Below are 230,686 nucleotides of genomic sequence, written 5' to 3'. Positions count from 1 at the left end.
CTATTTACTAGTTCCCAATCGTCTAATTTTATTTCAGGAAAAAAAGCATCTGCTTCAAAAGAATGATGAACTACGGTGAGTTCTATTTTGTCTGAAAAGGGTAGGGCTAATTGATAAATTTCGCCTCCGCCAATGATAAAAGCTTCTTCGTTTTTAGGACATTTTTCAATTGCTCTTTCAATGCTATCAACTACTATGCAACCTTCGGCTTGATAATCAGCTTGTCGTGTAATAATTATATGAGTACGATTTGGCAATGGTTTTGGGAAACTTTCAAAAGTTTTTCTTCCCATTATTATATGATGAGCTGTAGTTAAATTTTTAAATCTTTTAAAATCATTAGGCAAATGCCAAACTAATTGGTTGTTTTTTCCAAGCGCCCTGTTTTCGGCAGCTGCCGCAATCATTGTAATCATTAGTACTTATTTAGTAGGAGGTTCTTCGTTTATTTGGTTGCTTAATTCGGCAATTTTCTTTTCTTGCAAGGCAACTAATCGGTCAATTTGTTCTCTTTCCCAATTTTTATTCATAAAACGATCTGTAATAAAAACTTTGATAAAATGTAAAATAAATACAAATAACCAAGCTGTAATTAACCAAATATGCCAATTTGCACCTTGGTTAAAGTTGAAAACTTTAGTAGAAACAAATAGAAACAAAGCCACTAAAAACAATAAAACAAAATGAAAATAAACTATTCTTTTTTGTTTTATACGTTTTCGGGCATATTCGTATAACTCATGTTGTTCAGATTTCATAGCATATTTTTTTTGTTTATAAAGATAAAATTTAATTTGGAAATCTTTAATGATGCCAGTTAAATTTTAGGATTAAGTCTTTGGAATTTTGTTTTTTTAAAATATAATCCTTTTAAATTTGATAAATTGGTTTGTTTTTAACATTTTATTAAGCATTATCCTAAAACTTACATAGGGGTATTTAAACTTCAATTAAATTGATTTACTTTGCCTCATAATTCTAAAAATGAAACAGTTATGTCGATTAAAAAACAATTCATAAAGTCAAAGCCAGTTTGTAAAGTTACATTTTCTATTGAGGCAAAAGAAGCGGCTCAGGTTGCGGTTGTTGGTGATTTTAATAATTGGAATCCAGAAGAAGGTGCTTTAAGTAAATTAAAAAACGGTACTTTTAAAGGTGCTTTTGATTTAAGTAAAGATGCAGCTTACGAATTCAAATACTTAGTTGACGGAGAATATATCAACGAAAGTGAAGCAGATTCTTTTAAGTGGAATGAATTTGCAGGAACAGAAAATAGCGTTTTAGAGGTTTAATCTAAAACGCTTTTTTTTATAGTTTAAACAGCTACGTTTCCTTTTATCGTCTCGTGAGGTTCATAACCTACAAGAGTAAAATCGCTGTAATCAAAATCGAAGATGTTTTTTATCTCTGGGTTTAAGATCATTTTTGGTAATGGTCTTGGTTCACGTGATAATTGTAATTCTAGTTGTTCAAAATGATTGTTGTAAATGTGTGCGTCACCAAAAGTGTGGATGAAATCTCCAGCTTCTAAGTCGCATACTTGTGCAATCATCATAGTCAGAAGTGCATAAGAAGCAATATTGAAAGGAACACCTAAAAAGATGTCGGCACTTCTTTGATAAAGTTGGCAAGACAATTTTCCGTCAGCAACATAAAATTGAAAGAAAGCATGACATGGAGGTAATGCAGCTTTGTTATTGGCTACATTTTCTTCAAATGACTTTTTTGTATCTGGTAAAACCGAAGGATTCCATGCTGAAACCAGCATTCTTCGGCTATTAGGATTAGTTTTTAATTCTTGGATTAAATCAGAAATCTGGTCGATTTCTTCACTATTCCAGTTGCGCCATTGATGACCATAAACGGGGCCTAAATCGCCATTTTCATCTGCCCAGGCATCCCAAATTTTTACTCCATTTTCTTTTAGATAACTAATATTAGTTTCTCCTTTTAAAAACCAAAGCAATTCGTAAATAATAGATTTAAGATGTAATTTTTTAGTGGTAACCATTGGAAAACCTTCACTTAAATCAAAACGCATTTGGTAACCAAAAACACTTTTAGTTCCAGTTCCAGTTCGGTCGCCTTTTTGGCAGCCGTTTTCCATAACGTGTTTTACTAAATCTAGATATTGCCTCATAACTGTTTATTCGGTTATTCGGTTATTCGGTAAATTGTTAAATCGATTAATCGAATAAACAAATCTACGATTAACCCATTTACGATTCTCTTTTTGAAATTTCGTCTCTTATGTTTGCAGCCTTTTCATAGTCTTCCTGTTCCACAGCCTGAATTAATAAATCGTTTAATTCCTGAAGACTAAATTTGATGTAAGCCCGACCGCTATTTTCAGATTCTGCGGTAAAAGATTCTGGATTGGAAATAATGTCATCCATTTGCTGGTTTTCTTTATCGCCGTCTGAAGGATTTGTTTTTAGGTAAATACCCGCTTTGTCCAGGATGTTTTTATAAGTAAAAATTGGAGCGCTAAAACGTAATGCCAATGCAATAGCATCAGAAGTTCTGGCGTCTATTATTTCTTCAATTTTATCTCTTTCGCAAATAATACTAGAGTAAAATACGCCATCAACCAGTTTGTGAATAATTACTTGTTTGACCACGATATCAAATCGTTCAGCAAAATTTTTAAACAAATCATGAGTTAGTGGACGCGGTGGTTTTATTTCTTTTTCTAAAGCAATGGCAATAGATTGGGCTTCAAAAGCACCTATTACAATAGGCAGTTTTCTTTCGCCGTCTACTTCATTCAAAATCAAAGCGTAGGCTCCATTTTGTGTTTGGCTGTATGAAATTCCTTTTATGGATAATTTGACTAAGCTCATAATTGTTGAAATGAAAAATCTAGGTTTTTTTAATTCTGAATTCTTTTGGGCAAATTTAGGTTGCAATATTAATTAAAAAATCTGCCAATAAGCAAAGATACGATTATCTTATTTTATTGGACAGAATTATTTTAATGAGCCGCTACATTATGCGTTTTGCGCCTTGTATTCTTTTAGTTTTTCTATTAATCTTGGAACAACATCAAAAGCATCGCCTACAATTCCGTAGTCAGCTACTTTAAAGAAAGGAGCTTCAGCATCACTATTGATAACCACTTTTACTTTAGAAGCATTGATTCCGGCGATGTGTTGAATGGCTCCAGAAATTCCAACTGCAATGTATAAATTGGTCGCAACAGGTTTTCCTGTTTGCCCTACGTGTTCAGCGTGAGGTCTCCATCCTAAGTCCGAAACTGGTTTAGAACAAGCTGTTGCAGCTCCTAAAACAGCGGCTAGATCTTCGATTAAGTTCCAGTTTTCCGGACCTTTTAATCCGCGTCCACCCGATACTACAATATCAGCATCGGCAATAGATACTTTTCCTGATGCTTTTTCAACTGATTCTACTTTTATTCCAAAATCATGGTCTCCAATGCTTGGGCTGAAAATTTCTTCGGATAAAGTAGATGCGTTTTCGAAAATACCATAAGAGTTTTTAGCTAAGCCAATTACTTTTATATCCGTATTGATTTCGGTTATGTTGAATGCTTTACTAGAAAAAGCGTTTCTTTTTACTTGAAAAGGAGCCGTGTTGATTGGTAATCCTACTACGTTTGATGCAAAACCTGCTTCTAGACTTACTGCAAGTAGCGAAGAGAGGTAAATACTGTTTGTACTGGAAGATAGAATAACTAGTTTTGTGTTTTCTTGTTGAGCTGCTTGTTTGATAACGTCAGCATAAGCTTTAGCGTTAAATTCAGCTAGCTTATCGTTGTTTATTTTTAATACTTTATCGACTCCGTATTTAGATAATTCAGAAACGTTTTCGATATTCACCGTTAAGGCAGTTACAGTAGTTCCTAGAGATTCGGCTACTTTTTTTGCATAAGAAGCGATTTCAAAAGCTACTTTTTTAAATTTTCCTTCGGCTGATTCGGCATATATTAATATTGACATGATGATTTTAGATTTTAGATTAACGATTTTAGATTTCAGATTTTTTGAACTGAATACTAAAAACTAATTACGGAATACTAGATAACCTTTGCTTCGTTGTGCAACAAATTAATTAATTCGTCTAAGTTGTCAGGAGCAATCATTTTTACTGCTGATTTTGGAGCAGGTTTTTCGAATTTTACTGCTTTTGTGTTGATGGCAACGTCAATTGGTTCTACAACATTTAGCACTTTTGTTCTGGCCGTCATAATTCCTCTCATATTTGGAATACGCAAATCTTTTTCTTCAACAATGCCTTTTTGACCACCAATAATTAATGGTAATGAAGTAGAAATACTTTCTTTTCCACCGTCAATTTCGCGAACTGCTTTTACATTTGTTCCGTCAACAGTAATGTTGATACAAGAATTTAGGAAATTGTAATCTAAAATACCAGCAACCATTCCAGGAACCATTCCTCCATTATAATCTAAAGATTCTTTTCCTGCAATTACTAAATCGTAAGCGCCTGATTTTATTACTTCGGCTAATTGTTTGGCAACAAAAAATCCGTCTGTAGGTGTTGCATTGATACGAATGGCTTCGTTAGCTCCAATGGCTAAAGCTTTTCTTAATGTAGGTTCTGTTTCTGGACCGCCCACGTTTACTACAGTTACCGTAGCTCCTTGTTGTTCTTGAAACCAAATGGCACGAGTTAATCCAAATTCATCATTAGGATTGATTACATATTGAACGCCGTTCGTATCAAATTCGGTATCGCCGTTAGTAAAGTTGATTTTTGAGGTAGTATCAGGAACATGACTGATGCAAACTAGTATTTTCATGTTTGGATATTTTATAAATTTCGTAGATTGAGTTACAAAATTAGAACAATATTTCGAATAATTTGGTATCAAAAACTACTTACCATTGCCGCAATATTGTTTTTATTTGTTTGATTCCTGTAAAATAACAGAATAAATGCGAGATATTCACATACCTAATATAAGATGTTAGAATTTAGAACGGATTATTTAAGTTAAATTGTGCTTTAAATGGTTTAAAATATTTATTTTTGCTCTTCAGAAAATTCAACATACAATATAAATATGAGAACAATACAATTTAGAGAGGCCATTTGCGAAGCGATGAGCGAAGAAATGCGTCACGATGAATCCATATATTTAATGGGCGAAGAAGTTGCAGAATACAACGGAGCATACAAAGCTTCAAAAGGAATGCTTGCTGAATTTGGCGAAAAAAGAGTAATCGATACTCCAATTGCTGAGCTTGGTTTTACAGGAATTGCCGTAGGTTCAGCAATGAATGGTTGTAGACCAATTGTAGAATATATGACTTTCAACTTTTGTTTAGTTGGTATTGATCAAATTATAAATAACGCTGCTAAAATGCGTCAAATGACAGGAGGACAGTTTAATGTGCCGATTGTTTTTCGTGGGCCAACTGCTTCTGCAGGACAATTAGGAGCAACTCACTCTCAGGCTTTAGAAAACTGGTTTGCTAATACTCCAGGTTTAAAAGTAATTGTTCCTTCAAATCCTTATGATGCCAAAGGACTTTTAAAATCAGCTATTCGTGATAATGATCCTGTAATTTTTATGGAATCAGAGCAAATGTATGGTGACAAAGGAGAAGTTCCTGAAGGTGAATATACTATTCCAATAGGTGTTGCTGATATTAAAAGAGAAGGAACTGATGTAACTATTGTTTCTTTTGGAAAAATCATTAAAGAAGCTTTTATTGCTGCTGATCAATTAGCTAAAGAAGGAATTTCTTGTGAAGTTATTGATTTAAGAACCGTTCGTCCAATGGATAACGAAGCAATTTTAAAATCAGTTAAAAAAACAAATCGTTTAGTGATTCTTGAAGAAGCTTGGCCATTTGCAAGTATTTCTTCTGAAATTACTTATATTGTTCAAGAGCAAGCATTTGATTTCTTAGATGCACCAATTCAAAGAATCACAACTGCAGATGCACCAGCACCTTATTCTCCAGTATTGTTGAAAGACTGGTTGCCAAACGCAGCTGATGTTGTTAAGGCAGTAAAAAAAGTAATGTATAAATAAATACATAATCAAATACTATTAAGGCTTCATCTTACGTTTGTTTGATGAAGCTTTTTTGTTAATTCTACTATATGGATAAGAAGTACCTGTTTTTTGTTCTATTTTTTATATTGTCTGTATTTTCAACACTTTTTGCTCAAACTAAAGTGAGCGGAATGGTGGTAGATAAATCAAATCAACCTGTTCCTTTTGCCAATGTTGTTTTAAAAGGATCAAATTTAGGTGTAATGTCTAATGAAGATGGGCGTTTTTATATAGAATCACCTACCACTTTTACAACTTTAAAAGTGACTTCAGTAGGTTTTTCCGATAGAGAAATTACATTAGAAAAAGCGATAAATTACAATTTTATAGTGCAGCTAAATGATGTTGAAGAGCTAAAAGAAGTTGTTATATATACTGGAAAAACATCTAAAAAGAACAATCCAGCATTGGATATTCTGAGAAAAATTTGGGAAAGAAAACGAAAAAACGGATTGTATCAGTTTGATCAGTACCAAATGGAGAAGTACGAAAAAGTAGAATTCGACATGAATACTATTGATAGTGCTTTTATGAAAAGTAAGGTTTTCAAAGGAATGGAATTTGTTTTCAAACATGTGGATACATCCAGAGTTACTGGAAAAACCTACTTACCTATTTTTATCAACGAATCTTTATCAGACGTTTATGGTAGTAATAAACTAAAGAAAGTAAAAGAGAAATTAAAAGCCAATAAAAATTCCGGATTTAGCGATAATCAACAAATTTTATCTTTTGTAAAAGACTTGTATTCGGATTATGATATTTACAACAATCACTTAACTTTTTTTGATAAAAGTTTTACTAGTCCATTGTCAAAAACAGGAATTGATGTCTATAATTATGTGTTGACGGATAGTGCTTTTATTGATAAAAAATGGTGTTACAATATATTATTTTATCCAAGACGTAAAAATGAGTTGACTTTTAAAGGAGACTTTTGGGTGAACGATACCACTTTTGCTATCAAAAAAATTAATATGGCAGTAACTAAAAGTGCTAATATTAACTGGGTAAAAGATATTTATATCGAACAAGAATTTGAGGTGCAAAATGACTCTGTTTTCTTGTTGACTCGTGATCACATGATGTCGGATTTTGCTTTAAATAAGAAAGAAGAATCTAAAGGTGTTTATGGAAAGCGAACTACTTTGTACCAAAATCATAAGTTCAATATCGAACAACCTGCTTCTTTTTACAGAGATGAGGTAAATTATATTGACAATGAAGTATACAATAAGTCCGACAGGTATTGGGATGAAAACCGTTTCGAAAACTTGAACAAAGACGAAAGAGGCGTTTATAAAATGCTGGATACTTTGCAAACAGTCAAGAAATTCAAGCAGTTGTATAATTTGGTTTCTATTTTAGGAAGTGGTTATGTTCAGTTTGGTCACATTGATTTTGGACCTATATTTTCGACGTTTGGTTTTAATGAGGTGGAAGGAATTAGACTGCGAGCAGGAGGAAGAACATATTTTGGTCCTAATGATGTCTGGCGTTTGCAAGGATATACTGCTTATGGATTTGACGACAATAAATTCAAATATGGGATTTCTGGAAAATGGATGGTCGATAAGAAAAATCGATTGATCATTTCAGGAGGAAATAGAAGAGATGTTGAGCAAATTGGAGCCAGTTTGACCACTACAAATGATGTTTTGGGTAGAAGTTTTGCATCCTCGGCATTGTTTTCTACAGGAAACAACGGTAAACTTACCAATATAAATTTGACAAATGTAGCTGTCGAAATTGAACCCGTTAAAAACTTAACTTTTCAAACAGGATTTTCGTATCGAACTTTAGAATCAGCTTCAAATACATTTAGTTTAGATTATTACACCGATGCATCACAAACTACTACAAACAGCGAGGTAAAACAATCAGAAGTTAATTTTCAGGTAGAGTTTTCGCCGAATAGAAAAACCATTGGTTATGGAGTAGAAAGAGATAATGTAGATAGTCCTTTCAGTCGTTTTTATGTCAATTTTAGTCATGGTTTTAAAGGTTTACTGGATAGTGATTTTAAATATGAAAAAATCCAATTGTATTACAAACAACCTATTATCATTGGTCCTTTAGGAAGGTCAAATGTAATTATGGAATTTGGAAAAACTTTTGGAACAGTGCCATTAGGTTTGTTGAGTGTTATTCCAGGAAATCAATCGTATTTTTCGATTGAAAACACCTTTAATAATTTGAATTTTTACGAATTTGTAAGTGATCAATACGCTACGTTGCAATGGGAACATAACTTTGGAGGGCGAATATTTTCAAGAATTCCTTTCATGAGGAAATTAAACTGGAGAGAAATTATTGGAGTAAGAACAGTCTATGGAACCATATCAGAAGCTAATAGAGCCATCAATGCTTCGGGACTGGTTTACAAAGCTCCAGAGAATGCTTACTGGGAATACAGTGCCGGAATTGGGAATATTTTCAAAGTCTTGCGTATCGATTTTACGTGGAGAGGAAATTATTTGAACGTTCCTGATGCCCAGCGTTTTTCAGTAAAAGGTTCCTTTGGCTTTTACTTCTAAAATAAAAGAAAAACAAATCAAATGTTTTGAGTGTCTTTTAGATAGAAATGTTTTGCTATAAATAAGGAATTAAATTACTTTTGTGCCCAAATAGAAAATCAATTTAAGATAATAAATAAAATGACTGCAGACAAAATAAACACTTTCGATGTTCTTATCGAAATTCCAAGAGGAAGTAGAAATAAGTATGAATATGATTTCGAAATCAAAAGAATGCGTTTTGATAGAATGTTATTCTCTTCAATGATGTATCCAGCTGATTACGGATTTATTCCAGAAACATTAGCTTTAGACGGAGATCCATTAGATGTATTGGTATTAATCAATGAGCCAACTTTTCCTGGATGTGTTATAGAAGTAAAACCTATTGGAGTTTTCCACATGGCAGATGATAAAGGACCGGACGAAAAAATTATTTGTGTACCCGTTTCTGATCCAATTTGGAATTCATTAAATGATTTATCAGATATCAACCCGCACTTATTAAAAGAAATTGAGCATTTCTTCCAGGTTTATAAAGATCTTGAAAACAAAAAAGTAGATGTTGAAGGATGGGGAAATTTAGATGAAGCTAAAGCTATCATTAAAGAATGTACGGATCGTTTCAATGCAATTGAAAATAAAGCAGAAGGATTATTTAGTATTAAATAATTTTTAGACCATAAATTTGTAAAAAAAGCAATATTCCTCCGGAGTATTGCTTTTTTTGTTTAAATTCGTTTGTATACTGTTGATTATTAACCTTAACCAAATGAATTTATGAATGAATTTATGATTTATTTGCCAATAGTTATGGCAATTATTGGACTGCTGTTTATGTCAATTAAAAGGACTTGGGTTCTAAAACAAGATGCCGGAGATGGTAAGATGGCAACTATATCCGAACACATTTATGAGGGAGCGCTCGCTTTTCTCAAGGCGGAATACCGATTGCTAACCATCTTTGTAATTTTAGCAAGCATCGTACTGGCGGGAATTACTTTTTTGCCAGGAGTTAAAACACATTTATTAATAGTAATTGCATTTATTTTTGGAGCTTTCTTTTCGGCTTTAGCTGGAAACATGGGAATGAGGATAGCCACTAAAACGAACGTAAGAACAACACAGGCGGCTCGTACAAGTTTGTCTCAGGCATTAAAGGTTTCTTTTGGCGGAGGTACAGTTATGGGCTTAGGAGTTGCAGGATTAGCTGTGCTAGGTTTGACAGGATTTTTTATTTTCTTTTTTCAGGTTTTTATGGGAGGTGTCTGGACTGACACCGAAGGAATGACGGTTGTACTGGAAACACTTGCTGGATTTTCTTTAGGAGCTGAATCGATTGCCTTATTTGCTCGTGTTGGCGGAGGAATTTATACTAAAGCTGCCGATGTAGGTGCTGATTTAGTGGGTAAAGTAGAAGCAGGAATTCCCGAAGATGATCCGCGTAATCCAGCTACTATTGCTGATAATGTTGGGGATAATGTGGGTGATGTTGCTGGTATGGGTGCCGATTTATTTGGTTCTTACGTAGCAACGGTTTTGGCAGCAATGGTTTTAGGGAATTATGTAATAAAAGATATGGGTGGAAACATTCAGGATGCTTTTGGCGGAATTGGTCCTATTTTATTACCAATGGCAATTGCTGGTTTCGGAATTTTATTTTCAATTATTGGAACCATGTTGGTGAAAATTTCGGATGATAATGCTAAAGAAGCCCAGGTACAAACCGCATTAAATAAAGGAAATTGGGTTTCTATTATTTTAACGGCTTTAAGCTGTTATTTCTTAGTACAATATATGTTGCCAGCGACAATGAAAATGGAATTTTTTGGAGAAGGAATAAAAGATATTTCTTCTATGAGAGTTTTCTATGCTACCATTATAGGTTTAATTGTGGGTGGTGCTATTTCTTCGGTGACAGAATATTATACAGGATTGGGTACAAAACCAGTTTTAGCAATTGTGCAAAAATCAGCAACAGGAGCGGGAACTAACGTTATTGCAGGTTTAGCAACCGGAATGATTTCTACTTTTCCAACGGTTTTATTGTTTGCAGCAGCAATTTGGTCTTCGTATGCTTTGGCTGGTTTTTACGGAGTGGCTTTGGCAGCATCAGCAATGATGGCAACAACAGCAATGCAATTAGCTATTGATGCTTTTGGACCAATATCAGATAACGCAGGTGGAATTGCTGAAATGAGCGAATTACCAAAAGAAGTACGTACCAGAACCGATATTTTAGATTCTGTTGGAAATACTACCGCTGCAACTGGAAAAGGATTTGCAATAGCTTCAGCGGCATTGACTTCATTAGCTTTATTTGCTGCTTATGTAACTTTTACAGGTATTGACGGAATCAATATTTTTAAAGCACCAGTATTAGCGATGTTATTTGTCGGCGGAATGATTCCTGTCGTTTTTTCGGCTTTAGCTATGAATTCTGTTGGAAAGGCTGCGATGGATATGGTGTATGAAGTGCGTCGTCAATTCAAGGAAATTCCCGGAATTATGGAAGGAACAGGAAAGCCAGAATATGGAAAATGTGTCGAGATTTCGACAAAAGCTGCTTTACGCGAAATGATGTTACCTGGGATTTTGACTATTGGTTTTCCAATTGCGATTGTGCTTTTAGGAAAATTAGTTTACGGAGATAACAATCAGTTAATTGCTGAAATGCTTGGCGGTTATATGGCTGGAGTTACTGTTTCGGGAGTGCTTTGGGCTGTTTTCCAAAATAATGCTGGAGGCGCATGGGATAATGCTAAGAAATCTTTTGAAGCTGGAGTTTTAATTAATGGAGAGATGACTTACAAAGGTTCGGATGCACATAAAGCAGCAGTAACTGGAGATACGGTGGGTGATCCTTTCAAAGATACTTCTGGGCCTTCAATGAATATTTTGATTAAGCTGACTTGCTTGATAGGTTTAGTTATCGCTCCAATTTTAGGAAACGGAAGTCATACTATTGCCACAACGGCTTCTTGTTGTACTACAATGGGAACTTGTACTTCGATGTCTGAGGAGGAATGTATAGCCAAAGGTTGTACAAATAAAAACTGTGTGCATCATGTACATGCTGGCTCAGCAATGACCGATGCTGTTTCTAAAGAAGTTACTATTGAAAAAATAAATGTTGATGGAAAAGTAAAAGCTACTATTACCACTACATTAAATGGAAAAGTTGATGTTCAAAGTTTTGAAGGAACTGATGAAGAAGTTCAGGCAAAAATTGATGTTTTGAAGTAATATTTAAAGACTCTATTATGTAAAAATGCCTCGCAATTTGCGAGGCATTTTTTATTATATCATCATTTTACTTTTAAAAAAATACATAAAATACCATTAAAATCCGAATAACTTGGAATTCTATAACAATCTCAAAAAACTGTGTAAGATAATAGGTCTATTGCTACAATATCTTTGTAAAGAACAAATTATTAAAACAAAAAGCATAAATAGTATGGAGCCAAAAATTGGAATCACAAAAAAAGAGCTGGAGTCAAGTATTAATTGTTTAACAACGGTTTTAGCAAACGATATGTTGCTTTATACAAAAACAAGAAAATTTCACTGGAATGTTTCAGGAAATAGTTTTATGGAGTTGCACAAATTGTTTGAAACCCAATATACAGCTTTAGAACAGGAAATAGATGAGGTAGCAGAACGTATTAGTAAACTTGGCGGAAAAGCTATTGGTACAATGCAAGAGTTTATCGATCATTCTATTCTCAAGGAAAATCCGAAAGCTGTAGATCAAAAAGAAATGCTTAAAGAACTTTTGTCAGATCATGAAGCCGTTTTAAAACAACTGAGAGATTTTACCAAGGAAGTTGAAGAAACTGACGATTATGGTACTGCTGATTTTCTAACAGGCTTACTGCAAAAACATGAAGATAAATCGTGGATGTTGCGTCAATATATATAGATCAAAAATAAAACAAATAAAAATTAATATTTAAAATTTAGAAATTATGAATAGTACAGAAATCAAAGGAAACTGGAACGAATTAAAAGGAAAATTGAAACAAAAGTATGCTGATCTTACAGATGACGATTTGTTATATGAAGAAGGTAAAGAAGATGAATTGTTTGGAAGATTGCAACAAAAAATCGGAAAAACTAAAGAAGAAATTACCAAATGGTATAATGACGAATTGTAATACTCAATTTCAAAATACTAAAGTTGAATACCAAAGAAGCCGCTTCAAATTTTTGAAGCGGCTTCTTATTTTAGTTTTTAAAATAATCCGTTTAATTCGGCATTGATTCTTTCAATGATATTTCCTAAATCTTCAGGATTGTCAACAAAATTAATTTTGTCTACATCTATAATTAATAGTTTTCCTTTGTTGTAAGTATGAATCCAGGCTTCGTAGCGTTCGTTCAAACGACTTAAATAATCAATCGAGATCGAGTTTTCATATTCACGTCCGCGTTTGTGGATTTGTCCTACCAAATTTGGAATGGAACTTCTTAGATAAATTAACAAATCAGGCGCTTTAACCGTAGATTCCATCAACTCAAAAAGAGACGAATAATTTTGGAAATCGCGATTAGTCATTAATCCCATCGCATAAAGGTTAGGAGCAAAAATATAAGCATCTTCATAGATTGTCCTGTCTTGAATTACTTTTTTTCCGCTTTCGCGAATTTGAATCACTTGACGAAAACGACTGTTCAAGAAATAGATTTGAAGGTTAAAAGACCAGCGCTCCATTTGATGGTAAAAATCATCTAAATAAGGGTTGTCTACTACATCTTCATAATGCGGTTCCCATTTAAAGTGTTTGGATAGCAAAGCCGTTAATGTGGTTTTTCCTGATCCTATATTTCCTGCTACTGCTATGTGCATTACGGTGTTACGATTTTAATTTTAAATACTTCTTGAGTTGTAAAAATAGGTAAATTTTCAACTTTGGCACTCTTTTTTTTAAACTAAATTATACTAATTAAAAAATAGATTTTTGGCTGAAATCCAGCTATTTAATTTTCAGAAGCACTTTAACGTTATAACTATTTACGATAGGTTTTTTGTTTGTTTTGTTTACATATACGTAGGTGTAAGTCAATTGCAGCTTGTATTTACTGTTCTCAATTTTTTGAATAATCTTCTCGTTTGAATTAGAATTGAAGTGGATATTGTCTATAATAAAAGCTTCTGTTTTTAGAGGAATAATATCATTGTTTATTTGTAAATCAATACCATCTTCAGTATTCGTACTTAATAAAGAATATTTTTTTTGATTGATTGTAACACAGTCTGAACAATTCAAAGTGCTATTGTTAGAAAGGTTAAAGGAAAGATCATAATCGTGTATGTTTTCAACCAATTGTCCTTCGTTTTCATAATGACTGTAATATATATTCTCATCGTCTCTTCTATCATATTGACTACGATAGTGATAACCTAAAGCTTTCATGATTTGGGTACTACTTGGATTTTTATCCTTTCGTACTAACGCATCAAGTTTTTTATCTGTGAGTGGCAACAAAATTTTTACATCATAATTCTTTACTAAAAAATCAATGATGCTGCTTAAATCTTGTTCTTGTTCAAAAGTGAGTTTGGTTTTATCTTTTTTTGATAAATAGTTTTCAAGACGATTGAGTTGACTGTTTTTAGAAACTGAATTGGCACTTTGAGGTCCAATGATGGTGCATAATGCAATCAGACTCATCGATATTGGGATGAACATGATTTTTGGTTCTTTTTTGATGATAAAATAAAGAACTAATAGTGTTAGCCAAATCGATAATGCCAATACATAATAACGTTCATGAGTTATTCCGTATAATTGAATTCGATATAAAATAGCCCAGTAAAGCAACACTAAAAGCGGAACGAGCAAATAATAAAACCATTTATTAAACGTGCGAATCCATACATTTTCAGCCTGATGAGCAATAGGATGGATTAGCAATAAAGAAAGTATTCCAAAAACAGCAAATACTAAAATCAGGTTGGAAACCCAGCCTACTGGTAAAGAAAAACTAAGGACAATTTTTAATTCGTAACCAATCAAAATAACTAGATAAATACTAATTAATGGGATTAAGACGTATTGAGTGAATTTTTTTAGTCCCTCAGGATATTTAAGTTCCAGTGTTTCTGATGGATTATTCGTTTCGGAGATTCCAGATAAGAAAAAAATACTATTGAATGTTCCAGCTATAAATAGGAATAAATGAAAATAGATTTTGTCATATAATTCAATATTGAATAAGTTATGAACAGCTAACAGCGCCAGCGCTAATCCAGAATACAAAACAATACTATACAAAACAGCTGTTAAAATCCGAATGAAAAGCTGTTTGTTGAATTCCCAAAAATGATCCTGATTGTATTTTTTGTTCAAAAATGCAGCAAAAGAAACTAGAAGATGTAAGGCGATATTTAATGTGAAAAACTGAAAAAATTCCGTTTGCTTAATTTTGTCTGAAAAATTAAATACAAATAGAATAATAATTGTTCCAAGGGCAAGACTGCTTATAAAACGGATCAAATTGTCTTTTTTGTTTCGAGTAAAATACAAGCTAATAGAAAGAAAAAGAACAAAACACAACGAACAGCTTAGAAGTATTTTGTTGTAGAGATTTTCTAAATTATCGTTACTTTCTTCTGCTAGAAACATTGCAATAATAGTTCCTGTAATAGCAGTGAATGTTTCTAATGGAAATCGGGAAACTGTTTTTTGGATCGCATCAACAGTTCGCTGGAAGGAAGGGAATTTCATGTAGATTGATTTAAGATTATAAAGTAACTAAAAAATCTAATTTGTCTGACAAAAAAAAGAGACTATCTTTTTAGAATAGTCTCTTTTGTATTTCATTCAGGATATTTAATTATAATCCGAAAGCTGTTTTTATTTGGTCAACATAATCTAATTTTTCCCAAGTAAACAATTCAACCGTTACTGTTTTTTCTTCACCCCCTGGAGCCGAAAAAGTTTTTGTAACTACTTCAGGAGTACGTCCCATGTGTCCGTAAGCCGCTGTTTCGCTGTAAATAGGATTTCTTAATTTTAAACGTTGCTCAATAAAGTAAGGACGCATATCAAAAATAGCTTCTACTTTTTTAGCAATTTCTCCATTGGTTAAATTCACTTTTGAAGTTCCGTAAGTATCAATAAAAATACCCATTGGCTGAGCAACACCAATAGCATAAGAAACTTGAACTAAAATTTCGTCAGCTACTCCTGCAGCAACTAAGTTTTTAGCAATATGACGTGTAGCATAAGCAGCACTTCTATCAACTTTAGATGGATCTTTTCCAGAAAAAGCACCACCACCATGAGCTCCTTTTCCACCATAAGTATCTACAATAATTTTTCTGCCAGTAAGTCCAGTATCACCGTGAGGTCCACCAATTACAAATTTCCCTGTTGGGTTAATATGGTAGTTAATTTTATCGTTGAATAAATGGGCATGAGTTGGGTTTTTAGCGATAATCCTTGGAATCAAAATTTCGATGATGTCTTTTTTGATTTTTGCAAGCATTGTAGCTTCTTCGTCAAAATCATCATGTTGTGTAGAGATTACAATGGCATCAATACGTACTGGTGTATTGTCATCACTGTATTCTAAAGTTACCTGAGATTTTGCATCTGGACGTAAATAAGTAATTTCATTATTTTCACGTCTTAATGCCGCTAATTCTTTCAAAAGTTTGTGAGACAAATCAAGAGCTAAAGGCATGTAGTTTTCGGTTTCGTTAGTTGCGTAACCAAACATCATTCCTTGATCACCAGCACCTTGCTCTTCAGGGTTTTTTCTGTCAACTCCTTGATTAATATCTGCTGATTGTTCGTGAATGGCTGAAAGAATTCCACAAGAATTCGCTTCAAACATGTATTCGCTTTTAGTGTATCCAATTTTTTTGATTACATCACGAGCAATTTGTTGAACATCTAAATAAGTATTCGATTTTACTTCTCCAGCTAAAATAACCTGACCAGTAGTTACTAAGGTCTCGCAAGCTACTTTTGAATCCGCATCAAAAGCTAGAAAATTATCAATTAATGCGTCTGAAATTTGATCCGCAATTTTGTCTGGATGTCCTTCGCTCACAGATTCTGACGTAAATAAATAGGCCATAATATATAATTTTTAAATATTAAGCGAGGAAAAAATAATTGCAAAAAGGACTAAAGGAGAGTTTCTGCTTTAGCATTTTTTTCTACTGAAAATTTTTCAGCACTCACAATGAATTCGTTTCATTATGAAGAGGTTGCAATCAGTTCAAATTTTTCCTCTTGTATTTTGAGGTGCAAAGGTATGAAACCATTTTTGAAATGTAAATTAATCTCAGCTAATTTTTTTAAAGAAAAAAAGCTTGCTTTAAAAATGTTAATTTATTTTAAAAAATTTGGAATTTAAAAAATTACTTACGTAAATTTGATTCGAAAATTTTTAGAAAATGAAAACAGTAAAAGCGATGATGTGTAACAAGAAACAGTATTTATGCTGCGGGTACACTATTGCTTAAACTTAAAATATAGATTTAGCAAAGCCTCCCGAGAAATTGGGAGGTTTTTTTTTGGAAATAATTAATCATAAACAAAATAGACATGAGTACATTAAAATTTGAAACCAACGCGCTACATGCAGGACATGATGTAACGAAACACGCAGGAACCAGAGCGGTTCCTATTTATCAAACTTCTTCTTATGTGTTTAATAATTCAGAACATGCGGCTAATTTATTTGGTCTTGCAGAACCAGGATATATTTACACACGATTAAACAATCCTACTAATGATATTTTAGAACAGCGTTTAGCCGCTTTAGAAGGTGGGATAGCCGCTGTAGTTACTGCTTCGGGAACAGCTGCAATTTTTACAGCTTTGTTGGCTATACTTAAAACTGGAGATCATATTGTGGCTTCTAGCAGTTTGTACGGAGGGACGTTCAATTTGTTCAATTCAACTTTACCTCGATTAGGGATTACAACCACTTTTGTTGATCCATCGGATGCGGTTAATTTTACTAAAGCGGCTACAGCAAATACAAAATTGTTTTTTGTCGAAAGTTTAGGGAATCCAAAATTAGATGTTTTAGACTTAAAAGCAATTTCGGTAGAAGCGAAAGCTTTAAAAGTGCCTCTAGTTGTTGATAATACAGTTGCTTCGCCAGCTTTGTTACGACCAATAGAACATGGAGCTAATATTGTTATTCATTCTTTGACAAAGTATATTGCTGGAAATGGGACGTCATTAGGAGGCGCTATTGTTGATGCGGGAACATTTGACTGGAGTAGTGGTCGCTTTCCTGAATTTACAGAGCCAAATGCGGGTTATCATGGCTTAGTTTACCACGAAGCTTTGGGAGCTGCAGCATTTATAGCAAAAGTTAGAATTGAAGGATTACGTGATTACGGAGCGGCTTTGAGTCCGTTTAACGCATTTCAGATTATTCAGGGATTAGAAACTTTGTCTGTTCGTATTCAAAGACACAGTGAAAATGCTTTGGAATTAGCACAATGGTTAGAATCTCAAGATCAGGTGGCTTGGGTAAATTATCCAGGATTGAAATCGAGTAAATATTATGATTTAGCACAGGAATATTTGCCAAAAGGACAAAGCGGATTGCTTACTTTTGGATTAAAAGGCGGTTTTGATGCTGCTAAAAAAGTTGCCGATGAAACAAAATTGTTTTCTTTGCTGGCTAATATTGGTGATACAAAATCTTTAGTTATTCATCCAGCGAGTACTACACACCAGCAATTAACAGAAGAGCAACAATTCACTTCGGGTGTTTCTAAAGATTTAATTCGATTGTCAGTAGGATTAGAAGATATCAATGACTTGAAGGCCGATTTGAAAGCTGTTTTTGATACTTTATAATAACATTAATTTAAAACAGGGTTAATATTCAATTGTGTTTTCAGTTATATCTTTGAAACATCAAATCAGAAGAGTGGAATGGAGTTAATTTTTATAAATTTTCTTGGGAAAAAGACTCTTGTTTGATTTGTTTTTTAGATTAGAATTTAAAATTAATGTTAAAAAGTACAATTAACTGTTAATTAGTATTTTTAGATTAAAATTTTTAGAAAAAATAACGGGTGATAAAGAAAAATTTATATCTTTGTGACTCTAAATAAAAAGAAAAAATGAATTTTATTATTTGTAAAAAATCGATGGTACAAACTAAGGAAATCCGCAGGAGTGCGATAGCTTAATTTTTTATTCAAATAAGATTAAAATATAGCAAAAGCCTCCTGAGAAATCAAGAGGCTTTTTTTGTTACAAATAATAAAAACAAACAGAAATAATGATTATTATTAATAATAAGAAAAATAAACAGTTTACAGTCTCTATGCTTTGTGCAAAGGCTATAGTCTGTTGATACCCAAAAGAATCGTTTATAGTATATAAACCCTTTTGGTACACTGACCAAAAGGGTTTTTTTATTTAGAATACATTTATAATTAAAACAAGCAAACAAATAAAAACAAGTCGGATAATTTAAATTTAAACATTATGAACACAAGAAGATTGATCACAAGAGCATTAGACTTTATAAGAGATATAAGGGCTAATAATGGTACAGAAAATGAGAATAGGGAAGAATTGACAAATAACAGATTTGGTATTAGCACAGATGCGGATTTAAAAGAGCAAAAGAAAGCATCTGATTCATTAACGTTTTTGATGTATTCTAAAGAAAATGAAACACTGTTTATCTAAATATAGTTTTGTAAATATAGGTCTCAAGCGCAGGTGATTTCTGAATTTTGTGTTCAGTTATGACTTGCGTTTGTTTTTTATAAAGTTGTTGGTTTAAAACTAGACCAGCAAAATTTGTTTGTTTGAAAAAATAGTAGTTACTTTGCACCGTTAAAGTTCATAAACGTATTGAAATGTTATAAAGAAAGCTCGAGGGAATAGACCCGATGAAAGCTTAGCAACCCTTTGCAAACGAAGAAGGTGCTACATTCTATCCCGATATATCGGGAAAAGATAACAACAATAAAGCTTTCCTTTAGCTTTCTTTCTAATATTTCCATCATCAATCATATTAAAGATTTGAAATTGGAAAATAATCCCAATCCCATTATAATACAAAATTTCACTACCGAGAGTGGTGTACTATATCCTGTTATCAATTTAAGTTATCAGCTTTTTGGTCCGGAATTGCACACAGCTCCTGTAGTCTTAGTTAATCATGCCTTGACTGGAAACTCTCAGGTTATTGGTGCAACTGGATGGTGGAATGATTTAATAGGAGAAAATAAAACTATTGATACTAATAAATACAGCATTTTAGCATTTAACGTTCCAGGAAATGGATATGATGGTGCCATTGTAGAAAATTATTTTGATTTTACTGCCAGAGACATTGCTAAACTGTTTATTAGGGGAGTAAAAACACTTGAAATCCAACAATTGTATGCTATTATAGGCGGATCAGTAGGTGGTGGAATTGCCTGGGAAATGATTGCTCTAGAATCAAAATTAGCTTTAAACGTAATTCCTATTGCGACGGATTGGAAATCGACTGACTGGTTGATTGCGAATTGTTTTTTGCAAGAGCAAATTTTAAAAAATTCCTGCAATCCAATAGAAGATGCAAGAATTCACGCAATGCTGTGTTACAGAACGCCGGAATCTTTTAAATTGAAATTTGACCGGACCATTAATGAAGAATTAGCTATATTTAATATTGAAAGCTGGTTGCTTCACCACGGTAAAAAATTACAAAAACGCTTTCAGCTGGCTTCTTATAAAATGATGAATCAATTGCTTAAAACGATTGATGTAACCAGAAACAGTGATTCGTTTGATGTATTTGCTTCTAAAATTGAAGCTTCAATACATATCATTGGTATAAATTCAGATTTGTTTTTTACCGCAAAAGAAAATAAAGACACTTTTCAGGAATTAAAAAAACATAATGTTGCTGTTTCTTATCAGGAAATAGAATCCATTCACGGACACGATGCTTTCTTGATTGAGTACGAACAATTAAACAACTTACTTGCTCCTATTTTTAGTAGCAATACAAAAATATAATTGAGATGAAAATATTAAAATTTGGAGGAAAATCTTTGTCGAATGGCGAAGGAATCAATAAAGTAGTTTCTATAGTAGCTGATAAAGTAAATAAAGGAGAAGAAATTGCTATTGTTGTTTCGGCACGTGGAAAAGCAACCGATGAGCTAGAAGAAATTCTAGGTGTAGCAGCTAAAAATGCAGATTATAAAGTGTTGCTTGAAAAATTCAAACAATACCAGCAAGATGAATATTCAGCAGTTGATTTGTCTGAAGAATTCGCTATTTTGGATAAATTATTCGAAGGAGTAAGTTTAATTGGAGATTATAGTTCTAAAATTAAAGATCAGATTCTTTCGGTTGGAGAGTTGCTTTCTGCAAAATTATTAACAGCAATTTTAATCGAAAAAGGAATCAATGCGCGATTTGCTGATTCTCGAATTTTCCTAAAAACGGATTCAAAATTTGGAGATGCACAACCGCTAGAGCAAATTTCGAAGAAAAATGTCATTCAGTATTTCAAAGAAAATGGCGCTTCGGTTAATGTTGTAACTGGTTTTATTGGTTCTAATAACAATAATGTCACTACTACTTTAGGTAGAAATGGAAGTAATTATACTGCTTCTTTATTAGCAAATTATCTAAATGCTGAGGAACTTCAGAATTATACGCATGTGGATGGAATTTATACAGCCAATCCGGATTTAGTTTCTGATGCTAAGAAAATTGATCATTTGACTTTTAACGAAGCAAATGAGTTGGCTAATTTTGGAGCGACAATTTTACACGCTAAAACGATAATTCCTTTGTTAGAAAAAAATATTCCATTGCGAATATTGAATACTTTTAATCATGAAAATGAAGGAACTTTAATAACTGCAACTTCAACAACAGGAGGAATTAAAACGCTTTCGGTTTTAGAAAATTTAGCTTTAGTAAATCTTGAAGGTAGAGGTTTGTTAGGGAAAACAGGAGTTGATGCCCGTATTTTTAAAGTAATGGGTGATAATGATATTAGTGTAAGTATTATTTCTCAGGGTTCTTCAGAAAGAGGAATTGGTTTAGTTGTTGCCGAATCTCAGGCTACAAAAGCTATGATTGAATTAGAAAAAGAATTCGAAAATGATTTCTATTCTAAAGACGTTAATAAAATTTCGGTGACTGATGATGTTGCGGTAATTTCGATTATCGGGCAAGATTTGAGTACGTTCCATAAACCGTATACGGCTTTGATTCGCAACAAAATTGTACCAATTTTGTTCAATAATACCGTGACAGGAAAAAATGTGAGTTTGGTATTTAAAAAATCAGAATTGAATAAGGCATTAAATGTTATTCATGGAGAGATTTTTGGAGTGGCTAAAAAAATCAATATTGCTGTTTTTGGTCATGGATTAGTAGGCGGAACGTTGATTAATCAAATTTTAGAATCGGCGGTTGCTATCGAGAAAAGAAAAGATATTAAGCTGAATGTTTTTGCCATAGCCAATTCTAAAAGCGTTTTATTGAATAAAGATGGAGTAACGCCAAATTGGACAAACGAAATTCAAACTAATGGATTCTCTTATACTATTGATGATGTTATCGCTTACGCAAATGAGCATCATTTAGAGAATTTAATTGCGGTTGACAATACGGCAAGTGCTGCATTTGTTGAAAATTATATTCCTTTGGTAGAAAATGGTTTTGATTTAATTTCTTCGAATAAAGTGGCTAATACATTGAGTTATGGTTTCTATAAAGAATTGAGAAAAGTATTGACTGATAACCAAAAAAGTTATTTGTATGAAACCAATGTTGGTGCAGGTTTACCATTAATTGATACTATCAAATTATTGCATCTTTCGGGAGAGAATATTACTAAGATTAAAGGTGTTTTCTCAGGAACGTTGAGTTATTTGTTCAATAATTTTTCGGCAAAAGATGTTCCTTTTAGTGATATCTTGAAAGAAGCAATTGACAACGGATATACCGAGCCAGACCCAAGAGAAGATTTAGGCGGAAATGACGTAGGTAGAAAATTATTGATTTTGGCCAGAGAATTGGATTTGCAAAATGAGTTTGAAGAAATTGCAATTCAGAATCTAATTCCGGAGCATTTACGTGAAGGAAACGTTTCCGATTTCTTGAATAAATTGAAAGAATTCGATCCAATTTATGATAAAATAAAAAGCGAACAAGAACCAAATCATGTGTTGCGATACATAGGTGAATTGTCTGGTGATTTACAAAATGACAAAGGAAATCTGGAAGTAAAATTAGTTTCAGTTCCTTCGGATACAGCTTTAGGCGGATTAAAAGGTTCTGATTCTTTCTTCGAAATTTACACGGAATCTTACGGAGACCGACCAATTGTTATTCAAGGTGCTGGAGCAGGATCAGCAGTAACGGCAAGAGGCGTTTTTGGGGATATTTTGAGATTGTCGGATAAAGGATAGTTAATTTAGATTCCAGAATTAAGATTGCAGATTTTAGATTTAAAAAATAAAAATCCGCGTTTGAAATCCGTTTCATCCGCGTTCCATAAATAAATAATATTATGAAAATAACATTAGACAGAGTAAACGAAAACTTCCACTTTCAATTGAAAAATGAAAGAGGGCATATAGTAAATGTAGATGCACGTCCAGATTTTGGAGGAAATGATATGGGGCCAAGCCCAATGGAATTAGTCTTGATGGGTGTGGCTGGATGCAGCGGAATTGATATGATTTCGATTCTAAAAAAACAACGTCAGGAAATTACTTCTTTCAAAGCTGAGGTTGAAGGAGAGCGTGTACAAGTAGGCGAAGCAAAACCTTTTAAAGATATTCATGTGGTTTTTTCTTTGGAAGGAAATATTAAAGAAGACAAAGCAGCTAAAGCAGCACAATTGTCTTTCGAAAAATATTGCTCGGTTTCTAAAACTGTGGAGCCTACAGCTACCATTCACTATAAAGTAATTTTGAACGGAGTAGAATTAGCAAAAATTTAAGAATAGAAATAACAGATTAAACGAATTTTTTAGATTGTTTAATTAGTGAAATTTAAAACAATATGAATTTGTGCAAATTTGTGCAATTCGTGTAAAAATAATAAAAAATGGACGAACAAGAATTTGGTTTTGAAACCCAAGCGATACGTACACACATAGACAGAACACATTACCAAGAACATTCAACACCTTTGTTTTTGTCTTCAAGCTTTGTTTTTGAAGATGCGGAGGACATGAGAGCTTCTTTTACAGAAGAAAAAGAACGTAATATTTACAGCCGTTTTTCTAATCCTAACACCACTGAGTTTGTAGACAAAGTTTGTGTTATGGAAGGTGCTGAGGCAGGTTATGCTTTTGCAACAGGAATGGCTGCTATTTATTCTACTTTTGCTGCATTGTTGAGTTCAGGAGATCATATTGTATCCGCTGGAAGTGTGTTTGGTTCGACTCATGCTTTGTTCATGACTTATTTTCCAAAATGGAATATCACGACTTCGTATTTTGATATCAATCAACCAGAAACGATTGAGAGTTTTATCAAACCAAATACTAAAATCTTGTATGCTGAAACTCCTACTAATCCAGGTGTTGATGTAGTTGATTTAGAATTATTAGGTCAAATTGCTAAAAAACACAATTTGATTTTAATAATTGATAACTGTTTTGCAACGCCTTATATTCAGCAGCCAATTAAATTTGGAGCGCATATTGTTATCCATTCGGCTACGAAATTAATGGATGGGCAAGGACGTGTTTTAGGAGGTGTGGCCGTTGGTCAAGCCGATTTGATTCGTCAAATTTATCTTTTCTCTAGAAACACAGGTCCTGCAATGTCACCATTTAATGCATGGGTATTGTCTAAAAGTATTGAGACATTGGCTCTTCGTGTAGAAAGACATTGTGAAAATGCAATGAAAGTGGCTGAGTTTTTAGAAAATCACCCGAATGTAAATAGTGTGAAATATCCTTTCTTGAAATCACATCCTAAATATGAGATTGCAAAAAAGCAAATGCTTTTAGGAGGTAACATTATTGCTTTTGAAATCAAAGGAGGTATTGATGCTGGTAGAGCATTTTTGGATAAAATAAAGTTATGTTCGCTTTCGGCTAATATTGGAGATGCTAAAACAATTGTAACGCATCCAGCTTCTACGACTCACAGTAAATTGTCTGTTGAAGAAAAATTAGCAGTAGGAATTAGTGAAGGTTTAGTGCGTGTTTCTGTAGGTTTAGAAACGGTAAAAGATGTTATTGCTGATTTAGAACAGGCGCTTTCTTAAGGATTTCAGATTGAAAATTAACGATTGCAGATTTTACTTTAGTACATCACAATCGTTAATCTTCATTATTCTTTAGTTTTAAAATATACTTTTGTTGTAATTATAAAGAAGTGTTGGTTTTCTTTCAATCATAAATCAGCAATCGTTAATCATCAATCAAAAATCATAATGCTTTCAAAGAAAACAAAATACGGAATAAAAGCTTTGACTTTTTTGGCTCGCCAGGAAGATCAAACTCCTGTGGCTATTGCTGATATTGCGAAGTCTGAGAATATTTCGATTAAGTTTCTGGAAAGTATTTTGCTGCTTTTGCGTCACTCTGGGTTTTTGGGTGCCAAAAAAGGAAAAGGCGGAGGTTATTATTTAATTAAAGAACCCAAGGATATTAATATGGCAAAGGTGTATCGCATTCTTGAAGGCCCTATTGCTTTATTGCCCTGTGCCAGTCATAATTTTTATGAACCTTGTGATGATTGTACCGATGAATCTGTATGTGCTGTACGCAAATTGATGATGGAAGTGCGAGATAATACCTTAATGATTTTAGAAAACAATACCCTGGCTGATATTGCTTTTTAAGAACTTTTGATATGAAAAAATGCCCCCTTTCTTTTCTGTTGAATGAAAAGGGGGCATTTTTTATTTTATTTATTTTAGAAAATCAATTTGTATCCTGCAAAAAATAACATGATGGCTATGGCGTTTCTTAAATACAAGTCAGGAATTTTTCCACTTAACATACTTCCGACAAAAATTCCAGGAAGAGATCCCATTAATAATTGACCCAATAGCATGTAATCCATATTTCCCATTGAGGCATGTCCTATACCTGCAACCAGTGTTAAGGGAACAGCATGAGCAATCTCGGTACCTACAAGTTTAGGTGTTGGTAAAAGCGGATAAAGGAAAAATAGAGTCACTGTGCCTAAAGCTCCAGCTCCTATCGATGTTAATGTTACAGTCGCACCAAGCATAATTCCAATAGCAATAGTGAGTACGTTTTGAGTTTTACTTTCGTGATGAAACTTATCTCCTGCGTGTTTTTTAGAAAATTTTGCAATCTTTGTTTTGAATAAAATAGCTACTGAAGTAAAAAGTAATGCCCATCCTAGACTGTATTTGATAACCCTATTGATAGTTGTTACATCTGTTTTTATATTGTCAAGTATCCATAAGGTTAAAAGAGCAGCAGGAATACTTCCTAATGAAAGCCAGCCTGTAATTTTCCAGTTGATATTTTTCTTTTTATTGTGGACAAATACTCCGGCCATTTTAGTGTAAGCGGCATACAATAAGTCGGTTCCAACAGCTGTAGTTGGTGGGATACCAAACCATAATAAGATGGGAGTCATTAAAGAACCGCCACCTACGCCTGTTAATCCTACTACAAAACCTACTGCTAATCCTGCAATAACTAATCCTATTTGAAAGTCCATAACATAATTTTTTTGGCAAAAATACAATTATTTTATAATAATCCTATAGGCAAGGTAGAGTTTGTAAAAATATTTTAATAAATAAAGCTATATTTGCCGAAAATTTCAGTTTTACTGGCTTTGAAGATAGCTTTAAATTAAAAATAGAGATTGATTTTCTTTCATGTAGATGTAAAGTATTGATAGCTATTGTTTTCGAATAGTAAAAAAACTGATATATTGTTTTGTAATATAGAAATAAGTATTACTTTTGCGGAGTAATCTACTAAACCGATAGGGTAATAGATTTGTGATAAATAAAAAATAAAATGAGTACAGCTATAGTTCAGACATTGTTAGAAAAAACCAAAGATTTCTCTATTGAGGAAACTTTTGCTTTTTTGGCTAATGAGTATAAAAATCAAGTGGTTTTTTCAACTTCTTTTGGGCAGGAAGATCAGGTGATTACTGCGATAATTGCAAAATCTGAAGCGCCTATTACTATTTTTACTCTTGATACAGGTCGTTTGTTTCAGGAAACCTACGATGTGTTTCATAGGACACAAAAAAAATACAAAACACTTATTAAAGTCTATTTTCCAGAAGCGAAGGCAGTTGAAGAATTGTTAGAGAAAAAAGGTCCAAATAGTTTCTTTGAGTCAGTTGAAAACAGAAAAGAATGTTGTTTTATCCGTAAAGTAGTACCTCTTAAAAAAGCATTGGCGGGAAATAAAATTTGGATAACAGGATTAAGAGCGGAACAATCAGAAAACAGAAGCGATTTGCATTTGTTTGAATATGATGCTAATTTTGACCTCGTAAAATTCAATCCGTTATTGAAATGGACATTGGAAGAAGTTCAAAAATACATTGATGATAATAATGTACCACAAAACAGCTTGCATAAAAAAGGATTTGTAAGTATAGGGTGTGCGCCTTGTACCAGAGCAATTGCCGAAGGAGAAGATATTAGAGCAGGAAGATGGTATTGGGAACAAAGCCATAAAGAGTGTGGATTACACGGAAAATAAAAGTTTAATCGTTTATGTGTTTAATCGTTTAACCGATTAATCAAATAAACAAATTACCAAATAAACAAGAAAAATGATAAGTTCAGTATTAAAAACAAATGCTTTAGAAAGCGAAGCGATTTACATATTCAGAGAAGTTATTTCTCAATTTGAAAAGCCAGTATTGCTTTTTTCAGGAGGAAAAGATTCAATTACTTTAGTGAGATTAGCACAAAAAGCTTTTTTTCCAGCTAAAATCCCTTTTCCATTGTTGCACGTTGACACGGGACATAACTTTCCTGAAACTATAGAATTTAGAGATAGATTAGTAAAAGAATTAGGTTTAGAGTTAATTGTTCGTAATGTACAGGATGCTATTGACGAAGGAAAAGTAGTGGAAGAAACAGGTCGTTATGCAAGTAGAAATAGTTTGCAAACTACAACACTTTTAGATGCTATCGAAGAATTTAAATTTGATGCTTGTATTGGTGGAGCGCGTCGTGATGAAGAAAAAGCAAGAGCTAAGGAACGTATTTTTTCTGTTCGTGATGATTTCGGTCAATGGGATGAGAAAAACCAACGTCCTGAGTTGTTTGATTTATTGAATGGTAAAATTGAATTGGGTCAAAACGTACGTGTGTTCCCTATTTCAAACTGGACAGAATTAGATGTTTGGAGTTATATCGAGCAAGAGCAAATTGAAATTCCATCTATTTATTTTTCACACAAACGTAAAGTATTTTTAAGAGATGGTATGATTTGGTCTCATTCTCCTTTTGTTTTCCAAGATGAAGATGAGGTTATTGAAGAAAGAATTGTTCGTTTTAGAACTGTTGGAGATATGAGTTGTACAGCAGCTGTAGATTCTTATGCTGCTACAATTTCAGAAGTAGTTGGAGAGATTAGACAATCTACAATTTCTGAACGTGGAGCTCGTATTGACGACAAACGTTCGGAAGCGGCAATGGAAAAAAGAAAACAACAAGGATACTTTTAAGAAGTTAGAAGTTAAGAGTTAGAAGTTAGAAGAATCAAAAAAACATACAGATTTAAGTTTCGAAAGAACCTGAAATTTTAAACCTGAAACAAAATATTAGAATGGAAGTTTTAAAAATAGCAACAGCAGGAAGTGTAGATGACGGAAAGAGTACACTAATCGGAAGATTATTGTATGATACACAATCGTTAACTACAGATAAATTAGAAGCAATTGAAAAAAGTAGTAAACAAAAAGGATATGATTATTTAGACTTTTCGTTAGCTACTGATGGATTAGTTGCTGAGCGTGAGCAAGGAATCACGATTGATGTAGCGCACATTTATTTTTCTACTGCTAAGAAAAGTTACATTATTGCCGATACTCCAGGTCACGTAGAATATACGCGTAACATGGTTACAGGTGCTTCGACTTCGCAAGTATCTATCATTTTGATTGATGCTCGTAAAGGAGTAATTGAGCAAACCTACCGTCACTTTTTTATCAATAATTTATTGAGAGTAAAAGATGTGATTGTTGCAGTAAACAAAATGGATTTAGTTGATTATTCTGAAGAAGTTTACAACAAAATCAAAGCTGATTTCCAAGCATTGAATGCTAAGAGTTCATACAAAGAACAAAACGTAAGTTATATTCCATTGAGTGCATTAACAGGAGATAATGTTGTGGAAAGTTTAGGAAAAATGCCTTGGTATACTGGGCAAACTATTTTGCAGCATTTAGAAGCTTTAGAATCAAAAGATGTATATGATAATGGAAAAGCTCGTTTTCCAGTTCAAACCGTAATTCGTCCAAAAACAGAAGAATACCACGATTTTAGAGGATATGCTGGAAAATTATACGGAAACAACATTAAAGTAGGAGATGCAGTAACAGTTCTTCCTTCTTTGACAGAATCTAAAGTAACTAATATTCGCTTTTTTGATAAACAATTTGATGAGGCGGTTGCGGGTTCATCTATTACTCTTGAGTTAGAAAATGATATCAATGTTACTAGAGGAGACATGATTGTAAAATCAGGTGAGTTGCCTAAGATAGAAAAAGATATCACTACAACAATTTGCTGGATGGACAGCAAAAAGTTAGTTGCTGGAACTAAATATTTAGTTCAACATAATACGAATAGAGTTTTGGCAAAAGTGGATAGCATCAAGAACGTAATTGCAACAGATTATTCTGGAACAACTCCAGCGACTCAATTGGCAATTAACGAAATTGGTGAAGTAAATATCAAATTAAGCAAAGCTTTGTATTTTGATGCTTATGATGAGAACAAGTCAAATGGAGCTTTTATTTTAATTGATCCAACAACTAATACAACTGCTGGAGTAGGATTTATAAAATAGTTTCCACCCCAGCCTTTTTGCCGCGGCGAAGAGGAGGAGATTGTAGATAAACTTTGTAGTTCATAGAGTTTATTTGTTATGAAATCAAAAAGCAGAATATAACACAATCAAGTTCCGCCCAGTCTCCTCCTCCTTTGGAGGGGGTGGGGGGAGGATAAAAGTAGAAAGAAATGGAAAGTTTTAGAACAGAAATAGAAAATCCGATTGTCCAAAAAGAGATTATCGATTTAGAGAAAAAAATACACGCATTCCGTGGAGGAAAAATTGATGACGAACGTTTTCGTAGTCTTCGTTTAGCTCGTGGTATTTACGGTCAGCGTCAGGAAGGCGTACAAATGATTCGTATTAAATTGCCTTACGGAAAAGTAACTAGTGAACAGCTTAGAAGAATTACTGAAGTTTCAGATAAATATTCTACAGGACGTTTACACATAACTACGCGTCAGGATATCCAAATTCACTATGTAAGTTTGGATAGAACGCCAGAACTTTGGTCTGAATTAGCTAAAGATGATATTACTTTAAGAGAAGCTTGTGGAAACACAGTTCGTAATATTACAGGAAGTGAATTAGCAGGAGTTGATGTTGATGAACCGTTTGATGTAACACCTTACGCTCACGCATTGTTCCAATATTTATTGCGTAACCCAATTTGTCAGGAAATGGGACGTAAATTTAAAATTTCATTCTCTTCGTCAGATAAAGATACAGCTTTGAGTTATTTACATGATTTAGGATTTATTCCTAAAATAGTAGATGGACAAAAAGGATTCAAAATTATGCTTGGTGGTGGATTAGGTTCTCAACCTTCTCACGCTGAATTGCTTTCTGAATTTGTTCCGGTTAACCAAATTATTCCAACTGCCGAAGGTGTAATTCGTGTTTTTGACCGTCATGGCGAAAGAGCAAAACGTTTAAAAGCACGTTTGAAATTCTTAATCAAAGATTTAGGACGTGATGAATTCTTGCGTTTGGTAGAAGAAGAGAAAAAAGCATTGCCTTTCCATTCTTATGAAATTGATACTACTGCTTTTGAAGGACCAATTGCTGAGCCTTTATTAGAAGTACCAACAGTTACTATTGATGATGTTGCTGCTTTTGAAGCTTGGAAAAAATCAAATGTAATTGCTCAAAAACAAGCAGGATATGTTGCTATTGGAGTAAAAGTTCTTTTAGGAGATTTTTATACTGATAAAGCGAGATTATTAGCTGATTTGATTAAAAATTATGGAGCAAATGAATTGCGTTTTTCATTACGTCAAAACATTGTGATTCGTAATATTAAAGAAGAAAATTTACCATTCTTCTACCAGGAGTTAGCCAAATTAGAAATGGTTAATTTGGGTTATGATACTATTGGAGACATCACAGCTTGTCCTGGAACAGATACTTGTAATTTAGGTATTGCAAGTAGTACAGGTATTGCTGATGAATTAGAAAGAGTGTTAAAAGCTGAATATCCACAATTTGCAAACAACAAAGAAATCACTATTAAAATTAGTGGTTGTATGAATGCTTGTGGTCAACACAATATGGCTGAAATTGGTTTCCAGGGAATGTCAATCAATTCTGGGAAATTAGTTGCACCCGCTTTACAAGTATTATTAGGTGGTGGAATTTTAGGAAACGGAAACGGTCGTTTTGCCGATAAAGTAATCAAAATCCCTAGCCGTCGTGGACCTGAAGCTTTACGTCTAATCTTAAATGATTTTGAAGCGAATGCTAACGGAACTAAATTTTTAGATTATTATGATGCTAAAGGAGAGAAATATTTCTATGAATTCTTAAAACCATTAGCAGATGTAACTAATCTTACCGAAGCTGATTTTGTAGATTGGGGTAATGCTGATAACTACGTAAAAGCAGTTGGAGTAGGAGAATGTGCTGGTGTTGTTATTGACTTGGTGGCAACATTATTATACGAAGCTAAAGATAAATTAATCGTTGCCGAAGAATCTTTTGCCGAAGGAAAATGGTCAGATTCTATCTATCAAGCCTATGCTGGTTTTGTAAATGGAGCGAAAGCTTTATTATTAGCTGAAAAACAAAAAACAAACACTCATGCTGGAATCATTGATTCATTTGATACTGTTTTTGTTGAAGGAAACAAAATTGAATTAGGAACTTCTTTTAAAGAATTAGTATACCAAATCAATAAAAATGAGCCTTCTGAAGCTTTTGCTAAACAATACATTCAAGAAGCGATTACGTTTTTCGAAAAATTAGAAGCATACAGAGCCGCTGATTTAGCTAAAGCATAATCATAAAATCATGAGTGAAATTAAAGATACAAACCAGAGTAGTTTACAATCGGAAGCGCAAGAACGCAATGAGTTGTATCCTATATTTTTAAAGTTGCACAACCTTAGCGTACTTATTGTTGGGGGAGGAAATGTAGGTTTAGAAAAGTTATCTTTTTTACTCAAATCAAGTCCTAATGCAAAAGTCGAAGTGGTAGCTCCGCATTTTTTAGATGAATTAGTTAGTCTTGCAGCAGCACATCCTTCTGTGAAATTAACTAAGAAAAAATTCAAGAAAAAAATGTTGAAAAAGCGCAACATGGTTATTGCTTGCACTGATGATTTAAAAGTCAATAAAAGGGTTTATGAGTTGTCTCGAAAGCGATATTTGATTTGTAACATTGCTGATACACCTGATTTATGTGATTATTATTTAGGAGGAATTGTAACCAAAGGAAATGTCAAAATTGCTATTTCTACCAATGGAAAATCGCCTACAACAGCCAAACGCTTGCGAGAGTTTTTTGAAGAAGTAATTCCAGAGGATATCAATCAGATGGTGCAAAACCTAAATGATTATCGCAAAACTTTAAAAGGCGACTTCGAAGAAAAAGTTCAAAAAATGAACGAAATCACCCAATCGCTTAAGAATAAAGAGTAAATTTTTTTTAAGAAAAGAATAGTTATAAATATTTCAAATAGCCGTAATTATTCGTTTCTTTGCATTATTAAGAATTATTATAAATAACAGCTCAAGGTTTAGAACCAAAAGCCCAAAGTCAATACAAAATGATTGAAACAGATATCCTTATAATAGGAGCCGGTCCAACTGGTTTATTTGCCGTTTTTGAAGCAGGATTATTGAAATTAAAATGTCATATCCTAGATGCGTTGCCACAACCGGGTGGTCAACTTTCAGAATTATATCCAAAAAAACCAATCTACGATATCCCAGGTTTTCCAGAAGTATTAGCTGGTGATTTAGTAGATAATTTAATGGAGCAAATCAAGCAGTTTGAGCCAGGTTTTACTTTAGGTGAACGTGCTGAAACTATCGAAAAACAAGAAGACGGTACATTTATTGTAACTTCAAATGAAGGGACAGAATTCCACGCTAAAGTAATTGCTATTGCTGGTGGTTTAGGAAGTTTCGAACCAAGAAAACCATTAATTGACGGAATTAATTTCTATGAAAACAAAGGAGTTAAATACTTTGTCAAAGATCCAGAAGAATTCAGAAACAAGCGTGTAGTTATTGCTGGTGGAGGAGATTCTGCACTAGACTGGAGTATTTTCTTGTCTGATGTAGCTTCAGAAGTAACTTTGGTTCACCGTCGTAATGAATTCCGTGGTGCTTTAGATTCTGTGGAAAAAGTACAAGAATTGAAAGACGCTGGGAAAATTCGTATGATTACTCCTGCTGAGGTAGTTGGTATCAACGGAGCAGAGCACGTAGAATCTATTGATTTAGATGAAAACGGAGCACACCGTAAAATTGATTGTGACTACTTTATTCCACTTTTCGGATTAACGCCTAAATTAGGTCCTATTGGAAACTGGGGATTAGAAATCGAGAAAAATGCTATTGTAGTAAACAATGCTTTGGATTACCAAACTAACATTCCAGGTATTTTTGCTATCGGTGATATCAATACATATCCAGGAAAATTAAAGTTGATTCTTTGTGGTTTCCATGAGGCAACTTTAATGTGTCAGGCGGCTTACCAAATCATCAATCCAGGAAAACGTTATGTATTAAAATACACAACAGTTTCAGGTGTTGACGGATTTGACGGAACACGTAAAGAAGCACCAAAAGCAGTCGTAAAAGCAATCAACTAAAACACACAGTTGTTTACAATTATAAATAGCCTTACTACTTGCAAGTGGTAAGGCTATTGCTTTACTTTGCATTTCCAAATTATAAAAATAATTAGGAGCGAAAGATTAGGGATTTATCAGTAAAAATGGATTCCTGCTGTTCGCTGCTATCTATTGCATTCGCTTGTGGCGAATACAATAGGATATTCGCTTCCATCAGGGCTAAATAGCTGGGAATAGTGATTTTTTTTGGAGAATAAAAAAACAAAAGCTTTGCGCCTTAGTGTCTTAGCGGCAAAAAAAAATAGAAGTTATGCCAAGCATTCAAGAAGAAATCAAAAAAAGAATACTCGTTCTCGATGGAGCTATGGGAACCATGTTGCAACGTTACAATTTTTCGGAAGATGATTTTCGAGGTGAACGTTTCAAAGATTTTCCTCATTCTCTTAAAGGAAACAATGATTTGTTGTCACTAACACAGCCTAAAGCCATCGCCGAAGTGCATGCCGCTTATTTTGAGGCTGGAGCTGATATTGTGGAAACCAATACCTTCTCAGGGACAACTATTGGTATGGCCGATTATCACATGGAGGATTTGGTTTACGAATTGAACTTTGAATCGGCGAAAATTGCCCGTGAAGTAGCTGATGAATTCACTGCTGAAAATCCAGAGAAACCTCGTTTTGTTGCTGGTTCTATTGGACCAACAAACAGAACGGCGAGTATGTCTCCAGATGTAAACGATCCAGGATACAGAGCCGTAACTTTTGATGATTTGCGCATTGCATACAAACAACAAGTAGAGGCTTTGATGGACGGTGGTTGCGATTTATTGTTGGTTGAAACTATTTTTGATACGCTAAATGCTAAAGCAGCACTTTTTGCTATTGAAGAAGTAAAAGACGAACGCAATATTGATATTCCTATCATGGTTTCAGGAACTATTACCGATGCTTCTGGAAGAACACTTTCAGGGCAAACGGTAGAAGCATTCTTGATTTCGGTATCGCATATTCCATTGTTGAGTGTAGGGTTCAATTGCGCTTTAGGAGCCGATTTGTTGAAACCGTATTTACAGACTTTGTCTCATAATACTTCTTTCAATATTTCAGCACATCCTAATGCCGGATTGCCAAATGCCTTTGGAGAATATGACGAAACACCAGCACAAACACAGGCTTTTATTGTAGAATATTTAGAAGACAGTTTAGTAAATATCATTGGTGGTTGTTGCGGTACAACTCCAGATCATATTCGAATGATTGCAGAAGCAGCAGCAAAATACAAGCCGAGAGTTTCAACAGCGAGTTTGTAGAATAAAATAAAAAGTGTAAAATGGAAGAGAAATATTTTGCTTTATTGGATGAATTAGTAATAAATTATTCTTCTGAGAAATATGGAGAATATAAAGATGGAGGTTTATATGGGAAATTATTTTATTACACTTTTAAAAAAGAACTCCTATCTATAATATTGCATCCTGATGGAAAACCAGATCAACATATTGAATTAATCCAATCTATAATTAGTGATTTAATTAAAATTCTCCCAAAAGATTATAAGTATAAGTTATGGATTTGTGGATGGTACAGTGATATCCAAAATGGAGATTTAAATATAAATTTTAAAGATGGTAATTATTATATAAAAGCCGAACATCAATTAATGCATGAAAATAAAGAAGTTGCAACTATATTGGATGTAATTAATTTGAATAAAATTGAAAGTTCTGAAATTAAATGGAGTGTGTTAAAAAAGAAATCAATAGAATTAGGATTTACACCTGTTAAAGATAAAAATGGTTTTGAAAACTTATATTTAATTGATGCCTTTAAAATATGTTATCCTGAATATAACTATGATTTTGGTATTAAAAATGAATTGCCAAAAGATTTAAATGTTGAGTCTAAAAGAAAGAAGTTTTTAGGTTTATTTTAAAAAGACAAGTTTTAACCAGACAGCCCCAGCTAGCGCGAGCGTCCCGCTCGTGCCCGCAAAGGAAAATGGAATAAAAATAAAAGGTTTAGTATGTTTCATTCCGAAGAATGAGGAATCACATAACGGACATAACATGACGAGATTGCTTCGTACCTCGCAATGACTTGGACGAATAAAAAAATAAAGTTCCGTAGGAACGATGCATTTTGTAGCAACAGATTTTAATCCGTTGATGAAATAAGATGATGAATGAAAACGGAATTTATTTCGTTGGCATAAAAAAATAAAATAAAAAAATGGCAGTAGTAGAACCAAGAAGAAATTTAGTTTTATCGGGATTAGAACCTTTGATTATTACGCCCGAAAGTGTTTTTGTAAACATTGGAGAGCGTACAAATGTTACAGGATCTAGAAAATTTCTTCGATTGATCAAAGAGGAGAAATACGATGAAGCACTCAGTATTGCTAAGGAACAGGTAGAAGGAGGAGCGCAAATCATCGATATTAACATGGATGAGGGAATGCTTGATGGTGAATATGCAATGGTGAAATTCCTAAACTTGATTGCTGCCGAACCCGATATTGCCCGTGTGCCTATTATGATTGATAGTTCGAAATGGCATATTATCGAAGCAGGATTGAAAGTAGCACAAGGAAAATGTGTGGTAAACTCGATTTCGCTAAAAGAAGGTGAAGAACAGTTTATTCATCATGCTAAATTAATAAAACGTTACGGAGCTGCGGCAATTATCATGGCTTTTGACGAAGTAGGTCAGGCAGATAATTTTGAACGTAGAGTTGAAATTTGCCAACGTTCGTATGATATTTTGGTAGATAAAGTTGGTTTTCCTCCACAGGATATTATTTTCGATTTGAATATATTTCCAGTGGCAACTGGTATGGAAGAACACCGTTTGAATGCGCTTGACTTTTTTAGAGGAACTAAATGGGTGAGAGAGAATTTACCACACGCCCACATCAGTGGTGGTGTGAGTAACGTTTCGTTTTCTTTCCGTGGAAATGATACGGTAAGAGAGGCAATGCACTCGGTTTTCTTGTATCATGCTATCAAGAACGGAATGACAATGGGAATTGTAAACCCAGAGATGTTGACCATTTATGACGATATTCCGAAGGATTTATTGGAGCATGTAGAAGATGTGATTTTGAACCGTCGTGATGATGCTACTGAGCGTTTGTTAGATTTTGCTGAAAATGTAAAAGGCGGACCAAAAACCAATGAAAAAGAAGTTCAGGAATGGCGTTTTGGAACGGTACAGGAAAGAATTACACATTCGCTGGTAAAAGGAGTTGATGCTTTTATTGAAGAAGATGTTGAGGAAGCGAGATTAGCGGCTGCAAAACCAATTGAAGTAATCGAAATCAACTTAATGACAGGAATGAATGTTGTTGGGGATTTGTTTGGTTCAGGAAAAATGTTTTTGCCACAGGTAGTAAAATCGGCTCGTGTAATGAAAAAAGCGGTGGCTTATTTGTTGCCATTTATTGAAGCAGCTAAACAAGTTGGAGACAAAGAAGGAAACGGGAAAATATTAATGGCAACCGTAAAAGGGGATGTACACGATATTGGAAAAAATATTGTTTCGGTGGTGTTGGCTTGTAATAATTATGAAATCATTGACCTTGGTGTAATGGTTCCGCCTGAAAAAATTATTGCAGCAGCATTGGAACATGAAGTTGATATTATAGGTTTGAGTGGTTTGATTACGCCTTCGCTGGACGAAATGGTGTTTTTAGCCAAAGAATTAGATAGAAGAAATCTAACTATTCCAGTAATGATTGGTGGAGCAACTACTTCGCGAGCGCATACTGCCGTGAAAATTGCACCACAATATCGCGCTACGGCTATACATGTTAATGATGCTTCGAGAGCGGTAACGGTAGCTGGGAATTTATTAGATCAGAATAAGGAAACTTATATGGCTGGTATTCGTGAAGAATACGATGCTTTTAGAGAAACATTTTTAAATCGTTCGAGAGATAAAAATTTCTTAACGATTGAAGACGCTCGTAAGAATAAATTGCAGTTGGATTGGGCAAATTATACGCCTAAGAAACCAAATTTCATTGGAACAAAAAGTTTTGAAGTAGATTTGGATGTTTTAGTGCCTTATATTGATTGGACACCATTTTTTAGAACTTGGGAATTGTTTGGAAAATATCCTGCAATTTTGACCGATGAAGTGGTAGGAGAACAAGCAACTTCTGTTTTTGCGGATGCCAAAGAAATGTTGGAAGTAATTTTGAAAGAAAAGAAATTCACTGCTAAAGGAATCTACGGAATTTTCCCTGCGAACCAAGTGAATGATGATGATATTCAGTTGTATGACGAAAACGGAAAAGAATTGGAGAAATTCTTGACTTTGCGTCAGCAGGCACAAAAAACGAAAGGAGCTCCAAATATCGCTTTGGCTGATTTTATAGCGCCAAAAGACAATGGAGTGACCGATTATATGGGTGCTTTTTGTGTAACGACAGGTTTTGGAGTAGATGAATGGGCTGATGAATACAGAGATAATTTAGATGATTATAACTCGATTATGGTTAAGGCTTTAGGAGATCGTTTGGCTGAGGCTTTCGCCGAATATTTGCACGAACAAATCCGTAAAGAAATTTGGGGTTATGCTCCAGATGAAACCTTAACAACCGAAGCGATGATTGAAGAGGTGTACGCTGGAATTCGTCCAGCACCAGGATATCCAGCTTGTCCTGATCACTTGGAGAAACCAACCATTTGGAAATTGTTAAAAGTAGAAGAAGAAATTGGAGTAACTTTGACCGAAAGTATGGCTATGTGGCCAGCAGCGGCAGTTTCGGGTTATTATTTTGCTAATCCTGAAAGTAGGTATTTCGGACTTGGGAAAATAAAAGAAGACCAGGTAATTGATTACGCTAAACGAAGAAGTATCTCGACAGACAAAGCTACGAGATGGTTGAGTCCTAATATTGCAGATTAATTGATTTATGATTGTTGATTAACGATTTTTAATTTCAGATTTTCAACTCATATTTCATAATTTATAACTTATAATTTTAGAATGAAAGTAACGCAGCATATAGAAAACGCACAAGGGAAACCTTTGTTTTCTTTCGAAATTGTTCCGCCTCAAAAAGGGAGTAATATCAATGATTTATACGTAAATATTGATCCATTAATGGAATTTAAACCGCCATTTATTGATGTAACGACTTCGAGAGAAGAGTATGTGTATATCGAAAAAGATGGACTTTTTGATCGTCGTATTACACGTATGCGTCCAGGAACAGTTGGAATTTGTGCTTCTATCCAACATAAATATGGTGTTGATGCTATTCCGCATGTGTTGTGTGGTGGTTTTACCAAAGAAGAAACCGAATATTTATTAGTAGATTGTCAATATTTAAACATTGATAATTTAGTGGCTTTGCGTGGAGATCCTATGAAAGGCGAAAAATATTTCGAACCTACTATTGGAGGAAATCAATATGCGGTAGATTTAGTGAAGCAAATCAAAGCGATGAATGCAGGGAAGTTTTTGCATGGTGAATTACCAATTGCAAATGCACCTGATTTTTGCGTAGGTGTAGCCGGTTATCCAGAAAAGCATATTGAAGCACCAAGTTTAGAAGCCGATTTGAAAAGACTGAAAGAAAAAGTAGATGCTGGTGCTGATTATATTGTGACTCAAATGTTTTTTGATAATCAACGTTATTTCCGATTTGTTGAAGCTGCCCGCGCAATAGGAATTACAGTACCAATTATTCCGGGAATCAAACCAGTAGCAGTAAAGCGCCATTTGCAATTGTTGCCACAAGTTTTTTGGTTGGATATGCCAGAGAGTTTAATTAGCGAAATTGAAAATGCTAAAGACAACGCCGCAGTTCGCCAGATAGGTGTGGAATTTGCAATTCAGCAATCTAAAGAGTTAATTGAATTTGGAGTTCCTTGCTTGCATTATTATTCGATGGGAAAATCAGATAATATACATCAAATAGCCAGTCAGTTGTTTTAGAACTATAAACAATTTTATATAGCAAAGGCATCGTCTCAAATTGAAATGATGCTTTTTTTGTTATAATAATTTCGCTAAGTCATTAGGGTTTCTGAGGTTATTCCAAAAAACATGTAATGCAATGTTTTTTGTTTGAATGTTAACGCTGTAATATAAAGTGGTCTGTTTTGAAATCACAAAACTATAAACATTACTACTTTTATTGTAGATGCCTATCTCTGGATTTTTGGATAATCTTTGTAAACTTTTTTCAACGAGTGTGCTGAATTTTTCTACTTCTTTTAAATTCCATTTTAATAAAATAAATTCCATCTCTTCAATATAAGAATCTATCGAAGTAGAACTCCAATTGAGTTTATATAGCATTCTATGAAGGGAATTTTAATTTAATTTTTTGCATTGCCTCTTCATGCGATAAATCCAAACCTTGCTCATGTTCTTTTTTAGATTTCTCTATCAATTGAATCAATATTGGGTTCAATTCTTCTGAGAGAACTCTCGTTTTTGAAGTAGCTTCGTAAATCTCCGTAGGTTCTTTCACGATATTTTTTTTCTTTGCATTCATAGCGAGTGTTTTTTACAAAGTTATGGAATAAAATAAATTAGCGAGTTATTATGTATTTAAAATCAAATAGTTATTGTTTTAAGTGTAATGGTTGCTAAAGACTACCAACTATTTAGTAATCTCTCTAAATATAGCTTCCAAATTTTTATTCTTTTGATTGAGTTGGAGTGTTTTTAGTCCATTCGCGTTGGCAAAGTCAAAAACCGTAGGACGCATATCTTTGTCAGCTTTAAAAGTCAGTTCCCAGGTCATATCATGGGTGTTTTTATAAGTTATTAAGTTTTCGATTTTAGCGATAGCTTGTTCTTCAATTTTATAATCAAATTCCACTTCGATAATTTGCTGTTTATCTTCGGATATTAAATGGTCTAATTTTTTGTCGGCAACAATTTTTCCTTTGTCAATAATAATTACACGATCGCAAATCGCTTCTACTTCCTGCATAATATGGGTAGAAAGAAAAACAGTTTTGTCTTTTCCTGCATTTTTAATCACATTGCGTATTTCTAATAATTGATTTGGGTCTAATCCTGTTGTTGGTTCATCCAGAATTAATACATCGGGATTATGAAGAAGTGCATTAGCCAATCCTACACGTTGGCGATATCCTTTAGATAGTTGGCTTATTTTTTTATGACTTTCGGTAGTTAAACCAGTTAATTGAATTACTTCGTCGATTCTAGATTTAGCTACTTTGTAAACATCAGCATTGAAAGCCAAATATTCTCTCACGTATAAATCTAAATATAGTGGATTGTGCTCTGGCAAATAACCGATAGAAAGTTGAACTGCTTTTGGATTATTATTAATGTCTTGCTCGTTAACCAAGGCCTTTCCTTCATCGGCAGCAAGATAGGTGGTCAATATTTTCATTAAGGTTGATTTTCCAGCGCCATTTGGTCCCAGAAAACCCACAATTTCTCCTTTTTTTATAGAAAATGAAATGTTGTCCAATGCCTTTTGGTCACCATAACTTTTGGATATATTTTTAACTTCTATTGACATGTTTCTTTGATATTTAAAGCAAAAATAAACAGAAAAACCATTGCTTTATTTTTTTTGTACAAAATGCAAAATATTTTTTGCTGAATTAAAAATTAATTCTACATTTGCAAAGTAAAAAAAAATATTTACAGATAATTCTATATCAAATGTCAAATAACCGTTTCTATTTTAGTACTTCTTTTTATTTCTTTAGCGAGAGATAAGGATTGTGCTATGGTAATTTGAAAATATAAGATAAACAAATAAAACTAATATACAATCCTGATGAAAATCAGGATTTTTTTTTGAATAAATGGAAACAAAAATTGCGATACAAGGTATAGTAGGTTCTTTTCATCATCAGGTTGCTCAGGAATATTATGATCAGGATGTAGTTGTAGATGAGTGTTTGTCTTTTGACGAATTAGTAGATAGTCTTTTGTCAGGAAAATCAGCTCAGGCAGTAATGGCTATAGAGAATTCTATTGCAGGTCCAATTATTCCAAATTATGCCTTAATCGATAAGAATAATTTACATATTATAGGAGAGCATTATTTGAGAATTCATCAAAATTTGATGGCATTAAAAGGACAAAGTATTGCTGATATTAAAGAAGTTTATTCGCATCCAATGGCATTATTGCAATGTATGGATTTCCTAAAACAATACCCGCATATTAAATTAGTTGAAGATAAAGATACGGCTGAAACTGCTCGTAGAATTCAGGAAAATCAATTAAAAGGAGTGGCGGCAATTGCGAGTAAAGTAGCTGCTGAAATGTATGGTTTAGAAATTTTGGCTCCCGAAATTCAAACGATAAAAAATAACATGACTCGTTTTGTTATTATTAATAAAGAGAATTCATTTGTTCCAGAAAACGAAATAAACAGAGCTTCTTTAAAATTCGAATTAGACCATAAACGTGGAAGTTTAGCAGCGGTTTTGAATGTAATGAGCGATTGTAAAATGAATTTGACTAAAATTCAATCGTTGCCAAAAATTGAAACGCCTTGGAAATATTCTTTTTTCGTGGATGTTACTTTTGAAAAATATGAAGATTATGCCAAAGCAAAATCGTTATTAGCCATTATGGCTGAATATTTTAAAGTATTGGGAGAGTATAGAAATACCAAACCTTTGATAAGTTAGAAGTGGGAAGTTAGTAGTTAGAAGTTTTTTTAGACTTCGCTAAGAATGACAAGGAAATAAGATAGAAAACTCTATAAAGAGAATGTTAATCATGATTACAACAGCAAATAGATTAAATACAGTTGAGGAATACTACTTTTCATCTAAATTGAGAGAAGTGAGACAATTGGCGTCAGAAGGAAAACCAATTATCAATATGGGAATTGGAAGCCCAGATTTGGCACCGTCTAAAGCTGTTCTTGATGCAGTTGCATTGGCTATTCAAGATGAAAATGCGCATGGATATCAAAGTTATCAAGGTTTGCCAGAATTGAGAAGTAGTATGGCTAATTTCTACAAGAATAATTTTCAGGTAGAATTAAATCCAAATACCGAAATTTTACCTTTGATGGGTTCGAAAGAAGGAATCATGCACATTTCGTTGGCATTTTTGAACGAAGAAGATCAGGTTTTAATTCCTAATCCAGGATATCCAACCTATACTTCGGTGACTAATTTAGTAGGAGCAGAAGCGGTTTATTATGATTTGGCAGAAGCTAATAATTGGGAACCTGATTTTGAAGCTTTAGAAAAATTAGATTTATCGAAAGTGAAGCTAATGTGGATAGGTTATCCGCACATGCCAACAGGAGCAAGAGGAAGTTTAGACTTGTTTGAAAAGTTGGTCGTTTTTGCTAAAAGAAATAATATCCTGTTAGTAAATGACAATCCATACAGTTTTGTTTTGAATGACAATCCGATGAGTTTGTTGCAGGTGGAAGGAGCTAAAGATGTGGCTTTGGAGTTGAACTCATTGAGTAAGACTTTTAATATGGCGGGATGGCGAGTAGGAATGGTTTCAGGAAATGCTGAGCTTATCGATGCTGTTTTAAGAGTAAAAAGTAATATGGATAGCGGAATGTTTTTTGGAATCCAAAAAGGAGCTATCGAAGCATTAAAAAGTGATCAGTCATGGTTTGATTCCATGAATGAAATATATAAAAGACGCCGCGTTTTAACAGAGCAATTAGCTGAAAAGTTAGGTTGTACAGTTTATGCAGCAGGAGTAGGATTATTTGTTTGGGCAAAATTGCCTGAAGGAATTGAATCAGCAGAAAAGTTCATCGATCAGATTTTGCATGAAAAATATATTTTTATTGCGCCGGGAACTATTTTCGGTTCAAATGGAGAAGGATATATTCGATTTGCATTATGTGTAAAGGAAGAAAAAGTACAGGAAGCAATAGATAGATTTTAACAAAATGAAAGTATTTGTAATAGGTATAGGATTAATAGGTGGTTCGATGGTTTTAGACATCAAAGCACTTTATCCGGAAGCTACTATTTACGGAATAGACAATAACGAAAAACATTTGCAGCAAGCACTAGAGTTAGGAGTTATTGATGTTGCAGCTACAATGGAAGATTTGCAGGAAGCAGATTTTGTAATTGTATCGGTTCCTGTAAATGTTGCTATTAGTTTGTTGCCTCAGGTATTGGATTTAGTTGGAGAAAACGCCATTGTTTTAGAAGTAGGTTCGACTAAGAACCCAATTTGTAAAGCGGTAGCGAATCATCCTAAAAGAAGAAATTTTATTGCGACTCATCCTATTGCTGGAACGGAATTTTCGGGACCTTCGGCAGCTTTGAGAAATTTGTTTAGAGATAAAACAAATATCATTTGCGAGGTAGAAAAAACGGCTTTCAAATTACAGGAAAAAGCCTTAGAGGTGTTTAAAGCTTTGGGAATGCGTATTCGTTATATGGATCCAAAATCGCATGATAAACACATTGCTTATGTTTCGCATTTATCGCACATTAGTTCGTTTATGTTAGGAAAAACAGTGATTAATAAAGAAAAACACGAGCAGGATATTTTTGATATGGCAGGTTCAGGTTTTGAAAGTACGGTGCGTTTGGCTAAGAGTTCGCCAGCCATGTGGACGCCTATTTTTGAACAGAATAAAGCACAGGTTTTAGAATCATTAGAAGAATATATTTCGAATCTGACTCAGTTTAGAGATTTATTAGTACAGGATGATTACAATGCAATTTATGAAGAAATGGCGAGTGTGAATAAAATCAGAGAAATACTAAACGGAATAAGCGTTAAAAAATAAAGTAAAATAGAAGAATAATAACAACACATAATTAAAAGAATAAATAACTAAAAAGATGGAAAACACAAAAGAAATGAGAAATTGGTTGGATGCTTTCAAATTGAATCATCCATTTGTGATAGCAGGACCTTGTAGTGCTGAAACTGAAGAGCAAGTATTAAAAATTGCTCACGAATTGAAAAATTCTGATGTAAGCGTATTTAGAGCAGGAATTTGGAAACCAAGAACTCGTCCGGGAGGATTTGAAGGAATTGGAGAAATAGGATTGAAATGGTTGAAAAAAGCTAAAGAAGAAACAGGATTGTTGATGGGAACTGAGGTTGCTACAGCTGCTCACTGTAAATTAGCTTTAGAATATGATATCGATGTATTATGGGTTGGAGCTCGTACAACAGCTAATCCATTTGCAGTTCAGGAAATTGCTGATACATTGGCTGGAACTGATAAAATTGTATTAGTTAAAAACCCAGTAAATCCAGATATGGCTTTATGGTTAGGTGGTGTAGAGCGTTTACACATGGCTGGTATCAAGAATTTAGGAGTAATCCATAGAGGTTTTTCTACTTATGAGAAAACTAAATACAGAAACATTCCAGAATGGCAAATTGCTATCGAATTGCAAAATAAATTCCCTGATTTACCATTAATCATCGATCCATCTCACATTACAGGAAATCGTAATATGATTCTTGAAGTAACTCAGGAAGCTTTAGATTTGAACTATGATGGTATGATTATCGAAACGCATATTGATCCAGATAATGCTTGGTCTGATGCTGCTCAACAAGTTACACCAGACGCGTTGAAACAGATCTTGAAAGACTTGAAAATTAGAAAAGTAAGCGGAGATACTGCTGATTTTACTCAAAAAATGTCAAAATTAAGAGCTAATATCGACGTTTTAGATGCTAATTTATTAGAGCTTTTAGGAAAAAGAATGAAAGTAGCTGACGAAATTGGTCAGGTGAAAAAAGAAAACAATGTAGCTGTTTTGCAAAATAATCGTTGGAATGAAATCCAAGAGAAAATGATTGCTGAAGGTGGTAAAAAAGGATTGTCAGAAGAGTTTATTGTAAAATTATTCAAAGACATTCACCAAGAAAGCATTGAGCACCAAGAAAAAATTATCAACGGATAATTGATTTCTGAAATAATTGAGAATCCCTTTGACTTTAAAAAGTTGAAGGGATTTTTTATTTTTAACGAATGGTCAAAAACTTTAAACAAAAAATTATCTTTGCAGTATGACAGGAATCGTTTATAAATCTACAGGGAGTTGGTACACCGTAAAATCAGAACAAGGTGATTTTATGGAATGCCGTATGAAAGGGAAGTTTCGCATTAAAGGTATAAAAAGCACCAATCCTATTGCTGTGGGCGATGTGGTAGATTATGAATTGGATGAATCCTCAGATGTTGTTACGGGGACTATTCATAATATTCATGAAAGGAAGAATTATATTGTTCGGAAATCAGTGAATTTGTCACATCAAATGCACATTATAGCAGCTAATATTGACTGTGTGTTTTTGTTAATCACAGTAAATAATCCACCCACGACTTTTAATTTTATCGACCGATTTTTAGTTACTGCTGAGGCATACGGAATTGAAACTGTTTTAGTTTTTAATAAAATTGACACTTTTAATGAGGCTACCCTTGATGAACAGTTGTATATGCAACATGTATATCAAAATATTGGATATAAATGTCTACGTGTTTCTTCAACTGAGAAGAAAGGGGTTGATGAATTAAGAGAGCTAATGATTGATAAGGTAAGTATGTTTTCTGGACATTCTGGAGTAGGAAAATCCACTTTAGTGAATGCATTAGAGCCCACTTTAGACCTAAAAACAAAACAAATTTCTGAAGCTAGTAAACAAGGGCAACATACCACTACTTTTGCCGAAATGTATGATTTGTCTTTTGGTGCCCGAATAATTGATACTCCAGGTATCAAGGGTTTTGGAATTGTAGATATGGAAAAAGAGGAAATTAGTAGTTATTTCCCAGAATTTTTTAAATTAAAAGACCAGTGTAAATTCAATAACTGCCTACATAAAGAAGAACCTAAATGTGCAGTAAAAACGGCTTTGGAAAATGATGAAATCGCATGGTCTCGATACAATAGTTATTTAAAAATCTTGGAAGGAGATGACGAACATTATCGCACTGATATTTACGACGACGATCGAAAACAAAGTGATGAACTAAGAAGCTAATTAATCATTTATAATTAATAATTCACCATTATTTTGAGGGTTGTTATTCAAAGAGTTACCGAAGCTTCTGTTACTATCGAAAATAAAATTGTCGCTTCAATCGAAAAAGGTTTGTTAATTCTTGTAGGTATTGAAGACGCCGATACACAAGAAGACATTGATTGGTTAGTTGCTAAAATTGCTAAAATTCGCATTTTTGGTGATGAAAATAATGTTATGAATCTATCCGTTCAAGATATTGATGGTGATATAATTGTAGTGAGTCAGTTTACACTTCATGCTGGCACTAAAAAAGGAAATAGACCTTCATACATAAAAGCATCCAAACCTGAAATTGCTATTCCACTGTATGAAAATTTTGTTCAAAAACTACAATTAGAAATTGGCAAAAAAGTTCAAACTGGTGAATTTGGTGCTGATATGAAAGTCAGTTTGCTTAATGATGGGCCTGTAACCATCTTGATGGATAGCAAAAACAAAGAATAGTATTTTGTAATACTATTTTATTTCTACAAGTATACATGTTTGCCCATTTTTTTATTCTGTTTTATTTTCTAAATTTGAGCATACTGCTAGCATTGATTCCGGTATGTTTTAATTCCTCAATAAATTCTGAATTTTGGCAAAAATAAATCATAATAATTACTTAGATGTTGTAGATAATGTTTGGACTTCTGCCAAAGAAAAAGGAATTATGCATATTAATTCTGAAGAACAAAGTTTTAATGGAGAAAAATTTACCATTAAAGGCAGAGATTTAATAAATTTTGGAACTTGTGGCTATTTAGGCTTAGAAACGCATCCAGATTTAATAGCTAATTCCATGGAATTGACTAAAAAATTTGGAACACAATTATCGATGTCCAGAGCATACATTCGTCCTACATATATACAGGAATTGGAGGAATTAATGTCCCAAGTATTTGATGGAAACAAAGTTATTTGTTATACTTCAACTTCAAATGCGCATATTTCGGTTATTGCTACTATTATCAAATCAAACGATTTAATAATACTCGATCAACAAGTACATTTTAGCGTGCAATTTCCTTGTAAAAACATGAAATTGCAAGGGACTGAGGTTAAAATGGTAAAACACTCTAATTATGAAATGTTAGAGGAAATGATTCGTGAAAACTACAATAAATACAACCGTATTTGGTATATGGCAGACGGTGTGTATTCGATGCATGGCGATTTACCTGATACTGTTATTTTGAAAAAATTATTGGATAAATACCCAAAACTACATTTGTATTTTGATGACGCACATGGAATGAGTTGGGATGGAAAAAATGGAGCAGGATATATTTACGACCGATTAGGAGTGAATGAACGCATTGTTTTAATATCAACACTTGCTAAAGGTTTTGGTTGTGTGGGAGGAACAGCCATTTTTGCAGATTCAGAAATGTATCGAAGAACAGACGTTTTTGGAGGCCCGTTAAGTTATTCTCACCCATTATCTCCAGCCAATGTTGGAGCAGCAATTGCTTCTGCAAAAATTCATTTATCTAATGATATTTATACTTATCAATCTGAATTAAAAGAATTAATGAGTTATATGGATGGGAAATTGAAAGAAAAAAATCTCACCAATATTTCTTCACCAGATTCACCTATTTATTTTATTGGAAGTGGGTTAAATAAGGTAACGCGTAATTTTGTACATCGCATTTTACAAGAAGGAATTTATGTAAATACTGCTACATTTCCGGTGGTTCCTAATGATAAATCGGGTTTGCGATTTACATTGACCCGCCACAATACAAAATCGGATATAGATTTACTGACGGATGCCATGGCGTATCATTTACCTAAAGCTATCGAAGAAGAAGGCGATAATGTTGAGAGAGTGTACACGGAATTTGGATTCCATTTGCCAAAAAATGAAAATAATTTACAGATTGAACCAATAAATAATTTGAACTTAGTTGTTGAAGAATATACAACGATTCAGGATATAAATGCTACAGATTGGGATTTAATGTTTAAGGATAGAGGAAATATTAGCCATTCAGGAATGCAAGCTATGGAAGAAATATTTTCTAATAATGATAAACCAGAAGAGAATTGGAGTTTTCATTATATTATAATTAAAGACAAAAATGGTAAATTAGTTTTAGCTACATTTTTTACTGGAGCAATTTATAAAGACGATATAGTAGCGCAAGAAAATGTTTCAAAACAAATAGAAGAAATACGCCAGAACGATCCTTATTATCTATGTTCAAAAACCTTAGCAATGGGATCACTTTTTTGTGAAGGGGATTTTATTTATCTAGATATTGAACATTCTGAATGGAGAAAATCAGTCAATCATTTATTTGATTTTGTTTCGAAAGTAAAAAAAGATATTGAGGCGACAGCGGTAATTTTTAGAGATTTTGATGAAGGTCATGTTTTAAGCCAAATCATAGAAGATGAAGGTTATGCTAAAATGCGAATGCCGAATACTAATATTATCAAGAATCCTAAGTGGGAAACTACTAATGATTTGATGGCATTGATAAAGTCTAAGAAAAAACGAGATAATATTAAGCAATATGCAATTAGACATTTGGAGAAGTTTGATGTTAAAATCAAAAATCAAATAACAGATGAGGAGGCAATTCAATATTTTGATTTATTTGAAAACGTTAAAAAGAACAATTACGCATTCAACTTTTTTCAATATCCTAAAAAGATTGCTAAAGTTCTATCTAAATATGACGAGTGGGAATTTATTGAAATTAGTCTAAAAGAAAATAATCATGTTGTTGCTGTTGTTTATGGCTGTATAGGGGATGATCATTACTGTCCTATAATTGTTGGATTAGATTATAATTATATTGAAACACATCAGATTTATAAACAAGCCATGTTCCAAATGGTGAAAAGAGGAAATGATTTAAACAAAAAAACAACTTATTTAGGCTTGACGGCTGATTTTGAAAAGCAAAAATATTTAGCTTTGACAGTTCCTGTATGGGCTTATCTAAAAGTTGACGAAACCTATAACTTAGAATTAATTGAATCCTATTCAAATATATAATCGAATAATTAAGAGAAAAAAATACATATTGAATATGAAAGAAGTAGAGAATGATTTTATTAAATTTTGGATAGAAGGTGGTATTCTATATTCTCAATTTAAAAAACCAACCATTGTTAATATCGAAAATATAAAGATATTAATTGACTTACGAACTGAGATATCGGATGGTGAGAAACAATATTGGTGTTATGATTTTAAAGGAATCGAATCTTATGATAAAGAAGCGCGTGATTATGCCGAAATATATGGTCAGGAATATTTATATGCATGTGCGGCAGTATTCAATTCTCATATTGCAAAATTTACTCTGAATACTTTTATGATATTGAAAAAACCTGTTATTCCATTAAAAGGGTTTGTTCAAAAAAGTGATGCGGTTAATTGGCTAAATGAAATAAAGAAAAAAAAGGAACAACTTTAATTCATTTAATTTCAATATTTGATTAAGAGTAATAAGAGTATGAAAGAAAATACTATTAAGAAACAATGTATTGAATTTTGGTTTGAAAATGATATTTTAATGTCGAAATTCGAAAAAAATACTGAATTAGATCTCACAAATATCAAAGAAGTAATTAAGATAAGGGAAGAAATTTCTCGAGGAGAAAAACAATATTGGTTGTATGATTTAAGAAATGTGAAGAATATGACTAAAGAAGCTCGCGATTATGCCGATCAATATGGACAAGATTATTTGCATGCTGTTGCTGTTTTGGTAAATTCTCATATCACAAAATTTATTTTTAATTCTTATTTAAAATTAAAAAAACCGATTATGCCTTTTCAAGTTTTTGCTGATGCAGACAAAGCAATTGATTGGTTATTAGCTGTTAAAGTAAATATGGAAAAATTGTGATGTAATTTTTTTTATTTAATAATATTGATAACTATATCTTTTAAAAGATATTTCTTATATTTACTCCCTTATTCGTAATAATTGTTTTACTTTTCCGTTAAAGAGCAAAACGGCTTAATAATTCACGAAATTCAATATAAAATACGATGTCTAAACTAGAAAAAATATTAGCCCTAGTACGCTCCATAAACGAAGATGAGTTTCAGGAGCAGCTTACTCGTGGAGATAGTTTAGATGATGTTTATGAAGAATTAATGTTTTTAGCCGAAAAAATTGAATCAAAAAAGAGAAGAACTGCCATAATTGTAGAACATATATCCAATTGTTTTGCAGGAGATTTTTTTAATTATTTGCCAATTTCAGAAGCACATGACGAATTAGACGTTTTTTGTATGGGTTTCAATACTTATATCGAAGAGTTGAAAGCGGCAATGGTTTCCAAAAAATTAGTGGAAACTATCAACGAAAAATTAGTGGACGAAAAAGAACGTTCAGAACAATTAGCCTTGTCAAGAGACCATTTCTTGTCTAATGTGAGTCACGAAATCCGGACGCCACTTAATGGTGTTTTAGGATTTACAAGCTTACTGCTAGATAGTACTCCATTAAATGCCGAACAAAAGAGTCAATTAGAATACATCAAAATGTCAGGAGATATTTTGCTAGTAATTATTAATGATATCTTAGATCTTGCTAAAATGGAATCAAAACAAGTTGATTTTTTGAACAAACCATTTAATTTGAATCAATTAACCCGATTGGTGCACGAGACATTTGCGATAAAAGCCCAGCAAAAAGAAATAGATTTTAAGATTTCTATTGATAAAGAATTACCCACTGTTTTAAATGGCGATTCGGTTAGAATTACCCAAATCTTATTTAATTTAATTAGTAATTCGATCAAATTTACGCCAGCAAAAGGTAAAATTAGATTAAAAATTAAATTTCAAGACGAAGAAGATGATTTTTATATTGTCAAAATTACTGTAAGAGATTCTGGAATAGGAATTCCTGCGGATAAATTACCAAAAATTTTCGTCCCTTTTGCACAACTTGAAGATGTTTCAGGCACAGGTTTAGGACTGACTATTATCAAGAAGATTGTTGATATTATGAAAGGTGATATTCAGGTAAAAAGTGAAGAAGGTGTTGGAACTAAGTTTAGTGTAGTACTTCCTTTTCCTAAGAATGATTATTATTTTTCTGTTTCCAAATCATTACTCGATAAAGAACAAAATACTCCAGATCCAGTTAATAAAGACAGAAGAATTAGAGTATTGTTAGCTGAGGATAATCGTATCAATCAAATTTTGGTCCAAAAAGTATTGTCAAAATTTGATATGGATTGTGTGGCCGTAGCTAATGGAAAATTGGCTGTTGATGCCGTTGTTCAGGAAGATTTTGATTTGGTTTTAATGGACTTGATGATGCCTGTAATGAACGGCTACGAAGCTACTTCTGCTATTCGTAGTTTAAGAAATCACGCTAAGAAAAACATTCCTATTATTGCCTTATCAGCAGTAGTAACCGCTTCGGTTACAGATGCCTGTAAAGCGGTTGGTGTTGATCAATATATCTCTAAACCTTTTGATTCTGATGAGCTGTATCGTGTGATGATGGACTTGCTTAAAAAAGATAGTTGATGTTTTAATTCTAACCCTATCAGGGTTTTAAACCCTGATAGGGTTAGAGTATAAATTAGAAAAACATGGAAGTAAAAGATCCCATTCTTTACGGAAATTACTATCACATCTATAATAGAGGCAATAATGGTATTGATGTTTTTTTGGATAACGACAGCTATTATCATTTTCTTCGATTGTATGCTAAATATATTGAGCCTGTTGCCGAAACCTATGCTTGGTGTTTACTTAAAAATCATTTTCATATCTTAGTGCGAATCAAAGAAAAAGTTGAAGTAGATGAAAACGAGTTAACTTATACAACTACTGAAAAACCAAAAGGGATTGATCCTTCAAGACAGTTTTCGCATTTGTTTAATGCTTATACCCAAGCAATCAACAAGCGGCATAATAGAACAGGCTGTTTATTTGAGAATGTTTTTGAAAGGAAATTAATATCTTCGGAGCGCTATTTTCAACAATTGATTTTTTACATTCATAATAATCCAGTGCAGCATGGTTTTGTAAAACAAATGAGTTTGTATCCTTGGTCATCTTATGAAACTATTATTTCGGATAAACCCACGCGCTTGAAGCGAGAGGAAGTTTTAAACTTATTTGGAAACAAAGAGGATTTTTTGGAGTATCATAATCAGCAACAAGATTTAAAAGAAATTACTAATTTAAAAATAGAAAAATAATCAAACCCAACCTAACCCTAGTAGGGTTTAAAAAATAAAGATTAAAAAAACACAAAGAAACATGAATCTAAAAAACGCTCAATTAGACGTAGATACCTGGATAAAAGAACACGGTGTTCGTTATTTTAATGAATTGACTAATATGGCTCAGCTTACTGAAGAAGTAGGCGAGGTAGCCCGAATTATTGCACGTCGTTATGGAGAACAATCAGAAAAAGAAAGTGATAAAAATAAAGATTTAGGAGAAGAACTTGCCGATGTAGTTTTTGTGGTTTTATGTTTAGCAAACCAAACTGGAATCGATTTACAAGCCGCCTTCGATAAAAAAATGGATTTAAAATCCGTTCGTGATAAAGACCGTCACAAAAACAATGAAAAATTGAAATAATTATCAGTTCTGAATTATGAATTGTGAATTGCGAGTGGTAAATTGCGCCCTCAAATTATTGGTATTAAAAGTCATCGACAATAACTGATAGTTTACAATTCATAACTAATAATTTAAAAAATGAATTTACTTCTACAAGCTACCAATTCTAAGCTAAATGCTAAAATAGCAGTTACAGGATCTAAAAGTGAAACCAATAGATTGTTGTTGTTAAAAGCGTTGTTCCCTAATATAACTTTGGCTAATACTTCAAATTCTGATGACAGCGAAGTAATGCAGATGGCATTGAGTGGAAATGAAGAAGTGGTAGATATTCATCACGCAGGAACAGCAATGCGTTTTCTTACGGCTTATTTTGCTGTAAAAGAAGGTCGCGAAGTGGTGTTAACAGGTTCTAGCCGTATGCAAGAGCGTCCTGTGAAAATTTTAGTAGAAGCTTTACGTCAATTAGGAGCTGATATTTCTTTTCTGAAAGAAGAAGGATATCCGCCAATAAAAATTAAAGGACAAAAAATCACGCAATCTAAAGTAACGATGGCTGCTAATGTAAGTAGTCAGTATATTTCGGCTTTATTGTTAGTGGCTCCAAAATTAGAAAGTGGTATCGAATTGACATTAGAAGGAGAAATCACCTCTATTCCTTATATCAAAATGACTTTGGCTTTGCTAAATGATTTGGATATCCAAACTAGTTTTGAAGGAAATATAATTAAGGTTTTGCCAAAGCATGAAGTGGAATCGAAAGTAATGACGGTGGAATCTGACTGGAGTTCGGCTTCTTACTTTTTTAGTTTAGCAGCTTTGTCTGATGAAGCTAGTATTTCATTAACCAGTTACAAACAATCTAGTTTACAAGGCGATTCAGCTTTAGTTTCTATTTATAAAGAAATGGGTGTAGAAACTCAGTTTAACGACGGTACCATCACTTTGACTAAAACTAAAAAGTTCAAAAACAACGATGTGACTTTCGATTTGAATAATACGCCAGATATTGCTCAAACCATTGTGGTTACTTGTCTTGGTTTAGGAATTGGTTGTCATCTTACAGGTCTTCATACGTTGAAAATTAAAGAAACAGACCGATTAGAAGCCTTAAGAATTGAATTAAGTAAACTAGGTGCGAATATTTCTGTAACAAATGATAGTCTGACTCTTGTGGCTACTTCAGAGATTAATTCGAATATAAAAATCGGAACGTATAATGATCACCGAATGGCGATGGCTTTTGCTCCATTAGCATTAAAAGTGCCAATAATTATCGAAAATGCCGATGTAGTTTCTAAATCTTATCCTGATTTTTGGGATGATATGGAGAAATTAGGCTATAAAGTCTCCGATTTAGTAGGTTAGAACTTTTGGTTACGTCCTTAAAACATTGACACTTTGAGGTTTTGTTGTTTTAATTTCAAATTAAACAGCAAAACACTTGACAACGCCTATCTCACAATCGTATATTTGCACCCGATTATAATACTAAGGATCAAAACTTAGGTCTTATAACTCATAACTTATAACTTTTTAGAATGAAATTATCACATTTTCAATTTGATTTACCTAAAGAACTTCTTGCAGAATTTCCTGCAGAGAATAGAGATGAAGCTCGTTTAATGGTTATTGATCGTAAAAAACAAACTATCGAACACAAAATGTTCAAAGATGTTATCGATTATTTTGACGATGGAGATGTAATGATTTTGAATAATACCAAAGTTTTTCCTGCTCGTTTATACGGAAATAAAGAAAAAACTGGAGCAAGAATCGAAGTATTTTTGTTGAGAGAATTAAATGCTGAACAACGTCTTTGGGATGTTTTAGTAGATCCAGCTCGTAAAATCAGAATCGGGAATAAATTATATTTTGGTGATGACGATTCATTAGTGGCTGAGGTTATTGATAACACTACTTCTCGTGGTAGAACGTTGCGTTTTCTTTACGATGGTTCTTACGAAGAATTTAGAAATAAATTGACTGAACTTGGAGAAACTCCAATTCCTAAATACATCAATAGAGAGGTTACACCAGAAGATGCTGAGCGTTACCAAACGATTTATGCTAAAGAAGAAGGAGCTGTTGCAGCACCAACTGCAGGACTGCACTTCTCTAAGCATTTATTAAAAAAATTAGAAATAAAAGGAGTAAACTTTGCCGAAGTAACGCTTCACGTAGGTTTAGGAACTTTTAATCCAGTTGAGGTAGAAGATTTGTCTAAGCATAAAATGGATTCTGAAGAATTAAAAATTACTCAGGAAGCTTGTGATATTGTTAATGAAGCTAAAGTAAAAAGAAAACGTATTTGTGCTGTAGGAACTACTTCTATGCGTGCTATTGAAAGTTCAGTTTCTTCACATAACACCTTAAATCCATTTGAAGGATGGACTAATAAGTTTATCTTTCCTCCACATGATTTTAGCGTAGCAACTTGTATGATTACTAACTTTCATACTCCAAAATCAACTTTATTGATGATGATTTCAGCATTTTGTGGACACGATTTAATGAAAAAAGCATACGAAGAAGCCATCAAAGAAAAGTATAAATTCTATTCTTATGGTGATGCAATGTTAATTATCTAATTATTTACTGTTAAAGGTTAATTCAATAAAAAAAACTCGTCAGCAATGGCGAGTTTTTTTGTTTAGTGGCATGTTCGCCGTGGCGAATCTGGATGAACACAAAAAATGTCGAGTTAGAAAAAAAATACCTCAGAGAACGCTAAGTTTTTTATCCTTAGCTTTTATAAAAAGCCAAAGTTCTCAAAGCTTTGTATTGTCTTAGCTTTGCGAACTTTGTGCTTTTAGAAGTACATTCTTAGATGAAAATCTTTGCGTTCTTTGCGGTAAAAAATAATTAGAGCGTATTTTTCTGTAAATATCAGAACCAAATTAATCTACTTGATATACCAGTTTTACAGTAATAGTAGCCGTTTTGTTTTTAGATTGGGTGTTGAAAGAACCACCGTAAGAATAATCTTCAGATGAATTTTGACCAATAATCTGGAAAACACCCATATCTGATTTTTTTAAATTTCCTAAATCAGCATCCGCATTTTCGGCAATGCTTTTGGCTCTGGTACTAGCATCTTTTGTAGCTTCGGCAATCATTTTTATTTTTAATTCAGCCAATTTTGTATAATAATATTCCGGTGCACTAGAGTAAAATTCGATACCAGAATTGATTAATTCACTAGATTGTCTGGATAGTTCTTCAATTTTATTAACCTCTTTAGATTGTATGCTCACGCTTTGGGTTAAGGTAAATCCTGTAAATAGATTTTGTCTCAACGTTCCATTTTCGTTGTATGTAGTCTCATAGTCTTTATTGAAATTGACTGCCGAAAAGACAATTTCATTTGAAGAAATTCCTTTGCTGGACAAGTAACTTTTAATTTTATCTCTATCGGCATCTAATGAGGCATAAGCTTCTTTTAAAGTGCTGCTTTTTCGAGAAAAAGAACCATTCCATACAATTAAATCAGAAACAAAATCGGTTTTTCCTAAACCCGTTACGCTTATGGTATCGGCACTTTTATTTCGATTTTGAAACGCATTCGAAAATAAGTAAGCCGATGTTACCATCGCAATTGCAATAATAATGACATTGATGTTGTTTTTAACCATGACCAAATATTTTAGATTCAATCAAATATAATCAATAAGAAATTACAATGTAATAATTTAACTGCATTTTTGTTTTTCAAGGAATCCTTTATGATTTAGTTTTTTCTTTTTTAATTACTTTTACAAAACAAAATGCAAACTACATTATGATTTTCGAAAACACCAGAGCTTTCGCCCAACAATTAGATTCGCAGGATACTTTACATCACTATAGAGACGAATTTTATTTTCCAAAAGTGAATGATAAAGATGTTATTTATTTTACTGGAAATTCATTAGGCTTACAGCCAAAACGTACCAAAGCCTATATTGACGAAATCATGAACGATTGGGCAAATCTTGCGGTTGAAGGTCATTTTTATGCCGAAAAACCATGGTGGGATTATCAGGAACGTTTTGCAGAACCATTGAGTAAAATTGTAGGTGCTAAACCGCTTGAAGTTACGGTAATGAATACGCTTACGGTGAATCTTCATTTATTGATGGTTTCTTTTTACCGACCTACAAAATCCAGATTTAAGATTATTTGCGAAGAAAAAGCCTTTCCTTCGGATCAATATATGTTTCAAAGTCAGGTCGATTTTCACGGTCTAAAACCCGAAGAAGTAATCGTTGAGGTCAAACGACGCGAAGGTGAACACAATATTCGAACGGAAGATGTTATTGCCAAAATTAACGAAGTAGGAGACGAATTGGCTTTGGTTTTAATTGGCGGTGTGAATTATTACACAGGACAGGTTTTTGATATGAAAACCATTACCGCTGCAGGACATCAAGTAGGATCTTATGTGGGTTGGGATTTAGCGCATGCAGCAGGAAATATTAAATTAGAATTACACGATTGGAATGTAGATTTTGCTGCCTGGTGCAGTTATAAATACATGAATTCAGGACCTGGAAATGCTTCCGGTTGTTTTGTTCACGAAAAGCATCATAACACAGCGTTACCAAGATTTGCGGGTTGGTGGGGGCATAATAAAGAACGTCGTTTTAAAATGGAACCTGCTTTTGATCCTATTCAAGGTGCCGACGGTTGGCAAATTAGTAATTTACCCGTTTTGTCTTTAGCTCCTTATTTGGCTTCGGTAGAAATGTTTGCCGAAATAGGAATGGATGCGTTGATTGAAAAAAGAGACCGAATTACAGCTTATTTAACATTTATTCTTGGCGAAATTGACAAGGAAGTAAGTAGCAGTTTTGAAATTATTACACCTTCAAACCCAGCTGAAAGAGCCAGTCAATTATCCGTTTTTTTGCATGGTGAAGGGCGTAGTTTATTTGATTATTTAATGAAAAATGGCGTAATTACTGATTGGAGAGAACCTAATGTAATTCGTCTTGCGCCAGTTCCTTTATATTGTTCTTTTGAAGATATGTACAATTTTGGGCAAATATTAAAAAGAGGAATTTTAGAGAAATAAATAAAATTTTTAGCCACGAATTCACGAATGATTTGTATTTATTCGTGAATTCGTGGCTTTTTTTTAGGTTAAGCTATTTCTAATTTGGGGATTTCAATAGATTGTAATTCATTTTTATGGTTTTCGAATTGGCTAATGACTTCTTTTTTGATTGTTTCAAAATCAGGAACACTGGCGAACAAATTTTGATAATATGCGATTCCTTCTAAAAGATTGCTCTTAAAAGATTCTAGTTTTTTAGTTTTAGCATTATTTATTTCATGGCTAATGGCTTGAATGTCATTTTTCAAATAGTCGATATACATTTTTAGTTCTTTTACAAAAAAATGAGGACGATTCGTATTTCTCAATACTGAGGTATTTCCATAAATATGCTGAACCATTTTAGAAAGCGAAACTTCTTGATCAAAATAAGCCATATTAGGTCCAGGGCAGATCACTACTCCTTGATCTTGTCCTTTTATTTTGATATTATTTTCCAAATAAGAAGCATTGGCTAAACCAACACAAAGACATGATTTTTCGGTAATGCTTTGTTTTGCTCTTTCAAAAATTTCTATCGAAAAATTATTTTTATTGGCTTCTAATTCTTCCAGTTTTCCATCTTGGTATTTTTTTGAAGCGGTACAAATTCCATTGCCTTGAGCATCTTTGTTTAATGCTAAGAATTTTTTAGGACAAGAACTTCCCGCTTTGCTTTCCTGAATTCGTTTTTGTTTTATTATTTCGTTTGTAGTTCCTCTCAAAGTATTAAAAGGGACTCCCAAAGGAGAAATATGACTTAAATACAAATCCTTTTCTTTAGCATTAATCAATAAATCACGAGTGACTTGGTCTACCGAAGTGGCTTCTGGAACCAATAAAAAAGGAGTTCCCCAGCCTACAGAATCGGCTTGGTAATAATCCAATAAAAATTCATGCTCTTCTGAAGTTCCTACTCCGCCTTGAACCGTAATTTTTAAATCTAATGGTTGTTCTGGAATTAATTTTCCTTTTTGTTCTAAAGCTTTCACCATTAATTCATGAGCCGATTGAACAAGTTGTTCTTTCTTTTGTTTGAATTCTTCCATTATCGGGCCTAATAAAAGACCTTCAGTAGCAAAAGCATGTCCACCACAATTTAATCCCGATTCGATGCGGTATTCCGAAACCCAAAGTCCTTTTTTGGCTAAAAAATTTCCTTGTATCATTGCCGAACGAAAGTCGCTTACTTTTAAGGTAATTTTCTTTTTTAAATGGTTGTTTTCATCAGGAAAAAAAGCATCGAAATTTTCAAAATAGCTGTACAATCTCGGATTCATTCCCGCCGAAAGTACAAGAGACGAATTCACAGTACTATTAGCAAAACCTCGAAGTGCGGCGTGGGCATCATTAAAAATAACAGGCAATTGTTGGTTATTTTCGAAATTATCTTTGTCTAATTTGGTCATAATGTTGACATCAATTGCACCAGCTGATAAATGTTTTTCAACATAACTTTTGATGTTTTCTTTCCAATGGAATCCTTCGTCAATAAAGGATTGTAGTCCTTTTTTGATTTCGGATTTGTTGGGCAACATAGCAATATAGTTTTCTACAGCTTCTCTGCTTTCGACTAATTCACTTTTAAAATTTTCAAATTTTTCCTTTACAATTTTGTCCACTAAATTCAAATAAGACGTAATGCGTTTGGCTCTGTAATCGGATACTTTTTGAGATATTTCCTGATATGGAAGATTGAATTTTTGATGATAAAAAGCATTCATTTTCTCAATCAATTCATCATCGGCAATCGAAATTACCGAAGAAATTCCATAGTGCGCCACACGAATAGGACTGTCTATAGTGTACGCTAATCCCATCACTGGAATATGGAAGCTATGTAAGGAGTTAGGATTTTTTGTCATTTTATACATTCATTATAATTAGTGCAAAGTTTGTAAAAAGCATTGGCTTAAAAACTGATAAATATCATATCGGGTTTTGAGATCTCGACTTATTTTTGATATTTTAGTATCAAAACAAAATAGGCAACAAAATTTTGAGTTAGAGTATTTGTGCATTTTCGAAAGTTCAAAATGTGATGGAAATAGTAATTGTACAACAAAAAAGCGCTGAAGTTCAAGTAAAAACTGAGGCTATTGGGCGCTGTTCAAATAATAAATCAGTAATTTTGCCTAACTTTTTATAAAACAAAAATGCAAACTCCCAAAAAAATAGCGGTAGTCGGTTCTGGATTAGTAGGTTCGCTATTGGCTATTTACTTAAAAAAAGCAGGACACACGGTTCATATTTATGATAGAAGTCCGGATATTAGGAAAATAGAATTTTCGGGTCGTTCTATTAATTTAGCAATGTCAAACCGTGGTTGGAAAGCATTGGATGGTGTTGGAGTAGGCGATGCTGTTAGAGAAATTGCCATTCCAATGGACAAACGAGCGATTCATCTTGTGGATAGTCTAAAGTTTCAAAATTACGGGCAAGAAGGAGAATCTATTTATTCGATTTCCAGAGGAACTTTAAATAGGAAAATGATTGATCTTGCTGAGCAAGCGGGTGCCGAATTTTTCTTCGAACAGAAGATTTGGGATGTTACTTTGTCAACTGCGACTTTACATATTGGAGAAACCGAAAGAGGAGAGTGGGAAGAGCTAAAATACGATATGGTTTTTGGTGCTGATGGTGCTTTTTCAAGAATTCGTCATCGCATGCAACGCCAGAGTATGTTTAATTATTCTCAGGAATTTTTGAATCTTGGATACAAGGAATTAAATATTCCTGCTAATGCGGATGGTTCTCATAAATTAGATAAGTATTCTTTTCATATTTGGCCGCGAGGCGAATACATGTTAATTGCTTTGCCTAATCTGGACGGCAGTTTTACCTGCACTTTATTTATGCCTTTTGAAGGAGAAAATTCATTTGCTTCATTAAAAGACAGAAAAGAAGTAGAAGTTTTCTTCGAAAAAAACTTTCCAGATTCTATAGAGGTAATTCCAAATTTAGCGGAAGATTTCTTTAAAAATCCTACCAGTACTTTGGTAACAATGAAATGTTTTCCTTGGACTTATGAAGATAAAGTGGCTTTGATAGGCGATGCTTGTCACGCCATTGTTCCGTTTTACGGACAAGGAATGAATGCTGGTTTTGAGGATATAACGGTGCTTTATGAAATGATTTTAGAGTATGGCGAAGATTGGGAGCGTATTTTTTCGGAATATCAAAAATCACGTAAACCCAATGCGGATGCTATTGCCGAACTTTCATATCGAAACTTTATGGAAATGAGTTCTAAAACGGCTGACGATAAATTTTTGTTACAAAAGAAAATTGAAAAATGGTTTTCAGAAAAACATCCCGATAAATGGATTCCGTTGTACAGTAGAGTAACTTTCAGCGATCGTCCTTATGTGGAAGCTTTGGCTATTGGCGACTTTCAAAACACGATTATGGAAGAAGTTTTAAAAACAGATAACATAGAAACGATTTGGAATAGTGCTGCTGTAGAAAATAAAATTTTAGAATTGCTGCAAAAATAATTTCAATGACAATGTCAATAGCAATGCAATGACAATTTGGAATGAATATTTAAAAAAAACCGTAATTTTTTATTGCGAGGAACGAAGCAATCTCATTCAGTACTAAGCATAGTTTTTCTAAATTTCCTAAAAAAAAACAATCGTTCTGCTTCTAAAAAAAGTTATTGAAAAACAAAAATCCCGTTTCATTTATTTGAAACGGGATTTTTTATAATAAACCTTTAGTAAACTAAGATCTGATTACTCTTGTTTAGCCTCACGTGGAGGGCGTGCGATAAGTGCTTTTCTTGACACTTTCTCTTTTCTGGTTTTTGGATCAACTCCTAAGTATTTCACTTCAAATACATCACCCATATTCACTACATCGGTTACGTTTTCAGTACGTTCCCAAGCTAATTCAGATACGTGTAATAAAACTTCATTTCCTGGAGCAGCAGTATATTCTACTACAGCACCAAAATCTAACATTTTAATTACTTTCACTTCATAAGCTTCTCCCATTTGTGGTTTGAAAGTGATTGACTTAATTTTAGCCAATACTGCTTCAATTCCAGCAGGGTCAGTTCCTAAGATTTCGATAACTCCTTGTTCGTCTACTTCGTTGATTACGATAGTTGTTCCAGTAGCTTTTTGTAATTCTTGAATTACTTTTCCACCAGGTCCAATTAATGCTCCAATAAAAGCACCAGGAATAGTTCTAGTGATAATTTTAGGAGAGTGTGCTTTAACATCTGTATTAGGTTTGTCAAGCGTTTCTAATATTTTACCTAAGATATGTAAACGTCCGTCACGAGCTTGAGCCAAGGCTTGCTCCATGATTTCATATTTCAATCCGTCAATTTTGATGTCCATTTGACAAGCTGTAATTCCTTCAGAAGTTCCAGTTACTTTGAAATCCATATCTCCTAAGTGATCTTCGTCACCTAAAATATCAGATAAAACCGCAAAACGATCTCCGTCAGTAATCAATCCCATTGCAATTCCAGAAACAGGACGTATCATTTGGATACCCGCATCCATTAATGCTAATGTTCCAGCACAAACAGTAGCCATTGAAGATGAACCATTTGATTCTAATACTTCAGAAACAACTCTGATGGTATAAGGATTTTCAGCAGGAATCATGTTTTTCAATGCTCTTTGAGCCAAATTTCCGTGACCAACTTCTCTTCTTGAAGTTCCTCTTAACGGACGAGCTTCTCCTGTTGAAAATGGTGGGAAATTATAGTGTAAATAGAATTTTTCTTCTCCTTGTTCAGATGGTGAGTCAATTTGGTTAGCCTCTCTAGAAGTTCCTAAAGTTGCAGTTGCCAATGCTTGAGTTTCTCCACGTGTAAACAATGCTGAACCGTGAACAGATGGCAAATAATCTACTTCAGACCAGATAGGACGAATTTCAGTAGTTTTTCTTCCATCAAGACGTGTTCCTAAATCTAAAGTTACATTACGAACTGCTTCTTTATTGGTTTTGTAGAAATATTTAGAAACTAAATCTCCGTTTTCTGCCAATTCTTCTTCAGTAAATAATGCTTTTACTTCTTCTTTTACAGCGTCAAATGCAGCTGAACGTTCGTGTTTAGCCGAACCTTTGCTTGCAATAGCGTAAATTTTATCATAAGCTGCTGCTTTTACTTTAGCGTAAATAGCATCATCTGATTTTTCTTTTTCGTAAGTACGAACTTCTTTTTTTCCAAATGCTGCTGCCAATCTTTCTTGAGCATCGATTTGTACTTTAATATGTTCGTGAGCAAATTTAATGGCTTCCACCATTTCTGCTTCTGAAATTTCTTTCATTTCACCTTCTACCATTGCGATAGAATCTTTTGAAGCTCCAATCATCATATCAATGTCTGATAATTCTAATTGTGCACGAGATGGATTGATGATGAATTTACCGTCAATTCTACCTACTCTAGCTTCAGAAATTAAAGTTTCAAAAGGAATGTCAGACAAAGCAAGAGCTGCCGAAGCTGCTAAACCTGCTAGTGCATCTGGCATAACTTCGTCATCATGAGACATTAACTGAATCATAACCTGAACTTCTGCATGATAATCAGATGGGAAAAGTGGACGCAAAACACGGTCTACTAAACGCATTGTTAAAACTTCGCTGTCGCTTGGACGTGCTTCTCTTTTAAAGAAACCTCCTGGAAAACGACCTGCTGCAGCAAATTTTTCACGATAATCTACCGTTAAAGGTAAAAAGTCGATACCTGGACTTGCTTTTCTTGCGGAAACAACTGTACCTAAAATTACAGTTTTTCCAATTCTTACTACTACAGAACCATCAGCTTGTTTAGCTAAGCGTCCTGTCTCGATTGTGATGCTTCTGCCATCACCTAAATCGATACTTTCTACAAATAATTGTGGAATCATAAATTTAATTTATAAGTTAAACATGGAGTTTTAGTTGTGTTGTTGTTGCGTAGTTAATGCCTAAAACCCAATGAAAAACCAAACTTTTTTTTAATGTTGCTAATGAATAGCAGTGGTAGAATTTAAAATAAATTTTTAAACTCTAAAATAAAAAAAGAGGTACTTGCGCACCTCTTTCTTATATTGACTATTTTCTGATACCCAATACTTTGATAATTTCACGATATCTGTTGATTTCTTTCTTTTTCAAGTAATCAAGTAAAGATCTTCTTTTACCTACTAATTTCACAAGTGAACGCTCTGTGTTATAATCGTGACGATTTTTTTTTAAGTGTTCAGTCAAGTGGTTGATTCTGAATGAGAACAAAGCGATTTGCCCTTCTGCAGATCCTGTGTTTTCTGCTTTTCCTCCGTGTTGAGCGAAAATTTCCGCTTTTCCTTCTTTAGTTAAATACATGCTAATATTATTTAAATGATTTTTATGTATGTCAGACAGTTATTGTAAGACGGCAGCAAAAGTAATACATTATTTTGAATTGGCAATGAAAATCAGTGATTTTGAGTTTTTATAGAATGTTATCTGTTTTGATTCATGCTATTCCCATTGTTTACTGAAATTGGTAAAGAATACAATACTCTGGTAGGTACGCCTCTTTTTTTACCAGGAGTCCATTTACCATAACTTGATACTGTTTTAATAGCCTCCTCTTTTGTATTATAGCCTAGATCTTTTAACACTCTTATATCGGTAAGGCTTCCATCTTTGTCTACAACAAATGTTACATGTATTTTACCCTGTAATCCTGGTATTTGAGGCGCTTTGAAGTTTTGGGCAACATATTGGAAAAAATGAGTCATTCCTTTTATTGGAATTGGTTTTTCCATTATTTCTTTATAAGGATATTTATTATTGTCGTTATCGGTACTAATACCTGAAGTAATCTTTCCGTTTTTATAATTTTCTGTAAAAGTGTAGTTTTTCTTTATGTTTTTACCTTCCCAGATACCTTGTTTTTCTCCGTCTTTAATTTCTCCTTTTTCGTAGAATTCACCTTCGGATTCTTCTATTTGACCGTTCCCATCTAATACTGTTTGCTTTCCTTCTGGATTCCAGAATTGAAGTGTTTTAGTCTCGGAAGTTTTGTTTTTAGTATTCTGAATAATTTCTTTTTCTGATTTTTTTACGTTATTTTCATACCAGGAAAATTGTTTCCCACTTAACTTATTGTCTACATAGTTGGATTCTTGTTTTTTATTTCCATTTTCGTAATAATCAATGCGTAATCCTTCTAATTGTAGATTGTTTTTGTTTTTAGAAGTAGCATTCATGCGTATTTTTCCTGATTTATAATATTCAGAAACAGCATATAAGTTTTTCTTAGCGGTATAGTCTTCTACAACTCTTGTGTATTCATAATTTTTTTCATTTGTAATTTTATGAAGTGAATCTAAATAAAACACTTTGTTTTTGTTGTCTTGAGCAAACAAAACCATTGAGGCTAATAATAATGTTATGGTTAGTAAGTTGGTTTTCATTTTTTAATAATTATTGTTTTGAAAATAAAATATAATTTTAGGTTCTAAATCGTTTCGAAGGTTTTACCAATTAGGATTTGTATTTCTCAACATTTCTGATTCGAAAGTAGGTTCCTGATTAGGAGAGTATTTAGATGATCCAGAAGATGTTGTTATACTAATTGGTAGAGAATATAAAACTTTTGTATTAATTCCTCTCATTTTTCCAGGAGTCCACTTTTCGGCTTTTTTTAGTACACGTATTGCTTCCTGACCTGTGCCATGTCCAAGATCTCTTAGAATTTTAAAATTGCTAAGACTACCGTCTGTATCAACTATAAATGTGATATAAATTTTCCCTTGTAATCCTTGCACATTAGGAGTTCTGTAATTTCTTCCTACGAAACTATAGAAATCTCTCATTCCTTTTGTGTGGTTAGCTTTTTCCATAAGAACCTTATAGGGATATTTATTATTCTCTTTATCTGTGCTAATGCCTGAAATAAATTTTCCATCATTATAAATTTCTGAAAAGCTAAAATTCTCTTTAAGGTTTTTTCCCTCCCAAACACCTTCTCTTTTACCGAGTTTTATTGGGCCTTTTTCGTAAAGGTTTTCATCATTCTCCTCATATAGACCATTTCCATCAATAACAGTTTGCTGCTTTTCTTTATTCCAAAAATGTACTATTTTGATGATTGGGTTTTTATTTCCGGCATCCCAGGTGATCTCTTTTTCGGATTTCATTTCACCGTTATCGTACCATTCTAATTGTTTTCCATTTAAATTGTTGTCAATATAGTTCGATTCTTGTTTTTTGGTTCCGTTTTCGTAGTAATCAATTCGTGGTCCTTGAAAACTTGGTTTATCCGCTTTGCTAGAAATGGCTTTCATGCTAATTTTTCCAGAGCGGTAATATTCGGTGAAAATAAATAAGTTGGGCTGATTTTTATAGTTCTCCACAACTCGTATGAATTTATAATTTTCTTTGATGGTTGGTTTGTGTAATGAATCTAAATTATAGCGAGTTGGTTTTATAATTTGAGAATATAAACCGATTGAGGTTAAAAGTAGGATGGTGGTTAATAGATTCGTTTTCATTTTAGAAATGATGTTTTTTTATTTGATTATTGCGGTGACTGAAATTGTATTGGTTGGGTGTATTTAGATCTTACTTTCTGTCCTCTTTTTATTTCTGGAATCCAATTAGTATTTGATAAATAAGCTAATGCTAATTCGTCGGCTTTAGAATCAATACTTCTTATTATTTTAGGTTCGGTAACTTTTCCATCAATATCAACTATGAATTCGATAATAATTAAGTTGTTGGGTTTTTGAGGTGAAATATTAGCTTGCTTTATGCTTTTATGAAGGTTATTATAAAATTGAGTAAATCCACCTATGGGTTGTGATTTTGTAATTAAACTGGTGTAAGTGGTTTTTGTGTTGCTTTCGTCGGTAAGTGTACCTGAAATAAATTTACCGTTTTTAAATTCTTCGATAAATTTGTTTTCTGGTTTTATTTGCCAGCCTTCCCAAATTCCGTCTTTATAACCATTTTTTAACTTTCCAGTTGCGTAGAATTCTTTAGTGGTTTCTTCATGAGAACCATTTCCATCGATTATTGTTTGGAGATTGTCTTTGTTCCAATACTGAATAATTTTAGTTTTATTTTGAGATTCTTTTTCTTCAGGAGTGTATTCAATTTTACTTTTTTTATTGCCATTCTCATACCATTCAGTCTCTTTGCCAATTAGTTTTTTGTTTGAATATTGGCTTATTTTGTGTTTGTTGCCGTTTTCAAAATAGGTAATTATTTCTCCTTCTTTAGCAAAATTGTCTTTGTTTTTTGAATGTCCTTCTGTGCGGATAGTTCCAGATTTATAATATTCTTTAATTTCATAAAGATCTTGATTAGAATTGTAATCTTTGGTTATTCTGTAATAACTGTAGTTTTCAGATGTGCTTTCTTTCCATTTTGAATCAAAAAAAGTGATTTTGTCTTTTTTAGAAATTTGAGAAATGGCTATTTTTGGGAGAAATAATAATAGAATAAGGATGAGTTTTAATTTCATAATATAATTAATTGGTTAATAGGTTGGTTTTCATTTTTTGATATAATTTTTTCAAATATAACGAAATGTATTACAGTATTGTGTTACAGTTGTGAAATTTGTTTTGATGAAAATCATTGCTGAAATTTGTATAAATTTGAAAAAATCAAAATTTGAAAAAATACCTTATTCTATATCGCCCATTTTTGATTTTCCTGACTAAATTTTTCTTGACTTATTTGGTTTTAAGTCTAATTTATCAAGGTTATTTATCCCGCTTTGATAAACATGCTGTTGATGGGATTACTGAACTTGTGGCTACAAATACAGTCCAACTTGTTACTTTGTTTGAAGCTGATTTTTATATAAAGCAAATTTCAAATACTTCTTATATTATGTTTTATTACAATCAACAGGCTGTTGCCCGAATGATTGAAGGTTGTAATGCCATTAGCGTAATTATTTTGTTTGTTTCGTTTGTGGTTTCTTTTTCGGGTAAACTGAAAACAACTCTGTTTTTTATACTGGGCGGAAGTGTTTTTATTTATATTCTAAATGTAATTCGGATTGCTTTGTTGTGTTTGGCTTTGTATTGGTTTCCGGAACAACAATCGTTTTTGCATGAAATTGTTTTTCCGCTATTTATTTATGGAGTGGTTTTTATTTTATGGGTAGTTTGGGTTAATAAATTCTCATTGTATGCTAAATAAGATTTATACTCACGGCTTAAGATTGATACTTGGAGTTGGGCTGTTACTTTGTTTTGTATTGGTTCGTTTTTATGAACGCAGTTTGTTTTACGATCCTTTTTTGACTTATTTCAAAGGCAATTTCAACCAAATGCCATTACCAAATTTTGAAATTTTTCGGTTGTTTTTAAATTTGCTATTTCGATATGGATTGAATATGCTAATTTCTTTAGGGTTAATTCATTTGATTTTTAAAGATAGAATGATGATTCATTTTTCCTTTTTTTTATATCTCATTGCCTTCGTGGTTTTGATTATTTCCTTCTTTTTAGTAATCCATTTTTATGGTTCTCAGAATATTTTTTTACTGTTTTATATTCGAAGATTTTTAATTCAACCTCTTTTTGTTTTACTCTTTATTCCTGCATTTTACTTTCAAAAGCGAAATCCCTAATATTTTTTATGTAACTTTAAAGTAATCTATTTCAGTTATAATTAGTAATTTATACGATATGAAAGTTGTAAAGCATTCAGGAGAAATTGTACATTTTAATCCAGATAAACTCATCACATCTTTATTGAAATCAGGTGCTGATGCATTTACAGCAGATGCCATTCTTAAAGAAATTGTCCGTGATATACATGAGGGAATTTCGACTAAAAGTATCTACAAAAAAGCGTTTGCTTTATTAAAAAAGAATACTCATTCTCATGCTGCTCGTTATAATTTGAGAGCGGCTATTCAAATGTTAGGTCCTGAAGGTTTTTATTTCGAAAAGTACATTGCCCGGCTTTTTGAGGCTGAAAAATATGAAATAAAAACAAATACAGTTTTGCAAGGACATTGTGTAATGCACGAAGTAGATATTTTAATTAAGAAAAACAATGCAATTGCTATGGTGGAATGTAAATTTCATGGTGGGAGTGAAGCTGCTTCTGATGTAAAAGTTCCTTTGTATGTTTTTTCTAGATTCAATGATTTGCGAGTTAGTAGTTATTCGCTTTTTTCGAGCAAAGAAAAAATAACCAATTGCTGGATTGTTACCAATACCCGATTTACAGCAGATGCGATAGCTTTTGCAGAATGTTCGGGCATTAATTTATTAAGTTGGGATTATCCAGAAAAAGGAAGTTTAAAATCTCGTAATAATCAGGATTGTTTGTATCCAGTAACTTGTTTGACAACTTTGAGTAAGGCTGAAAAAGAAAAATTATTGTTGTTGGATATTATTTTAGTCAAAGAATTGGTCAATAATAAAGTAGATTTAAAAGAAATTGGAATAAGTTTTAATAGAATTAAAAATGTTTTAAAAGAAGTGGCGGAACTGTGTAAGTGTTATTAATTTAAAAGACGGTAGTATGAAAATTAGATTTATAGGAGCAGCAGGAACTGTAACAGGTTCTAAAACTTTAATTGAAAGTAATAGTATTCGTCTTTTAATAGATTGCGGATTGTTTCAAGGAATAAAACCTTTGCGGGAGCTCAATTGGGAACCATTACCAGTTTTAGCTTCTACCATAGATTTTGTATTGTTGACTCATGGGCATTTAGACCATTGCGGTTGGTTGCCAAGGCTCGTTAATCAAGGTTTTAAAGGGAAAATTTATTGCACGAGTCCTACTATGGAAATTACCAAATTAATTTTAGCAGATAGCGCTAAAATTCAAGAAGAAGATGCTAAAAAAGCCAATCAGGAAAATACTTCTAAACATGAAATTGCTGAACCTTTGTATACAGTAGAGCAGGCAAAAAAAGTGTTTCCGCTTTTAACGGTTGTTTCACCAGAAACTATAGTTGATTTGGATGACGGAATTGAAGCTGTGTTTGCTCCAGTGGGACATATTATAGGTGCTTGTAGTATCCGTTTGCAATTAGAAGGTAAAACCTTAGTTTTTTCGGGAGATTTAGGCCGAGATAATGATGTGTTATTGTATCCTCCAATAAAACCTAAAAAAGCTGATTTGGTTTTTCTCGAAAGTACTTATGGCGACCGCTTGCATGCGGATACAGATCCTAAATTAGAATTAGAAAACTATATTAATACAGCATTTAAAAAAGGGGGGACGGTCATTATTCCTAGTTTTGCTGTAGAGCGAGCTCAGAGTATTATGTTTATTTTATGGGAGTTGAAAAAAGAAGGCCGAATTCCTAATATTCCGTACATCGTAGATTCGCCAATGGGTGTTGGGGCTTTTCATGTTTTCTTTAATAATCCAAAATGGCATAAATTAAGTTTAGCCGATTGTCAGGCAATGAGTAAAATGTTTGTTATTAATTCTGATTACGAAGAAACTTTAGCTGCAATAAATAATAAAGGAGCTAAGGTAGTTATTGCAGCAAGTGGAATGATTACTGGCGGACGTGTTTTGAGTTATTTAGAAAATTACATAGGAATTCCCGAAACCACAATTATTATAGTAGGATATCAGGCAGAGGGAACGCGAGGGCGAAAATTAATTGAAGGTGCTAAGTCTATTAAAATATTTGGTAATTATTATAAAGTTCGAGCAAAAACAGTTGAAATAAATAGTCTTTCGGCTCATGGCGATCAAGCTGATTTGTTGGCTTGGTTATCCGAATTAGAAAACAAACCACACAGAGTTTTTTTAGTTCACGGAGAACATCCAGCTGCAGATGAATTACGCATCAAAATCCGAGAAATGTATAAGATTAATTGCTCTATTCCGTTGATGGGACAGGAATTTGATTTTTAGAAGAATGCGAATTTCTTTTTTCTGAAAAAAAAGAGAACTTTTATCGTTAATTAAAATTTAAAAGAAATGAATAAATTGTAGTTCATATAAATTATTCTTACTTTCACGCTCGAAAATATTTAATAAATAGGTAAGAATGAATAGCTTTGATTGGAAGAATTTAATTGACCCTCTTTTTTATATTCATTTTGATGTAAATGGAATAAAGTTAGGGATTTATATAGTGTTGTTTATTGTTTTTGCCGAGACAGGATTGTTTGCAGGTTTCTTTTTACCGGGTGATAGTTTGCTTTTTCTTGCAGGAATTTACAATAGAGAATTGATAGAAAACATACTATTTATTGAGAATGGTTTTGTAAACGTAACTTTATTGTCAACCATGGTGGCTGTGGCTGGAATCCTTGGTAATATTGTTGGTTATTGGTTTGGTTCAAAAAGCGGATATTATTTGTATAACAAAGAAGATAGCTTTTGGTTTAAGAAAAAATATTTGGTTCAATCTAAGGATTTCTTCGAAAGACATGGTGGAAGAGCAATAATTTTTGCACGTTTCTTACCAATTTTCAGAACTTTTGCCCCTATTGTAGCAGGAATTGTTTCGATGGAAAGAAAAAAGTTTATGTTTTATAATATTATAAGTTCTTTTATCTGGTCTTTCACATTAATCTTTGCAGGGCATTATCTATATGGTTTCTTGCTTAATAATTACCAAATTGATTTAAAAGAGCATATTGAAGTGATTGTTATTATATTAGTTTTACTAACGTTGTCTCCAGTAATTTTTAAATTGGCTAAAAAATCAACGACACCTAAAGAGTAGTTTTTTTAAGGGAAATTTTGATAGTTGATAGAATTATCTAAGTATATATTATTTATTAAAAAAGTTTATTGAAACAGATTTCAATAAACTTTTTTTTGATTTAAGCTTTCTTTATCTGCCAATTAGAATTATTACAGTAGGTATTAAAAAAATCTTGAGGATTAAGCATTTAAAAAAGAGTCTAGTTAGTTGAAATTTCGTAAAAAAAGGTTTAAATTATTACCATAAAAAAAGCCGTTTTGAGATTTTCAAAACGGCTTTTAGGTAATATGAATTAAAAATTAAGCTAACATAGTAACTGGATTTTCAATAAATTGTTTTAATGTTTGTAAGAACTGTGCTCCAGTTGCTCCATCGATAGTACGGTGATCACAAGCAAGAGATAACATCATAGTGTTTCCAACTACAATTTGTCCGTTTTTAACCACTGGTTTCTCAACGATTGCTCCTACTGAAAGGATGGCTGAGTTTGGTTGGTTGATAATCGAATTGAATTCAGTAATACCAAACATTCCAAGGTTAGAAACAGTAAAAGTACTTCCTTCCATTTCTGCAGGTCCTAACTTTTTGTTTTTAGCTCTTCCCGCAAGATCTCTTACGCTGGCACCAATTTGAGATAAACTCATGGCGTCAGTGAATTTCAATACAGGAACTACTAAACCGTCTTCAACAGCTACAGCAACTCCAATATTCACGTGGTGGTTGATGATGATGGCATCTTCTTTCCATTGTGAATTTATTTTCGGGTGTTTTTTCAATGCTAATGCACAGGCTTTAATTACCATATCGTTAAAAGATACTTTTGTATCTGGAACGGTATTGATGGTAGCTCTGGATTTCATTGCGTCATCCATAGCTACTTCAATTACTAAGTTGTAATGAGGTGCAGTGAATAAAGATTCAGCCAAACGTTTCGCAATGATTTTACGCATTTGCGAATTTTTAATTTCTTCAGTAAATACTTCTCCAGCAGGAACAAATACTTTTGGTGCAGCAGTTTCCTGCTTAGCATCAGATTTTGCTTCAGTTTGTTTTGGAGCAGCAGGAGTGAAGTTTTCGATGTCGCTTTTTACGATACGTCCGTTTTCTCCAGAACCTTTTACTTGTGTTAATTGAATTCCTTTGTCACTAGCAATTTTTTTAGCTAATGGCGAAGCCAGGATTCTTTTTCCGTCAGTAGCTTCTTCTTGAGCAACTGGAGCAGAAGCTTCAGCTGCTGGCGCAGATTTAGTTTCTTCAGCTGCAGGAGCGGCCTGAGTAGATCCTCCAGCAACGTAGTTATCAGCAATTCCGCTGATATCAGTTCCTGCAGGTCCAATGATAGCTAAAAGGCTATCAACAGGAGCTGTGTTTCCTTCTTCGATTCCTATGTATAATAATGTTCCTTCGTTGAAAGATTCAAATTCCATAGTTGCTTTATCTGTTTCGATTTCAGCAAGAATGTCACCTTCTGCAACACTATCACCTACTTTTTTCAACCAGGTAGCTACTGTTCCTTCGGTCATTGTATCACTCAAACGAGGCATTGTTACAACAATAACTCCTTCTGGTAATGAAGCTGCTGATTTAGCTTCGGCTGCAGGAGCAGGAGTTTCTTTTTCTTCTTTTTTAGTTTCAGTTTCAGCAGGAGCTTCCTTTTTAGATTCAGCTTCTGGTGCGTCACCTCCAGCTAATAAAGCCGAAATGTCTTCACCTTCGTCTCCAATTATCGCTAATAATGCATCAACTGGTGCTGTTTCTCCTTCTGGAATTCCAATATGTAAAAGTGTTCCTTCGTTGAAAGATTCGAATTCCATCGTTGCTTTGTCAGTTTCAATTTCAGCAAGGATGTCTCCTTCGCTAATTTTGTCTCCTACTTTTTTAAGCCAAGTTGCTACCGTTCCTTCCGTCATAGTATCACTTAAACGAGGCATTGTTACTTTTATCGCCATAATATTTTTATAGTTTATGAGGTGTAAATGGATAATCTTCTTGTGCGTATACTACATCGTATAATTGTTCTAATTCTGGATATGGAGATGATTCAGCAAAATCTACACATTCTTGAACTAAATCTTTTACTCTTTGTTCGATAGCTTCAATTTCAGCCTCTGTAGCGTATTTTTTATCTTTAATAATATCCAAAACCTGAGTAATTGGATCTATTTTTCTGTATTCTTCCACTTCTTCTTTAGAACGGTACAACTGCGCATCAGACATAGAGTGTCCTCTGTAACGGTATGTTTTCATTTCTAAGAAAGTAGGTCCGTCTCCACGACGAGCTCTATCGATAGCTTCAGTCATTGCTTCAGCCACTTTTACTGGATTCATTCCGTCAACTGGTCCACAAGGCATTTCGTACCCTAAACCTAATTTCCAGATATCAGTATGGTTTGCTGTTCTTTCTACTGAAGTTCCCATAGCGTACCCATTGTTTTCAACAATAAAAACTACTGGAAGTTTCCATAACATAGCCATGTTGAAAGCTTCGTGTAAAGAACCTTGACGAGCAGCACCATCACCAAAATAGGTCATTGTAACTCCTCCAGTGTTGAAATATTTGTCTCCAAAAGCTAAGCCAGCACCAACTGGAATTTGACCTCCAACAATACCGTGACCACCATAAAAACGGTGCTCTTTTGAGAAAATGTGCATAGAACCACCCATTCCTTTAGAAGTTCCTGTAACTTTTCCAAGTAACTCAGCCATTACGCGTCTAGGGTCAACACCCATACCAATTGGCTGAACGTGGTTTCTATAAGCAGTAATCATTTTGTCTTTGGTTAAGTCCATTGCGTGCAGGGCACCAGCAAGTACAGCTTCTTGACCATTGTATAAATGTAGAAAACCTCTAACTTTTTGTTGTATGTATAATGCAGCTAGTTTGTCCTCAAATTTTCTCCAAAGCAGCATGTCTTCATACCACTTTAAATATACTTCTTTTGTAACTTCTTTCATTTCAAGTGTTCTTTTACTAAAGTTTTTATTGTGTTGTCAATTAGTACTTTTTCGCAAAATTTATTTAATATGGTCAAATTTGCGAAATGCAAAAATAGAACATTCCATCTAAGAACTAAAATTATAAAGCTAATTTTTAGTTTTATTAGAGCAGTTTTTTGTTAAATATTAAAGGGAGCAGGTTTTTTAAAGATTCTGATTTGTATATTTTGCCCTTTTCGCCCATAAAATAAATTTCAATTGGAGTTTCTTGCTTGATTTCATATTCGGCAATAGATTGTCTGCAAGAGCCGCAGGGAGGAATAGGCGATGGGATTCCTGTTGCTTCTGGCGCAGCGGTAATTACTATTTTTAGAATTTTTGCTTCTGGAAAATTGGATGCCGCTTGGTATAATGCTACTCTTTCAGCACAAAGTCCTGATGGATAGGCTGCGTTTTCCTGGTTTGTTCCTAAAATGATTTCGCCGTTATCTAAAGCAAGAGCTACGCCAACTCTGAATTTGGAATAAGGAGCATAAGCGTTTTTTTGTGCTCGAATGGCACTTTCGAAAAGGTTTTGAATTTCATTTGGCAATTCTTCGATACTGTTATAGGCGGTGAATTTGCTTGAAATAATGATTTCTTCCATTTTATTTTTGAGTAAAAAAAATCCAAATTTCATAGAGTAGAAATTTGGATTTTGTATTGTCTTTTATGTCTAAAATTAATATTCTTCGTACTTGTCTCCAAAGTTAAATGTCAATGAAAAACGAAGTGTATTTTCTAAAGGATTTGGAATTTTCGAAGCAGAAAATAAATAAGAAACATCTATTTTTACTGTTGTGTATTTAAAACCAGCTCCTAAAGTAAAATATCTTAATCCACTTTTACTAATGTTTTCGTGATGGTATCCTAAGCGCATTGCAAAAGCATCTTGATAGGAATATTCGGCCCCAGCAGAATAGATGACTTCCTTAAGTTCTTCGCTAAAACCATCTGGAGCGTCTCCAAAGGATTTGAAAACTCCCGAAACCCAACTGGTTCTTCGGTAATCATCATTGGCAAGATCAAAATCGTCGCTGTCAACAACTCCGTCTCCATTCATGTCAGATCCATCATAAGTACCAGTGCTATTATTGTAACCTACTTTTGGTGTAGGTACAAGAAGTTTACTGAGTTCTACAGTTAGACCTAATTTATTGTAATCGTCTAATATGAAATCAAATCCGGTTCCTAGTTTTAAATTGGCAGGTAGGAAGTTTGTACTTAAATCATCATTGTCATAACTTATTTTAGGACCTAAGTTTTGAATATTAAAACCAGCTCTCCATCTTCCGTTGAATCGATTGTAGGCGATTTCTTCAGATTGATAAAATCCTGCTATGTCTATTGCGAAAGAGTTAGCTGATGTAGCATCTTCAGTGCCAACAGCTATTTTTAAGTTAGAATGAATGTATCTACCGCCAACAGCCATAGAGAATCTTTCACTTAATTTTAGGGAGTACGAACCGTCAATAGCAAATTCGTTAGGAGAAACGGTTGCGAATGCTTCGTCTGCTTGTCCGGTTTGACGTAATTCAATATCTCCGAAACCAAAATAACGAAGACTTCCGGCAAAAGCACTTCGGTCAGAAATTTTATTGTAATAAGTAAATTGTCCTAATGAAATATCGTTAGCAAGACCTGTTAGATAGGGAGTGTAACTTACACTAACTCCTTGTTTGTCTATAGCGAAAGCATATTTAGCAGGGTTCCATTGCTGAGAAAAAGCATCTGCTGATGTAGCAACTCCCATATCTCCCATACCTGCAGCTCTTGCGTCTGCGGTAACGTTCAGGAAAGGAACTGCTGTTGTGATCACTCTTTCTTGTTGAGCTTGAATCAGCGAAATTGAAAACAAAGAAATGGTTAAAAGTATTGTTTTTTTCATTGATGAATAGAAAATTGGTTGAACAAATATAGTGTTTTATTAAAAAGTTGCAAGTTTTTCTGTTTTTTTACTTTTTTGTGGCAAACACATTGTTTTTGGATTCGTTTCTAAAGACTTGGTTTTGGTTAATAATTAATTATAACTACTATTTTTAATTAATATTGTGTTAAAAACATTTTGGTTTTTTTCTTGAAGGTGTTTTTTACAAATCGATTTTTTGTAATAAAAAACAAATAAATATCTAGCTAGAATGACTGATTAAGTGGTTGTTTATGCTAAATAAACCAAAAGAATAAAAAAAAAGCATTAAGTATATAAATAAATAATAAATAGTATAAATTTGCGTTAAATTTGAACAAACAGATAGTATATAATTATTTAAATTGATATTGCAGGTTAATCGTTAATTATTATATTGCAAAGCATAAATATTACCTTAGTAAAGAGTATGAAAGTAAATAAAATTACAGTTTTTCGATTGGTGTTGTCAGTGATTGTGACTTTAGGTTTTGCTAGTTGTAGTAAAAAATCTAGTTCTAAGGGCGCTTCGAGAGCAACAGGTTGGAATGTAGATAGTAAGAAAGTACAAGCTGCTAAAAAACAAGAAGCAGGTCCAGGTTTAGTTTTTGTTGAAGGAGGTACATTTACAATGGGGAAAGTTCAGGATGATGTAATGCATGATTGGAATAATACGCCAACTCAGCAACACGTTCAGTCTTTTTACATGGATGAAACTGAGGTGACTAATTTCATGTATTTAGAATATCTGGATTGGGTAAAATTAGTTTTTCCACTAGAAGAATATAAAGGTGTTTATGATGGTGTAGTTCCTGATACTTTAGTTTGGAGAAACCGATTAGGATACAACGAAACCATGACTAATAATTATTTAAGACATCCTGCTTATGCAAATTATCCTGTGGTTGGAGTAAATTGGATTCAAGCTGTAGATTTTGCTAAATGGAGAACTGATCGTGTAAATGAAGCTGTTTTAGAAAAAAATGGTTACTTGAAAAAAGGAGCAAAAACGGATGATGTAAATGCCGATAATGCGTTCAATACCGAAGCTTACTTGATGTCGCCATCTACTGCTCGTGGTGGAAGTGAAGAGATCGTATTACAGAAATCAAATGGGAGAGCTGTAAAATCTAAAGATGGAAGTACATCTGAAGCAAAAGGTGTATATGCGCAACGTTCTTCTGGTGTTATTATGCCAGAATACAGGTTGCCAACAGAAGCTGAGTGGGAATATGCTGCTGCTGCTGATGTAGGTCAAAGAGAATACAATACTTATAAAGGTCAAAAGAAATATCCTTGGTCAGGTGGTTATACTCGTTCAGGAAAAAGACAGTCAAGAGGAGATCAATTAGCCAATTTTAAACAAGGAAATGGAGATTATGGTGGAATTGCAGGATGGTCAGATGATGGTGCTGATATCACTAATGCTGTAAAATCGTATGCACCAAATGATTTTGGATTGTATGATATGGCAGGAAACGTTGCCGAATGGGTTGCGGATGTTTACAGACCTATTGTTGATAATGAAGCAAATGATTTCAACTATTTCAGAGGAAATTTATATACCAAAAATAAAATTGGTGCCGATGGAAAAATGGAAATCGTTACTAAAGAGAATATGAAATATGATACTCTAAGCAATGGTAAAATAATTGCTAGAAATTTCCCGGGTCAAATAGCTCAGGTTCCTGTTGATGAAAAAGAAACGTATTTGAGACAAAATTTTGATAAAAGTGATAATATCAACTACAGAGACGGTGACAAGCAATCTTCCAGATATTATAATTTTGGTTCATCAGAATCAGATGATGAAAAACAAAACGAAATTGAAAAAATGTACAACTCGCCTAAGCATAATGTAACCACAGATAGTTTAGGTCAAATGGTGAGAAAATACGATAGATCAAGTAAAAGGACTACTTTAATTGATGATAAAATTAGAGTTTACAAAGGTGGTTCTTGGAGAGACAGAGCCTATTGGTTAGATCCGGCTCAAAGAAGGTATTTTCCTCAGGATATGGCAACGGATTATATTGGATTCAGATGCGCAATGTCCAGAGTTGGTCCTAAAGCAGATAAAAAGAAAACACCAAGAAATTAATTTCTAAAACATAATAGATAAAAGCCCTTTGATTAGGGCTTTTATTTTTTTAACTCATTTTTTATGGATATCAGTTGCATTCATAGTTTATTTTTAAAATCTTCAGGAGTTTCGATAGATACTAGAAAAATTCAAGAAAAATCAATTTTTGTAGCCATAAAAGGCGAACGATTTGATGCGAATACTTTTGCTAGCGAAGCATTGGATAAAGGTGCTTCTTATGTTATTATAGATAATGAATCCTATTACATTGATGAGCGAACTATTCTGGTAGAAGATAGTTTAGTTGCTTTGCAGGAATTGGCTAAATATCATAGAAATTATTTAAAGTTGCCTATAGTTGCACTTACAGGAAGTAATGGAAAAACAACTACCAAAGAATTAATTAATGTGGTTTTAGCTCAGAAGTTCAAAACCAAAGCTACTGTTGGGAATTTGAATAATCATATTGGAGTTCCGTTGACATTGTTGTCTTTTGATGAAAATACCGAAATAGGAATTGTTGAAATGGGAGCTAATCATAAAAAAGAAATTGAATTTCTTTGCGAAATTGCTCAGCCAGATTATGGTTATATAACTAATTTTGGTAAAGCACATCTGGAAGGTTTTGGAGGTGTAGAAGGCGTGATTGAAGGAAAGAGCGAAATGTATCAGTATATTTTAAAACAAGATAAATTAGCTTTTATTAATCTTGAAGACCCGATTCAGGTTGAAAAATCAAAAGTTTTAAAACATTATTCTTTTGGTATAAATAGGGAAAATGCTGATGTCAAAATTTCTGAAATTAAGGCAAATCCTTTTGTTGAAGTTGGTTTTGATTCGCTTCAAATTAAAACGTATTTAATAGGTTTGTACAATGCAAATAATGTAAATGCAGCATTGACAATAGGGAAATTCTTTGAAGTTGATGATGTAGCTATCAAAGAAGCCCTGGAAAGTTATGTTCCGGAGAATAACAGATCACAGTTGTTAGTTAGGGCTGGAAATGAAATAATATTAGATGCTTATAATGCTAATCCAAGTAGCATGGCGGTTGCAATTGCTAATTTTTTACAGCTTGAAAAACCGAATAAAATAATGGTTTTAGGGGATATGTTTGAGTTAGGAGATGAAAGTTATAAGGAACATTATTCTTTGGTTGATTCGTTAAAAAATGAAACTGATGTTCAATGTTTTTTTGTTGGTAAAGCTTTTTTTGATTGCCAAATGGTAAAAGATAATTTCCGTTTTTATGATAGTTTCGAATCTTTTTCAGCAGGTTTAAAAGAAGTGAATTTCGAAAAGAATACTATACTAATAAAAGGTTCGCGTGGTATGGCTTTAGAGCGAACGTTGGATTATATAAAATAGGATTAGTTTTTTTGAAAGTTTAAAAAGAATAATAAGCTAATTCCGTTATAAAAGTTAACTTTAGCCTTGTAGTTGTAATATACAACTGTGAGTCTAAAGTTATTTTTTTGATGAATAGAGAAGAAAAATTAAAACAACTTCGTGAGAATAACGAATTTGATTTTGTAATAATTGGCGGAGGTGCAACTGGCTTGGGTTGTGCTGTTGATGCTGCAAGTAGGGGATATAAAACCCTGCTTTTAGAAAAACATGATTTTGCTAAAGGAACTTCCAGCAGATCAACAAAATTAGTTCATGGTGGTGTTCGTTATCTTGCTCAGAGAAATATTCATTTGGTTCGCGAAGCTTTGCTGGAACGTGGTCGAATGTTGAGAAATGCACCACATGTTTGTCATACTTTAGGTTTTGTAGTTCCTGTATATAATTGGTGGGATAAATACTATTACGGTTTTGGTTTGTGGATTTACGAATTTTTATCGGCTAAATTTAGTTTAGGGAAGACCAAAATGCTTTCTAAAACAGAGACTTTAAATTATTTGCCTGATTTGGATTCGACGCATTTAAAAGGAGGAATTTTGTATTATGATGGACAATTTGACGATAGTCGTTTGGCTATTAATTTAGCACAAACAGCATCTGAACATGGAGCTGTAGTATTGAATTATTGTTCCGTTACTGATTTTATAAAAAGCGAGGATAAGATAATTGGTTTAAAAGCAAAAGACGAATTATCGAATGAAGAATTTATTGTAAAATCCAAAGTGGTGATTAATGCAACAGGGGTTTTTGCAGATAAAATTTTGCAAAAATCCGAAGGCCATTCCGAAGAGACTATTTCACCTTCGCAAGGAATTCATTTGGTATTGAACCAATCTTTTTTTCAAGGTTCAAAAGCAATGTTGATTCCAAAAACCGCTGACGGAAGAGTTTTGTTTTTGATTCCCTGGTATGATAAATTGGTGTTGGGAACTACTGATACTCCTGTGAAAGAGGTGAGTTTAGAACCGAAACCTTTAGACGAGGAGATTCGGTTTATTGTGGATCATTTTAACAAATATGTAAATCAAAAAATAAATTATAGTGATATAAATAGTGTTTTTGTGGGTTTACGTCCTTTAGTAAAGGAAGGAGCTGTAAAAAACACCGCTATTTTATCGAGAGAACACCTTATTCAGGTACTTCCGTCGGGTTTGGTCAATATAACAGGAGGGAAGTGGACTACGTATCGAAAAATGGCTGAACAAACTATTAATAAGGCAATACAAGTTTCGAATTTAGATTCTGTTCGTTGTAAAACCAGACGTTTGCAAATACATGGTTTTACCAGGCAGCAATCCAATTCTCATTTGGCGGTTTATGGATCAGATGCGGTTTTGATACAACAAATGATAGCGAAGGATAGTTCTTTATCTGAAAAAATTCACGCTGATTATCCTTACACAAAAGCAGAAGTAGTCTGGGCGGTTCAAAACGAAATGGCACTAACGGTTGAAGATGTTTTAACAAGAAGAATCAGATTGCTCTTTCTGGATGCGAAAGCAGCGATAGAATCGGCACTAATTGTTGCTAATATAATGGCTTCTTTATTAGATAAAAATTCGGATTGGGAACAAGAGCAAATTATTACTTTTCAAAAATTAGCTCAGGGGTATTTGGTAAAATAAAGCATAAAAGGCTGTGTGAAAAGTGATTTTCTGACAGCCTCTTTTATACTAGGTTTAATTGATTAAAGTTTATTATTGATTGTTTTTAAGCCATTCTAAACGTCTTTGATCTGGTAGATGTGTGATTTTAAAGTCTTCAAAAGTAGCAGTAAAGCCTTTTCCGTCCGGACTTGCAGCCATCATACCTACTTGCACAGTTTTAAATTCTGGAAAAAACACTGTATTAGTCATGGTATAATTAACTCCGTCTATAGAATAAAAAATTTCCAAAGCATCAAGCCTACGTACAGCTTTCATCCAGACATTTTTTGGTCTTTCTTTTAAACCCAGCACACTCCATGAACTTTTATCAATTGTGTGTACAGTGCTAATATTATAAATTCCTTCTACATATTCAATACCAGTTTTTACGTAATTGTTTTCATCAATTCTAAGCATCAGACATACTTGGTCGAATCTGGTTTTGTATACTCCGCTCATTTTTACCGTAACTTCAAATTCTCCACTCCTTTCAGTGTAAAGAAAAGGTCCATCGTGTACAGTAAATCCGTAATGACTTTTATTCCAGTAATCAGATTGGGCTGTAACCTGCATAATAAGTTTGTTGTCTTTTATTTCCCATTCATTTGGTTCGTTAAGCCAGTTCATGGCATCCAATTTTTGAGCATTTCCTTTTGCAGACATAATATATACAAAGATTAAAATTAAGTGAATTCTCTTCATGTTTTCTTAAATTTGATTTTATTAATAATTCACAAAGTAGGGAATTTTATTTTTTTTTGGCAATAGTCATATATAACCACATTTAAGTATATAACTTTATACTGTATTAAGTAATGTATATTGTATATTTCAATATTGAATGAACACACAAGAATAACTGTTATGAACCCTATTTCAAACTTAGAAAATCATTTTTCTTTTGAATCTGTTGATAATCTGGAAAAGCGTAAGGAGGCATTGAATGATGCTATTGATACTGTGCAGGCTTACGTAAAGTTAGACCATTCAGTAGCAGTATTGTCTGATTTAGCAGATAATAAAAGTTACATTTTTGCGGATAATTTTGGGAGTTTTTTCGAAATGAATATTTCGGGCTACGTTATAATTGATTCTATATGGGAAGAAGATATTTATCAGCGTATTCATCCAGACGATCTTTTTCAAAGGCATCTTTTAGAATTAGAGTTTTTTAATTTTTTAAAAAATCTACCGCCTGAAGAAAGATTGAATTATAATACAAAATGCAATATTAGGGCTAGAAATAGTAGAAAGGAATATCAGTATGTTTCGCACCGTAGTTTTTATTTGAAAAACAGTTCCGAAGGAGGCTTATGGCTGGCTGTTTGTGTTTATAATTACTTATTTGAAAAATTAGGAACTTCTAACGGTATTGATGGTAAAATTGTAAATACTAAAACAGGAGAAAGTTTTTATGTTAGTACATATATAAACTGTATCAATTTGTTAACTTCCCGTGAAAAAGAAATTCTCGTATTAATCAGTCAAGGTATTATAAGTAAAGAAATAGCTGCTAAACTAAATATAAGTATTAATACTGTTAATAGGCACAGGCAGAATATTCGGGAAAAGCTCAATGTTACTAATTCTATTGAGGCAGTTCGTACGGCAGAAGCTTTACATTTGTTATAATAAAAAAACTCCTTAAATTGCTTAAGGAGTTTCTTCTTGGTGGGCGATACGACACTATTTACGAACCATTTTATCCATGATTTGAAAAAGTTATCTATTCGACAAGGATGAATTTTATGTATTATTTTTAGGTTAAATCCACCGTGAGTTACATCGTTATTTGTTTGAGCCTTTGCTATAACCCCAATTAATTGGGGTTATAGCAATCGTGGTCAATAAAAATAAAAGCTAAAATATCAGTTATGTCTGGACAATTCTAAACCATTTTATAGAGGGTTTGATAAATTTAAATAAATTTAAGGTAGCTTGATTGTTCTCTATCTTCAATTTGAATATTTAGCTTTTATGAGCTTTATTCTTTTAGTTTCGAACAGGCATCAAAAATTAATCGAGTAATTAATTTTAGTTCCTCTACAGTAAAATTCTTTTTACTCCCATGAAAGTAATTATTTCGAGATTTACTTAACTCAATAATAGATTTACTTTTTAAATATGGTGAAGCATCAATTTCAAAATAATCAATAAAAAGGGCAGTTAAAAAAAAAGACAATCCAGCGTCAAAAGAGCTACTCTCTTTTATATAAGGCTCACCTTTAATTAAAGTGCTTCTTTTTAATTCATATTTATACATAATAACCTCTTCGAATCCAATCCGATATCTGTAATTTTCGTATTTTAGATAATAATCTTTGAAAAGTTCAAGAAAATTATAGAAGGAAAGAAAAGCAATGTCAATTGTTACAGGACGCTCTATGTTTATTAGCATTAATGCAGATACACAAACTTTTAATTGGCCCTTGAGATTTTTAATAAGAAATTCATAATCTGAGTTATCTGAAGTGTTTGCTTTCTTTAGAAACACAGAAATTTCATTACATATTAATATAAGATTTTTTATAAATGCTTTTTCTGAGGCTTTTTCAATACTCTCTTTGAAATTTTTTATTGAATCCGATGTTGAATCCGAAGTTATAATATTTTCTGGAGAATTTTTAAGTATAAAATACTCTGCTCCGGTAAGTTGTAACTTCTGTAAATTCCAAACTTTGTTTGAGGCCGTAAATACGATAACTTGTATGCCGAGGTTCTTTCTTTTTATTTCTTCCAGAATTTTAAAACCAGAGATATTCTCAGGAGTCCTATCTTTATCAAAATCTTCCTTGAATAGTCGCAAATCTAAAATTACAATATCAGGATCAAAAGATTCTATCTTTGATTTAATAAATGGACCTCCAACAGAAAATTCTTTGTCGCTAAAATCATATTCAAGAGTTTTAAATTGATAGGATAAATTGCTTTTAAAAACATGTTTAAAAATTGTATCCCATCCCTTGTTCCATTCATCATCAATGTATAGAATTTTTCCCTTTCCTTTGAAGTTAATATTAGGAGGAGATGTTTCAAGTGAAATTGGATTTTTTAAAGAAAGATATTTATAATAAAGTAAGCCTTCGGTGTTTTGCTTAATTCTTGCAAATGATTCATCAGATTCACCTATTTGTAAAATTTGCGACCATCTAAGTAAACTCCATTCATTTGCGATGGCATGATGTGAATCATATTCAGCGCAAGGCTTAATTTTCATTTTGAATAAAAAATCATCAATATTTGTTAATGATTTTAACTTGTTTTCATTAAAAAGTTTGATGTATCTATTTAAATCTTTTGAATTATCTTCCATTAAATAGACACCTTCAGTAAATAATATTTCTGATAATTCACCAGTAATACCTAAAAATTGACAAGACTCTTGACTAATAAGAACTATTGGAATATTACTTTTTCCTTTTAAGTTGTTAGTCATTCTTATGTGGCAAGCTAAACGTATGCCGTAATATTCCATAAAGTTCTGTGTCAAACCAACTTTTATAAATATTATATCGCTTTGATTAATTTTTTGTCCTAACTCTTTATTTACAATTTGATCGTGAATATAGAAATCTACATCAGAGATATCGGAATCGATGTTAAAGACAAATTGCTCGTCAAATTTAAAATACTCCTCGGTATTCAAAGCGGTATTTTGACTATGGACTATCAGTTTGTTCATATTGAATCGTAGATTAGTTTGTCCAAGGTTAATTTGAATTGTTTTATTTGATCTTCATTGATTTCTAAAAAGTCACCCTTATCTAACCAATCTAAATCAAAATCCTTGATCTGGTTTTTTGGAATTTTCAAATCTGTTATTCTTTTAATTGTTTTTAATTGAAATCTTAAGTTTAGATTTTCTTTGATTAGTAATAATTGATTTGTTTTCCATTTTGCACCATATTGCAGAATTAATAAATTTATAATGTTATGCTGGTTTGAATGATCGCTGAACATTTTTAAATTGTTAGAATATAAATCTTTTGAATTTATAAGAAGGTACGGAAATGTTGAATCATTGTAAAAACTAGAAGATATACCTCCTGAGAAGAAAACAAGTGCTTTTTTATTAGTTTTACAATAAGTTTTAATGATTTCGCGCTGCGTATTGGTCAAAGCTGACCTGTGAAATATAAGGCAGTTAAACATATCGAGCTTAATTGTAATTCCTTGATCTAAGTCTATTTTTAAATCGGACAAATCCGTCTCGGTAATTATTTGTATATTTTCAATTGACTTGATGTCGATATCAATAAATTGATTCATTCTTCCGATTCGATCCTCTACTAATGCGATTTTCATGATAATTATTTATAAAACTTAAATATATATTTAAAACCATCTACTTGATCTATTTTTACGTAAGGAGGAGTGTCTTTATCGGAGTCTAAAAAATTTATTCTTATTGGACCTTCTTTAAATTCAGATTCTATACTCCATTCACAAAGGTTTCTTAAGTGCATGCTTATCGTTCCAAAATCTCCACTTTCCAAGCTTAGTTTTTTATCTTTTATAGATTTACCTTTAGCTGTTGAACCATGATGTATTATTTCTAAGATATTGCTGTCCGGTTCATCCACGAGAATATAGCTTACAAATCTATGCTCGGGTCTTTTCTGAATGTTTTCAAAAATTAAAGTTAGTGCTCTACTGAAATAATCGACGTCTGTAAAGAAATTTGTATTTTCTAAGTTTTGCATTTCTTTGATTTCGAAACCATTTAAATGTTTATCGTGTTTTTCCAGAAGCAGATCTTGCAGTATTGAATTTTCATCTCTAATTTCTATTTCATTTTTAAAAATATCAATTACTTGTTTGAACTTTTGAATTGTCTCATTTCCTCTATTAGTTTCTAATCTAAATTGTGCATTTTGTGGTAAAGTAAAATTTTCAGGTTTTATATCACTGATCTGCATTTCTTTCAAAAGCTCGGGTGAACTCCATCCAAATTTAACTCGGTAAATACCCCAGCCTTTTTCCCCAACTTTCTCATTAAAAAGGAAGGACATAATTTTAGCATGTAATTCTTTTTTAAGGCTTTTCAAATATTCGCTCACAGGATTGAATTCTTTACTGGCCTTTTTAAGAAAATCAGGTAAATCTTTAAAAATGTCTTCATCTTGTCCAGCATCCCAATTATGTGTTGAGTACTTTAAAGCACTATTGTTTAAGGTGAACTTATTTAGTATTCTAACCAATTCTTTTGGTGTATGTAAGACAGGTAGCTTAAAATCCTCGTTGTTTTCGACTTCGGGCATCCCTAATAATGTTGATTGATCAGCTACAATATTTTCATTTTTTTGTATGCTTATATTTAATAACAACTCAAATCGATCATTTAATTTTATATAAGTAGAATTGTCAAATCCTCTAATCATTTTTAAATAATTTAGTTTCCCACTTAAAACATTAGAAAGATCTGGTGTGTTAGTTTTAGGATTGATTTTATCTTTTAAATATTGCTTGATAAAAAAATTTGAAGCATACTCGTATCCAAATTTTTCCCAGACATATATCCAATGTCTAATTTGCTTAATATAGTTATTATGTACATTCGGTTTATGATTAACTACCAAACCAGTTACTTCCTGACGATAGCCTCTTTTTTGTAAACGTGTTTTGGAATCTTTAATATTAAAATTTTCTTTTTCAATAATTCTTTGGACTTCAGCAATAAACTCACCATTTTTCTGATAAACATTATGGTCAGAACTAAACGTTATATCATCAGCATATCTTGTATAATTTAAGGAAAATCTTTTAGCAACCGCCAACAAATAGTAATCCAATCGCTGACAAACAATATTGATTAACGTGGGAGAAGTTGGAGCTCCTTGTGGGATAACATTTTTTATAACTTTATTCCATTGATTGTTAATAGTGTCAAATCGTTCAACTTCCATTTCATGACAGCATAAACAAGCGATAATGTTAGCTAGTTCAAGACGTCCGGTTTGCTCGTTCAAATTAAAAGGAGCTACTTTTAATCTCCCCCAAAGCCGTGCTTGATCAATGCTTGAAAAAAAGTCTTTTAAATCAAGATTAAAAACATAATTCTTTCCTGAATGTACAATTGCATTATCAACTATAGATTTGCCAATTACAAATCCGGTTGCGGCAGGATTAACTTTATAAGTACTTTGGAATATTAGATTAATACATTTTTGTAAAGCTTTTAAACCTGATACAGGAGAATGTATTGTCCTATCCCCACCCGACTTTTTCTTTATTACAAATCTGGTATATCTATTTTGCTTACTTTTCGAACTTATATAATAGTTTATATTCTTTATTTCAAAAGGATGTGTATCTTCTCCATAGATCTTTTTTTTTACAAAATTCAGTAACGATAAAAAATCGTCTTTGCTTTTCATTTCATGAAAAGTAGTATTGATGTAATCTATTAAGGTTTGATCTAATTTCATTTATTGTTTGAAAATGTTCCGAAGTCCGCTGTGTTTTCTTTGTTTATGAAACCCTTAAAATATTAATATAAAAATAAAATAAAGACAAAATAAAAAAAATAGATAAAACCAAGAGTAATTAAAAATCACAGAGAAAATAACTATCTAACTTTTAGCCTCAAAAATAATTCTGAGACTGCCAACCGAGTACAGCAGGCGAAATCAAAATCTTAAGCGGATCTTCAAGGAACGGATGCAAAGTAATAAAATAAATATGATTTTCATTATAAATTTTCAATGCTTTACAGTCTTTTTTTAGTTATTTCTAATCTGGTTATGTTTTCTTTAGCAGAAAAATATACACTTTGTATTAAGTCCAAAACATATAACTGTAGTGAAAAATTGGATTAAATTTATAGTGTAAATCTTTCAAGTAATTTATTCTAATCAATCATATTAATAAAGAATAATTTTTTTTTGTTAAAAACTAACTTTCATCTATGAGTACAATTCAAGACCAACATACTGCCGGACCAATAGCAATAGGATTTGATTATCAATTCTATTACTTCATGTACTTAGCAATTGATCTTAAACAAGGACAAAAGATTGGTTTTGAAGTTAAAGATGATGTCCATATTGACAAGCAAGACGGAACAACAATCTTGTATCAGACAAAACATTCGATTGTAAAGAATGCAAATGGGGATATACAGAATCTAACTACTTTAGATATTGATCTATGGAAAACACTAAACAATTGGACTGATTTTATTAATGCAGATAAGAAAAACTCTAGCTTTCTCAATGAGAATGAATTCATTTTAGTTACCAATAAAAGCGAAAACAATAATGATTTTATAACTACATTGACTCTATTCAAATTCGATAATGATATTGATAAAGTAGTTTTGAAAATAAATGAATTGGAAAAGAAAACCCAAGATGAAACCTTAAGGAAGTATATTAAAAATTTTGGTAAGATCAGTAAAAATAAACTTAAACTGTTCTTGAAAAAATTAGTCATAGAAACTGATAATGACGGAATAATAAAAAAGATCAAGAATAGAATTTTAGAAAAATATTATCAAGCTGATTTAGTTGACCCAATATTTGAAAGCTTATCTTCAAATTTGAATATGGCAAAATATTTAGACATTAAAGATCGAAAGAAATTTGAGATTTCGAGTGAAGATTTTGCTAAGAAGTTTGGTAAATGTTTTAAAGTTGCAACAGAAATTAAGCCTTTACCTAGAAGAGAATTTCCTGTTCTATTACCAGATGATTTAGAAAATCAAATTTTCATAAAGCAATTGCTTGACATAGGAGAAATACAAACCGGTTCAAATGATATTAGAGATTACACTACTCAAATGCTTAAGTTTTTAAATCATTTTACTTATTGGTCTGAAGAAGAAAATTTCATTTTACTTACCGATATAAAGGAATTTAAAAATAACAGTATTCAAATATGGACAAACGAATTTAAATCAAAATATAGACAAATAGAGAGAAAAGTAAGTGCTGGGGCGTTTCTTAATGACTTAGAAGATGATGTCAAAAACTTGGCTCTTGATTTAGTTGATTATATCAGAAAGCAAGATTTATCCATACCTGGATTTTCTGCTTTAGGTGTTGAATTTAGTAATGGACATTATTACTCTCTATCCGATAACCTTGAAATAGGCTGGCATTTTGATTGGGAAAATAAATACAAAAATAAATGAAAGAAATTTACTACGTATATAACAACGAAGCAATAGCAAGTTGTATTTTTTTGTCAATTATAAATAATGTTGAGAAATTGGACATTGCTCGTTCGTGTTTGATTTTACCATTTTTATTGGATGATAGAACGGTTAGTTATTTATCAAGAAACCTAGATAATGAATTAGAATTAGAGCAACTGATAAAAGAACAATCAAGATTGTTTACATCTTTCAATAAAAGGTATTTGTCATTATTACCAGTCGCTATTAATTCTTTGGTATTACTAAACAATAGTAATCAAGTAAGCTTAGGAAGTGAAATAGAAAATAATGCCATTCTAAATTTAGAGAACAAAAACCTAGGAGATAGGTTTACTAAAATAGAAGAAGTTATGCCTAAGTTTTTATTAATGTTGGAAAAACATAGTACTATCCAACTTTACAAAATCCTAAAAATACAATTATGAAATTTATACTTCACGAAATAAAGCTTTGGTTTAAGGATGAAAATGCAGAACCTAAAAGCTATCATTTTTTAGCCGATAAAGTAAATGTTATAACTGGAGATTCAACTACTGGTAAAACAAGTTTTTGGAATATAATAGACTATTGTCTTTTATCAGGTAAAGTAACCATTCCAACTGAAATCATAAACAAAGTTTTATGGTTTGGAATTCGATTTACAGTAAATGAAAAAGAAATATCAATAGTTCGAAGAACCCCAAGTAATGGCTCAGTTTCTTCTGATGTATTCTTTAATTTGGGTGGTTTTCCTGATAATCCTGAGGGCAACAAGGAAGTTGCAGAAATCAAGGCAATTTTAGATGAGGAATTTGGAATCACTGATGCTTTGAGATTTCCTTATGGAAAAGGATTAGGTAAAACAACATTCAATATTTCGTATAGACACTTTTTGCTTTTTAACTCATTAACACAAACTATTATTGATGCACCAGAAACGTATTTTGACACTACATTTTATGGGAAAGAAGAATACGACAAAGCGTTAAGTCATATTTTCGATTTAGTTATTGGCGTAAATGATATGGAGAATATCAAAGCCATTGAACGCCTACAAGAAATTGAAGCCGGACTAAAAGCAATTCAAAATCAGGAAAAGGGCAATCAAAATAAAATCAAAAATTTTGAAGCAGAAATATTTAAACTGGTCGAAAAATGTAAAGCATATAAGTTTATTGAATATTCTGAATCTATCGACAGTGTAGATGACGCAATATTGGTGATTAAAGAAACGATAGCCAATACAAAAAAAGTTGCGGAAAATTCAAAATTATTTTCAGAAGTTGATGGTTTGTACAAAAGCAGGAATGCAATACAAACCCAAATTAATGCCATAAGTCAATACCAAAAAGAATACGATCTATATAAAAAGAACCTTAACAAATCTGCTGATAGCTTACAGCCTATTGAGTTTTTAAGTCAGCAATTATCAGATCAATTAGTAGATTCATACGAGACAAAACTATTTGTCGAATCATTAGAATCTTCCTTGAAAAACATAAAGGCTAATCTTTCAAAAAAAATTACCGAACCTCTGAAAGTTACAGGAGATGTGAAAGAATTACGAACGCAAATCCAGGAAATAGATAAACAAATAGCTAAGCTGAATGAAATAAAAAAGAATTATCAATCCGAAGGAGAGAAATTTATTGTCCTTGGTGAAATAAAGTATGCTTATGAGCAGATATTGAAGAAAGAGGTAAGCAAACCTATTGATAAAATCAAACTGAATAGCTTAAATGAGGAAAAAGAAAGATTAGCAAAAGTCCCGCAGGAAACATCACAAATTAAATTTTTGATGAAAACAGAGTTGAATCAAAGTATTCAACGAAATTTCAATCTATTAAACTCTTTGCCAACATATAAGAGTAGTCGCGTGGAGTTTAACAGTGATAAAATGATACTACAATTAATTCCTGATGGACAAATGTTTCCATTGGATAATGTTGGGAGTGCCTCGAATTATATGTTTATGCATTTATGCGTCTATTTAGGACTACACGAACACGTTTTAAATATTGAGCAGGATCATATACCGGAATTTTTATTTATAGACCAACCTAGTACCCCTTATTACGAAGGGAAAAACGATGATAAAGCAAAACTAATTGACGCTTTTACATTATTAAACTCGTTTGTTGATTATATCAGGGTGAAAAAAAATAAGCATTTTCAAATTATTATGGTTGAACATGCGTCTAAAGATCACTGGATAGACAACGAATTATCTTATTTCCATACTGTAGCTGAATTTTTTGAAGGGAAAGGATTAATACCTAATGATATTTACAATAGCTAGCAAATGAAAGACATGGCATTAGGACAAATGGATAAACTAATTATCCATTTTGTTGGAAATAAAAACAGTGGAGATGGAGTTCGCTTTTCAGATGATCTTACAAATTTTGGAGATATTGAGCATTATTTTAAAAAGTTAGTAGATACTAACTTCAAATTAGAAGAACTGTTTTCTTTTTATTCCTTACCAAAAATTGAATTGAATCCAATGTATCAATTTATTAGTTCAGTATTTGAAGATAATAATTCATTTGTTGAACAGTCTCATAATAGCGCCCGCTATTTATATGATAAGAGTATACATCCTCAGATTAAAGCTGGAGAATTATTAATGGTATACTTTAAAGATTGTAAGATTGGTGAAGAACAAGCAGATGCCATAGGTGTATTTAAATCAGAAAATAAAGATACTGTTCTTAAAGTTTGTAGTTCTAATGACGGATTTAATTTAAAAGATGAAAAAGGAATGAATATTAATAAATTAGATAAAGGATGTCTAATTTTTAATATTCAAAAAGAAAATGGCTATTTAATTGCTGTAGTAGATAATACCAATCGTAGTACCGAAGCTCAATACTGGAAAGAACATTTTTTGAATGTACAGCCTATAAAAAATGATTTTCATCAAACTCAGCAATTTTTGGGGATAGCGAAACAATTTGTTACTAAACAATTATTACAAGATTTCGATGTAACTAAAACAGATCAAATAGATTTTTTAAATCGTTCTGTAGATTATTTTAAAAATCACGAAAAGTTCGATAAACAAGAATTTGAGAAAAAAGTATTTGAAGATGATAGTTTAATTGAATCTTTTCAAAATTTTGATAAAAATTTCAGGAAAGATAATGAAATCCCGCCTGCTGAAAATTTTGAAATTTCAAATAAAGCTGTAAAGAAACAAACTCGTGTTTTTAAAAGTGTATTAAAATTGGATAAAAATTTTCACATATATATACATGGAGATAAAAAACTGATTGAAAATGGAACAGACGAAGTCGGAAGAAAATTTTATAAAATATATTATGAAGAAGAAAGTTAGTAATCAAGGTAGTATCTCAATAACTGTGTAAGTTAAAAGTCAAAGTTTCGTTTTTTATAGTCGAAGCATTTTTCAACTTACACACTTTTTGGGATAGTGTCTATTATTTTCAATTTTGCTTCATCATGTTCTTTGAAGGCATTGCTTTGGGTAAGATGATTTTCTAATGCTTCCATATCGTTTGCTATTAGCGTTGCACTGAATTCTTGTGCTCTTTGTAACATCCTTATGTAAACTGCTGGATCATCGTTTCTAGTTAATCTTCTTAACGCTCCCAAATAATCATCCCGATATACTGTTGGAATTATGATTCGTGTTTGATTTGCTTTTACTAATTCGGCATTCATCATTACTCTTGCAATTCTACCGTTTCCGTCTAAAAATGGGTGTATTTCGCTTATCATGAACATAATGTAAGCTGCTTTGGCAAATGGTTCTTGTAGTGCTTGGTAGTAATCAAACCCCTTTATTAAAGTTCCTCTTACTAAGGTATGGTCAACAAAATGGGTTTCTCCTGCCCGGTTGTTTTTGTCCTTGAATTGTCCAGGCTTTTTTGAGGTTCTGGCTGCCAACAGTATTTGATGTCTGTATTGCAAGATGTTTAGTAATTCGTCAGGATTTGAAGGTGTTGTACTCATTTCCTTTAGATTGCTTACTAATTTATATGTTCCTAAAATGTCGTGTGAATCTTCGTCACGATTTGGAATTGGTATTTCGGTTTGAATGATGCTTTTGGCTTCTTCGATTTCAAAAATAGTTCCTTCAATATAGTTAGAGAAATACGCTTCAAAGAAAGCAAAGTTTCTAAAAGCATTGGCCTCGATATTTATGTCTTGTCTGTCTTTATATGGTTGTTGTTGTAATTCAACAAACAATTTTTCGAATAATTCCAAGCGATGTTTGTCGTAAGGATTTCCTAGAGCTCTGGCAACTGCTATTGGTGAAGTTAGTATTTTGGAAGGTTTTGTTGACAGTAAAGCACTTATTAGTTTGTTTAGCTTTTCAAACTCGGATTGCATTCCTAATTTCTCCGCTATTTCTCTTGCTTTGTCTCTGAATTGGTTTAGTCCTTCTTCTCCTTTTACCTGTACTATTTGTTCCAGTTTGTTTTCTATTTCCGGTAAGGTAATGGTTTTGGAAGTAGGTCCTACTTGACGAGACGATTGTAGATTTTCCAGAAAAGCTCTTTCTTGTTGCGATACGAATAATTCTCCAGAAAATGGATTGTCGCCTTCAATCGCTGGCATTCCTTCCATGAAACGAATGGTTATTCCTGGTAACTCAATTTTCTTGGTATAGGTATAGGTTACAAATATTTGATTTGCCGTAGTTGGTTTGAATTCTAATGCAGAACGATGACTTAATACCGCTCCTGGATATAATTTTCCTAAAACAGTAAAAATATTTCTTCTAATAATTACCTCTTCAGACTCATTGAAATTTGATGTATAAATACGTGGAGCAATTTTTTTTATTTGCCCTGTTTCTTCCAATTTTCCTAATTGTCTGCTTATTGCAGTATCGCTTGAAGCAAAAATTATTTCTTGTAGATGGATTGGTATGTTATTTTCCATTAGAATTCCTTTTATACTTCAAAAATAGCTATTAATTTCCAGTAAAACATTGTTTTCTGCAAATATTTTCCATTACGTATGTTTTTTTCTGTTTTTATTTTCCAATAAAAGCACATAGTACTTTGGTGTTAGGGATATTTTTCCAGTAAAACAGTTTTTTTTAATAATATTTTCCAGTAAAGAGATGATATGGCTCTCTTTTATTACAAAAATTAATGATATTGTTGACTATATTATGGCTCTACACCTAAAAAATGATGATAGATTACTTCTACATCTTAATTCTAATAATACTATAGTTTGTTTTCTTTATTAAAAATCCATTGGTTTAAAAATTTTACAATTATTTTTTGTTACTAACGATTGTATATAATAGTCACTCCATAAAGGATGTGTAACTAGTGATTTAGTTCCGTCAGTATATAAAATAATATAGTTGTTTTCTTGAAATTCTAATCTTGCATTTAGTCTGTTTTCAATCAATTTACTTAAATAATGTTCAAAATAAGAAATCCAATATTCTTGACTATAATCCATTTTAGCATTTGAATCGTTACACAGTCTAGCTAAATCTAGAGCATACCTCCAATTTAATAAATTATGATGGTTTTGATTGTAATAGTCTCTCAAACAGTCATAACAAGAAAAGAAACAAGTTAAGTGATCTTCTTTAATAAGTCCTTTGTAAATAGCTCCATCTGATAATAGATTAGAAATAAAGACTTCGTTGGCTTTATCTTTATCTGTTTCTCCATTTAGATAATTGGTATAACCTGCACCGTTTTCGGCTGTTTCAACAATAAAAATCTCATGGTTTCTTAATTGAGGCGAAATTCTGTACCCAACATTGAATTCATTACTTTCTATATCTAATGAATGGCAAATCGATTTTCTAATCAAGTAGCCAAAAGAAAGAAAAATTGCTTTTTGAAATACATCATTATTATCTAATTCTAATTGGTCATTAATTGTATTAAGAGAAATTGTTAGCACCCCTGTTTTTTTTGATGCTAACAACGCATAATTCTGCTCGTTTTCGACAATTTTATTTCTATCCTGTAGTAATTCTTTAACAACCCATTCGTTAGAATTCTTTATGTTACCCATAAAGAAAAAATCACCATTATTATCATTGATTTGATGTACTATTCCTTCATCAGGAATTATATTCGATGATATTAATATGTTTTTTAAATTTACTTTTTTCTTTAAATCCGAGTTTGGATCTAAAGTAACTTCTCCAGCTCTTGCATTAAATTCAAATCGACCATCAAAATCTTTTATATTGCTATCGTATTCAATCAAATATCCTTTGGGTGTTATTGCGTTAATCTTGGTTACAATACCTTGTATACATTGCGTGCATTTAAAATTGTCTGGTAATTCTGTGTAAATTGTTTTACAAGTTGTACAGGTGTATATATCACTTTCACTAAGACCTCTTCCATCTTCGGTAACTACATGACCATTTTTGTTTTTATAATGAACAACACCAATACTTTTTAGGACTACTTTATCTTTAACAATTTCACTGCCAGGAGCAAATTCTGAAATAGAAAGTCCCAAATTTCTTGAAACTATATTAGTGGTATTTAATTTGTCTGGATATTTTGTATATAAATTTCTTAATTGAGTAGGGAAACCAAACATTGGCAGCAAACCTGCATTTGCCAATTTTTCGCTTAAATCTTCTTGTGGAAAATTCACTTTATCATCACACGCTTTATCAATGTTCTCAATAAGTTTCGAAACATGTTTATCATATATTTCGTCTTCTGATTCTAACAATTTTGTTCCAATCTTGAAGACTTTAATTATATCTAAAATTTCAGGTTTATTAGTTAAAATATATTTATTTATAGATGTCTTATTATTTTTCCAATCCCAGTCTTTTCCAAAATTTCCATGAACACTTTTAGAGTTAACTTCTAAACTTGAAAAGGCTTTATTTAAAATTTCTTTATTTACAAATCTTAATAAAATTTGTTCCCTATTCATTTCTAAATAGGGATCTGATGGCGTTGATGATACCATTCTATGTGATTCATTATAATGGGTTTGATCGTGCGAATTACCCTTAGCAATTGTTAAAGCAATTGAAACGGGGCTACCTCTTCGCCCCGCACGACCAACTCTTTGTTGGTAATTAAATCGTTGGGGGGGCACATTTCCCATCATTACAGCGGTAAGAGAACCAATGTCGATTCCTGCTTCCATTGTTGTAGTTACACTTAACAAATCTATTTCCTCAACTAAGTTATTTTCAGTTTCCATCATTCTACCTTGGAATAATCTTTGGCGTCGTCTTCCTTCCGCTGGGTCTGTTTGTCCTGATAATTCTTCGCAGTGCAATCTTCTGACTTCGAATTTGTCTTGTTTAATTATATGTAAATAATAATTATTTTCTAAAATTCTGTTTACATCTTCATCAATGGCTAATTCTAATGAATTATTACAACAATTGGTACATACATTTTCAAAATTTATTATTTGAATATTACTACACACTTTGCATTTATATGTATTCTCTCTGTCCGCTTTTAAGACAAAGTTTAATTTGTTACCCGTTAGAATAAATTTATTATTCTTATTTAGTTTATTCTCACTTAAAATTTCAAGGAAATTATCTTTAAAAGGATTTTTATATCCATTAAAATCCAAACACTTTCTTGCATATTTCCACACTTTAAGTGGAATTGAATCCCCTGAGTTTCTATTGTCAGTAGATTCAATTCTATAAGATTCGCCTAATAACTTTATACAATTCAAAACGAATGCTTTGTCATAAGGTAAAACTCCATTTAAAACGGGGCTTATATAACCAATATTTAAAGCTTCAAATGATCTTCTATTACCTGCCAAAAGACCTATAATTATCTCATTTTTTAACGACAACAGCGTTTTATTATAAAGGTTTTCATCACTATATTGTTTGAAATATTTTACTTCAAAATCTGCTTGATTGTTCCAGTTTTCTTTATGCATATCTTTAGACAATGAATCTTTTGGACCACCCGGATTGGTTCCTGTATGCAAAATTTCATAGGCAGTTTTAGTAACTAAGTCGTCTATTGTTATCCCTTTGTTTTTATTATTATTAATTTCTTTTTTTAATTCTTCAAAAATCAAAGGATCTTCATCGTCTAAATACGTATCAATTTTATCATATAAATCGGAAATTTGGTTATTGCTTTTTTTATACTCCCTTAACTCTTTTCTATCTTCTTTTGAAATACTATCCTCTAAATATTCAATCAAATAATCGTAGATTTTTGAATTGCTTTCAATTTTTGAGAGTAAAAATGAACGCACCATATCCTTGTAATGATCCATTTCAATACCTGCAGATAGTTTCGCTGCAGCTTGACGACTATCAGAAAATAAAACAAGTTTGGCATTTTTTTTATCTTTCTCGGCTAATGTTCTAACTAAAATATCAGCCATCAATTGGTTTACCTTTTGCACCCCTGTATAATGCCTATGAATTGGTGTAAGGGAATTTTCATCTACTTTATCATCTCTTAGTTTTGCTCCACAACAAACACAAATATTAGGATATTGAGACTTGTAAGAAGAATCGGGTCTAAATACTAAGGCATTATTATCTAATCTTTCCGATAAATATTCACTATTCTGATAATCAATATTTATAAATTTCCAAGTTTCAAAATCTTTATTATTCTCTAAATCCTCAATACTAATTTTATTTTTTACATTATTAAAAATCACTCTATTGACATATTTATCTTTATCAATAGAAAAGTTTTGCAACATTTGAAATGTTGACTTTGTTCCTTGATTTTCTTTCCTAATCCAAGAGTTTAAATATATCTCACCACATTGACGACAGTTTAATAATTCTAAAATAACTGAACCACATTGACATTTTGTTTGAGGTCTTTTGTATAATTTTCCAATATTTCTACCCTCAAACTTAAAATCATTATCTACTTCTGAACAGCATGGATTAGAACAAGCCCATAATCCGTCCACATTTCTAAAGAACAAATGTGCTCGTAATGGTTGTAATGTATTTTCTTTTTCATCCTTTAACGCTGTTAAAACATATAAAATGTTTTCAAAAGCTCTTATAGCTTCCTCGTTTGTATTTTTAGGAAAAATTAGATTGGCAACTTCATTTGCCTCTTTTGGTTTCTTTAAATAAAATCTTAATGTGTTTAATAAATTATGTTGCTGAAATATTGATTGAATTTCATCTTTTGAATATTCATTAATTTCCAGAAAATCATTTGCGTTTAAAACAGTAGGGATCTCTTTTACTTCATTTATATTTTCATCTTTTATTATAGAAAACTTTTCATCTATTTCTATATCAGTTAAGCCAAAAAAACCAGCAATGAATTTCTTCACTCTTTCACTTTCTTGCATAGAGGCACTTGAGCAAAGAAATTGTAATTGTTTAGAATTTGGCTTTAAACCTAATCTATTTAATAATAATCTAAGTAAATAAGCAACTTCCGTTCCGCTAGTACCACGATATGAGTGAAGTTCATCAATAACTAAATGAAAAATGTTGTTTTCAGATTCTTCTAACCATTCTTTTGTTGATTCAAAAATATTATTTTCATCACCTCTCATCATCATAACATTTAGCATGCTATAATTGGTTATTAAAATGTCAGGTGGAGTGTCTTGAATCGACCAACGATCACATAATTCTATTTCAACATCAGTATTTGGAATATCATATAAATAATCTTCATCAATATCATCGTTTTCTGAAACGAATTTTTTAATAGAGTCCCATTCTTTTTTTATTTTTTTTAATTCTTCTTGATTTTTTTTAATAACGGTTTTCTTATCTCTATCACCAGAAGTAGGAGTTAATGATGTGTACCTTGAGAATGTTATATAATCTTTATTTAAGTTACTTTCAAACCAATTGACAACATTTTCTGAAGACAATGATTTTCTTAATCTACGCATTTGATCTTCTGCAAGTGCATTTAAAGGATATAATATTAATCCTCGTAAAGCTGTAGAAGAAGATTTTCCTGTATTTGCATTTTTTATTTTTTCATTAAGAATATCATACATTAACGGAAATAAAAAACATTCTGTTTTTCCAGAACCAGTACCTGTTGTAACAATAATGTTTTTTCTATTTACAACAGCTTCTTTTATTGATTGAAACTGATGTGAATATAATTTACTTTCCGTTGAACCTCTATTTACAAATAGACCATTTGAAGCAAATTCAGCAAATTTTTCGTTTAATGAGAGTTCCTTACAAATCTCATTTAATGACTTATATTCTTTATACTTTGGAGTAAACTCAATAATTGGATATTTTGTAATTGTATCACCTGTATTGAATAATTGGCTACGTTCATCTTCTAGTCTCTTATTACTAAAAAACAAACTCGTATCTATGTATTTTTTATATGTTTCTCGTAATTCTCTCCAAGTGTTAAATACATTTTCCATTATTCTAAGGTGTAATTTAAATTAAGTATTTTACTTATTTTTAAAAATTGCTTTAATTCAATTTTAAACTGATTATTTACAGGTATATGACCTGTTTCCATTATGTGATTCAGTAACATGATTTTATACAGATATACCGGATAAGTGTAATATGATTTTAACTTTATTTCACCAGATAACTTATTATACTTAAACAATGATTTATTAGCGTCAATAAGCTTTAAAGTGTTTACCTTTTCATACTCATCTGGTTCAATTAAGAAATATTTGTTTTTAAACAAATACAAATACTTGAAGTAATTTCCATTATAAAGATAACATTTGTATAGTTTATTGCTTTCTATAATATCATTACTTTTTTCCCAACTACATTTTTCCGAATTGTACTTTTCTAATTTAGTTATTTGCCCTAAATCATTAAAAACAACTGGTTCCCAATTTTTGATAATTAATTTAACTTGTTGCAATAGATTAATACTATGATTTAAAATAAAAACCATTTTATTTACCTCATAATCAAGAATATTAATATTTGCGTCTTCAAAAATAGTTAAGCCCAAATATTGCTGTTTAATCAAATGATTACTGCTTTTTAAAATCTCTTCAGGAAAATTTACCCCTATGGTGTAGTTGTTTTTTGTATTTGTAATTATTGATGTATTCGATAATGAATATCTGCTTTTTTCCACTTTATCAATAATCCCAAGATTTAATAATTGAAATAGATAATCAAAATTTAACTTGTTATTCTCAAAATCAGAAATGTTATTTGAAAGCAATCTTTTTATTCGATCAAATGATAAGCTCTTTTCGCCAATATTATAATTGTAAACGAATATGTTATATAACAGCCCAACCATTACATAAAATAATTGTCTGAATAATCAGGATATTGATTGTTCACTTCAAGTTTAGCTAAATTCAAACCTACTTCGGCATCAATTTTTTGATATGAATAGTCTAAAGTATGTGGTAAAAAAGCCCATTTTTTAAAAGTAGATTTGTTTATAGGAAGTCCAAAATCATCAATCTCAGAATCAACAGCTATAAGAATGAAAAATAGATTATCAGGCCAATTGTTTTCAGTTCCAGGTATTTTAGTCCTTATCTTATTTCTAATATCTAAAATTGATTTTCCATAACATTCAAAACTAGCCACATTGAAGTCTTGCAAAATGAAAAAATGCAGTATTTCTTTATTTGCGATTGCTCTTTGACAAATTATACTAAATCCATTTTCTTCAAGATATTTATATTTTAACCAATCTGCTTCTGCATTTTGAATCATTATTTCATAACCTCCTAAATGTTGAATTGAATTTAGAGTTAATTCAATTGAATTTCCAATTAAAAAACGATTTTCTTTTAATATGTATAACGCATTCTTTAATTCAGCTTTTAATGAAATTTTGGATTCAAACTGATCATAAAAATCATCTAAGTCAACAATTGACGATGAATTATTTGATGAAATGATTTCATAATAATTTTTAATTAATTCATTTTTAACTACTGTACTACTATTATTTATTCCTGCAGCTAATTGAATGGAAAGAATTAAATCCTCTTTTTTATTTGAAATCTCTTCAGTTTCTTTTATTATTTTATTACAATCAAAGGTTAATTTATTTAATTCGTTGTGTTTTAATTTAATTTCTGACTCTAAAGTATTTTTATGTTCCTCCTTCTTTTGAATACTTAAATCTATTTCTTTTAATGTTTCTTCTTCAAATCTTACTTTATTCTCAATAATAACTTGATTGACTAACAAAGTCCAATCATCCCTTTTAGAGCTTATTTTTTTTAATTCTTCATAAGATAATTTTAATTCTGATAAATAATTTGAAGCTCGTTCTAATCTAACGTTATCCAAACTAGAATTCCCTTTATTTAGCGATTTTATATTATCATAAGTTTTACTAATTAAATTGATTTCTGCTCTATCAATAGATAATTGACTTTTTAAAAAATCCATTAATTGATTAACAGTCATACAATCTATTACATCAATTTTATTTTGAGGTTCTTCTAATAAATAACTGAATTTAAAATTTTCAACCTCTATTAAATTTTTAATATCATATTGAAATGAATGAACAAACGTATCTTTTTTGGGTAGAATTTTTGCATTAGTTGTCTTAAAGGGACCACATATCTTTTCATTATCACACAAATAAAAATTTCCAAGTTCCTCTTTAAGATAATCCTTCGATTCAAAATAATTATTTAATTCTTCTAGATTAATATAATTTGTTTTTAAATAATCGTTCGGAACATCTATGATAAGGCTTCCAGTTTTTTTTATTGATTTCAAGTGAATGTAATAATTCCTTCCTTCGATTATTTCTGTATTTATTTTTCCTGGAATAATCTCAACTAATTGATTAATTGCACCATCTGGCAGAAATTTGAAAATTTTATCTGAAAAAATTTTCGAATCAGTTTGAAAAAAATCTTTAATAGTTTCTTCATCCTTAATATAATCTTTATCTCTTGTAAAAGCAACAACTTTACAATTGCCTCCTTCTCCTTGTCCTGCTTGATTTCTATCTAAAATTATCGAGTAAATCTTTTTAATACTTTCCATTCCTGCTATTTGATATTATTTTTAGTAATTGACTACCAGACTTAACTTTACTACCATTAATGGTTTTAATCCAATTATTTATCGTTAGTGTTTCTATCTTGACATTTTCTTTGTATTTCAATAATAAGCCATTAATACATCCTATTTCTTCATCTTTATAATCTAAAGAATAAAATTCTAATGATTTTATTTTATCATTTATGGAATAATCTAAAATCGGCAATTCAACTAATTCAAAATTGTAATTACTATATCCATTTATCCTTATTGTATATTTTCCAACTCTATTCATCTCATCTTTACCTATTCTTTTTTTATTATAATAAATGTGATAATGAATATCTTCTTTCAAATAAATTTTTGGTGGATGATTGACAAAATACTTTTTCTCACCAGATACTTTAAATCCTTTTAATTCTATTGGATAATCACCTCTTACGATATTTTTAAAAAAATCAGGCAAATTATCTGAATTTATTATTTTATAAATTAAAATATTGTGTTTTAAATTTTGGTAATCTATTGATGGAAATACATTTTTTAACATCTTTATCTCATTTGAATTAGATGGAGAATTATAAATCAATATTATATTATTATCGTTTAACAAAATTGAATTAACTGACTCATATTCATTAGGATAATTTTTATTTTCTTTAAAAATAATGAACCTTTTATTGCTGATTAAAGAATTTAATTTGTCCAATTTATTATAATATTCATCATATAATAACAATTCACTTGGACTAAATTTTATAATATAGTTTTTGTTAGAAATAATATTTTTAAAACTCAAATTTTGATCTTTAACAACCCAATCATCTGAACAATAAAAATCAAAAATTTGTTTTAATTTTATCTTTAGTTCAACTTCTGACCATTGATTATCATTTTTTGTATTGTTTTCTCTGCGAAAATTATTTCTAAAATTTGATATTTCATTAAGGTAATATTTTTTAAAGTCTTGAAAAGAAATTGATTCAAACCCATTTTTAATTGCAGAGAAAAAAGAATTATATTCTTTTAAATCTTCATGATTTAATACAATTTGTGAAATAGGAAACTGTATGAATCTTCCTTTGTATCTTGTTGTTTCAGGCAATATAATTTTCACACTCTTATTTTTAAAAAACGCTTGAGCACTTAACCAAATTTTTTCTTGAACTTTAAATTCACTATCATAATCTTCAGCAAAAAAGGAATTTAATTCATTTGTATTCTTGACTCCTATCAAATCTGCAAAATGGACTTTAAAATTAGCTGCCGTTATACCGTTATGATTCTGCATTTTTGATGCTGCAAGACATTGTAAAGCTATTAAGCCAAAATATTGAGGAATACCTTCTTTTTCTTTTAATAAATAAGACCAACTTTGATAATTAATTTCTTTAAAATCATCTAAATTTATGTCATATTCAGCAACAAACCCATCAATCTCACTTATTGGAATTGACAAAGAATTTATTTGAGCAGGAATACAATTATTTATGTAATAATAATAAACCCATTTATTGAACTTGCTATATGATGTCATTTAAAATTATAAGAAAAGGATTTCCGTAAATGTAAAAAAAGGAAATGATATAAAATTGCTGACGGAAGAAAAAAGAAGAAAAATAACGCAAAATTATTTATCGATAAGGAGAATGGATTTTATGACTTGGTTTGAATGCTGAATATGCTTCTCATTTAAGAATTTCTTAAATCCTCCTTGAATTCCTTTTTTTCTTCTTTTGTTTTAGATCTTTTGGGACATGATCATTTGTGTTTTCAGCTTGCAGTAAAACCGCCATAGTATTAATCTTCAAATGGTTTTGCAATTCCAAATTTTGAGTGGTTTCAGAAGCAGCTAAAATTGATTTTTGATGTGTAATATTCAATGCACAACTTTCTAAAATACCTTTAGCACTAAATTCTTTCCCCAGGCTACTTCCATTAAATACCGATTGCGTTTTATGGTCAACATAAGTAATCCCATAAAGCTGTCCCTCTTTGCTTTTTCTTAAAACCACATGAACCCCTTCTTTTTGCAATTTGGTGGCTAATTTTTCAGGAGAGTTAAGCTGTTTGTCCAATAAAGCTAGTCTAATAGTGTTCTTTAAATGACTTTTGTGAGATTGCTTTTTAATCTCGTTAGCCTTGAATTTTTCTTCTAAAAATTTTAAAGTCGGTTTGTTATAAAAATCACTTGCTTTGATTGGAACCCCAATGGGTTTTGAATCTTTATCCAATATTTTATAAAGCAGTCCATTGTTTTTAAAAACTCTGGAATCTTCTGTACCCCTGTCAGCATGAACATTGTACAGATTTAGAACAGCATTAAGTTCTGGAAGATTGGAATATTTGTATTCGAATAAAACCTTATTTAAAACTCCGTTAATCGCTTTTTTAGATTCTGCTTTTCCGTATTCAATACTACGACTAACAATAGGCTGCAAAGAATATTGCTCTTTAGTTTTTCTGCCTTCCGCTTTTACAAGTCCAAAAAGTTCTTCAATTTCTTTGCGTGCAGGTTCTGATTTTCGAATACCTAAAAGATGCAGATCAATTCGTTTTCCATCTCTTTGAATATTATTAGTAACCACATGCAAATGTGGATGTCCCGCATCGTGATGTTGATACACTAAATAAGGCTGTTTTCCAAAACCAATTTTATCCATATAAGTGTCTGCGATTTCAATTAGTTTTTCTTTGGAATACTTTTCTGATGGGTCAAAATTCAAAGAAATATGCACACTGTTTCGCTTTGCATTTTCATTAAGTGCAGCCAGTTTTAAAAATCGATTTAACTTTAAATTGAAGCTCAATTTTTCCAACTTTAAAGGATAATTTACGGCATTAAGACACTCCGCTTTTCCTGCTTTAACTTTATTTTCATTGTAATTCAAAATGCTGTTTATCGAATGACTTGTTTTTATAATTGCAACCATTGTTCCGCTATTTTTTGAGTGTGTTTGCTAATAAAATCCATTTTGTCAAAAAGCAATTTTCTATGAAGTTCAAACAAAAAAAGTTGCTCTTTAAATTCAGGAAGTAATTTCAAGGAATTTACTTTTTTAGCAATTTGATTGATATTATTTCCAATAGCCCGAAGTTCAGAAGTTAATACAATGGTTTCTTCCATTAAATCATCCAAAGATTGATTCCGGTAAGTGCTTATAATGGGTTTATTGAATAAGTGTTTCCGAATATAATCACTTAACTTTCGGCAGCAGCTAGTTTTAAACTTCCCTTCAATTTTTGCATACTCTTGTTCTGTCAGGCGCAGCGTAATTCTGCGAGTTCTGTTTGAATTTTCTCTTTCCATCCTCTTTCATTTTCATAATTTTTCAAACTCTACGCTTTTAAATGTCTCCACCGCCGAGTTCCGAGGTAAATGGTGGCAAGATAGGCGGTTGTCCGACAACCGTTCATCTTGCTGATTGCAGGAACGAGGCAATTTTAGAGATTTTTAAAAGTCATCTACTAAAGTATAATTTGCTTAAGACCTTACCAATCCTCATCAAATTTTGATTAGGATGCGTAAAAAAATGAAATGGGATAAATTGAAAATATGAAGTTGATAATACCATTACCATTCATACATTTCAAAAGAAAAAGGAAAAAAAGAAAGCCGTTCTTCAATTGAATATAGGCAAAGAAAGTGCTATAAGTCCCGAAGGGTGACAGGCTTAGAAACTAAGCTTGTCATTATGCGCACTTTCTTTGCCTATATTCAATACCTTAGCTGGATTTTTTCTCCTTTGGAATGGAGTCTAAAAACATATAAATATTCTTGAAAAATCTTTTCGTTTTAGTTTCTTTTGAAAGGGTACACTTCTACAAAATCCAATAAAAAATAATGCCTGAAAGAAGTGTACTTTTTCAAACAATATAACTTTCTAAATCCACAAAATTCTGAGGATTTATCCGAAGGTTTTTGTGGATATCTGGAAGATTTAATAACAATATTAATGACTTTACCAGACTTTGATAAGCTACACATTTTATGTTCTTTATTTCTATTTTTCTACTCATCTTTTGAAAATGTTTAAAAAAACTTAAATTTTTCTGTTTTAATAAAAACAAGTTTACATTTGTAAAATATAATTTCTAAAAGTTTGATTATGTGCTACCTATCGTTTGGTTTCTGTTGAAAGAAAAACAATAGATGAAAAAATCATTTTGATCCTCATCATATTTTGATTAGGTTAAAATGAAACAGACCTTTTATCTTTAAAGTTGTGAAATGATGTAGAACGAAAGTTTTTATGACTTTAAATGAAGAGGATTGTAAGATGGAAAATGAAAGAGGAAGAATGACAGACGAACAAGCATTAATAATGCTTAAAAAGGAAAAAATAAACTTAACACTTGACCAAGTAAGTAGAGTTTTAGAGTTTATGAGAAAACTAGCAGCTATAACCGTTTCTAATTATTTAAATGAAAAAAATGAAAAAGATAGCAGATTTATATGTGAGAGTGAGTACGGACGAACAAGCGGACAAAGGATACTCACAAAGAAATCAGGAGGAGGTATTAAGAAAATATTGCCAAATAAATAGTATTGAAGTTCGTGATGTTATATTTGAAGACCATTCAGCTAAAACTTTTAATAGACCCAAATGGAAATCATTATTGCTAAATCTTAAAAAGTACAAAAATAAAACAGACTTGGTTTTGTTTACGAAGTGGGATAGATTTAGTAGAAATGCAGGAGATGCATATCAAATGATTAGTGCATTACGCAAGTTGGGAGTTGAGCCACAAGCAATAGAACAGCCTTTAGATCTTTCCATACCGGAAAATAAAATGATGTTGGCATTTTATCTTGCTGCTCCCGAAGTAGAAAACGATCGCAGAGCATTAAATGTTTTTCATGGAATGCGAAGAGCAAAAAAAGAAGGACGTTATGTAAGTCAAGCACCGATCGGTTATATTAACAAATCACAAGAAGATGGCAGGAAGTATATTGCAGTCAAAGAACCAGAAGCCTCCATTATGCGTTGGGCTTTTAATGAAATTTCAAAAGGAATATTTTGTACCGAAGACATTCATCGTCTTGCTAGAAAACGAGGATTAAAAACTGGTAAACATAGTTTTTGGTTGGCTGTTAGAAATCCGCTGTATTGTGGAAAAATATTCGTTCCCAAATACAAAGATGAAGAAAGTTATTATGTAGAAGGTCAGCATGAAGCAATTATAAGTGAAGAGTTATTTTATAAAGTTCAAGATGTTGTTGATGGTAGAAAAAAAGTCGCTCGTGCAAAAGTAGAAACGATTGTTGAACTCCCATTACGTGGCTTTTTAATTTGTCCATTATGTTCAAAAATTCTTTCAGGGAGCAAATCCAAAGGGCGTACTAAACATTACGCCTATTATCATTGCTTTAAAGGCTGTACACATCGTTTTAGAGCTGAATCCGTTAATGAATTGTTTAGTAAGGAACTTCAAAAATATGTTCCAAGGGAAGGATACAAAAAGCTTTATAGCTTAATAATTCTAGAAGCTTATAAAGAGCAAACTAAAGGGAGACAAATTGAAAAGACACAATTGGCTAGTCAAATAAAAGATTATGAAAGCCGGTTAGCTAAAGCCAGGGATTTATTAATGACCAATCAAATTGATGCATCTGATTACAGAGATATAAAATCCGATTATGGAGGTATATTAGACAAACTTCAAGCAAAATATTCAGGATTGAATAACGATCAAGATGATATTGAAAAGTTACTCAACCAAGGGATTGAAAATCTGTATAGACTTAATTTTATCTATCAAAAATCAAAATTTGTAGAATGTAGGGATTTAATAGGTTCAATATATCCTGAGAATTTAATGTTTGACGGAGTTGGATTTCGAACCACAAGAATTAATGAAGCAGTTCAGCTAATGTACCTGATTAATGAACAATTAGACTCAAATAAAAAAGAGACAAATCAGAATATTTCTAATTTGTCTCTTATGGTGGGCGATGAGGGGTTCGAACCCCCGACCCCCTCGGTGTAAACGAGGTGCTCTGAACCAGCTGAGCTAATCGCCCTATTTTACTAGGTTGCTATCGTTTGTGATTGCGAGTGCAAATATACACCACTTTTCTTGATGTGCAAGCAAAAAACGAAAAAAATTATAAAATTTCTGCAACTACAAAAGTGCTTCCGCCAATATAAATGAAATCATTTACTGCGGCAGATTCTTGCGCTGAACGGTAAGCTTCTGAAACAGAATGATGTATTTTTCCTTTTAATCCAAATTGATTTGCTTTTTCTTCCAATATCGAAGCTTCAAGTCCTCGAGGGATATTGGGTTTACAGAAATAATAAATTGCATTTTTTGGGAATAAAGGTAAAACTTCATCTAAATCTTTGTCGTTGACAACGCCTAAAACAATATGTAATTGATTGAATTTTTCTTTTTGAATTTGATTCAGCACAATTTCCAAACCGTTTTTGTTGTGTGCGGTGTCGCAAATTACTTTTGGAGATTCGCCTAATTGTTGCCATCTTCCTAAAAGTCCTGTATTTTTAACCACATTTGACAAACCCGATTCAATATTATTTTGGTTAATGTTAAAATTAGTTTGTGTGTTTAAAACTTTGATGGTTTGTAGAACTGTTTTTTTATTGTGAATTTGATAATCACCAATCAAATCAGAAGGATAATTATCCGAAATCAAATCGGAAGCAAAATAGATTTCTGAATTTTTTTCTTTGGCTTTTGCCAAAAAAACGGCTTTAGTTTCAGGAAGGTATTCGCCTATAACAACTGGAATTTTAGCTTTGATAATTCCTGCTTTTTCGGCAGCAATTAATTCAAGGGTATTACCAAGAAATTGCGTGTGATCTAATCCGATATTGGTAATCACTGAAACTAAAGGTGTAATGATATTAGTAGCGTCCAGTCTGCCGCCCATTCCGACTTCGATGATAGCAATATCTACTTCTTCTTTTGCAAAATAATCAAAAGCCAAACCAACGCTCATTTCGAAAAAACTAATATCATTGGCTTCAAAAAAAGTTTTGTTCGAATTGATGAAATCACAAACAAAATCTTTGGTAATTTCGATTCCGTTAATTTTAATGCGCTCTCTAAAATCTTTTAAATGTGGCGAAGTGTAAAGTCCTATTTTGTAGCCTGCTTCCTGAAGTATCGAAGCCAGCATGTGTGAAGTTGAACCTTTTCCGTTAGTTCCAGCAACGTGAATAAATTTTAAATTTTGATGCGGATTATCAAGATGACTGATCAGTAAATGGGTGTTTGTTAAGTCTTTTTTGTAAGCAGAAGCACCCTGCAATTGGTACATCGGAAGTTGATTAAACATCCAGGCTGTAGTTTCTTGATAATTCATTTTTATTGTAAAATTGTTCAATATTATTCCCCCAGTTTGAAATTCACGGTGATGAATCCTATTTGAGTTTCGGGAGCATTGCTGTCTGGTTGCCATTTGTATTTTCTGGCTGTGGCCAAAGCGGGTTCTATTAAACAAGGGTTGGTGTTGGTAGTTCCTTTAGTGTATTTGGCGGCAATAACATTTCCGTTTCTATTCACTGTAATTTGAACTACAACAGTACCAAATTCGTTACATTTTTGAACTTCTTTTCCTCGACTACTTATTTTTCTTCCATTTAATCCCCAGCCACTTCCTGTACCGCTTCCGCTTCCAGAACCGTAATAAGTATTAGCATAAGGATTTCCGTTTAAACTTCCTTTATCTCCAGCTTGGTTTTCATTGCCTTCGCCGCCTTTGGCTGTTCCAGTAGATTTTGGACCATTGATTAAACTAGACAAAGCATCAGTTGTGCTTTTAGAAGGTTTCGGATTTTCTTTGGGTTTTTGTTTTACTTCTTCTTTGGCAACTTCTTTTGTTGGTTGGATTTTTTTAGCTTCTTTCATTACAACAGCTTCTTCAATGTCTTGCGATAAAACATCGTCGTTGCTTGCTGCAGCTTGTTTTGCAGCTGTGGCTTTTGGTGCCGATTGAATGGCCTCAGTAGGTTGAATATCTCCATTTCCAAATTCAGTTGTGCCAAAATTAATAGCAATTCCGTTTTCAGGGGGAGGATCTAAAGAAGTAAGTCCTAGATATAAGAACAAAACAAATAGTATCACAAAAATGATAGATGTGATAGCAAATGATTTTTTTTCTTCTTCTGTTTCTAAATATTTCATGTAGAATAAATCTGTTTTTTGAAAGTCAGTGCCAAATTATTTAGGTCTTACAGCTAAAACCACTTTAATTTGGTTTCTGTTCGCAATGTCTAAAACGTTAACTGCTTTTTCAATTGGAACACCTTCTTCGGCTCTTAGAATTATGGCTTTGTTTTCATCAGCGGCAACTAGTGATAGTAATTTTGATTCCAATTCGGCTTCTAAAACAGGCTCTTTGTCAATAAAAAATTCTAATTTTTTATTGATACTTACAGCAATATTTTTGTTGCTGTCTGTTTTTCCTTTTGCTTTTGGTAATACTAAATCCAGTGCGTTAGTAGTTACCATAGTTGAGGTTAGCATGAAAAATATCAACAACAGAAAGACAATGTCTGTCATGGATGACATGTTAAATTCAGCACTAACTTTATTTCGTCCTCTTAAATTCATAATTATGCGGGATCATTTAATAAGTCTAAAAAGTCAACGGCATTGGCTTCCATTTGGTGTACAATTTTATCGGTTTTTACTACTAAGTGGTTGTAGCCTACATAAGCAATAATTCCAATTACTAATCCAACAACAGTAGTTGTCATAGCAGTATAAATTCCTTCAGAAAGTGCGCCTACTTCAATTTGACCGCCAGCAGTAGCCATTTTGTGGAAAGCCTGAATCATCCCTACAACAGTTCCTAAGAAACCAGTCATTGGGCCAGCTCCCGAAATAGTAGCAAGCATACTTACATTTTTTTCTAATTTATTTATTTCTAGTTTTCCAGCGTTCTCAATTGCGGTATTGATGTCACTTAGTGGTTTTCCAATTCTGGAAATTCCTTTTTCTATTAATCGAGCTGCTGGTGAAGAGGAATGTGCACAGGCCATTTTAGCATTATCAATACGGCCGTTTTTGATGTTATCTTTAACTAGACTCATGAAGTTTGTATCAATTTTTGAAGCTTTATTAATAGCCATCAAGCGTTCAAAATACAGATATAAAGCAACAAAAAGCATTACAAATAATGCTGCCATTATTACTTGCCCTGCTAATCCTCCGCTAGTTAGGAGTTCGATAATTGATAAGGTTTTTTCAACTGGAACCGCTTCGGCTAAATTTTCACCTGCAACAGATAAGGTATCTGCTTGTAACAATATACTCATAAATTTTTTCTTTGTTATTGAAACGCTAAGATATTATAAAAATTGCGATTCTATTCGATAAAATTCGAAACAAAAATAGTGCCTCTTCTGTATTCTAAGGATAGATGTATCCTGAACTATGATCTTCTTTTGCTCCGGTAACTGAACTGAGTACATTAATTTCATCTCGTAATTTTAATACACCGAGTAAGGCAAAAATTAAGGCTTCTTTGAATTCCAGAATTTTCTTTTCGGGAATAATCAGCTTCATTTCGGGTAAATAATGTTGAATTCTGGAAATTAGAAAATCATTGTAAGCACCACCGCCAGTTATAAAAAGACTTCCTTTTTTTGTTGGCAAAGCCAAAGCCGTTTGCCAAGCAATGTGTTCCGTAAAAGTGTGTAATTTATCTTCAATTGAAATGTCAAATTGTTCAATAAGTGGTAAAACACTTTCTTTTACAAATTCAAAACCGAGTGATTTCGGGTGTTTCTTTTGATAAAATTCGAAAGCATTTAATTCGTTTAATAATTCGGTATTGATTTTTCCAGTTTTTGAAATTTGACCTTTATTATCATAATTCAATCCCAACTGATTGGCATAAAAATTCAAAACGGTATTTACGGGCGAAATGTCAAAAGCAATTCTTTGATTGTTTTCTTCGAAAGAAACATTGGAAAAACCGCCCAAATTCATGCAATAATCGTATTTACTAAATAAAATTCGATCACCAATAGGTACTAAAGGAGCGCCTTGTCCGCCCAATTGAACATCCTGAATTCTAAAATCGCAGACTATTTTTTGTTTGGTTAAAATAGTAATTTCTGGAAGATTTCCTATTTGAAGTGTAAATCCGTTTTGTGGTTGGTGCAAAATAGTATGCCCATGAGAACAAACGGCATTCAAATTAATTATCTGATATTTTTCAATAAAATCTACAATGATTTTAGAAAGTAGTTGCGTATAATTTCGATTCAAAATTTCGAGATTTTCTTTCGAAAAATCCACTGCTGTTTTTAATTTGTTTACCCAATCAGAATTATAAGGAACGGTTTCGCTTTCCAGAATTTTAAAAGACCATTGGTTTTGTTTTATTTCGAATTCAATATGAGCTAAATCAACCCCGTCAAGTGAAGTTCCTGACATAACGCCAATTACGTTGTAAAATTCTTTTTTCATGGATGGAAAATAGGAAACGATTAAAATATTAAAAGCTTAAGTTGTTTTTTTAGAATAAAAGTAAGTAAATTTAGAAAACACAAAATCAATTAACGAAGATTAGGTGCTGAATATTAAAATATTTTTATCTCGAAAATGAGTTTTTTATCCTCAATCGAGGAATTAATTTATAAAAAGTGTTGTTATGGATTTCAATTTGACTGAGGAACAAAAAATGATTCAACAAGCCGCTAGAGATTTTGCTCAAAGCGAATTGTTACCAGGTGTTATAGAAAGAGATGAGTTTTCTAAATTCCCAACAGAGCAGGTAAAAAAAATGGCTGAACTGGGTTTTCTGGGAATGATAGTCGATCCTAAATATGGAGGATCAGGAATGGACAATGTTTCTTATGTTTTAGTACTCAATGAAATTGCAAAAGTAGATGCTTCGGCAGCAGTGATTATGTCAGTAAACAATTCTTTGGTTTGTGCGGGCTTAGAAAAATATTGCAACGAAGAACAAAAACAAAAATATTTAGTTCCGCTAGCTAAAGGCGATGTGATTGGTGCTTTTTGTCTTTCGGAACCCAATGCTGGTTCTGACGCTACTTCACAGCAAACAACCGCCATCGATAAAGGGGATTATTATTTGTTGAATGGAACAAAAAACTGGATTACTAATGGTTCTACGGCTTCGACTTATATTGTAATGGCGCAAACGCATCCCGAAAAAGGACATAAAGGTATCAATGCGTTTATTGTAGAAAAAGGCTGGCCTGGTTTTGAGATTGGTCCTAAAGAAAAGAAAATGGGAATTCGTGGTTCGGATACGCATTCTTTACTTTTTACTGATGTAAAAGTTCCTAAGGAAAATAGAATTGGCGAAGATGGTTTTGGTTTTCATTTTGCTATGGCGGTTTTAAATGGCGGAAGAATTGGAATTGCATCTCAAGCTTTGGGAATTGCTACAGGTGCTTATGAACTGGCGTTAAAATATTCCCATGTGCGTCACTCTTTTGGTAAAGAAATTTTTCAGCACCAAGCCATTGCTTTTAAATTAGTAGATATGGCTACTCAAATTATGGCAGCTAAAATGTTATGCTTGAAAGCAGCATCTGAAAAAGATGCAGGAATGGATATTACACAATCAGGCGCCATGGCTAAGTTATTTGCTTCTCAAACGGCTATGGATGTAACTATTGAAGCAGTTCAAATTCATGGTGGAAATGGTTATGTAGCCGAATATCATGTAGAACGTATGATGCGTGATGCTAAAATTACTCAAATCTATGAAGGAACGTCTGAGATTCAAAAAATTGTGATTTCTAGGACTTTAACTTCATGATTGTTAAGAAGAAAGAAGTATATTTACCTAAATAATGATGCCCAATTTATAGAGGGGATTATTACAAATTTTTTGATCTTTAAAATAAAAGGATGATAAATGGAGTTATATTAATTGTACTTCAAAAGATATGCGAATTCAATTATTTTCATTTTTAAATGAGTAAAAGGGATGGTAGCACAACGGATAACAAAACGATAATTGATAAATTAAAATTACAATATGCTTATACCGTCCATAAATAGGAGTTTGAACGAATTAGTTGATTTACTAGTTCAAATTTCAAATTCAGAATACGCTAGACCTTGTGCTGCCCTGAGCAATTCTACTATTGGAGAACACACCAGACATATTGTGGAAATGTTTCAATGTCTGAATAACAGTTACGTTTCTGGGATGATCAATTATGATAAAAGACCAAGGAATAAACGGATTGAAACGGATACCGAATTTGCGAAAAATCAGATTAATTTGATTCAGAATTCCTTAGAGAAAGAAAATAAAAAGCTGTTATTGTTGCAAGTTGTAGATCAGGAAGAACTTCATGTTGAAAGCAATTATTACAGAGAACTACTTTATAATTTAGAACATTGCATTCATCATCAAGCTTTAATAAAAGTTGCTGTTTTGCAATATGAAACTATCACGATTGACCCCAATTTTGGTGTTGCCCGTTCTACTATCGAATACAGAAATCAATGTGCACAGTAAGTTTTGTAAAAACAGACGGTAAAATTATTATTACCTCTAACAGAGATGAAAATATAATTCGTCCTAATGCCATAGCACCTCAAAATTATACCTTAAACGGAAAAAACATAATCTATCCCAAAGATCCCAAAGCAGGAGGAACCTGGTATGTAGTTGACGAAAATGGAACGGTTCTGGTTTTGTTGAATGGTGCCAATGAAAAACACATTGTAAAATTACCTTATAGAAAAAGTAGAGGATTAATTGTACTTGATTTGATAGCACAAACTTCTCCAAAGGATTTTTGGAATGCTATTGATTTAGAAAATATCGAGCCTTTTACGTTGGTTTTATTCGAAAATGAAACACTTTTTCAATTGCGATGGAACGGAATTATTAAGGAAACATCGCAGTTAGATGCGAATAAAAATCATATTTGGTCGTCGGCAACTTTATATCCAGAAATGGTTCGAGAAAAACGAGCGAGTTGGTTTTATCATTTTTTAGAAGTAACACCAGCAATTTCAGAAACCGAATTGCTCCATTTTCATCGGTACACCGAAGAAACCAATCAGGAAAATGGATTGGTTATTAATCGAAATGAGGAAACGAAAACGGTAAGCATTACACAGTCAGTAATAGAAAACAATAAAGTGAGTCTGTTGCATTGCGATTTGATAGCACAACAAGAAAGCAAAATTTCATTTATAACCATTTAAAAACAGCAATTCAAACGAGTGAAATCAAACAGACAAAGCAAACTCCTTTTTCATAAAATCACCCATTGGGAGTATTGGCCTTTCCAGATTGTTTATATCCCCATTTATTTTCTTTGGGCTTATTATGCAATTCGTGCCAAATCAATATTTTTCTTTAATGCTTCTAATCCCACCATAAAAAATGGTGGTTTTATGATGGAATCCAAAAAAGAAATTTACGATTTAATTCCGCAACAATATTATCCTAAAACCGAATTGATAAAAGGAGAGACTACTTTGCAGGAAATAAAAAATCAGATGAAGAAATTGGGATTGCAATATCCATTAATTGCCAAGCCTGATATTGGTTTACGAGGTTCAGCAGTAAAGAAAATCAATTCAGACAAGGAGTTGAAACATTACCATGAAAAGGCAAGTTTTGATTTTTTAGTTCAGGATTTGATTCCGTATGAAAAAGAAGTCGGGATTTTTTATGTACGATATCCGAATGAAAATCAAGGAAAAATTACAGGGATTGTTTCTAAAGAATTTGTGATAATTACAGGAGATGGTCATTCGACAATAGAAGAGTTAATTCGTAAAAATCCGCGATATGAATTGCAGTATGAATCTTTGCTAAAAGAATATGGTGAAAAAATAGTAAGCATTCTTCCTAATGGTAAAAAACTCAATCTAGTTCCTTATGGCAATCATGCTCGTGGTGCTAAATTTATAGATTGCAGCCATTGGATTTCTCCAAAACTGACTCAAACTATAAATGAAATTTGTTTGCAAATACCCGGTTTTTATTTCGGGAGATTAGATATTATGTATCATTCCTGGGAAGAATTAGAACGTGGAGAAAAATTTTCTATTGTCGAAATAAACGGTGCTGGCAGCGAACCTACGCATATTTATGATCCTAGACATTCGTTGTTTTTTGCTTGGAAAGAATTGGCCAGACACATTACTTATATGTATGAAATTAGTGTTATAAATCATAAAAATGGAAATCCTTATTTGTCTCACAGTGATGGCATGAATCAATACCGACTGCATCTGGAACAAAGCAATAGAATTGTAAATTTCTAAGAATATGAAAATAATGCAAGCTGTTTTAGTGGGGTTTTTAGTGAGTTTCCTGGGTTCTATTCCGCTGGGCTATTTGAATATTATTGGGTACGAAATTTTCTCAAAATCTGGAGTCAATAGTTTACTAATGTACTTATTAGGTGTGGTTGTAGTGGAAGCTGTTGTTATTTATTTTACTTTGATTTTTGCTGATCGATTAGTCAATAACAAGAAACTAATGAAAACAATTGATGTTTTTGGAATTTTATTTTTATTATTTTTAGCTTATTCTTTCTTCGCTCATTCAAATCAAGACACTAATCATCAAAGTTATTTAGATCAATACCTTCATTATTCGCCTTTTTTAATTGGGTTGTTTTTAAGTAGTATTAATTTTTTACAACTTCCTTTTTGGACCGCATGGAATGTATATCTGATTAATGAAAAATATATTGATTCCAGTAGTATTCCGTATCGATTTTTTTATTTGGCAGGAACGATCACAGGAACATTTTTAGGAATGATAACTTTAGTGTATTTCTTAAATAAAATGGCTCAGGATGTTCAAAGTGTTTTTCAATACTTTATTCCAATATTTATTCCTGTTTTCTTTGTGATTTTAGCTCTTTTAAAAAGTTATAAAGTCATTAAAAAATATGCTTTTGTTCGTGTTAATAATAAGAATTGAGTTAGAAAGCTAACGGCTATTTTAAAGCTTTTGTTTATTTTTGTTGCATGAAGAATATTATTATCACAGGAACAAGTAGAGGAATCGGATTTGAACTGGCTTTGAAATTTGCCAATGCAGGTCATCAGGTTTTAGCCATTTCGAGAAAAACACCTCAAGAATTAATTGTTCACGAAAACATCAGCTGTCTTTCGGTGGATTTGGCTACTGAATCTGAACTAGAAAAAGTAGAAAATTTTCTTGCTGACACTTGGAAAAAAGTTGATGCTGTGATTCACAATGCCGGAAGTTTAATTTGTAAACCATTCGAAAATTTATCACAAGCAGATTTTGAATCTGTCTATAAAGTAAATGTTTTTGCTGTTGCCAATTTAACTCGCATTTGTATTCCGTTTTTGCAAAAAGGAAGCCATGTAGTTACCATAAGTTCTATGGGAGGTATTCAAGGAAGCTTAAAATTTGCAGGACTTGCAGCTTATAGTTCAAGTAAAGGAGCAGTAATTACGCTTTCGGAATTATTAGCCGAAGAATACAAAGAACGCGGTATTGCATTTAATGTTTTGGCTCTTGGATCAGTACAAACTGAAATGCTCGAAGAAGCTTTTCCAGGTTATCAAGCACCGATTTCAGCAGAAGGTATGGCCACTTATATTTTTGATTTTACACTGAATGGAAATAAATACTTTAACGGAAAAGTATTAGAAGTTTCAACGACTAATCCTTAAGAATCAAATTCCAATTTTTTAAATTCCAAATCCTAATTGAGCGATACTTTAGCAAAATATATTCCGGATCACGCAGTCAAACCTGTTTTTGAGTTGATTGTAGAACATGGTGTGCATTTAAAAATTGTTAACGAACGCGCAACTCGTCATGGTGATTATCGAAAAGCGATTAATGGAAAACACGAAATTACCGTAAACGGAAGTTTGAATAAATACCGTTTTTTAATTACGCTTATTCATGAAATCGCGCATTTAGTAGCTTTCGAAAAATTTGGTCGTAACATCAAACCGCATGGAAATGAGTGGAAACATACTTTCCAGCAATTAATGGTTCCATATATCCGTCCAGAAATTTTTCCTAACCAATTATTACCGTTGTTAGCGAGACATTTTAGGAACCCAAGTGCGAGTAGCGATACTGACACTACTTTGTCATTGGCTTTAAAACAATTTGATATCCAAAACGATAAAAATTACGTTTTCGAAATTCCCTACGGCAGTATTTTCCGAATTAAAAATGGAAAGGTTTTTAAAAAAATAGCTGTTCGAACCAAACGTTATGAGTGTCTAGAAATCAGTTCTGGACGTTTGTATTTATTCAATCCTAACGCTGAGGTGGAATTACTAAAAAATTCCAATTAAAAATAAATCCCAAATTCCAACTTTATAATAATTGGAATTTGGGATTTTGAGTATTTGGATTATAAAAAAACTATTCTTTCAAATGTGCTTCTCGTACTTTTCTAAATAAATTAGAAGAATAAACAAAGTCAACGACTGCTTGGTTATCAGTTTCAAAAATTTTCTCTTTAGTGCCTTGCCATTCTTTTAGTCCATTTTTTAAGAAAACAATATTATCACCTATTTCCATTACCGAGTTCATATCGTGCGTATTAATTACGGTAGTAATGTCATATTCTTCGGTGATTTCTTTAATAAGATTATCAATTAATATGGAAGTATTAGGATCTAAACCTGAGTTGGGTTCATCACAAAATAAATATTTCGGTCGGTTTACAATTGCTCTCGCTATCGCTACACGTTTTTGCATACCACCCGAAATCTCAGAAGGCAACTTATTATGTGCGTCTTTTAGCGCCACTCTTTCGAGAACAAAATCAACACGCTCTTTAATTTTTGCTTTATTATCTTTGGTAAACATTCTCAGAGGAAAAGCTACGTTTTCGGCTACTGTCATCGAATCAAATAAGGCACTTCCTTGAAAAACCATACCAATTTCGGTACGCAATTCTCTTTTTTCATCATCATCTAATTCAGAATAAATCCGTCCGTCAAAAGAAATTGTACCTACTTCAGGATGATGAATTCCAAGTAAACTTTTTAGTAATACCGTTTTTCCAGAACCACTTTGTCCAATAATAAGATTGGTTTTTCCAGTTTCGAAAGTGGTAGTAATTCCTTTAAGGATTTTGCTGTCTCCAAATGATTTTTCAACGTCTTTTACTTCTATCATGATCCTAGTAATAACTGAGTTAGTATATAATTGAAAAGTATGATGGAAACCGAGGTCCAGACAAAAGATACCGTACTTGCTTTACCCACTTCCAGTGCCCCACCTTTCATGTAATAACCGTGAAAAGATGGAATTGTTGCTAATAACATAGCAAAAATGATGGTTTTGATAAAAGCATACACAATATGAAAAGGAATAAATTGCATTTGTGCTCCATTAATAAATTCGGCACTTGAAGTGAAACCTCCGTAAACACCTGCCATCCAGCCACCAAGAACTCCTAAAAACATACTGATTCCAATAACAAATGGATAGAAAAGTAATGCAATAATTTTAGGGAAAACCAAATAATTTAGTGAGTTAACTCCCATTACTTCTAAAGCATCAATTTGCTCGGTTACACGCATTGTTCCAATACTGGATGTAATAAACGAACCCATTTTTCCAGCCATAATTACCGAAATAAAAGTAGGAGCAAATTCCAGAATTACCGATTGACGAGTGGCAAAACCAATAAGGTATTTTGGTATTAATGGATTGGTTAAGTTTAATGCCGTTTGAATAGCAACAACTCCACCAACGAAGAATGAAATAAACGCAACAATACCAAGTGAATCAATGATTAAATCGTCTATTTCTTTAAAAATGAGATTACGCATTACAGACCATTTGGTTTGCTTGTTAAAAATCTCTTTGAGCATCAGGAAGTATTTCCCTACTTGCGATAAATATCGAATGAGCATCATAGTTTTTTGAATATGGGCTAATTTACGAAATTAGTTATGAGTTATATGGTATGAATTATGAGTTTTTCTTTAGAAAAGTTTTTCTTTCATCTTCTTTAAACGATAGCTGCGAATAAATTTAGCTTGTTCGGGAGTTACCATAAGTGGTTTTTTTTCGGATTTGGCTTTTAGAAAACCTTGAATGTAATCAAAAAACAGCAAAGGTTTCTTTTTCATAAACGACAATTTAGCCGAAGCGATTGAAGTAATCCAAAATCCGTAACCTAGTGTATAAAAAGCTTCTCCTTGTTTGTAACGTGCTGTTTTATTGTAATTGGCGCCAGTAGGTTTTAGATGTTTTACTTTCAAAGAAGCATCCGTAACTACTTTCCAATTGTAAAATTTACACAATAATTCGTCCACGGTATCCCAACCCATTTGAGGTTTTAAACCGCCAATTTGTTCGAAAGTTTCTCTTCTATAGGCTTTTAGTGCACCGCGAATATGATCTTTGTCCGTTAGGTTTTCTAAAATCCATTCGCCATTTTTTTCTATGTAGCAAAATCCGCCGACCATTCCAATTGTTGGATCGGAGTTGAAATGTTTGGTAATTGTTTCGAAATAATTATTTGGAAAAATTAAGTCGGCATCGAGTTTTACAATCACATCATAATCTTCGTCTAAAGATTCAAAACCTTTTTGGAAGGCCTGAATTACTTTGCTTCCTGGCAAATGAATCGCACTTGATTTTTTTTCTACCAATGTAATAAACGGATTGTCTTTGGCGAAAGCCAACACAATTTCGGCAGTGCTATCAGTAGAATTGTCATTTACAATCACTACTTTTTTAGGTAAATGTGTTTGCGAAATCAAAGATTCTAAAGTCAAAGAAATAAATTCTTCTTCGTTATGTGCAGGAATAACTATGTAGTAGTTCATATTTTTTGAATAAAATTCCATATTTTTTAAAATTTCAAATTCCAAATTGAAGTTGGTTTCAAGTTGGAATTTGAAATTTCATTTTTGAGATTTGCCTTTAGGCTTTTTCCGCAAAAACAATATAATATCTTGGTGTTAAATAGCGCAATAAAGGTCTAAAACCTATTTTTTTTACAGGATGAGTGAATTTTTCTCTAGCGGTAATTTTCCAGCCTGTTTTTTCTAAAAGCCAGTCTAATTGCCAGTCTTCAAATTCATGATAATGTCTGTCCCACATATCGGTTTTGCTTCTGTAAGCTGGAGAAAACCAAAGACGCAGCGGAATTGAAATTACCAATTTGTCGCATTTTACATTTTCTAAAACGGTATAAGGATTTAATAAATGTTCGAAAATTTCGAAAGCAGTAAAAACAGTATAGGATTCAGTTTGTAAAGCCGTTTGGTCTTTGTCTAAATCCTCTCCTTTGGTATTTTTTACCTGATATCCATTTTCTTCCATAATTTTGGAAAATGGATTGGGCACTCCTAAGTCAAAAATAGTTTCAGAAGTTGAAACATGCTTTTTTAAAAAATCTAAGGTATGTTTGAATCTTTTATTAGGAAACGTTTTTTCGTACATTGTTTATAGCGTTTTTAGAACAGGCACAAATGTACAAAGATATATGGCTTGTTTTGTAGAATTTTAGCGCATATTATGATGTTAGTATCTTATTCTTTTGCCACAAATTCACGAATTTATTTTTTAAAATACCGTACTCTATTCGATTTTATCACACAAATTTTAATCTATTAAATAAAATTTGTGAATTCGTGGCTGTATTCTACATAAATAGAAAAATCCGCAACTAAAAAATAACTTTCAGGTTGCGGATTTATAGTTTGAGTCTAAAAATTAGTATCGGTAAACAAAAGCATTAATGTTCATTCCAGCACCTACTGAGGCAAAAATAAGAATGTCACCTTTGTTGATTTCGTGGCTTTCAATTTGTCCTTGTAATATCAAATCGAATAGAGTAGGAACAGTAGCTACACTACTATTTCCTAAATCATGGATACTCATTGGCATAATGTTAGCCGGAGCAGTTTTATCATATAGTTTGTAAAAACGGTCTATGATAGCTTCATCCATTTTTTCATTCGCTTGGTGAATCAGGATTTTTTTAACATCCTCGATAGCAATTCCGCTTTTGTCCAGACAGCTTTTCATGGCAGTTGGAACATTGCTCAACGCAAATTCATAAATTTTTCTACCATACATTTTGATGTATTTGGTATCACTGTCCTGACCTGGATGATATGATTTTCCATAATATAAAAATCCAGCTTCTTCTTCAGTATAGGAAGCCGTTTCATAAGAAAGCATTCCAGTTTCGTTATCAGAAGCTTCCACGATTGTGGCACCAGCACCATCCGAATATATCATCGAATCACGGTCATGATCGTCTACAACTCTTGAAAGTGTTTCAGCACCAATAACCAGGCAACGTTTTGCCATACCAGATTTGATAAAAGCATTGGCTTGCAAAACTCCTTCAACCCAGCCTGGACAACCAAAAATAAGGTCGTAAGCCACACATTTAGGATTTTTAATGCCTAATTTGTGTTTTACACGACTGGCTAAACTCGGGATCATATCGGATTGTATAGTTCCGAATTTTACGTCTCCAAAATTATGTGCGAAAATGATATAATCGATAGTTTCAGCATCAATTCCTGCATTTTCTATTGCTTTTTGAGAAGCTAAAAAAGCCAAGTCAGAAGTATTATAATGACTTTCAGAATAACGCCTTTCCTCGATTCCAGTTATTGCTTTAAATTTTTTAATAATAACTTCATTCGATTGCTTGATGGGAGTTCCGTCTTCGTTTAAAAATTGATGAAGTTCAAAGTATTTATCAGAAATCACTCTTTCGGGAATGTAACTTCCTGTTCCAGTTATTTTTATTTTCATTTGGTTTTTTCCATTAAAAAAAATAGCGATAATTTAATATTTTCAAAACAACAAGGAAATAATAATTGCTATACAATTGGCAAAATTACTGATATTTTTTAAAGAATTTTTAAAATCAACTGCTTTTAATTTTTGATTTCCGAATGTTGTTTGAATAAAAAATATTTAGTACCGTAATTTTCTGTTAGTTAAAAAAAATGCCCCGAGAAACAAACGAGGCATTTTGAATTATAATTTACTGTATTAACTTTCCATATATGCCTCAATAGGAGCACAGCTGCATACTAAATTTCTGTCACCAAAAGCATCATCAGCTCTGCGAACTGATGGCCAGAATTTGTTTTCAGAAATGTATTCTAATGGGAAAGCAGCTTGTTCTCTAGAGTATGGGAAATTCCAGGTTTCAGCCGTTAACATAGCTAAAGTATGCGGAGAATTTTTCAATACATTATTTTTGTCTTCAATATCTGAAGCTTCAATTTCTTTTCTAATTGAAATCATCGCATCACAAAAACGATCTAATTCTTCTAAGTTTTCACTTTCTGTTGGCTCAATCATTAAAGTTCCAGCTACTGGAAAAGAAACTGTTGGAGCGTGGAAACCATAATCCATCAAACGTTTTGCAATATCAGTTACTTCAATTCCTTTTTGTTTAAACGGACGGCATTCTAAAATCATTTCGTGAGCTGCACGACCCATTTCTCCAGAATATAAAGTGTCGTAATGACCGCTTAATTTCTCTTTGATATAATTGGCATTCAAAATAGCGTGTTCTGTAGATGATTTTAATCCTTCAGCTCCAAGCATTTTGATGTATCCGTAAGAAATCAAACATACTAAAGCAGAACCCCAAGGAGCAGCAGAAATTGCTGTAATTGCATTTTCTCCACCAGTTGCAACAACAGGATTCGTTGGTAAGAAAGGAGCTAATTGTGGAGCAACACAAATTGGTCCTACGCCAGGTCCACCACCACCGTGAGGAATAGCGAAAGTTTTGTGTAAGTTCAAGTGACAAACGTCAGCACCAATAGTTGCTGGATTTGTTAATCCAACCTGAGCATTCATATTAGCACCATCCATATAAACCTGACCGCCATTATCATGAACGATTTTAGTGATTTCTTTGATGGCACTTTCGTAAACACCGTGAGTTGATGGATAAGTAATCATTACACAAGATAAATTGTCTTTGTGTAAAATGGCTTGTTCACGTAAATCTTCTACGTCAATATTTCCATTTTCTAAGGTTTTAGTAACTACCACTTTCATTCCTGCCATAGCTGCCGAAGCTGGATTAGTTCCGTGAGCCGATGAAGGAATTAAAGCAATATTTCTATGATGATCACTTCTTGATTGGTGATATGCCTGAATTACCATTAATCCTGCATATTCTCCTTGTGCACCAGAGTTTGGTTGTAAAGTAGTTGCAGCAAAACCAGTTATTTCATTTAAGTATTCTTCCAGTTTAGAAAGCATTTCCTGATATCCTTGCGCTTGATCTAAAGGTGCAAATGGGTGAATACTGTTCCAGCTTGGAGCACTTAATGGCAACATTTCGGCAGCGGCATTCAATTTCATTGTACAAGAACCTAACGAAATCATCGAATGATTTAAAGCCAAATCTTTACGCTCTAACATTTTGATGTAACGCATCAATGCTGTTTCTGAATGGTATTTATTGAAAACTTCGTGTTGTAAGAATGTTGAAGTTCGAACTAAACTTTCTGGAAAATGATTGGTTTCTGATAAAGTATCAATTGTGATTGTTGCTAGTTCTTTTGCAGCAGCAAAAATAGAAACTACTTTATTCAAATCGGCAAAACCGATGGTTTCGTTCAACGAAATAGAAACGCTGTTTTCATTTGGATAAAAGAAATTTACTTCATTCGCTTCGGCAATTTCTCTTATTTTTTTAGCATCTGCTTGTATCACAATAGTGTCAAAGAAAGCAGTATTGGTTTGTTCGAAACCTAATTTAGCTAAAGTATTTGCTAAAGTTACCGCCGAAGCATGTACTTTGTTTGCAATGTATTTTAATCCTCTTGGACCGTGATAAACAGCATACATACTTGCCATTACAGATAATAAAACCTGTGCTGTACAAATGTTTGAAGTTGCTTTGTCACGTTTAATGTGTTGTTCGCGGGTTTGTAATGCCATACGCAACGCACGATTTCCATCAGTATCAACGGTTACACCAATGATTCTTCCTGGCATGCTGCGTTTGTATTCTTCTTTAGTAGCAAAATAAGCAGCGTGAGGTCCACCATAACCTAATGGAATTCCGAAACGTTGTGTTGTTCCAAGAACTACTGCAGCTCCCATATCACCTGGAGGAGTTAATTTGGCTAAACTTAAAATATCAGCAGCAACAGCCACTTTTATTTCGTTTTCGGCAGCTTTTGCAATAAAAGCAGTATAATCGTTTACTTGTCCAAATTTCCCTGGATATTGAAGAATTGCTCCAAAGAATTCAGTAGAAAAATCGAAAGTTTCGTGATTTCCTATTACTAATTCTACTCCAATTGGTGTAGAACGGGTTTGTAAAACAGATAAAGTTTGTGGTAAAATTTCTTCAGAAACAAAGAATTTACAAACATTAGCTTTCTTTTGGTCTCTTGTTCTTACGTCAAACAATAATGCCATAGCTTCAGCCGCAGCTGTACCTTCGTCAAGTAACGAAGCATTAGCGATTTCCATTCCGGTTAATTCGATAACCATGGTTTGGAAATTCAAAATGGCTTCCAGACGACCTTGAGCAATTTCGGCTTGATAAGGTGTGTAAGCGGTGTACCAACCTGGGTTTTCAAATACATTTCTTTGAATAACCGCAGGAACAATGGCTTGGTTGTACCCTAAACCAATGTAGGTTTTAAACATTTTATTTTTATTTCCTAAAAGGGTAATATGTTTTAAATATTCATATTCCGTCATTTCAGGATCTAAATTTAGAGGTGCTTTTAGACGAATATCATCTGGAAGTGTCTCATAGATGAGTTGTTCGATAGAATCAACTCCAATAGTTTTCAACATCTGTTGTAGGTCGGATTCCTCTGGACCTATGTGTCTTAAAGCAAAAGCATCTGTTTTCATTTGTAGATAATATCTGTTTTTAATCGGAAAATGGAATTCGCATAATCTTCATTTGTTTCGACAACAAATTTAAGATCATGCTCATTTCATGTAGATATAAAAAAGGTTGTATTTTTCGTGGCGCAAAAATAAACATAATTCCGTTTTAAATCATTGTTTTTTAGGATTCATTTTATTTGAACAAAATGAATTTATAAATATTATTCTCAAATGATTAATTTTGTTAGATGATTCGTATTCAAGCCCTTTTTGATTTTTATCTTAAATCCAGTATTCACGTCGCTTTGTCGGTGTATGCTTTGGTACGAATGACCCAATTTATGTTTGGAATTCCGTATGATGAACCTATTGCACTTTTTGCTTTTTTCGGAACAATTGTAGGTTATAATTTTGTAAAATACGATGCTTTGGCTAGAGCCAAAAAAAGAATGATGCGCAACGAATTGAAAATGATCGCTGTTTTGAGTTTTTTTTCGTTTTTGGCTGTTGGTTTTTATTTTTTCAAATTACAGTTAATTACCCAATTGGTTGCTGTTGGAGTTTTAATTTTGACTCTTTTATATACACTTCCTTTTTTTCCTAATCGAAAGAATGCCAGAAATTGGGCGGGAGTAAAAATTTATATGGTTTCCTTGTGTTGGGTGGGAGTAACGGTGTTGTTACCTTTGGTAGATGCACATTACAACTTAAACCTTGATTTTTTTATCAAATGTATTCAGCGATTTATACTCGTTTTTGTCCTGATACTTATTTTTGAAATTATTGATTTGGCTAATGATGATCCGCATTTAAAAACAGTTCCACAGCAAATAGGGGTGAAGTGGACAAAAAATCTGGGATACCTTTTATTGATGTTTTTTTGTGCATTTGAATTTTTAAATAGCAATATTCAATATTCGTTAGTATCATTGCTGTTGATTTTTGGAATTGCAATTGTAGTAGCTTTATTTTTGGTTTTCGCCAATGAAAAACGCTCTAAATATTATACTTCTTTTTGGGTAGAAAGCGTACCTATTTTGTGGTGGTTGTTACTAGTTTTGGTTTAAAACATTAATATTGGTGAATGTAATCACCAAAAAATACCTTAAATTGGTGAATATAATCACTGAATAACACCTTAAATTGGTGAATAGAAATATTTTTTTGTATTTTTGTTCAAAATCAAAGAGATGATAGACAGGTTTTTAATATCAAATATAGCAGAAAGACTCAATAAAGGAAAGGTAATTGTACTTGTTGGACCACGTCAAGTGGGAAAAACAACTATGATTCAAAGTCTGTTAAATGGAATCCCTTTTTTGTTTCTTGATGGAGATGATTCTGTTGTAGTAGAAACGTTATCAAATGCTAATACTGAAACGCTTAAGAATATTATTGGTGATTATAAATATGTCTTTATCGACGAGGTACAACGCATTCCGAATATTGGTTTAAAATTGAAAATTATTGTAGATCAAATCAAAGATGTTCAGGTTATTGTGAGTGGTTCATCAGCTTTTGATATTAATCATGTTACTCAGGAACCGCTTACGGGTAGAAAATTTGAATACCATCTGTACCCGATTTCCTGGAACGAATTTGAAAAAAATGTAGGATATATGAAAGCGCAACAGCAATTAGAAATACGGTTGTTGTATGGTATGTATCCTGATGTTATCAATAATTTAGGGAACGAATATGAAATTCTGAAAAATTTAGTATCAAGTTATTTATATAAAGATATTTTGAGTTTGGCTGGTATTCGTAAATCGGAAGTTTTAGAGAAAATTTTGCAGGCATTGGCTTTTCAAATTGGGAGTGAGGTGAGTTATAATGAAATAGCACAATTAGTTGGTGTCGATAAAAACACAGTAAGTAATTATATTGATTTACTTGAAAAAAGTTTCGTTATTTTTAGATTGAACAGCTTTAGTCGCAATCATCGAAATGAAATAAAAGCGAATAAAAAAATCTATTTTTATGACAATGGTGTTCGCAATATGTTGATAGGAAATTTTAATTTTTTAGAATTTAGGCAAGACAAAGGAGCGCTTTGGGAAAATTTTTTAATTTCTGAAAGAATGAAATTATTAAGTTATGAAAACAGAAATGCCAAGCCCTATTTTTGGCGAACTACTCAGCAGCAAGAAGTAGATTATGTGGAGGTAGTCGCTGATGAAGTAAATGCTTTTGAAATTAAATGGAAAGTCAAAAAAGCTAAGTTACCCAAGCCTTTTTTAGATAATTATACGGGAAGTTTTACCATTGTGACTGCTGATAATTTTAGAGAGTTTTTGAAATAAGAAAACCGAAACATTATTACTTCAGGTTTCAAAATAAAAGAAAATATTATTTTCCATTTACGGGATTTTCTCGAACATAAGTAGAATCATCAAATTTAATGTGATAAGTAGATTCGAAAAATTTACTTGGTAAATAATAATCGGTTGTGATGATTTGTGCCCCTGATTTTTTTGCATCTTCAAAATGGGAGTAATCATTATTTCGAGCTTCTTTAGTATCTGCATCCGCTCGAGTGCGAACAAGATACCCTTTTTTGATTAAATCAGGAATGCTTGCGTCTTCAGGATTATTTTTAAATAAAGTAGCTGCTTCAGCTGTTCCAGGTTCAGCATTAACAAAAATGGCACGTCCTTTTAGTGATGGATGATTTAAGATATACAAATCTCTTTTTGCTCCATTGTTGTCTAAAATGAATAAAAATTTTCCTTGAGCTTCTTTTAGACTTGGCCAATTATTATGCAGCACAGCTTCTTCAAGTGTTGCATATTTTCCTCTAACCCTGTCGGGTGTTATTAGTTTATCATCGCCTAATTCTTGACGAATGATAGCATCCATAGCATCAAATTGTGTAGCAGTAAAATCTTCTGGTTTAGTTCCTAAAAAAGATGCTTCTCCATCTTTTGGTTCTAAAGTGATAAAAACAGGAACATGATCGGGATTAGCATCAGACCATTTTTTAAGTTCTTGTAAACAAATTGAAAAAGTCAAACAAGAGGATCTAAAATCAATATCAGGCATGTGAAAAACTTTGAATCCAGGTCTTTTCATTATTCCAGTTGGATCATAAGCTTGGGTTGATTTAGCAATATCTAATCCTTTTGGGTGGGCATATTTCCCACCTTTGGTATCTACATAAATATCAATTTCTAAATTTCGTAATCCCATGTTTAACTGTTCGGTAATATTAATATGATTGTATTCTAAACCTTGTAAAGAACGGTTTGGAGCTTTAGCTTGAATGGTATTGTATAAATCAGTTTCAATTGCTTGTCGGTAACTGTTGTGCGAGCCTATAACTTGAATTTGGTTTATTTTCAAATCCTTGTTTTGAGCTTGCAAACAGCTGCTAATGGCACTTACTAAAAATGTGGTAATGAAGATTTTTTTCATGTTTTGCATTTTGTTTGTCAATAACTGAAGTTGTTATTCTATTTTCTTTCGAAAATTATTCGAACAGAACTGACGAAAAATTTCATTAAAAACTAATTATGGTCAACGCATTATTACAATATCCCTCTGGCTTTAATTTCCAGGTATTTATTAATTGCTTCAAGAGTAAGATTCTCTGGAGTGGTTAGCACACTGTGGATTCCGTATTTTTTTAGTTCTTGAGCAATGAGGCGTTTTTCAAACATAAATTTATCCGCAACAACTTTGTCGTAAATGTCCTGAACTGTTTCTGTTTTTTTATTGATAATAGTATTAAGTTCTGTGTTATTGAAAAACACAACTACTAAAAGATGACTTTTTGCAATTCCTTTTAAATAAGGCAATTGTCTATGAAGTCCGTCCATGGTTTCGAAGTTGGTGTAAAGAATGATTAAACTTCTTTGGTTGATATTTTTTTTGATATCAGCATACAATCTGCTGTAATCACTTTCAAAAAAATTAGTTTTAATATTGTATAAAGTTTCTAGGATTTTTTGCATTTGTGATGTTCTTCTCTCTGCAAATACCCGATTTTCAACGGTTTTTGAGAAAGAAAACAAGCCCACTTTATCCTGTTTTTTTAATATTACATTCGATAAAACAAGAGTTGAGTTGATGGCATAATCCAGTAAACTTAGTCCATTAAAAGGCATTTGCATTACTCTGCCTTTGTCGATAGCCATGTAAACCGATTGCGATTTTTCGTCCTGAAACTGATTGATCATCAGGTTGTTTTTCTTTGCGGTAGCTTTCCAGTTTAAGGTTCGTATGTCATCGCCTTGAACGTATTCTTTAATTTGTTCAAATTCCATCGTATGTCCAATACGGCGAATTTTTTTAATTCCGTGTTGGGCTAGATTATTGGAAAAAGCAATTAAATCGTATTTTCTTAATTGCATGTACGATGGATAAGTGGGAACCATTTGATTTTTGTCGAAAGTAAATCGTCGAGAAATTAATTGCAACGGCGAACTAACATAAATGTTGAGGTTGCCAAAAAAATATTCGCCTCTTTCAGTAGGATGCAATTCATAATTAAATTCATCCTGAGCATTAGATTTTATTTTCCTAATTAGTTCGAAATTTCGAACTTGAAATTGAAACGGAATTTCATCAATTATTTTAACGTTTACAGGAAAGCTGTAGTTGTTGTTAACATTGATTTTTATTGGATTAGCATCGCCATTAGATAATTTAGCAGCGGTGGTTCTATGGGCTTCAATATTTTGTTTAGGAATAAAAAGCAGCAAAATATCAAGAACTAAAAAAGCCATTAAAATGATAACAATAAACCAGACAGCATGATATAAATTAGGAAAAATAAAAGCGCAAACAAAAAGTCCTATAACTCCCAGGAGTAAATAGAAAAATAAATTGTTTAAGTATAATTGTTTGATAAATTTCAATGGGTCGATTTTATGTTTATTGGAATTTTTACCTTGGAATTTCTACTGTTTCAATAATTTGTTTGATAATTTCTACACTGCTAATTCCTTCCATTTCTCTTTCGGGAGTCACAATAACCCGGTGTTGTAAAACCGGAATAGCCGCTTCTTTAATATCTTCGGGTGTTACAAAATCACGTCCTCTAATAGCCGCAAAACCTTTAGAAGCATTTAAAATAGCAATAGAAGCACGGGGCGAAGCGCCTAAATATAAAAAAGCATTTTCTCTTGTGTTTACCACAATGCGGGCAATGTATTCTAATAAATTTTGCTCAACGATAATTTGTTTAACCAGACTCTGATACTTTCTAATTTCTACATCAGAAAGAATGGTTTTTATCGCAATTAATTTATCTTGATTTTGCAATAAATGTTCTCTTTGAATAATCGAAATTTCTTCTTCCAGTTTTGGATAATCAATACTTATTTTAAAAAGAAATCGGTCTAGTTGTGCTTCTGGAAGTCGATAAGTTCCTTCTTGTTCAATAGGATTTTGAGTAGCAATGACAAGAAAAGGAGTTTCAAGTAAATAGGTTTTTCCATCAATAGAAATTTGACGTTCTTCCATTACTTCAAAAAGGGCAGCCTGGGTTTTTGCCGGAGCACGATTGATTTCGTCAATCAAAATCAAATTCGAAAAAATAGGTCCTTTTTTAAATTCAAATTCGGAGTTCTTGAGATTAAAAATTGAAGTTCCTAAAATGTCCGATGGCATTAAATCGGGTGTGAATTGAATTCGGCTAAAGCCAATGTTTAAAGTTTTAGAAAGCAGTTTGGCTGTAATAGTTTTGGCAACTCCTGGAACTCCTTCTAACAGCACGTGGCCGTTGGACAAAATAGCAACCAGCAATTGATCTACCATTTTATGTTGCCCTACAATCACGGTTTCAAGTTCTGTTTTTATGGCATTAACATGGTTTAATAATGGAGCAAGATCCAGTCTTGTTTCAAAATTCACGTTCTCATTTGTTATATTTTCCATGATTATTGATATGTTTTAAAATATTAATTTAAAAATTTTTCGATAGCATTGTTAAGTTCTATTAAATCAGATTCTACGCTATCATGATAACTTTTTCGATGATTAATAATAAGTTGGATTACATCTTCAATATCAGAAGGATTTTTACCTGATTTAAGATGCAATTTAGTAACAAATTCTTTGTCTAGTTTTGAGGTGTCAATTAGATATTCATTTCGTATTTTTTCAAGGAAATAAATTATTTTTTTATCCATTATACTGTTGTAATCGCCTTCTTGATAGTATAAATTACCAATGGTTTTAGTAAAATCTACTGTTAAATTAGCCAATGGTTTGATTATAGGAACTACACGTTGTTTTCTTTTGGCATTAAATAAAATAAAAATTACTATTCCTATTAATGAGAGATACCAAGCCCATTTTAAAGCTTCCTGACTTAAAATATAGCGTAACGGCGAATCAGATATTCCTTCGCCATTGATAGGTTTCATGTACCAATAAATGGTTTCTTTAGGCAAATAAGACAATACTTTTTCGGCATATTGATGGTGATTGGCTTTTAACAAATGGAAATTGCTAAACACAGCCGGTTGAATGTGCAAATAGAAATAACCATTTACATAAGGTACTTTTATAAAATTGATTCGATTGGATTGAATTTCATTTCTTTGATACCCCAATACAGTTGTATTTAAGGTGTCAATTCGTGAAAAATAATAATCGCCCATTCCTTCAATAAAATCATATTTCTCATTACCAATTTTTTTATTGGCTAACCAAACAGAACTGTTTTGGGTATATTTAAAATCAGTTCTGAAATCTAATTTCAAACTATCCAGTAATGATTGAGGAAATGTCTTCATGCTTAAAAAAGCATTATTCCCATGAGAAACAAAATAGAAAATCTCTTTCATCGAGGCTTCGTCAATCGAGGCAAATTCTGAAATATTTAAAAGTGTCCCTTTGGTAGTATAGTTTTCTAATATAGGATTAGAATCATATTTTGGATTTAAAAATTCATAAGGTGTAACGGTACTTAAACGTTCTACTTTTTGGTTTTTTAAAATCCCATCAATTTCATGATCGAGTACATAAAGTCCAAAAGGAATTTTATCATTGACGGAATAAGTAGGATTCCAGTCAACGGGTTTGGGACGATTGTAATCGGCTACTAAAATCAGTACAAAAACGAGTACTAAAAATGCTATGTATATTTTGATTTTGTTATTCATTACCAAAAGATTTTAAAGCATTTTTAAATCGGTTTTGAGCGTTTTGAAAGCTCTTTTCGTCCATGTCAAATTCGCCATACCAAATGTAATTGTACAAATAAGACAAATAAGTAAACTCTTCTTTCAACGGTTTACTTTGTAATTCATATAAGTAGTCGCTATTGGTTTTGTCAACATGCCATTCTATAAGACGATTTTCCGCCATTACTTTGAGTAACCATAAATAATAATAACGTATGCAAAGTCTTTTTCTATCTTCTTTTAAGCTTTCCTGAATTAGCTTTTCAAAATCGACTAAATGGATGTTTTTTTCAATATCGTTATAATTGATTTTCTTTTTGTTTGAATTAGCTCCAAAAATCCACTGTCCTTCTTTGTTAATCAACGCTTTAGTAATAAGGTAAATCACTACTAAAATAACTATGCCAGCTAAAACTTTTAAAATAGTAATAGCCGTTTTTGGATCACCTAAACGAAATAAATTCAGAATTTGAGTAATTAGCCATTGTTTAAATCGTTCCCATGCGTTTATTTCGGCAGCCTGACGCTCGTAAACAAAATCGGAATCCTTGTATTTTTGCTGGTAATTTTTTGCAAAAGCTCTTTTTTCAATTGCGCTAGAATCCACTAAAATGTCTTTTTGATTCCATTTTGTGGCAACCGTATCTTGAGCTACAGCCAAAGAGTCTTGTGCCTGACTAAGATTCAAGAATAGCAGAAAAAAGATAATAATTAGATATTTATTCATTATCGAATGCAATTAAATCGATTTGTTTTTTGTGAAGGTATCATTCGGTATTTCTAATTTTTTATGAACTATAAATGGATAGACCAAATAATAAAATGAAATAACGGCAAGCGTAAATAAAATAATGAAACTACTCAACAAGATGGGCATATCGATTGCATAACGGGTTATAAAACCTTCTAGAAATCCAGCACTAATAGTAAATGGCAGAGTGCTCAGGAAAATTTTAAAACTATTTTTGAAACCAATTTTAAATGAATTAAGTCTCGAATAAGTTTTTGGAAAAAGAATAGATGCACCTAGAATAAATCCTGCTGCGGTTTCGATAACGATGGCAAAAATTTCCATAGCACCATGAATCCAAATGCTGCGAACGCTTTTCCAAAAAACATGATGTTCGTAAAAAAAATATTGGAAAGACCCCAGCATTAAGGAATTTTGTAAAAAAATATAAAAAGTTCCTATACCGCCAAAGATTCCATAAATGTAGCATCTAGCTCCCACATAAAGATTATTGAGTGTTATAGCTATAAAACCGCCCCAATTGCTTCCTGAACTATACACAGCCATTGGGTTTCCTTTTTTGATGTTCTCTAAAGTCATGTTAACATAACCATCACCAAGAATTAAACGAACAAAATCTTTGTCAAATTTTGCCGAAACTACTCCCATAGCCACCATTACAAAAAACAATACAAAAGCATACAATAAATATCTTTTGTATTCATAGAGAAGCAACGGAACTTCGGTTTTAAAGAATGTTACAATTCTGTTTTTATCTTCTCTTTTGGTTTTATAAATTTTTTGATAACTCAGCGAAGCCAAGTGATTCAGGTAGACTACCGTTTTGCTTTTTGGATAATAGGTTCGGGCATAAGATAAATCATTCATTAATTGAATGTACAAATTGGCTAAATCATCAGTATTTTTTTTAGCTTTACCAAAAATAGCCAGTTCAAATTCTAGCCATTTTTCTTTATTTTGTTTTATGAATGCAATTTCTCTCATTGGATGCTAAAATATAAAATATGTCAGAATTATCTATAAATACAACCCAAAATGTTGTAATAAATTTTAATACGGCTTCCGTGGGACAACGTTTGCAATCGTATTTGATTGATTTAGTTATTAAAATAGCCTACGGAATCACGGTTTATGGCGTTTTTTTCTATGCCTTAGGATTCGCAGCTTTAGATGGCTGGTCTTTAGCAGCCATGATTTTATTGTTTTATTTTCCAATAGTAATTTATACTGTGGTTTTAGAAAGTTTATTTCAGGGACAAACCATTGGAAAAAGAATAATTAAAATTAAAGTAGTAAAAATAGATGGTTATCAAGCCGGATTTGGAGATTATTTAATGCGTTGGTTTTTTAGACTGATTGACATTTCTATTTTTAGCGGAGTTATCGCGTTTGTCACAGTAGCTTCTTCTAAAAAAAATCAACGAATAGGAGATATGGCGGCAGGTACGGCAGTTATTACTTTAAAAAACGAAATAGATATTAGCCACACTATTTTAGAAGAACTAGATCAGGAATACGTGCCGCAATATCCAGCTGTAATTAAATTTTCAGATAATGACATGCGTATCATCAAAGAGAATTTTCAACGTGCCTCGGCAAAAGGCGATTATGTAACCTTATATAAATTAGCCGAAAAAATTGAAAGTATTTCTGGGATAAAAAATGAAACTAATGATACTGTAGTATTTATTACAACCATTTTGAAAGATTACAATTATTACACCCAAAACATGTAAAATAAAAAACCGAAGCATTGCTACTTCGGTTTCGATCTGCATTCTAAAATCTTGATTCTGCTAGCTTTTATAACAATCCCGCTCTCTTTAACAAAGCATCTGGGCTTGGTTCTTGTCCTCTAAAACGTTTGTACAATTCCATTGGCAATTCGGTTCCTCCTTTAGAAAGAATATTGTCTTTGAATTTCTTCGCCACTTCTTTGTCAAAAATTCCTTTTTCTTGGAAATAAGCAAAAGCATCTGCATCCAAAACTTCGGCCCATTTATAACTGTAATATCCTGAAGAATAACCGCCTTGAAAGATGTGCGAAAACGCAACGCTCATACAGTTTTCGGCAACATCTGGATATAAAGTAGTGTCTTCAAAAACAGTTTTTTCAAAAGCTTTAATATCAGTTATGTCAGTTGGATTATTGCTATGGAAAGCCATGTCTAATAATCCAAAACTAATTTGGCGTAAGGTTGCCATTCCTTCTTGGAAACTCGCGCTTTCTTTTATTTTTTCTACATATTCTTGCGGAATAATTTCGCCTGTTTGATAATGCGTTGCGAACAAAGCCAAAGCTTCCGGCTCGTAACACCAGTTTTCCATAACCTGGCTTGGCAATTCTACAAAATCCCAATAGACTGATGTTCCAGACAAACTTGGGTAAGTAGTATTAGCTAACATACCATGTAATCCGTGACCAAATTCATGAAATAAAGTTGTTACTTCGTTAAAAGTCAATAACGATGGTTTGGTTTCGGTAGGTTTTGTAAAGTTGCAAACGTTGGAAATATGCGGTCTTTCGTTTACGCCGTCTTTGATGTATTGTGATTTAAACGAAGTCATCCAGGCGCCGTTGCGTTTTCCTTTTCTTGGAAAAAAATCAGCATAGAAAACAGCAACTAGTTCTCCAAATTCGTCTTTGACTTCATAAGTCATTACTTCTTCGTGGTATTTATCGATGTCGAAAATTTCAGTAAAAGTCAATCCGAATAATTTTCCAGCAATGGTAAAAGCGCCTTCTAATACTTTTTCCAATTGAAAATAGGGTTTCAGTTTTTCGTCATCCAAATTGAATAATTCTTGTTTCAATTTCTCCGAATAATAAGCACCGTCCCATTTTTCTAGTTGTTCGATACCGTCCAGTTTTTTAGCGAAAGCAGCCAGTTCATCAAATTCTCTTTGAGCAGCTGGTTTGGCTTTTGCCAATAAATCATTCAAAAACGATTTTACTTTCTCTGGACTTTGAGCCATTCTTTCTTCTAAAACAAAATGAGAATGGGTTTTGTATCCTAATAAATTGGCTCTTTCGTGGCGTAATCGGGCAATTTTCAAGGTAATTTCTTTGTTGTCAAATTCATTTCCCTGAAAGGCTTTTTTACCAGCAGCAATAGCCATTTTTTTACGCAATTCCCGATTGTCAGCATAAGTAACAAACGGGATGTAACTGGGGAAATCTAAAGTAAAAATCCAGCCTTCTTTTCCCTGGGCTTTCGCCAAAGAACGAGCTGCTTCGATAGCGCCTTCGGGCAATCCTGCCAAATGGTTGTAGTCAGTCAAATGCATTTCGAAAGCATTGGTTTCTGCTAATACATTTTCGCCAAATTGCAAACTCAATTTCGATAATTCCTTGTCAATTTCGCGTAATTGGTTTTTCTTTTCTTCTGGTAAATTAGCTCCGTTTCGAGAAAAACTCTTGTATTTTTTATCTAAAAGCGTAGTTTGTTCTGGATTTAAATTCAAGCGGTCTTTTTGCTCGTAAACTGTTTTTATACGTGCAAACAAATCAGCGTTTAGCGTAATATCATTTCCAAATTCAGATAACAAAGGCGAAATTTCCTGAGCTATTTTTTGCATTTCATCATTGGTTTCCGCCGAATTCAAATTGAAAAAAATACTCGAAGCACGATCTAAAATAGCGCCTGAATAATCCATAGCTTCAATTGTGTTTTCGAATGTAGGAGCTTCAGGGTTTGTTACGATAGCATCAATTTCGCCTTTGGCCAAGGCAATTCCTTCTTGAATGGCAGGGAAATAATCTTCGTTTTTTATTTGAGAAAAAGGAGCAGTATTGTATTTTGTAGTGAATTTTGAAGTTAAAACTTTCATTGTAATATAATTATTTTCATTAATGGAAACCCAATATTTTTGAGGCGTAAATATAGTAATTTATAAAAATGTAGCGACCAAAAAAAGATGGATTCTCCTCTTAAAAGCTATTCAAATTCTGTTATATATATGTTATTTATTTCTTTTGAAGGCTTTAAAAGCTTAAATTGTAAAAATCACGATTAGCATGCAAAACAGCTAATTATAAATAATTGTAAAACAAAAGAAGATGAATTATCAAGTTGTAATAAAGAATATCGAAACGGTTAATGAGGTAGAAGGATATTGGTCTGACGAAGATTTTATTCAATTATTAGAAAAATTCAATTATCCTGATGGCGCAACCGCAGAGAAAAAGAATTTACCAGAATTATTAGAAATGGCTATTTCGGATTATGAGCCTAATGAAGCCGCAGAAATTGTACTTACTTATAAATTATCGGAAGAATTAAACGAAGGACAAATTCAGCAGATTTCGCATAATATGTTAATTGATAAAGTATGTGAAGAATATCCTGAAATCCATTTGCAAGGAACGATGTATCACGTCAATCAATTGCTTTTTAAAGCTTACAATGGGAAGTTTCCCAATGCAAAAGCATCTGTAGTTCAATTTTCTATGAAGCCAATATATGAAGATGCGGTAAAAATATTAACAAAGGAAAATGTATTGAAATTATTAAACAATGGTTTGTCAGATAGAAATTTGATCAAAAGATTATTTGAAGATCAAATGTCTCAAAATATTCCTTTTCCGGAAGCCGAAGGTATTGTTTGGGAATTAAATACTGCGGATAATAAAAATTATACTTTAGTAACTTCGGAAAATTGGTTGAATAAGGAAGATTTTACACAATTTGAATTTGAATCGGTTCTAGAAGAAATAGAAGAAGAAGTATAAAAAAAACAGACACGAATTTCTCTAATTTACACGGAAAACAGCTTTGGTTAAATTTCACGAATCTGTCATAGACAGATATAGATTAGTGAAATTTTTTAACTTTTTTAATTCGTGGTAATTTGTGAAATTCGTGTCTAAATTATACTATTTCAAACTTTCAGAAGCTTTAATTACGGCTTCTTTTAAGTTTTCTTTGTAAGCAACAATTTTGTTTAATACAGTCGCATCAGCACTTCCGATGATTTGTGCTGCTAAAATTCCAGCATTTTTTGCACCATTTAAGGCAACAGTTGCTACAGGAACTCCGCCTGGCATTTGAAGAATTGATAAAACCGAATCCCAGCCATCAATAGAATTGCTTGATTTTACAGGGACTCCAATTACAGGAAGTGGAGACATTGAAGCAACCATTCCTGGTAAATGAGCAGCCCCACCAGCCCCAGCAATAATTACCGAAATACCTCTTTTGTGTGCATTATTACTAAAATCGAATAATTTTTCTGGTGTTCTATGTGCCGAAACAATATCTACTTCTGTTTCGATTCCAAATTCTTTTAATATGTCAATTGAATCTTGCATGACTGGCATGTCAGAGATACTTCCCATAATTACGGCTACTTTGCTCATTTATTTTTTTATTTAAAGATTGAAAAATTTAAAGATTGAAAAATTACTTGAAATTCATTTGGTACAACAATTTTTAAATCATTAAATCTTTTAATTATTCAATTTACTTACTAATTACTCTAATCGTATTCTTAACATCCTCAGCAATTTTTCGTGCTTCGGTCATGTTTTCATTTACAATAGTTACGTGTCCCATTTTTCTAAAAGGACGTGTTTCTTTTTTACCGTAGATGTGGGGTGTAACACCATACCATCCTAATATTTTTTCGATGTTCTGGTAGATTACATTTCCAGAGAAACCTTCTTCACCAACTAAATTAACCATAATTCCAGCTACTTTACTATCAGTATTTCCAAGCGGCAAATCTAAAATAGCACGCAAATGATTTTCAAATTGCGAAGTATAACTCGCTTCAATAGAATAATGTCCAGAATTGTGTGGGCGTGGAGCGACTTCATTAACTATAATTTCGTCATCTTCGGTTTGGAACATTTCAACCGCCAAAAGTCCAACATGATTGAAGTTTTGTGAAACATTCAATGCAATGGCTCTGGCTTTTTCGGCTACCTTTTCGTCTATTCGAGCAGGACAAATTACATATTCTACTTGGTTGGCTTCGGGATGAAATTCCATTTCTACCACTGGATACGTTTTGATTTCTCCTGATGGATTTTGGCAAACAATAACAGCCAATTCGTTCTTGAACTGAATCATTTCTTCAGCAATACATTCTACATTAGGAAGGCTGTCTAAATCTGCCATTTCGCGAATGATTTTTACGCCGTTTCCATCGTATCCAAATTCAGTACATTTCCATACAAAAGGCATTTTTATTTTAGCATCTAAAAGCGCTACCACAAGCGTTTTTAAATCCGAAAAACGTTTGTAGGGAGCGGTAGGAATATTATTTTCGGTATAAAAATCTTTTTGAGTTCCTTTATTTTGAATTTTTCTCAGCGTTTTTGGAGAAGGATAGACTTTTAAACCCTCGCTTTCTAGTTTTTCTAAAGCTTCCAAGTTAACCAATTCGATTTCGAAAGTAAGTACATCGACTAATTTTCCAAATCGATAAACGGTATCAAAATCCATTAAGTCTCCTTTAAAAAACTGGTTGCAAGCCACTCGGCTAGGAGCTTCGTCGCTTGGATCTAAAACGTAAGTTTGTATGTCAAATTTTCTGGTGTCGAATAACAGCATTTTACCTAATTGTCCGCCTCCCAGAATTCCTAATTTAAAATCAGAAGAAAAATAATTCATTTGTGTCAAAAGTTTATTGGCAGCAAAGATACTTTTAAATGGTTAAAAAGGAAAATGCTATTTTATTTTCTTCAACACTTCCCGTGCCACCGCTTTGTAAGCAGCAGAATGATTTGCATAATCTTTACCGACAATGATTTGAAGTTCAGGATGAATCCAGTTGTAATGCTTTCCTAAAACATACAAAGTTCGTATCGAATACGCTTTTGTAGCCACTTTTGTGTCATTTATAAGCCAGTCAAAAGAAGTTTCAATTATGTTTTGAAGATTTTCTTCGGAAAGTATAATATTATTTTTGTCTTTCTTATAATGTGCATTTACTAACAACTGAACCACTTTTGCAATGGGTCTAAGAGAACTTTCATCTGTTAAATGTTTAAGATTCTCACAGATAAAATCAAGATAAGGCTGTAGCCAAATCAATTCTTTGTAAGAGACAAATTCTAAAATCCAACAGGCTTTATGATTATTCTTACCAGAAGGAGAAAAGCAAATCGAAATTAATTCGTCAAAATAATTTTTATTATCTAAAATATACTGGGCAATTATAAGCCGGTCTTCGCGGTAGGCTTTTAAATGTTCCAGTTTTGACTGAAGTTCAGAGGCCATTTTTTAATTAAAATAAATAATTAAACGATAATAATTTAAGTTCACCACTATTATTTGTTAGCAGTAACTTTCCAAATTGTATTTCCACTGTCATCATTTACTAAAAGCGATCCGTCATTCATAACGGTAACTGCAACAGGGCGTCCATACACTTCTGCTTTTTCTTCATTGGCAATAAATCCAGTTAAGAAATCTTCTGGTTTTCCGGAAGGTTTTCCATTTTCAAAAGGAACAAAAACTACTTTGTACCCCGTTATTTTAGCTCGATTCCAAGAACCGTGTTGTCCCACAAAAGCACCATTTTTATATTTTGCAGGGAATTTATCTTTGTCATAAAATGCTAATCCTAGAGAAGCGGTGTGAGGACCAACAGAAACATCGGGTACTATTGCTTTTGCAGCCAGATCTTTGTGAGCTCCTTCCATTCTCGGGTCTAAATTATTTCCATAATAGGAATAAGGCCAACCGTAGAAACCATTCTTTTTTACACTTGTAATGTAATCTGGAACTAAATCATCACCTAAATCATCACGTTCATTCACAGCAGTCCAAAGTTCATTGTTTGCAGGATTCCAGTCCATTCCTACAGGGTTTCTAAGTCCAGCAGCATAAATTATTTCTCCTGTTCCATCAGGGTTTATTTCTAAAATGTTAGCACGGCGAATTTCTTTATCCATTCCGTGTTCTGCCACATTACTTGCGGAACCTACAGAAATATAAATTTTTGTTCCGTCAGCATTGGCAATTAAATTTCTTGTCCAGTGATTGTTATAGCCTCCTGCAGGAAGTTCAAGGATTTTCACCCCTTTGGTTTCTAATTTTAATGGATTGTTTTTGTAAGGGTAGCGATATAATCCATCTGTGTTAGCAATGTAGAAAAAATCATTTAAGACCAGCATTCCAAAAGGTTTATTAAGACCAGAAATAAAAACATTGCGGGTTTCGAATGTTCCGTCATTATTGGTATCACGAAAAATGGTAATTTGATTTTTACTTGATTTTGTACCACTTTCAACGACAAAAATATCTTTGTTCGGAGCAATATAAGTCCAGCGCGGATTCTCTAAATTGTCAGCAAATTTTGTTACGGTAAAACCTTGCGGTGCTTTTGGAGTCATTCCTTCGGGCCATTTTACAACACTACTGTTCTTAGTAACTGATTCTGTAGCATAGGGTGGAGGTAACGTAAGATCGCCTACCGCAGTTTTAACTACAATTGGAGGCTGCTCTGCTAATTCTTCCTTTGTTTCTTTTTTTACCTTGCCGTTGCAAGCCGTTAAGAGTATTATTGATGCTACTGAAAATATTTGGATTGCTGTTTTCATTATTTATTTTTTGATTAAAACTATGAAAAGTCAATTTAGTTAATTCTAAAAGATTTGATGAAAAATATTTATGAAATTAAGTGATATTTAACATTTTATGTAAAAAACAGACAGAGTTTATTTTGATACTCAGGTTTAGTTGTAATATTGTATCTTTGCGCATTATTTTAAAATAAAAAATAATGATTCAACTTCACGATAAACAATTTGTTCCGTTTATTTCTGCCGAAGAAATTGACTTTGCTATCCAGAAAATGGTAACTCAAATTGAAGCTGATTTTGTTGATGAAATTCCAGTTTTTATTGGTGTTTTGAACGGTTCTTTTATGGTGGTTTCCGACTTTGTAAAAAGTTATAAAAAACCCTGTGAAGTGAGTTTTGTGAAAATGGCTTCTTATAACGGAATGGCTTCAACCAATGAGGTGAAAGAATTAATCGGTTTGAATCAGGATTTAGCGGGACGTTCGGTTGTGGTAATTGAAGACATTATTGATACGGGACATACGATTGTTGAATTGAAAGCATTGTTTAAGGAACAAAACTTAAAACATTTTAAAATAGCTACTCTTTTTTTTAAGCCAGAAGCCTATAAAAAAGACGTGAAAATCGATTACATTGGAATTTCAATTCCAAATAAATTTATAGTAGGTTTTGGTTTAGACTATGATGGTTTAGGTCGAAATTTACCAGAAGTATATCAATTAAAAGATTAGAAAAAAGTAATACATGTAAGAGTTTATTGAAGAAGATTAGAAATCTTTGAATCACTAAATTTTTAAATTTTAAATTAAATTTTATGACTAACATTGTTTTATTTGGGAAACCAGGAGCAGGAAAAGGAACTCAGGCTGAGTTTTTAAAAGGAAAATATAACTTGACTCATCTTTCAACAGGTGATATTTTTAGATTTAATATCAAAAATGAAACTGAATTAGGAAAACTGGCGCAAACGTACATTAATAATGGTGGTTTAGTTCCTGATGAAGTGACAATTAAAATGTTGCAAAGTGAAGTAGAAGCTAATCCAGATTCGGCAGGTTTCTTATTTGATGGTTTTCCAAGAACAATTGCACAGGCAGAAGCATTAGACGCTTTTTTAGCAACTAAAAACGAAAAAATTACAGCTACCGTTGCATTAGAAGCTGATGATGAAATTCTTGTGGCAAGATTGTTAGAAAGAGGAAAAACTTCTGGAAGAGCGGATGATCAGGACGAAGAAAAAATTCGTAACAGATACCAGGAATACAATGAGAAGACAGCCCCACTTATTGGGTTTTATAAAGAGCAAAATAAATTTTATGCCGTAAACGGTATTGGAACAATTGCTGAAATTACAGAGCGTTTAAGTAACGTAATTGACAATTTATAATTACAAACGGTTGAGTTTAAAGTTTAATGTCGCTAAAATTATTTTAGCGACATTAAACTTTAAATTTTTAAACTAGAAACATACCTATGGAACTATTAATTATTCTTTTTTTGATTCTACTCAACGGAGTTTTTTCGATGTCTGAAATTGCTTTAATTTCGGCTAGAAAATCAAGGCTTGAAAGTTCAGCTAAAAAAGGAAATACGAGTGCACAAACAGCACTAGATTTGGCTAATTCGCCAAATAAGTTTTTATCAACGGTTCAAATCGGGATAACATTAATTGGTATCTTAACGGGTATTTTCAGTGGTGATAAAATCACATCAGATGTAGAGATTTTTATTTTGGAATTTGATGTTTTAAAATCTCAAGCTCATTCTATAGCAGTTGGAATTGTGGTGGTGGTTTTGACTTTTTTCTCTTTGGTATTAGGTGAATTAGTACCTAAAAGAATTGGACTAAATTATCCGGAAACAATAGCAAAAACAGTTGCTATGCCCATGAAAATTGTTTCTATTGTTACTGCACCTTTTATTTGGTTATTAACTCATTCTACTGAATTTTTATTAAGAGTACTTCAAATTAAGCCTTCGGCAGACGGAAAAGTAACCGAAGAAGAAATTAAGGCAATTATTAAAGAAGGAACCGAAGGAGGAGAAGTTCAGGAAATTGAACAGGATATTGTAGAGCGCGTTTTTCATATTGGAGACCGTAAAGTAAATTCGTTGATGACGCATAGAAAGTCGGTAGTTCTATTGCCGTTGAATTCGAATAAAAGTCAGGTAAAAGAGTTTATGCTTCAAGAATTACATTCTTTTTATCCAGTGTATAAGGATAATTTTGATGATATAGTAGGTGTTGTAAGTCTAAAAAATATTTTTGCTACTATTGAAAAAGAAGATTTCAATTTACAAAGTATTATGACAGAAGCACCATATTTAATGGAACATACTACGGCTTATACTGCTTTGGAAAACTTTAAAAAGACAGGAATTCATTATGCAATTGTAGCTGATGAATATGGGGTTTTTCAAGGAGTGATTACATTGAATGATATTTTAGAAGCATTGGTTGGAAATGCTTCTGATTTTTATAAAGAAGATTTCCAATTAATTGAAAGAGAAGATGGGAGTTGGTTAATTGACGGACATTATTCCTTACACGATTTCTTGACTTATTTTGAATTAGATGATTTGTTAAGTGATTACGATGTGACTACACTTAGCGGATTAATCATGACCGAATTGTCGCGTATTCCAAAAGAAGGAGAAAAATTGCATTGGCATAGATTTGAATTGGAAGTGATCGATATGGATGGTGCGAAGATTGATAAAGTAATGGTGAAAGCCTTAAAATAAAAGTATTCAGTGTTCAGGTTTTTAGTTGGTAGTTTTTGCGATTAAAATATTGAACATTGGTAATAAATAAAAATAGGTTATGAGTTATGGGTTATGAGTAAGCAGTGTTACTCATAACCCATAACTCATAACTCAAAACTTAAATTATGACAGAAGGAAATTTTGTAGATTACGTAAAAATATTTGTTTCATCCGGAAAAGGAGGGAAAGGTTCTACGCATTTACATAGAGAAAAGTTCATCCAGTATGGAGGGCCAGATGGTGGTGATGGTGGTCGTGGAGGACACGTTTATTTAGTTGGAAATAAAGCATTGTGGACTTTGTTTCACTTGAAATTTGCACGTCATATTAAAGCCGGTCACGGTGGAGACGGTGGAGGCGATAGAAGTACAGGAGCTGATGGAGATGATAAATATATCGAAGTGCCTCTGGGGACTGTCGTAAAAGATAAAGAAACAGGTGAAGTTTTGTTTGAAATTACGGATCACGGTGAGAAAAAAATTCTTTGCTTAGGAGGTAAAGGTGGTTTAGGAAACTGGCATTTTAGAAGTTCGACTAATCAAACGCCCAGATATGCCCAACCAGGTTTAGTTGGTGTAGAAATGGACGTGATTTTGGAACTGAAAGTTTTGGCCGATGTTGGTTTAGTTGGTTTTCCAAATGCTGGAAAATCTACTTTATTGTCGGTTTTGACTTCGGCTAAGCCAAAAATTGCCGATTATCCATTTACTACCTTAAAACCAAATTTAGGAATTGTAGCATATAGAGATTTTCAATCGTTTGTAATTGCCGATATCCCTGGAATTATCGAAGGAGCAGCGGAAGGAAAAGGATTAGGACATTATTTTTTACGACATATTGAACGAAACTCAACCTTGTTGTTTCTTGTTCCTGTTGATACGCCCGATATTAAGGGGGAATATGATATTTTGGTTAACGAATTGACCAAATACAATCCTGAGATGTTAGACAAAGAGCGCCTTTTAGTAATCTCTAAATGCGATATGCTGGATGATGAATTGAAAGCCGAATTGAAAAAGGAGCTGGATGTGTCGTTCAAAGACATTCCTTATATGTTTATTTCTTCTGTTGCCCAACAAGGATTAACAGAATTAAAAGACAAACTTTGGAAAATGTTGAATGACTAAATAGCATTTTCACAAGATATAAAAACCACTAATAAAATTGAATTTGTTAGTGGTTTTTTTGGTTAAAAAGGGTATAAACAACTACTTTACCTGAACTCGAATTCCTTTAGTATGACTGGTGAATTCTGGAGCGTACATACTTTGTATGGTCGTTACTCCATTTGAAAAATCACCACTATTGTTTACTCTTACATCATATTCTAAGACATAGACGCCTTTGTTTATTCTATCAAAAAAGAAATGCGTAGCGGCGTCTTTAGTGCTTTTGTAAAAAGCCAGCCCTTCTTTGTAATCATAAGAAGATAATGCGTCTTCAGGTTCGAAGCAGGAAGCACGCAAATCTTTTAAGTGTACAAATTCCATGTTTTCTTTTGTTGTAATGATAAGTCTAACAGTAACCAAATCGCCAATTTGTAACGGATTTTTGGTTGTTATTTTCTGTAAAGTCATTCCGTTAGCTGCGTTTTTCTTTAAATGTAATTCTTTCGAAACCGAAAGTGTGTTTGTATCATCTGTTTTTATTTTATCCAAGTCTTCAAAATACTGCCAATACACTCCGCCGTATCCGGGAACTTTCGATTTGTTTTGAATGTTGGTGGTTGCCATTTCCTTTTTAATTTCGTTGGCTTTCCAGTTGAGTTTTAAATAGCCTGTTTCTGACTCTTTCTCGTTTTCGGATAGTTTCTTAGTCAGCAATTTTTCTTCTCCTACTTTTATAATTGTATTGTCCTTAACACTCAACCAATCAGAACCTTGTAAAAGCAAAGCATATATGGCTTCGGTTGTAGATTTGGTCGTTGGCCAGTTTTTGGTCTGTTTGTTTTTTAACAACCACACTTTCATTGCATCCACCGATTTGTTGTCGTTTGTAATTTCGGAGAAAGCTTCAATAAGCAAGGCTTGGGTTTCAATAGGAGCTTGGTACCAATACCAACCTGCTTTGTTTTCGATCCAATACATACCCCAATCTTCATTGTTTGATGCTGTTTCTTTCAAGCTTTCTAAGATTTTTTTCGCTGCTTCTCTTTCACCAAAACGATTTAGAGTCAAAGCTGCCAATCCTTTTTCGTAAAGAGAATAGTTTGACCACTCTTTTTTAGCGATTTCGAGATATAATTTAGTTGTTTTTTTCAACGAATCCGAAAGCGGATAATTTTCTAAATAGAAACTTCGGGTGTATAAATAATGTAAATCGATATTTGGGTTAATCCAAATCAATTTGTCAGTTGGTTTTAGATTCTTAGTTCTTGTTTTATGGGAGTTTAAAAATTTACCATCTAAAAACGGAATCCCAGTTTTAGCGATAGAATTAATTTTAGATTCATTGTTTGCGCTTTTATCCAATTTGGATAAATGTCCTAAACCTGCCAAAATATGTCTGCTAATGTATTCGTTTTCTCTGTCGCCATCAAACCAGGCGAAACCACCCGATGCACTTTGTTTTTGTTTTAATTGGTTAAAAGTAGCTTCTTGTGAGTTTTTCATCTTTTCTAAATCGAATAGAAATGCTAATTTGCTTTTTTTCTCGGTCTCGGTTTGTGTATCGTTTAACCAAGGTGTTTCAGCAAGAATAATCGATTTTAATTCTTCATTTTCTTCGAGTTTAGCATTTAGTTTTCCATTTTTTCTCCAATTTTCGAATAAAGCAGCAATTTTAGGATTACTCGAAATAATTTTGGAAGCCAAGGCATTAGCATAAAAACGGGCAAAAGTTTGTTCGGCACATTCGTGTTCATATTCCATCAAATAGGGTAGCGATTGTAGAGCCAGCCAAGTTGGGTTAGAAGTATATTCTAATGTAAACTGATGATTTTTAAAACTTGTGGAATTGTTGTTTTTTAGATTTTCGAAAGTATAACTTTTGCTTGAATTTTCACGAACCCAAATCGGTCTGTTTTCAGTAACGAGCATGTTATTGGTTAAAACAGGAAGGATGTTTTCTTCGCCATCCGAATAATTTACAGCCTTTGCAACAATTCGATATTGAACGCCTTGCAAGCCTTCTGGAATACTAATTTTCCATGTTGCCGTTGTATTTCCAAAAGCGATGATGTTAAAATTTCGAACGTTTTTTGCGTTCAACATTTTGCTATCAATAGGCTGCATAGTAGTAGCGTCAAAAAACTGTAATTGCGCAATTCCAGTTTTAGTTTGATTAGTCATATTGGCAATTTTTGCACTAATAACAATCGTATCTTTTTCTCTTAAAAAACGAGGGAAATTAGGTAAAAGCATCAGCTCCTTTTGGGTGACAACAGTTTTTTCTAAATAAGCCGAAACAGCACTTTTATTGTGTGCCAATAATCTAAGTTTCCATGAAGTTAAAGCTTCAGGCGATGTGAAATTGAAAGAGATTTTTCCTTTCGAATCTGTTTTTAGATTAGGATAAAAGAAAGCGGTTTCCGAAAGATTTTTTCGTGCTGTTACCTGTGTTAAGGCTTCCAATCCTTTTTTGGTTGTGATGATAATTACACCGTTGGTGGCTTGATTACCATAATTAGCCGTTGCCGAAGCATCTTTTAAAATATCTATTGAAAGAATATCAGTTGGATTAAAATTTTTCAGACTTCCTGCTGGGACTATTTCTCCGTCAATGATGTATAGGGGCTGGTTGTTTGGGTCGTAGCTAGTCGATAATCCTCTAATTTGTATACTAACGGCTCCTCCTGGTTGACTAGAAACACCAGCCACTTTTCCCTGTAGTGCTTCCTCGAATGTTACGGGTTGTGTTTCTCGAAGTTTATCTCCACTAATAGAGGAAATAGATCCTACTAAATCTTTTCTTTTCTGAGTTCCATAACCCACTACGACTACTTCTCGTAAACTATTGCTAGATTCTTCTAATTGAACATTAATCAATTTAGAATTAACTAAAACTCCTTTAGACATGAATCCAATATAAGAAAAAACTATTTTTTCACCTTTAGCTGCTTCTATTTGATAATATCCTTTAAAATCAGTTATAGTACTTCGTTGAGTTCCTTTTATGAAAATACTTACACCTAATAAAGGAATCTTTCCGTCAGTAACAATTCCTGAAATCATTTTGACATTGGCAGGTTTTTTAGCTTTTTTATTCAGTTGTTTTTGATACTCCATTTGTTGATAATTGGAATCTGAATTATTGAAATCAAATCCAAACCACATTAGTTGCGTTTCTTCATTAGTAAGTGAAAGAGATTGTGAAAAGTGATTCAAATTTCTAAAAGTGCTATAAATTTTATCGAAACCAAAGGATGTTTTGTAGTGGCCGTGATTATTATTGTACTCATAAAATGCTAATCCGTTCCAATTCTTTTTAGTAAATTGATCTAAGGAGCTATCGTACATCGAAGCCAGAACTTCTGCTTCTTGTTGACTATTGGTTGCTTTTAATTGAAACGACCAGTTTTCAGTGCTTCCAGGCTGTATTTTGTTTCTAAAACTTTCAATACTAAACTCTAATTTAGGTTCCTTTTCTTTTTCTAAGAGGACTTCAATTCCATCGTAATAAAGACTATTTTCAAAAACAGTCTGAAAACTTAACTGTAATTTGTTTTCGAATTCTTTTAGCAACGGAATTTTGATAATGGTTTCATTGTTTGTCAAGTGAAAGGTATTATCAAAGTACGTTTTACTATTATAATTTCCAGTAGTACTAATGTAAAGATTTGGAATAATCGAAATCAGTTTTACCAGTACAAAACCATCTTTTTTAGGGTTTGAATTGACTTGGGTCGCGGTAAACAACTTGCTTAAATTGTATTTGTCATTGCTTTGAATTAAACGGAAATTAGCTTGCGTTTTAATGTTATTGTCGAAAGCATCTTTAGCCGAGAAGATCACTTTATAATCTCCGGATTTGTGGTTCGAAATAAAATCAAGTATCAATTTTTTATCTGTTGCTGTATCCACTTTTTTAGAAAAAACTAATACTTCTGTCAGACTGTCAGCAACTGTTTTGGTATTGTTTTCATAAGGAAATAATTGTTCGAATTCTTCATCAGTAATACTTTCTATTTCTGGTTTTTCCCAAATTCTGGGTTTGAATTTGTTAATTAATGGTCTAACATAATAAATCTTAATTTCGCCCTTGGTAGCTAAAAATGCACCGTTGAGATTTGTACTGGAAAAGCGTATTTCATTTTTGTTTTTGGTTTCAATTTGATTTGGAATTGTTGCCGAAAGTACTAAATCATGATAACCTACTTTTATAATGGTATTTGCGGAATGAGTTTCTCCGTTAATATCAGTTACTGTTGCTTGAATAGTATATTCAAAAACAGGTAAATTCTCTTTTTCTGCGTTTTTAAAAGGAACTGCCTTAAAATCAATCTTAAATTTTCCTGAAGCATCCGTGATGGTTTCGGCTGTAGCCAAATTTTTTGAAGCTTCCGAGTTATAATAATTGGAATTACAAACTACTGTATAACTCACTTTAGCATCAGTAATGTTACTTCCCGCAAAAGCTTTAGCAATTCCTTTTACTTGTATATTTTGATTGATTCGGTATGATTTAGTTATAGGTTCAAAACGAACTTCAAATTTAGGACGTTTGTATTCCTCTACTTTAAAACTAATTTCAGAATATTCAAAAGTTACAACATCCCAAAACGGATGTTCATCTTCTACTTTATTATAAATAGCGTCTTTTTCATAATCATCAGGTTCGTCAGCTTCTATTCTAAAATTGCCAGTTAATCCAGTTTTTGACAATACAAATTCTCCTGAAAAAGAACCAAATTCATTGGTGGTAACTTCAAATTCTTTAAAATCATTGTTATTGACATCTTTCACTGTAATTTTGAAAGAAGTTTGTGCAACAATAGCTGTTGTGTTTCCTTTTTTTTGAAAAGCAATTCCTTTGTAATATACTGTCTGTCCCGGACGATAAATGGCTCGATCTAAATAAAATTCTACTTTTCCTTTGGTGTTTTCGTCATCCGTTGCATCGTATTCATTGTAATAAGCCGAATAGTTTTTAGTAACTAAAAGGGTGTCATTGGCAGTTGTCAATAAGATAGGTTTATAATTCTTATGGTTTTTCTCTTTGGTGTAAGAAGCCAAACCATTTTTATCTGTTTTAATAGTTTGATTTAATAATTTGATGCTAACATTTTCAAGCGGTTTTCCTGTTTTTCGATCTAAAATTTGAAAGGTTTCAGTATTATCTTTTTGCGAAGCCAAAACAGATAGATTCGTGATGCTAATGGTTTCGTAGGCAAATGCTTTTTTGTTTTCTATATCGGAATCACTTTCAAAATAAGCTAAATAATTACCCGTTTTAAGTTGCGGCAAAAGTACTTCGGTGGAATATTCAAAATAATCTTTTTTGTTTAAAAGAGGATAGTTTTTAGTAATTACCGTTTTTTGATTTTTAATGATTACATCAGCTAAGCTATCTTTTGGATAGGATGAATTTCTGAATTGTTCTGCTTGATTGTGATTAATTTCATAGAAAGAAATAGCTACATGATTCACGTTTTTATAAGCTATAAAAGCTCTGGTATTTTCGTCCGAATAACTTTGTTTTTGCATTTGAATCGAAAGAGATTTCGAAACTATATCTTGCTTTTTTTGAACGGCTTGTTTATACGAATTAGAAATGTTGTTTATTCTAATTATGCTGTCAAGTATTGCTACTGCCTGTATGTTGCAATCAGGACACCTTTCTCTAGAAGCTTGATTACTCAAAATAACAGCTTTGTCCAATTGAATTTTTTGTGTTAAAAGAGTGTCTTTTGCTAATTTTTGAAGACGTTTTAATGTACTTAAGTAAACTTCATTGCTGTCTATTAAATAGGTCGCACAAAATTGAATACGCTCCAACTGATTTGCTAATGAAGGACTGTTTTTCTCTTTTATTTGCAATAATTTAAGTGTTCTTTTAAGGTATTTATCCGTAATAAAATCGAAATTATTTTTTACAAAGTATTCGGAATTTCCAAATAAAGAATCTTTTAAAGCTACAAATTCACTTTTTTTAATACGCCATTGCTCTATTTTTTGAGTATAAAAAGCAATTTTTTCTTGGAGTAAATAATCAAATAGATTCTGTTTTTTGAATTTTTCTTGATCAAAATAATCAAAAATTGCTTCATAACCTTTTAATGGAGTTGCTTTTAAAATGTTCTCGTTTTCTAATGTTTTTTTTAAAGCAGAATTGATTTTAGTGGTAAAATCGTTTTCTGTCCAAGTCATAAATTGCTTATTTATACTTGCGGTATTTGTCCTATTTCTAATAGTGTGATTGTTTCGATTGAAATAATCATTCAAACATTTGGCATGAACTAAATTTAAAATTGATTTTGATGGAATAGACGCACGATTGATTTCTTGGTTTAGATTGTCTAAAATTTTGGTTTGTGCGTTTTCATCAACTACTTGTAAGTATTTTGATTGATAGAAAAAGCATTTTATAATTTGGGGTTCATTTTTTTGACTAACGGCTTTCTTGTATATCCCATCGACTATTTTACTAGCCGATTTTATCTTTCCTGATTTTTCGTGGTCTATTACCTTATCCCAGTTTTTTTGGAAGTTTTGTGCAAAAACTGAAGTCGAAATCAATACTAGAAGTAAGAAGAGTTTTTTCATAAGAACTATTTTTATCTATAGAGAACCTTTTACTGAAAAAGGTTGGAAATGATGTGAAAAATAGTGCTAAAAGTAGATTTTTAATTTGAATAAGTGGTTGTTTTTGTAGGTTTATTTTTGGTTAAAATGAAGTTAATCCTGTTTGCCAATGTTTTCGACTTCGTTCGAACTAACAAATCAGTAAATTACAAATCATTAATAGTTAAAAAAACAATCGAAATTTTCTCTCATTGTTTATATGTATCAAACAAAAATTGTAAAGTTTCAGGAATGTTGTTGGCTTGCATTTTTGGATAGATAATATCCTGATTGAGCCAGTTTTCTATAATGGTTTCGAAATTTTTTCCTGCTTCATAAACCACTGGAACTCCCATTTTTTTTAAGGCAGCTGCATTGCATTCTTGTTCGTAATGATTTTTTATAGGAATAGAAAGTATTTTTTTCTCTAAATGTAAGGCTTCGGCTGGAGTTTCAAAACCACCGCCCGTGATGATGCCTTCACAAGTAATTAAGCTCTCGTTGAATTTTTTCTGATTCACTGGAAAATAAGTAATATTCCCAATGGTATGTTTGAACTCTACTCCTTGTAAAAACCAGTGAAATTGCACATCTTTTACTTTGTTAAACGCTTTTTCAAGACAGTCTTTGTCGAATGAAGGCAAATAAACGGTGATGTGTTTTAAGTTGGTGGGTTCAGCTTGAACAATCTCGTCTTTGATGATGGGAGGAAGAATAAAAGAATCGTATTTTTCAAAATGTAAGCCAATATTTTTAGGAGATGGCGCATAATGTTTCAGAATCATTTCGCCCATTAAACTCTTTTTCTCTGGTCTTGGAGTATTGGTCGAAATAAAACTCGCCTGATGTCCTAATTGCACCGAATGTACTTTTTGCATTTTGCAAGCAAGAGAAGTAATGGAATCAAAATCATTGATGATAACATCATAATTTTTTAACGGAAGTGCATCGGCATCTTTGTAAATTTGGCGAGGTTTGATGTTTTTGGCAATGTCCCAATAATTTAATCCGCCACATTTGCTGTAATGCAAACTACAACCTTTGCTCTTGAATTTTATAGGTAATTTGATGTCTAGAGTAGCATTGTTTCCGCTTAAAAAGAAATCGACAGTCCCAAATTTTTGTAGATAAGGATACAATTGTGTTGCTCTACTAATGTGCCCATTTCCTGTTGCCTGAATGGCATAGAATATTTTCATGTTTCCAAATTTTCATTATACGAAAGTATATCTGAGATGTTATTATAAGGTTGTTTTAAGATTTCTATTAGGTTATTATTTATGCTTATTATAAGACATAAAGTTTTTATAATCCTTTTTAATTTCCTTATTTTTGGAAAATGAAACACTTCCTACTAGTATTTTTTTTATTTCCAATATTGGTTTTTTCTCAGGTAAATCTGGAGAAGGCCCAACAGTTATTTGATGATGGAAAATTTGAACAAGCCAAGCCTGTATTTGAAGCACTGTTGAAAAAAAATCCATCCAATATAAAAATCATGGAATATTTAGGAGACATTGCAGGACGCACTAAAGACTGGGATGAAGCCTTATCGTATTACGGAAAATTAAAAAAAATAAAACCTTCTGAAGCCGATTTTTATTTTAAATACGGTGGTGTTTTAGGAATGAAAGCTTTAGAGGTCAATAGATTCAAAGCATTAGGGATGATTGATGAAGTGCGAAGCAATTTCGAAAAAGCAATTCAATTAAATCCAAAACACATTGAAGCCAGATGGGCTTTGATAGAATTGAACCTTCAATTGCCGGGAATTTTAGGTGGAAGTGAAAAAAAAGCGATAAAATATTCTAACGAATTGTTGCAAATTTCATCCGTTGATGGCTATTTGTCCCGAGGGCATATTGAAGAATATTTTAAAAGATATACAAAGGCAGAGCAACTTTATAAAAAAGCAATTACTGTGGGAAATTCGAAAAAAACCTATCAAAAGTTGGCTAATTTGTACGCCAATAAAATGAAATCGCCCGAAAAGGCACAAGCGGTTTTAGAAGAATTTAAAAAGAAAAACGAAAATTAATTAAGGAAAATAAAACTTACGCACAAGCGAATATCTAAATATGAAAACACATTTTATTGCCATTGGCGGAAGCGCTATGCACAATTTGGCTTTAGCACTCCACAATAAAGGATATCAGGTTACAGGAAGCGATGATGCTATTTTTGAACCTTCAAAATCCCGTTTAGATAAAAAAGGAATTTTACCAGCTGAACTAGGATGGTTTCCTGAAAAAATCACTGCAGATATTGAAGCTGTAATTTTAGGAATGCACGCAAAAGCTGACAATCCTGAGTTGTTAAAAGCACAGGAATTAGGTTTGAAAATTTATTCTTATCCTGAGTTTTTATACGAGCAATCAAAAAATAAAACTCGTGTAGTTATTGGTGGTTCTCATGGAAAAACAACTATTACTTCTATGATTTTGCACGTTATGCATTACCATGATATTGAAGTAGATTATATGGTTGGGGCACAATTAGAAGGTTTTGATACCATGGTGCATCTTACCGAAGAGAATGATTTTATGGTTTTAGAAGGTGATGAATATTTGTCTTCGCCAATTGACAGACGACCAAAATTTCATTTGTATCAACCCAATATCGCTTTGATTTCTGGAATTGCCTGGGATCATATTAATGTGTTTCCAACGTATGAAAACTATGTGGAGCAGTTTGAGATTTTTATTGATAAAATCACCAATGGTGGAATTTTAGTTTACAACGAAAATGATTCAGAAGTAAAACGTGTTGCCGAAGCAGCAACAAATCCGATTCGAAAAATAGCCTATCATACACCAAATTATAAAGTAGATAACGGAACAACCTTATTAGAAACTCCCGAAGGCGATATGCCAATTACCGTTTTTGGAGCGCATAATTTGAATAATTTGGCTGGAGCCAAATGGATTTGCCAAAATATGGGTGTGGATGAAGCTGATTTTTACGAAGCAATTGCGAGTTTTAAAGGCGCTTCAAAACGTTTGGAAAAAATTGCTGAAAGCAAAACAAAAGTAGCTTATAAAGATTTTGCCCATTCGCCATCTAAGGTTTCAGCAACCACAAAAGCGGTTAAAGAACAATATCCAGATAGAACGGTAGTGGCTTGTTTAGAATTGCATACTTATAGCAGTTTGAATGCTGAATTCCTAAAAGAATATGAAGGTGCATTAGCTTATGCAGATACAGCAGTGGTTTTTTATTCGCCTGATGCGGTAAAAATTAAACAATTAGAAGAAGTAACTTATGAGCAAATTGCCAAAGCCTTCAATCGTGAAGATTTGATTATTTATACTAATCCTGCTGAGTTCAAAGAATATCTTTTCAATTTAAATCTGGATAATTCCGCTTTATTATTAATGAGTTCAGGAAATTATGGCGGATTGAATTTTGATGAGGTAAAAGGGTTGATTGGGTAAAAACAAAAAAGCATCCATTTCAATTTCAAAATGGATGCTTTTTATTTTACATATTTAAAATGTCCAACAATGGTGTAGCTGAATAAACAATCTTCTAAAACTTGTCCATTTCCTACATTGTGAACAATCAGGTTTCGTTTGCCATCTTTTGATTTTCGATTGGTTACAATGCCAATATGAGGAAGTTTATTGTTAATCAGCCAAGTCACGATTTCTCCAGTTTTATAATCGCTTGCGTTTTTTGAAACGGCTAATTTTGTTCCTTTTCTTTCAAAGAAAACTTCAAGATTGGGAACTCTACGATGGTCAATATTAGTATCCGTTTTTGTCATTCGCCATTTTTTTAAATTGGGATATTTCGAAAAATGAGATTTCATATCTTCGTGTACTTCTTTTTGTAAATCAATACCCAATTTTCGATACGCTCGAATAATAACATCGGTACAAACTCCTTTGTTTTTAGGAATATCGCCATTTGGATATTTTATACCAAAATAAGAAGGATCATAAATTATGTTTGGGTCAATAATAGCAAGGGCTGCATCGGATAGTTTGGTGGCAAATGGTTTGCTGGCAGTTTGAAGTTGTGCTTTGGATTCGTTCGTTATAAACGAAATTATAAATAAGAATAAATAAATTGACTTCATATTTTTTTATCTTTAATCAAAATAACGTTACTTTTACTTTTGTAGTATAATTATTTATAAATAAATTCAGTGGAACAAACTAATTTCCCCATTACCAATTGGTCCGAAGACGATAAGCCGAGAGAGAAATTAATGTTCAAAGGCAAAAGTGCTTTAAGTGATGCCGAGTTAATTGCTATTTTGATTGGTTCAGGAAGCAGGAACGAATCGGCGGTTGATTTGAGTAAAAGGATTTTAGCCAGTGTAGCTCATAATTTGAATAGTCTGGGCAAATTGTCAATGGCGCAATTGATGGAGTTTAAGGGAATAGGCGAGGCAAAGGCGATTTCGATAATTGCTGCAATGGAGTTGGGAAGGCGAAGAAGAGCAGAGGAAGCCGTCGAATTAACTAAAATCACTTCAAGTAAGACGGTTTTTGAAATTATGCAACCCATTATTGGCGAATTGCCGCATGAGGAATTTTGGATTTTGTATTTGAATAATTCCAACAAAGTCATTTCGAAAGTACAAATGAGTATTGGTGGAATTACGGGAACAATTGTAGATGTGCGTTTGGTTTTTAAAATGGCGCTCGAAAAAGGTGCAACCGCTTTAATATTATGTCACAATCATCCGTCGGGGACTTTGGTTCCAAGCGATGCCGATAAACAAATTACCAAGAAATTAAAAGTTGCAGGTGATAGTTTAGATGTTAAAGTTTTGGATCATTTGATTGTAACAGAGACAAAATATTTTAGTTTTGTGGATGAAGGGATTTTTTAAAAAGTAGAAATGAGAATTGATAATATAAAAGATGTTTTTTTTGATTTAGATCATACCCTTTGGGATTTTGATAAAAATTCTAAAATTACTTTTGAAAGTATTTTTGCTAATAAGCATCCGTCAGTTAGTATTGATTTGTTTATTGAAAAGTATATTCCAATTAATCAATCTTGCTGGAAATTGTATCAGTATGATAAAATAACACATCAGCAATTGCGTTACGATAGATTGAAATTGTCTTTTGATGCTATAAATTATGAAATTTCAGATCCAGAAATTGATCTTATTTCACAAGAATACATTGATTTGTTGACTGAAAATAATCATCTTTTTGATGGCACTTTTGAGATTTTAGATTACTTAATGGGTAAATATAAGTTGCATGTTATTACCAATGGTTTTGCTCATGTCCAAGTCAAGAAACTTACCAATGCTAATTTAAATCCTTATTTTTCGACAATTACAAATTCAGAAATGGCAGGAGTTAAAAAGCCGAATCCTATTATCTTTGAATTTGCTTTAGATTTGGCTAAAGCCAAAAAAGAAACAAGTATAATGATTGGCGATTCAATAGAAGCAGATGTTTTAGGCGCATTAGATGCAGGAATTGACGCTATTTATTTTAACGAAAGTAAATTGGCTGTAGCCAATAATAATATTAAACAAATCAATCATTTATTAGAACTTAAAAACTATTTATAACCATGAAAAAACTATTTTTATTTTTTTTATTGCTCGTTTCCAGTTTGGGTATTGCGCAATCTTTGAACGACTATAAAACGGTAGTCGTGCCTTTAAAATTTGAATTCTTAAAATCAGAAAATCAATATAGATTAGCTACACTTTCTAAATTTAATTTGAACAAAGTAGGTTTTGATGTATATTATTCTAATCAGGTTGTCCCAAGTACCATTGACAGATGTGCTGTTTTGAATTATGATGTTGTGAAAGATAGTGGGTTTTTAACAACAAAACTGTACATCACTTTTAAAGATTGTTTTGGTAAAATTGTATACCAGTCAGAAGTTGGAGTGAGTAGAGAAAAAGAATTTCAATTGGCTTATACAGATGCTTTAAATAAAGCATTTGCATCCATTTATGAATTAGAATACCAATACAACGGCGGAACAAATGTTGCAATGGCTGAAAAGCCCGCAAAAGTTGAAGAAGTAAAACAATCAGTGCCAGCTACAGCTGTGGCTACAACTGAAGTTGTAATAAATAAGGCTATTGATCCAAATGAATTGCTTTTTGCACAACCATTGGCGGGAGGAAATTATCAGCTTATTGATAGTAAACCAACTGTGATAATGAAGCTTTTTAAAACTTCAGATGCTAATTCTTTCCTAGCTCAAAAAGGAAGTCAACAAGGAGTATTGATTAAAAAAGAAAACCAATGGTTTTTTGAATATTATCAAAACGATCAATTAGTTTCCGAAAAAGTAAACGTTAAGTTTTAGTTCAGATTTCAGATTTCAGATTTCAGATTTCAGATTTCAGATTAAGAATGTTAATCATCTAATCTGGAATCTGTTTTTTTACTTCTAACTTCTAACTCCCTGCTTCCAACTTCTTCAATAACCATATTTGTCTTTCCAACGGTTTTTAAGAAATTCACGAGTCGAATTTTCTCTTGAATTATTTCCCGGAACATAAATTGGTGTGTTTTCTATTTCCTTGGGTAAATATTCTTGTTCGGCAAAATTATTAGCATATTCGTGCGAATATTTATAATTTTCTCCATAACCTAATTCTTTCATCAACTTAGTTGGTGCATTGCGTAAATGGATTGGAACTGATAAATCCCCTGTTTGTTTTACAATTTGCTGTGCCGTATTAATTGCCATATACGAAGCATTGCTTTTAGGTGAAGTTGCTAAATAAATAGCGCATTGACTCAGTAAAATTCGGCTTTCTGGATAACCAATAGTGGTTACTGCCTGAAACGTATTGTTAGCCATAATTAAGGCAGTAGGATTAGCATTTCCAATATCTTCACTAGCCGAGATAAGCAATCTTCGGGCAATAAATTTTACATCTTCACCACCTTCAATCATTCGGGCTAGCCAATAAACAGCGCCATTAGGATCGCTTCCGCGAATGGATTTGATAAAAGCCGAAATAATGTCATAATGTTGTTCGCCACTTTTGTCATACAACACCGTATTTTGTTGCACCAATTCAAGCACACGATTGTTTGTAATGACAATTTCGTCTTCAGCCGATGCATTTACGACCAATTCGAAAATATTCAATAGTTTGCGTCCATCACCGCCTGAAAGTCGCAATAGCGCTTCAGTTTCTTCTAATTGGATATTCTTAGTTTGCAAATAAGTATCCGTTTTCATGGCTCTAGCTAAAAGAGATTCTAAATCTGCTTTGGTAAAAGCATTCAAAGTATAAACCTGACAACGCGAAAGTAGTGCGGGAATAACTTCAAAACTAGGGTTTTCGGTTGTAGCACCAATGAGTGTAATCCAACCTTTTTCGACTGCTGCCAATAAGGAATCCTGTTGTGATTTGCTAAAACGATGAATCTCATCAATAAACAAAATTGGATTTTTGGCAGTGAAAAGTCCGCCACTTTGTTTGGCTTTTTCAATTACATCGCGAATGTCTTTCACGCCCGAATTGATGGCGCTTAAGATAAAAAATGGACGTTGCGATTCCTGCGCAATAATTTGAGCTAAAGTCGTTTTTCCTGTTCCCGGTGGTCCCCAAAATATTAATGACGGAATAATTCCTTTGGCAATTTGTTGCGTCAAAGATCCGTTGGGACCAACCAAATGCGATTGACTGATGTATTCGTCTAATTTTTGCGGGCGTATGCGTTCTGCTAGTGGTGCTTCCATTTTTTTAAATCTGAAATCAAATTTAGGATTTTATAACTATCAAATCAACAAATATCCCAATTACCGATTTAACTTTATGACAAAATAGCATTATATTGTATTTGGTTACATAATTGATTGTACTGTTTTAAAGTAATAAAATGGACAAAGATTTCAAATTTACAAATGCGGTTATAGGGCTTCCACTTTTTTTTGTGTTATTCCTGTGGTTTGTGTATTGGATAGAAATTCGTTTTCATTTTGATTTCGTAGAAAACGGGATTTATCCTCGCACTTTTTCAGGATTGCAAGGTGTAATTTTTAGTCCTTTTATTCATTCTAATTTGAACCATCTTTATAATAATTCCATTCCGCTTTTAGTTTTGCTGGCTGCTTTACAGTTTTTTTATTCGAAACAATCCATCCAAGTTGTTGGTTATGGTATTTTGTTTTCAGGGATTTTAACCTGGATGATTGGAAGAGAAAGTTACCATATTGGTGCCAGTGGATTAATTTATGTGTTGTTTGCGTTTATTTTCTTTAAAGGAATTATGACTCAATATTATCGTTTAGTGGCTTTGTCTTTGGCAATAATTACAGTTTACGGTGGAATGATTTGGTATGTTTTTCCAAAAGTAGATGATAAAATTTCTTGGGAAGGACATTTGGCAGGTTTTATTACTGGTTTTGTTTTGGCTCTATTGTATCAAACGCCTGAGTTTAAAAAAGTACCAAAATACGAATGGGAAATGCCAGATTATAATCCAGCGGAAGATAAATTCATGCAGCGATTTGATGAAAATGGCAATTTTGTAAATCTATCCGTAATTGATACTGAAGAGGAAATACAGTCTTATTATTCATCTAATTTTGATGTTAATTATGATATTGTAACAAACGAAAAAAACGAATCAAAACCTGAGTCTTAATTCGTTTTTATATTTTCTGAAATCTGAAATCTAAATTCTGCGTTCTAAAATCTTTAGCTTCTTTGTCTTACCACTTCATATAAAAAAGCGCCACAAGCTACAGATACGTTCAAAGAACCTATGGTTCCAAACATTGGAAGTTTAGCTTTTTTGTCTACAATTTTTAAAACGGATGGATTTACTCCACGATCTTCAGAACCCATGATAATTGCAACCCCTTCATTTAGATTAACGTTGTAAATCGTATCGTCTGTTTTTTCAGTAGCCGCAACGGTTTTGATTCCGCTTCCTTGCAAAAGAAAAATAGCATCTTTAATATGCTCTACTTTACAAATCGGAATATTAAAAACTGCACCAGCCGATGTTTTAACCGTATCGCCATTTACAGGAGCTGATCCTGATTTTTGGATAATGATTCCATTTACTCCAGTACATTCGGCAGTTCTGATAATAGCGCCAAAATTACGGGCATCAGAAATTTGGTCAAGTACTAAAAATAATGGTTTTTTTCCGTTTTCAACTACGGTTTCTATCAAAGCTTCTAAATCAAAAAAGGAAATAGGAGAGATGGTAGCTACTGCACCTTGATGGTTATTAGGAGTAAGTTTGTTTAGTTTTTCAACAGGAACATACGAGAAATTTACATTAGCACGTTTCATGACTTTCATTAAGTCTTTCATCAATTCGCCAGAGGCTTCTTTTTGAATATAAACTTTGTCTATTGTTGAACCCGCTTGAATTGCTTCAATAATGGCTCTAATCCCGAATATTTGATGTTCTTTTTCCATGGCGCAAATATATAAAAAAAACCGCTCAAATTCTGAGCGGTTTTTAGAGTGTTTTAATTTTATTTAAGTAAATGGATGCATAAAGTCATAAAGAGCTATTTTTCCATTTTATTTTTTTAATTATTTATGTTTGGATTAGCATCAATTTCTGATAATGGTATAGCGTAAATCATTCTTGTATCTAATGCGGGAATCACTAAATCAGCACCAGGCATAACAGGGTTTAATCTGCCGTCTTTTCTGTTCAAACCAATGCCATTTCTTGCCATATCAAAAGAAGCTACCCCATCACCCCATAATTCAACTCTTCTATACATCAAAATTTCATCTATAAGAGCTTGTCCAGTTTTACTAGATTTAACATAGCTATCATCTCTAATAGTGTTTAAATCAAATAATACCTGCTGAGCTTCAGTATTTTTATTTTGTCTAGCTAGAGCTTCAGCTTTTGTTAGATAAAATTCTGTATTTCTCAAATAAATGTAATCGCCAATAAACTCACCTGGGCCTGGCTCTGCTATAAACTTTAAGCTTGTATATTTTGGAATTGCAGCGTAATGAGCCCATGTGCCAGGAATTATAACGGTATTGGCTGGATAAAGTTGATCAGCAAACCATTTTTTTCTTTTGTCTGTAGATGGTATAAAATCATATAAATTAGAATTAATCGTTTTAATATGATCCCAACCATTATAACCGTCATTTATAGGACTGGAATGAGCAAAGAAAGAAGCATATGTTTCAGATGTGGCTGGTGTTACATCTGCTCCCCATAAAACTTCAGAAAGAGAAATGTCGTCGAATCCGTGAAGGACATCATCACTGATGCTTCCAACTTGCATAGCAATATCTGAGTATTTTTCGGCTTCTCCCCAATTTTTGTACGTTAAATGGTATCTTGCTAAAAATGCGGCTACCACGTTTGCATCAACTTCTTCTTTTGATGCTCTTTGGTATGATTCTAAGCCTTCATATGCTACATTTAAATCATCAAGGATCAGCTTTTTAACTTCGTTAATACTTGATTTAGGCTGGCCCACAAAATCCCCTTTATCTATAGGAATAGCTAATGTCGAATCATCTGATGTTGTGTGCTGATATATTCTTAATAAATAAAAATATGCTATAGCTCTGTATGCGTGTGATTTATATTTGAAAACCAAACTTTCTTCTGGTGCTGTAGGTGGAACTAAATTGATAATAGCATTAGAATTGTTAATAATTTTGTAGAAGAATTTCCAAATAAATTCATTGTCATTAGAAGTTAAGATAACGTTGTCGTAATTATTATAGAAGCCAAACCATGTATTACGACTCATGTCCATATCATTACTTCGTAAATCCATTCCAAGATCAACAGCTTTAATTCCAAATTCATCCTCACTAGATTCACCATCTCTAAAATAGGCTAAAATAGCGCCATCTAGAGCCTTTAAACCTTGTGTACTACCAGAATTTATAACTGCTGTAGCGTGTGAATCTGTAAATAATTCCTGTTTGTCAAATTCCTGATCTAAATCGGTACATGATGCTAAATTAGACAAAATTAATATCAAGAACATATAATTGATTATTCTTTTATACGGATATTTTTCAATTTTTTTCATGGTATTTTTTAATTTAATTTAACATTGATTCCAAGTGCAATTGTTCTGTTCGCCCCATATTCACTTGAAGACGAACCAACCAGACTAAGACGAGGATCGTATCCCTGTCTTGCACTGTATAATAAAAATCCATTATTTACAATTCCGTAAATTTTAACACTTTCAATATGGTTTCTTCTTAAAGCATCATTTTTTAACAGATACCCTAAATTAATATTAGATAAGCTTAAATAGCTTTGGTCTACAAGATACATGTCAGAAATTCTATATTGATTAGGGGATAACGGATCTACTCTAGGTAAGCTTGCTGTTGTATTTTCGATAGTCCATGTTTTATGATAATCTGGAAAATTAGTAATGTTTTGAGTGGCACCTAGTAGTGCGAAATACTCGTTATCCAATCCATAACCGCCTACTTGATAAGCAAATTGAAGGCCTAAAGAAAAATTTCCTAACTGTAAGTCTGCTCCAAAACCACCAGTAAAATCGGGTATTGCTTGTTTGTTCAGAAATTCCCTTCCAGATGTGACAGCACTTGCATAATCTTCGGTTATGATTTCTTCACCTGTAGTATCATCTTTTGTGAAGTATTGTGCATTCCCATTTTCAGGGTTAACACCTGCAGACCTTACCATGTAATAGTCATAAATGCTTCTTCCAACAGTTCTTCTAAAGCTACCAACCTGTATATTGTCTCTTGGGAGTTCTTTAATTACATTGTTAAGTGTGGATAGGTTGGCATTAAAGGTTAAGTTAGTTTTTTCTCTTTTCACTGCATTCCAAGATATTTCGGTTTCAATGCCACTATTTACCATTGTACCAAAGTTTTGAGGACTGGTCGCTTGTCCAGTTGAAAGTGGTATAGGAATGTTAAACAAAAGATCTTTTGAGGTTTTTCTAAAATAGCCTAAATTAACGTTCAACCTATTAAATAAACTCATGTTATATGCGATGTCAAAACTTGCTGCTTTTTCCCAAGTGATATCTTTATTTCCTAAATATTTTAAAGTTTGGGTTAATTGGCCATTGTTTTCACTTATCTCATATTGGTTTTCATACACAGTAAAGTTTCTTGTCTGAAATCCGTCTGGATATAAAATTCGGTCATTACCAGTAGTTCCATAGTTTACTGATAATTTAGCATAATTTATAATTTTAGAATCATTCATGAACTTTTCTTTGCTCATTATCCAAGAACCACCTGCTGACCAAAAAGCTCCCCATCGTGCATCAGGATGGAACACAGAAGAGGCATCGTATCTCCCCGACAAATTCAAATAATATTTGTTGTCTAATCCGTAAACAAATCTAGAGAAATAACCCTCAGTTACATATTTTGTGTTATAATTACTCGCGCCTATGTAAACAGATGTGTTGTCTAATACAGGGCTAAAATTTCCAATTATATTGTACTTAGTCAAACTCAATGTGTTAAAATTCTCTTCATAAGTTTCATGACCAAGAAGAAAGTCTACTTCATGTATTCCAAAATCTTTTTTCCATGTTAGTAGTTGTTGGTTGGTAAACGCAGAATAATTATCTTTAGTGTTTGTTAAAAGTCCATTTTGAGCCAATGCAAATGCACCTGCACCTGGTTTGGTAAAGTCAGTATTTTGATCAACTTCTACAAGGTAATTCATTACATATTCAAATTTTAAGTCAAAAGGCAAATCTACCTTGGTTCTAAATGCAGCATTAAAATTATCTTTAGCATTTGTTTCCTGCGTATTTTCTATAACCGCGAGTGGATGTTCGCCGGGGGCATAATTTCTAGGGCCTCTTACTATTCCACCACCAAAATCTTGTGCGAACCCAAAATCATAGGCAAATCCACCGGGATTATTATTGTTAACTATTGGATTCCAGTTGGCATCGTATTGATAAACTGGAAATATCGGTGCAATTCTTCTTGTCCATCCGAAAGCATTAGCAAAATTTGTTGATGGAGTGCCATCTGTTGGAGTAAAAGTAGCCGGTATTGCCTGGCTATTAGATTTAGCGTAAGATATATCACCACTCAAAGAAATTACTTTTACAATATTAGCAGCATTTACTTTTAGTCTTGCGGTACTTCTTTTAAAGTTACTCCTTACCGTGTAGCCATTATTTTCTTCATTCCCTAAAGAGAAGTAATAATCTATATCTTGATTGCCACCAGAGATATTTAAGTTTGTTGAAGTAAAGTTTGCTGAATCCCTGAATAGCACATCTTCCCAACTGTCATTTACTAATAAATTTGCAGAACTATTAAGTCTGCCAGTAATTGGATCAACCAATGCATTATCAGCAACATTATAAACATTGTAGCCTAATCTATCAATCAAATTATCACTAGCAAACTGTCTCGCCTGTTGTAAAGTAATTGGAGTTCCATCGGTATTTTGCCTATAATATTCAGAGTTGGTTAATACACTATGATAGGCTTCATAAAAATCTTTAGGATTCTTAATGATATTATATTCTTTTGAACCTCTTTGTGTTATTCCATACCTAGTATCAAAGTTTATTTGAGGCTTATTATTTCTTTTCCCCTTCTTTGTTGTAATCAATAAAACGCCATTTGATGCCTTATTGCCATACAATGAGGTAGAAGATGCGTCTTTCAAAACAGTAGTTGACTCAATATCCTGAGGATTTATACTACTTAAACTTCCTGAATAAGGTACTCCATCTAAAACAATTAAAGGAGAGCTATCAGCATTTATTGATCCAAACCCTCTAATTCTGATAATTGGATCTGCTCCTGGGTTACCGTCAGCTTGTGTTATTCTTAAACCAGAGACTAAACCCTCTAAACTTTGAGCAACATTAGAGAAAGTTGCGTTTTCTATTTTATCCGATTTTATAACACTAATTGATCCTGTAATTGCCTCTTTTTTCTGAGTGCCATAAGCTACAACTAGGACTTCGTCTAAACTTTGAGCGCTTTCCAACATTTTAACATTAATTTTTGTTGAAATTGCTTTGAATTCTTGAGATGACATCCCAATGAAAGAAAAAATCAACGTTTCAGTTGCTGTTGCTTTGATGCTATATTTTCCATCAATATCTGTTTGAGTGCTAGATTGCGTTCCTTTTATTAAAACGCTAACACCTGGTAAGGGTAGACCTGAATTGTCTGAGACAACTCCTGTTACTGTTCTTTCCTGTGAATAAGAAAGATGAGTTATTATCAGTAAGATTAGAGATAATAGTGTGTTGGATTTTAGTTTCATTGATTATCAATTTGGGCTTTCTAATAGCAAAATTCTTAAAAAATTGTTAAATATCCTAATGGATGTTTGTGGATTTTTTGTTTGGATGGTCTTTTTGAGAATTTGTTATAAATAATACTTTATTTTAATTAAATGTTATAATAATGTTATTGTTTTTTTAGTTATTGTTAGGTGTTTATGATGTTGTTGAAAATTAATGAATTAACATTTGTAGAGTAAAAAATAATTTATACATTTGCAACCCCGTAAAAAGCGGGAATTAAATTTACATAATAATTTTTAGTATTAATTATGCCAACAATTCAACAATTAGTAAGAACAGGAAGAACTCAGATAACTAAGAAGAGTAAATCGGTTGCTTTAGATTCTTGTCCTCAAAGAAGAGGGGTTTGTACGCGTGTTTACACTACTACACCAAAAAAACCAAACTCTGCAATGCGTAAAGTAGCGCGTGTACGTTTGACAAATGGTAATGAAGTGAATGCTTACATCCCTGGAGAAGGACACAATTTACAAGAGCACTCGATAGTATTAGTTAGGGGTGGAAGGGTAAAAGATTTACCAGGAGTTAGATACCACATCGTTCGTGGTGCGCTTGATACGTCAGGAGTAGCAGGAAGAACGCAAAGAAGATCTAAGTATGGTGCTAAACGCCCAAAAGAAGCAAAAAAGTAATTTAAAACGTTAAGAGTTAGAGGTTAGGAGTTGAGAGTTGAGGTTGAAACGTAAAGTAGAGATCTGTAACACATAACATTTAGCGGATGGCCCATAACTTTTTATTAAAAAAAAGACATGAGAAAAAGAGCGGCAAAAAAGAGACCACTTTTACCAGATCCAAGATTTAATGATCAACTGGTAACGCGTTTTGTGAACAACTTAATGTGGGATGGTAAAAAATCTACAGCTTTTAAAGTTTTTTATGATGCTATTGACATCATTGAATCTAAAAAGCAAAATGACGAGAAAACTTCGTTAGAAATTTGGAAAGATGCTTTAACAAATGTTATGCCTCACGTAGAAGTACGTAGTCGTAGAGTGGGTGGAGCTACATTTCAAATTCCAATGCAAATTCGTCCAGACAGAAAAATTTCTATGGCAATGAAGTGGTTGATACTTTATTCTAGAAGAAGAAATGAAAAGTCAATGGCACAAAGGTTAGCTTCAGAATGTTTAGCTGCGGCTAAAGAAGAAGGTGCGGCTGTTAAGAAAAGAATGGATACTCACAAAATGGCAGAAGCTAATAAAGCTTTCTCTCACTTTAGATTTTAATTCGTAAGAAATGGCTAGAGACTTAAAATATACAAGAAATATAGGAATTGCTGCTCATATTGATGCTGGTAAAACAACAACAACAGAGCGTATTCTTTTTTACACAGGTAAATCACATAAAATTGGTGAAGTACACGATGGTGCTGCAACAATGGACTGGATGGCGCAAGAGCAAGAAAGAGGTATTACTATTACTTCTGCTGCTACAACTTGTGAATGGAATTTTCCAACTGAGCAAGGTAAGGCTTTGCCAGAAACATTGCCATATCACTTTAATATTATTGATACTCCTGGGCACGTTGACTTTACTGTAGAGGTAAACCGTTCTTTACGTGTATTGGATGGTTTGGTTTTCTTGTTTTCTGCTGTTGATGGTGTTGAGCCACAATCAGAAACTAACTGGAGGCTTGCTGATCAATATAGAGTTCCTCGTATGGGATTCGTAAATAAAATGGACCGTCAAGGATCTAACTTTTTGGCAGTTTGTCAACAAGTAAGAGATATGTTGAAATCAAACGCTGTTGCGATTACTTTGCCAATTGGTGAAGAAAATGATTTCAGAGGTGTTGTTGATTTGGTTAAAAATCAAGCTATTGTTTGGCATGATGCTACTCAGGGAGCTACTTTTGATATTATTGATATCCCTGCGGATATGGTTGATGAAGTGAAAGAATACAGAGATATCCTTATTGAGGCAGTTGCTGATTATGATGAGAACTTGCTTGATAAATACATGGAAGATCCGGATTCTATCACTGAAGACGAAATCAATAAAGCGTTAAGAGCTGCAACTATGGATATGGCGATTATTCCTATGATTGCTGGTTCTTCTTTCAAAAACAAAGGAGTTCAGTTCATGTTAGATGCGGTATGTAAATACTTGCCATCTCCAATGGATAAAGAAGGTATTACAGGTATTCATCCTGATGATGCTGAATTGTTAGAGGAAGATCAAACTCAAATCTTGCGTAAGCCAGATGTGAAAGAGCCTTTCGCTGCTTTAGCATTTAAGATTGCTACTGATCCATTCGTAGGTCGTTTGGCTTTCTTCCGTGCTTATTCAGGAAGATTGGATGCTGGTTCTTATGTTTTGAATACTCGTTCAGGAAATAAAGAAAGAATTTCTCGTATCTACCAAATGCACGCTAATAAACAAAATCCAATCGATTATATCGAAGCTGGAGATATTGGAGCTGCTGTTGGATTTAAAGATATTAAAACTGGAGATACATTGTGTGATGAAAAACACCCAATTATTCTTGAGTCTATGAAATTCCCTGCACCGGTAATTGGTATTGCTATTGAGCCTAAAACTAAAGCTGACGTAGATAAAATGGGTATGGCTTTAGCTAAATTAGCTGAAGAAGATCCTACATTTACAGTTAGAACTGATGAGGCTTCAGGACAAACTATTATCTCTGGTATGGGTGAGCTTCACTTAGATATCTTAGTTGATAGAATGAAACGTGAATTCAAAGTTGAAGTAAATCAAGGTGAGCCTCAAGTTGAATACAAAGAAGCATTTACAAAATCTGCTCAACACAGAGAAACTTACAAAAAACAATCGGGTGGTCGTGGTAAATTCGGTGATATCGTATTTTTACTTGAGCCAGCAGATGAAGTTGATGGTAAGGTTCCGGTTGGATTGCAGTTTATTAATGCTGTAAAAGGTGGTAACGTACCAAAAGAATATATTCCTTCTGTTGAAAAAGGTTTCCGTGAGGCTATGAAAACTGGTCCTTTAGCAGGATACCAAGTAGATAGTTTGAAAGTAACTTTGTTAGATGGATCTTTCCACCCGGTGGATTCTGATGCGCTTTCTTTTGAATTAGCAGCTAGAATGGGTTATAGAGAAGTGGCTAAAGCCGCTGGAGCTGTAATTCTTGAGCCAATCATGAAAATGGAAGTTATTACGCCAGAAGAAAACATGGGAGATATCGTAGGTGATATCAACCGTCGTAGAGGTCAGGTGAATGACATGGGAGATAGAAATGGTGCTAAAACTATTAAGGCTGATGTGCCTTTATCAGAAATGTTTGGTTATGTTACAACATTAAGAACATTATCTTCTGGTAGAGCAACTTCTACAATGGAATTCTCTCATTATGCAGAGACGCCTTCTAATATTTCAGAAGCAGTAATCAAAAAAGCAAAAGGAAACGCTTAATCTTTAAGAAAATGAGTCAAAAAATCAGAATAAAATTAAAATCTTACGATCACATGTTGGTAGATAAGTCTGCTGAAAAGATTGTAAAAACGGTTAAGACTACCGGAGCAGTGGTAACAGGGCCAATTCCTTTGCCAACTCACAAAAAATTGTTTACAGTATTGCGTTCTCCGCACGTAAACAAAAAAGCAAGAGAGCAATTTGAAGTAATGTCATATAAGAGATTAATTGATATTTATTCATCTTCATCTAAAACTATCGATGCTTTAATGAAATTAGAATTACCTAGTGGAGTTGAAGTAGAAATTAAAGTTTAAGTTTTTTTTCAAGAGTAAATTAGAGCACTTTGTTTAAGTGAAAAGTTTTTTTGGATTGTGTGTAAATAAGTTATACTTTTGCACCACTTTAAAAAACAGCTTCACTTAAACGAATGTGTTCTGTTTTTATATTTAATAATTAATAATTAATATTTATGTCTGGGTTAATTGGTAGAAAAATCGGCATGACTAGTCTTTTTGATGAGAACGGGAAGAATATTCCTTGTACTGTTATTGAGGCAGGTCCATGTGTTGTTACCCAAGTCAGAACCAAAGGTGTTGACGGGTACGAAGCGTTGCAACTTGGTTTCGATGACAAAAACGAGAAACATTCCACAAAAGCGGCTTTAGGTCACTTTAAAAAAGCGGGAACTGTTGCTAAGAAAAAAGTCGTTGAATTCAAGGAATTTGCAACTGAACAAAAATTAGGAGATCTTATTGATGTTTCTATTTTTGCTGAAGGAGAATTTGTAGATGTACAAGGTGTATCTAAAGGTAAAGGTTTTCAAGGTGTTGTTAAACGTCACGGTTTTGGTGGTGTTGGTCAAGCAACTCATGGTCAACATAACCGTTTAAGAGCGCCAGGTTCTGTGGGAGCTTCTTCTTATCCATCTAGAGTATTCAAAGGGATGCGTATGGCTGGAAGAATGGGAGGAGATAATGTAAAAGTTCAAAACCTTAGAGTTTTAAAAGTAGTGGCTGATAAGAACCTACTTGTTATTAAAGGATGTGTTCCTGGTCATAACAACTCTTATGTAATCATTCAGAAGTAATGGAAGCAAAAGTATTAGATTTCAACGGAAAAGATACTGGAAGAAAAGTTCAACTTTCTGATTCAGTATTTGGTATAGAACCAAACAATCATGCAGTATATCTTGATGTAAAGCAATATCTTGCTAATCAAAGACAAGGAACGCACAAAGCTAAAGAAAGAGCTGAAGTGGCGGGAAGTACTCGTAAGATAAAAAAACAAAAAGGAACTGGTACTGCTCGTGCGGGTAGTGCAAAGAATCCATTGTTTAAAGGTGGTGGAACAGTTTTTGGACCAAGACCAAGAAGTTATTCATTCAAATTGAATAAAAACTTGAAAAGATTGGCGAGAAAATCTGCTTTCTCAATTAAAGCAAAAGAGTCAAACATAATTGTTCTTGAAGACTTTAATTTTGAAACACCAAACACTAAAAATTTCATTAACGTTTTGAAAGCTTTAGAGTTAGAAAATAAAAAATCATTATTTGTGTTGGGTGATACCAATAAAAATGTATATTTGTCGTCACGCAATTTAAAAGCAGCTAGCGTTGTAAGTAGTTTAGAATTAAGTACTTATGCTATTTTAAATGCTAATAATTTAGTGCTTTTGGAGAGTTCTTTGGAGGTAATTGAAGAAAATTTAAGTAAATAATAGGATATGAGTATCATAATTAAACCTATAGTAACGGAAAAAGTAACCAAAGAAAGTGAAGTTTTAAACCGCTTCGGATTTGTTGTTAACAAAAAAGCAAACAAAGTTGAAATTAAGAAAGCTGTAGAAGCTGCTTATGGAGTAACTGTTTTGAGTGTTAATACCATTAACGTAAGACCGGATAGAACTACAAAATACACTAAAAGTGGTTTAATCAGTGGAAAGACAAATGCTTACAAAAAAGCAATTGTACAAGTACAAGAAGGAGAAACAATTGATTTTTACAACAATATCTAAGATATAACAATGTCAGTAAGAAAATTAAAACCTATTACCGCAGGTCAGCGATTTAGAGTTGTGAATGGTTATGACGCCATTACAACTGATAAGCCGGAACGCTCTTTGATAGCGCCGATAAAAAACTCTGGAGGTAGAAATAGTCAAGGAAAGATGACCATGCGTTATACGGGTGGTGGTCACAAGCAGAGATATCGTATTATTGATTTCAAAAGAACTAAAGATGGAATTCCAGCTACAGTGAAATCAATTGAGTACGATCCAAACAGAACTGCATTTATTGCTTTATTAGCTTATGCTGATGGAGAGAAAACTTATGTAATTGCTCAAAATGGTTTGAAAGTAGGTCAGAAATTAGTTTCTGGTGCTGAAGCTCAACCAGAAATTGGTAATACATTGCCTTTAAGTAAAGTTCCATTAGGAACTGTTATTTCTTGTATCGAATTGAGACCTGGACAAGGAGCTGTTATTGCTCGTTCTGCAGGAACATTTGCTCAATTAATGGCAAGAGATGGAAAATATGCAACAATTAAAATGCCATCAGGAGAAACAAGATTAATCTTGTTGACTTGTTCGGCTACAATTGGAGCAGTATCTAATTCAGACCACCAATTAGTAGTATCTGGTAAAGCAGGTAGAACTAGATGGTTAGGAAGAAGACCTAGAACAAGACCTGTTGCAATGAACCCTGTTGATCACCCGATGGGTGGTGGAGAAGGTCGTTCTTCTGGTGGACATCCACGTTCAAGAAATGGAGTACCAGCTAAAGGTTATAGAACTCGTTCTAAGAAAAATCCGAGTAGTAAGTATATCGTAGAACGTAGAAAGAAATAATTAAGATATGGCACGTTCATTAAAAAAAGGACCTTTCGTTCATTATAAGTTAGAAAAGAAAGTTGAAGAAAACATTGCAGGTGGAAATAAAGGAGTGGTTAAGACTTGGTCTAGAGCTTCTATGATTACTCCTGACTTTGTTGGACAAACAATCGCAGTTCATAACGGTCGTCAATTTGTACCAGTTTACGTAACAGAAAACATGGTAGGTCACAAATTAGGAGAGTTTTCACCAACTAGATCTTTTAGAGGTCATGCTGGAGCAAAAAATAAAGGTAAAAAATAAGAAGCAATGGGAGTTCGTAAAAGAGAAACAGCAGATGCGAGAAAAGAGGCTAATAAGTCTATTGCTTTCGCAAAATTGAATAACTGCCCTACTTCACCTAGAAAAATGCGCTTAGTAGCGGACTTGGTAAGAGGTCAGAAGGTAGAAAGAGCACTTAACATTTTAAGATTCAGTTCTAAAGAAGCATCAAGAAAATTAGAAAAACTATTATTATCTGCAATCAACAACTGGGAGCAAAAAAATAGTGAAGGTAATTTAGAAGAAGCTGGATTATTTGTTAAAGAGATTAGAGTAGATGGTGGAATGATGTTGAAAAGACTTCGTCCAGCTCCACAAGGTCGCGCACATAGAATTAGAAAACGTTCAAATCACGTAACAATCGTGTTAGGAGCTATTAATAACACACAAGCAAATAATTAAGATGGGACAAAAGACAAATCCAATTGGAAATAGACTTGGTATCATCAGAGGATGGGACTCTAACTGGTATGGTGGAAATGATTACGGCGATAAATTAGCTGAGGATCACAAAATCAGAAAGTATATCCATGCTCGTTTATCAAAAGCTAGTGTATCAAAAGTAATCATCGAGAGAACTTTGAAACTTGTAACCGTTACTATCACTACTGCTAGACCTGGTATTATTATCGGAAAAGGTGGCCAAGAGGTAGACAAGTTGAAAGAAGAACTTAAGAAAATTACAGACAAAGAGGTTCAAATCAACATCTTTGAAATTAAAAGACCTGAGTTAGATGCTTATTTAGTTGCAACAAGTATCGCTCGTCAAATCGAAAGCCGTATTTCTTACAGACGTGCAATCAAAATGGCTATTGCTGCTTCTATGCGTATGAATGCTGAAGGTATCAAAGTTTTGATTTCTGGTCGTTTGAATGGTGCGGAGATGGCGCGTTCAGAAGGTTTCAAAGAAGGAAGAATTCCTTTGTCAACTTTCAGAGCCGATATTGATTATGCACTTGCTGAAGCACATACTACTTACGGTAGAATGGGTATCAAAGTGTGGATCATGAAAGGTGAAGTTTACGGAAAGAGAGATCTTTCTCCGCTTGCTGGAATGGACAAAAAACAATCTGGTGGAAAAGGTGGAGATGCTCCTCGTGGTAAATCTAACTTCTCAAAAGGAGGAAAACCAGACGCTCGTAAAAGAAAGTAATTTTTAAATTAAAGAAAAATGTTACAGCCTAAAAGAACAAAATACCGTAAGGTACAAAAAGGTAGAATGAAAGGGAACTCTCAAAGAGGGCATGAACTTTCTAATGGAATGTTTGGTATTAAATCTGTTCATGAAGATGGTATGTTTCTTACTTCACGTCAAATCGAGGCTGCACGTATCGCTGCAACTCGTTTCATGAAAAGAGAGGGACAATTATGGATCAAAATATTTCCAGACAAACCAATCACTAAGAAACCTCTTGAGGTACGTATGGGTAAAGGTAAAGGTGCCGTTGAATATTGGGCAGCTGTTGTTAAACCCGGAAGAATCATGTTTGAAGTTGGTGGGGTTCCATTATCAGTTGCAAAAGAGGCTTTGCGTCTTGCAGCTCAAAAACTACCAGTAAAAACTAAATTCGTTGTTGCTAGAGATTTCGAAGCATAATCTTATATTATTATGAAACAATCAGAAATAAAAGATCTTTCTGCAGCACAGTTGCAAGAAAATCTTAGCCAAGCTAAGAAAACATATGCTGACCTAAAAATGGCTCATGCAATATCTCCAATTGAAAATCCACTTCAAATTAGAAGTTTAAGAAGAACAGTTGCGAGATTGGCTACAGAGCTTACTAAAAGAGAGGTGCAATAATTGTAATCTGCGAAAGATGGAAGAAAAAAGAAATTTAAGAAAAGAAAGAATTGGTGTTGTAACTTCAAACAAAATGGATAAATCTATTGTTGTTGCACAAGTTACTAAAGTAAAACACCCATTATATGGTAAGTTCGTATTGAAAACAAAGAAATTTGTTGCACATGACGAAACAAACGACTGTAACATTGGAGATACTGTAAGAATTAGCGAAACGCGTCCTTTAAGTAAATCAAAATGTTGGAGATTGGTTGAAATCCTAGAAAGAGCTAAATAATTATGGTACAACAAGAATCAAGACTAAAAGTAGCAGATAACACAGGAGCTAAAGAAGTTTTAACTATCCGTGTTTTAGGAGGTACCAAAAGAAGGTATGCCTCTGTTGGTGACAAGATTGTAGTATCTATTAAAGATACATCTCCTAACGGAAGCGTTAAAAAAGGAGCTGTTTCAACTGCAGTTGTTGTGCGTACCAAAAAAGAAGTGAGAAGAGCTGATGGTTCTTATATTCGTTTCGATGACAATGCATGTGTTCTTTTGAACGCTGCAGGAGAAATGAGAGGAACTCGTGTATTTGGTCCGGTAGCAAGAGAACTTCGTGAAAAACAATTCATGAAAATTGTATCATTAGCACCAGAAGTGCTTTAATTCGCTATAAGATGATAAAGCTAAAAATAAAATCAGGTGACATTGTAAGAGTAATTGCTGGAGACCATAAAGGTGCTGAAGGTAAAGTATTACGTGTTGACCGTGAGAAAAACAAAGCGATTGTTGAAGGAGTAAACATGGTTTCGAAACATACAAAACCAAGTGCTAAAAGCCCTCAAGGAGGAATCGTTAAGAAGGAAGCTCCTATTCAAATTTCTAATATCTCTTTAATTGATCCTAAAACTAAGGAAACAACTAGAGTAGGTGTAAGAGTTGAAGGAGATAAGAAAGTAAGATTTTCAAAAAAATCTAATCAAGTACTATAGTAATGGCGTATATACCTAGATTAAAAGAAGAATATAAGAGTAGAGTAATCTCTGCTCTTAAAGAAGAATTCGGATACACAAACGTAATGCAAGTTCCTAAACTTGAAAAAATCGTTTTGAGCCGTGGAGTAGGTGCAGCTGTATCTGATAAAAAATTAATTGACTATGCAGTTGATGAATTAACTAAGATCACTGGACAAAAAGCAGTTTCTACAATCTCTAAGAAAGACGTTGCGTCTTTCAAATTGAGAAAAGGAATGCCTATTGGAGCAAAAGTTACTTTGCGTGGAGAAAGAATGTATGAGTTTTTAGATAGACTTATTACTTCAGCTTTACCACGTGTAAGAGATTTTAGTGGTATCAAAGCTACTGGATTCGATGGTAGAGGTAACTATAACCTTGGAGTTTTAGAGCAAATCATTTTCCCAGAAATTGATATTGATAAAGTAAACAAAATTTCAGGAATGGATATTACTTTTGTTACTACTGCTCAAACAGACAAAGAAGCAAAGTCATTATTGGCTGAATTAGGTTTACCTTTTAAAAAGAATTAAGATATGGCTAAAGAATCAATGAAAGCCCGTGAGGTTAAGAGAGAAAAAACGGTAGCTAAGTATGCTGAGAAAAGAAAAGCTTTGATAGAGGCTGGAGATTTCGTAGGTTTGCAAAAATTACCTAAAAATGCTTCACCAGTTCGTTTACACAATCGTTGTAAATTAACAGGTAGACCAAGAGGGTACATGCGTCAATTCGGTATTTCACGTGTAACTTTCCGTGAAATGGCTAACAATGGATTGATACCAGGAGTTAAAAAAGCCAGCTGGTAAAAAACGAATTTTAATTGGTTAAAGGTTCAATGAGAAAGTCTCAAAGAAAACCATAATCGCAAATTAATAAATATGAATACAGATCCTATTGCAGATTATTTAACGCGAGTTAGAAACGCTGTGGCTGCAAACCACAAAGTTGTTGAAATTCCGGCATCTAATCTAAAAAAAGAAATTACTAAGATTTTATTTGATCAAGGTTATATCTTAAGTTACAAATTTGAAGAAAACACTGTTCAGGGTTCTATCAAAATTGCTTTGAAGTATGATAAAGATACTAAAGAGCCAGTTATTAAAGATATCCAAAGAATTAGTAAACCAGGTTTACGTAAATATTCTAGTTCTTCAAACATTCCTAGAATCCTTAACGGATTAGGTATTGCTATTGTTTCTACTTCAAAAGGTTTGATGACTGGAAAGAAAGCTAAGCAATTAAATGTAGGTGGTGAAGTAATTTGCTACGTATACTAATTAATAAAGACTTATAAGATGTCAAGAATAGGAAAGAGTCCAGTTGTAATTCCTGCTGGAGTTACTGTTGAAGTTAAAGACGGTATTATTACAGTAAAAGGAAAAAATGGTCAACTAACACAGGAGTTTTCGGATGTAACTGTAACAGTTGAAGGTGATCAAGTTCAAGTTGAAAGATCATCTGATCACAAAGATCAAAGAGCAAAACATGGTTTATATAGATCTTTAATCAGCAATATGATTGTTGGTGTAACTGAAGGTTTTACTAAATCTTTAGAATTGGTAGGAGTAGGTTATAGAGCTTCTAACCAAGGACAAAAATTAGATTTAGCACTTGGATTTTCTCACAATATTGTTTTAGAAGTTGCTCCTGAAGTAACAGTTGAAACTATATCTGAAAAAGGTAAGAACCCAATTGTAAAATTAACATCATTTGACAAACAACTTTTAGGAGCTGTTGCTGCGAAAATTAGAGGTTTCCGTAAGCCAGAGCCGTACAAAGGAAAAGGTGTTAAATTTGTAGGTGAAGTATTAAGAAGAAAAGCAGGTAAATCAGCTTAAAAAATAAGATTATGTCATTAACAAAACCTGAAAGAAGACAGAGAATCAGATTCAGAATCAGAAAAACGATAAGCGGTACTGCTGCTAATCCAAGATTATCTGTATTTAGAAGTAACAAAGAAATTTACGCTCAACTTATCGATGACGTAAACGGAGTTACATTGTTGTCTGCTTCTTCAAGAGAAAAAGAAATAGGAAAAGGTACTAACGTAGAAATTGCTACAGCAGTTGGAAAACTTGTTGCAGAAAAAGCGTTAAAAGCTGGGGTTGAAACAGTAAAATTCGATAGAGGAGGATACTTATACCACGGTCGTATTAAATCATTAGCAGAAGGCGCAAGAGCGGCTGGACTTAAATTCTAATATATTATGTCTAAATACAAAAATGTAGAATTGGTAAAACCAAGTGGTCTTGAACTTAAAGATCGTCTGGTAAGTGTTAATCGTGTTACTAAAGTTACAAAGGGTGGTAGAGCTTTTGGTTTTTCTGCTATTGTAGTTGTAGGTGATGAAAACGGAGTAGTTGGACATGGATTAGGAAAATCTAAAGACGTTTCTGAAGCAATTGCGAAAGCAGTAGAAGATGCTAAGAAAAATTTAGTAAAAATTCCTTTGAATGGTCAATCAGTTCCTCACGAACAAAAAGGTAAATTTGGTGGTGCACGTGTATTCTTAATTCCTGCCTCTCATGGTACAGGAGTTATTGCTGGTGGAGCTGTTCGTTCAGTTCTTGAATCAGTAGGTATTCACGATGTATTATCTAAATCTCAAGGATCATCAAATCCTCACAACGTAGTAAAAGCAACTTTTGATGCTTTATTACAAATGAGAAGTGCTCACACTGTTGCAAAACAAAGAGGAGTATCTTTAGAAAAAGTTTTTAAAGGTTAATCAAGGAAATTATGGCTAAATTATTAGTAAAACAAGTTAGAAGTAAAATCAACTGTCCACTTGATCAAAAAAGAGGATTAGAGGCTTTAGGTCTACGTAAAATGGGTCAAGTTGTAGAGCATGACTCAAACCCTGCAATCCTTGGGATGATAAACAAAGTTAAACACTTAGTTTCTGTAGAAGAAGCTAAATAACAAATACTGTTATGAATTTAAGTAACTTACAACCAGCTGAAGGGTCAACACACAATCAAAATAAAAGATTAGGTAGAGGAGAAGGTTCTGGAAAAGGTGGTACCGCTGCACGTGGACACAAAGGAGCAAAATCTCGTTCTGGATATTCTAAAAAGATTGGTTTTGAAGGAGGGCAAATGCCACTTCAAAGACGTGTACCTAAGTTTGGTTTTACAAACATCAATCGTAAAGAATACGAAGGTGTGAATCTTGATACACTTCAATTATTAGTAGATAATGGTGCGATTACAGATACTGTTGATATGACAGTTTTTGTTGCAAATCGTTTGGCTACTAAGAATGAAATTGTAAAGATTTTAGGAAGAGGAGAATTGAAAGCTAAATTAAAAGTAACTGCTCACAAATTTACTGCTACTGCAAAAGCTGCTATCGAAGCTGCTGGAGGAGAAGCTGTAACAATATAATTTTTCAATTAATATGAAGAAATTTATTGAATCAATAAGTAATGTTTGGAAAATCGAGGAACTAAAAAACAGAATCCTAATTACTTTAGGACTGCTTTTAGTTTATCGTTTTGGAGCTCACGTAACGCTTCCTGGGATTGATGCTACACAGTTAGCTAATTTAGAAGGCCAAACCAAAAGTGGTATTGGTTCTATTTTAGATATGTTTACTGGAGGAGCTTTTTCTCAAGCGTCCGTTTTTGCTTTAGGAATTATGCCTTACATTTCAGCATCTATTGTTGTTCAGCTTATGGGAATTGCTATTCCTTATTTGCAAAAATTACAAAGTGATGGTGAAAGTGGTAGAAAAAAGATTAACCAGATTACACGTTGGTTGACTATTGTAATTACTTTAGTTCAAGGACCTACGTATATCTATAATCTTTATAGAACATTACCTGGTAGTGCATTTTTATTAGGGTTTGATTCTTTTGAATTTTTATTTTCTTCAGTAATTATCTTAGTTACAGGTACAATTTTTGCCATGTGGTTAGGAGAAAAAATAACTGATAAGGGAATTGGTAACGGTATATCACTATTAATTATGGTTGGTATTCTTGCAAGATTTCCTCAAGCATTTATTCAAGAATTTACAACTAGAGTTACTAATAACAACGGAGGTCTGATGTTGTTAGTTATTGAAATAATTATTTGGCTTCTAGTTATCATTGCATGTGTATTGTTAACTATGGCTATTCGAAAAATACCAGTTCAGTACGCCCGTCGTACTGCTTCTGGTGATTTTGAACAAGATATGTTAGGTGGAAATAGACAATGGATTCCTTTAAAGCTTAATGCTTCTGGGGTTATGCCAATCATTTTTGCGCAAGCAATTATGTTTATACCTGCTGCTTTAGCAGGGTTGTCAACCTCCGATACTTCACAATCTATTGTAGGTGCTTTTAGTAATATGTTCGGTTTTTGGTATAATTTAGTTTTTGCAACATTAATTGTTGTGTTTACATACTTTTATACAGCAATTACAGTTCCTACTAATAAAATGTCTGATGATTTGAAAAGAAGTGGTGGTTTTATTCCTGGTGTTAGACCTGGAGCTGAAACTTCTGATTTTCTAGACAAAGTGATGTCTTTGATAACTTTTCCAGGTTCTTTATTTCTTGCTCTAATAGCTGTGTTCCCAGCAATAGTTGTAAGTATTATGGATGTTCAACAATCTTGGGCAATGTTTTTTGGAGGTACCTCATTAATAATTATGGTAGGTGTTGCAATTGACACAATTCAACAAATCAATTCATACTTGTTAAACAAACATTATGATGGTTTAATGAAAAGCGGAAAAAATAGAAAAGCAGTAGCTTAATTTTATGGCAAAACAATCAGCAATAGAACAAGACGGATCAATCATTGAAGCATTATCAAATGCGATGTTCCGTGTAGAATTAGAGAACGGACACGTTGTAATTGCTCATATTTCTGGAAAAATGCGTATGCATTATATCAAATTATTACCTGGTGATAAAGTGAAATTAGAAATGAGCCCTTATGATTTGTCTAAAGCAAGAATTACTTATAGATATTAAAGATATTCACAATGAAAGTAAGAGCATCAGTAAAAAAGAGAAGTGCCGAGTGCATCATCGTACGTAGAAAAGGAAGATTATACGTAATAAACAAAAAGAATCCTAGATTTAAACAAAGACAAGGATAATTATGGCAAGAATAGCAGGGGTAGATATCCCAAAAAACAAGAGAGGTGTTATTGCACTTACCTACATCTTCGGATTAGGAAAAAGTAGAGCTATAGAGATTTTAGAGAAAGCTCAAGTTAGCCAAGACAAAAAAGTTCAAGATTGGAATGATGACGAAATCGGAGCAATTCGTGAAGCTGTTGGAACTTTCAAAATTGAAGGTGAATTGCGTTCAGAAGTTTCTTTGAACATCAAACGTTTAATGGATATTGGATGTTACAGAGGTATTCGTCATAGAACTGGTCTTCCATTAAGAGGACAAAGAACTAAGAATAACTCTAGAACTAGAAAAGGTAAAAGAAAAACTGTTGCTAACAAGAAAAAAGCAACTAAATAATAAGTAATATGGCTAAAGCAACTACAAAAAAACGTAAAGTTATCGTTGAATCAACGGGAGAAGCTCATATTTCTGCTACCTTCAATAACATCATTATTTCTTTGACTAACAAAAAAGGTGAAGTTATTTCTTGGTCTTCAGCTGGTAAAATGGGTTTTAGAGGTTCTAAAAAGAACACTCCATACGCAGCTCAAATGGCCGCAGAAGATTGTAGTAAAGTAGCTCTTGAAGCTGGATTGAAAAAAGTTAAGGTTTATGTAAAAGGACCAGGAAACGGACGTGAGTCTGCTATCCGTTCTTTGCATAACGGTGGAATCGAAGTAACTGAAATTATTGACGTTACTCCAATGCCACACAACGGTTGTCGTCCTCCAAAGAGACGTAGAGTTTAATAATAAATTTAAGTATAACTAGGTAGAATCACGATTATCGAAGGATATGACCTGAATTCATAATCTCTACCTTAATTAATTCATTGAAATGGCAAGATATACTGGTCCTAAAACTAGAATTGCTCGTAAATTTGGCGAAGCAATCTTCGGAGATGACAAATCTTTCGAAAAAAGAAATTACCCTCCTGGACAACACGGGATGGCTAAAAAAAGAGGTAAAAAATCTGAATATGCAATCCAGTTAATGGAAAAGCAAAAAGCTAAATATTCTTATGGAATTTTAGAAAAACAATTCAGAGGTTTATTTAAAAAAGCATCAGCTACTAAAGGTGTTACTGGTGAAGTTCTTTTACAATTATGTGAGGCAAGATTGGATAACGTAGTTTTTAGAATGGGCGTTGCTCCTTCTAGAAGAGGTGCTAGACAATTAGTTTCTCACAGACACATCACTGTAAACGGTGAAGTTGTAAACATTCCTTCTTACCACCTTAAACCTGGTGACAAAGTTGCTGTTCGTGAAAAATCTAAATCTTTAGATGCTATCGAACGTTCTTTATCTAATTCAAGTCAAGTTTATGAATGGATTACTTGGAACAATGACGTTAAAGAAGGTACTTTCGTAGCTGTACCTGCTAGACTTCAAATTCCAGAAAACATTAAAGAACAATTAATCGTAGAGTTGTACAACAAATAATAATTGACTTAGTCGAAATTTATGGCAATATTTAATTTTCAAAAGCCCGATAAAGTTATCATGATCGATTCAACCGATTTTGAAGGTAAATTCGAATTTAGACCTTTAGAACCTGGTTATGGATTGACTGTTGGTAATGCACTTAGAAGAGTTTTGCTTTCAGCATTGGAAGGGTATGCAATTACATCTGTTCGCATAGAAGGTGTAGATCATGAGTTTTCTACTATTTCAGGAGTTGTTGAAGATGTTACCGAAATTATCCTTAATCTAAAACAAGTACGTTTCAAACGTCAAATTGAAGATATCGATAATGAATCAGTTTCTATTTCTGTTTCAGGTAAAGATCAATTAACAGCTGGTGATTTTCAAAAATTTATTTCAGGTTTCCAAGTTTTGAATCCAGAACTAGTGATCTGTAATTTAGATTCTAAAATCAAATTGAATCTTGATTTAACAATCGAGAAAGGTAGAGGATATGTTCCTGCTGAGGAGAACAAAAAACAGAATGCTGCAATTGGAACCATTTTTACAGATTCTATTTTTACACCTGTAAAAAATGTAAAATACGCTATTGAAAACTTCCGTGTAGAGCAAAAAACAGATTATGAAAAATTAGTTTTCGAAATTAAAACTGATGGATCTATTAATCCAAAAGATGCACTTACAGAAGCTGCTAAAGTTCTAATTCACCATTTCATGTTGTTCTCTGACGAAAGAATTACACTTGAGGCTGATGAGATTGCACAAACAGAATCATATGATGAGGAATCATTACACATGAGACAATTGCTTAAAACTAAGCTTGTTGATATGGATCTGTCTGTGAGAGCCTTAAATTGTTTGAAAGCGGCTGAAGTTGATACACTTGGTGATTTAGTATCGTTCAATAAAAATGACCTAATGAAATTCCGTAATTTCGGTAAAAAATCTTTAACAGAGCTAGATGAACTTGTAGCAGTTAAAAATTTGACTTTCGGAATGGATTTAGCAAAATACAAACTAGATAAAGAATAAATTACTCATATTTTGCTCTCCATAGAGGATAGTAGCAAGATGAGGGTTTAAAAAAACACGTCATGAGACACGGAAAAAAATTCAATCACTTAAGCAGACAGACTGCACATAGAAAATCTATGTTAGCTAATATGGCTTGTTCTCTTATTGAGCACAAACGTATTAATACTACTGTTGCTAAAGCTAAAGCGCTTAAACAATTTGTTGAGCCGCTTATAACAAAATCTAAAAATGATACGACTCACAATCGTCGTATCGTTTTTGCTAACTTACGTAGCAAATATGCTGTAACTGATTTATTCAGAGACGTAGCTGCTAAAGTTGGTGACCGTCCAGGTGGATACACTCGTATCATTAAAGTTGGAAATCGTTTAGGAGATAATGCTGATATGGCAATGATCGAATTAGTAGATTTTAACGAACTTTACAACGGAGGTAAAAAAGAAGTTAAAAAAGCAAAAAGCCGTCGTGGTGGAAAAGCAAAAAAGGCAGATGATGTTGTTGAAGCTCCAGTGGCTGAAACAGAAGCTCCTGCTGCTGAACCTGAAACGCCAAAAGACGCTGCTGAATAATTATGAAAATAATCATTCAATAAAATTAAGGATAAACTATTTTTTTAGTTTATCCTTTTTTTTTTTTTTTGATTTTTTTATTACAAAGAATAGGAGTTAACTAGTAATTGGATCACTAATTACAATTTTAAAATAATTTTTAAAATTGTTGCTTTCACTCCTTTAATGAATTAAATTTGCACCATATTTAACAACAAATGAAATACACAACACGAAAAAGCGCCATCCTTTTATTAAGTGACGGTACTATATTCCACGGAAAATCTATCGGAATCAGCGGAACCACTTTTGGTGAAGTATGTTTTAATACTGGGATGACCGGTTATCAAGAAATCTTCACTGATCCATCTTATTTTGGACAAATTATGGTGGCAACCAACGCACATATTGGAAATTATGGCGTTAATGAAAATGAAGTAGAATCAAACGGAATTAAAATTTCAGGTTTGGTTTGTAAAAATTTCAGTTTTAACTATTCTAGAGAAGATGCTTCAGGAAGTTTAGAAGATTATTTTGCAAAGCAAAATTTAATCTGTATTTCTGATGTTGATACTCGTGCTTTAGTAAGTTATATTAGAGAAAACGGAGCTATGAATGCTGTAATTTGTACAGATGATACTCCTCTTGAAGAGTTAAAAGCTACTTTAGCAAGTGTTCCGGATATGAAAGGTTTGGAGTTAGCTTCAAAAGTTTCAACTAAAGAACCTTATTTTTACGGAGATGAAAATGCTAAATATAAAGTTTCGGCTTTAGATCTAGGAATAAAAACAAACATTCTTCGTAATCTGGCTAAAAGAGATTGTTATATCAAGGTTTTTCCTTTTGACGCTTCTTATGCTGATTTGGCTTCATTTAACCCAGATGGTTTCTTTCTTTCAAACGGACCTGGAGATCCAGAACCTTTAGAAAGTGCCATTGAAGTTGCTAAAGAAATTTTGGCAAACAATAAACCATTATTTGGTATTTGTTTAGGGCATCAGGTAATCGGTTTAGCTAACGGAATTTCTACTTATAAAATGTTTAATGGTCACCGAGGAATTAATCATCCTGTAAGTAATTTGATTACTGGAAAAGGGGAAATTACTTCTCAAAATCACGGTTTTGCAGTTAATAGAGAAGAATTAGAAGCGAATCCAGAAATGGAAATTACGCATCTTCACTTAAATGACGGAACTGTAGCTGGAATGAGAATGAAAAACAAAAATTGCTTTTCAGTTCAATACCATCCAGAAGCAAGTCCTGGACCACATGATTCTTCTTATTTATTTGATCAATTTGTGGAAAATTTGAAAAACTAATGTTTTTTTAAAGATAATTAATAGGCTAAGCATTTTTTGTTTAGCCTATTTTTTTTGCCTAATGTTTTGGTTCTGTTTTTAATTTGTAAATTTTATTTTAAATTATGTTTAATTAATAGATTTATAACGTTTTCGTTGATAAGATTAAAAAAATAAATACGATGTTTAAAAAACTTAGAATATATTTGCATTTTAAAATTTAAAAACTAAGTAATATGAGTATTATTATCAAAATTCACGCAAGACAAATTTTCGATTCAAGAGGTAATCCTACTGTAGAAGTAGATGTAGTTACAGAAAACGGTGTTTTAGGAAGAGCAGCAGTACCATCTGGAGCTTCAACTGGAGAACATGAGGCTGTAGAATTACGTGATGGTGGAAAAGCTTTTTTAGGAAAAGGAGTTTTAAATGCAGTGAACAATGTTAATACTGTAATTGCTGAAGAACTTGTTGGTACTTCTGTTTTCGAACAAAATCTTATCGATCAAATGATGATTGATTTAGATGGTACTCCAAACAAATCTAAATTAGGTGCTAATGCGATTCTTGGAGTTTCTTTGGCTGTTGCTAAAGCTGCTGCTGCTGAATTAGGATTGCCTTTGTATAGATACGTAGGTGGAGTTTCTGCAAATACATTACCAGTTCCAATGATGAACATCATTAATGGTGGTTCTCACTCTGACGCTCCGATTGCTTTCCAGGAATTCATGATTTTCCCAGTAAAAGCAACTTCTTTTTCTCACTCTATGCAAATGGGAACTGAAATTTTCCATAGTTTGAAAAAAGTATTACACGATAGAGGTCTTTCTACAGCGGTAGGTGACGAAGGTGGTTTTGCTCCAAACTTGGCTGGTGGTACTGAAGATGCTTTAGATACTATCAAATTAGCAGTGGAGAAAGCGGGTTATACTTTTGGTGACGAAATTATGATTGCTCTTGACTGTGCTTCTGCTGAATTTTATGTAAACGGAAAATACGATTACTCTAAATTTGAAGGAGAAACTGGAAAAGTTAGAACTTCTGCTGAACAAGCGGATTATTTAGCTGATTTAACAACTAAATACCCAATTATCTCTATCGAAGACGGTATGGATGAAAATGACTGGGATGGATGGAAATTATTGACTGAAAAAATTGGTGATAAAGTTCAATTAGTAGGTGATGATTTGTTTGTTACTAATGTGGAACGTTTATCAACTGGTATTGATAAAGGAATTGCTAACTCAATCCTTATCAAAGTAAACCAAATTGGTACTTTAACTGAAACTATTGCAGCAGTTAATATGGCTAAAAATGCAGGTTATACTTCAGTAATGTCTCACCGTTCAGGAGAAACTGAAGATAATACAATTGCTGACTTAGCAGTAGCATTAAACTGTGGTCAAATTAAAACAGGTTCTGCTTCACGTTCTGATCGTATGGCTAAATACAATCAATTGATTAGAATTGAGGAAGAATTAGGAAATACAGCTTATTTTCCAGGAAAAAAAGCATTCAAAATAAAATAAGATTAAGATTTTGTTCTCTTTTAAAAGCCATTCATGTAAAATGAATGGCTTTTTTTTTCAAATTTAACAATATCACTAGTTTTTTCCCTTTTTAATTAATGTTATTATCCTTAGATTTGGTAAATTATTAAGTGTAAAGATTTATTTCAAATTATTATGTCAAAAACAGCTATATTAGAAATTGATGGTAAGAAGTACGAGTTTCCTGTTATTAAAGGAAGTGAGAACGAAGAAGCAATCAATATTAACAAATTAAGAGATTTAACAGGGACAATTACAATTGATCCAGGTTTTAAAAATTCAGGTTCTTGTACTAGTGCAATTACTTTCCTAGATGGAGAATTGGGAATTTTACGTTATAGAGGATATGCAATCGAAGATTTAGCTGATAAAGCGGACTTTTTAGAAGTTTCTTATCTTTTAATTTTTGGTGAATTACCAACGGCTGCTCAATTAGAACAATTTGAAACAGATATTAGAAAACATACCTTAGTAAATGAGGAAATGAAGAACATTATCGATGGCTTCCCAAAAACTGCACATCCAATGGGTGTTTTAGCAGCTTTGACAAGTGCATTGACAGCTTTCAATCCAAAATCAGTGAATGTTGAGAATGAAAAAGAATTGTACCAGGCAGTTTGTAAAACTATGGGTAAATTTTTGGTTATTGCAACATGGACTTATAGAAAATCAATGGGCTATCCTTTGAATTATTATGATAATACTAAAGGATATGTAGAAAACTTTATGAACTTAATGTTTGCATTGCCTACAGAGCCTTATAAAATCAATCCTGTTGTAATTGAGGCTTTGGATAAATTATTTATCTTACATGCTGATCACGAGCAAAACTGTTCTACTTCAACAGTAAGAATGGTAGGTTCTTCTCATGCAGGTTTATTTGCTTCAATTTCTGCTGGAGTTTCTGCTTTATGGGGACCTTTGCATGGAGGTGCTAACCAGGCAGTTCTTGAAATGTTAGAAGAAATTCACCAAAACGGTGGAGATACTGAAAAGTATTTGGCTAAAGCAAAAGATAAAAACGATCCTTTTAGATTAATGGGATTCGGACACAGAGTTTATAAAAACTTTGATCCGCGTGCTAAAATCATTAAAAAAGCAGCTAAAGAAGTACTAGAAACTTTAGGTGTTGAAGATCCAATTTTAGAAATTGCTAAAAAACTAGAAGCAGCAGCTTTAGAAGACGAATATTTCAAAGCTAGAAATTTATATCCAAACGTAGATTTCTATTCAGGAATCATCTACAGAGCTTTAGGAATCCCTACTGATATGTTTACAGTAATGTTTGCTATTGGAAGATTACCAGGTTGGATTGCACAATGGAAAGAAATGCGTGAAAACAAAGAGCCAATTGGAAGACCAAGACAAATTTACACTGGATCTCCATTAAGAGAGTTTAAAAAGCCAGTATAATATAAATTATATCAAAGCAAAAGCTTCACTGAAAAGTGAGGCTTTTTTTATCTTTGGCGTAAGCAATAAATAATAGTTTTATAAAATGAAACAAGTAACAAATTCAGTTTTGATGATTCGTCCGGTAGCTTTTCGAATGAATGAGCAAACGACAGCAAATAATCATTTTCAAAAAGAATTAAACGGAATATTACCAGCAGCAATAAATGCTAAAGCACAACAAGAATTTGACGCTTTAGTGAACCAACTTGAATCAGTTGGGATTAATGTTGTAGTTGTTGAAGATACTTTAGAAACCGACACGCCAGATAGTGTTTTTCCAAATAATTGGATTTCATTTCATGAAAATGGAGATGTGGTTATGTATCCCATGTTTGCTGAAAATCGTAGAGTCGAACGCCGTGAAGATATTTTAGATATTCTGGAAGAAAAAGGTTTTGTGATTGAGAATGTTGTTGATTTTACTTCGGCTGAGGAGGATGGTGTTTTTCTGGAAGGAACAGGAAGTTTAGTTTTAGATAGAGCCAATGTAATTGCTTATTGCGCTTTGTCTCCAAGGTCTGATGAAGAGCTTTTTATCGAATTCTGCGAAGATTTTGATTATGCACCAGTTCTTTTTGAAGCTTTTCATACGGTCGATGGTAAAAAAGATTTGATTTACCATACCAATGTTATGATGAGTATTGGAGACCATTTTGCAATAATTTGCGCGGATATGATTGCAGATAAGAAAGAACGCAAAATGGTTTTAGATAATCTAAGAGAAAGTGGAAAAGAACTAATTTTAATTAGCGAAAAGCAAGTAACCCAATTTGCTGGAAATGTATTGGAACTTTCGGGAGCTAATGATAAAAGATTTATTGTGATGAGTACCACTGCTTTTGAATCGTTAAATGCTACTCAAAAATCACAATTAGAAAAACACGGAAGTATTTTGAGCGCTAATTTGCAAACAATTGAAACTTGTGGTGGAGGAAGTGCCCGATGTATGATAGCTGAAATTTTCCTGCCTAAGGATTAATAGCGTTGATTTGAATATTGCTTTCGAAAAGTATTGAAATAAAGCATCACGTTACTTAAGTTCTATTTGAGTACCTTTGCAAAAATAATGAATGAAATGAAAAATAAAAAAACGTTAGTTCTGGGAGCAACTACTAAGCCAGATAGATATGCTTTTAGAGCTATAAATATGCTTGTTGAAAAAGGACATTCGGTTCTTGCTATTGGTCAAAATGCTGGAGAAGTAGCAGGAATTAAAATTAGGACTAAAGCTATTCCAGTTAAAAATATTGATACTATTACTTTGTATTTGAATCCTAAAAATCAGCGTGATTATTATAATTATATAGTAGAAGCACAACCAAAACGTGTTGTTTTTAATCCAGGAACTGAAAATCCAGAGTTGTACCAACTTCTAGAATTAAATAACATCAAGGTTGATGTGGCTTGTACATTAGTTTTATTAGCTACAAATCAATACTAATTGTTTAGATTTTGAAAAAATAAAAGCCATTTTCTATACGAAAATGGCTTTTTCATTTCGGTGATTTATAATAATTTCAATAAACAAATTGTTACATTTGCAACTATGGAATTTTCTTCAAAATTATTAGAAAAAGCGGTAAATGAAATTTCGCAATTGCCAGGAATAGGAAAGAGAACGGCGTTGCGACTGGTTTTACATTTGTTAAAACAACCAAAAGAACAAACCAGTTTTTTAACTCAAGCTTTGGTTGCTATGCGTGAGGAAATTAAATTTTGCGAAAGCTGTCACAATATTTCAGATACGTCAATTTGTGAAATATGCAGTAATAAAAATAGAAATCATCAAGTGGTTTGTGTTGTTGAAGACATTCGGGATGTTATGGCAATTGAAAATACCGGGCAGTTTAAGGGAATTTATCATGTTTTAGGGGGGAAAATTTCGCCAATTGATGGAGTTGGACCCAGTCAGTTAAAGATTTCGACTTTGGTAGAAAAAGTAAAGTCAGGAAATTTAACGGAAGTTATTTTTGCACTAAGCTCTACAATGGAAGGCGATACCACTAATTTTTACATTTATAAGCAAATTTCCGATTCGGATATTGTAATTTCTACAATCGCACGAGGGATTGCTGTGGGTGACGAATTAGAATATGCTGATGAAGTTACTTTGGGAAGAAGTATTTTACAGCGTTTGCCTTTTGAAAAGGCAATAAAAAATAATTAATTGGTTTAATATAATGAGGCTTTTAATATAATAAATGAAAAGCTATATTTGTTGTTTAAAATAGTAAAATGGCTAAGTACCTATTTGGTTTATTGTTAAGTATAAGTGTGTTGTTTTCCTCCTGTATATCAACGCGAGATTTGGTTTATTTGCAAAATAAAAACGAAACAGATGTTGAAACTACTATTTCGGCTGTTGCTTCTAAACCGTATCGACTACAAACAAATGATGTTTTAAGCATTAACATAAAAGCAAATGATCCAAAATTAGTAGAAATTTTTAGTACTACAAATGAAGGAGAATCAGGTCAGTCTGAGTCCACTTTGTATTTTAATGGTTTTACAGTTGACGATCATGGAAATATTAGAATGCCTATTTTAGGAGAGTTAAATGTAATCGGTTATACTTTAGATGAAGTTAGACAACGAATCGAAAAACAATTATTAGCTGAATATTTCAAGAAAGAGGCTAATATTTTTGTTATAGTAAAGTTGGCCGGATTTCGTTATACCATAAATGGCGAAGTGGGAAGTACTGGAACTAAAGTTTTGTTTCAAGAACAAGTAAATATCATGGAAGCTATTGCAAATTCAGGAGATATTACACTTACAGGAAATAGAAAAGAAGTGACCATCATCAGGAAAACGCCTACTGGGAATGAGATGCACGATATTGATTTGACAGATATAAATGTGGTGAATTCGCCTTATTTTTATTTACAGCCTAATGATTATATTTATGTAAAACCTCTTAAACAAAAAACCTGGGGTACAGGAAAAACAGGAATTGAATCTTTAGGTACGGTATTAACCTTACTATCTTTAGCAACAACTGCCTTTTTATTATTAAGAAGATAAAAATACCTTTCGAATAAATGTTAGATATAAAAGACTTTTCCCTTTTTGAAAATCAAGTTAGTTTTGACTTCAAAGGCTTGCTATTGAAAATAGTAAGTTATTGGAAATGGTTTTTAGTGAGTTTGATAATTGCTTTTACCATTGCGTATCAGGTCAACATTCGTAAAGAGAAAGTTTACGAAATGGCGACTTTAATTTCGATTAAAGAAGAGAATAACCCATTGTTTACTTCAAGTACAAATTTGACTTTTAATTGGGGTGGTGTTTCTGATCAAATGCAAACTATTTCGACCACATTGCAATCCCGATCGCATAATGAATTAGTTGTTGATAAATTACAGTTTTATATTGACTATTTGCAGCAAGAAGAATACAATATGGTCGATGCTTATGGCGCTGTTCCATTTTATGTAACTATTGATAAAAATAAAGGACAGTTAGCGGGAAATCTAATTAGTATTACTTTTTTAAGCGAATCAGAATATCAAATAAAAATTCCTTTTCAAAACAATTCAGCTTCGTTAATTACCTATTCTGATAATTCTTATAGTAGTACTAATGTAGCAATAGGCGACTTTATTAAGAAATATAAAGTTGGAGAACCAGTTTCGTTGCCTTTTTTGAATTGGAAATTACAAATAAAAGATAATCCTGGTTTTTATAAAGGCAAAGAATATTTTGTCCGATTTAATGATTTTAATGGTGCAGTATCTCGTTATAGAGGAGTCAATGTGATTTCTGATAATAAAGGAGCTTCTATTTTAACGTTAAGAATGCAAGGCACTAATAAAGCCCGAATGGTCGAGTATCTTAATGCTACCGTTAAAATGCTTATTAAAAGGCAATTGGATAATAAGAATCGATTTGCAACCAATACCATTTCTTTTATTGATAGTACGCTTGTTGCTATGGAATCGCAATTAAAAACGGCAGGAGAAGAACTGAAATCTTTCAAGAAAGATAAAGACATTTTAAATTTAGAAGATGGGGGAGTTCGGTTTTCGGATAAAATTCTGGATTATGATGTTGAAAAAGACGCTATAGTTCGAAAAATAGCCTATTACAATTCGCTTAAATCCTATTTAAAAAATAGTGTCGATTATTCGAAACTTCCAGCACCATCTGTTGCAGGAATTGAAGATCCAAATATTGTTGCTAATGTTTCTAAGCTTATTGCGCTTTCAACACAGCGTTCAGAAATGGCGTATGCGGTAAAAAGCGATAAGTTATTTAGAGATTTTGACAATCAAATGGAAGCGATTAAAAGTGTTTTGATTGAAAATATTGCCAGCGCAAAATCGGCATTGCAGTTTGATTTAGGATTGGTGAATAGTAAAATTAATCAGGCGGAAGGAAATATTAAAAAACTGCCTGATGACCAACAAGAATTGGTAAAAATCAAAAGGAAATATGATTTAAGCGATAATATTTATAGTACATTTTTACAAAAAAGGAGCGAAGCTGATATTGTAAAGGCAGCAAATTTATCAGACATCCACTTTATAGATCCCGCTAAGGACGTTGGCGGTGGTTTGATAGGTCCTAAAACTTCAGTCAATTATGTTTCGGCTCTTTTTCTAGGTACGGCTATCCCGTTACTGTTTATATTTGTGATCTTTTTTATTAATAATTCGATTCAAAATGCCGAAGATGTTAGTAAACAAACACAAATTCCTTTAATCGGAGTTGTAGGTTTGTATAAAGAAAAAGGAGAGCTAGCTGTTTTTGATAAACCTAAATCGGCAATGTCAGAATCTTTTAGGGCTATTCGTTCTTCTTTGCAGTTTCTATATAAAAAACAACTTGTAGATGGAGGAAAAACTTTAATGATTACTTCGTCTATTAGTGGAGAAGGAAAGACTTTTTGTTCGATAAATATTGCAACTGTTTTTGCTTTGAGCGAAAAGAAAACGGTAATTGTTGGGTTGGATTTGAGAAAACCAAAATTAGCTGATGAATTTAATTTGTCTAATGAAATTGGTGTTGTAAATTATCTAATCAAACAAAAAAGCCTCCATGAAATAGTAAATAAAACTCAAATTCCTTATTTAGACGTTATTCTTTCAGGACCAATTCCGCCTAATCCATCTGAGTTGATTATTGGAGAGGTTATGGCAGATTTAATAGCTGAATTGAAAAAAGAATACGATTATATTATTTTAGATACGCCTCCTGTTGGTTTAGTTTCCGATTCTTTAGAGTTGGTTCAGTATGCCGATGTTACTTTGTATATTGTAAGACAGAATGTGACTAAAAAAGAAATGATTCCTTTGTTGAATAATAGAGTCAGAAGGGGAGAAATGGCTAATGTGAGTATAATTTTGAATGGTTTTGAAAACAAAGCTAAATATGGAGCAGGTTATGGATACGGTTATGGCTATGGAGAATATTCAAGTGGATATCATGAAGAAGAAAAACCGAAAGGGTTTTTAGAAAAAATAATAAAAAAGATTAGAAAAGCTTAGCAGATTTTAAATATAAATATGAGAGAAATAACAAAATATACTATTTTAATTACTGGGGGCGCTGGCTTTATTGGTTCAAATCTATGCGAATATTTTTTATCAAAAGGAAATACAGTAATCTGTTTGGATAATTTTGCTACAGGCCATCATCATAATTTAAAAGCTTGTATTTCTAATCCTAATTTTTCTCTAATTGAAGGTGATATTCGAAATTTTGAAGATTGTAAAAAAGCGGTAACAGGAGTTGATTATGTTTTGCATCAAGCAGCACTAGGTTCAGTTCCTCGTTCGATAAATGATCCTATTACAACAAATGATGTGAATGTTTCGGGTTTTTTGAATATGTTGCAGGCAGCTACTGAAGCTAAAGTAAAACGTTTTGTTTATGCTGCGAGTTCTTCTACTTATGGAGATTCTGTAGGGTTGCCAAAGGTAGAAGCCATTATTGGTAAACCGCTTTCGCCTTATGCGATTACCAAATATGTGAATGAGTTATATGCTGAAATATTCAGTAAAACTTATGGGATAGAAACAATTGGATTGCGTTATTTTAATGTTTTTGGTAGAAAGCAAGATCCAAACGGAGCTTATGCTGCGGTAATTCCGAAGTTTGTGATGCAATTAATGAATCACGAAAGTATTACTATTAATGGTGATGGAAATCATTCACGTGATTTTACCTACATCGATAATGTAATACAGATGAATGAATTGGCAATTTCGGCAGATAAAATTGAAGCAGTAAATACAGTTTATAATACTGCTTTTGGGGATAGAAATACGTTGAACGATTTGGTTGGCTATTTAAAAGAATATTTAAGTAATTATAATTCGAAGATTGCAGATGTAGCTGTGATTCATGGTCCAAATCGAGGGGGAGATATCCCACATTCATTAGCTAGTATTAATAAAGCAAAAGAATTATTAGGATATAATCCGCAATATTCATTGCAAGAAGGTCTTAAAATAGCTGTTGAGTGGTATTGGAATAATTTAAAATAAAAAATCTTATTCCTTTTCGATAAAATGTAAAATTAGGACAAGGAAATAAAAAATATAAAAGTATAAATGGGAATTACAAAAATTTGTTGCATTGGTGCAGGTTATGTAGGAGGTCCTACAATGGCGATTATAGCCCAAAAATGTCCACAGATACAAGTAACTGTAGTGGATTTAAATCAGGATAGAATCGCAGCTTGGAATGATGAAGATGTCAATAATATTCCAATTTATGAACCAGGACTTTCAGATATTGTAAAAGAAGCCAGAGGTAGAAATTTGTTTTTTTCTACAGATGTAGAAAAAGCAATAGATGATGCCCAAATGATTTTTATTTCGGTAAATACGCCAACCAAAACCTATGGAAAAGGGAAAGGAATGGCAGCCGATTTGAAATTTATTGAATTATGTGCCAGACAAATTGCAAAAGTTGCTAAGACGGATAAAATAGTAGTAGAAAAATCTACTTTGCCAGTTCGAACTGCAGAGGCTATAAAAAGTATCTTAGATAACACAGGTAATGGAGTTAAATTTCAGATTTTGTCTAATCCTGAATTTTTAGCTGAAGGAACAGCAGTTCAGGATTTATTAAATCCAGATCGAATTTTAATTGGAGGAGATACAACTGAGGAAGGACAAAAAGCGATTCAATCGTTAGTTGATGTATATGCGAATTGGGTTTCTTTAGATAAAATTCTAACGACTAATGTTTGGTCATCAGAATTGTCAAAATTGACTGCAAACGCCTTTTTAGCACAAAGAATCTCTTCTATAAATGCGATGTCAGAGCTTTGTGAAAAAACAGGAGCTGATGTGAACGAGGTTGCTAGAGCTATTGGAATGGATAGCCGAATTGGATCAAAATTTTTAAAAGCTTCTGTAGGTTTTGGAGGTTCTTGTTTTCAAAAAGACATCTTGAATTTAGTTTATATAGCTAAATCTTACGGTTTAACTGCGGTAGCTGATTATTGGGAGCAGGTCATTATAATGAATGATCATCAAAAAAGACGTTTTTCGGATAATATTGTAAAAACATTGTACAATACTGTTTCGGGTAAAAAAATTACATTTTTAGGATGGGCTTTCAAAAAAGATACTAATGATACCAGAGAATCAGCAGCCATTTATGTTGCTGATGATTTAATTAGTGAAAATGCTTCAATTGTTGTTTATGATCCGAAAGTGTCAAGGAAAAAGGTTTTGGCTGATTTAGATTATTTAGAAACTAGATCATCTGATGTTAATGCTAGTAGTATTTTATCTTTTGAAAATCCTTATGAAGCTTGTGCAGGAGCTCATGCTATTGCTGTATTAACAGAATGGGATGAGTTTATTACTTACGATTGGCAGAAAATTTACGATTCAATGCAAAAACCTGCCTTTGTATTTGATGGAAGAAATGTATTGAATAGTTCCGATTTAGAAAAAATAGGATTTATTTATAAGGCAATAGGCTCATAAATTATTGTAATGTATAATAATATTGAATTAACACAGTTTTATTCTTTTTAAAGGAAGTAATAAGACTGTGTTTTTTCTTTATGAATTCATATTTTGTAAAAATCTTAGTTAGAGGTAAATAAGTGAAGATAAAATTTTATTAAAAAAGTTAGAAATGAATTGGTATGTAGTTTATACAAAGCCGAAATGGGAAAAAAAAGTAGCAGAACAGTTAACTAAAAGAGGAGTTGAATGCTACTGTCCTTTGATTATACAAGTTCGTCAATGGTCGGATAGAAAAAAAAAGGTAGAAGTGCCATTGTTTAATTCCTATATTTTTGTTCGTTTAGCTGAAGTAGACCGAAATTTAGTTTTTGAATCTACCGGTGTGGTACGCTATCTTTTTTGGTTAGGCAAGCCAGCGGTTGTACGTGATGAAGAAATTAATACTATAAAAAAATGGTTAACCACTCCCGATAAATTTGAAATTTCAGTTTCGTCTTTACAAGTTGGAGATAAAGTGGTTTTAGAATCGGGTCCTTTTAAATCTCAGGAGGCAATTGTCCAAGAAGTGAATAAAAATAATTATGTACTTGTTTTAGAATCTATGGGATGTGTTTTAAAGATGCAATTTAAATGATTGTTATCTTTTGATTTATAATTGATTTTAGTAAGCAATAATTGTTTTATTATGTTTTTTTACAGGAGGTTTCTTGTGTTAATACAGTTTAAATGAGTAGGATTAAACTTCCTTTATTGGCTTTTTTTATCACTAAATTTAGTGATATTTTTGAATGACGCTTACATGCTATAAAGATATTCTGTCTTGATTAGGAGTTGTTTAGAGTGTTTTTGTTGTTTTGTATTTCATAACAATAATCTAACTCTTAAATAAGTAATGGAAATTCGACTTATAGTCGTTATATTTGCACACAAAAAAAATAATATTTTTCTGCCCGTTTTATGTGGGTTGGAATCGCGAAGCGTTGGTAGCTATTCGATAAGAAGATATAAAATAATAATAATTAATGAATTCTAATTCTAAAATAGCAGTTATAGGTCTTGGTTATGTAGGCTTGCCGTTAGCGAGATTATTTGCTACAAAATATACTGTTATTGGATTTGATATCAATCAAAATCGAATAGAAGAATTGCATTCAGGAGTTGATAATACCTTTGAAATAGACGAGCAGACTTTGAAATCAGTATTGGTTTCTAAAGAAAAAATTCAAACGCAAACAGGACTTTTTTGTAGTAATCATATAGAGGATATAGCTAATTGTAACTATTATATTGTAACCGTTCCAACTCCTGTTGATAAAAATAATCTTCCTGATTTAACTCCTTTATATAAAGCTAGTGAAACTGTAGGTAAGGTTTTGAAAAAAGGGGATATTGTAATTTACGAATCAACTGTTTATCCTGGAGTTACCGAGGAGGAATGTGTGCCTGTTTTAGAAAAAATCTCGGGATTGAAATTCAATATCGATTTTTTTGCAGGTTATTCTCCTGAGCGAATAAATCCAGGTGATAAGGAACATACTGTAGATAAAATTTTAAAGGTTACTGCAGGTTCTACTCCTGAAATAGGTCAAAAAGTAAATGCCTTATATCAATCTGTAATTACAGCAGGAACGCATTTGGCTCCTTCGATAAAAGTGGCAGAAGCTGCTAAAGTAATCGAAAATTCACAACGCGACATTAATATTGCTTTTGTAAACGAATTGGCTAAAATATTCAATTTGATGGATATTGATACCCAGGATGTTTTAGAAGCAGCCGGAACTAAGTGGAATTTTTTGCCATTCAGACCAGGGTTAGTTGGAGGTCATTGTATAGGCGTTGATCCTTATTATCTGGCACAGAAAGCACAAGAGTTAGGCTATCATCCTGAAATAATATTAGCAGGACGCCGTTTGAATGATAGCATGGGAGAATATGTGGCTGCTCAGGTGGTGAAACTGATGATTAAAAAAGGAATTTCTGTTAGTGGAGCTGAGCTGTTGATGCTTGGGATCACTTTTAAAGAAAATTGTCCTGATGTACGCAATACTAAAATAGTAGATGTTATTAAAGCATTAGAAGAATATGAAATTACTGTGACAGTATTTGATCCATTGGCTAATCCGGTGGAGGTAGAAAAAGAATACCAATTAACTACAACAATACAAATGCCAGAACAAAAATTTGATGCCATAGTCTTAGGAGTAGCTCATGCTGCTTTTTTAGAAATAAATTTGGCAGAACTTCAAAAAGCAAATAGTATAATATATGATGTAAAAGGAGTTTTAGGCAATGAAATTGATGGTAGATTATAAAAAATAATAAATTATGATTAAAGAAAACAAAATTGTCCATGTAATCCTTACTGGAGGAGTAGGTAGTAGGTTGTGGCCTTTATCAAGAAAAAGCCAACCCAAACAATATTTAGAATTATTCGAAGGGAAATCATTATTCGAATTAACAGTTGCCCGTAACAAAGACATTACTGATAAAGTGATCGTAGTAGGAAATGTAGATAATTGTCATCTCAGTAAAAAAGTGATGGATAAGTTCCAGACTCCTTATGTCAATATAGTTGAAACTACTCCAAGAAACACTGCCGCTGCTATTGCTTTTGCTGCTTTTTCAGCAGATCCAGATGATATTTTGATTATTACGCCATCGGATCATATTATTGATGATATGGATAAATACAATGAAGCCATCAATCAGGCAGTAGAAAAAGCTAATGATGGTTTTATAGTCACTTTCGGAATTGTTCCAACGAAACCAGAAACGGGATTTGGATATATAGAATACAAGGGAGAGAATGTACTTTCTTTTAGAGAAAAACCAAATTTAGAAACTGCTAAAAACTTTATTGCTAAAAAGAATTTTTTATGGAATAGTGGTATGTTCTGTTTTAAAGCTAGTGTGTTATTAGAGGAGTTAAAAGAATTTCAACCTAAAGTATATAAAAAATCTAAGAAAGCTTGGGAAAATAGTACTGATGGAACATTAGATTTAGATTTATCTCTTGATATTCCTTCTATAAGTATAGATTATGCAGTGATGGAACGAAGCAAGAAGATAAAAGTAGTCCCTTCTCAGTTTGTATGGTCTGATTTAGGTTCTTTCGAATCAGTTTATGATTTTTTAGTTGCTAAAGGACATGAAGTAGATACTAATGGAAATATGACTATTGGAACTCAAAATTATACTGCTTTTATTGGAATGAAAAATACCATTTTAATAGCTACAGACAACGCTAATCTTGTTTTACAAAAAGAATGTTCTCAGGATGTCAAAGATTTGTACAATGAATTAGAAATAGCAAATCCAAACTTATTAAATTAAAAAACCATTGGTTTATAATATAGTTTTATGAAAAAAATAGTTACAGTTCTTTTTATATTATTTGCTTTGTTGCAATCTTCTGAAATAATTGCTCAGGATTTGTTAAATGTGAATGATCTAAGTTCAATAAAAGTGGATAATTTGTCAGAGAGTGATTTGATGAAGATAAAGACACAATTGCAAAGTAAGAACATGACATTGGATCAGGCAGAGCCTATAGCATTGGCGAAGGGAATGCCTGCAGCAGAATTTGCAAAATTGCGTGCTCGTATTGACAGACCAACATTAAAGGAAACTACTTCAAATATTAAGCAGACAAATATAGGGGGAGATAGAGAACAAGAAAAAATCACAAATGCAAAAGTCAAAGATACTGAGAATTCTCAAATTTTTGGCTCGGAATTGTTTGACAATCCAACTTTGAATTTTGAACCTGATTTAAAATTAGCTACTCCAATGAATTACATCTTAGGTCCCGGAGACGAGTTGCAAGTTAGTGTTTATGGAGTACAGGAATACAATGAAAGCATTCCTGTAAGTGTTGAGGGTAAAATTACCATTCAATATGTGGGACAAATTGCTGTTTCGGGAATTTCAATTGAAGCTGCTACTCAAAAAATAAAAGCTGCCATTGCAAGAGTATATAGTACAGTTAGTTCTGGACAATCTAAGGTTAGTGTTAGTTTAAGTCGTATTCGTACCATTAAAATTACAGTTGTAGGAGGGAAACAACCTGGAAATTACTCTGTTTCTTCTTTAGCAACAGTATATAATGCTTTACATTTAGCAGGAGGTCCGGGTAAAAATGGGAGTTATAGAAATATCGAATTAATCAGAAACAATAAAGTATACAGGAATGTTGATATTTATAACTTTTTGGTTAAAGGAGATCAATCGGATAATGTGAGTCTGAAAGAGAATGATGTTATTCGAATTCCGGCGTATAGTCAACGTGTTACTATAAATGGAGAAGTAAAAAGACCCGGTATTTTCGAAATGAAAAAAGGGGAAACATTTGCTCAGCTATTAAACTTTGCTTCAGGATTTAATGAGTTTGCTTACACGGCTTCAGTAAATGTTACGCAAAAAACGGCGAAGGAGTTTAAGGTTCGTGATATTCTTGAAAAAGATTTTAATAGTTATCTGCCACAATCAGGAGATGTTTTTCAGGTAACTAAAATTTTAAATCGTTTTGAAAATCGTATTAAAATTGAAGGGGCTGTATTTAGACCTAATTTTTATTCTTTTACCGAAGGAATGCGAATTTCTGATTTAATTGATTTAGCAGAAGGTTTAAAAGAAGATGCTTACACACAAAGAGCACGTATTGTGCGTTTAAAAAGTGATTTGAGTACCGAAATTATTAATGCCAATTTAGCAGCGGCACTTTCAGGAGATGCGAATGCTGATATTTTATTACAAAGAGAAGATATTGTGACTGTATATTCTGTTTTGGATTTCAGAGAAGAATACAATATTACGATAGCCGGTGAAGTAAAAAATCCTGGAGAGTATACGTATTTAGATAATTTAACTCTAAACGATTTGCTGGTGCAGGCAGGTGGCTTAACAGGTTCAGCCTCTAAACGTGTCGAAATAGCAAGAATGGTGAAGTCAGATACTATCGATGATAGCAATCCGAACCGTATCGAACTGATTAATTTAGAGTTGACACCAGAAAATAATGAACAGCTTAAAAACTATGCTTTAATGCCTTTTGATGTGATTAGCATCAGGAGAGTAGCTGTTTATGAAAAACCACAAATGGTCAGCATCAGCGGAGCAGTAGTTTATCCGGGTAGTTATGTTTTAGAAAATAAAAAAGAAACGATTTATAATATAGTTTCCCGTGCCGGAGGATTGAAGGATATCGCTAACACTCATGGTGTCAAAATCAAAAGACCCCTTAAAGCAGATCAGGTAGAGCAATTACAAAGAGTTGATTTAAATTTATCTCTTTCAGATTCAAGTTCCGTGAAATCAAATGAAAAATTAAAGAATCAATTGAAGTATGCCACGATACCGGTAGATTGGAACAAAATTGAAAAAGACCCAACGCATTATTCTAATGTAACCTTATTTCCCGGAGATCAGATTGAAGTGGCTGAATTTAATGAAGGTGTAAGAGTTTCCGGAAATGTGTTGCTGAACTCTGAAATTCCGTATCGAAAAGGCAAATCTTTCCAATACTATTTAAGTTCAGTAGGTGGTGTGGATGCCAAAGGATGGAAAAAGAAAGCCTACATCATTTATCCTAATGGAAAAGCGGATGTTACCGGTTCTTTCCTGTTTTTCAGATCCTATCCTAAAGTGTTACCCGACTCTCAAATTATAGTGCCAGAAAAACCGGAACGTAAAAAATTAAGTGCCGGCGAAATGGGTTGGATTTGGTAGCGTAATTTCCAGTTTGGCATTATTGATTATAACGGCTTTTAAATAATGTTGTCAGCTGTAGTTTGTCAGTTATCATGTGGGATGCTTATGAACGTAAAACAGAGAATAGAGAATAGAAAATAGAGGATGGAAAATATGAATGAACAATATCCAAACGACGAAATTTCCCTTAAAGAATTAATAGAAAAGGGAAAAGAATGGTATCAATACCTGCTTTCGAAATGGAAAGTGATTGTGTTAGCAGGAATTATTGGAGCAGCTTTGGGGCTTACTTATTCCTTTATTAAAAAACCTATTTATACGGCAACACTGTCTTTTGCATTAGAAGATGAAAAATCCGGTGGATTGGGTGGTGCATTAGGATTAGCCAGTTCTTTTGGACTGGATTTAGGAGGCAGTGGCGGTGGAGCTTTTTCAGCGTCTAATTTAATCGAATTGTTTAAATCCCGATCGATGGTTGAAAAAACCTTATTAAGTCCTGTTATTGTAGATGGTAAAATGATTTCTCTGGCAGATATGTACATTCAAAATAAAGAGTGGCGAAATAATTGGAAGGAAAAACCGACTCTCGCTAAATTAGAATTCGTGTCCAATGCCGATCGTAAGCAGTTTACACGGGTTCAGGATAGTATTTTAGGTGAGATATACAAGGATTTATCCAAATCTGCTTTGGCTGTGGCTCAAAAAGATAAAAAAATCTCTATTATCAGTATTGATGTTTCCTCTCAAGATGAATTATTTGCTAAATATTTTTGTGAAGCCTTAGTCAATGAAGTCTCTGATTTTTATGTGGAGACCAAAAGCAAGAAGGCCAAAGAGAATATGTTGATTTTAGAAAGGCAAACGGATTCTGTCCGTCGGGAATTAAATGGTGCCATTACAGGCGTAGCGGTGGCTAATGATAATACCTTTAATTTAAATCCGGCTTTGAATGTTCGAAGAGCTCCTTCGGCTAGAAGACAGGTCGATGTTCAGGCTAATACGGCTATTCTCACGGAATTGGTTAAGCAATCAGAACTGTCTAAGGTTACTTTGCGAAAAGAGACACCATTGATTCAAATTATTGACAAACCTATTTTGCCTTTGAACGAAGAAAAAATTGGTAAAGCAAAAGGAATTATATTAGGAGGTGTTTTAGTAGGTTTTTTAACAATGTTATTTCTGATTGTCAAAAAAATATTTAGAGAATTAATAACTGATTAGTTGAATAACAATGAATAGTTGATGAAATTACAATCTATCATATACTAAACTAGAGAGTACATTTTTTTTCCACTAGTGAATTAAGTTTTTTTGTTAAATTAAAAGTAAAGTAAGTTTTTTACTTACTTGTTTCAAGTATAAACATTACATAGATGATTAAAAATTTAATAATTTTCGGAACTAGACCAGAGGCAATCAAAATGGCTCCTTTAGTTAATGAGTTCAAAAAGCATATAGATAAATTTGAAACAAGAGTTTGTGTAACTGCTCAACATAGGGAAATGTTGGATCAAGTCTTGGACTTTTTCGAAATAGTTCCAGAATATGATTTGGATTTAATGAAACCTAATCAGAATTTGTTTTCTTTAACTTCTGATATTATTTTAGGATTGAAATCTGTTTTAGAAGAGTTTAATCCTGACTATGTTTATGTTCACGGAGATACAACGACAACTATGGCTGCAAGTATCGCATCTTTTTATTCAGGTGCACAAATATGCCATGTTGAAGCTGGTTTACGAACAAATAATAAATATTCTCCCTTTCCAGAGGAAATTAATCGTCAGGTTACAGGGCGTATAGCAGATTATCATTTTGCACCTACTGAACAGTCTAAACAAAATCTATTAGCCGAAAATGTTGATGAAAATACTATTTTGGTTACAGGAAATACTGTAATTGATGCTTTATTAGAAAGTGCTGTGAAAGTGAATTCTATTGAGAACCAGGAAATCGAAAAATTAAAATCAATTATTGATATAACTAAGAAATTAATTTTAGTAACTGGTCATCGTCGAGAAAATCATGGACAAGGATTTATTAATATTTGTGAAGCGCTAAATAAAATTACTTATAACAATCCAGACGTACAGATTGTATATCCAGTACATTTAAATCCTAATGTTAGTGGTCCAGTAAATGAAATTCTTGGAAAAAATCCTAAGATCAAATTAATTGCTCCACTATCTTATCCAGCTTTCGTATGGATGATGAATAAATCTTATTTAATTATTACAGATTCAGGAGGTGTGCAAGAAGAAGCGCCAAGTTTAGGGAAACCAGTTCTAGTTATGAGAGATACTACTGAACGTCCCGAGGCTGTAGAAGCAGGAACAGTTATTTTGGTCGGTACTGATAAGGACAAAATTGTAAAGGAGTGTAGTGATTTACTAAATGATCCTATAAAATATAAAAAAATGAGTGCTTTGCATAATCCTTATGGTAATGGAAAAGCGTGTGTATGTATTGTAAAATTTATAAATTCTTTAAAAAAGTAAAGATAATGTATAATGATTAATTATTGTTGTTCCATATATTGTGTAAAAGATGTTGATAATTGCTTATCAGAGAGTTTATTTAGTCTTTTTTTTCTTACGGATTATTTATATATAAATTTAAAGTAGATTTTATTTAAGACTAATTAAAATAATAATAATAATTGATGAAAGATTCATTAACGAGTAAAACTTTTAAAACTGTTGGTTGGAGTGCTGTTGAACGCTTTTCAGTTCAAGTTATTCAGTTTGTGATAAGTATTATTCTAGCTCGTTTGGTTGCTCCTTCAGAATATGGATTAATTGCAATGTTGACTATTTTCATTGCTATAGCACAGTCTTTCGTTGATAGTGGTTTTTCAAGTGCATTAGTTCAAAAAAATAACAGAACAGAAACAGATTTTTCTACGGTATTCTATTTCAATATTGCAATTTCATTACTCGTATATGGTGTATTATTCTTATCTGCTCCTTATATAGCATTGTTCTATAAAGAACCATTGTTGGAGTTGGTATGTAAATGGATGGGTCTGAGCTTACTTATTCAAGGTTTATCAGTAGTTCAAATTGCTAAGTTGACGGTTTTGCTTGATTTTAAAACACAAGCAAAAGCATCATTGATAGCAGTTATTATTAGTGGTTTATTGGGTGTGTGTTTAGCCTATTACGATTATGGGATTTGGGCACTTTTATTACAATCATTAGTAAACAACCTGTTAAATACAGTTTTCTTATGGTGGTTTGCGAAATGGGTTCCAAAATGGATTTTTTCATGGCATTCTTTAAAAACCTTATTTTCATTTGGTTCAAAGTTGTTATTGTCAGGATTGTTACATACTGTTTATATTAACCTTTATAGTTTGGTGATAGGGCGTAAATATACAGCAATGAATGTTGGTTATTTTAATCAGTCAAGTTTAGTTGCAAGATTTCCATCTGTAAGTTTAATGGCTATTATATCTAGAGCGATTTATCCAATACAATGTGAAATTAAAGATGAAAATGAATTATTAAATTCTTCATTTATTCAATATTTAAGAATATCTTGTTATTTTATATTTCCTATAATGATAGGTATTGCTGTTGTAGCAAAACCTTTAATCTTGGTTTTATTAACAGATAAATGGTTACCTATGTCCAATTTATTGTCTGTTTTATGTATTGCTTATATGTGGAATCCAATAATGGTACTTAATAACCAAATTTTAAATGTTAAGGGGAGATCTGATTATTTTCTAAAATCAGAAATAATTAAAAAAATTGCTGGAATCATTATCCTGTTGGTAACTATACAATTTGGACTTACGATAATGTGCTTAGGAATATTTGTTTACAATATTTTAGACATGGTTATTATCATTTACTATTCTAAAAAAGTTATAAACATAGGTTATTATGAACAATTTAAATCAGTATTTTCTATTTTTTTATTGTCTGTAGCTATGGGATCTATTATATATTTCTCACTATTATTGATTTCTAATGCATATCTACAACTCTTTTTAGGCGTTTTTATTGGATTCGTATCGTATCTCTCTCTTAGTAAGTTGTTTAATATGAAAGAATTCAATTTTTTATTCTTGAAATTAAAAAATAGCTTAGCAATGCATTTGAATAGTGTGTAAAATGAAATTTTAAGGGGTCTCTCGATAGTGAATATTCTATGAATTTTTATCTTTTATTTATATTTATTTAGGGACTTCATTGTTAGTTTGTTACTGATAAAGTTTTGTTTATGTTTAAAATTTTAGTATTAGTTGTTGATAAGAATTTATGCAGTCAACTTTTCATTTATGTATTTCAGATTTATTAAATATTATCATGACTTTAGATACGGAGATATTAATAATTGTTTAATAAGTATTGATGACATTTTTCTATTAAATAATTTAAAAATGATTGATTATCATTTGATCAAAAATTTTGTCTTCCTATTATGAATATATTATTTCTTTATTCTTCTACTATTAATCCACAAGTGGGTGGGGTTGAAAGAGTTACTTTTACATTGGCTAATTACTTTGAATCTAAAGGACATAATGTTTTCTTTTTGGGGTTTATTGAGTCTCATTCAATAAATGATAACAGACAGTTTTTTTTACCAGATTCTTCTTCCTGTATTTCTGAAATAAATATTAGTTTTTTTACTTCTTTTTTGTTAAAAAAAACAATTGATTGTGTTGTTAATCAGGGAGGCACAAGCGAAGAGATATCAAAGCTCGCATATAATTGTAAGTTAAAAGAGGTTAAACTTATTTCTGTGGTGCATAATTCCCTTTTAGCTACTATTAAGAATTTTAGTTTTACTTATAAAAGTAAGTTCAGTAAAATTGGGTTAAGTTGGATATTGCCTTATACAGATTCTAAAGTATTAAAGAATTTATTGTTAAAATGCTATAAACAGAAATATGCAAGGCACTATCAAACTCTTTGTAAAGAGAGTGATTATGTTTTTTTATTGTCGGAAAAATATAAAGAAGAACTTATGTTTTTTATGGACGGACAATCTATTGATAATGTTATTGGTATACCCAATCCTGTTTCATTCAATGAAATAATCAAAATTAAAAAAAAGAAGGAAATTCTTTACGTCGGCAGGGTTAATACTTCTCAAAAACGAGTGGATTTATTGCTTCAAATATGGGGTTTATTAGATGATAGATTTACTGATTGGTCTTTGAAGATAGTGGGGGATGGAGATGAGCTCGAATCTATGAAAGTTTTAAGTTCTAAACTTAATTTACAAAATGTTTTTTTTTATGGATTCCGTGATCCTAAACAATTTTATGAATCAGCTTCAATTTTTTGTATGACCTCTTCGTTTGAAGGATTACCCATGACTTTAATAGAGGCAATGCAGTATGGCGTTGTTCCAGTAGCTTTTAACTCATTTATCTCTGCTACAGATATAATTGACGATAAAGTAAATGGTTGTTTAATTAGAGCTTTTAATATTAATGAATATGTCGATACGTTATCAAAATTGATGTCATCTGAAGAAGAGTTAGAAAGATGCTCAAGGGCAGCAGAAGAAAAAATAAAGGTATTTGATTTGTCAATTGTAGGGGAGAAATGGTTGGATATCTTGGAAAATTAATTTTTTTTTAATATGCTCTTTTCAATAATAGTACTTTTATATTTCATCGTAATTCAGTTTTTTGCGAATAATGTAAAGCATAATAGTAAAGATTTGTCATATGTTACATTGTTTTTTTCATTTATATTACTAAATATTCTTAGGATATATTGTCAATCTTTTTTTGAGGACATCCCTAATTATAGATCTATTTTTGAAACAGTGCAATCTATTTCGTTTGTAATTCAAAATGGATATGGACTTGAACTTTATGACGCTGATGTTGAAATTGGTTATAGGCTACTTAATTCTATATTTAAATTTTTTTTAAATGATTTTGCTTCATTTCTTTTTTTTGTTTCAATAATTGAACTTTCGGTTTTTTATTTTTTTTGCAAACAATATAAAATAAATGTAGTTAATGCATTCCCAGTATATATTGCTCTTACGTATATAACATTTGAAATAGGAATGCTGAGACAAGCATTAGCGTTTTGTTTTTTCTTATTGGCTTTAATTTATATCAATAAAAAAATTGTTTACTGTTTTATTATTCTTTTGGGATTTACATTTCATAAATCCATTCTTTTTTGTTTGATTTTTTTATGGTCAGATAAATTTATTAAAAAAGAAATTATTTATGGTATTTTCTGCGTTTCGTTAGCTTTATACATATTAAAAATTGATATAATAAGTTATTTTATGTCTTATTTGAACATAGAAGATGAAGTAGAGGCAGGAAGAGTTGTATTTTACATGAATGTAGAAAGGGAAAACAATTTTTTGGGTATAGGTTTTTGGGAAAGAATCATATCATTTTTTTTTATGAACTTAATTTATGTAAATCTTTTAAAAAAAAACAAAGTAAATAAAGAAAATAATTTAATATACAATTTAGGTGTTTTTGTGATTTTACTTCAAATGATATTTTTTTCTTCACCAACAATTACAAGTAGACTAAGATACTATATTGTGATATTTCCGTTTATTTATATTTCTGAATATATTTTTTCAGAATATAAAAGCAATGTGAAGTGGGGTTATCAATTTCTTTTTTGTATGTATCTATTTCTGTATTTATACTTTCAATCTACCTATTTACAATAAATAAATTTTATGACAGCTATTTAGTCATAATTTAATTAAAATTAATTCTAATATCAATGATCAAAGTTTGTTATTTTACATCAAAAGCAGCCTCAGATGTACGCGTTTTTGAGAAAGAGTGTACATCATTAGCTAATGCAGGCTATAAGGTTTATTTAGTTTCTCCAAATGCTAAAGAAGAAATTAAAAATGGAGTTCACATCATTGGTGTTCCATATGATAAGGAAGGTTTAATTAATAGATTATTTACATTACCAAAGTTACTTTATAAGAAGGCACTGAGTATAAATGCAGATATTTATCACTTTAATGATCCAGCATCATTACCTTATGGTGCAAAATTAAAACGTAGGGGGAAAAAAGTAATATTTGATAGTTTTGAAGATCATCCAACATTATTTTTTGAGAAAAAATCACTGCCTTATATAATAAGATATATAGTTTCTAAAATTTACAGTGTTTACGAATATTATAATTGTAAAAAATTTGACGGATTGATTTTATGTTACCACTGGACACAAGAAAGGCTAAGTAAAGCTTGCAAAAACAATCAGTTGGTATTTAATTTCCCTATTTTGAAAGAAGAAAATACTGTTCTTAGAGAAGATATTATTGGCAAATCCATTTGTTATGCTGGATTAATTTCAAGGATGTGGTATATTGAAAATATCTTGACCGCTTTGATTCAATTAGATGGCGTTCAATTTAATTTGGCTGGAAATCCAGCTGATATGGCTTATCTAAATATGTTAAAAATCAACGCAGGATGGAAAAAAGTTAATTATTTGAGACAAATTGAACATCGTGAAGTTAACGATAAAGTGTATTCAAAATCAACTATTGCAATGGCCTTGTTGGATTATATTCCACTTTGTAAAGGTAATGTTGGGAACTTGTCTAATAATAAATTATTTGAATATATGAAAGCAGGTTTACCTGTAATATGTACTGATTTTATTTTGTGGAAGGAAGTTGTTGAAAAAAACAATTGTGGAATCTGTGTGAATCCACGAAATATAAATGAAATTGCAGAAGCGATCAAATATTTGACTGATAATCCAGATATTGCCAAACAGATGGGTGAAAACGGTAGAAATATTGTTTTGGAAAAGTACAACTGGCAATATGAAGAAAAGAAATTAATAGACGTTTACCGGTCATTGTAAGATTAGCGTTAATGGATTCCTGGCATGAAAAAAGGTAGGGATTGAAAAGTACAGTGTTAAAAAATTAAATTAAAAGATGTTTAAATGAAAACGGCTATAGTAATTAGTTCTTGTGATGCTTTTATTGATTGTTGGACTCCAATGATGTATTCACTAAATAAATTTTGGGCAGATTGTCCATTTCCAATTTATTTTATAAGCAATGACAAAAAAATTAATGATGAAAAAATCAAATTTATAAATGTTGGAGAGGATAAAGGTTTTGCTTCTAATTTGAAATATGCATTGAATGAGATTGAAAGCGATTTTATTATTTATTTTCAAGAGGACTATTTTTTGACTGAACATGTAAATACAGAAGCAATAAAGAATCATATCAGTCACTGTTATGATACTAATATTGATTTTTTAAAAATTCATGCAAATGATTTTCTTCTGAGGGATAATAATAGAATCGGTGAAAGTGATTATTGCGCGAATCCTATTGATGTTAGATATTCTATTAACACATCTGTTGCTCTATGGAAAAAAGACACATTAGAGAAATTATGCGTTGAAGGTTATTCTGGATGGGATTGGGAAAGAAATATTATTTCATTTATCAGGAACAATGGTATTTCAATAAAATCTGAAATGCTTCATTCTTCTTGTTACAAAGATAAAAGTATTATTTCTCTTCAAGGAGGAGCAGTGGCAAAAGGTCGCTGGACCCAAAACGGGAAGTCTTTTTTGCTTGAGAATGGTTTTGAAGATGTACTAGAAAAAAGAGAGGTGGAAGGAAAAATTATTACAAATTTAGGAAAATTCTATAACCAGCATCCAAAATCTGTATTACGATTTCCCGTTGTTATTTTAGTAAGGAATTTATTAAAATTTAAAATTAATATTTAATAAATTTAAGCTTCTAATAGAGAAAAGAAGAAGAATAAGACACAAATAAAAGATATGATTACCAAATTAAATATGATTGTGAGGAGCGGAAGTTTTAAATTTTTCAAAGTTTTTTTAGTAGAAAAAAGTCGTTTCCAAATATTAAATTCATATATGCTATGCTTTTATTAATTAGTGTAGGGAATAGTTTAAATTATTAATTTGTAAAATAGCAAACATGTTTAATCCAAAAATTATTAACCTTCCTAAAATTTTAGATCCCCGAGGGAATTTAAGTTTTTTTGAAAATAGTAATCAAATTCCTTTCGATATAAAAAGAACCTATTGGATCTATGATGTACCTGGTGGAGAAATCAGGGGAAGTCATGCTTTTAAAAATTCGCATGAATTTATTATTGCGCTCTCTGGCAGTTTTGATGTTGTTTTGAATGATGGTGAAAATGAGATGAAGTATAGTTTAAACAGATCCTATTATGGGTTGTATGTACCAAATTTGCTTTGGAGAAGCATAGAGAATTTCTCTACAAATTCATGCGCCTTAATTGTTTCATCAATACCATATGATGTTGCAGATTATGTAAGAGATTTTGAAGAATTCAAAATAGTAAGAAATGAAGCTAAAAAATAACACCGTATTTGATTGCTCTGTAATAGATGTTTCTAAAGTTCATAATGAAGCGGGGAATATTACGGTTGCAGAAAATATGAAAAACATTCCGTTTGAAGTTAAAAGGGTATATTACTTATATGATATTCCTGGAGGGGAGGCAAGAGGAGGTCATGCGCACTATGAGTTGGAGCAATATATAATTGCCGCCAGTGGTAGTTTTGATGTAATTTTGAGTGACGGTCAAAACAGAAAAATTGTTACTTTAAACAGACCCAATTTTGCGCTTCACGTTGTGCCTGGTCTTTGGCGTGAACTTGATAATTTTTCTTCAGGTTCCGTTTGTTTGGTTTTGGCATCACTTAAATATGATGAATCTGACTACATCAGAGATTATGATGAATTTTTAAAAATAAAAAAATGATACACTCATTATCTGATGTGCAATCCCAAAATATTGGAGAAGATACTTTTGTTTGGCAGTTTTCAATAATTTTAAAGGGAGCGGTAATTGGCAAAAGATGCAATATTAATTGTTCCGTTTTAATTGAAAATGATGTTTTGATAGGAGATGATGTTACTATAAAACCAGGTGTGCAAATTTGGGATGGAATAGCTATAGGTAATAAAGTAATGATAGGTCCAAATGTTACCTTTACAAATGACAGAATTCCTGTTTCTAAAAATAAAGGCTATAAAAATGAAAAGACAATAATAAATGATTTTGTATCAATCGGTGCTAATTCTACAATATTGTGCGGAATTGAAATAGGTACTAAATCATTAATAGGGGCCGGAAGTGTATTGACAAAAAGTACACAGCCGTATACAGTATGGTACGGTAATCCTGCAGTCCATAAAGGGTATATTACAGAAGATTCTATTTTGTTAGGTTTGGATTTAAAAGATAAGAATACAGGAGATCAATATTATATAGATAGTTTTAAACCAGTAAAAAAAAATGATTAGTTTTTTAGATTTAAAAAAAATTAATGCTCAATATGAGCAAGAGTTAAAGAATGCAGCTATCAGGGTTATTGACTCAGGCTGGTATCTGATGGGTAAGGAATTAGAGACTTTTGAGCAAAACTATAGTACTTTCTGCGGTACAAAATATTCATTAGGCGTTGCCAATGGTTTAGATGCCTTGCGGTTAATTTTCAAAGCATATATTGAGTTGGGAATAATGAAAGTAGGTGATGAGGTAATTGTTCCGGCAAATACGTATATCGCTTCTGTATTAGCAATTTCAGACAATGGTTTAATTCCTGTATTTGTTGAGCCTAATAGAAATACCTATAACTTAGATTCCTCAAAAATTGAAAGTGTGATTACTTCCAGAACAAAAGCAATATTAACAGTTCATCTATATGGTCAAAATTCTATTGATGATAAAATGTTGGCTATTTGTGAAAAGCATCAGTTAAAATTAATAGAAGACAGTGCCCAATCGCATGGTGCAGTATGGAACGGAAAAGTAATGGGTAGTATTGGGGATGCTGCCGGTCATAGTTTTTATCCGGGAAAAAACTTAGGCGCGTTGGGTGATGCGGGGGCAGTAACTACTAACGATGAAACATTAGCAAAGACTATTGAAGCATTACGTAACTACGGTTCACTTAAAAAATATGAGAATATTTATCAAGGATTAAATTCCAGATTAGATGAAATTCAGGCTGCTTTCTTAAATGTGAAATTAAACTACATTGAAAAAGATATTTCCGAAAGAAGACGCGTTGCAAATTATTATTTGGATAACATCAAAAATCCTGAAATTATATTACCTGAAGTGCTTAGTGAAGAGGGGCATGTTTGGCATTTATTTGTTATTCGCAGTAAAGATCGAGTAAATTTTCAAAAATATATGGAAACCAATGGTGTTCAAACAATTATCCATTATCCAATTCCGCCACATAAACAAAAGTGTTATAAGGAAATGAATAGTATGTATTTTGAATTGACAGAACAAATACATAATGAAGTAGTTTCACTACCAATAAGTCCTGTCCTTACAGAAGCAGAGTTGTGCAAAATTGTTAATTTGATTAATAGTTTTTAAACTGAATGAAAAAGAAAATTTGGCTGGTAAATCCAGTTGCAATGCCACCTAAGTATGAAGTTCGTATTCAAACATTAAAACGCGCACAATATTTAATTGAAGCAGGCCATGACGTAACCATTATTGGAGGAAGTTATCTTCATAATACATCCATAAATCTAATTACTGATAATAAGAAGTTTTTAGAAGCTGAGTATGATGGAATAAAGTTTATTCATATCAAAACGAATAATTATTCTGGGAATGGTATAATGCGTTTTTATAATTTAATTTTATTCAATTTTCGTTTTTTCTTCTTGTCCAAAAAATTTGCTAAACCAGATGTAATAGCCCAAATAGCTACGGTTCCTTTTGGTAATATTTTGTATTATGTTGCGAAAAGATTTAAGGCAAAAAGTATTGTTGATGTAGTAGATTTATGGCCGGAATCATTTGTGTCGTATGGGTTAATTTCAAAAAAAAATCCTATTACAAAAATAGCCTATTGCGCAGAAAAATGGTTATATGAACGTGCCGACGAGATAGTTTTTTCAATGGAGGGAGGAAAAGACTATATTATAGAAAAAGGTTGGGATGTAGAATCTGGTGGAAAAATTGATCTTAATAATGTTCATTATATCAATAACGGAGTTGATCTGAAGGATTTTGATAAAAATAAGAATTTATATAAAATAGATGATTCGGATTTAGAAAATGATTCATTGTTTAAAGTTGTTTATTTAGGATCTATACGTTTAGCAAATAACATAAAACTACTAATTGATGCCGCTGAATTATTAAAAGATCATGATAATATTAAGTTTTTGATATATGGTGATGGAGATGATCGGGCTCATTTAAAACAATATTGTGAGATTAATAAATTAGACAATGTTATTTTTAAACAAAAATGGATTCAATTAAAGTATGTACCCTATGTATTGTCGAAAAGTTCACTTAATATATTAAATTACATGCCTAGCACCATATTGAAATATGGTGGAAGTCAAAGTAAGTCTTTTCAGTATATGGCTAGTGGAAAACCAATTTGCTCTAACGTTAAGATGGGTTATTGCCCAATAACTAAATATAATATTGGAATCGCTAAAGACTTTAAATCCGCTAGTGAATATGCCACTACTATATTATCTTTTGCTGAAATGGATGCCAATGAGTACGAAAAAATATGTAACAACGCAAGAAACGCCGCAGAATATTATGACTATAAAAAGTTAACTATTAATTTTGAAAAATTAATATAGACGCTATGTCACTCGTTATTTACTAATTGTGAGGTAGAAATAATTTCGGATTTAAGTAGGAAGTTTATAATTGCAGGAACTGGTTTGTACAAGAATATTGTCTCAAAAAAACTTAAAAAATTTCCAATACAGATGTTATATAGGTTCAAAACAGATAAAGAAGTGGGATTGGCTGAGTTTTACTATGAAAAAGAAATTTTTAGTAAAACTCATAATCTGAATAAATTAAAATTATTAAATTAATGATAGCGGTTAGAGTTTTAAAAGTAGAAGAGACTAAAAATATTGCAGCCTTGCATCAAATGGCTTTTGATAATTTTTTTTTGACATCATTAGGGACTAAGTTTTTAGGTGAATTTTATGGTTCAATAATAAAAAGCAAAGATGGAGTTGCTATCGGTGCTTATAATGAAAAAAATGAATTGGTTGGTTTTGCAATCGGAGCAAGAGTGAAAAAAGGATTTTATAAGAATATTTTAAAAAATAATTTTATTTCGCTTTCATATACTGCGAGTACAAGTCTTATTAAAAAACCTGAAAAAATTATTAGATTAATAAAATCATTTTTGACTACCGAAACGTCAAATGATAATTTTCTAAATTATGCAAGTTTGTTATCGATTTGTGTGGATCCAGAAAAAAAAGGGCAAAAAATTGGAAAACACTTATTGCTGGCATTTGAATCGGAAGTTATTAAGTTCAGTGACGGTATAACATTAACCACAGATAAATTGAATAATGATTATGTAAACCATTTTTACTTTTCTAATAATTACATTTTGACTGATCATTTCAATCAAGGTGATCGACCAATGAACTTTTATGTTAAAAAATTAAAATAAAATGAATATACCTTTTTCCCCTCCTTTCATTGATGACACTATTATTGATGAAGTTGTTGATTCGTTAAAGTCTGGTTGGATTACAACTGGGCCAAAAGTAAAAGCACTAGAAGAAGAAATTAAAAAATTCTCTAAAGCCAAGGAAGTATTATGCGTTAATTCTTGGACTTCAGGAGCAATAATGATGTTAAAATGGCTTGGAGTAAAAGAAGGAGATGAAGTGATAGTGCCTGCTTATACTTATAGCGCAACAGCATTAGCAGTTATTCATTCTGGAGCTAAACCCGTTATGGTTGATATTTGTGAAGATTTTAATATTTCTGTTAAGGCAATAAAAAATGCAATTACAAAAAAAACAAAGGCAATAGTTCCTGTGGATATAGCTGGTTTTCCTTGCGATTATGAAGAAATTATGCAATTAGTAACAAGTGAAGAAATAAAAGCTTTATTTGTTCCTACTTCTGATATCCAAAAAAAAGCAGGACGAATTTTAGTTATAAATGATGCTGCACATTCTCTCGGGGCTTTTTATAAACAGGGAATTCCAACAGGAAGCGAAACTGATATTGCAATATTTTCACTGCATGCTGTTAAAAATGTTACTACCGCAGAAGGAGGTGCAATTTGTTTGAATTTGCCTGTGCCTTTTGACAATAAAGAATTATATACTTATTTACGTCAAATGAGTTTAAATTGCCAGACAAAAGATGCATTTTCGAAAAGTAAAGCCGGTGGCTGGAGATATGATATTACTGGCTTAGGAATGAAAATTAATATGGCTGATGTTAATGCAGCAATTGGATTGGCACAAATACGTCAATACCCATTATTGCTTGCTGAAAGAAAACGAATCTTTAATACATACAATAATGCTTTCAAGCAGTTGTCATGGGCAATTGCACCTCCATCGTTAGAGAATGGAAAAGAATCATCTTATCATTTATATGCTTTGCGTATAAATGATATTACTGAGATACAACGAGATGCTATCATTGACGAGATTTCTAAAAGAGGTGTTTCTGTGAATGTTCACTTTATTCCAATGCCAATGTTGTCTTTTTTTAAGGAACAAGGTTATAATATTAAAGATTACCCGCAAGCCTATAAAAATTATTCTTGTGAAATTTCATTACCAATTTATCCTCAACTTCAGGAAGAAGAAGTGAAGTTTGTAATTGATACTGTAAAGGAAGCTTATCAAACAATAATTAAATTTTAATGACACGATTTTTTGATATAGTATTTTCTTTTTTCGGTATTTTATTTCTTTCTCCGATTTTCATTATAATTTATTTTTTAATTGTTTTTGAGAGTAAGGGAGGAGGTTTTTACATGCAGAATAGAGTAGGGAAGCAAGGGAAAGATTTTAATTTGTACAAATTTCGTTCGATGTCTATAGGTTCTGATAAAACAGGACTGATAACAATTGGAGGAAATGACTCCCGTATTACAAAAACGGGGCTTTTTATCAGAAAGTATAAAATAGACGAACTCCCGCAGTTATTTAACGTTCTTAATGGAGATATGAGTTTGGTTGGTCCCAGACCAGAAGTGAGAAAATATGTTGATTTATACAATGCAGAACAGCTTGAGGTTTTGAGAGTTAGGCCCGGAATTACGGATTATGCGTCCATTGAATATGCAAATGAAAATGAAATTCTTGGCTCTGTCTTAAATCCTGAAAAGGTTTATATTGAGGAAATTATGCCAGCTAAGATTCAGTTTAATATGAAGTATATTAAAAATAAAGGTTTGGGCGAGTACTTTAAAATTATCATTTTGACATTAGGTAAAATAATAAAAAAATAAATCATTGCTTTTCTATTTAAACTTCGGATAAAAAACAAAAATAAAAAACAAAAATGAAAATAGCACTTATAACAGGAATCACAGGACAAGATGGCTCCTATTTGGCAGAATTATTATTAGAAAAAGGATATATGGTTCATGGTATTAAAAGAAGAGCTTCTTCTTTTAATACCCAAAGAATCGATCATATCTATCAGGATTTACATGAAGATCATGTGAATTTGAAGTTACACTATGGTGATTTAACAGATTCTACTAATGTTATTCGTATTATTCAGGAAGTACAACCGGACGAAATATACAATTTAGGAGCAATGAGTCATGTAAAGGTATCTTTTGATTCTCCTGAATATGTGGCTAATGTTGATGGTATTGGTACGCTAAGAATCTTAGAAGCAGTGCGTCTTTTAGGTTTGGAAAAGAAAACCAGAATCTATCAGGCATCTACATCAGAATTGTATGGTGGTTTGGTTGAGAATAAAAATGAAAAAGGATTGTATGATGAGCATTCTCCATTTTATCCGCGTTCGCCTTATGGAGCGGCTAAAATTTATGGTTTCTGGATCACCAAAAACTATAGAGAAGCTTACAATATGTTTGCTTGTAACGGGATTTTGTTTAATCACGAATCGCCCCGTCGAGGAGAAACCTTTGTGACTCGTAAAATTACCATGGCTACAGCTGCTATTGCTTTAGGAGAACAAGATTGCTTGTATTTAGGGAACTTAGATGCGCAACGTGACTGGGGACATGCTAAAGATTATGTAGAAGCGATGTGGCGTATTTTGCAACAGGATGTAGCCGAAGATTATGTTATTGCAATGGGAGAAACTACCTATGTACGTGATTTTGTTAGTATGGCTTTTGCAGAAGTAGGAATTGCTATTGAGTTTAAAGGTGAAGGAGTAGATGAAAAAGGTTATGTTACTTTTTGTAGCAATCCTGATTATCAATTGGAAATCGGTAAACAAGTAATTGCTGTTGATCCACAATATTTCCGTCCGACTGAAGTAGATTTATTAATTGGTGACCCAACAAAATCGAAAACTCAGTTAGGATGGGTACCTCAATATAATTTAAAAGGATTGGTAGAAGAAATGATGGCTTCAGATATTGTATATGTTCAAAAAGAAAAGATGTTAAAAGAAGTTCGCTCCACTTTTAAAAAGTAATTTATCTTTAAAGAAGAAAATAATACTATGAATTCAAATGATAAAATTTATATAGCCGGACACCGCGGTATGGTAGGTTCGGCTATTTTACGACAACTAAAGGCTGAAGGATATACTAATTTTGTATTAAGAACCTCATCTGAGTTGGATTTAAAAGACCAACAAGCAGTTGCTGATTTTTTTGCTCAGGAAAAACCGGATTATGTTTTTTTAGCCGCTGCGAAAGTGGGTGGTATTGTTGCTAATAATACCTTTAGAGCTGATTTTATTTATGAAAATTTGATGATTCAAAATAATGTGATTCATCAGGCGTATGTGAATAAGGTTAAAAAATTAATGTTTCTGGGGTCTTCTTGTATTTATCCAAAAATGGCACCACAGCCATTAAAAGAAGAATACATGCTGACTGGTGAATTAGAGCCAACAAATGAGCCTTACGCAATTGCTAAAATTGCTGGAATTAAAATGTGTGATGGTTACCGTTCTCAATATGGAGCTAATTTTATTTCGGTGATGCCCACTAATTTGTATGGGCCAAACGATAATTATGATTTAAATAATTCGCATGTATTACCGGCAATGCTTCGTAAGTTTATTACAGCTAAACGTAATGGAGATAAATCAGTAACTATTTGGGGAACAGGAAGTCCGAAAAGGGAATTTTTACATGCAGATGATCTTGCTGAAGCATGTGTGTTTTTAATGGAAAATTATGATGAATCCGGATTAGTAAATATTGGAGTAGGAGAAGATATTTCAATTCTAGATTTAGCTATCTTGGTAAAAAAAATAGTTGGTTTTGAAGGCGAAATTTTTACTGATACTTCTAAGCCTGATGGTACCCCTCGCAAACTAATGGATGTTTCGAAATTGAATGGTTTTGGATGGAAAGCTAAAACAAGTTTAGAAGAAGGTGTCCAGAAAGTTTATGATGAAATAAAAGATACTGTTTGGGAGTAATAATTTAAAATTTATTTTAGAATTAAATTATTAACCTCGGAAAAATGTAATTAACATGAACATTGAAAAAACTGCTATACAAGATTTAATTATCATTAATCCAACCGTGTTTCCTGATGAACGCGGTTATTTTTTTGAAGCCTATAACAAGACGAAATTTGCAGAAAACGGAATCCATTACAACTTTATTCAGGACAATCAGTCTTTTTCTAAAAGAGGGGTAATCCGTGGTTTACATTTGCAGATTAACCCTTTTCCACAGGCAAAATTAGTGCGTGTTTTAGAAGGTGAAATTCTGGATATAGCTGTTGATTTTCGTAAAAATTCCCCAACATATGGGCAGTATGTATGCGTGGTATTGAGTGCTGAAAATAAAAAACAGTTTATGGTACCGCATGGTTTTGCTCATGGTTTTTCGGTATTGAGTGAAACTGCATCGGTATTGTATAAAGTAGATCAGGTGTATCACAAAGACAGTGAAAGAGGAATTCGATACAATGACCCTGTTTTAAATATTGATTGGAAAGTAGAGGCTGACGAAGTGATTGTATCTGAGAAAGATTTGATTTTACCAAGTTTTAATGACATTGATTGGGAGTTTTAAATACCAATTGTCACGAATTATGACGAATTTATCTAATCTTAATTATGTGAAGTGTGAGTTGTAAGGGGATGGCTGGCAGTTGAATTGACTTCATTTGTGAAAAAAAAATGAGAAAGAGTATCAAAACGCATTAAAAGCTACTGAATTGTATTAAAAATTCTGTTAAAAGTAAAGGTTTTATTTTTTATATTTAACAGAAAAAAGATATGGCAAAAGCATTTGGTCCTATTCAGCTTACTGGGACGCTTTCTGATTTGAATTTTTATATTACTCCTGACGGTAATATTGTTCGGGAAAGAGGGAAAACGGGCAATACTAAAAAGAGCTTTAGAGAGAACCCTATTTTTATTCCGATAAAGCAACATGGTAAAGATTTTGGTCTGTGTGCCAAAAAAGGAAGTATTTTTCGACAACTAGTTAAAGCCTTTTATGATCATGCTAAAGATGGCTCGATAGCTGGAAGAACTAATCAACTGTTGCACGCTATTATTAAAGAAGACCAGTTGCATCCCAGAGGTTCGAGACAATTAATAACTGGATTACAATCTAAAGAAGCTCTGAAGTTTTTAACAGGATTTGAAGGAAACAAAGCCAGACCGTTAGGTGTTGTTTTAAAAAAGAAGATTGCCTTTAACTGGGATAAAAGAGCAATTTCCCTTAAAAATATTAATCCGCTAAAGCATATTGACTGGCCAGAAAATGCTACAGAAGTGCATCTTCAAATTGCCATTTCGAATTGGAATTGTGAAGCCGATACTTTTGAGACTTCTTATAGTAATGCTATTGTTTTGCAAAAAGAAGCTGGACTAAGTAAGATTGTTTTTGAACTTAAGCCCTTGCAGAATAAGGATTTGTGGTTAGCTTTTATTCATGTTCGATTTAGTAGCAGGATATATAATACGGTTAAGGTTTTGCCGAATAAATGGAATACGACGACGATTATCGGATGTAAGTGGGGTAATGATTTGTGAATTGTGGGATGAATTTCTTTTCTTACCCCTAGCCCCTAAAGGGGAAAAGAAATTAAGACGTGATTACTTATCCTATACGTTATAATTTTCGGCTTCCACCGCGGCGGATTGCGGAAAACAAAAAAGATATTAATTCGTTTCGATTCGGATGAATTCGTAAAATTAGAAATAAATGAAAAAAATACTTATAACAGGAGGAAACGGTCAGTTAGGATCGGAATTACGGGTTTTGTCAAAAGGCTATACCCAGTTTGAATGGGTTTTTACCGATTTTCAGGAACTGGATTTGTGTGATCTGGAAAATTTAGAAAATGCATTAATTACTATTAATCCTCAGATTATTATTAATTGTGCGGCACATACTGCTGTAGATAAAGCAGAAACGGAAACGGAATTGTCAGATGTGTTGAATCATCGTTCAGTGGCTGTATTAGCCAAATGGAGTCATGCAAATGATTGTCAATTCATTCATGTTTCTACGGATTATGTGTTTGATGGCACCGCATCAACAGCGCTGACTGAAAATGCCCAACCTAATCCGATTAATGTTTACGGAGTAACAAAATTAGCAGGAGAACAGATTTGTTTGCAAAATAATCCGGATGCTATTATTATCAGAACTTCTTGGGTGTATTCGAGTTTTGGAAATAATTTTGTTAAAACGATGTCCCGCTTAATGCAAGAACGCGATAGCCTGAATGTAGTCAATGACCAAATAGGAAGTCCTACGTATGCAGCTGATTTGGCAAGGGCAATTATGACCATATTGATTCATAAAAACTGGCAAGCCGGGATATATAATTTTTCTAACGAAGGTGAAATCAGTTGGTACGAGTTTGCACTGGCCATTCAGGAAATTGGTGGTTTCGACTGTGCTATCAGTGGCATTCCATCTTCTGCCTATCCTACGCCAGCCAAACGCCCACAATATTCTTTACTGGATAAGACTAAAATAAAAACAACTTTTGGAGTTGAAGTTCCTGATTATAAGGAAAGTTTGAAAAGCTGCATGGATTTATTACGAATTAAAGCGAATTGAAGCGAATTGAAGCGAATTTTAAAACGAATTAATGCGAATTAAAACGAATTATACGAATGGATTCTGATAACAAAATTCTTTACAAAGAAGAAAGCTTTAAAATTATTGGAGCCTGTATGAAAGTGCATCGTTCATTAGGAGCTGGATTTCTGGAGGCAGTATATGAGGAAGCCTTAATGAAAGAATTTCTAATACAAAATATTCCTTTTAAAAGGCAGCTGAAATTAGAACTATATTATGATAATCAGAAATTGAATAAGTATTATCGAGCTGATTTTGTATGTTATGATAGTATTATTTTAGAAATAAAAGCGGTAACTCATATTCCGGATATTTTTTATGCACAGTTGAAAAATATTTGAAATGTACACAAATGGATTTAGGTATGTTGATTAATTTTGGTACGACTTCATTAACTTATAAAAGAATAATTAATTTAAAAAATTCGGATTAATTCGTGTCAATTTGGATTAATTCGTAAAATTAAAAATAAAATGAAAAAAATATTAATTACTGGCGGAGCGGGTTTTATAGGTTCGCATGTGGTGAGACGTTTTGTAAATCAATATCCAGAATATCAAATTTTTAATCTGGATGCACTAACTTATGCAGGAAATTTAGAAAATATTGCCGATATTGAGAAAGAACCTAATTATACTTTTGTAAAAGGGGATATTGTGGATGCTCCATTTTTAGATGCATTATTTGAAGAACATCAATTTGATGGCGTATTGCATTTAGCGGCCGAATCACATGTGGATCGTTCGATTACTGATCCGATGGCATTTGTAAAAACCAATGTTATTGGAACTGTAAATCTATTAAATGCTGCTAAGGCAATATGGCATGGTAATTACGAAGGGAAACGTTTTTACCATATCAGTACTGATGAGGTGTATGGAAGTTTAGGAGCAGAAGGCTTGTTTACTGAAACTACGGCTTATGACCCTAATTCTCCGTATTCAGCTTCAAAAGCCAGTTCGGATCATTTTGTACGAGCCTATGGAGAGACTTATGGTTTTCCGTATGTTTTGACTAATTGTTCTAACAATTATGGACCTTTTCATTTTCCAGAAAAATTAATCCCGTTGTTTATCAATAATATTATTCAAAATAAACCTTTACCTGTTTATGGTGATGGTAAATACACCCGTGATTGGCTGTTTGTGGAAGATCATGCCGTGGCGATTGATCTGGTTTTCCATAAAGGTAAAAATCACGATACGTATAATATTGGTGGTTTTAACGAATGGCAAAATATTGATTTGGTAAAGTTACTTTGTAAAATCATGGATGAGAAATTAGGAAGAACTGAAGGAACTTCGGTAGAATTGATTTCATATGTTAAAGATCGTCCAGGACATGATTTACGCTATGCAATTGATGCCAATAAAATAAACAAAGAATTAGGATGGAAACCTTCGGTTACTTTTGAGCAAGGGTTGGAGAGAACCATCAATTGGTATTTAGAGAATGAAAACTGGTTGAATAATGTTACTTCTGGAGCTTATGCTTCTTATTATGAAAAACAATATTCTTAACACGAATTTTATACGAATTAAGGCGAATTGAGACGAATTAAGACGAATTGTACGAATGGATTCTGATAATAAGATAGTTTACAAAGATGAAAGCTTTAAAATTATTGGAGCCTGTATGAAAGTGCATCGTTCTTTAGGAGTAGGTTTTTTAGAAGCCGTTTATGAAGAAGCCTTGGAGAAAGAATTTAAAATTCAATGTATTCCTTTTAAAAGACAGTTAAAATTGGAATTATATTATGATAAAGAGAAATTAAATAAGTACTATCGGGCAGATTTTGTTTGTTATGATACTATTATTTTAGAGATAAAAGCTGTGTCTCATATTCCGGATATCTTTTATGCACAGCTACGAAATTATTTAAAATGTACAAAGATGAAATTAGGAATGCTAATTAATTTTGGTACGTCTTCACTTATGTATAAAAGAATTATAAATTCGCATTGATTCGTTTTAATTCGCATCAATTTGTAAAATTAGAAAAAAATGAAAGGAATTATTTTAGCTGGAGGATCTGGTACCCGATTGCATCCGTTAACATTGGCCATGAGTAAGCAAATGATGCCAGTGTATGATAAGCCAATGATTTATTACCCATTATCTACTTTGATGATGGCTGGGATTCATGAAATATTAATTATTTCTACTCCTCATGATTTACCAAATTTTAAGAGACTGTTAGGAGATGGTTCAAACATAGGCTGTCAATTTAGATATGCTGAACAGGCTATACCTAATGGACTGGCTCAGGCTTTTGTGATTGGGGAAGAATTTATTGGAGATGATAGTGTAGCATTAGTTTTAGGAGATAATATTTTCTTTGGCTCAAATATGCATGAATTGTTACAATCGAATACCAATCCGGATGGAGGAGTGGTTTTTGCATACCATGTTTCAGATCCGGAACGTTATGGAGTAGTTGATTTTGATAAAGATTTAAAGGCACTTTCGATAGAAGAAAAGCCATTGGAACCAAAATCGAATTATGCTGTTCCAGGTTTATATTTTTATGATAATTCAGTTGTTGAAATTGCTAAAAACATTAAGCCAAGCCCTCGTGGAGAATATGAAATTACAGATGTAAATAAGGTCTATTTAGAAAAAGGAAAATTAAAAGTGGGTATTTTAAGCCGAGGTACAGCATGGTTAGATACTGGAACTTTTAATAGTTTGATGCAGGCTGGGCAATTTGTTCAGGTTATTGAAGAACGACAAGGGTTAAAAGTAGGCTGTATCGAAGAAGTAGCTTGGAGGCAAAAATTTATAACGGATCAACAATTGAAAGATCTTGCTGAGCCATTAAAAAAGTCGGGTTATGGAGATTATCTTTTAAGTTTGTTGAAGCATAAAAGTTATTAGTTATCTGTTATAAGTTATGTGTTATCAATATTCTGTTCATACAGAAAAATCAAAATTATCATTTTTATAGTATGCAATACCTTATATTATTTTTATTGTTTTTAGTTCTTGAATTGCTTTACTTTAAAATAGCAGATCAGTATAATATTATCGATAAACCTAACAGTCGATCTTCTCATACTTCCATTACTTTACGAGGTGGGGGAATCATTTTTCCTATTGTGCCATAGTTATCGCTTTTTTTATGGGTTTTGTAAGCTGGTCAGTGATGTTGGGAGTGGTATTAGTAGCAACAGTTAGTTTTATTGATGATATCAAACCTTTGTCTCAGTTACCACGGTTTCTTTCGCATGTAATTGCTGCTGTTTTAGTTTTTTATGAATTGAATTTGTTTTCAGAACCCTTGTGGTTGCTACCCATACTATTTGTGTTGCTGATTGGCTGGGTCAATGCATTTAACTTTATGGATGGTATTAATGGAATAACGGTTTTATATGCTTTAACAGCTATAATAAGTTTTTCGTTGTTACCTTTAAATCAGTTGCAATTACCATTATTGATTTCTATGGGATTGTCTTGTATTGTTTTTGGAATTTTTAATGTTCGAAAAAAAGCGAAAACTTTCGCTGGAGATGTAGGGAGTATTAGTATGGCACTTTTTTTGGGTTATTTTATGATGAAGACAATTATTGAATCGGGGCAATTGTCTTTTATTCTGTTTTTTTCAATTTATGGTATTGATGCTGGAATAACCATCTTAAACCGAGTTAAAAAAAGAGAAAACATTTTCCAACCGCACCGCTCTCATTTGTATCAATATTTGGCTAATGAAATTGGGTTATCCCATATTTTAGTTTCCTGTATTTATGCCGTGCTACAATTGGGATTAAATATTTTTCTTATTTATATGGATACACAGGGAAATTTAACTTTACTATTTTCCATTGGAATTTTATTTACTTTAGTAATTGTTTATATGCTTTTCCGTCAGTTTATTATTCGTAAAATAGTTTTGAGTAATTCCTGATTCATTTTAATCTTTAAAAGTGCATAAAAATAAAATTTGGCTCTCGTCTCCTTACTTAGGAGGAAATGAACTGAAGTACGTTCAAGGTGCATTTGATACTAATTGGATTGCTTCTGTAGGTGATAATATTGATAGATTCGAAGGGGATTTAGAAGCTTATTTAGGTGATGGATATGCAACTGTTTTAAATTCAGGGACAGCAGCAATTCATTTGGGGTTAATTTTACTAGGAGTTCAGCCTGGAGATGAAGTACTTTGTCAGAGCCTGACTTTTGCAGCTTCGGCAAATCCAATTCTTTATTTAGGTGCTACGCCTATTTTTATTGATAGTGAAATACAAACATGGAATATTTGTCCTGTTGCACTCGAAGAAGCAATAATTGATCGTATTGCTAAAGGGAAAAGACCAAAAGTGATTATAGCTGTTGATTTGTATGGGATGCCATATCAAGTTGAAGCTGTCAGAAAGCTAGCAAATCAATATGCAATTCCTATCCTAGAAGACAGTGCCGAAGCATTGGGCAGTAGCTACAAAGGTAAGAAATGTGGAACTTTTGGGGATATTAGTGTTTTATCTTTTAATAATAATAAAATAATCACCACTTCTGGAGGCGGGGCAATAATTACAAAAAAAATGAGTTTAAAGGAAAAAGCTTTTTTTTTAGCAACACAATCTCAAGACAAAGGAGTGTCCCATTATCAACATTCTGAAATAGGTTATAACTACAAAATGAATAATATTAGCGCTGGTATTGGTCGGGGGCAAATGGAAGTTTTAGATATAAATTTAGGTTTGCGAAAAAAGGTACATCAATTTTATTTAAATTTGTTTAAGAATATTGCTGGAGTAACTGTTTTTAATGTACCCACTGATGATTATTGTTCGAATCATTGGTTAACTACAATATTGATAGAGACAAGCTTGACAAAAGGAATATCCAGAGAAGATTTAAGATTAGCTTTGCTAGAAGAGAATATAGAATCCCGTCCAGTGATGAAGCCTATGCATTTACAACCCATATTTAAAAAGTATTCTTTTTATGGAGGGGATAATGCTGGTAAACTTTTTGAGAATGGATTGTGTCTGCCTTCTGGTTCCAATCTTTCTAAAGAGGAACGTGACAGAATTGAAACGGTAATTTTGAATTTATTTAAAGTAGGATTGTAAAAAAACGTTTTTTGAATGTTTTTTATGTACTACTTTTACAGTTGAAAAAAAAAGTAATAAATAAGATATTTTGAATAAGTATACTAAAGATGATGTAACACGCATGTTACTGGGCTTTCTTTCTCGGAAAGATTTGTTATCTACTATCCGCAATTTGAGTTATCTACCAAGATGGATTGTTGTAGGAATAGATGTAATGGTTTTAATTATTAGTTTTTTCTTTACAAGATTAATTATTAATGGTTTAGGTTTAAGTTATATCACTCTTAATGATAAGGCTCCTTATATCTGTTTTTTATTGGGTGTAAATGTTGTCTTTTTTTGGATTTTTAGAACTTATGCAGGTATCATAAGGCATTCATCCTATATTGATGCAATAAAATTATTGTTTTCTCAAATTTCAGTTTTAGTTTTTTTTGTCACTTTAAATTTTGTTTTTCAGTCTTTTTATGGTTATAAAATCTATTTGAACACTGCACTTTTTATAAATATGGTGCTTTCATTTTGTAGTTTGTTTTTATACCGTGTAGTGATAAAACAAGTTTTTGAACGTTTTTTTTCGGAAAGGAATGATGTTAAATTGCCTCGTACGATCATTTATGGAACAGATGCGAATGCCCTAGCTGTAGCAAAATCATTAAAATTAGAGGTGCCTACCCGATTTAAAATTGTAGGATTTGTAGATAAAAATAGCCAAAATTCTTCTAAGAGAATGATGGATTTACCCATTTTAATTTTAAAGAAAAAATTACCTACACTGATGCGTTCTATAAACGCAGAAGGAGTGATTATTGCCGATAAAAGTTTGTCTAAAGAAGAGCGACTGGTAATAGTAGAACAGTGTTTAGAATTCAATTACAAAGTATATATAGTACCATTAATTACCGATTGGGAAAATCAAAAAGAAATTTCTCAAAAAGTAAAAAAAATACAAATTGAAGATTTATTAGATAGAAAACCGATTGTTTTAGATGGAAAGGCTATTTCAAAGCAGTTAAAAGACAAAACTATTTTAATAACGGGTGCTGCAGGATCTATAGGTAGCGAAATAGTAAGACAGGTTTTATTATTTAAACCTAAAATAATAGTAGTAGTAGATCAGGCCGAAACCCCTTTACATAATTTATGTTTGGAACTAAATGTTTTAGAAACTCAAGTTGAAATTGCTACCATAGTAGCTGATATTAGAAATAAAGATGCTATGAATACTATTTTTAGTAATTATCATCCTGAGGTAGTCTATCATGCTGCCGCTTACAAGCATGTGCCTTTAATGGAAGAAAATCCTTCACAAGCCATTTTGACCAATGTAGAAGGGACTAAAAATATAGCCGATTTAGCTTCTTTGTTTAAAGTCAAAAAATTTGTAATGGTTTCTACAGATAAGGCAGTAAATCCAAGTAATGTAATGGGAGCGAGCAAACGTATTGCCGAAAAGTACGTACAATCTTTACAACTAAAATCAAATGCTAATAAGACAGCTAAAAGCACTAAATTCATTACTACCCGATTTGGAAATGTTTTAGGCTCTAATGGTTCTGTAGTGCCATTGTTTACCAAACAAATTGCTGCTGGTGGACCTATAACCATTACCCATCCCGATATTATTAGGTATTTCATGACTATTCCCGAAGCTTGTCAGCTTGTTTTAGAAGCTGGAGCTATGGGAAAAGGAGGTGAAATTTATATATTTGATATGGGAAAACCAGTCAAGATTATTGATTTGGCTCGAAAAATGATCAAACTAGCTGGTTTTATTCCTGAAGAAGATATTAAAATAAAAATTGTAGGCTTACGACCAGGAGAAAAATTATACGAAGAATTATTAAACGATACTGCAAAAACTATTGCCACTCACCATCACAAAATTATGATTGCCGAAGAAATTCAAGAAGAATTTGAAATTCTGCATGATGAAATTGAGGAATTGATTACCATTGCTAATTTCCATAAAAAAGAGGCTATAGTAACTAAAATGAAAAAAATAGTGCCTGAGTTTAAAAGTATGAACTCCACTTATGAAGTATTAGACAAATAAGTTATAAAGCGATTTTTTTACCGCAAAGACCACAAAGTTTTCGCAAAGTCTTACTAAGTCTTTTTTATTAGAAATTAATCTGTGCTTCTAAAAACGAGTATAAAAAATTGTTCTCTGC

212 protein-coding genes, 1 tRNA gene, 1 pseudogene and 1 riboswitch (1 of these 215 cut by a window edge) are annotated in these 230,686 nt (G+C 32.6%); of the genes and pseudogenes, 149 read left to right on the top strand and 65 right to left on the bottom strand.

The window, feature by feature from the left end; translation table 11 throughout:
• Both AAGV33_RS01070 and AAGV33_RS01065 read right to left on the bottom strand, forming a co-directional pair.
• A protein-coding gene (locus AAGV33_RS01070) for a dihydrofolate reductase (protein WP_373390052.1) crosses the window boundary here: on the bottom strand, window positions 1-416 show its 5' portion. It extends 82 nt beyond the left edge of the window; 416 of the gene's 498 nt are visible here — the first part of the coding sequence; its start codon is at window positions 414-416; its stop codon lies off the left edge, out of view.
• Between the two features lie 6 nt (window positions 417-422).
• Window positions 423-758 carry a 2TM domain-containing protein gene (locus AAGV33_RS01065; RefSeq protein ID WP_373390051.1) on the bottom strand — a complete coding sequence of 112 codons (336 nt, stop codon included), beginning with the start codon at window positions 756-758 and terminating at the stop codon, window positions 423-425.
• A 237-nt stretch (window positions 759-995) separates the two neighbouring features.
• Here AAGV33_RS01065 and AAGV33_RS01060 point away from each other — a divergent pair, with 237 nt between their 5' ends.
• Window positions 996-1,292 (top strand): isoamylase early set domain-containing protein, encoded by a 297-nt coding sequence (locus tag AAGV33_RS01060; protein ID WP_373390050.1) that lies wholly within the window; start codon window positions 996-998, stop codon window positions 1,290-1,292.
• 23 nt (window positions 1,293-1,315) lie between these two features.
• Here the strand turns inward: AAGV33_RS01060 and AAGV33_RS01055 are convergent, their stop codons facing one another.
• From AAGV33_RS01055 to AAGV33_RS01040, 4 genes are all read right to left on the bottom strand, one after another.
• Window positions 1,316-2,140, bottom strand: a complete 825-nt coding sequence (locus AAGV33_RS01055; RefSeq protein WP_373390049.1) for a thymidylate synthase — start codon at window positions 2,138-2,140, stop codon at window positions 1,316-1,318.
• Window positions 2,141-2,219: 79 nt separating this feature from the next.
• On the bottom strand, window positions 2,220-2,843 hold the full coding sequence (locus tag AAGV33_RS01050) for a bifunctional nuclease domain-containing protein (protein WP_373390048.1): 624 nt from the start codon (window positions 2,841-2,843) through the stop codon (window positions 2,220-2,222).
• A gap of 147 nt (window positions 2,844-2,990) precedes the next feature.
• Window positions 2,991-3,959, bottom strand: coding sequence for an electron transfer flavoprotein subunit alpha/FixB family protein (locus tag AAGV33_RS01045; RefSeq protein ID WP_373390047.1), 969 nt, complete (start codon window positions 3,957-3,959; stop codon window positions 2,991-2,993).
• 77 nt (window positions 3,960-4,036) lie between these two features.
• Entirely contained in the window at window positions 4,037-4,783 is a 747-nt protein-coding gene (locus AAGV33_RS01040; RefSeq protein WP_373390046.1) for an electron transfer flavoprotein subunit beta/FixA family protein, read from the bottom strand.
• Window positions 4,784-5,047: 264 nt separating this feature from the next.
• Here AAGV33_RS01040 and AAGV33_RS01035 point away from each other — a divergent pair, with 264 nt between their 5' ends.
• The 6 genes from AAGV33_RS01035 (at window position 5,048) to AAGV33_RS01010 (ending at window position 12,725) form a co-directional block, all read left to right on the top strand.
• Entirely contained in the window at window positions 5,048-6,025 is a 978-nt protein-coding gene (locus tag AAGV33_RS01035; RefSeq protein WP_373390045.1) for a pyruvate dehydrogenase complex E1 component subunit beta, read from the top strand.
• Between the two features lie 71 nt (window positions 6,026-6,096).
• Window positions 6,097-8,586, top strand: coding sequence for a DUF5686 and carboxypeptidase-like regulatory domain-containing protein (locus AAGV33_RS01030; protein ID WP_373390044.1), 2,490 nt, complete (start codon window positions 6,097-6,099; stop codon window positions 8,584-8,586).
• 120 nt (window positions 8,587-8,706) lie between these two features.
• The gene (locus AAGV33_RS01025) at window positions 8,707-9,237 is read left to right on the top strand and encodes an inorganic diphosphatase (RefSeq protein ID WP_373390043.1); all 531 of its coding nucleotides are present in this window, start codon (window positions 8,707-8,709) and stop codon (window positions 9,235-9,237) included.
• A gap of 108 nt (window positions 9,238-9,345) precedes the next feature.
• Complete coding sequence (locus tag AAGV33_RS01020) at window positions 9,346-11,811, top strand: sodium-translocating pyrophosphatase (protein ID WP_373390042.1); 2,466 nt, start codon at window positions 9,346-9,348, stop codon at window positions 11,809-11,811.
• 214 nt (window positions 11,812-12,025) lie between these two features.
• Window positions 12,026-12,490 (top strand): Dps family protein, encoded by a 465-nt coding sequence (locus AAGV33_RS01015; RefSeq protein ID WP_373390041.1) that lies wholly within the window; start codon window positions 12,026-12,028, stop codon window positions 12,488-12,490.
• Window positions 12,491-12,536: 46 nt separating this feature from the next.
• Window positions 12,537-12,725 (top strand): CsbD family protein, encoded by a 189-nt coding sequence (locus tag AAGV33_RS01010; protein WP_373390040.1) that lies wholly within the window; start codon window positions 12,537-12,539, stop codon window positions 12,723-12,725.
• A 77-nt stretch (window positions 12,726-12,802) separates the two neighbouring features.
• On the opposite strand, the gene AAGV33_RS01005 is transcribed toward AAGV33_RS01010, so the two are convergent.
• The 3 genes from AAGV33_RS01005 to metK form a co-directional block, all read right to left on the bottom strand.
• Window positions 12,803-13,417 (bottom strand): deoxynucleoside kinase, encoded by a 615-nt coding sequence (locus AAGV33_RS01005; RefSeq protein WP_373390039.1) that lies wholly within the window; start codon window positions 13,415-13,417, stop codon window positions 12,803-12,805.
• A gap of 127 nt (window positions 13,418-13,544) precedes the next feature.
• Entirely contained in the window at window positions 13,545-15,299 is a 1,755-nt protein-coding gene (locus tag AAGV33_RS01000) for a DUF4153 domain-containing protein (protein WP_373390038.1), read from the bottom strand.
• 109 nt (window positions 15,300-15,408) lie between these two features.
• The gene (gene metK, locus AAGV33_RS00995; protein WP_373390037.1) at window positions 15,409-16,659 is read right to left on the bottom strand and encodes a methionine adenosyltransferase; all 1,251 of its coding nucleotides are present in this window, start codon (window positions 16,657-16,659) and stop codon (window positions 15,409-15,411) included.
• 473 nt (window positions 16,660-17,132) lie between these two features.
• Between metK and AAGV33_RS00990 the strand changes: the two genes are divergently transcribed.
• The 7 genes from AAGV33_RS00990 to AAGV33_RS00960 all read left to right on the top strand — a co-directional run bounded on the left by AAGV33_RS00990 (window position 17,133) and on the right by AAGV33_RS00960 (window position 25,391).
• Window positions 17,133-18,407: an O-acetylhomoserine aminocarboxypropyltransferase/cysteine synthase family protein gene (locus tag AAGV33_RS00990; RefSeq protein WP_373390036.1), complete on the top strand. Its 1,275-nt coding sequence runs from the start codon at window positions 17,133-17,135 to the stop codon at window positions 18,405-18,407.
• A gap of 639 nt (window positions 18,408-19,046) precedes the next feature.
• Complete coding sequence (locus tag AAGV33_RS00985) at window positions 19,047-19,253, top strand: hypothetical protein (RefSeq protein WP_373390035.1); 207 nt, start codon at window positions 19,047-19,049, stop codon at window positions 19,251-19,253.
• 173 nt (window positions 19,254-19,426) lie between these two features.
• A riboswitch (SAM riboswitch) is annotated at window positions 19,427-19,533 on the top strand.
• Window positions 19,534-19,598: 65 nt separating this feature from the next.
• Window positions 19,599-20,579: an alpha/beta fold hydrolase gene (locus AAGV33_RS00980; RefSeq protein WP_373390034.1), complete on the top strand. Its 981-nt coding sequence runs from the start codon at window positions 19,599-19,601 to the stop codon at window positions 20,577-20,579.
• A gap of 5 nt (window positions 20,580-20,584) precedes the next feature.
• Window positions 20,585-22,996 carry a bifunctional aspartate kinase/homoserine dehydrogenase I gene (thrA, locus tag AAGV33_RS00975; RefSeq protein ID WP_373390033.1) on the top strand — a complete coding sequence of 804 codons (2,412 nt, stop codon included), beginning with the start codon at window positions 20,585-20,587 and terminating at the stop codon, window positions 22,994-22,996.
• 101 nt (window positions 22,997-23,097) lie between these two features.
• Window positions 23,098-23,532 (top strand): OsmC family protein, encoded by a 435-nt coding sequence (locus AAGV33_RS00970; protein WP_035662433.1) that lies wholly within the window; start codon window positions 23,098-23,100, stop codon window positions 23,530-23,532.
• 107 nt (window positions 23,533-23,639) lie between these two features.
• On the top strand, window positions 23,640-24,812 hold the full coding sequence (locus AAGV33_RS00965) for a trans-sulfuration enzyme family protein (RefSeq protein ID WP_373390032.1): 1,173 nt from the start codon (window positions 23,640-23,642) through the stop codon (window positions 24,810-24,812).
• 168 nt (window positions 24,813-24,980) lie between these two features.
• Window positions 24,981-25,391, top strand: coding sequence for an RrF2 family transcriptional regulator (locus AAGV33_RS00960; protein WP_373390031.1), 411 nt, complete (start codon window positions 24,981-24,983; stop codon window positions 25,389-25,391).
• Between the two features lie 74 nt (window positions 25,392-25,465).
• Here AAGV33_RS00960 and AAGV33_RS00955 read toward each other — a convergent pair whose 3' ends face one another.
• Window positions 25,466-26,248 carry a sulfite exporter TauE/SafE family protein gene (locus AAGV33_RS00955; RefSeq protein ID WP_373390030.1) on the bottom strand — a complete coding sequence of 261 codons (783 nt, stop codon included), beginning with the start codon at window positions 26,246-26,248 and terminating at the stop codon, window positions 25,466-25,468.
• A 308-nt stretch (window positions 26,249-26,556) separates the two neighbouring features.
• Here AAGV33_RS00955 and AAGV33_RS00950 point away from each other — a divergent pair, with 308 nt between their 5' ends.
• From AAGV33_RS00950 to metF, 10 genes are all read left to right on the top strand, one after another.
• A complete protein-coding gene (locus AAGV33_RS00950; protein WP_373390029.1) occupies window positions 26,557-27,258 on the top strand; it encodes a phosphoadenylyl-sulfate reductase in 702 nt (233 codons plus the stop codon).
• Between the two features lie 76 nt (window positions 27,259-27,334).
• Window positions 27,335-28,234: a sulfate adenylyltransferase subunit CysD gene (cysD, locus tag AAGV33_RS00945; protein ID WP_373390217.1), complete on the top strand. Its 900-nt coding sequence runs from the start codon at window positions 27,335-27,337 to the stop codon at window positions 28,232-28,234.
• A gap of 101 nt (window positions 28,235-28,335) precedes the next feature.
• The gene (locus AAGV33_RS00940; RefSeq protein WP_373390028.1) at window positions 28,336-29,580 is read left to right on the top strand and encodes a sulfate adenylyltransferase subunit 1; all 1,245 of its coding nucleotides are present in this window, start codon (window positions 28,336-28,338) and stop codon (window positions 29,578-29,580) included.
• Between the two features lie 170 nt (window positions 29,581-29,750).
• Entirely contained in the window at window positions 29,751-31,841 is a 2,091-nt protein-coding gene (locus tag AAGV33_RS00935; RefSeq protein WP_373390027.1) for a nitrite reductase, read from the top strand.
• Between the two features lie 10 nt (window positions 31,842-31,851).
• A complete protein-coding gene (locus AAGV33_RS00930; protein WP_373390026.1) occupies window positions 31,852-32,481 on the top strand; it encodes a precorrin-2 dehydrogenase/sirohydrochlorin ferrochelatase family protein in 630 nt (209 codons plus the stop codon).
• A gap of 128 nt (window positions 32,482-32,609) precedes the next feature.
• On the top strand, window positions 32,610-33,662 hold the full coding sequence (locus tag AAGV33_RS00925; protein WP_373390025.1) for an NAD(P)/FAD-dependent oxidoreductase: 1,053 nt from the start codon (window positions 32,610-32,612) through the stop codon (window positions 33,660-33,662).
• A gap of 292 nt (window positions 33,663-33,954) precedes the next feature.
• Window positions 33,955-34,956, top strand: coding sequence for a homocysteine S-methyltransferase family protein (locus AAGV33_RS00920; protein WP_373390024.1), 1,002 nt, complete (start codon window positions 33,955-33,957; stop codon window positions 34,954-34,956).
• A gap of 20 nt (window positions 34,957-34,976) precedes the next feature.
• Window positions 34,977-35,579: a hypothetical protein gene (locus AAGV33_RS00915; protein WP_373390023.1), complete on the top strand. Its 603-nt coding sequence runs from the start codon at window positions 34,977-34,979 to the stop codon at window positions 35,577-35,579.
• Between the two features lie 296 nt (window positions 35,580-35,875).
• Window positions 35,876-38,557: a methionine synthase gene (gene metH / locus AAGV33_RS00910; protein WP_373390022.1), complete on the top strand. Its 2,682-nt coding sequence runs from the start codon at window positions 35,876-35,878 to the stop codon at window positions 38,555-38,557.
• Between the two features lie 81 nt (window positions 38,558-38,638).
• Complete coding sequence (metF, locus tag AAGV33_RS00905) at window positions 38,639-39,592, top strand: methylenetetrahydrofolate reductase [NAD(P)H] (RefSeq protein WP_373390021.1); 954 nt, start codon at window positions 38,639-38,641, stop codon at window positions 39,590-39,592.
• A gap of 60 nt (window positions 39,593-39,652) precedes the next feature.
• Here the strand turns inward: metF and AAGV33_RS00900 are convergent, their stop codons facing one another.
• The 3 genes from AAGV33_RS00900 to gldA form a co-directional block, all read right to left on the bottom strand.
• Window positions 39,653-39,958 (bottom strand): hypothetical protein, encoded by a 306-nt coding sequence (locus AAGV33_RS00900; protein WP_373390020.1) that lies wholly within the window; start codon window positions 39,956-39,958, stop codon window positions 39,653-39,655.
• 1 nt (window position 39,959) lies between these two features.
• Window positions 39,960-40,157 (bottom strand): hypothetical protein, encoded by a 198-nt coding sequence (locus AAGV33_RS00895; RefSeq protein ID WP_373390019.1) that lies wholly within the window; start codon window positions 40,155-40,157, stop codon window positions 39,960-39,962.
• Window positions 40,158-40,265: 108 nt separating this feature from the next.
• Window positions 40,266-41,162: a gliding motility-associated ABC transporter ATP-binding subunit GldA gene (gene gldA / locus AAGV33_RS00890; RefSeq protein WP_373390018.1), complete on the bottom strand. Its 897-nt coding sequence runs from the start codon at window positions 41,160-41,162 to the stop codon at window positions 40,266-40,268.
• A 292-nt stretch (window positions 41,163-41,454) separates the two neighbouring features.
• On the opposite strand from gldA, the gene AAGV33_RS00885 reads away from it, so the two are divergent.
• The 14 genes from AAGV33_RS00885 to queA all read left to right on the top strand — a co-directional run bounded on the left by AAGV33_RS00885 (window position 41,455) and on the right by queA (window position 55,789).
• Window positions 41,455-42,291, top strand: coding sequence for a prephenate dehydratase (locus AAGV33_RS00885; protein WP_373390017.1), 837 nt, complete (start codon window positions 41,455-41,457; stop codon window positions 42,289-42,291).
• 91 nt (window positions 42,292-42,382) lie between these two features.
• The gene (locus AAGV33_RS00880) at window positions 42,383-43,528 is read left to right on the top strand and encodes a pyridoxal phosphate-dependent aminotransferase (RefSeq protein WP_373390016.1); all 1,146 of its coding nucleotides are present in this window, start codon (window positions 42,383-42,385) and stop codon (window positions 43,526-43,528) included.
• 4 nt (window positions 43,529-43,532) lie between these two features.
• A complete protein-coding gene (locus AAGV33_RS00875) occupies window positions 43,533-44,390 on the top strand; it encodes a prephenate dehydrogenase (protein ID WP_373390015.1) in 858 nt (285 codons plus the stop codon).
• A 55-nt stretch (window positions 44,391-44,445) separates the two neighbouring features.
• Window positions 44,446-45,528 (top strand): chorismate mutase, encoded by a 1,083-nt coding sequence (locus tag AAGV33_RS00870; RefSeq protein ID WP_373390014.1) that lies wholly within the window; start codon window positions 44,446-44,448, stop codon window positions 45,526-45,528.
• A 106-nt stretch (window positions 45,529-45,634) separates the two neighbouring features.
• Window positions 45,635-46,612: a ribosome small subunit-dependent GTPase A gene (gene rsgA / locus AAGV33_RS00865; RefSeq protein WP_373390013.1), complete on the top strand. Its 978-nt coding sequence runs from the start codon at window positions 45,635-45,637 to the stop codon at window positions 46,610-46,612.
• Between the two features lie 33 nt (window positions 46,613-46,645).
• On the top strand, window positions 46,646-47,098 hold the full coding sequence (gene dtd, locus AAGV33_RS00860; protein ID WP_373390012.1) for a D-aminoacyl-tRNA deacylase: 453 nt from the start codon (window positions 46,646-46,648) through the stop codon (window positions 47,096-47,098).
• Between the two features lie 133 nt (window positions 47,099-47,231).
• Window positions 47,232-49,646 carry an aminotransferase class I/II-fold pyridoxal phosphate-dependent enzyme gene (locus AAGV33_RS00855; RefSeq protein ID WP_373390011.1) on the top strand — a complete coding sequence of 805 codons (2,415 nt, stop codon included), beginning with the start codon at window positions 47,232-47,234 and terminating at the stop codon, window positions 49,644-49,646.
• Between the two features lie 34 nt (window positions 49,647-49,680).
• Window positions 49,681-50,070 carry a DUF7793 family protein gene (locus tag AAGV33_RS00850; RefSeq protein ID WP_373390010.1) on the top strand — a complete coding sequence of 130 codons (390 nt, stop codon included), beginning with the start codon at window positions 49,681-49,683 and terminating at the stop codon, window positions 50,068-50,070.
• 39 nt (window positions 50,071-50,109) lie between these two features.
• Window positions 50,110-50,505, top strand: a complete 396-nt coding sequence (locus AAGV33_RS00845; protein WP_373390009.1) for a DUF7793 family protein — start codon at window positions 50,110-50,112, stop codon at window positions 50,503-50,505.
• Between the two features lie 146 nt (window positions 50,506-50,651).
• Window positions 50,652-52,148 carry an ATP-binding protein gene (locus tag AAGV33_RS00840; protein WP_373390008.1) on the top strand — a complete coding sequence of 499 codons (1,497 nt, stop codon included), beginning with the start codon at window positions 50,652-50,654 and terminating at the stop codon, window positions 52,146-52,148.
• A gap of 65 nt (window positions 52,149-52,213) precedes the next feature.
• Window positions 52,214-52,828: a transposase gene (locus AAGV33_RS00835; protein ID WP_373390007.1), complete on the top strand. Its 615-nt coding sequence runs from the start codon at window positions 52,214-52,216 to the stop codon at window positions 52,826-52,828.
• A 61-nt stretch (window positions 52,829-52,889) separates the two neighbouring features.
• Window positions 52,890-53,216: a nucleotide pyrophosphohydrolase gene (locus AAGV33_RS00830; protein ID WP_035661076.1), complete on the top strand. Its 327-nt coding sequence runs from the start codon at window positions 52,890-52,892 to the stop codon at window positions 53,214-53,216.
• Between the two features lie 120 nt (window positions 53,217-53,336).
• Window positions 53,337-54,566, top strand: a complete 1,230-nt coding sequence (aroA, locus tag AAGV33_RS00825; RefSeq protein ID WP_373390006.1) for a 3-phosphoshikimate 1-carboxyvinyltransferase — start codon at window positions 53,337-53,339, stop codon at window positions 54,564-54,566.
• A gap of 173 nt (window positions 54,567-54,739) precedes the next feature.
• Window positions 54,740-55,789: a tRNA preQ1(34) S-adenosylmethionine ribosyltransferase-isomerase QueA gene (gene queA / locus AAGV33_RS00820; protein WP_373390005.1), complete on the top strand. Its 1,050-nt coding sequence runs from the start codon at window positions 54,740-54,742 to the stop codon at window positions 55,787-55,789.
• A 309-nt stretch (window positions 55,790-56,098) separates the two neighbouring features.
• On the opposite strand, the gene AAGV33_RS00815 is transcribed toward queA, so the two are convergent.
• Window positions 56,099-56,833, bottom strand: a complete 735-nt coding sequence (locus AAGV33_RS00815; RefSeq protein ID WP_373390004.1) for an SIMPL domain-containing protein — start codon at window positions 56,831-56,833, stop codon at window positions 56,099-56,101.
• 146 nt (window positions 56,834-56,979) lie between these two features.
• On the opposite strand from AAGV33_RS00815, the gene kynU reads away from it, so the two are divergent.
• The gene (gene kynU, locus AAGV33_RS00810; RefSeq protein ID WP_373390003.1) at window positions 56,980-58,254 is read left to right on the top strand and encodes a kynureninase; all 1,275 of its coding nucleotides are present in this window, start codon (window positions 56,980-56,982) and stop codon (window positions 58,252-58,254) included.
• Window positions 58,255-58,322: 68 nt separating this feature from the next.
• On the opposite strand, the gene AAGV33_RS00805 is transcribed toward kynU, so the two are convergent.
• On the bottom strand, window positions 58,323-60,140 hold the full coding sequence (locus AAGV33_RS00805) for a hypothetical protein (protein ID WP_373390002.1): 1,818 nt from the start codon (window positions 60,138-60,140) through the stop codon (window positions 58,323-58,325).
• A gap of 291 nt (window positions 60,141-60,431) precedes the next feature.
• On the opposite strand from AAGV33_RS00805, the gene AAGV33_RS00800 reads away from it, so the two are divergent.
• Window positions 60,432-61,772, top strand: coding sequence for an FAD-dependent oxidoreductase (locus AAGV33_RS00800; RefSeq protein WP_373390001.1), 1,341 nt, complete (start codon window positions 60,432-60,434; stop codon window positions 61,770-61,772).
• A gap of 240 nt (window positions 61,773-62,012) precedes the next feature.
• Here AAGV33_RS00800 and AAGV33_RS00795 read toward each other — a convergent pair whose 3' ends face one another.
• The 5 genes from AAGV33_RS00795 to AAGV33_RS00775 all read right to left on the bottom strand — a co-directional run bounded on the left by AAGV33_RS00795 (window position 62,013) and on the right by AAGV33_RS00775 (window position 67,738).
• Window positions 62,013-64,148, bottom strand: coding sequence for a polyribonucleotide nucleotidyltransferase (locus AAGV33_RS00795; RefSeq protein WP_373390000.1), 2,136 nt, complete (start codon window positions 64,146-64,148; stop codon window positions 62,013-62,015).
• A 187-nt stretch (window positions 64,149-64,335) separates the two neighbouring features.
• A complete protein-coding gene (rpsO, locus tag AAGV33_RS00790; RefSeq protein ID WP_373389999.1) occupies window positions 64,336-64,605 on the bottom strand; it encodes a 30S ribosomal protein S15 in 270 nt (89 codons plus the stop codon).
• 119 nt (window positions 64,606-64,724) lie between these two features.
• A complete protein-coding gene (locus AAGV33_RS00785) occupies window positions 64,725-65,684 on the bottom strand; it encodes an energy transducer TonB (RefSeq protein ID WP_373389998.1) in 960 nt (319 codons plus the stop codon).
• 63 nt (window positions 65,685-65,747) lie between these two features.
• On the bottom strand, window positions 65,748-66,764 hold the full coding sequence (locus AAGV33_RS00780; protein WP_373389997.1) for an energy transducer TonB: 1,017 nt from the start codon (window positions 66,762-66,764) through the stop codon (window positions 65,748-65,750).
• A gap of 26 nt (window positions 66,765-66,790) precedes the next feature.
• Window positions 66,791-67,738 (bottom strand): energy transducer TonB, encoded by a 948-nt coding sequence (locus tag AAGV33_RS00775; protein WP_373389996.1) that lies wholly within the window; start codon window positions 67,736-67,738, stop codon window positions 66,791-66,793.
• Window positions 67,739-67,890: 152 nt separating this feature from the next.
• Between AAGV33_RS00775 and xrtF the strand changes: the two genes are divergently transcribed.
• The 5 genes from xrtF (at window position 67,891) to AAGV33_RS00750 (ending at window position 71,941) form a co-directional block, all read left to right on the top strand.
• Complete coding sequence (gene xrtF, locus AAGV33_RS00770; protein ID WP_373389995.1) at window positions 67,891-68,427, top strand: exosortase family protein XrtF; 537 nt, start codon at window positions 67,891-67,893, stop codon at window positions 68,425-68,427.
• Window positions 68,417-68,860 carry an exosortase F system-associated membrane protein gene (locus AAGV33_RS00765; RefSeq protein ID WP_373389994.1) on the top strand — a complete coding sequence of 148 codons (444 nt, stop codon included), beginning with the start codon at window positions 68,417-68,419 and terminating at the stop codon, window positions 68,858-68,860. The genes xrtF and AAGV33_RS00765 overlap by 11 nt, the downstream gene beginning before the upstream one ends.
• A gap of 58 nt (window positions 68,861-68,918) precedes the next feature.
• Window positions 68,919-69,749, top strand: coding sequence for a restriction endonuclease (locus AAGV33_RS00760; protein WP_373389993.1), 831 nt, complete (start codon window positions 68,919-68,921; stop codon window positions 69,747-69,749).
• Between the two features lie 16 nt (window positions 69,750-69,765).
• Entirely contained in the window at window positions 69,766-71,121 is a 1,356-nt protein-coding gene (locus AAGV33_RS00755) for an MBL fold metallo-hydrolase RNA specificity domain-containing protein (RefSeq protein WP_373389992.1), read from the top strand.
• Between the two features lie 136 nt (window positions 71,122-71,257).
• Entirely contained in the window at window positions 71,258-71,941 is a 684-nt protein-coding gene (locus AAGV33_RS00750) for a DedA family protein (protein ID WP_373389991.1), read from the top strand.
• A gap of 281 nt (window positions 71,942-72,222) precedes the next feature.
• On the opposite strand, the gene AAGV33_RS00745 is transcribed toward AAGV33_RS00750, so the two are convergent.
• The 4 genes from AAGV33_RS00745 to porV form a co-directional block, all read right to left on the bottom strand.
• On the bottom strand, window positions 72,223-73,872 hold the full coding sequence (locus AAGV33_RS00745) for a pyruvate dehydrogenase complex dihydrolipoamide acetyltransferase (RefSeq protein WP_373389990.1): 1,650 nt from the start codon (window positions 73,870-73,872) through the stop codon (window positions 72,223-72,225).
• A 7-nt stretch (window positions 73,873-73,879) separates the two neighbouring features.
• On the bottom strand, window positions 73,880-74,878 hold the full coding sequence (gene pdhA / locus AAGV33_RS00740; RefSeq protein ID WP_373389989.1) for a pyruvate dehydrogenase (acetyl-transferring) E1 component subunit alpha: 999 nt from the start codon (window positions 74,876-74,878) through the stop codon (window positions 73,880-73,882).
• 145 nt (window positions 74,879-75,023) lie between these two features.
• Window positions 75,024-75,506, bottom strand: a complete 483-nt coding sequence (cdd, locus tag AAGV33_RS00735) for a cytidine deaminase (protein WP_373390216.1) — start codon at window positions 75,504-75,506, stop codon at window positions 75,024-75,026.
• Between the two features lie 75 nt (window positions 75,507-75,581).
• A complete protein-coding gene (porV, locus tag AAGV33_RS00730) occupies window positions 75,582-76,787 on the bottom strand; it encodes a type IX secretion system outer membrane channel protein PorV (protein ID WP_373389988.1) in 1,206 nt (401 codons plus the stop codon).
• Between the two features lie 448 nt (window positions 76,788-77,235).
• Here porV and gldJ point away from each other — a divergent pair, with 448 nt between their 5' ends.
• The 3 genes from gldJ to AAGV33_RS00715 all read left to right on the top strand — a co-directional run bounded on the left by gldJ (window position 77,236) and on the right by AAGV33_RS00715 (window position 81,920).
• Complete coding sequence (gene gldJ / locus AAGV33_RS00725) at window positions 77,236-78,906, top strand: gliding motility lipoprotein GldJ (protein ID WP_373389987.1); 1,671 nt, start codon at window positions 77,236-77,238, stop codon at window positions 78,904-78,906.
• A 63-nt stretch (window positions 78,907-78,969) separates the two neighbouring features.
• On the top strand, window positions 78,970-80,256 hold the full coding sequence (locus AAGV33_RS00720; RefSeq protein WP_373389986.1) for a UDP-N-acetylmuramoyl-tripeptide--D-alanyl-D-alanine ligase: 1,287 nt from the start codon (window positions 78,970-78,972) through the stop codon (window positions 80,254-80,256).
• A gap of 110 nt (window positions 80,257-80,366) precedes the next feature.
• A complete protein-coding gene (locus tag AAGV33_RS00715; RefSeq protein WP_373389985.1) occupies window positions 80,367-81,920 on the top strand; it encodes a glycerol-3-phosphate dehydrogenase/oxidase in 1,554 nt (517 codons plus the stop codon).
• Window positions 81,921-81,992: 72 nt separating this feature from the next.
• On the opposite strand, the gene AAGV33_RS00710 is transcribed toward AAGV33_RS00715, so the two are convergent.
• Window positions 81,993-82,643: a DUF1349 domain-containing protein gene (locus AAGV33_RS00710; protein ID WP_373389984.1), complete on the bottom strand. Its 651-nt coding sequence runs from the start codon at window positions 82,641-82,643 to the stop codon at window positions 81,993-81,995.
• A gap of 162 nt (window positions 82,644-82,805) precedes the next feature.
• On the opposite strand from AAGV33_RS00710, the gene AAGV33_RS00705 reads away from it, so the two are divergent.
• Entirely contained in the window at window positions 82,806-83,573 is a 768-nt protein-coding gene (locus AAGV33_RS00705) for a response regulator transcription factor (protein WP_373389983.1), read from the top strand.
• Window positions 83,574-83,925: 352 nt separating this feature from the next.
• Here the strand turns inward: AAGV33_RS00705 and AAGV33_RS00700 are convergent, their stop codons facing one another.
• The 3 genes from AAGV33_RS00700 to AAGV33_RS00690 are packed head-to-tail and all read right to left on the bottom strand — an operon-like array spanning window position 83,926 to window position 88,369.
• The gene (locus tag AAGV33_RS00700) at window positions 83,926-85,623 is read right to left on the bottom strand and encodes a response regulator (RefSeq protein ID WP_373389982.1); all 1,698 of its coding nucleotides are present in this window, start codon (window positions 85,621-85,623) and stop codon (window positions 83,926-83,928) included.
• Window positions 85,620-86,246: a hypothetical protein gene (locus AAGV33_RS00695; protein WP_373389981.1), complete on the bottom strand. Its 627-nt coding sequence runs from the start codon at window positions 86,244-86,246 to the stop codon at window positions 85,620-85,622. The genes AAGV33_RS00700 and AAGV33_RS00695 overlap by 4 nt, the downstream gene beginning before the upstream one ends.
• 5 nt (window positions 86,247-86,251) lie before the next feature.
• Window positions 86,252-88,369 carry a reverse transcriptase family protein gene (locus tag AAGV33_RS00690; protein ID WP_373389980.1) on the bottom strand — a complete coding sequence of 706 codons (2,118 nt, stop codon included), beginning with the start codon at window positions 88,367-88,369 and terminating at the stop codon, window positions 86,252-86,254.
• 479 nt (window positions 88,370-88,848) lie between these two features.
• On the opposite strand from AAGV33_RS00690, the gene AAGV33_RS00685 reads away from it, so the two are divergent.
• Genes AAGV33_RS00685 through AAGV33_RS00670 form a run of 4 tightly spaced genes read left to right on the top strand, consistent with a single transcriptional unit; the run spans window position 88,849 to window position 93,418 of the window.
• The gene (locus tag AAGV33_RS00685; RefSeq protein WP_373389979.1) at window positions 88,849-90,075 is read left to right on the top strand and encodes a hypothetical protein; all 1,227 of its coding nucleotides are present in this window, start codon (window positions 88,849-88,851) and stop codon (window positions 90,073-90,075) included.
• Window positions 90,072-90,524 carry a hypothetical protein gene (locus AAGV33_RS00680; RefSeq protein ID WP_373389978.1) on the top strand — a complete coding sequence of 151 codons (453 nt, stop codon included), beginning with the start codon at window positions 90,072-90,074 and terminating at the stop codon, window positions 90,522-90,524. Before AAGV33_RS00685 ends, AAGV33_RS00680 begins: the two co-directional genes overlap by 4 nt.
• Window positions 90,521-92,377, top strand: coding sequence for a DUF3732 domain-containing protein (locus AAGV33_RS00675; RefSeq protein WP_373389977.1), 1,857 nt, complete (start codon window positions 90,521-90,523; stop codon window positions 92,375-92,377). Before AAGV33_RS00680 ends, AAGV33_RS00675 begins: the two co-directional genes overlap by 4 nt.
• Before the next feature lie 3 nt (window positions 92,378-92,380).
• Entirely contained in the window at window positions 92,381-93,418 is a 1,038-nt protein-coding gene (locus AAGV33_RS00670) for a nucleoid-associated protein (RefSeq protein WP_373389976.1), read from the top strand.
• Window positions 93,419-93,495: 77 nt separating this feature from the next.
• On the opposite strand, the gene AAGV33_RS00665 is transcribed toward AAGV33_RS00670, so the two are convergent.
• From AAGV33_RS00665 to AAGV33_RS00635, 7 genes are all read right to left on the bottom strand, one after another.
• Window positions 93,496-94,992, bottom strand: coding sequence for a Fic family protein (locus AAGV33_RS00665; RefSeq protein ID WP_373389975.1), 1,497 nt, complete (start codon window positions 94,990-94,992; stop codon window positions 93,496-93,498).
• A 312-nt stretch (window positions 94,993-95,304) separates the two neighbouring features.
• On the bottom strand, window positions 95,305-100,440 hold the full coding sequence (locus tag AAGV33_RS00660) for a DEAD/DEAH box helicase (protein WP_373389974.1): 5,136 nt from the start codon (window positions 100,438-100,440) through the stop codon (window positions 95,305-95,307).
• On the bottom strand, window positions 100,440-101,219 hold the full coding sequence (locus tag AAGV33_RS00655) for a hypothetical protein (protein WP_373389973.1): 780 nt from the start codon (window positions 101,217-101,219) through the stop codon (window positions 100,440-100,442). Before AAGV33_RS00655 ends, AAGV33_RS00660 begins: the two co-directional genes overlap by 1 nt.
• An 80-nt stretch (window positions 101,220-101,299) precedes the next feature.
• Window positions 101,300-103,027 (bottom strand): hypothetical protein, encoded by a 1,728-nt coding sequence (locus AAGV33_RS00650; protein ID WP_373389972.1) that lies wholly within the window; start codon window positions 103,025-103,027, stop codon window positions 101,300-101,302.
• Window positions 103,014-104,483, bottom strand: coding sequence for a hypothetical protein (locus tag AAGV33_RS00645; protein ID WP_373389971.1), 1,470 nt, complete (start codon window positions 104,481-104,483; stop codon window positions 103,014-103,016). Before AAGV33_RS00645 ends, AAGV33_RS00650 begins: the two co-directional genes overlap by 14 nt.
• 244 nt (window positions 104,484-104,727) lie before the next feature.
• Entirely contained in the window at window positions 104,728-105,957 is a 1,230-nt protein-coding gene (locus AAGV33_RS00640; RefSeq protein ID WP_373389970.1) for a relaxase/mobilization nuclease domain-containing protein, read from the bottom strand.
• Window positions 105,942-106,334, bottom strand: a complete 393-nt coding sequence (locus AAGV33_RS00635; RefSeq protein ID WP_373389969.1) for a plasmid mobilization protein — start codon at window positions 106,332-106,334, stop codon at window positions 105,942-105,944. The genes AAGV33_RS00640 and AAGV33_RS00635 overlap by 16 nt, the downstream gene beginning before the upstream one ends.
• Window positions 106,335-107,277: 943 nt before the next feature.
• Here AAGV33_RS00635 and AAGV33_RS00630 point away from each other — a divergent pair.
• Window positions 107,278-107,571: a hypothetical protein gene (locus AAGV33_RS00630; protein WP_373389968.1), complete on the top strand. Its 294-nt coding sequence runs from the start codon at window positions 107,278-107,280 to the stop codon at window positions 107,569-107,571.
• Window positions 107,459-109,015 (top strand): recombinase family protein, encoded by a 1,557-nt coding sequence (locus tag AAGV33_RS00625; RefSeq protein WP_373390215.1) that lies wholly within the window; start codon window positions 107,459-107,461, stop codon window positions 109,013-109,015. The genes AAGV33_RS00630 and AAGV33_RS00625 overlap by 113 nt, the downstream gene beginning before the upstream one ends.
• On the opposite strand, the gene AAGV33_RS00620 is transcribed toward AAGV33_RS00625, so the two are convergent.
• The 6 genes from AAGV33_RS00620 to AAGV33_RS00595 form a co-directional block, all read right to left on the bottom strand.
• A tRNA-Val gene (locus AAGV33_RS00620) sits at window positions 108,972-109,049 on the bottom strand. The genes AAGV33_RS00625 and AAGV33_RS00620 overlap by 44 nt on opposite strands.
• Before the next feature lie 84 nt (window positions 109,050-109,133).
• On the bottom strand, window positions 109,134-110,354 hold the full coding sequence (locus AAGV33_RS00615; RefSeq protein ID WP_373389967.1) for a bifunctional folylpolyglutamate synthase/dihydrofolate synthase: 1,221 nt from the start codon (window positions 110,352-110,354) through the stop codon (window positions 109,134-109,136).
• A gap of 23 nt (window positions 110,355-110,377) precedes the next feature.
• Window positions 110,378-111,175 (bottom strand): energy transducer TonB, encoded by a 798-nt coding sequence (locus AAGV33_RS00610; protein WP_373389966.1) that lies wholly within the window; start codon window positions 111,173-111,175, stop codon window positions 110,378-110,380.
• A gap of 36 nt (window positions 111,176-111,211) precedes the next feature.
• Window positions 111,212-111,604 (bottom strand): ExbD/TolR family protein, encoded by a 393-nt coding sequence (locus AAGV33_RS00605; protein WP_373389965.1) that lies wholly within the window; start codon window positions 111,602-111,604, stop codon window positions 111,212-111,214.
• A gap of 2 nt (window positions 111,605-111,606) precedes the next feature.
• Window positions 111,607-112,311 carry a MotA/TolQ/ExbB proton channel family protein gene (locus tag AAGV33_RS00600; RefSeq protein WP_373389964.1) on the bottom strand — a complete coding sequence of 235 codons (705 nt, stop codon included), beginning with the start codon at window positions 112,309-112,311 and terminating at the stop codon, window positions 111,607-111,609.
• 94 nt (window positions 112,312-112,405) lie between these two features.
• The gene (locus tag AAGV33_RS00595) at window positions 112,406-113,470 is read right to left on the bottom strand and encodes an anhydro-N-acetylmuramic acid kinase (RefSeq protein ID WP_373389963.1); all 1,065 of its coding nucleotides are present in this window, start codon (window positions 113,468-113,470) and stop codon (window positions 112,406-112,408) included.
• Window positions 113,471-113,654: 184 nt separating this feature from the next.
• Here AAGV33_RS00595 and AAGV33_RS00590 point away from each other — a divergent pair, with 184 nt between their 5' ends.
• The 7 genes from AAGV33_RS00590 to AAGV33_RS00560 all read left to right on the top strand — a co-directional run bounded on the left by AAGV33_RS00590 (window position 113,655) and on the right by AAGV33_RS00560 (window position 119,308).
• Entirely contained in the window at window positions 113,655-114,794 is a 1,140-nt protein-coding gene (locus AAGV33_RS00590; protein ID WP_373389962.1) for an acyl-CoA dehydrogenase, read from the top strand.
• A 222-nt stretch (window positions 114,795-115,016) separates the two neighbouring features.
• Complete coding sequence (locus tag AAGV33_RS00585; protein ID WP_373389961.1) at window positions 115,017-115,505, top strand: DinB family protein; 489 nt, start codon at window positions 115,017-115,019, stop codon at window positions 115,503-115,505.
• On the top strand, window positions 115,493-116,203 hold the full coding sequence (locus AAGV33_RS00580; RefSeq protein ID WP_373389960.1) for an NRDE family protein: 711 nt from the start codon (window positions 115,493-115,495) through the stop codon (window positions 116,201-116,203). The genes AAGV33_RS00585 and AAGV33_RS00580 overlap by 13 nt, the downstream gene beginning before the upstream one ends.
• 18 nt (window positions 116,204-116,221) lie before the next feature.
• Window positions 116,222-117,274 (top strand): ATP-grasp domain-containing protein, encoded by a 1,053-nt coding sequence (locus tag AAGV33_RS00575; protein ID WP_373389959.1) that lies wholly within the window; start codon window positions 116,222-116,224, stop codon window positions 117,272-117,274.
• Between the two features lie 4 nt (window positions 117,275-117,278).
• Window positions 117,279-117,941 (top strand): LysE family transporter, encoded by a 663-nt coding sequence (locus AAGV33_RS00570; protein WP_373389958.1) that lies wholly within the window; start codon window positions 117,279-117,281, stop codon window positions 117,939-117,941.
• Between the two features lie 47 nt (window positions 117,942-117,988).
• Window positions 117,989-118,666: an SDR family NAD(P)-dependent oxidoreductase gene (locus AAGV33_RS00565; protein WP_373389957.1), complete on the top strand. Its 678-nt coding sequence runs from the start codon at window positions 117,989-117,991 to the stop codon at window positions 118,664-118,666.
• Between the two features lie 36 nt (window positions 118,667-118,702).
• The gene (locus tag AAGV33_RS00560; protein WP_373389956.1) at window positions 118,703-119,308 is read left to right on the top strand and encodes a SprT-like domain-containing protein; all 606 of its coding nucleotides are present in this window, start codon (window positions 118,703-118,705) and stop codon (window positions 119,306-119,308) included.
• Between the two features lie 70 nt (window positions 119,309-119,378).
• On the opposite strand, the gene AAGV33_RS00555 is transcribed toward AAGV33_RS00560, so the two are convergent.
• From AAGV33_RS00555 to gcvP, 6 genes are all read right to left on the bottom strand, one after another.
• Window positions 119,379-120,140, bottom strand: a complete 762-nt coding sequence (locus AAGV33_RS00555; protein ID WP_373389955.1) for an ABC transporter ATP-binding protein — start codon at window positions 120,138-120,140, stop codon at window positions 119,379-119,381.
• On the bottom strand, window positions 120,137-120,886 hold the full coding sequence (locus AAGV33_RS00550) for an MlaE family ABC transporter permease (RefSeq protein ID WP_373389954.1): 750 nt from the start codon (window positions 120,884-120,886) through the stop codon (window positions 120,137-120,139). Before AAGV33_RS00550 ends, AAGV33_RS00555 begins: the two co-directional genes overlap by 4 nt.
• A 69-nt stretch (window positions 120,887-120,955) precedes the next feature.
• A complete protein-coding gene (locus AAGV33_RS00545; RefSeq protein ID WP_373389953.1) occupies window positions 120,956-121,804 on the bottom strand; it encodes a glycosyltransferase family 2 protein in 849 nt (282 codons plus the stop codon).
• A 97-nt stretch (window positions 121,805-121,901) separates the two neighbouring features.
• A complete protein-coding gene (locus tag AAGV33_RS00540) occupies window positions 121,902-122,423 on the bottom strand; it encodes a methyltransferase (RefSeq protein WP_373389952.1) in 522 nt (173 codons plus the stop codon).
• 273 nt (window positions 122,424-122,696) lie between these two features.
• Complete coding sequence (locus AAGV33_RS00535) at window positions 122,697-123,755, bottom strand: 3-oxoacyl-ACP synthase III family protein (RefSeq protein ID WP_373389951.1); 1,059 nt, start codon at window positions 123,753-123,755, stop codon at window positions 122,697-122,699.
• 243 nt (window positions 123,756-123,998) lie between these two features.
• The gene (gene gcvP, locus AAGV33_RS00530) at window positions 123,999-126,848 is read right to left on the bottom strand and encodes an aminomethyl-transferring glycine dehydrogenase (protein ID WP_373389950.1); all 2,850 of its coding nucleotides are present in this window, start codon (window positions 126,846-126,848) and stop codon (window positions 123,999-124,001) included.
• 227 nt (window positions 126,849-127,075) lie between these two features.
• Here gcvP and AAGV33_RS00525 point away from each other — a divergent pair, with 227 nt between their 5' ends.
• Entirely contained in the window at window positions 127,076-127,894 is an 819-nt protein-coding gene (locus tag AAGV33_RS00525) for a UbiA prenyltransferase family protein (RefSeq protein ID WP_373389949.1), read from the top strand.
• Window positions 127,895-128,017: 123 nt separating this feature from the next.
• Entirely contained in the window at window positions 128,018-129,130 is a 1,113-nt protein-coding gene (locus tag AAGV33_RS00520; protein ID WP_373389948.1) for an ATP-binding protein, read from the top strand.
• A 46-nt stretch (window positions 129,131-129,176) separates the two neighbouring features.
• On the opposite strand, the gene AAGV33_RS00515 is transcribed toward AAGV33_RS00520, so the two are convergent.
• The 6 genes from AAGV33_RS00515 to AAGV33_RS00490 form a co-directional block, all read right to left on the bottom strand.
• Window positions 129,177-130,241, bottom strand: a complete 1,065-nt coding sequence (locus tag AAGV33_RS00515; protein WP_373389947.1) for a phosphatidylinositol-specific phospholipase C1-like protein — start codon at window positions 130,239-130,241, stop codon at window positions 129,177-129,179.
• A 113-nt stretch (window positions 130,242-130,354) separates the two neighbouring features.
• Entirely contained in the window at window positions 130,355-131,686 is a 1,332-nt protein-coding gene (locus AAGV33_RS00510) for a DUF58 domain-containing protein (RefSeq protein WP_373389946.1), read from the bottom strand.
• A gap of 28 nt (window positions 131,687-131,714) precedes the next feature.
• On the bottom strand, window positions 131,715-132,707 hold the full coding sequence (locus tag AAGV33_RS00505; protein WP_373389945.1) for an AAA family ATPase: 993 nt from the start codon (window positions 132,705-132,707) through the stop codon (window positions 131,715-131,717).
• Between the two features lie 23 nt (window positions 132,708-132,730).
• Window positions 132,731-133,939 (bottom strand): DUF4350 domain-containing protein, encoded by a 1,209-nt coding sequence (locus AAGV33_RS00500; protein WP_373389944.1) that lies wholly within the window; start codon window positions 133,937-133,939, stop codon window positions 132,731-132,733.
• Complete coding sequence (locus AAGV33_RS00495; RefSeq protein ID WP_373389943.1) at window positions 133,932-134,687, bottom strand: DUF4129 domain-containing protein; 756 nt, start codon at window positions 134,685-134,687, stop codon at window positions 133,932-133,934. Before AAGV33_RS00495 ends, AAGV33_RS00500 begins: the two co-directional genes overlap by 8 nt.
• Window positions 134,688-134,699: 12 nt before the next feature.
• The gene (locus AAGV33_RS00490; protein ID WP_373389942.1) at window positions 134,700-135,695 is read right to left on the bottom strand and encodes a stage II sporulation protein M; all 996 of its coding nucleotides are present in this window, start codon (window positions 135,693-135,695) and stop codon (window positions 134,700-134,702) included.
• A 20-nt stretch (window positions 135,696-135,715) separates the two neighbouring features.
• On the opposite strand from AAGV33_RS00490, the gene AAGV33_RS00485 reads away from it, so the two are divergent.
• Complete coding sequence (locus AAGV33_RS00485) at window positions 135,716-136,447, top strand: RDD family protein (RefSeq protein WP_373389941.1); 732 nt, start codon at window positions 135,716-135,718, stop codon at window positions 136,445-136,447.
• Window positions 136,448-136,514: 67 nt separating this feature from the next.
• Here the strand turns inward: AAGV33_RS00485 and AAGV33_RS00480 are convergent, their stop codons facing one another.
• Entirely contained in the window at window positions 136,515-138,542 is a 2,028-nt protein-coding gene (locus tag AAGV33_RS00480; RefSeq protein WP_373389940.1) for a M3 family metallopeptidase, read from the bottom strand.
• Window positions 138,543-138,771: 229 nt separating this feature from the next.
• On the opposite strand from AAGV33_RS00480, the gene AAGV33_RS00475 reads away from it, so the two are divergent.
• Window positions 138,772-139,443, top strand: coding sequence for a hypothetical protein (locus tag AAGV33_RS00475; RefSeq protein WP_373389939.1), 672 nt, complete (start codon window positions 138,772-138,774; stop codon window positions 139,441-139,443).
• 144 nt (window positions 139,444-139,587) lie between these two features.
• Here the strand turns inward: AAGV33_RS00475 and purE are convergent, their stop codons facing one another.
• The 4 genes from purE to AAGV33_RS00455 form a co-directional block, all read right to left on the bottom strand.
• The gene (purE, locus tag AAGV33_RS00470) at window positions 139,588-140,070 is read right to left on the bottom strand and encodes a 5-(carboxyamino)imidazole ribonucleotide mutase (protein WP_373389938.1); all 483 of its coding nucleotides are present in this window, start codon (window positions 140,068-140,070) and stop codon (window positions 139,588-139,590) included.
• A gap of 103 nt (window positions 140,071-140,173) precedes the next feature.
• Window positions 140,174-141,328 carry a 5-(carboxyamino)imidazole ribonucleotide synthase gene (locus AAGV33_RS00465; RefSeq protein ID WP_373389937.1) on the bottom strand — a complete coding sequence of 385 codons (1,155 nt, stop codon included), beginning with the start codon at window positions 141,326-141,328 and terminating at the stop codon, window positions 140,174-140,176.
• 57 nt (window positions 141,329-141,385) lie between these two features.
• On the bottom strand, window positions 141,386-141,937 hold the full coding sequence (locus tag AAGV33_RS00460) for a hypothetical protein (RefSeq protein WP_373389936.1): 552 nt from the start codon (window positions 141,935-141,937) through the stop codon (window positions 141,386-141,388).
• Between the two features lie 50 nt (window positions 141,938-141,987).
• Window positions 141,988-143,262: a PQQ-dependent sugar dehydrogenase gene (locus AAGV33_RS00455; protein ID WP_373389935.1), complete on the bottom strand. Its 1,275-nt coding sequence runs from the start codon at window positions 143,260-143,262 to the stop codon at window positions 141,988-141,990.
• A gap of 182 nt (window positions 143,263-143,444) precedes the next feature.
• Between AAGV33_RS00455 and AAGV33_RS00450 the strand changes: the two genes are divergently transcribed.
• The 4 genes from AAGV33_RS00450 (at window position 143,445) to obgE (ending at window position 147,137) form a co-directional block, all read left to right on the top strand.
• Complete coding sequence (locus AAGV33_RS00450; RefSeq protein WP_373389934.1) at window positions 143,445-143,975, top strand: phosphoribosyltransferase; 531 nt, start codon at window positions 143,445-143,447, stop codon at window positions 143,973-143,975.
• A gap of 83 nt (window positions 143,976-144,058) precedes the next feature.
• Window positions 144,059-144,631, top strand: a complete 573-nt coding sequence (locus AAGV33_RS00445; protein WP_373389933.1) for an adenylate kinase — start codon at window positions 144,059-144,061, stop codon at window positions 144,629-144,631.
• An 86-nt stretch (window positions 144,632-144,717) separates the two neighbouring features.
• Window positions 144,718-145,989: a hemolysin family protein gene (locus AAGV33_RS00440; protein WP_373389932.1), complete on the top strand. Its 1,272-nt coding sequence runs from the start codon at window positions 144,718-144,720 to the stop codon at window positions 145,987-145,989.
• 146 nt (window positions 145,990-146,135) lie between these two features.
• Window positions 146,136-147,137, top strand: coding sequence for a GTPase ObgE (gene obgE / locus AAGV33_RS00435; RefSeq protein WP_373389931.1), 1,002 nt, complete (start codon window positions 146,136-146,138; stop codon window positions 147,135-147,137).
• Window positions 147,138-147,218: 81 nt separating this feature from the next.
• Here obgE and AAGV33_RS00430 read toward each other — a convergent pair whose 3' ends face one another.
• Together AAGV33_RS00430 and AAGV33_RS00425 are read right to left on the bottom strand one after the other, a co-directional pair.
• Complete coding sequence (locus AAGV33_RS00430) at window positions 147,219-153,713, bottom strand: alpha-2-macroglobulin family protein (protein WP_373389930.1); 6,495 nt, start codon at window positions 153,711-153,713, stop codon at window positions 147,219-147,221.
• A 227-nt stretch (window positions 153,714-153,940) separates the two neighbouring features.
• Window positions 153,941-154,930 carry a glycosyltransferase family protein gene (locus AAGV33_RS00425; protein ID WP_373389929.1) on the bottom strand — a complete coding sequence of 330 codons (990 nt, stop codon included), beginning with the start codon at window positions 154,928-154,930 and terminating at the stop codon, window positions 153,941-153,943.
• Window positions 154,931-155,070: 140 nt separating this feature from the next.
• On the opposite strand from AAGV33_RS00425, the gene AAGV33_RS00420 reads away from it, so the two are divergent.
• On the top strand, window positions 155,071-155,769 hold the full coding sequence (locus tag AAGV33_RS00420) for a tetratricopeptide repeat protein (protein WP_373389928.1): 699 nt from the start codon (window positions 155,071-155,073) through the stop codon (window positions 155,767-155,769).
• 40 nt (window positions 155,770-155,809) lie between these two features.
• On the top strand, window positions 155,810-157,165 hold the full coding sequence (locus AAGV33_RS00415) for a UDP-N-acetylmuramate--L-alanine ligase (protein ID WP_373389927.1): 1,356 nt from the start codon (window positions 155,810-155,812) through the stop codon (window positions 157,163-157,165).
• A 41-nt stretch (window positions 157,166-157,206) separates the two neighbouring features.
• On the opposite strand, the gene AAGV33_RS00410 is transcribed toward AAGV33_RS00415, so the two are convergent.
• Window positions 157,207-157,812 carry a DUF1287 domain-containing protein gene (locus AAGV33_RS00410; protein ID WP_373389925.1) on the bottom strand — a complete coding sequence of 202 codons (606 nt, stop codon included), beginning with the start codon at window positions 157,810-157,812 and terminating at the stop codon, window positions 157,207-157,209.
• 69 nt (window positions 157,813-157,881) lie between these two features.
• Here AAGV33_RS00410 and radC point away from each other — a divergent pair, with 69 nt between their 5' ends.
• The 3 genes from radC to AAGV33_RS00395 are packed head-to-tail and all read left to right on the top strand — an operon-like array spanning window position 157,882 to window position 160,034.
• Window positions 157,882-158,574 carry a RadC family protein gene (gene radC / locus AAGV33_RS00405; RefSeq protein WP_373389924.1) on the top strand — a complete coding sequence of 231 codons (693 nt, stop codon included), beginning with the start codon at window positions 157,882-157,884 and terminating at the stop codon, window positions 158,572-158,574.
• Window positions 158,575-158,583: 9 nt separating this feature from the next.
• On the top strand, window positions 158,584-159,276 hold the full coding sequence (locus AAGV33_RS00400) for a YjjG family noncanonical pyrimidine nucleotidase (protein WP_373389923.1): 693 nt from the start codon (window positions 158,584-158,586) through the stop codon (window positions 159,274-159,276).
• 2 nt (window positions 159,277-159,278) lie between these two features.
• Window positions 159,279-160,034 carry a hypothetical protein gene (locus AAGV33_RS00395; RefSeq protein ID WP_373389922.1) on the top strand — a complete coding sequence of 252 codons (756 nt, stop codon included), beginning with the start codon at window positions 159,279-159,281 and terminating at the stop codon, window positions 160,032-160,034.
• A gap of 114 nt (window positions 160,035-160,148) precedes the next feature.
• Here AAGV33_RS00395 and AAGV33_RS00390 read toward each other — a convergent pair whose 3' ends face one another.
• Window positions 160,149-161,426, bottom strand: a complete 1,278-nt coding sequence (locus tag AAGV33_RS00390; RefSeq protein WP_373389921.1) for a replication-associated recombination protein A — start codon at window positions 161,424-161,426, stop codon at window positions 160,149-160,151.
• A gap of 140 nt (window positions 161,427-161,566) precedes the next feature.
• On the opposite strand from AAGV33_RS00390, the gene AAGV33_RS00385 reads away from it, so the two are divergent.
• The gene (locus AAGV33_RS00385) at window positions 161,567-162,334 is read left to right on the top strand and encodes a rhomboid family intramembrane serine protease (protein WP_373389920.1); all 768 of its coding nucleotides are present in this window, start codon (window positions 161,567-161,569) and stop codon (window positions 162,332-162,334) included.
• Window positions 162,335-162,387: 53 nt separating this feature from the next.
• Here the strand turns inward: AAGV33_RS00385 and rlmB are convergent, their stop codons facing one another.
• The 3 genes from rlmB to AAGV33_RS00370 all read right to left on the bottom strand — a co-directional run bounded on the left by rlmB (window position 162,388) and on the right by AAGV33_RS00370 (window position 167,944).
• Complete coding sequence (gene rlmB / locus AAGV33_RS00380) at window positions 162,388-163,122, bottom strand: 23S rRNA (guanosine(2251)-2'-O)-methyltransferase RlmB (RefSeq protein WP_373389919.1); 735 nt, start codon at window positions 163,120-163,122, stop codon at window positions 162,388-162,390.
• Between the two features lie 116 nt (window positions 163,123-163,238).
• Window positions 163,239-164,729: a RagB/SusD family nutrient uptake outer membrane protein gene (locus AAGV33_RS00375; protein WP_373389918.1), complete on the bottom strand. Its 1,491-nt coding sequence runs from the start codon at window positions 164,727-164,729 to the stop codon at window positions 163,239-163,241.
• A gap of 8 nt (window positions 164,730-164,737) precedes the next feature.
• Window positions 164,738-167,944 (bottom strand): SusC/RagA family TonB-linked outer membrane protein, encoded by a 3,207-nt coding sequence (locus tag AAGV33_RS00370; protein ID WP_373389917.1) that lies wholly within the window; start codon window positions 167,942-167,944, stop codon window positions 164,738-164,740.
• A 291-nt stretch (window positions 167,945-168,235) separates the two neighbouring features.
• Between AAGV33_RS00370 and rpsL the strand changes: the two genes are divergently transcribed.
• The 73 genes and pseudogenes from rpsL (at window position 168,236) to AAGV33_RS00005 (ending at window position 230,568) form a co-directional block, all read left to right on the top strand.
• Window positions 168,236-168,619: a 30S ribosomal protein S12 gene (gene rpsL / locus AAGV33_RS00365; RefSeq protein WP_007136570.1), complete on the top strand. Its 384-nt coding sequence runs from the start codon at window positions 168,236-168,238 to the stop codon at window positions 168,617-168,619.
• 117 nt (window positions 168,620-168,736) lie between these two features.
• Entirely contained in the window at window positions 168,737-169,213 is a 477-nt protein-coding gene (rpsG, locus tag AAGV33_RS00360) for a 30S ribosomal protein S7 (RefSeq protein WP_017495022.1), read from the top strand.
• 10 nt (window positions 169,214-169,223) lie between these two features.
• Window positions 169,224-171,380 carry an elongation factor G gene (gene fusA, locus AAGV33_RS00355; protein WP_373389916.1) on the top strand — a complete coding sequence of 719 codons (2,157 nt, stop codon included), beginning with the start codon at window positions 169,224-169,226 and terminating at the stop codon, window positions 171,378-171,380.
• Between the two features lie 11 nt (window positions 171,381-171,391).
• Entirely contained in the window at window positions 171,392-171,697 is a 306-nt protein-coding gene (rpsJ, locus tag AAGV33_RS00350) for a 30S ribosomal protein S10 (RefSeq protein ID WP_007803605.1), read from the top strand.
• A 155-nt stretch (window positions 171,698-171,852) separates the two neighbouring features.
• The gene (gene rplC / locus AAGV33_RS00345) at window positions 171,853-172,470 is read left to right on the top strand and encodes a 50S ribosomal protein L3 (RefSeq protein ID WP_373389915.1); all 618 of its coding nucleotides are present in this window, start codon (window positions 171,853-171,855) and stop codon (window positions 172,468-172,470) included.
• Window positions 172,470-173,099 (top strand): 50S ribosomal protein L4, encoded by a 630-nt coding sequence (gene rplD, locus AAGV33_RS00340; RefSeq protein ID WP_373389914.1) that lies wholly within the window; start codon window positions 172,470-172,472, stop codon window positions 173,097-173,099. Before rplC ends, rplD begins: the two co-directional genes overlap by 1 nt.
• A 6-nt stretch (window positions 173,100-173,105) precedes the next feature.
• Complete coding sequence (rplW, locus tag AAGV33_RS00335) at window positions 173,106-173,396, top strand: 50S ribosomal protein L23 (protein WP_161644179.1); 291 nt, start codon at window positions 173,106-173,108, stop codon at window positions 173,394-173,396.
• A 9-nt stretch (window positions 173,397-173,405) separates the two neighbouring features.
• Complete coding sequence (gene rplB, locus AAGV33_RS00330) at window positions 173,406-174,230, top strand: 50S ribosomal protein L2 (protein ID WP_373389913.1); 825 nt, start codon at window positions 173,406-173,408, stop codon at window positions 174,228-174,230.
• 7 nt (window positions 174,231-174,237) lie between these two features.
• Window positions 174,238-174,516, top strand: coding sequence for a 30S ribosomal protein S19 (rpsS, locus tag AAGV33_RS00325; RefSeq protein WP_024981511.1), 279 nt, complete (start codon window positions 174,238-174,240; stop codon window positions 174,514-174,516).
• A gap of 6 nt (window positions 174,517-174,522) precedes the next feature.
• The gene (gene rplV / locus AAGV33_RS00320) at window positions 174,523-174,936 is read left to right on the top strand and encodes a 50S ribosomal protein L22 (RefSeq protein ID WP_373389912.1); all 414 of its coding nucleotides are present in this window, start codon (window positions 174,523-174,525) and stop codon (window positions 174,934-174,936) included.
• A gap of 1 nt (window position 174,937) precedes the next feature.
• Window positions 174,938-175,687, top strand: a complete 750-nt coding sequence (gene rpsC, locus AAGV33_RS00315; RefSeq protein ID WP_373389911.1) for a 30S ribosomal protein S3 — start codon at window positions 174,938-174,940, stop codon at window positions 175,685-175,687.
• Window positions 175,688-175,705: 18 nt separating this feature from the next.
• Complete coding sequence (rplP, locus tag AAGV33_RS00310) at window positions 175,706-176,131, top strand: 50S ribosomal protein L16 (RefSeq protein WP_373389910.1); 426 nt, start codon at window positions 175,706-175,708, stop codon at window positions 176,129-176,131.
• 12 nt (window positions 176,132-176,143) lie between these two features.
• Entirely contained in the window at window positions 176,144-176,335 is a 192-nt protein-coding gene (gene rpmC / locus AAGV33_RS00305) for a 50S ribosomal protein L29 (protein ID WP_373389909.1), read from the top strand.
• 16 nt (window positions 176,336-176,351) lie between these two features.
• Window positions 176,352-176,612 (top strand): 30S ribosomal protein S17, encoded by a 261-nt coding sequence (gene rpsQ, locus AAGV33_RS00300; RefSeq protein WP_026706247.1) that lies wholly within the window; start codon window positions 176,352-176,354, stop codon window positions 176,610-176,612.
• A gap of 2 nt (window positions 176,613-176,614) precedes the next feature.
• Entirely contained in the window at window positions 176,615-176,983 is a 369-nt protein-coding gene (gene rplN / locus AAGV33_RS00295; protein WP_022828366.1) for a 50S ribosomal protein L14, read from the top strand.
• 11 nt (window positions 176,984-176,994) lie between these two features.
• Entirely contained in the window at window positions 176,995-177,309 is a 315-nt protein-coding gene (gene rplX, locus AAGV33_RS00290) for a 50S ribosomal protein L24 (RefSeq protein ID WP_166138168.1), read from the top strand.
• Between the two features lie 2 nt (window positions 177,310-177,311).
• Window positions 177,312-177,863 (top strand): 50S ribosomal protein L5, encoded by a 552-nt coding sequence (rplE, locus tag AAGV33_RS00285; RefSeq protein ID WP_073245937.1) that lies wholly within the window; start codon window positions 177,312-177,314, stop codon window positions 177,861-177,863.
• Window positions 177,864-177,866: 3 nt separating this feature from the next.
• Complete coding sequence (gene rpsN / locus AAGV33_RS00280; RefSeq protein ID WP_024981518.1) at window positions 177,867-178,136, top strand: 30S ribosomal protein S14; 270 nt, start codon at window positions 177,867-177,869, stop codon at window positions 178,134-178,136.
• 72 nt (window positions 178,137-178,208) lie between these two features.
• Window positions 178,209-178,607: a 30S ribosomal protein S8 gene (rpsH, locus tag AAGV33_RS00275; RefSeq protein ID WP_073245939.1), complete on the top strand. Its 399-nt coding sequence runs from the start codon at window positions 178,209-178,211 to the stop codon at window positions 178,605-178,607.
• Between the two features lie 18 nt (window positions 178,608-178,625).
• Window positions 178,626-179,168 carry a 50S ribosomal protein L6 gene (gene rplF / locus AAGV33_RS00270; RefSeq protein WP_373389908.1) on the top strand — a complete coding sequence of 181 codons (543 nt, stop codon included), beginning with the start codon at window positions 178,626-178,628 and terminating at the stop codon, window positions 179,166-179,168.
• A gap of 11 nt (window positions 179,169-179,179) precedes the next feature.
• Window positions 179,180-179,530 (top strand): 50S ribosomal protein L18, encoded by a 351-nt coding sequence (rplR, locus tag AAGV33_RS00265; RefSeq protein WP_373389907.1) that lies wholly within the window; start codon window positions 179,180-179,182, stop codon window positions 179,528-179,530.
• Window positions 179,531-179,533: 3 nt separating this feature from the next.
• The gene (gene rpsE, locus AAGV33_RS00260; RefSeq protein WP_085950926.1) at window positions 179,534-180,058 is read left to right on the top strand and encodes a 30S ribosomal protein S5; all 525 of its coding nucleotides are present in this window, start codon (window positions 179,534-179,536) and stop codon (window positions 180,056-180,058) included.
• An 11-nt stretch (window positions 180,059-180,069) separates the two neighbouring features.
• Window positions 180,070-180,252 carry a 50S ribosomal protein L30 gene (gene rpmD, locus AAGV33_RS00255; RefSeq protein WP_026707002.1) on the top strand — a complete coding sequence of 61 codons (183 nt, stop codon included), beginning with the start codon at window positions 180,070-180,072 and terminating at the stop codon, window positions 180,250-180,252.
• An 11-nt stretch (window positions 180,253-180,263) separates the two neighbouring features.
• Entirely contained in the window at window positions 180,264-180,716 is a 453-nt protein-coding gene (gene rplO / locus AAGV33_RS00250; RefSeq protein WP_373389906.1) for a 50S ribosomal protein L15, read from the top strand.
• Window positions 180,717-180,729: 13 nt separating this feature from the next.
• On the top strand, window positions 180,730-182,076 hold the full coding sequence (gene secY, locus AAGV33_RS00245; RefSeq protein ID WP_373389905.1) for a preprotein translocase subunit SecY: 1,347 nt from the start codon (window positions 180,730-180,732) through the stop codon (window positions 182,074-182,076).
• A gap of 4 nt (window positions 182,077-182,080) precedes the next feature.
• Window positions 182,081-182,296 carry a translation initiation factor IF-1 gene (gene infA, locus AAGV33_RS00240; RefSeq protein WP_026714631.1) on the top strand — a complete coding sequence of 72 codons (216 nt, stop codon included), beginning with the start codon at window positions 182,081-182,083 and terminating at the stop codon, window positions 182,294-182,296.
• Between the two features lie 11 nt (window positions 182,297-182,307).
• Entirely contained in the window at window positions 182,308-182,424 is a 117-nt protein-coding gene (gene ykgO / locus AAGV33_RS00235) for a type B 50S ribosomal protein L36 (RefSeq protein WP_002987490.1), read from the top strand.
• 2 nt (window positions 182,425-182,426) lie between these two features.
• Window positions 182,427-182,801 (top strand): 30S ribosomal protein S13, encoded by a 375-nt coding sequence (gene rpsM, locus AAGV33_RS00230; protein WP_373389904.1) that lies wholly within the window; start codon window positions 182,427-182,429, stop codon window positions 182,799-182,801.
• 8 nt (window positions 182,802-182,809) lie between these two features.
• Window positions 182,810-183,193: a 30S ribosomal protein S11 gene (gene rpsK, locus AAGV33_RS00225; RefSeq protein WP_035637333.1), complete on the top strand. Its 384-nt coding sequence runs from the start codon at window positions 182,810-182,812 to the stop codon at window positions 183,191-183,193.
• A gap of 88 nt (window positions 183,194-183,281) precedes the next feature.
• Window positions 183,282-183,887 (top strand): 30S ribosomal protein S4, encoded by a 606-nt coding sequence (gene rpsD / locus AAGV33_RS00220; RefSeq protein ID WP_161644168.1) that lies wholly within the window; start codon window positions 183,282-183,284, stop codon window positions 183,885-183,887.
• Between the two features lie 21 nt (window positions 183,888-183,908).
• The gene (locus AAGV33_RS00215; RefSeq protein ID WP_071183834.1) at window positions 183,909-184,901 is read left to right on the top strand and encodes a DNA-directed RNA polymerase subunit alpha; all 993 of its coding nucleotides are present in this window, start codon (window positions 183,909-183,911) and stop codon (window positions 184,899-184,901) included.
• A 62-nt stretch (window positions 184,902-184,963) separates the two neighbouring features.
• Complete coding sequence (gene rplQ / locus AAGV33_RS00210; RefSeq protein ID WP_373389903.1) at window positions 184,964-185,473, top strand: 50S ribosomal protein L17; 510 nt, start codon at window positions 184,964-184,966, stop codon at window positions 185,471-185,473.
• Window positions 185,474-185,670: 197 nt separating this feature from the next.
• On the top strand, window positions 185,671-186,771 hold the full coding sequence (gene carA, locus AAGV33_RS00205) for a glutamine-hydrolyzing carbamoyl-phosphate synthase small subunit (RefSeq protein WP_373389902.1): 1,101 nt from the start codon (window positions 185,671-185,673) through the stop codon (window positions 186,769-186,771).
• A gap of 215 nt (window positions 186,772-186,986) precedes the next feature.
• Window positions 186,987-188,279 carry a phosphopyruvate hydratase gene (eno, locus tag AAGV33_RS00200; RefSeq protein ID WP_373389901.1) on the top strand — a complete coding sequence of 431 codons (1,293 nt, stop codon included), beginning with the start codon at window positions 186,987-186,989 and terminating at the stop codon, window positions 188,277-188,279.
• A 156-nt stretch (window positions 188,280-188,435) separates the two neighbouring features.
• On the top strand, window positions 188,436-189,713 hold the full coding sequence (locus AAGV33_RS00195) for a citrate synthase (protein ID WP_373389900.1): 1,278 nt from the start codon (window positions 188,436-188,438) through the stop codon (window positions 189,711-189,713).
• An 85-nt stretch (window positions 189,714-189,798) separates the two neighbouring features.
• Window positions 189,799-190,734: a citrulline utilization hydrolase CtlX gene (ctlX, locus tag AAGV33_RS00190; protein WP_373389899.1), complete on the top strand. Its 936-nt coding sequence runs from the start codon at window positions 189,799-189,801 to the stop codon at window positions 190,732-190,734.
• A 96-nt stretch (window positions 190,735-190,830) separates the two neighbouring features.
• Window positions 190,831-191,196: a CoA-binding protein gene (locus AAGV33_RS00185; protein ID WP_373389898.1), complete on the top strand. Its 366-nt coding sequence runs from the start codon at window positions 190,831-190,833 to the stop codon at window positions 191,194-191,196.
• Between the two features lie 105 nt (window positions 191,197-191,301).
• Window positions 191,302-191,922, top strand: a complete 621-nt coding sequence (gene recR / locus AAGV33_RS00180; protein WP_373389897.1) for a recombination mediator RecR — start codon at window positions 191,302-191,304, stop codon at window positions 191,920-191,922.
• Between the two features lie 68 nt (window positions 191,923-191,990).
• A complete protein-coding gene (locus AAGV33_RS00175; protein ID WP_373389896.1) occupies window positions 191,991-192,779 on the top strand; it encodes a polysaccharide biosynthesis/export family protein in 789 nt (262 codons plus the stop codon).
• A gap of 17 nt (window positions 192,780-192,796) precedes the next feature.
• Entirely contained in the window at window positions 192,797-195,244 is a 2,448-nt protein-coding gene (locus AAGV33_RS00170) for a polysaccharide biosynthesis tyrosine autokinase (protein ID WP_373389895.1), read from the top strand.
• Between the two features lie 18 nt (window positions 195,245-195,262).
• Window positions 195,263-196,246, top strand: a complete 984-nt coding sequence (locus AAGV33_RS00165; protein WP_373389894.1) for an SDR family oxidoreductase — start codon at window positions 195,263-195,265, stop codon at window positions 196,244-196,246.
• Between the two features lie 66 nt (window positions 196,247-196,312).
• Window positions 196,313-197,704, top strand: a complete 1,392-nt coding sequence (locus tag AAGV33_RS00160) for a UDP-glucose 6-dehydrogenase (RefSeq protein WP_373389893.1) — start codon at window positions 196,313-196,315, stop codon at window positions 197,702-197,704.
• A gap of 154 nt (window positions 197,705-197,858) precedes the next feature.
• Window positions 197,859-198,323: a UpxY family transcription antiterminator gene (locus tag AAGV33_RS00155; protein ID WP_373389892.1), complete on the top strand. Its 465-nt coding sequence runs from the start codon at window positions 197,859-197,861 to the stop codon at window positions 198,321-198,323.
• A 388-nt stretch (window positions 198,324-198,711) separates the two neighbouring features.
• A complete protein-coding gene (locus AAGV33_RS00150) occupies window positions 198,712-200,001 on the top strand; it encodes a nucleotide sugar dehydrogenase (protein WP_373389891.1) in 1,290 nt (429 codons plus the stop codon).
• A gap of 13 nt (window positions 200,002-200,014) precedes the next feature.
• Window positions 200,015-201,022 carry a mannose-1-phosphate guanylyltransferase gene (locus tag AAGV33_RS00145; protein WP_373389890.1) on the top strand — a complete coding sequence of 336 codons (1,008 nt, stop codon included), beginning with the start codon at window positions 200,015-200,017 and terminating at the stop codon, window positions 201,020-201,022.
• Between the two features lie 27 nt (window positions 201,023-201,049).
• Window positions 201,050-203,462 (top strand): annotated as a pseudogene (locus AAGV33_RS00140) (SLBB domain-containing protein).
• An 89-nt stretch (window positions 203,463-203,551) separates the two neighbouring features.
• Entirely contained in the window at window positions 203,552-204,619 is a 1,068-nt protein-coding gene (locus AAGV33_RS00135; RefSeq protein ID WP_373389888.1) for a Wzz/FepE/Etk N-terminal domain-containing protein, read from the top strand.
• 152 nt (window positions 204,620-204,771) lie between these two features.
• Window positions 204,772-205,896 (top strand): non-hydrolyzing UDP-N-acetylglucosamine 2-epimerase, encoded by a 1,125-nt coding sequence (wecB, locus tag AAGV33_RS00130; RefSeq protein ID WP_373389887.1) that lies wholly within the window; start codon window positions 204,772-204,774, stop codon window positions 205,894-205,896.
• Window positions 205,897-206,060: 164 nt separating this feature from the next.
• Window positions 206,061-207,518, top strand: a complete 1,458-nt coding sequence (locus tag AAGV33_RS00125; RefSeq protein WP_373389886.1) for a lipopolysaccharide biosynthesis protein — start codon at window positions 206,061-206,063, stop codon at window positions 207,516-207,518.
• Between the two features lie 311 nt (window positions 207,519-207,829).
• Complete coding sequence (locus tag AAGV33_RS00120; RefSeq protein ID WP_373389885.1) at window positions 207,830-208,990, top strand: glycosyltransferase; 1,161 nt, start codon at window positions 207,830-207,832, stop codon at window positions 208,988-208,990.
• A gap of 12 nt (window positions 208,991-209,002) precedes the next feature.
• Complete coding sequence (locus tag AAGV33_RS00115) at window positions 209,003-210,076, top strand: EpsG family protein (RefSeq protein ID WP_373389884.1); 1,074 nt, start codon at window positions 209,003-209,005, stop codon at window positions 210,074-210,076.
• A 56-nt stretch (window positions 210,077-210,132) separates the two neighbouring features.
• Window positions 210,133-211,242 (top strand): glycosyltransferase, encoded by a 1,110-nt coding sequence (locus AAGV33_RS00110; protein ID WP_373389883.1) that lies wholly within the window; start codon window positions 210,133-210,135, stop codon window positions 211,240-211,242.
• Window positions 211,243-211,326: 84 nt separating this feature from the next.
• Complete coding sequence (locus AAGV33_RS00105; protein ID WP_373389882.1) at window positions 211,327-212,133, top strand: hypothetical protein; 807 nt, start codon at window positions 211,327-211,329, stop codon at window positions 212,131-212,133.
• A 217-nt stretch (window positions 212,134-212,350) separates the two neighbouring features.
• Window positions 212,351-212,761 (top strand): sugar 3,4-ketoisomerase, encoded by a 411-nt coding sequence (locus AAGV33_RS00100; protein WP_373389881.1) that lies wholly within the window; start codon window positions 212,351-212,353, stop codon window positions 212,759-212,761.
• Window positions 212,745-213,164 (top strand): sugar 3,4-ketoisomerase, encoded by a 420-nt coding sequence (locus AAGV33_RS00095; RefSeq protein WP_373389880.1) that lies wholly within the window; start codon window positions 212,745-212,747, stop codon window positions 213,162-213,164. The genes AAGV33_RS00100 and AAGV33_RS00095 overlap by 17 nt, the downstream gene beginning before the upstream one ends.
• On the top strand, window positions 213,161-213,709 hold the full coding sequence (locus AAGV33_RS00090) for an acyltransferase (protein ID WP_373389879.1): 549 nt from the start codon (window positions 213,161-213,163) through the stop codon (window positions 213,707-213,709). The genes AAGV33_RS00095 and AAGV33_RS00090 overlap by 4 nt, the downstream gene beginning before the upstream one ends.
• Complete coding sequence (locus tag AAGV33_RS00085; protein WP_373389878.1) at window positions 213,702-214,799, top strand: DegT/DnrJ/EryC1/StrS family aminotransferase; 1,098 nt, start codon at window positions 213,702-213,704, stop codon at window positions 214,797-214,799. The genes AAGV33_RS00090 and AAGV33_RS00085 overlap by 8 nt, the downstream gene beginning before the upstream one ends.
• A gap of 5 nt (window positions 214,800-214,804) precedes the next feature.
• Window positions 214,805-216,040 carry a glycosyltransferase family 4 protein gene (locus tag AAGV33_RS00080; RefSeq protein WP_373389877.1) on the top strand — a complete coding sequence of 412 codons (1,236 nt, stop codon included), beginning with the start codon at window positions 214,805-214,807 and terminating at the stop codon, window positions 216,038-216,040.
• 242 nt (window positions 216,041-216,282) lie between these two features.
• Window positions 216,283-216,882, top strand: a complete 600-nt coding sequence (locus tag AAGV33_RS00075) for an N-acetyltransferase (protein ID WP_373389876.1) — start codon at window positions 216,283-216,285, stop codon at window positions 216,880-216,882.
• 1 nt (window position 216,883) lies between these two features.
• The gene (locus AAGV33_RS00070) at window positions 216,884-218,101 is read left to right on the top strand and encodes a DegT/DnrJ/EryC1/StrS family aminotransferase (RefSeq protein ID WP_373389875.1); all 1,218 of its coding nucleotides are present in this window, start codon (window positions 216,884-216,886) and stop codon (window positions 218,099-218,101) included.
• Window positions 218,101-218,691, top strand: a complete 591-nt coding sequence (locus AAGV33_RS00065) for a sugar transferase (protein ID WP_373389874.1) — start codon at window positions 218,101-218,103, stop codon at window positions 218,689-218,691. Before AAGV33_RS00070 ends, AAGV33_RS00065 begins: the two co-directional genes overlap by 1 nt.
• Window positions 218,692-218,744: 53 nt before the next feature.
• On the top strand, window positions 218,745-219,863 hold the full coding sequence (gmd, locus tag AAGV33_RS00060; RefSeq protein ID WP_373389873.1) for a GDP-mannose 4,6-dehydratase: 1,119 nt from the start codon (window positions 218,745-218,747) through the stop codon (window positions 219,861-219,863).
• A 27-nt stretch (window positions 219,864-219,890) separates the two neighbouring features.
• Window positions 219,891-220,823, top strand: a complete 933-nt coding sequence (fcl, locus tag AAGV33_RS00055) for a GDP-L-fucose synthase (protein WP_373389872.1) — start codon at window positions 219,891-219,893, stop codon at window positions 220,821-220,823.
• 55 nt (window positions 220,824-220,878) lie between these two features.
• Complete coding sequence (gene rfbC, locus AAGV33_RS00050; RefSeq protein WP_373389871.1) at window positions 220,879-221,427, top strand: dTDP-4-dehydrorhamnose 3,5-epimerase; 549 nt, start codon at window positions 220,879-220,881, stop codon at window positions 221,425-221,427.
• A gap of 206 nt (window positions 221,428-221,633) precedes the next feature.
• Window positions 221,634-222,398, top strand: coding sequence for a hypothetical protein (locus AAGV33_RS00045; RefSeq protein ID WP_373389870.1), 765 nt, complete (start codon window positions 221,634-221,636; stop codon window positions 222,396-222,398).
• A 172-nt stretch (window positions 222,399-222,570) separates the two neighbouring features.
• Window positions 222,571-223,437, top strand: a complete 867-nt coding sequence (gene rfbD / locus AAGV33_RS00040; protein WP_373389869.1) for a dTDP-4-dehydrorhamnose reductase — start codon at window positions 222,571-222,573, stop codon at window positions 223,435-223,437.
• A gap of 56 nt (window positions 223,438-223,493) precedes the next feature.
• A complete protein-coding gene (locus AAGV33_RS00035; RefSeq protein WP_373389868.1) occupies window positions 223,494-223,799 on the top strand; it encodes a GxxExxY protein in 306 nt (101 codons plus the stop codon).
• 132 nt (window positions 223,800-223,931) lie between these two features.
• Window positions 223,932-224,978, top strand: a complete 1,047-nt coding sequence (gene rfbB / locus AAGV33_RS00030; RefSeq protein WP_373389867.1) for a dTDP-glucose 4,6-dehydratase — start codon at window positions 223,932-223,934, stop codon at window positions 224,976-224,978.
• Window positions 224,979-225,033: 55 nt separating this feature from the next.
• Window positions 225,034-225,423 carry a GxxExxY protein gene (locus AAGV33_RS00025; protein ID WP_373389866.1) on the top strand — a complete coding sequence of 130 codons (390 nt, stop codon included), beginning with the start codon at window positions 225,034-225,036 and terminating at the stop codon, window positions 225,421-225,423.
• Window positions 225,424-225,462: 39 nt separating this feature from the next.
• Window positions 225,463-226,335, top strand: a complete 873-nt coding sequence (gene rfbA / locus AAGV33_RS00020) for a glucose-1-phosphate thymidylyltransferase RfbA (protein WP_373389865.1) — start codon at window positions 225,463-225,465, stop codon at window positions 226,333-226,335.
• 244 nt (window positions 226,336-226,579) lie between these two features.
• A complete protein-coding gene (locus AAGV33_RS00015) occupies window positions 226,580-227,362 on the top strand; it encodes an MraY family glycosyltransferase (RefSeq protein ID WP_373389864.1) in 783 nt (260 codons plus the stop codon).
• Window positions 227,363-227,381: 19 nt separating this feature from the next.
• Window positions 227,382-228,530 (top strand): DegT/DnrJ/EryC1/StrS family aminotransferase, encoded by a 1,149-nt coding sequence (locus AAGV33_RS00010; RefSeq protein ID WP_373389863.1) that lies wholly within the window; start codon window positions 227,382-227,384, stop codon window positions 228,528-228,530.
• A 103-nt stretch (window positions 228,531-228,633) separates the two neighbouring features.
• Window positions 228,634-230,568, top strand: coding sequence for a polysaccharide biosynthesis protein (locus AAGV33_RS00005; RefSeq protein WP_373390214.1), 1,935 nt, complete (start codon window positions 228,634-228,636; stop codon window positions 230,566-230,568).
• The last annotated feature ends 118 nt before the right edge of the window (window positions 230,569-230,686 follow it).

The organism is Flavobacterium magnesitis (assembly GCF_041729735.1).
Taxonomy (GTDB): domain Bacteria; phylum Bacteroidota; class Bacteroidia; order Flavobacteriales; family Flavobacteriaceae; genus Flavobacterium; species Flavobacterium magnesitis.
This window is presented reverse-complemented; position numbering and strand designations above follow the sequence as displayed.

Bases quoted from the DNA above. Each gene is read 5' to 3' on its own strand.
- AAGV33_RS01065 (WP_373390051.1), bottom strand. From the start codon at position 758: ATGAAATCTGAACAACATGAGTTATACGAATATGCCCGAAAACGTATA.
- AAGV33_RS01060 (WP_373390050.1), top strand. From the start codon at position 996: ATGTCGATTAAAAAACAATTCATAAAGTCAAAGCCAGTTTGTAAAGTT.
- AAGV33_RS01055 (WP_373390049.1), bottom strand. From the start codon at position 2,140: ATGAGGCAATATCTAGATTTAGTAAAACACGTTATGGAAAACGGCTGC.
- AAGV33_RS01050 (WP_373390048.1), bottom strand. From the start codon at position 2,843: ATGAGCTTAGTCAAATTATCCATAAAAGGAATTTCATACAGCCAAACA.
- AAGV33_RS01045 (WP_373390047.1), bottom strand. From the start codon at position 3,959: ATGTCAATATTAATATATGCCGAATCAGCCGAAGGAAAATTTAAAAAA.
- AAGV33_RS01040 (WP_373390046.1), bottom strand. From the start codon at position 4,783: ATGAAAATACTAGTTTGCATCAGTCATGTTCCTGATACTACCTCAAAA.
- AAGV33_RS01035 (WP_373390045.1), top strand. From the start codon at position 5,048: ATGAGAACAATACAATTTAGAGAGGCCATTTGCGAAGCGATGAGCGAA.
- AAGV33_RS01030 (WP_373390044.1), top strand. From the start codon at position 6,097: ATGGATAAGAAGTACCTGTTTTTTGTTCTATTTTTTATATTGTCTGTA.
- AAGV33_RS01025 (WP_373390043.1), top strand. From the start codon at position 8,707: ATGACTGCAGACAAAATAAACACTTTCGATGTTCTTATCGAAATTCCA.
- AAGV33_RS01020 (WP_373390042.1), top strand. From the start codon at position 9,346: ATGAATGAATTTATGATTTATTTGCCAATAGTTATGGCAATTATTGGA.
- AAGV33_RS01015 (WP_373390041.1), top strand. From the start codon at position 12,026: ATGGAGCCAAAAATTGGAATCACAAAAAAAGAGCTGGAGTCAAGTATT.
- AAGV33_RS01010 (WP_373390040.1), top strand. From the start codon at position 12,537: ATGAATAGTACAGAAATCAAAGGAAACTGGAACGAATTAAAAGGAAAA.
- AAGV33_RS01005 (WP_373390039.1), bottom strand. From the start codon at position 13,417: ATGCACATAGCAGTAGCAGGAAATATAGGATCAGGAAAAACCACATTA.
- AAGV33_RS01000 (WP_373390038.1), bottom strand. From the start codon at position 15,299: ATGAAATTCCCTTCCTTCCAGCGAACTGTTGATGCGATCCAAAAAACA.
- metK (WP_373390037.1), bottom strand. From the start codon at position 16,659: ATGGCCTATTTATTTACGTCAGAATCTGTGAGCGAAGGACATCCAGAC.
- AAGV33_RS00990 (WP_373390036.1), top strand. From the start codon at position 17,133: ATGAGTACATTAAAATTTGAAACCAACGCGCTACATGCAGGACATGAT.
- AAGV33_RS00985 (WP_373390035.1), top strand. From the start codon at position 19,047: ATGAACACAAGAAGATTGATCACAAGAGCATTAGACTTTATAAGAGAT.
- thrA (WP_373390033.1), top strand. From the start codon at position 20,585: ATGAAAATATTAAAATTTGGAGGAAAATCTTTGTCGAATGGCGAAGGA.
- AAGV33_RS00970 (WP_035662433.1), top strand. From the start codon at position 23,098: ATGAAAATAACATTAGACAGAGTAAACGAAAACTTCCACTTTCAATTG.
- AAGV33_RS00965 (WP_373390032.1), top strand. From the start codon at position 23,640: ATGGACGAACAAGAATTTGGTTTTGAAACCCAAGCGATACGTACACAC.
- AAGV33_RS00960 (WP_373390031.1), top strand. From the start codon at position 24,981: ATGCTTTCAAAGAAAACAAAATACGGAATAAAAGCTTTGACTTTTTTG.
- AAGV33_RS00955 (WP_373390030.1), bottom strand. From the start codon at position 26,248: ATGGACTTTCAAATAGGATTAGTTATTGCAGGATTAGCAGTAGGTTTT.
- AAGV33_RS00950 (WP_373390029.1), top strand. From the start codon at position 26,557: ATGAGTACAGCTATAGTTCAGACATTGTTAGAAAAAACCAAAGATTTC.
- AAGV33_RS00940 (WP_373390028.1), top strand. From the start codon at position 28,336: ATGGAAGTTTTAAAAATAGCAACAGCAGGAAGTGTAGATGACGGAAAG.
- AAGV33_RS00935 (WP_373390027.1), top strand. From the start codon at position 29,751: ATGGAAAGTTTTAGAACAGAAATAGAAAATCCGATTGTCCAAAAAGAG.
- AAGV33_RS00930 (WP_373390026.1), top strand. From the start codon at position 31,852: ATGAGTGAAATTAAAGATACAAACCAGAGTAGTTTACAATCGGAAGCG.
- AAGV33_RS00925 (WP_373390025.1), top strand. From the start codon at position 32,610: ATGATTGAAACAGATATCCTTATAATAGGAGCCGGTCCAACTGGTTTA.
- AAGV33_RS00920 (WP_373390024.1), top strand. From the start codon at position 33,955: ATGCCAAGCATTCAAGAAGAAATCAAAAAAAGAATACTCGTTCTCGAT.
- AAGV33_RS00915 (WP_373390023.1), top strand. From the start codon at position 34,977: ATGGAAGAGAAATATTTTGCTTTATTGGATGAATTAGTAATAAATTAT.
- metH (WP_373390022.1), top strand. From the start codon at position 35,876: ATGGCAGTAGTAGAACCAAGAAGAAATTTAGTTTTATCGGGATTAGAA.
- metF (WP_373390021.1), top strand. From the start codon at position 38,639: ATGAAAGTAACGCAGCATATAGAAAACGCACAAGGGAAACCTTTGTTT.
- AAGV33_RS00900 (WP_373390020.1), bottom strand. From the start codon at position 39,958: ATGCTATATAAACTCAATTGGAGTTCTACTTCGATAGATTCTTATATT.
- AAGV33_RS00895 (WP_373390019.1), bottom strand. From the start codon at position 40,157: ATGAATGCAAAGAAAAAAAATATCGTGAAAGAACCTACGGAGATTTAC.
- gldA (WP_373390018.1), bottom strand. From the start codon at position 41,162: ATGTCAATAGAAGTTAAAAATATATCCAAAAGTTATGGTGACCAAAAG.
- AAGV33_RS00885 (WP_373390017.1), top strand. From the start codon at position 41,455: ATGGAAACAAAAATTGCGATACAAGGTATAGTAGGTTCTTTTCATCAT.
- AAGV33_RS00880 (WP_373390016.1), top strand. From the start codon at position 42,383: ATGATTACAACAGCAAATAGATTAAATACAGTTGAGGAATACTACTTT.
- AAGV33_RS00875 (WP_373390015.1), top strand. From the start codon at position 43,533: ATGAAAGTATTTGTAATAGGTATAGGATTAATAGGTGGTTCGATGGTT.
- AAGV33_RS00870 (WP_373390014.1), top strand. From the start codon at position 44,446: ATGGAAAACACAAAAGAAATGAGAAATTGGTTGGATGCTTTCAAATTG.
- rsgA (WP_373390013.1), top strand. From the start codon at position 45,635: ATGACAGGAATCGTTTATAAATCTACAGGGAGTTGGTACACCGTAAAA.
- AAGV33_RS00850 (WP_373390010.1), top strand. From the start codon at position 49,681: ATGAAAGAAGTAGAGAATGATTTTATTAAATTTTGGATAGAAGGTGGT.
- AAGV33_RS00845 (WP_373390009.1), top strand. From the start codon at position 50,110: ATGAAAGAAAATACTATTAAGAAACAATGTATTGAATTTTGGTTTGAA.
- AAGV33_RS00840 (WP_373390008.1), top strand. From the start codon at position 50,652: ATGTCTAAACTAGAAAAAATATTAGCCCTAGTACGCTCCATAAACGAA.
- AAGV33_RS00835 (WP_373390007.1), top strand. From the start codon at position 52,214: ATGGAAGTAAAAGATCCCATTCTTTACGGAAATTACTATCACATCTAT.
- AAGV33_RS00830 (WP_035661076.1), top strand. From the start codon at position 52,890: ATGAATCTAAAAAACGCTCAATTAGACGTAGATACCTGGATAAAAGAA.
- aroA (WP_373390006.1), top strand. From the start codon at position 53,337: ATGAATTTACTTCTACAAGCTACCAATTCTAAGCTAAATGCTAAAATA.
- queA (WP_373390005.1), top strand. From the start codon at position 54,740: ATGAAATTATCACATTTTCAATTTGATTTACCTAAAGAACTTCTTGCA.
- AAGV33_RS00815 (WP_373390004.1), bottom strand. From the start codon at position 56,833: ATGGTTAAAAACAACATCAATGTCATTATTATTGCAATTGCGATGGTA.
- kynU (WP_373390003.1), top strand. From the start codon at position 56,980: ATGATTTTCGAAAACACCAGAGCTTTCGCCCAACAATTAGATTCGCAG.
- AAGV33_RS00805 (WP_373390002.1), bottom strand. From the start codon at position 60,140: ATGACAAAAAATCCTAACTCCTTACATAGCTTCCATATTCCAGTGATG.
- AAGV33_RS00800 (WP_373390001.1), top strand. From the start codon at position 60,432: ATGCAAACTCCCAAAAAAATAGCGGTAGTCGGTTCTGGATTAGTAGGT.
- AAGV33_RS00795 (WP_373390000.1), bottom strand. From the start codon at position 64,148: ATGATTCCACAATTATTTGTAGAAAGTATCGATTTAGGTGATGGCAGA.
- rpsO (WP_373389999.1), bottom strand. From the start codon at position 64,605: ATGTATTTAACTAAAGAAGGAAAAGCGGAAATTTTCGCTCAACACGGA.
- AAGV33_RS00785 (WP_373389998.1), bottom strand. From the start codon at position 65,684: ATGAAAACCAACTTACTAACCATAACATTATTATTAGCCTCAATGGTT.
- AAGV33_RS00780 (WP_373389997.1), bottom strand. From the start codon at position 66,764: ATGAAAACGAATCTATTAACCACCATCCTACTTTTAACCTCAATCGGT.
- AAGV33_RS00775 (WP_373389996.1), bottom strand. From the start codon at position 67,738: ATGAAATTAAAACTCATCCTTATTCTATTATTATTTCTCCCAAAAATA.
- AAGV33_RS00765 (WP_373389994.1), top strand. From the start codon at position 68,417: ATGCTAAATAAGATTTATACTCACGGCTTAAGATTGATACTTGGAGTT.
- AAGV33_RS00760 (WP_373389993.1), top strand. From the start codon at position 68,919: ATGAAAGTTGTAAAGCATTCAGGAGAAATTGTACATTTTAATCCAGAT.
- AAGV33_RS00755 (WP_373389992.1), top strand. From the start codon at position 69,766: ATGAAAATTAGATTTATAGGAGCAGCAGGAACTGTAACAGGTTCTAAA.
- AAGV33_RS00750 (WP_373389991.1), top strand. From the start codon at position 71,258: ATGAATAGCTTTGATTGGAAGAATTTAATTGACCCTCTTTTTTATATT.
- AAGV33_RS00745 (WP_373389990.1), bottom strand. From the start codon at position 73,872: ATGGCGATAAAAGTAACAATGCCTCGTTTAAGTGATACTATGACGGAA.
- pdhA (WP_373389989.1), bottom strand. From the start codon at position 74,878: ATGAAAGAAGTTACAAAAGAAGTATATTTAAAGTGGTATGAAGACATG.
- cdd (WP_373390216.1), bottom strand. From the start codon at position 75,506: ATGGAAGAAATCATTATTTCAAGCAAATTCACCGCCTATAACAGTATC.
- porV (WP_373389988.1), bottom strand. From the start codon at position 76,787: ATGAAAAAAACAATACTTTTAACCATTTCTTTGTTTTCAATTTCGCTG.
- gldJ (WP_373389987.1), top strand. From the start codon at position 77,236: ATGAAAGTAAATAAAATTACAGTTTTTCGATTGGTGTTGTCAGTGATT.
- AAGV33_RS00720 (WP_373389986.1), top strand. From the start codon at position 78,970: ATGGATATCAGTTGCATTCATAGTTTATTTTTAAAATCTTCAGGAGTT.
- AAGV33_RS00715 (WP_373389985.1), top strand. From the start codon at position 80,367: ATGAATAGAGAAGAAAAATTAAAACAACTTCGTGAGAATAACGAATTT.
- AAGV33_RS00710 (WP_373389984.1), bottom strand. From the start codon at position 82,643: ATGAAGAGAATTCACTTAATTTTAATCTTTGTATATATTATGTCTGCA.
- AAGV33_RS00705 (WP_373389983.1), top strand. From the start codon at position 82,806: ATGAACCCTATTTCAAACTTAGAAAATCATTTTTCTTTTGAATCTGTT.
- AAGV33_RS00700 (WP_373389982.1), bottom strand. From the start codon at position 85,623: ATGAACAAACTGATAGTCCATAGTCAAAATACCGCTTTGAATACCGAG.
- AAGV33_RS00695 (WP_373389981.1), bottom strand. From the start codon at position 86,246: ATGAAAATCGCATTAGTAGAGGATCGAATCGGAAGAATGAATCAATTT.
- AAGV33_RS00690 (WP_373389980.1), bottom strand. From the start codon at position 88,369: ATGAAATTAGATCAAACCTTAATAGATTACATCAATACTACTTTTCAT.
- AAGV33_RS00685 (WP_373389979.1), top strand. From the start codon at position 88,849: ATGAGTACAATTCAAGACCAACATACTGCCGGACCAATAGCAATAGGA.
- AAGV33_RS00680 (WP_373389978.1), top strand. From the start codon at position 90,072: ATGAAAGAAATTTACTACGTATATAACAACGAAGCAATAGCAAGTTGT.
- AAGV33_RS00675 (WP_373389977.1), top strand. From the start codon at position 90,521: ATGAAATTTATACTTCACGAAATAAAGCTTTGGTTTAAGGATGAAAAT.
- AAGV33_RS00670 (WP_373389976.1), top strand. From the start codon at position 92,381: ATGAAAGACATGGCATTAGGACAAATGGATAAACTAATTATCCATTTT.
- AAGV33_RS00665 (WP_373389975.1), bottom strand. From the start codon at position 94,992: ATGGAAAATAACATACCAATCCATCTACAAGAAATAATTTTTGCTTCA.
- AAGV33_RS00660 (WP_373389974.1), bottom strand. From the start codon at position 100,440: ATGGAAAATGTATTTAACACTTGGAGAGAATTACGAGAAACATATAAA.
- AAGV33_RS00650 (WP_373389972.1), bottom strand. From the start codon at position 103,027: ATGGAAAGTATTAAAAAGATTTACTCGATAATTTTAGATAGAAATCAA.
- AAGV33_RS00640 (WP_373389970.1), bottom strand. From the start codon at position 105,957: ATGGTTGCAATTATAAAAACAAGTCATTCGATAAACAGCATTTTGAAT.
- AAGV33_RS00635 (WP_373389969.1), bottom strand. From the start codon at position 106,334: ATGGAAAGAGAAAATTCAAACAGAACTCGCAGAATTACGCTGCGCCTG.
- AAGV33_RS00630 (WP_373389968.1), top strand. From the start codon at position 107,278: ATGACTTTAAATGAAGAGGATTGTAAGATGGAAAATGAAAGAGGAAGA.
- AAGV33_RS00625 (WP_373390215.1), top strand. From the start codon at position 107,459: ATGAAAAAGATAGCAGATTTATATGTGAGAGTGAGTACGGACGAACAA.
- AAGV33_RS00615 (WP_373389967.1), bottom strand. From the start codon at position 110,354: ATGAATTATCAAGAAACTACAGCCTGGATGTTTAATCAACTTCCGATG.
- AAGV33_RS00610 (WP_373389966.1), bottom strand. From the start codon at position 111,175: ATGAAATATTTAGAAACAGAAGAAGAAAAAAAATCATTTGCTATCACA.
- AAGV33_RS00605 (WP_373389965.1), bottom strand. From the start codon at position 111,604: ATGAATTTAAGAGGACGAAATAAAGTTAGTGCTGAATTTAACATGTCA.
- AAGV33_RS00600 (WP_373389964.1), bottom strand. From the start codon at position 112,311: ATGAGTATATTGTTACAAGCAGATACCTTATCTGTTGCAGGTGAAAAT.
- AAGV33_RS00595 (WP_373389963.1), bottom strand. From the start codon at position 113,470: ATGAAAAAAGAATTTTACAACGTAATTGGCGTTATGTCAGGAACTTCA.
- AAGV33_RS00590 (WP_373389962.1), top strand. From the start codon at position 113,655: ATGGATTTCAATTTGACTGAGGAACAAAAAATGATTCAACAAGCCGCT.
- AAGV33_RS00585 (WP_373389961.1), top strand. From the start codon at position 115,017: ATGCTTATACCGTCCATAAATAGGAGTTTGAACGAATTAGTTGATTTA.
- AAGV33_RS00580 (WP_373389960.1), top strand. From the start codon at position 115,493: ATGTGCACAGTAAGTTTTGTAAAAACAGACGGTAAAATTATTATTACC.
- AAGV33_RS00570 (WP_373389958.1), top strand. From the start codon at position 117,279: ATGAAAATAATGCAAGCTGTTTTAGTGGGGTTTTTAGTGAGTTTCCTG.
- AAGV33_RS00565 (WP_373389957.1), top strand. From the start codon at position 117,989: ATGAAGAATATTATTATCACAGGAACAAGTAGAGGAATCGGATTTGAA.
- AAGV33_RS00555 (WP_373389955.1), bottom strand. From the start codon at position 120,140: ATGATAGAAGTAAAAGACGTTGAAAAATCATTTGGAGACAGCAAAATC.
- AAGV33_RS00550 (WP_373389954.1), bottom strand. From the start codon at position 120,886: ATGATGCTCATTCGATATTTATCGCAAGTAGGGAAATACTTCCTGATG.
- AAGV33_RS00545 (WP_373389953.1), bottom strand. From the start codon at position 121,804: ATGAACTACTACATAGTTATTCCTGCACATAACGAAGAAGAATTTATT.
- AAGV33_RS00540 (WP_373389952.1), bottom strand. From the start codon at position 122,423: ATGTACGAAAAAACGTTTCCTAATAAAAGATTCAAACATACCTTAGAT.
- AAGV33_RS00535 (WP_373389951.1), bottom strand. From the start codon at position 123,755: ATGAAAATAAAAATAACTGGAACAGGAAGTTACATTCCCGAAAGAGTG.
- gcvP (WP_373389950.1), bottom strand. From the start codon at position 126,848: ATGAAAACAGATGCTTTTGCTTTAAGACACATAGGTCCAGAGGAATCC.
- AAGV33_RS00525 (WP_373389949.1), top strand. From the start codon at position 127,076: ATGATTCGTATTCAAGCCCTTTTTGATTTTTATCTTAAATCCAGTATT.
- AAGV33_RS00520 (WP_373389948.1), top strand. From the start codon at position 128,018: ATGATAGACAGGTTTTTAATATCAAATATAGCAGAAAGACTCAATAAA.
- AAGV33_RS00515 (WP_373389947.1), bottom strand. From the start codon at position 130,241: ATGAAAAAAATCTTCATTACCACATTTTTAGTAAGTGCCATTAGCAGC.
- AAGV33_RS00505 (WP_373389945.1), bottom strand. From the start codon at position 132,707: ATGGAAAATATAACAAATGAGAACGTGAATTTTGAAACAAGACTGGAT.
- AAGV33_RS00500 (WP_373389944.1), bottom strand. From the start codon at position 133,939: ATGAATAACAAAATCAAAATATACATAGCATTTTTAGTACTCGTTTTT.
- AAGV33_RS00495 (WP_373389943.1), bottom strand. From the start codon at position 134,687: ATGAATAAATATCTAATTATTATCTTTTTTCTGCTATTCTTGAATCTT.
- AAGV33_RS00490 (WP_373389942.1), bottom strand. From the start codon at position 135,695: ATGAGAGAAATTGCATTCATAAAACAAAATAAAGAAAAATGGCTAGAA.
- AAGV33_RS00485 (WP_373389941.1), top strand. From the start codon at position 135,716: ATGTCAGAATTATCTATAAATACAACCCAAAATGTTGTAATAAATTTT.
- AAGV33_RS00480 (WP_373389940.1), bottom strand. From the start codon at position 138,542: ATGAAAGTTTTAACTTCAAAATTCACTACAAAATACAATACTGCTCCT.
- AAGV33_RS00475 (WP_373389939.1), top strand. From the start codon at position 138,772: ATGAATTATCAAGTTGTAATAAAGAATATCGAAACGGTTAATGAGGTA.
- purE (WP_373389938.1), bottom strand. From the start codon at position 140,070: ATGAGCAAAGTAGCCGTAATTATGGGAAGTATCTCTGACATGCCAGTC.
- AAGV33_RS00465 (WP_373389937.1), bottom strand. From the start codon at position 141,328: ATGAATTATTTTTCTTCTGATTTTAAATTAGGAATTCTGGGAGGCGGA.
- AAGV33_RS00460 (WP_373389936.1), bottom strand. From the start codon at position 141,937: ATGGCCTCTGAACTTCAGTCAAAACTGGAACATTTAAAAGCCTACCGC.
- AAGV33_RS00455 (WP_373389935.1), bottom strand. From the start codon at position 143,262: ATGAAAACAGCAATCCAAATATTTTCAGTAGCATCAATAATACTCTTA.
- AAGV33_RS00450 (WP_373389934.1), top strand. From the start codon at position 143,445: ATGATTCAACTTCACGATAAACAATTTGTTCCGTTTATTTCTGCCGAA.
- AAGV33_RS00445 (WP_373389933.1), top strand. From the start codon at position 144,059: ATGACTAACATTGTTTTATTTGGGAAACCAGGAGCAGGAAAAGGAACT.
- AAGV33_RS00440 (WP_373389932.1), top strand. From the start codon at position 144,718: ATGGAACTATTAATTATTCTTTTTTTGATTCTACTCAACGGAGTTTTT.
- obgE (WP_373389931.1), top strand. From the start codon at position 146,136: ATGACAGAAGGAAATTTTGTAGATTACGTAAAAATATTTGTTTCATCC.
- AAGV33_RS00430 (WP_373389930.1), bottom strand. From the start codon at position 153,713: ATGAAAAAACTCTTCTTACTTCTAGTATTGATTTCGACTTCAGTTTTT.
- AAGV33_RS00425 (WP_373389929.1), bottom strand. From the start codon at position 154,930: ATGAAAATATTCTATGCCATTCAGGCAACAGGAAATGGGCACATTAGT.
- AAGV33_RS00420 (WP_373389928.1), top strand. From the start codon at position 155,071: ATGAAACACTTCCTACTAGTATTTTTTTTATTTCCAATATTGGTTTTT.
- AAGV33_RS00415 (WP_373389927.1), top strand. From the start codon at position 155,810: ATGAAAACACATTTTATTGCCATTGGCGGAAGCGCTATGCACAATTTG.
- AAGV33_RS00410 (WP_373389925.1), bottom strand. From the start codon at position 157,812: ATGAAGTCAATTTATTTATTCTTATTTATAATTTCGTTTATAACGAAC.
- AAGV33_RS00400 (WP_373389923.1), top strand. From the start codon at position 158,584: ATGAGAATTGATAATATAAAAGATGTTTTTTTTGATTTAGATCATACC.
- AAGV33_RS00395 (WP_373389922.1), top strand. From the start codon at position 159,279: ATGAAAAAACTATTTTTATTTTTTTTATTGCTCGTTTCCAGTTTGGGT.
- AAGV33_RS00390 (WP_373389921.1), bottom strand. From the start codon at position 161,426: ATGGAAGCACCACTAGCAGAACGCATACGCCCGCAAAAATTAGACGAA.
- AAGV33_RS00385 (WP_373389920.1), top strand. From the start codon at position 161,567: ATGGACAAAGATTTCAAATTTACAAATGCGGTTATAGGGCTTCCACTT.
- rlmB (WP_373389919.1), bottom strand. From the start codon at position 163,122: ATGGAAAAAGAACATCAAATATTCGGGATTAGAGCCATTATTGAAGCA.
- AAGV33_RS00375 (WP_373389918.1), bottom strand. From the start codon at position 164,729: ATGAAAAAAATTGAAAAATATCCGTATAAAAGAATAATCAATTATATG.
- AAGV33_RS00370 (WP_373389917.1), bottom strand. From the start codon at position 167,944: ATGAAACTAAAATCCAACACACTATTATCTCTAATCTTACTGATAATA.
- rpsL (WP_007136570.1), top strand. From the start codon at position 168,236: ATGCCAACAATTCAACAATTAGTAAGAACAGGAAGAACTCAGATAACT.
- rpsG (WP_017495022.1), top strand. From the start codon at position 168,737: ATGAGAAAAAGAGCGGCAAAAAAGAGACCACTTTTACCAGATCCAAGA.
- fusA (WP_373389916.1), top strand. From the start codon at position 169,224: ATGGCTAGAGACTTAAAATATACAAGAAATATAGGAATTGCTGCTCAT.
- rpsJ (WP_007803605.1), top strand. From the start codon at position 171,392: ATGAGTCAAAAAATCAGAATAAAATTAAAATCTTACGATCACATGTTG.
- rplC (WP_373389915.1), top strand. From the start codon at position 171,853: ATGTCTGGGTTAATTGGTAGAAAAATCGGCATGACTAGTCTTTTTGAT.
- rplD (WP_373389914.1), top strand. From the start codon at position 172,470: ATGGAAGCAAAAGTATTAGATTTCAACGGAAAAGATACTGGAAGAAAA.
- rplW (WP_161644179.1), top strand. From the start codon at position 173,106: ATGAGTATCATAATTAAACCTATAGTAACGGAAAAAGTAACCAAAGAA.
- rplB (WP_373389913.1), top strand. From the start codon at position 173,406: ATGTCAGTAAGAAAATTAAAACCTATTACCGCAGGTCAGCGATTTAGA.
- rpsS (WP_024981511.1), top strand. From the start codon at position 174,238: ATGGCACGTTCATTAAAAAAAGGACCTTTCGTTCATTATAAGTTAGAA.
- rplV (WP_373389912.1), top strand. From the start codon at position 174,523: ATGGGAGTTCGTAAAAGAGAAACAGCAGATGCGAGAAAAGAGGCTAAT.
- rpsC (WP_373389911.1), top strand. From the start codon at position 174,938: ATGGGACAAAAGACAAATCCAATTGGAAATAGACTTGGTATCATCAGA.
- rplP (WP_373389910.1), top strand. From the start codon at position 175,706: ATGTTACAGCCTAAAAGAACAAAATACCGTAAGGTACAAAAAGGTAGA.
- rpmC (WP_373389909.1), top strand. From the start codon at position 176,144: ATGAAACAATCAGAAATAAAAGATCTTTCTGCAGCACAGTTGCAAGAA.
- rpsQ (WP_026706247.1), top strand. From the start codon at position 176,352: ATGGAAGAAAAAAGAAATTTAAGAAAAGAAAGAATTGGTGTTGTAACT.
- rplN (WP_022828366.1), top strand. From the start codon at position 176,615: ATGGTACAACAAGAATCAAGACTAAAAGTAGCAGATAACACAGGAGCT.
- rplX (WP_166138168.1), top strand. From the start codon at position 176,995: ATGATAAAGCTAAAAATAAAATCAGGTGACATTGTAAGAGTAATTGCT.
- rplE (WP_073245937.1), top strand. From the start codon at position 177,312: ATGGCGTATATACCTAGATTAAAAGAAGAATATAAGAGTAGAGTAATC.
- rpsN (WP_024981518.1), top strand. From the start codon at position 177,867: ATGGCTAAAGAATCAATGAAAGCCCGTGAGGTTAAGAGAGAAAAAACG.
- rpsH (WP_073245939.1), top strand. From the start codon at position 178,209: ATGAATACAGATCCTATTGCAGATTATTTAACGCGAGTTAGAAACGCT.
- rplF (WP_373389908.1), top strand. From the start codon at position 178,626: ATGTCAAGAATAGGAAAGAGTCCAGTTGTAATTCCTGCTGGAGTTACT.
- rplR (WP_373389907.1), top strand. From the start codon at position 179,180: ATGTCATTAACAAAACCTGAAAGAAGACAGAGAATCAGATTCAGAATC.
- rpmD (WP_026707002.1), top strand. From the start codon at position 180,070: ATGGCTAAATTATTAGTAAAACAAGTTAGAAGTAAAATCAACTGTCCA.
- rplO (WP_373389906.1), top strand. From the start codon at position 180,264: ATGAATTTAAGTAACTTACAACCAGCTGAAGGGTCAACACACAATCAA.
- secY (WP_373389905.1), top strand. From the start codon at position 180,730: ATGAAGAAATTTATTGAATCAATAAGTAATGTTTGGAAAATCGAGGAA.
- infA (WP_026714631.1), top strand. From the start codon at position 182,081: ATGGCAAAACAATCAGCAATAGAACAAGACGGATCAATCATTGAAGCA.
- ykgO (WP_002987490.1), top strand. From the start codon at position 182,308: ATGAAAGTAAGAGCATCAGTAAAAAAGAGAAGTGCCGAGTGCATCATC.
- rpsM (WP_373389904.1), top strand. From the start codon at position 182,427: ATGGCAAGAATAGCAGGGGTAGATATCCCAAAAAACAAGAGAGGTGTT.
- rpsK (WP_035637333.1), top strand. From the start codon at position 182,810: ATGGCTAAAGCAACTACAAAAAAACGTAAAGTTATCGTTGAATCAACG.
- rpsD (WP_161644168.1), top strand. From the start codon at position 183,282: ATGGCAAGATATACTGGTCCTAAAACTAGAATTGCTCGTAAATTTGGC.
- AAGV33_RS00215 (WP_071183834.1), top strand. From the start codon at position 183,909: ATGGCAATATTTAATTTTCAAAAGCCCGATAAAGTTATCATGATCGAT.
- rplQ (WP_373389903.1), top strand. From the start codon at position 184,964: ATGAGACACGGAAAAAAATTCAATCACTTAAGCAGACAGACTGCACAT.
- carA (WP_373389902.1), top strand. From the start codon at position 185,671: ATGAAATACACAACACGAAAAAGCGCCATCCTTTTATTAAGTGACGGT.
- eno (WP_373389901.1), top strand. From the start codon at position 186,987: ATGAGTATTATTATCAAAATTCACGCAAGACAAATTTTCGATTCAAGA.
- AAGV33_RS00195 (WP_373389900.1), top strand. From the start codon at position 188,436: ATGTCAAAAACAGCTATATTAGAAATTGATGGTAAGAAGTACGAGTTT.
- ctlX (WP_373389899.1), top strand. From the start codon at position 189,799: ATGAAACAAGTAACAAATTCAGTTTTGATGATTCGTCCGGTAGCTTTT.
- AAGV33_RS00185 (WP_373389898.1), top strand. From the start codon at position 190,831: ATGAAAAATAAAAAAACGTTAGTTCTGGGAGCAACTACTAAGCCAGAT.
- recR (WP_373389897.1), top strand. From the start codon at position 191,302: ATGGAATTTTCTTCAAAATTATTAGAAAAAGCGGTAAATGAAATTTCG.
- AAGV33_RS00175 (WP_373389896.1), top strand. From the start codon at position 191,991: ATGGCTAAGTACCTATTTGGTTTATTGTTAAGTATAAGTGTGTTGTTT.
- AAGV33_RS00170 (WP_373389895.1), top strand. From the start codon at position 192,797: ATGTTAGATATAAAAGACTTTTCCCTTTTTGAAAATCAAGTTAGTTTT.
- AAGV33_RS00165 (WP_373389894.1), top strand. From the start codon at position 195,263: ATGAGAGAAATAACAAAATATACTATTTTAATTACTGGGGGCGCTGGC.
- AAGV33_RS00160 (WP_373389893.1), top strand. From the start codon at position 196,313: ATGGGAATTACAAAAATTTGTTGCATTGGTGCAGGTTATGTAGGAGGT.
- AAGV33_RS00155 (WP_373389892.1), top strand. From the start codon at position 197,859: ATGAATTGGTATGTAGTTTATACAAAGCCGAAATGGGAAAAAAAAGTA.
- AAGV33_RS00150 (WP_373389891.1), top strand. From the start codon at position 198,712: ATGAATTCTAATTCTAAAATAGCAGTTATAGGTCTTGGTTATGTAGGC.
- AAGV33_RS00145 (WP_373389890.1), top strand. From the start codon at position 200,015: ATGATTAAAGAAAACAAAATTGTCCATGTAATCCTTACTGGAGGAGTA.
- AAGV33_RS00135 (WP_373389888.1), top strand. From the start codon at position 203,552: ATGAATGAACAATATCCAAACGACGAAATTTCCCTTAAAGAATTAATA.
- wecB (WP_373389887.1), top strand. From the start codon at position 204,772: ATGATTAAAAATTTAATAATTTTCGGAACTAGACCAGAGGCAATCAAA.
- AAGV33_RS00125 (WP_373389886.1), top strand. From the start codon at position 206,061: ATGAAAGATTCATTAACGAGTAAAACTTTTAAAACTGTTGGTTGGAGT.
- AAGV33_RS00120 (WP_373389885.1), top strand. From the start codon at position 207,830: ATGAATATATTATTTCTTTATTCTTCTACTATTAATCCACAAGTGGGT.
- AAGV33_RS00115 (WP_373389884.1), top strand. From the start codon at position 209,003: ATGCTCTTTTCAATAATAGTACTTTTATATTTCATCGTAATTCAGTTT.
- AAGV33_RS00110 (WP_373389883.1), top strand. From the start codon at position 210,133: ATGATCAAAGTTTGTTATTTTACATCAAAAGCAGCCTCAGATGTACGC.
- AAGV33_RS00105 (WP_373389882.1), top strand. From the start codon at position 211,327: ATGAAAACGGCTATAGTAATTAGTTCTTGTGATGCTTTTATTGATTGT.
- AAGV33_RS00100 (WP_373389881.1), top strand. From the start codon at position 212,351: ATGTTTAATCCAAAAATTATTAACCTTCCTAAAATTTTAGATCCCCGA.
- AAGV33_RS00095 (WP_373389880.1), top strand. From the start codon at position 212,745: ATGAAGCTAAAAAATAACACCGTATTTGATTGCTCTGTAATAGATGTT.
- AAGV33_RS00090 (WP_373389879.1), top strand. From the start codon at position 213,161: ATGATACACTCATTATCTGATGTGCAATCCCAAAATATTGGAGAAGAT.
- AAGV33_RS00085 (WP_373389878.1), top strand. From the start codon at position 213,702: ATGATTAGTTTTTTAGATTTAAAAAAAATTAATGCTCAATATGAGCAA.
- AAGV33_RS00080 (WP_373389877.1), top strand. From the start codon at position 214,805: ATGAAAAAGAAAATTTGGCTGGTAAATCCAGTTGCAATGCCACCTAAG.
- AAGV33_RS00075 (WP_373389876.1), top strand. From the start codon at position 216,283: ATGATAGCGGTTAGAGTTTTAAAAGTAGAAGAGACTAAAAATATTGCA.
- AAGV33_RS00070 (WP_373389875.1), top strand. From the start codon at position 216,884: ATGAATATACCTTTTTCCCCTCCTTTCATTGATGACACTATTATTGAT.
- AAGV33_RS00065 (WP_373389874.1), top strand. From the start codon at position 218,101: ATGACACGATTTTTTGATATAGTATTTTCTTTTTTCGGTATTTTATTT.
- gmd (WP_373389873.1), top strand. From the start codon at position 218,745: ATGAAAATAGCACTTATAACAGGAATCACAGGACAAGATGGCTCCTAT.
- fcl (WP_373389872.1), top strand. From the start codon at position 219,891: ATGAATTCAAATGATAAAATTTATATAGCCGGACACCGCGGTATGGTA.
- rfbC (WP_373389871.1), top strand. From the start codon at position 220,879: ATGAACATTGAAAAAACTGCTATACAAGATTTAATTATCATTAATCCA.
- AAGV33_RS00045 (WP_373389870.1), top strand. From the start codon at position 221,634: ATGGCAAAAGCATTTGGTCCTATTCAGCTTACTGGGACGCTTTCTGAT.
- rfbD (WP_373389869.1), top strand. From the start codon at position 222,571: ATGAAAAAAATACTTATAACAGGAGGAAACGGTCAGTTAGGATCGGAA.
- AAGV33_RS00035 (WP_373389868.1), top strand. From the start codon at position 223,494: ATGGATTCTGATAACAAAATTCTTTACAAAGAAGAAAGCTTTAAAATT.
- rfbB (WP_373389867.1), top strand. From the start codon at position 223,932: ATGAAAAAAATATTAATTACTGGCGGAGCGGGTTTTATAGGTTCGCAT.
- AAGV33_RS00025 (WP_373389866.1), top strand. From the start codon at position 225,034: ATGGATTCTGATAATAAGATAGTTTACAAAGATGAAAGCTTTAAAATT.
- rfbA (WP_373389865.1), top strand. From the start codon at position 225,463: ATGAAAGGAATTATTTTAGCTGGAGGATCTGGTACCCGATTGCATCCG.
- AAGV33_RS00015 (WP_373389864.1), top strand. From the start codon at position 226,580: ATGGGTTTTGTAAGCTGGTCAGTGATGTTGGGAGTGGTATTAGTAGCA.
- AAGV33_RS00005 (WP_373390214.1), top strand. From the start codon at position 228,634: ATGTTACTGGGCTTTCTTTCTCGGAAAGATTTGTTATCTACTATCCGC.